Below are 198,043 nucleotides of genomic sequence, written 5' to 3'. Positions count from 1 at the left end.
TGTCGCATATACACCATCTACATCAGTGTATATCTCACAAGTCGTTTGGTTACTTGCAGCTAAAGCTACAGCAGTGGTATCTGAGCCACCACGACCTAAGGTAGTTACTTCTAATTCATCATTTACCCCTTGAAATCCTGCTACTACTAGTACATCGTTACTTTCAAAAGCTTGTTCAAATGTACTTGGGTCGATTTCAGCAATTTTACTTTTTAAATGATGACCAACCGTTTTGATTCCTGCTTGATATCCAGTCATCGCTTTTGCATTTATACCGATGTCATTTAATACCATCGATAAATAGGAAACAGTCTGTTGTTCACCAGTTGTTAATAACAGAGCCAATTCTTGATCTTTTGGTGTCGTAGTAAGTGTTGAAACATTAGCCATCAGCTCATCTGTTGTTTTACCCATTGCACTTACAACAACGATAAGTTGCTCACCTTCATCAACTCTTGTTTTTAACATGCCTGCTATATTTTTAATTTTAGTAAAATCACTTACTGAAGAACCTCCAAATTTCAAAACACTTCTTTCCAATTCCATATCCTCCTCATTTGATAGGGGAGAATCACAGTGATATAAAAAAGAACAAGTCCGGAATGCGAACCTGTTCTATAATTTATATACAAGTGATGCACTCCATTATTTTAAAATAATGACAGACTCTTAGCTCTTAACCATAAAGTCCAACTTGTTATAAGCTGCTATTATAACTGTTTCGGCATCTCACCCTTTCAAAATTAGCTGTTAGCAGACAGGTTCTTCTAAAATTTACTAATGATTGATGCGCCTCATCAAAACTTATTTAATTTTTGTTTATGAATCATATTATACATATGCTTATATGTACTGTAAACCGCTTTTACAAAGTTTTTTAAATTTACTGAAAAATTAAACGTTTTTATAAACGTTTTGCTAATTAAGTGTAATTTATATACTTTTAAAAAGAACTAAAATATTAAACTTTTAAAATTTATGAGCTTTCTCTTTAAAATTCTTCATATATGGCTGGATCTTGGTCTTTACGTCTACCATCTACACGTGTTAATGCGTTGATTTTCTCAATGTCATTATTATCAAGGGAAAAGTCAAAAATATCAATATTTTGTAATTGTCTTGATACTGTCGTAGATTTCGGAATAGGTACAACACCATTTTGAACATGCCATTTTAATATAACTTGAGGAATAGTTTTATTATGTTTTGTGGCAATTTCCACAAGGTTTTCATCATTGATAACACTAGAAGCACGACCTAATGGACTCCAAGCTTGAGTAATAATTCCTTTAGAAGTATTGTACTGAACCAATGCTTCTTGATTGAAGTAGGGATGTAACTCAATTTGGTTCACAACTGGCAAAACGCCAGTTTCTTGTTGTAGTGTATCGATATGTTCTGGTAAAAAGTTACATACACCAATTGATTTTATTAAGCCAGCTTTTTGTGCTGCAATCATTGCTCGCCAAGCTTCAACATACTTTCCTTGTTTGGGATTAGGCCAGTGAATTAAATATAAATCAAGATAATCTACACCTAGACGATAAATTGATTCTTGAATTGCAGTCAGTGCATCGTCGTAAGTTTGATAACGACCAGGTAATTTTGAAGTAATCATAATTTGTTCGCGTGAAACTCCACTCATCTCGATTGCTTTACCTACAGTACCTTCATTCTCATAATTATAGGCAGTATCTAACAAACGATAACCTTGTTCTAAGGCATTCACAATCGCATGTGTGCCATGCGCGCCATTTAACTTATATGTACCAAAACCAATTTGAGGAATTACTTGTCCATCTAACATATTTAACTGTTTCATTTGCATACCTCCATAACGAAATATGTATTTGATTATATTATGCTTAACCATTTATGCCTAATATTTAGACTCGTAGGGAGGAAGTTACTATAAACAAAAAAGCTAAGATATGTTAATATCTCAGCTTTTAACGTATGATTTCAATCATTGATAATATTTTGCATTTATTTTTAATAACGCGATTTACAATCTAAATTTTTGAAATATACAATACGTATCATCAATTCAATATGATACTTTATATATCGCTTTGTATTTTTAAAGGGTTATTTACTTAATACACCAGTTTCTTGTAAATAAGCTTCATAAGATATTTCTTTTGATAAACCACCAGTAGGGTTTAAGTCAATTACTCGGTTTGCAATTGTATTGATAAATTCAAAGTCATAAGATGTGAAAATCATAGAACCTTTGAAATTTTTCAAACCATCATTTACTGCAGTAATACTTTCTAAGTCTAAGTGGTTTGTTGGTTCATCTAGCAATAGAACATTCGCGCTAGATAACATCATTTTACTTAACATACAGCGTACTTTCTCTCCACCAGATAAAACACTAGCTTTTTTCTTAACTTCTTCGCCACTAAATAACATACGACCTAAGAAACCTCTTAAGAATGTTTCAGTTTGTTCATCTTCAGGTGCATATTGACGTAACCAATCAACTAAATTCATATCTACACCTTCAAAGTAGTCAGAGTTATCTTTAGGGAAGTAACTGCGGGAAGTTGTGACACCCCATTTTACTGATCCTTCGTCTGGATCCATTTCACCTGCAAGTATTTTAAGTAAAGTAGTTTTCGCAATTTCACTATCTCCAATTAAAACCGCTTTATCATTAGGGTTCATTGTGAATGAAATGTTGTCTAACACTTTATTACCATCAATCGTTTTTGATACATTTTCCACAAATAGCAAGTCATTACCAATTTCACGTTCTGGCGTGAATTTTACGTACGGATAACGGCGTGAAGAAGGTTGAATATCGTCTAATTCAATTTTTTCTAGTTGTTTTTTACGACTTGTTGCTTGTTTAGATTTAGATGCATTTGCAGAGAAACGAGCAACGAAATCTTGCAATTCTTTAATTTTTTCTTCTTTTTTCTTATTTTGCTCTTGTGCCATTTTCATTGCTAATTGACTTGATTGATACCAGAAATCATAGTTACCAACATAAACTTTTATTTTTCCATAATCTAAGTCTGCAATATGTGTACATACATTATTTAAAAAGTGTCGGTCATGTGATACCACAATTACTGTATTTTCAAAGTTAATTAAGAAATCTTCTAACCAGCTTATCGCAGGTATATCTAAACCGTTGGTCGGTTCATCAAGTAGGAGTACATCGGGCTTGCCGAATAAACTTTGAGCTAATAATACTTTTACTTTTTGATTATTTTCTAATTCAGCCATTTTTTTATCTTGTAAATCAGCAGATATACCCAATCCAGATAATAAAGAACCTGCATCTGCTTCGGCATTCCAACCGTCCATTTCAGCAAATTCGCCTTCTAATTCTGCAGCCCTGATTCCATCTTCATCACTGAAATCTGGTTTCATATAAATCTCATCTTTTTCTTTCATTACTTCATATAAACGTTCATGACCTTTAATCACAACATCTATCACACGTTCATCTTCATAAGCAAAGTGATCCTGTTTTAAGATTGCTAAACGTTCGTCTTTTCCCATAGATACATGACCTGATTGTGCATCCAACTCACCAGATAAAATCTTTAAAAATGTTGATTTTCCAGCACCGTTGGCTCCAATCAAACCATAACAATTTCCTTCTGTAAATTTAATATTTACATCCTCGAATAATTTACGATCACCAAACCGTAAACTTACATCAGTAACTTGTAACATGCATTTGCTCCTTTACGTTAATCTACCGGACAAATTATAACACACTTAAGAAGGAGTTTCGACCATTCACAATGAGGTGATGCTTGTTTCTTTATAGCATGTTATAATAGTTAAGAATAAATTTAAGTACGAAGGAGAACAGTATGGCCCAAGAAGAGAAAAATATTGTAGGTTCCATTGAATTTCTTGAAGTCGTTGGATTAGAAGGATCTACTTACAAGTTACAAGGACCAAACGGAGAAGAAGTTAAACTCAATCAATCAGAAGTTAATGAAGAAGACGAGTTAACGATAGGCGAGGAATATAGTTTCTTCATTTATCCTAATAGATCAGGTGCATTGTTTGCGACACAAAACATGCCAGACATTACTACTAGCAAATATGATTTTGTGAAAGTATTAAAAACCGACCGAGATGGTGCACATGTCGATGTAGGTCTTCCAAGAGAAGTTTTAATTCCATGGATAGATTTACCAAAAGTCAAAGATGTATGGCCGACACAAGGTGATGAATTATTAGTTACTTTGCGTATTGATAGTGAGAATAATATGTATGCTCGACTAGCAACTGAGACAATTGTTGATTCGATGTACACGCCAGTACACGATGATACATTACAAAATAAAGTTATTGAAGCAAGACCATACAGAGTTTTAAGAGTCGGAAGCTTTATGCTATCCAAAGATGGCCATAAAATATTCGTACATGAATCTGAACGTAAATCTGAACCTCGTTTAGGTGAAAAACTAGAAGTTCGTATCATCGGACATAATGAAAAAGGGGAGCTTAACGGTTCATTTTTACCATTTGCACATGAAAGACTTGACGAAGATGGTCAACATATTTTTAATTTACTCGTAGAATATGATGGTGAGCTTCCATTTTGGGATAAATCAAGTCCTGAAGCGATTAAAGAAGTATTCAATATGAGTAAGGGTGCATTTAAGCGCGCAATTGGCCATTTATATAAAAACAAAATTATAACTATTGAAACTGGTAAAATTGCATTAACTAATAAAGGTTGGAGTAGAGTCGAAGATTAGTTTCTACTATATAAAATAGTGTTTAGATACTTATAAATTAAATTTATCCTGTACTACATAAATCGTTGTGTAGTACAGGATTTTTTTGTTTTTATATTACAAAACAAACGTTTTTTGTAATATTTATATTTTTTACAAATACCGTCATATCAACATTTCAAAAATCATAGCATTCATAGAATCTCTTATTGTGAATTTTGTAAATGAGGTCAATAAATACTTAACAAAAGATTTACATTATCTATATTTGTATTTAATAAAAGGTGTGTAGTATAGGAACTGTAAGAAATACATATAACTTTTGGGTTATTCACTTATTAGGAGGATGTTTCAATGAAAAAATGGCAATTATTTGGTACTACTGTAATCGGCGCTTCACTTTTATTAGGAGCTTGTGGTGGTGGAAATAGCGATTCTGGTAAAGGAAGTGGAGAAGTTAAAGGTGATGGTTCATCTACTGTAGGTCCAATCATTGAAAAATTAAATGAAAAATTCGCAAAAGATAATTCAGATGTAACTGTATCTAATGGTACAGCTGGAACTGGTGGCGGTTTTGAAAAATTCATTTCAGGCAGCACTGATTTCTCAAATGCATCTAGACCTATAAAAGACGAAGAAAAGAAAAAATTAGATGATAAAGGTATTAAATATGATGAGTTTAAAGTTGCTCAAGATGGTGTGACAATTACTGTAAATAAAGATAACGACTTTGTAGATGAACTTACTAAAGAACAATTAAATGAAATCTACTCAGGCAAAGCAAAAACATGGAAAGACGTTAATTCAAAATGGCCAGACAAAGAAATCAAAGCATTTTCTCCTGACCAATCTCACGGTACTTACGATTTCTTCTCTGAAGAAATTATGGACAAAAAAGATATTAAAGCAGAGAAAAATGCTGATACAAATACAATTGTTCAGTCAGTAGAGAAAAATAAAGATAGTGTCGGCTATTTTGGTTATAACTTCTATAAACAAAATAAAGACAAGCTAAAAGAAGTTAAAATCAAAGATGAAAATGGTCAATTAACTGAACCAACTAAGAAAACAATTCAAGATGGTTCTTACGCATTAAGTAGACCACTTTATATCTACACTAACGAGAAAAAATTAAAAGATAATGAAGGATTCCAAGACTTCATGAAATTTGTCATGAAGGATAAAGGAAAATCAGCTGAAGACGCAGGATTTGTTGCCTTACCTGAAAAAGATTACACTGAACAACAAAGCAAATTAAAAGACATCATTGGTAAAGATAGCGACAAAAAAGACAGCAAAAAAGAAGATAAATAAACATAATAGCAATTTTAAAGTTGGGATTCAGGAAGTAGATAGACAAATAGCATGATTAAGTTATCTATCTACTTCCAAGTTCAATTTATCTAGCGTTTAACAATATAGTGAAAATCGCTATGTTGCTAAACACTAGATGATGAACAATCCCGACTTTTATTTTAAATATTGGGAGTCTATAAGAAAGAAGGGTATTTACATGGCTAATCAGAATACTTCTGTTAGTGAAATGATTGCTAAAAACAATGCTAAGAAAAAAGGTATTAGCGATAAAATTGTACCGATCATTCTGGGAATCATTGCAATTTGCTCAATTTTAGCAACAGTAGGGATAATCGTTACATTATTAACAGAGACCATTACATTTTTTACACGTGTTCCAATTACTGAGTTTTTATTCTCCAAAGATTGGAATCCATTCTCATCAACACCACAATATGGCATTTGGGCATTGATCTTAGGTACGCTTAAAATAACAGTTATTGCAACAATTGTTGCTGTTCCTTTAGGATTAGGCGCTGCTTTATATTTAAGTGAATATGCTTCTACAAGAGTGAGAAAAATAATAAAACCGATTTTAGAAATATTATCTGGGATACCAACAATTGTTTTCGGCTTTTTCGCTTTAACATTTGTTACCCCTGTACTCCGTGCAATATTTCCTGAATTAGGTAGTTTCAATTCAATTAGTCCAGGTATTGTCGTAGGCGTTATGATTATTCCACTAATTTCGAGCATGAGTGAAGACGCGATGTCATCTGTGCCAAATAAAATGCGTGAAGGTGCACTCGGTTTAGGCGCAACAAAATTTGAAGTTGCCACAAAAGTGATATTACCAGCTGCTACTTCAGGTATTATGGCATCTATCGTATTAGCTGTCTCACGTGCAATCGGGGAAACGATGATTGTATCACTTGCAGCAGGTAGTACTCCAAGTTCTTCATTAGATTTAACCGGATCTATCCAAACGATGACTGGATATATTGTACAAGTTGCAACAGGAGATGCGACATTTGGCTCAGATATCTATTACAGTATCTATGCTGTTGGTTTCACACTATTCTTATTCACACTTGTGATGAATTTAATTTCACAATGGATTACGAAACGCTTTAGAGAGGAGTATTAAAATGGCAGAGACAAATACTAAAGCGCTTGTTAATCAACAAAAAGTTGAGAAAAAACTTTCCAGTAGGTTAGCAACAAATAAATTCAATAAATGGGCATTTTTCACATGTACTTTAGTAGCCTTACTTTTTTTAGCTGCTTTAATTATAGATACACTCATTAAAGGTGCAGGGCATTTAACACCGTCGTTCTTCACCAATTTCTCATCTTCTACGCCTTCAATGGCCGGTGTGAAAGGCGGTTTAATCGGTACAATTTGGTTAATGATTACTATTATTCCAATTTCAATTATATTGGGTGTAGGTACAGCAATTTATTTAGAAGAATATGCTAAAGATAATGCATTAACAAGTTTTATTAAAGTTAGTATTTCAAACTTAGCTGGTGTACCTTCAGTCGTTTTTGGTTTACTTGGTCTCACTATTTTTGTAAGAGGTATGGGTATAGAAGCGCTTGCTTTAAGTAACTCTGTACTTGCTGCGGCTTTAACTATGTCGTTACTTATCTTACCAGTCATTATCGTTGCAAGCCAAGAAGCCATCAGATCGGTACCAAGCTCTGTTAGAGAAGCTTCATATGGCTTAGGTGGAAACAAATGGCAAACGATTCGTCGCGTTGTATTACCAGCAGCGATTCCTGGTATATTAACAGGCTTCATTCTAGCATTATCTCGTGCATTAGGTGAAACTGCACCACTCATACTCATTGGTATACCAACCGTATTATTAAGTTTACCTTCAAGTGTATTCGACCAATTCCAAGCGTTGCCAATGTCGATTTACAATTGGGCAAAACTACCACAAGATGAATTCCAAAATGTTGCGTCGGCCGGTATCATTGTCTTGCTAGTGATTTTACTGCTAATGAACGCAATCGCAATATTCTTAAGAAACAAATACAGTAAAAAATATTAATGTTATTTCAAAATCAAATTTAATTAAGCGGTTATTTTGGGGAAAATTATAACTTTATAGTTTATAACATAATCGCAAAAGGAGTTTTAATTATGACTAAAGATACAATTAAAGAAGAAAAATCAAAAATCGCAGAACATACAAATCAAGATTCTGCACCAATTGCATCGATTGATAGAGAAACAAATAAAAATGACAATAAAATTCCTGATAGTGAGAAAAAAATAGTCTATTCTACAAAAAATTTAGATTTATGGTATGGCGATAATCATGCTTTAAAAAACATCAATCTAGATATTTTAGAAAATAATGTCACTGCAATCATAGGACCATCAGGTTGTGGTAAATCTACTTATATTAAAACATTAAATAGGATGGTAGAACTTGTGCCATCTGTTAAAACAGCAGGTAAAATCATTTACCGTGATCAGAATATTTTTGATGAAAAATATTCTGTTGAAAAATTAAGAACAAATGTAGGAATGGTTTTCCAACAACCGAACCCATTCCCAAAATCTATATATGATAACATCACTTACGGACCTAAAATACATGGTATTAAAAATAAAAAGATTCTTGACGAAATTGTCGAAAAATCTTTACGTGGCGCTGCAATATGGGATGAGTTAAAAGACCGCTTAGATACAAATGCATATAGCTTATCAGGTGGTCAACAACAACGTGTTTGTATCGCACGTACATTAGCAATTGAACCAGATGTTATTTTAATGGATGAACCAACATCTGCGTTGGATCCAATTTCAACATTGAAAGTAGAAGAACTCGTACAAGAGTTAAAAGAAAAATATTCAATTATTATTGTTACACATAATATGCAACAAGCTGCGCGTGTTTCTGATAAAACAGCATTTTTCCTTAACGGTTATGTAAATGAATACGACGACACTGATAAAATCTTCTCTAATCCTTCAGACAAACAAACAGAAGATTATATCTCTGGTCGCTTCGGTTAATATATGGTTATTAGAGAAAAATATGAAGGCCAATTAGACGAATTAATGAAAGATTTACGTCGACTTGGCCTTCACGTATATTATAATATTGAATATGCATTAAGATCGTTAAGTGAAGAGGATAGAAATTATGCGCGGCAAACGATTGCGAACGATAAGGATATTAATGCCTTAGAAACAGAAATAAATGAAAAAGTGATTATGTTAATCACCAAACAACAGCCTATTGCTACTGATTTAAGATTAATGATGGCTGCACTAAAAATCGCTTCTGATTTCGAAAGAATAGGTGATAATGCCGCAAATATTGCTGAAATTAGATTACGCGCTAAAATCACCGATGAATATGTGCTTACAAGATTGAATACTATGGGTAAACTCGCATTATTAATGTTAAAAGATTTAGATGATGCAGTAAAAAGAGATGATGTCACTTTAATTAAGGAAATTATCGAACGTGACGAAGATATAGATGATTTATATAAAAATATCGTTAACACAACTTATTTAATAGATAACGACCCTTTTGTTGCAGGACAAGCACATCTAGCAGCTAGACATTTAGAACGTATTGGTGACCACATTAGCAATGTTGCAGAAAGTATTTTTTACTTTGTTACAGGTGAACGTTACGAATCATATGATTAAATACAAATAGCACGATGTCGAATATTAGCTACATCCAGTTGGAAATCCGGATTTGCTTATTTTATCGGCATCGTGCTTTATCTTTGTTTATATTATAGTTATTGATCTTCAGCCTCGATTTCATCTGTAAGTTGTTCTAACTCATCTACCAAGTTACCTATATATGCAATTGTCGCTTTTAGTGGTTGATCCGTGCTAATATCAATACCAGCTAATTGAGCTAATTCGGCAGGTGATTGGCTACCTCCTGCTTTCAATGTAGTTAACCAATCATTCACAGCAGGTTGTCCCTCTTGTTGAATACGTTGTGACATTACCGTACCAATTGTTAAACCAGCAGAATACGTATACGAATATAATCCCATATAATAATGTGGTTGTCTCATCCATGTAAGTTCAGCACCTTTTGTAAATTTAACACTTTCTCCAAAAAATTGAGAATAAACATCCAACATAATTCGATTCAATAACGGGGCAGTCAATGATTCACCATCATCAACTTTTTTATATACCTCGCGTTGATACGCTGCTTCTAGTAAGTGCGTTACCATATTGTGATAATAAGTTCTAGAAACGATAGAACCAATTACCCAGCGCTTAAATTGAGCATCACTACTGTTTTTGAATAAATAATTTGCCATTAGCATCTCATTCATTGTCGATGGTGCTTCTACAAAATACATGGACGGTTCTGATTCTAAATAATTTTGATGACTTTGTGCTAAGGTAAAATGACCAGCATGACCTAATTCATGTGCTAAAACAAAGGTTTCAGTCATTTTTCCAGTCCAAGAAATAAATATATATGAATGTGTAGCATATGGACTTGCACAATACGCACCAGTATCTTTACCTTTATTTTGAGCAAAATCTATCCATCTATCTTGATAGGCCGTTTCAACCATATTTAAATAATCTTTACCTAAAACATTTAATGCACCATAAATATACTTTTTAGAATCCTCAATAGAGATATCGGGTTCGTAATTAGGATCTATAGATATTTTTAAATCTTCAAAATGCATGACTTCTAAGCCATGAACACGTTTAATCAATTTTGCATATTTTTGCATAATAGGTGCTAAATCACTCATAATAACATCAATTTGGCGATCAAACATATCTCGATTAATTTCTTGATCTTGTAGTAGGTAATCTATTACAGAATCATAACCGCGTAGATCTGCTTCAATTTTTTCTTGTTGTACTTGCATATTATATGTCGCAGCAGTTGTATGTTGATACTTATTTAATGCATCGCTAAATTTTTTGAAACTAATTCTTCTAAATGCTTCTTCTGGATGATCTTCATATTCATTTTCAAAAGTAGCATAATCTAAAGAGTATGTTTTGCCTTTATATTCAAATGAGTCAAAATCTATATCTAACATCTTCGTGATACCATATAATTCAAAAGGGCGTTCAAACACTGATGATAAACTTGCTAATGTTTTTTCAACTTCAGGACTAAGTTGATAAGGTTTGCGTGCCTTTAATTTTTCCAAAAAATGTGGGTATTTAGATGTTGAGATAAAACGCTTGAACGTTTCATCTGAAAGTGCCAATATTTCGGACTCAACAAATGATAATTCACTGGCAATTTTCCCATAAGTATTTGAAAATTTAGCACTTAATGTTTGTGCATGTTCATTTGTTGTATCCACACTTAATCTCAACTCTGCATAATTTGCCATTTTATCTAATTCAATCAGAATATCAGAATATATAGCCAATGCCTTTTCAATTATAGTAGGATTATCCAATTGATGAACATAGTTTTCATTAAATGTTTTAGCAGCAGCTGTTGTTTTTTCTAAAGTTTGATAAAATGCTTCATCAGAAGAAAACAGAGCTGAAATGTCCCAAGTTATTTCATCAGAAACTTCATTTCTAAGTGGTAAAGTATCCGCCATTTAATCACTCCTAGTTATGTATAATAAATTCAATTTTAATTATACATGAAATCACCTTGTAAGATACAATTGTGCGTTTATATGCTAAATTCGCATCAGAAAACAAACTTTCTACTTGAACAAAACAAATGTTAATTGACGTGATTAATGCAATATTTTAATATATTATTATACGACTCAAGATGGATATGATATATAATTTCGTTTAGTATAATAATATTGTTATAATTACAAGTATGTCGATTTTTATAAGGAGCGCTATAAATGACTATTTTTGATTTACCCAATTTTTTATGGATTACAGTGGTAGCTGTTATAATAGTTACATTATTCTGTACACTTGTTTTAAATAAATGGTTTACATCAGCTATTTTAACATTTGTAATTTTAGCTATTGCTGCATTCTTAATACCTAATTTCGAAAATATTACTTACGAGCCATTATTAGGATTTGCTGCATTTATGGCGGTACTAAGTTTAATCATGAGCTTTTTAATTTGGTATTTCACACGTGACTTTAGACGTAAACGTCGAGAAAAAAAGGCGCTTAAAGAAATGCGAAAACGTGGTATCTCACCTGAAGACGAAGCACATGAGTTTAAAAGAAGAAAATAATTATTTAAATATAACATAGAAAATTAATCCCATAATAATTGCGTCAACTAATATGGTTAAAAGTCCCAGACATATTTTGTCTCAGGGACTTTTTTTATACTGCTATAAATTATGTAAAAAGTTATTATTGACCCTAACGTTCCGTTAAAGATTATAGTTATTATATAAGGAGGTAAATTAAATGCAAATGACAGTTAAACAGATTGCAGATTTAGTAGGTATCAGTGTGCGTACGTTACATTATTATGATGAAATTCATTTATTAAATCCTACCAAACTGTCTAAATCGGGGTATCGGCTATATTCAGAAGCAGACTTAGATAAACTACAACAAATATTATTTTTTAGAGAGCTAGATTTTCCTCTTAAAAAAATTAAATCAATCATTGCTAGTCCATCCTTTGATAGACAAGAAGCCTTAAAAATGCACAAACAATTGCTTATAGATCGAAAAAATCGAACCGATCAAATGATTCAAACAATCGATCAAACGTTACGCTATATGAGGGGAGAAATAACTATGACAAATGAAGAAAAATTCAAGGGTTTTAATTTTGACAAATTACCCAAAAGCTATGATGAAGAAGCACGTAAAAAGTGGGGCGATTCTACCGTTACGAAAGCGAACGAGCATATCAACTCATGGTCAGATAAAGAAAAAGATGTAAAAACTAAAGAAATGAATGATATCTTTTCAACTTTTGCCAATTTAAAAAGTCAATCGCCAGAATCTGTTGAAGTCCAATCAAATGTGCAAAAATGGTATGATTATTTAAATTCAAACATAAATTTTGATTACACACTAGATATCTTTGAACGTTTAGGTCACTTGTATGTCGAAGACGAACGATTCAAAGTAAATATTGATAAATTTGGAACCGGCACCGCTCAATTCATTAAAGACTCAATTGAAGTTTATGTAAAGAACAATCAATAATAATATTGCCTTTATTAAATCAAAAAAATTACGATTTGATAAAGGCATATATTTTATATGACATTATCTGTTAATTACGTTAAATAACTACGTCAAAATCAACAATAATAAATTATAGATTTACAGCAAATATTTAACATACAATCTAACTTACTGGCTATAAAGACACATGGTCGTTTGATATTTACAGTCATGAATACAGTATTAATATAACTCATAATCTAATTTAAACAGAAACTAAAATATAAATTAATGCAAAATAGGTGCCCTATATCAAAATATACATAACTTCCTATAATATATATTATGTAAACTAAAATATTAACTGAAATATGTATGCCGATTTTCGTCTTATTTAAAAGATATTTATCACTTACTTTAATAAAGTTCAAGTATTACTTAATCTAGGTTTGATAAATCATCAAAAACTTTACGTTTAAAATGAATTGAAAACATACATTAACAACAATTTCAATTTAAATATGTCTATGTTAGTCATCATCACTATATGTATTTAGTTTCATTCATTTGCTTTTAATTTTTCAACAGCAATGCTCAATATATAATCTTACTGTAGAGATCTAAATACCGATAACAAATTTATAAACAAATTATTGTTCGCTCATTTGCAACAATGTCTACATTGATACACAAAAACGAAGTTCAACGTTCAAAAATCAACTTCTCAGCGTTTCAAAATGATATAGCTTTATTAAAATAATTACAATTTTAAAAAATATAAGCGAGAATGCTATCAAACATTACTCGCAATAATCTTTAACTGTATGGTTTTTAATTAAACCTATAATATTTATAGTTTACATAACATAAATAAAGTAAACCATAAATACCAATTACTTTAAGTACTATATAAATATAAATGGTGTTAAAACAGAAAATTAAGTTTCAACACCATTTATCAAAATTTTTGTATTAATTATCACAGTATAAATAATCTCTTGTCATTGGAAGTTCATTATTAACACCTTTTGTGATTAAAAATTGATGCAAATCGGAAACACCACATGTGAAGTTTGCCGCACATGCATTTAAATACAAACGCCACATTCTTATAAATCGCTCATCAAATTGTTCGCGTACTTTATCTATATTTGCTTCAAAATTTTCTGCCCAGTTACGTAAAGTTAAAGTGTAATGCCTTCTTAAGCTTTCTACATCTACAATTTTCAAGTTATTCTGTGACATATTGTCAACTAATGCTCTTATTGAAGGAATTGCACCTCCGGGGAAAATATATTTAGTGAGAAAGTGGTTACCTTCTACTTCAACAAGTCCAGTAATACAATGTAACAATGCCACACCACCATCGTTCAATAACTTATGTGTATTTTCCATGAATATAGGAATATGATCATGCCCAACATGTTCTAACATGCCTACACTTACAATTCGATCAAAAGTTCTTTTTTCATTAATAAGTTCTCTATAATCCATTAACTTAACATCCACCTGGCCGATCAAACCTTCAGCCTTTATGCGCTCTTTTGTTTTGATATATTGTTCTTCACTTAATGTAATACCTAATGTTTGAACATTATATTGTTTTGCAGCTTCAATAATAAGATGTCCCCATCCAGATCCAATATCCAATAAACTCTGGCCAGACTGTAAATTTAACTTTTTTAATATATGGTTAATCTTGTTAACTTGAGCGGTATATAACGAATCTGCTTTCGTTTTAAAATATGCACATGAATAATTCATCGTTTTATCTAACCATAAGCGATAAAAATCATTGCCTAAGTCATAATGAAATGAAGCATTTTCTTTAGCAATTTTTTTAGTATTTTTATATTTTTTTCGAGAATGCACGTGCTTTTGCTTAGGTTTATTTATAAAACTTCTTTGTTGTGAAAAAATGGATTCCATAATATATTCTAAATCCCCATCGACTTCAATATCTTTATCCATATAGCCTTCAGCTAATGCAATCATGGGATTTGTTTTTAGCAGTTTTTTATTTAGCGGTTTGTTAAAAATTAAATGGAATTTAGCAACTCCATCGTTATAATTTACCACTGAACCATCCCAAAACGTTACACTAAACGGTTCAGTAGCTAAATTTTTTAGTATTTTTTTATAAATTGATTTTTGAATCGAAATACCCATTAATCAAACACTCCCTAACGTAAAATGAATATTTATTTTAAAACCCTATATCTTATACATTGGACCTAAATATTGATTAAATCAAACAAAACAGATTACTTTGCTATTCGTTTTTGTTAACATAACATTATTATGATTTACCAAAGTGTTGAATTCTTTCATTACGGGTAAATGTTATTAAGATTGGAGTGTAAAACATGCAACAAAAAACGGGAATTAGATGGTCCAGTTTATTAATTGGTGTTTTCTTCTTGATTATAGGTGTTTTTATCATTAGTTTTCCTGAAGAAAATTTATTTGCTATTACTTGGCTAATAGGTATTTTATTCGTTATTAACGGTTTCATTGAAATTTTTGTGAGACGCATTATGAAACAAGCTACGCAAAAGGGTTCAAATTTGCTGATTGTCTTAGGTATTATCAACATCATCATCGGCATGCTTATATTATTTAATGTAGTAACAAGTACGACATTTATTGTTTACTTATTTGCTATATGGTTTATTATTAATGCAGTTTTAAATATGTTTACAATTACACCCGCAGAAGGTTCAAACAAACGATTTCATATGGTATCTATCTTATTAAATATTATAGAAATTATATTGGGTGTAATATTATTATTTAATCCATTGATCGCTGCTGTTATTATCGCTGTATTTATGAGCGCAGTTTTCTTTATTATTGGAATAACTTATCTCATAGACGCCTTACGTTAATTTATTCTTTTAAAAATGCATTTAAAATGTAAATGTATAGTAAGCACATTTTAAAATTATAATAAATTAATAATATATTATAAGAATTTACTATTTCAATTATAGAATAAAATAATATTGCGTTTCTTATGAGTGAGTTATATACTAAAAATGTGGAAACAACCAGAATAGACATCGCATGATTATCCACATAAAAGGAGTGGGCAGAAATCTAATTTTCAGCCGCGGCAAAAATGACTAGAATTGAAAAATTATTAGGGTTTATCAGAGCTTCAGTTCAGTCATCTATTGCCAAAATAAAATGAAGTTCGGCGAATACATTATGTCGCTGCCTTTTTTGAACATAAGAAAGCATACTGGCTTAGGGCTTATATACCAGTATGCTTTCTTTTTTATTTTTTATTTTTTAATTTTTTTCCTAATATTGTTAAGCGTATTGAATAACTTATATTTTGTTTTTTTGATTGGTTTATAAAAATCACCAATTAATTCTTCGATTTGTACACCGAAACCACGCTTAAATCGGTAAACACCATAGTCTTCACTATTTTCAGTGAAGTCACCAGATAAGCCATAGAAATTATAACGACCATATCCGTGATCAAAACAATAATTAATCATAAACCAATGCATCATATATGGTCCCATATATTGATTGTATTTCTCAGATGATCCACCTGAGAAGTAATTCACTTCATATGCATTAGCAAAATATACGCCTGCTGCAAGATTTAAGATTGAGCCATCTGTCTGTCTTAATTCACTCGCATGTAATAATTCTTTTTTATCATGTTCAATTTGTTTATCGATTTCAGCAATTTTTTTCAATTGCTTGTCAGATTTATTCTCATTTTGCATCATTTGATCTCTACGTGCTTCTTTTTCATTAATACTTTCTTGTGTATGCGTAACATATTCATCTAAATCAATATAAGCTAGAGGAATCAAAGCTTTATCCCCATAATTATCTATGAAATTATAGAAATATTCATCCGTTTTGGATACAAAACCAGCACGTTTTTCAGTTTCACGATAAAGTGATAAAAAGATATCAAATTCTTCTCTTTCTAAAAATCTTACTCTCACGCCGAAATTAATAGCTTTATTTATATTTCGTTTTCTTTGACTATCAAACTGTTTTTTTAATGACGCAGGTGTTTTACCATCTAAATTAAGCACACCCATCCATCTAACCTGACTTGATGTATCATATTCTGTTGTAAACCCATGATGCGTATATCCATGAGATTTAAATAAATTAACAAGCGCATCATTTTCTTGATGATCAGCCATTGGATGAATATCTTTATCATAAATTTGGTATATCCAATAAGGATCCATTTTTACATATAAGCAATTTTGTTTTTGAAGATAAGTATCTAATTCACGTAAATAGAAATCAACTAAACCTAAATCTTTATAATCCATGACTGGACCACGGTTTGAATAATAAACATAGCTTCCCATAGTTGGGATTTTAGAGAAAAGACTAGCTGCGATAACTTGATTATCATCATCTTTTAAGCCTAATAAAACAACTTGAAAACCATCTTCTTCTCTAGTAGCTATATTTTCTTTTACTTGAAAGTAATGACTCTCTAATGCTGGATTTTGTACAAAATTGTCAAATTCTTTGACAGTTAACTCTGTAAATTTCATTATAGCTAGTTCCTTTCTAAATATAATACGTATTACTTTTTATCTTTTAATCCCTTTAACATTGTATAAATTTTGTACATTGGCTTATTGATTGGTTTTATAAAATCACCAACATATTCAACTACATCAGCGTTGAATCCTTTTTTAAACTTCACAACACCTGCATCTTCTGCTTCTTCCGAAAAATCACCACTAATGCCATAGAAGTTATATCTATCGATATTATTATCGATTGCATAATTAATCATTTTCCATTGTATTGCATAGCTTCCTGCAAAATGTCTAAACTCGTTAGATGTTCCTCCCGCATAATACACTACTTCGTATGGATTTACGATAAAGAATGCTGCTGAAATTGGTAATTCATTACCGTGTTGTTCTTGTAATGATTTAGCTTCATCAATCTTTTGTTGATTTGCAATAAGTTGTTTTTCTAAATTTTCTTTTTTATTATATGCTTTTTTATTTTCTGGACGTTTTTCTATATCTTTAAGCGCTTTGTTAATATCTTTACTTAACACTTCACGCTCTGACTTGAGTTCATCGATGTATGCTTCAAAATCCATATAAGCTAATGGCACTAATACACGATTCTTATAATACTTCAGTCTATTGTAATAGAAGCTGTCTTCTCTATCATCAAAATCTTTCGATTCTGAAGTATCTTCCATAAACGAACGGAAAATTGGTAATTCATCTTCGCCTAAGAATCTGACTTTCACACCATTTTTTTGAACTTTTTTTGTATTACGTTTACGCAAACTATCCATATCATTTAGGACATCTTTTGCTGTCTTATCTTTTAAATCTAAAACAGAGTGGAATCTTATTTGAATAATTGGATCAAAACCAGTTAAAAACCCTTGATGTTTATATCCAAGTTGCTTCATTTTATCGAAAATCCAATCATGACCAGCATTTTCTAATACATCTCCATCATGATTTCGATATTGATATGCAAGGTATGGATCTACTCTTAAATACAATGCATTATGTTTTTTCACATATTTAGCTAATTCATTGAAAAAATAATGGACAAGTTCTTTATTTTCGAAATCAATCACCGGTCCACGATTTGTATAAAAATATTTGAATATTTTCATAACCGGTACAGCAGTTAATAAGCAGGCTGCTATAACTTCATTTTCATTATTTTTCACGCCTACCAAATGCGTTTCTGTACCTTCTGCAATTTTCAACTCATAATTCCCTACCATTTGTGTAAAATGACTGTTGGGCATATGGTCAACAAATGCACCAAACTCTTTTGCAGTTAAATTCGTAAATTTCATTTTATATACTCCTATTTGTCTATAGTACTTTATTTCGAGTTTAAACTTTAATCTTAATTATTATACAATATTCAATTATAAAACTAAATCGATACCCTAGTTAGAATTACTAAATGCTACAATTTACTTATAATTTATGTGTTGCTTTATTATAGCATTACTTTTATTTTAACAAAGAATAACTATTTAAACACAAATCTTAATTAAATTATGAAAAAATAAAAACTACTAACAAGTTTTATACTTGTTAGCAGTTTAGGTTATCTAAAATCACCTGGTTTTTAAAGACTAGCTATTTTAAGGCATCTTTTAGTGCTTCACCGATTGCTACACTAGATTGAGGATTTTGGCCAGTGATGAATTGGTTATCTGTTTCAACATGTTCTGTGAAGTTATCTTTTGGAACAAATTTAGCGCCTTGTTGCTCTAACTCTGTTTGCGTTAAAAATGGTACTTTATTTTCTAGTCCCATCGTACGCTCTTCATTATCTGTAAAGGATGTTAAAGTAACACCTTCTACAAGATATTTACCATTTTTGTCTTTTGCACCGACAAATGCACTTGGACCATGACATACAGAACTGATAAATTTGCCTTCATCTTTAAAATCAGACAATATATTCGTTAATTTTTGATTATGCGCGAAATCAAATACTGTACCGTGACCTCCTGGTAGGTATACTGCATCATATTCTGAAACATTAATGTGATCTATATTTGGCACATCACTAATTTTTTCTACAAATTGTGCGTATTTCGTTAATTCATCATTTTGAGTTGAATTTGGATCTAAAGGAATTTCTCCACCCTCAATTGAAACGATATCTACGTCGATACCTGCTTCCGTTAAAATATGATGCGGTTCACTTGCTTCCTCTAACCATAATCCTGTTGGTGTACCGTCTTCATATTGTGCTCTACTTGTTATAATAAATAAAACTTTTTTATTCACGATTGTCACCTCTTCATTTATTTAGGTTTTTATCTACTTGAACTCAGTTAGAATTCAATTCTGTGTTTCGATATTGACTATCTATTTCAAACAATACCCACCTAAAATAAACTTTACACATCAACCGTTAATTTATACATCATCTAACGCTGTTCTAATAGATTTTAGATATGCGATTGTTGATGCATTTTGATCTTGTTCAAACCGTTTAACAATTTCACTACCGATGACTACGCCATCAGCTACTTCGCTAATATCATTAACATGAGCTTTAGTTCGGATACCAAAACCTGCCACTACAGGTACATGCGCTTTGTTTTTAATTTTTTCAATTTTTCGTTTCAGCTCTGGATGGAACTTTCCATTTTCTCCTGTTGTCGCATTCATTGTAACTGTGTAGATAAACCCTTCAGCATTTTCAGCAATTTGATTGATGCGTTCATCAGATGTTGTCATAGCAACTAATGAAATAATATTAACTTTACGGTGAGGATGTCTATTTTTTAATTGTTGGACAAGTTCATGTGGCAAATCAGGTATTATTAAGCCATATACACCAGCTTTCTCACATGCGTCAAAAAAAGCGTCTTCTCCATAATGATTAATGATATTGATATACGTCATAAGTACATATTGACTGTTTATAGCATCACGATGTGCAATCAGTTCATCAAAAATATATGTGATATTCACACCTTGTTGTATAGCTCTATTACCAGCTTCCATAATTACTGGTCCATCAGCTACTGGATCTGAAAATGGCACCCCTATTTCAATAATATCCGCGCCTGAGTCACTTAATATTTTCATGTTTTCAATAAAATTTTTGTTCCCCATGATATAGGGAATAAATAATTTATGCATCACTTTCGCCACCTTGTCTCATGTAATTTCTAATTGTTTCCATATCTTTATCACCGCGCCCTGACACAGTAACAACAATGATTTGATCTTTATCCATAGATGGTGCTAACGCTTCTACAAAACTAAGTGCGTGTGCACTTTCTATCGCAGGTATAATACCTTCTGCCTGAGTGAATTTCACTAAGGCATCCATAGCTTGTTTATCGCTAGCAGTTGCATATTTAACTCTACCTATATCATGATAATATGAATGTTCCGGTCCTACACCCGGATAATCTAACCCAGCTGAAATTGAATGTGCTAATTCTATCTGTCCATTTTCATCTTGTATTAAATACATTTTCGTACCATGTAAAATACCTTCTTGTCCTTTATTTATTGCGAGTGCATGTTTGTCACTGTCAATGCCCTCACCTGCTGCTTCAACACCATATAGCGCCACATCATCTTGAATAAATGGGTAAAATGTACCAATTGCATTTGAACCTCCACCTACGCATGCAACCATCGCATCTGGTAAACGTCCTTCCTTAACTTTGATTTGATCTTTGATTTCATTACCTATAACTTTTTGGAAATCTCTCACGATAGTTGGAAATGGATCTGGACCTAAAGCAGACCCTAATAAATAATGTGTATCGTCTACATGACTCACCCAATATTGTAGCGCCTTATTAACTGCATCAGATAACGTACCCTGACCTTCCGTTACGGGTTCAACTTTTGCACCAAGTAATTCCATTCTAAATACATTTAATTCTTGTCTTTTGATATCTTCTTCACCCATAAACACTACGAGCTCCATATCAAACAATGCCGCTGCTGTCGCACTAGCAACACCATGCTGCCCTGCACCTGTTTCTGCAACTAATTTATTTTTGCCCATTCTTTTAGCTAAAAGTGCTTGACCCAAGGCGTTATTAATTTTGTGAGCACCGGTATGATTCAAATCTTCTCTTTTTAAATATATTTTTGCGCCACCTAGCGCTTTTGTATATGATGCTGCATATGTTAATGGTGTCTCTCTTCCCACATAATCTTTTAAATAATTATTCAGTTCATTCTGAAACTCAGGATCTATTTTAGCTTCTCCATAAGCTTGTTTAAGTTCTTGAATTGCTGGCATTAACGTTTCAGGGACATATTGCCCACCAAAATCACCAAAAAATCCAAATTCATCTGCTTCTGTCTGTATGTTTTTAACCATATTTAATTAACTCCTTTTACAAGTTCTATGATTGCTTGCATTTTATTGCTATCTTTTATACCATTTGTTTCGATACCACTTGCAATATCATAACCATTGTGATTTAAATTAAGTTTACTTATACTTTGAATATTTTTATAATTCATTCCGCCAGCTATTAAAAAATCTACATTTTTTATATCTTTTAAGATTTCCCAATCATAGGATTGGCCAGTACCACCGTAAGCAATTGAAGGTGTATCAATTATAAATTGATCAACAAAATCTTTATAATATTGAATGCCTTTTGCTAATGTATTTGCATTTTTTGCAGGCAAAGCTTTAATAATTTTTATATTACTTTTTTTCTGACGTATAAAATGGATAGTTTCTAAATTTTCTGTTCCATGTAATTGAATGGTAGTAATATTTGTATTATCTATGAGATGACTGATTGTTTGATGATCTGGATTTACTACAATTACTACTTTGTCTTTATTTTTTGGTATTAAATTTGCAAATGCCTGTATCTCATCAATTTCCACATAACGTTTACTGTTGGGATAATGAATAAAACCTATTGCATCAATATTTAAATCTTTTGCTTTATATACATCTTCAAGTGTTTTAAAACCACAAAATTTCAACTTCATCCTTTCACCTTATCTAACTTAAGACTTGGTAAAAACTGACTTAAATCATCGCATTTCATTAAAGATTCACCAATAAGCAAACCATCAATACCTGCGTTTACAATGTTTAATACATCTTGTTGATTACGTATGCCACTCTCAGAAATATAATAATAACCTGCTTTTTTATTTTCTAAAATTTCATTGGTATGCAAAACATCTGTTACAAATCGTTTTAAATCTCTATTGTTTACACCAATAATTTTGGGATTCAACTTGTAAGCACGTGCCAACTCTTGTTTATCATGAACTTCTACTAAAACTTCTAAATTTTTTGAAGTCGCGTAATCATATAATTCTTTCAACTGCTTGTCGGTTAATACATTTACAATGAGTAAAATAATAGACGCCCCTGCTTTTTTGGCAACATCAATTTGAATAGGATCAACTACAAAATCTTTACACAATACAGGTAAATCTGTGACCTGTGTCAATGTTTGTAATCGTTCGTAACTTCCGCCAAAATAATGTTCGTCTGTTAAAATTGAAACTGCATTAGCACCAAATGCTTCATACGCCCTAACTTGTTGTGTTAAATCTCTTCCTGGAAGTTCAGATAATGTCGGACTTTTTGATTTTATCTCAGCAATTACTGATAATTGATCAGCTTGTGATAACTGTGATTCAAACGTTTGTTTATGCGTGATGTCTATTTGCTTAAGGTCAGATAATTTTTTTGTATAATAACCGCTTTGTAACAATTCCTTTTTATAAGCTACGATTTCATCCAATATAGTCATACGTTTTGCCTCCCATTTTGTTGTATTGTTTGAGCGCATCTCCATTTTTAATCAGCATCTTTGCTTTATGAACACCTTCTTGAATGGAGGTAGCTTTTTCAGAAACATATAAGGCAATGCCTGCGTTCAATAGCACCACATCTCTTTTCGCGCTTTGATCTTTACCATTTAATATTTGTTTTGTGATTTCTAAATTTTCCTGGGGAGTTCCTCCTATTAAATCTGCATTTGGGGCATAATCTAATCCTACATCTGTCGCATTAATAGTATAAGATTTAATATATTTATCTTTCGTTACTTCATATAGTGTGTTTTCCCCGGATAATGTAGCTTCATCCATACCATTGGCTCCATGTAAGACGATTGCTCTCTTTCTACCTAAATCAGCTAATGTTTGAGCAATTTTATTTAACTGTGAAGATTCATAGACACCCATCACTTGATAATCTAATTTGAACGGATTAATGAGTGGTCCAGTAACGTTAAAAATAGTTGGATTACTAATGGCTTTCCTTAACGGTTGGATATGTTTCATAATTGGATATGTTTCAGTCGCATTTAAAAAAACAAGCCCTTGTGCTTTTAAATGCGTTTCTGTTTCCTCAACATTTCGCGTTGGAATACACATTGCATTTAATAAATCGGTACTCCCTGAAGCTGACGTAACACTTCTATTACCATGTTTAATCACTGGAACACCTGCACTAGCCAATACAAAAGATACTGTTGTTGAAATATTAAAGCTATTAGATTTATCTCCACCAGTCCCACAAACGCACATACTATTAGGATAAGTTGGTTGTTCAGGGTACATAGATCCTATTAAACTTTTCGACATATATGTTAATTCTGCTTGACTCGGTTCTCTCTCTGAAAAGGCTTCTAACAGTTCTCTTTTAGTATCGATTTCTAATTGATCCGTGATCAATAATTCTATAAATTCATTCATTTGTGCTTGATCAAGTGGTTTATACTGTTTTATATGATTTTGTAGACTCAATATAATTGGCCTCCTCTACTATATTTAAAAAGTTACTTATGATTGCTTCCCCATATTCTGTCGCAAAAGATTCTGGGTGATATTGAATACCAAAATGTAAATAATTAATATGTTCAAATGATTGAATACTATCTTTTGTTTGAGCAGTTATTTTTAGTGTATCTGGTAACGTTTTTGGGTCACTAATCAATGAGTGGTACCTCATTATTTCAGAATATTCTGTAATATTCCGGTATAGTTTAGACTCACTTACAATCTGCATTGTATCTTTTTTTCCGTGACATATTTTTTTACTTTGGATAACATCTCCGCCGTGGTAACATGTCAATGCTTGTGATCCCAGACATACACCTAATATCGGTTTATATTTATAATGTTCAATAATATTGACTAAATGGTTAGTATCTAGCGGATGTCCAGGGCCAGGTGATATAACCAAACCATCTATTTCTAAATCAAATATATCTGCATCGTCTGGATATTTAATAATTACATCAGAAGTCTTTCCTACAATGTCGACTAAGTTATACGTAAAAGAATCGTAATTATCCACTACTAATATCATGGTGTAACCTCCAATAAACTTTTGGCTTTTAATTTTGTTTCTTCTAATTCTTTTTCAGGTATTGAATCATAGACGACACCACATCCTGCTTCTACATTGATATACGTTTCATCAATCATCATTGTACGAATCGCTAAGGCAAAATCTAGGTCATGATTACAGTTGATATATCCTATACCACCACTGTATACACCTCTTTTTTGAGGTTGTGCTTCATATATTCTTTGTATCGCTCTTAATTTAGGTGCGCCGGATACGGTACCCGTTGGTAATAAACTTGCGATTACAGTCATTGGTGAATAATTTGATTTCAGCTTTCCTGTTACCTCACTCACAATATGCATCACATGTTCATAGCGTTCTATTGACATTAATTTTTCAATTTTAGAACTAGCAATTTCACTTACTCTATGAATATCATTTCTGCCTAAATCAACAAGCATGCTATGTTCGCTTATCTCTTTTTCATCGCTGATTAACTGTTTTTCATTTTCAAGATCTTCTTTGTCAGTCGCGCCCCGTTTTATTGTTCCAGCTATTGGGTTTGTTACTACATTTTGTCCTTTCACTTTGACAAAACTTTCAGGCGAACTACCTACAATAATTGGTTCATCAAAATTCAAATAATACATATAAGGACTTGGGTTTTGTCTCTTTAAATTTTGATAAAGCTGATAAGATAATTGTTGTAAATTCATTCCAAAATCATGTTTGTACTTATATATAATTGAAGGTACAACTTGAAACATATCTCCTTGTTGTATCAGCGATTTCATTTCGCTAACAGTTTTTTTAAATTGATCAGGAGCAATATTTGACTCAATTGCTTTTGCTTTTGTGTCATTTTTTATAGGTGCAGGATATATATTTACGTCTTGTAACTCATCAACATGACGTTTGACACGGCGTGCTAATTGTTCTTCACTTTCATTTGAAAACAAGTTTGTGGATATAACATATAGATGCTCTTTGTAATGATCAAATACATATACATCCTCTACCATGTAAAATTTAGCATCGTGTTGTTTATGGTCAGCTAAATCGATTTGCTTTAATACAGGAAATTCATGTCTTACCAAGTCAAAACTACACGATCCAACAAATCCCGATACAAACGGTAATTGTGCTAAATCTTCATCTTCTATTTCTGCTTTATATTGATCTATAAAAGCTTTCAACTTTTCATATGGTGCTTCGTTTTCTATTTCATTTTGCCTATCATTGTATTGAATGACCATATTTTCATTATCTAAAGTCACGGCGCCGTACACATCAAATATTACAATTGAATAGCGTCCTTTTACTTTAGATTGTTCTGTACTTTCCAATACTATTTTTCGTTTTTTCAATCTTGCCAATGCTTCTGGTGTTACTTCAGCATTTATCCTTTGATATTGTACTTTCATTTTTATTCCTCCTCAAAAAAAAATCAGCATCCTTAAATATTAATTAAGGACGCTGATGCGCGGTACCACCTAAATTAGTAGACATTATCAGTTTCATCTACTCACTCATTTAATTATGCAATTTTAATCCAACAAAACCCAATTTCAGTATGTGTAGGTGTTAGTTTTCATCTACCACTAACTTTCTGCTTGCTACCATTCACAACTTACTACATTTTGTTTTTTTATAAAAAAACACCACACTAACGCATGCTGTAAGGACGCGTTACCGTGGTGCCACCTTAGTTAACAATTTCATTGCTCACTTTAAATGCTATTATATTATCCTCACGTTTAAAAGCCCAATTCACAATATATGTTGTGCTAATTTTCATCTGCCATTAGCTTTCTACTTGCTACAAATCATATACGCTACTTTATCTTTCAAACGACAACTATCGTTGCAAAATGAATTAACTAGAATAATACAAGTATCATTTAATTTTGTCAACTCTTATTTTAAATTTCTTCAATTTATTTAAAGTTACTTAGTGACTAACCTTTTTAAATATATAGCCTTTGTTTTAGTTAAATCATTTCGAATCAAAAGTGTTTTAAAATCGTGTCCTTATATGTTAAGTCTGTTTATGAAATAGAAATTGAAACACGTATTGCGAATTAACTTCACCTACTATACAATGTTACTATTCTGAAAATTTTGATAGAGGTGGTCAGCAAAATGAAACAAATACTTTTTGTAGGTTTAGGCTTAATTGGTGGTAGTCTGGCCAGTAATCTAAGATATTATCATAATGACATTGAAATTACTGCATATGATGCAGATCGCTCTCAACTAGAAAAGGCTTTATCTATTGGAATTATTGATTATCAATCTAGTGATTATAAAGCCTGTGTAGAAAATGCAGATATTATTATTTATGCCACGCCTGTGCAACAAACAATCAAATATTTACAAGCACTACCAAACTATCAAACGAAGCCTAATGTCATCGTTACTGATACTGGCAGTACTAAATTGACAATTTTGCAATATGAGCAATATCTTTTAAATCACAATATCCACTTAATTGGTGGTCACCCAATGGCAGGTAGCCATAAGTCCGGTGTGCTCAATGCAAAGAAACATTTATTTGAAAATGCTTTTTATGTTTTAGTTCACGATGAACCTGCAAATGATAAAGCTTTTGATGAAATACGTTTATTACTTAGTACAACAAATGCTAAATTTATTGCTACCAATCCAAAAGAACATGATTTTGTAACAGGCATTGTTAGTCATGTCCCTCATATCATTGCATCGAGTCTCGTGCATTTAAATGCAAACCATGCGTCCCACTCTTCACTTGTTAAGACACTTGCTGCTGGAGGTTTTAGAGATATTACAAGAATTGCAAGTGGCAGTCCAATTATGTGGCGTGATATTACCATTGAAAATAAAAATACCATCGTTGATATATTAAAGGAATGGAAATCACAAATGGAAGATGTCATCACGCTCGTTGAAGAAAATAAACCGGAGGCGTTATATGATTTTTATAATGACGCAAAAGTATATAGAGATGAATTGCCACTTAAATCACAAGGAGCACTGTCTATAGAGTATGATCTTTATGTAGATATTCCTGACAAACCAGGTATGATCAGCCAAGTAACACACATCTTAAGTTTACATAATATTTCTATAAGCAACTTAAGAATATTAGAAGTTCGTGAAGATATTTATGGTGCATTAAGAATTAGCTTTAAAAATCCTGAAGACCGAAAAAAAGGCGCTGAAGCATTAAGCGACTTTGATACTTATATTGAATAGACTTTATCTTATCTTTATAATTTAATAACTTCATTGTGATTGTGTTAAGTAATTGCTTAATTTAATTTTTCTTTGCACAAATGCAAAACTTGAAAAAACATTTAAGTCAGTTACTTATTTAGAATCTGTTAAATATTAATTAGTTCAATGTCAAAATAAAAACGTTTTTGTATATGACCAAATATGAGCCTAGCGCAAGATTTCTAATAAAACTTGCGCTAGGCTCATATCATTTAGTTCTTTTGTCGATTGCATTTGAATTAAAACTATCCAATATATCAAACGCTGTGCTACATATTTAATTTATCAATTTCCCTTCTTCTTCTTGTATCATCTCTATAATTTCATTACCTTCATTCATAAGTGCAACTTTTGGACTATGATTTAATGCTTCTTCTGCTGTAACTTGTACATAAGACATGATAATAATAATATCATTTACTTGAACAAGCCTAGCAGCTGCACCATTTAGGCATATTTTTCCACTATTACGTTCTCCTTCAATCACATAGGTTTCTAATCTTTCTCCATTGTTATTATTCACAATTGCAACTTTCTCATTTGGTAATATATCTACCGCATCTAAAATATTGCGATCTATCGTGATACTTCCTACATAATTAAGATTAGCTTCTGTTACACGTGCACGATGTATTTTTCCATTCATCATAGTTTTTATCATTTGTTTTATACTCCTGTTCAAAAAATTAATTTTACATTTTTAGTTGATTAACACTTTATTATTTATTACTATCATAAGCATATCTATTATAATTTTATTTTCTAAATAAACGGAGGTCAACTATAAATGAAAAAGATAGGTATTATTGGTCCTGGCGCTGTCGGTAGTTGTATCACAGTTCAACTTTTAGCAACAGAACATAAAGTCTATTTAATTGGTAGACGTAATGCGTGCATTACCTATCAAGATCCTTCGAAAAATGTAAATATGACACTTAATGTTGTTACAGCATCGGACATTACCGAACCATTAGATATTATATTCATCGCTGTTAAAATCCCACACTTAGATGGATTATATAAACAAATTAACCATTTAACTCAAGATACTACTATTGTTATATTAGCTCAAAATGGATATGGACAACACTTTAAGCTCCCCTTCCCAAATATGTATCAAGCTGTAACTTATATTAGTGGTCAAAAGACTGATCAACACGTGATTCACTTTAGAGATGAGATACTTCACTTACAACGAGATGATAACACAGAGTCATTGAAAAAAACATTAGCTTCAAGTGGACTTTCACTTGTGTTACATAAAAACATTGAAGTGGAAATATGGTATAAACTATTAGTAAATCTAGCAATCAATACAGTTACTGCGCTTGGAATACAGCCTGCTTCTATACTCAAACAACCTCATATTTATTCGCTATGTGTATCACTATTAAAAGAAGGTTATATAATAGCTAAACACTCTGGTATTAATTTTTCTGAGGATGTTATTGATGAAATAATGACAATTTATCAAGGTTATCCAGATGATATGGGAACAAGCATGTATTATGATGTACTTGCAAATACTCCATTAGAAATCGATGGAATACAAGGTTTTCTATATCGACAAGCGCGAAAGTATAAATTAACGACACCGCACCTAGATACGATTTATGCTTTATTATTATCTAGACATCATGTTTTTTCAAATAATTCATAGTAAGCATGTGCACCCTATTATTTTATACATGCTTCTTATGCTGATATTATATTTACAGTTTGGTGGGTGTGTGTTTATTTTATCCTTACGTAGTATAGACAAGACAATTCGTTAATGATGTTATAGATATATGATTTAAATTGTGTCGTTAAACGCTCACTCAATTTGATTTAATAATTATTTTTGGAACGGGCCGCCCCATATAAGCTTATTTAAAATGATACCCGTTCCACATATTGATAATGAAGTTAATTTATAACTACTTTAAATCTTTAGTTTATCATTATTCCTTTTCACATTTTATGGCCGGCCATAAGCCCTAAACGCCCATGTTTTGTACCTGCGTCTGTATAAGAGATTGCTTTAGATACGATACCCTTACCAAATTTTTGATGTAACGCGTCAATCGTTTTGGCCAATTTTTCATTTCTTTTTCTTTCGTATTCATCTATAAATAAATTCAATTGTGTATTTCGCTCATCTATAAACTGTGTGAGTGAAATACTTACTGTTCTATATAGCATTGTTGAATCACATAATTTGTCAGCTAAAGATTCTACCACCTTGAAAATCGTACCTTCTAAATTAGTTGGATCCTCTAATGTGTATTGCTTATGCACCCCTCCATGATCACTATAACCAAATGAAAAATGTATCGTCTTAGCTAATTTATTTCTTGCTCTAACACGACTCGCTACATCCTCAATTAACTCCTGCATCACTACTTTAGCTTCCTCATAACGATAATCACGCATCAATATTTGACTTTTACAAATCGAGGGATTAACTACACTATACTTGTCTCTTATTCTACTTTGATCAATACCATTCGCATGCAAGTGTAAATCCACACCTACTGTACCAAAATCCCTTTTTAAATATTGATATGGATAATGCGCTAGATCTCCTATAGTAAAAATACCGCGTTTATTCATTTTTGCTTCTGTTTTTTTACTAATTCCCCAAAATTTACTCAATGGTGAAACAGGCCAAAGTTTGTGTGGCACATCTTGATATCTCCATTCAGCAATGAAACTATTAGTATGTTTTGCTTCTATATCCATTGCAACTTTACTCAATAACATATTTGAACCAATTCCTATTGAACAATGTATACCAGTTTCTTCTAGAATTTCATATTGTAGCTTTTTGCAAAAAGATTGAATTGTACTACTAAATCTGTGATAACTATTTGTTACATCCATAAAGAACTCATCAATGCTATATTGATGTAAGTCTTCCGGAGCGACATAGCGTAAAGCAATTTTAGAGATTGCTACTGAAACTTCCAAATATTTTCTCATGCTTGGATTGATAATATATATATCATTTCTATGAGGAATTTCGAATAATCTCGATCCTGTTTTAATACCTATAGCTTTTAGTAGACCCGTAGCAGCTAATACAACTGATCCCTGTCTCTTAGTATCTGCAACAACTGCTAACTTTTCTTTCATTGGATCTAGCCCTTTTTGTATACAAGAAACACTTGCAAAAAAACTTTTCTGATCAATACACAATATATCTCTTTCCTCTAGCAGATTGTAATCATAAAATTCATACATATGACATTCCTCCCCTAATCACTTATATTATACAAGAACAAATGTTCTATTTCAACTTAAATAAGAACGTTTGTTCTTATTGTTATTTTTATAATTTTGTGAATTTTCATGCTATAATATATAAAAATAGATTAAGGTGGGATTTAAATGCCAATAGTAAATGTAAAATTGTTAGAAGGTCGCTCTGATGAACAACTAAAAAATTTAGTCACAGAAGTTACTAATGCAGTAGAGAAAACAACAGGCGCAAACAAAGAAGCTATACAAGTTGTAATAGAAGAAATGAAAACTTCTCATTATGGCGTTGCAGGAATTAGAAAATCAGATCAACAATAATTTACATACGAACATAAACATCAATATCTATTGCATCATATAGATATTGATGTTTTTTTACTTTTGCCAAATCTAACTATACATGAATGGTATGCTTAGAGAAACGTATCATGTGTAGGCATATAAAACTGTTTCAACTACATCACTTAAAGCAATTGGGTAATTTGCTGACACCCGAGGAAACTAATATGCGAAAGAGACTATAGGCAAGAATCATATTCCTAGGCAAACTGCACAATCAAAATCGCAACATTCAAAATAAATAAGGACTAATCCATTGGCACACGGATTAGTCCTTATAGCGTGAAATTTGTATTCCATTCTCATTTAAATGAATTCACTAAACTCGTTATTCATTCAAAAATTTCTGTACTTCCTTTTTATTTTTGGCTTTATCGATTTCTAACGCACTACCATCCATTGGTGATTGGATATCTTGATAAGTGTTTTGTATAGGTAAAGTAATAGAATCTACCTTTTTATCACCACGTATTCCAAAATTCAAACCAGTTTGAATGAGTGCAGAATCTGGCATATTTGTATTTAAATAACCTCTCAAAATACCCGCAACTCGAGGTAATTTAGGTAGCGTATCCAAACTCGCTAATTCTTGTTTAAGTGATTGCATGACTTGTTGCTGACGTCTTACACGACCGAAATCGCCTTCTTCATCATGTCTAAATCTAGCATACCCTAATAATTCTTTACCATTTAATCGATGATGACCTTTCTTCAGTGACACACCTATATTTTTAGACATATCTTTTTCAACATCAATTGGAACACCATTAGGTTCCAATTCATCAATCATTTTTTCAAAACCAGTAAAATCAAGAATTGCATAATACTCAGGGTCTATACCTAAATTTTTCTTTAATGTTTGTCGCAATAGTTCAGGTCCACCGATAGAATAAGCAGAATTAATTTTATGTTGACCATTTCCCGGTATATCCGCATAAATATCTCGCATGACAGACATCATCTTCATTTTTTTATGAATATAATAATACTGTGCAATCATAATCGAGTCGGTTCTAGAAATACCACCTTGCTCTTTATCTGCACCTAAAACCATAATTGTGATTTTTCCATCATTTTTTTTAGCACCGTTAAATTTGTGTTGCTTGAGCGTTTTGCCCTGATCTTTTGCGTATTCAATACCTGATTTATAACCATGCACAGAATAGCCAACAATAATGGCTAAAATAATTACAATAATTAAAATTATAATTGGAAATTTTTTTAATTTTTTCTTTTTTGTCCTACGCATCGTCGGTTGTTCTTCTGTTTTTGTGCTTTCTTTACTTCTGTGTTTATGTTCATTCATATGTAATCAACCTTATATCTTCAAAATTGCACTGCTATGTACTATAATTAACATATATTAAAGTTATATAAAAACTGAATAAAAATCAAGTAATATCTTAATATATGGTACTAAGGTCTAATATGGAAAGGATGTTAAACATGAATATAAATAAAGCATACTTCGCTGGAGGTTGCTTTTGGTGTATGGTCAAGCCTTTCGACACATTTGAAGGGATTGAGAAAGTGACTTCTGGTTACATGGGAGGTCATAAAGATAATCCGTCGTATGAAGAAGTTAAGACGGGTGACACCGGGCATTATGAAACAGTTGAAATAGAGTATGATGTCGCTCTATTTTCATACAATAAATTATTAGAAATATTCTTTTCTGTAATAGATCCAACTGATGAAGGAGGACAATTCCAAGATAGAGGATCACAATATAAAACAGCAATTTTTTATACAAACGAAGATCAAAAAGCAGTAGCTGAAGATTATGTAGCACAATTAAAACAAACCATAGACAAAGAAAAAGCTATTGCTACAAAAATATTACCCGCTTCTACATTTTATGAGGCTGAAGCAGAACACCAAGATTTTTATAAGAAAAACCCCGAACGATATGCTCAAGAACAACAAGAACGTCAAAAATATAAGTAAACAAAAAAACCGGTGCTTTTGCATCCGGTTTTTATTTATTACTCGCACTTTAACATAAATTACTGCCGCTTCATTTCTAAAGGAATTTTATTCTTTTTCTCAACCTTTTTACCATTATATAAATCCATTATCGTTTTAACACTTTCTTCACCCATCAAATTAGGTTGTTGCGCCACTGTAGCAAATAGCTTACCTTTTTCAACAGATTTAATCGCATCTTCATTACCATCGAAACCAACGACTTTAATGTCTTTATTTCCTATCGCTTCTACAGCACCTAATGCCATTTCATCATTTTGAGCAAAAATAGCTTGTATTTCAGGATGAGCTTGAATAATATTTTGTGTCACATTTAGACCTTCTGTTCTATTGAACTTAGCACTTTGTTTGGAAACTACATCAAGTGATTGATCTGCGACGTTATGGAAACCTTTACCACGTTCACGTGTAGCACTGGCACCTGGGACACCTTCAAGTTCAGCTACTTTCGCATCTTTACCTAATTCATCAACAATGAGTTTCCCTCCCATCTCACCGCCTTTGATATTATCCGATGCTATAAATGAAGCAACATCCCCTTTAGCTACATCTCTATCTAATGTAATGACTGGTATTGCCTCATCATTTGCGATTTGAATACTACCTGATATCGCATCAGAATCTGTCGGGTTTACAATCAAGTAATCTACTTTTTGTTGAATTAAGTCATCAATATCATTAGCTTGTTTCGCTGCATCATCTTGAGCATCTGCAAACTTAACTTTGACGCCTTGTTTCTTTGCTTCTTTTTCAATACCATCTTTAATTTTCACAAAGAAAGGGTTATTTAATGTAGAAATACTCACACCAATAACAACCTCAGATTTTTTCTTATCTACTTTACCATTGTCATTTTTTTCTATAGGTGATTCTAGTGAACAACCTGTTAAAAATAATAATATAGCTGTTACAGTTATAAAAAGCTTTTTCAATACCAACACCCCCTGTTATTTGTTTTTTCTATCTATAAGTACTGCAATGATAATCACGACACCTTTAACCACTTGTTGGTAAAATGAAGATACACCTAATAAATTTAAGCCATTGTTCAAAACACCGATAATTAACACACCAATCAACGTCCCAACTATACGTCCTTTACCACCTGTAAGCGAAGTACCGCCAAGAACTACTGCTGCAATAGCATCTAATTCATAGGACATCCCTGCAGTTGGTTGTGCCGAATTTAAACGTGAAGTTAAAATTGATCCTGCCATAGCTGACATTAAGCCGGCTAAACTATAAATCATTATTTTAATTTTATTGACCTTAATCCCTGAAATAAATGCCGCCTTTTCATTACCACCCATAGCATAAGTCTGTCTACCAAATACAGTTTTATGCAGTAGGATATATAATATGATAAATGTAATAAACATCGTGACAGCTGGTACTGGAATACCTAAAAAGTAGCCTCTACCAAATAATTGAAATGCATAACTACCATTTAAATTTGTAATAGGATTTCCATCTGTAATAACAAGTGTTAGCCCTCTAAATACGGTCATTGTAGCTAATGTCGCAATGAAAGGCGCCATTTTACCTATCGTGATGAGCAAGCCATTTATAGCACCCAATACCGCCCCAAATATGCAACCTATAAATAAAGCTACAATAGAATCCATACCAGAAACCATTAAAATCGCAACAAATGCACTAGATAAGGCAAGTGTCGATCCTACTGATAAATCAATACCTCCAGTTAATATTACGAAAGTCATGCCAAATGCAATTAAACCATTAATTGAAACCTGTCTTAATAAATTAAATAAATTAGAAGGCTCTAAAAAAGCACTATTTAATACACTGATAATAACAACTAATAATATTAAACCAATAAAAGGTATAATTTTTTCTAAATACGAATAAGAAAATGATAATTTAGACTGCTTCATTTAATTTTCCTCCTGTAGCTAAAGTCATAATACGCGCTTCCGTGATAGCTGAATCTTCTAATATGCCTGCAATGGAACCTTCATGTACAACTGCGACTCTATCACTCATGCCTATAATTTCTGGTAATTCTGATGAAATCATAATAATAGACATACCTCGGTCCGTTAATTCATGCATCAATTGATATATTTCTCGTTTAGCACCTACATCGATGCCACGTGTTGGTTCATCTAATATTAATACATGTGGTGCAGTCGCAATCCATTTAGCCAAAACAACTTTTTGTTGATTACCACCAGATAAAGTGCCACATATATCTCCTATTTTGCCTTTAATATTTAAACGCTGAATCATCTGTTCTGAATATTGTTCCATAGCATGTTGTGTTAAAAATCCAGAGCTTGAAAAGCTTTTTAAAGCTGGTAAAGTAATATTTTCTAAAATTGAATCTTGTAAAACTAACCCTTCTTCTTTTCTATTTTCTGTAATAAAAGCTAAACCTTGTGAAATAGATTGATTAGGATTTTGAATTTGTAATTGTTGATTATTTAGTTTTACCGTTTTATTCCCTTTATCTAATCCAAAGAGTACTCTCATAATTTCTGAACGACCCGCACCCATCAAACCACTAAAGCCAAGTATTTCTCCTTTATGTAAATCAAAATGTATATCCTTTAAATGATGTTCATCTGAATCTAAATTTTCAACAGTAAGCACAACATCTTCTTGATGATATTGTCTAACAGGGTATTGATTATCTAAATCTCTACCAATCATAGATTTTACTATTTCAGCATGTGTCGTATTTTGTGTTTCCTTAGTTAAAATCGAACGACCATCTCTCATAACTGTAATACGATCTGAAATTGTAAAAATTTCTTCCATTCTATGAGAAATATATACAAAAGAAACGCCATCTTTTTTTAAATTTTTAATTTGTTCAAATAATGTATCTATTTCATTATTTGTTAAGGCTGCAGTAGGTTCGTCCATGATAATGATTTTTGATTTTTCCATTAATGCTTTACTGATTTCAAGCATCTGCTGCATACCAACGGATAAAGTGCCTGCCATACGATTTAAATCGATTTCAATATTTAGCTTTTTAAAAATGGCCAAAGCACGTTGTTTCATTTTATTATTATCAACAATACCAAAAAATTTTGTTTCTTCTTTTCCTAAAAACAAATTTTCAAGTACTGTAAGATTAGGCCAAATATTTAACTCTTGCTGAATAAACGACACACCATTTTGTTCAGCATCTATTGTATTTTTAAAGTGTATCGGCTGACCATTTTCTAAAACATTACCACTATCCGCATTATATACGCCAGTTAATACTTTCATAAGTGTACTCTTACCAGCTCCATTTTCACCCATTAACGCATGTACTTCTGCATCATTGATTTCAAAATCAACACCTCTTAAAACATCGTTTTGACCAAATGACTTATATATTTGATTCATCGTTATCATATTTTTCACCCCTTAAAATAAAACACCACTAGATAAAATTACATTAGCGTAAGGTGTCGCTTCACCTGTTCTTATAATTGCTTTAGCTTCCTTACTATACATTTTTAAAGTTTCATGAGATTCCGTCACCATATCAATATTTTCAGCTAATAATTTCACATATAACTCACTATTTTGTTTTATCATTTCATTTGCAATAGTAAGCTGTTCAATTGCCATATGTTCTTTAACTACATTAAATACTTCTTCAAATGATGGATGTCCAAAAGTTAATGCTAAATCTATTTTTTTAACACCATCTGGTACCGGCAGTCCACAATCAGCTATGATAATTGTATCTGTATGACCTAAATCACTAAGCACTTTAGAAATTTCACTATTTAAAATACCAGTTTTATACATTTAAATCCCCTCTCGTTAAATCTTATTTTATGTAACCCGTTACACATTACTACTTAAATCTAATACTATTTCTGCGTTTAATTGATAACTTTAACCTATTATCTTGTTGTTCAATTATAGAATTTTTATTTAACTTTAATAAAATTGATACCGCTTGCTGCCCTAAAAAATATGCGGACTGATCAATAGTTGCAATTTGAGGAAACGTCATTGCAGAAAAAGGTATATTATCATAGCCCACAATTTGAATATCCTCGGGAACTTTCAATTGAAATTGTTGAACAAGGCCCATCGTTTCAATTGCCAGTACATCATTGCTGCATATAATACTATCAATCTGTAAATCTTTAATTAATGAAATAAATGCACTTTTATTATTTAATGTTTCTGCTGAGCAATCATAATAGCTCACATTATAGTTATTCAATTCTTGTTTAATACCATCTGTCCTTAATTTAAATGCCCGTATATTCAAATCTAAATGGAGGATCAAAATATTTTTTGGTTTACCTTCTAACACAAGTCGAGCTTGTAATTGTCCGCCTTCAAAATGATTCATAGAAATACCATTACCTTCATTTTCAACACGATCTACAAATACATAATGAATACCTTGTGACAGTAATAGCTTTTCAATTTGATCATCAGCAAATGCTGTTGCAATAACTCCTACACAATTATAAGCATTGAAAGTGAATAAATACTCTTTCGCCTTATCAACATCGTTGTCACTATTTCCAATTAAAACTTGAAAACCGTGCGCAAGCGCTATATCTTCAACACCTCTTGCTATAAGTGTAAAAAAAGGATTACTGATATCTGGTAATAATAAGCCAATCATTTTTGACTTACGTTTATATAATGTACGTGCTGCTTCATTAGGTTGATAGTTAAGCTCATGAATCGCACGTTCAATTTGTATTTTTGTTTGAGCTTTGACATATCCATTATTATTTATCACTCTAGATACCGTTGCTACTGAACAACCAGCTAACTTAGCTACTTCTTTAATTGTTACTATAAAAATCACCTCTATTTTTGTAACCGTTTTCATATTATCATAATCATTTATATTTTGATAGTTTATTTGAAAATTTAATTATTGTAATATTTAATATTCTATATTTTTTTAATTTATTTATATAAAACGAAAACGATAATTTATAGTAATCAAATCAGCAGTATAAATAATTTTTTATTTTATGATCAAAAAATTAGCGTTAACTTTTCTATTAAATAATTATATAAGCAGTTGAAATCAGTTATATTAAATTCGTACTTATACAAATTTTTATTTAGCGCTTACCTCATTATGTTTTTAAAATATATTTCTGTCATATCGTAAAATTCAAATAAAAAAGACTCATCCAGTAGTTCGGATAAGCCCTTTATGCTGATAATAAAATTTTTATTTTCTCACATTATAAATTTATTTTATAGTAGACACTTGATCTATATTCTCTATTGCTTTCACCTTTTTATTTGAATCAAAATATACTTTAACAGAGAAATAATTGGATGGATTATCATCGTATATCATCGTACCATTGTGATTATTGTGTACTCTATAACCATGTACTTGCGAAAATGATTCAATAGTAACATTATCAGGTACAACAAAAATTCGTTGAACTTTATTATTTTTGAATAAAAAAGCCATGTCACCATATTTATGTGCTTTCATATTAGCAATTTGTATTGTTTTTTCACTATCACCAAAGTATGTTTCAACTTTGCGTTTGTCCATGCCTTTAGAAACGTGCATATAATGATTTCTTACATCACTATTCATAAAATTTTCACTGAATTGTTGTGACAGAACATTGATCTCAGGCATTTTATACTTGTTCTTTTTCTTCTGTTTAAATTTTTCGTTTTGAGCAGATTGATTTGAACCTTTGTAATTTGTATGTATGTTATCATATAACGATTTAATTGAGAGTGTTAACGCAACTAAAAGCATCACGATTACCAGACTAATTATAACTTTTTTCATTTTCCCACCCCATTGTTCACTCTGCAAACATTAATATTTACATATTACTACATTATATTGAAATTTTAAATGTATATTAATAATATAACAAATGAAAATAATTCAAAAAGCTAATGTTACTACAGTGAAAAAATACAATTATATTTCAAAAAGAAACCAACTATATAAAATGTCAATTTTTATTCAAATAAGATGATATCATGATGTTGAAAGCGTTTTCTAATGATGATATATTATAAATACACCTTGAACAAAGGGGTAACTAGAAATTCATAAATATAGTTAGAGTCAAAATGATATTTAGAAAGTATATCGTTAGTTTATTAAAAAGTAGTTAATAACTTCTCCGGCGTTAACTACAAAAACCATTAAAAACTATAACTCCAAAAAACAACCAACAATCATTAACGGGATTGTTGGTTGTTTTGTTTTATTATTTTTTTCTAACTACACGCATGACTTTTGTCATACTTACCCACAATGAGTTATCTTTACGATACACTAAGAACCTTGGCTGCCAATTGGGATTAAACTTTTCTTTATAACGTCTTAATCCTTGAAATCTATATAATCCATTGAAATGCTCAAATACTCTACCTGCAAGTCTTTCTCTATAGAAAGAAAAAGGTACTTTACCCACATTAGACAGTGTAGCCATGCCCATATTAAAGTATTGATACTCATTTGCCTTAGCCCATAACAGCATATGAAGATATAAACTATCCATCAGAGGTAAGGAGGTATCTGATTTCCAACGTATTAAATCAATAGACACAGTTGAATTATCATTAACAGGCATAAATGTACAAAAACCAATTATAGCATTCTCTTTATCTTTAATAACTCCGATCGGCGCCTTCGATATATAATGTTCACTAAAATGTCCTACTGAAAATTGCATTTCTGTAGAGCCTGATAACCAATCATCGCTTATTTGTTTTAATTCATCAAAAACGTTTTTTGAAAAAGGAGGTTCTAATATCTCAAAAGTACACCCCAAATCATCTAACTTATTTAAAGTAGCACGTAAACCACGCTTCTTTTTACCTGAAGTAGTGAAAGTTGATAAATCAATAATGGCTTCTTCGCCTAATTTAAAAAACTGATTTCCAAAATCATGATAAATTGACATATATTTATCAGAGACTTGATAGAAAATAATGTCGTAACCTAAATATTGAGCTTCATTATAAAATCTTTCGAGCAACTCATGGAACGAAGCGCTATTTCCAATGGGGTCACCTAAAACAATATAGGCATTCCTCTTATAACGATACATCACAAATGCGTCTTGTTGTTCATTAAAGAAAAACTTCTTATCACCACTGTATATGAGATGACTTAAATAATTTCCACCAAATTTCTGAATAATCGTTTCACATTGTTCTAGTTTTTGACCGCTGCCTGCAGATTTGAATCTTGCTTCAAACCACCACACAACAACACTAACTATAATTGCTACTGTAATAATCGTGAACCAAAAATAATATCTTAAAAGAGACGTATCTACTTCTATATGATAAATATCTAAAGTGTAAAATGTATTTTTTATAAACACATGATTAATGAATAACACAAGAGCCCCAATAATTACACTAGACAATAGTTTCGTATATCTAAACGGACGCTTTATGACACGTGCACTTCTATAAAATACAGCGAGCATTACAAACATAGTAATTAACCAACCTAAAAGTACCAAAGAAGGATAAGTATAAACAGTGACACTAAATATGATAATGATTGAACAAATTGCAAACAAAAGTGCTCTCTTAGATAAATGATATACACCTATCACATTTAATAATAGTAATAGACATGCACATGTATGAATAGAAGCGATAATATAATAAAACGCATGGTTATTACTATATAACCCATCATAAATTATTGTAATGTTATTAAAGAAAAATAAAGCACTCGTAAATAAAAGTAACAATGCAATGGAAAATGCTGGTATCCTAGTTAAGATATCTTTTTGATAAGATGCTAAAAGTGATGACATATCTTTCACAGGTATCATAATTTTAGAATCATCCAAATAACGTTTTGCCGTATTTCTAAATTCAAACGTTGAGAGAATAAGGGCAATTAAAACAGGAAATAAGTAATAAGCAAACCTGTAGAGCAATAAAGCTAAAACAATTTTTTCTTCTGGAATATTTAAACTTTTCAATCCTAGTAATAGTACCAAATCAAATGTACCAAATCCTCCAGGAATAAAACTGATTAACCCTGATAATGCACCAATGATAAATATTCCCATAAATACAGAGAAATGCACCTGTATACCAACAATTAATAATGCCATATATAATACTGCAGCAGCAATCATCCATTCAATACTAGAAACAATGGTGCAATAAATTCCAGTCAATTTACTTTCTTTATTTACTGGTTTCCAAATTGTAATAAAAATAAAAATAGGCAAAAACAACGCAACAACATACATTAACCATCTAACCCAAGGGAACGGACTAAATACATGTCTAACATCAAACACATGAAATACTACTAAAATAGAAAGCATACTTAAACCCGTCAACATGGAGATTAAAACAATAGAAATAGTATGCAGTAATGCTTTTTTATCTTCTGTAGTATCTTTATATAATAAAAATCTTACGCTCGCTCCTATGAATCCTCCAAAGCCCAATACTGCGTTCAAAGCATTTACAATATATCCTATACGTACGGTTTTAACTAAAGATATCTTCAAGTGTAAAACTTTAGCTAAAATCACATCATACATTGATAATACCAGTATGGCTAGACCACCACTCAAAAAAAGCACAACCAACCATACACTATTAATATCTTTTATAGAATGAATCGTTTCTTTTAAATTTATATTTGCTAGTTCTTTATATAAAGTAAAAACAACAAATATAAATAATGAAAGTGCAAATAAAACTTTCATTATCGTTAATATTTTATTTACTAGCTTCTTTGACATGTGTTCACATCACTTTTCTATATTCATATAACATTTAAAATATAGCACAATTTTTATTTTTTATAAATAATTTTTATACGAGTTAAATATTACAATATTGTTAGACCACACACTCAGTTACAAAAAATATACACATACTTTCATTTTATATGCACAACAATAAAAAGTATCTTAATATATCAATTCACTTAACAACGTGTCATTCCACTTCGGTTATGATAATAGGCTGAGACAATTAATTTGTCCCAGCCTCTGTCGTACATTATTTATAATTTAACTTTTACGAATTTCTTCATCAGAAGTAATTTCATATTCTCCTGCATCATCACCATAATATTTGTTATAACGACGTTTGTACATTGTATATAAATGTGAAACTAGTACTTTCAATATTGCATAAGCAGGAATACCTAAAATGACACCGACAACACCTAATAAATTACCTGCACTTAATAAGATAAATATAATTGTAAGTGGGTGAATTTTCAATGTTTTACCCATGATATTTGGAGAAATAAAATGCCCTTCAATAAATTGGACAGCCGTCCAAACTATCACTAACTTCAACAACATAATTGGTGAAGTAATTAAAGCAATAATAATTGCTGGTGATATCGCAATCGTTGGACCAATATATGGAACAACACTAGTAACTGCAGCTATTGAAGCTAAAATTAAACTGTAGTCTAAACCGATGATACTATATCCGATAAATAATAATATACCAATACAAAACGATACAATAATTTGTCCTTGGATATAAGAACCAACTTGTAGACTCATTTTATCTAACAAATCATGAAAGTCTTTTCTAAATTTAGGGGGCATTAAGTTTGTTGAAAACTCTTTGAAGCGGTGCCCATCTTTTAACATAAAGAATAAAACAAATGGTGTTGTAGCAATTACCACACCAACATTCACTAATGCTTCAGCAAAATTTTTAACTTTAGAACCAAAACCATTAAAGTAATCAGACACCATTGAAGGTAATTTTTTAGCCAATGAATCTAATTGATCTTGAATTTGACCATAAAAATTAGAAATTAAAGAGTATTTCGTTACACTATCTATAAATTTATTAACCTTATCTACATAGTACGGGAAGTTATTTCCAAAACTTTTAAACTGAGCACCAATTACAGGTATTAATAAATTAATTGCTAGCGCAATAACACCAATAATGACTAAGAATAATATGATTACACCCCAAAGTCTTGAAATATTATACCGTTCCATCAAATTAACTAATGGGTTAAATAAATAATATAATATAATCGATACAATAATCGGTGCTACAATTGTATTAAAAACAATTATAAATGGTTTAAAAATATAAGAAACTTGATCAAATATAAAAATAGCACAGCCAATAAATATTAATATAAGCAAAGCAAAAACTAAATCTTTGCCACCTAAAAATTTCATAAAGCGTGTTTCAGGGAAACTTAGTTTTAATCTATTTTCCTTAGATGTCGTTTCTTGTTTTAAATTATCTTCATTTGACATAACATCACCAAACCTTATTTTTCAAAATATATTGTTTATTTAGCGCATAGCAAAAAATAATGCACCTTTGTAATACAATACATAACGTTCAATATTTAAAATAACTAATGTTAATCATAACACAATGACCATTTACCAAACATATATTTTGCCATGTTTTATTAAAAATTAACTAAACATCCATAATAATAGCAACGAACAATATGTATTAATACGATATAAGTATATTATACTAAAATATAAAAATGTATATTAAAAAGCAGTAATATAAAATCAAATGTTTATCATCCATTTTATATTACTGCTTATATATGAATTATTATTAAAGAAACTATGATAATGATGTTGAAGAAAATTCAAATCTTTGCATTAATGTTTAAATACAATTATTTCTTCTTCATTCCCCAACTCTCAATACCAAACAAGTTAATTTCTAACTCTTCAGGTTTAAATACAGGTTTTTTGCCAGCTTTACGTTGACGTTGGTAATCATTCATAACTGCAAAAGCAATGTTAGATAAACCAATAATAGCAACTAAGTTAACGATGGCCATTAGACCCATAAACACATCTGCTGTACTCCATACCGTTTCAGTTTTCACAACAGCACCGACGAAGACAAGTACAACAACTAAACATCTGAAAATAAATAATACTGTTTTATTTTCCCATAAAAATTCCATGTTCGATTGACCATAGTAGTAATTACCAATAACCGAAGAAAATGCAAATAAAGTGATAGCAATCGTTAAGAAAATACCGCCTGCACTACCTAAGTGTTCATTTAAAGCTGATTGTGTAACTGCAACGCCTTGTGCTGCATTCTCTCCAAATTCTAATCCTGTATATAATAAAATCATGATCGCCGTTGCTGTACATACTAGCATCGTATCAAAAAATACGCCCAATGATTGGATTAAACCTTGTTTAACTGGATGTGGCGCTGCAGCAGTAGCAGCAGCATTTGGCGCAGAACCCATACCAGCTTCGTTTGAGAACAAGCCACGTTTTATACCTTGCAGAACGGCTGCTCCAATCGCGCCTCCCGTTGCTTGTTCAAATCCAAATGCATTTTTAATTATAGTTGCAATCATCGGTATGATTTGATCATAGTTAAATATTAATATTACAGCAACTAATCCTATATATATAATTGCCATCACAGGTACAATAATCGAAGATAATGTTGCAATACTTCTTACCCCACCAAATATAATAATAGCAGTAATAATAGCTAAGATTACACCCGTTATAATAGGACTTACATTATATTGCGTTTTTAATGATTCAGCTATTGTGTTTGATTGTACTGTATTAAAAACAAATGCAAATGTCACTGTGATTAGCACCGCAAATACAATGCCTAACCATTTTTGATTGAGTCCCTTAGTTATGTAATAAGCTGGTCCTCCACGATAACCACCTTCTTCATCAGGTACCTTGTACACTTGCGCAAGCGTTGCTTCAATAAATGCACTGGCTGCTCCGATAAAAGCAATAATCCACATCCAGAATACTGCACCAGGACCGCCTAATACAATTGCTGTCGCAACACCGGCTATATTACCTGTGCCAACACGAGAACCTGCACTAATCGCGAATGCTTGGAATGGTGAAATACCTTTTTTCCCATTTTCTAACGTTTCAGGTTTTTCTCCAATTGCTCGAAACATTTCCGGTATCCATCTTAATTGTACGAACTTAGATCCAATAGTAAAAAATATACCTGCTGTGATTAATAGTCCAATTAAGTATTGTGACCAGATTAAATCATTCCCGACTTGAACAAATGCTTTGAACCAATCCGGAATCAAACTATCAAAATTGCTCAATTTAATCCCTCTCATCTATACAATTTAATTTTCATAGTAAAATCAAGAGATTTATAGTCGCATTCATGTTTATAAACAAAATTCAATGCTTATGTAGACATGAAAATGAATGAATCAGTTCAGTATAAAACATTACGCCTTGCACTAAACTTTTTCACATTACTATAAATCTCTTGCTTCATTTTTGTTACACCTTATAGGTATTTTATCATTATATTGTTGTATTTACTAACAAAATTTTAAAATTAAAGTTATTTAACAATCATACTAACAACGTCGCCAAACTCTTTAACATCTACTACAAAGCTGCCATTAGTATATTGTTCTGATAAATGAATATCTTTAATATTGCCACTTTCTTCATGTTGTTTTGAATATATTGTATAAATCGTATGATCTGGCTGCACAACGTTAGCTGCTACGATGCGATGCGGTGATTTTTTAAGCTCTTTTAATAAAGTAATACCACGTTGTGCACGTTTGGCATTTTGTAAAATATTGAATCCTATGCGTTTTAATGAACCTCGTTGTGTTGCCATCAAGATCGTATTTTTTTCATTAACGATTTGGGTTAAGACAACAAAGTCTTCACTTTTAAGGTTAATCGATTTAACACCAGCGGCTCTAAGTCCTGTATCTGATAACTCTTCACTACTGTAAGTTAATGACATACCTTTGTGTGTTAAAACGGTAATCGCTTGTGGTTCATCTAATCTCATTACATTTATCACTTCATCATTATCTTTTAGCTTCATAGAAACAAGTGGTTTGTTATATCTTGATGTTTTAAACATAGAGACATTGCTTTTCTTAATCATGCCATTGCGCGTAGCTAAAATATAAAATGCGTCTGGTCTAAAATCATTTTCACAGTAAACATCGATAACATGCTCGCCTTCATCAATGGGTACAATCTGTGATACATGCTGTCCTAAATCTTTCCACTTAATCTCTGAAAGTTTATGAACTGGAATATAAAGATGTCTGCCTTTATTCGTAAATACTAATGCTGTGTCTAATGTATTGACTTCTTGATATTTGAGCATTGCATCGCCATCTTTCACACCTAGCTCCTCTACACCACTTGCATTAAAGCTACGTAACGATGTTCGTTTAATGTAACCATGTTTCGTAATACTCATAATCACATTTTCACTTGGCACCATAACTTCTTTATCAATCTTAATTTCACTGATTTCAGCTTCTATAGAAGATAAACGTTGTTGTTTATATTTATTTTTAATTTCGCTCAATTCTTCCTTAATAACATTTAACAAAGCATCATGATTATCTAATATATTTTTTAAATGTGCAATTTTAGCTTTTAATTCATCATGTTCTTCTTGTAGTTGTACAATATCTGTATTTGTCAGACGATATAACTGCAACGTAACTATCGCCTCAGCTTGTGCTTCTGTAAAATCAAACTCAGAAACTAAATTATCTTTAGCATCTTTTTTATTTTTTGAATTTCTAATGAGCTTAATAACTTCATCTAAAATTGACAAAGCCTTCATGAGACCTTCTACAATATGCATTCTACTCTCTGCATTATCCAATTCAAAACGTGTACGCTTTGTAACTACATCAATTTGATGATTGAGATAACTGTCTATAAATTGACGAATACCCATAAGAAGCGGTCGACCATCACTTATTGCTACCATATTAAAATTATATGCCACTTGTAAGTCTGTATTTTTATATAAATAATTAGCAACCGCTTCGCTATTAACATCTTTCTTTAATTCGATGGCAATACGTAACCCTGTACGGTCAGTTTCATCACGTACTTCTACAATACCATCTACTTTTTTATCTGCTCGCAGTTCATCCATCTTTTTAACAAGTGCACTTTTATTAACTTCATAAGGTAATTCAGTAACGATGAGTTCTTTTCTACCATTTCTTAATTCTTCAACATCAACTTTAGAGCGCACAACAATTTTACCTTTTCCGGTTTCATACGCTTTCTTAATACCGTCTATTCCTTGAATAATACCACCAGTAGGAAAATCGGGACCTTTGATATACTTCATCAACTGGCTTACTGTGATATTTGGGTTATCTATATACTTCAATGTTGCTTGAATAACTTCAGCGAGATTATGTGGTGGTATATCCGTAGCATAACCTGAAGATATGCCTGTACTTCCATTAATTAACAAATGTGGCAGTCTAGCTGGTAAAACCATAGGTTCCATTGTCGTATCATCGTAGTTAGGCATAAATGGCACTGTTTCTTTATTAATATCTCTTAATAGCTCTTCTGAAATTCTGCTTAATTTCGCTTCTGTATAACGCATAGCTGCTGCTGGATCGTTATCGATACTACCATTATTACCTTGCATTTCTATCAAAACATGTCGCAATTTCCAGTCCTGACTTAATCGAACCATCGCATCATATACAGATGAATCACCATGCGGATGATATTGTCCGATGACATCACCGACTGTTTTTGCACTTTTACGGAAATTTTTATCAAATGTATTACCACTAGCATACATAGCGTATAAAATACGTCTTTGAACAGGTTTAAGCCCATCACGAACATCTGGTAATGCACGCTCTTGAATGATGTATTTACTATATCTACCAAATCGGTCGCCAATAACATCTTCCAGCGACAAATCTTGAATTATTTCACTCAATTCATTTCCTCCTCATCAGAATAATCCTGTTCTAGTATTTGAATTTCATTGTTATCCAGAATACTTTGATCTTCTTGAAGACCAAATTCAACGTGGTTTTCAATCCACTCACGTCTAGGAGCTACTTTGTCTCCCATTAAAGTTGTTACGCGTTTCGATGAACGTAACTCATCATCAACTTGTACTCGAATCAACGTTCTTGTATCTGGGTTCATCGTTGTTTCCCATAATTGATCAGCGTTCATTTCACCTAAACCTTTATAGCGCTGTAAACTAAATCCTTTACCTAATTTTTTTTGTAATTTTTCTAATTCTTCATCTGTCCATGCATATTCTATTTTCTTAGAAGCACCTTTACCTTTTTCCAGTTTGTATAATGGCGGTAAGGCTATAAATACTCTTCCTGCTTCTACTAAAGGTTTCATATATTTAAAGAAAAATGTTAGTAAAAGCACTTGAATGTGCGCACCATCAGTATCAGCATCTGTCATTATAATGACGCGGTTATAATTGCTATCTTCTAATTTAAATTCATTACCTACACCTGCACCTATTGTGTGGATAATCGTGTTAATCTCTTCATTTTTAAAAATATCTTCTAAACGTGCTTTTTCAGTGTTTATAACTTTACCTCTTAATGGTAAAATCGCTTGATATTTGCGGTCACGTCCCAATTTTGCAGAACCGCCAGCTGAATCACCCTCAACTAAATACAGTTCTTTTTTCTCTGTATTCTTACTTTGTGCAGGTGTTAATTTTCCTGATAACAACGTATCTTTTCGCTTATTTTTCTTACCAGATCGCGCATCTTCTCTTGCTTTACGTGCTGCCTCTCTTGCTTGTTGGGCTTTTAATGCTTTTTTAACGAGTGCTTTTGACAATTGTCCTTTTTCTTCTAAATAATAAGGTAATTTTTCAGATACAACAGAATCTACTGCACTTCTTGCTTCAGGCGTGCCTAACTTAGACTTAGTTTGTCCTTCAAATTGTAATAATTCTTCTGGAATACGAATAGAAATAATCGCTGTCAAACCTTCACGTATATCATTACCATCTAGATTCTTATCTTTTTCTTTCAATTCATTTATACGTCTAGCATAGTCATTAAATACTCTCGTCATGGCTGTTTTAAAGCCAACTTCATGCGTACCGCCATCTTTAGTACGTACATTATTGACAAAACTTAAGATACTCTCCGAATATTGATCATTATATTGAAATGCGACCTCTACTTCTATTCCATTAGCAGTTCCAACAAAATTTGCTACATCATGTAACACTTCTTTACCTTCATTTACATAACTTACAAATTCTTTAATGCCATCTTCATAGTGGAATACATCTTCTCTTTCTTTACCAGACCTTAAATCCTTAAGCGTAATTCTAAGATTTTTAAGCAAAAATGCTGATTCTTGTAAACGTTCGCTTAGCACGTCATAGTTAAAAGAGGTTGCTGATTTGAAAATTTCAGCATCTGGTTTAAAGGTAACTTTAGTACCTGTTTTTTTAGTTTTCCCTAGTTTTTCTAAGCCTGTAGCTGGTATACCACCTTGACTGAATCGTTGTTTATAAATAGCACCATCTCTGTAAATTTCTACTTCTAACCATTCACTTAATGCGTTTACGACTGATGCACCTACACCATGTAAACCTCCTGAAGTTTTATATCCACCTTGTCCAAATTTACCGCCTGCATGAAGTACTGTAAATATTACTTGAACAGTTGGTTTGCCCGATGTATGAATACCAGTCGGCATCCCACGTCCATCATCTTCTATAGTAATACTTTCATCTTTATTTATTGTAACTGCTATTTCATTACCAAAGCCGTTTAATACTTCATCGACGGAATTATCGACAACTTCATACACTAAATGATGTAATCCTCTTTTATCGGTAGAACCAATATACATACCAGGTCTTTTTCTAACGGCTTCTAGCCCTTCCAAAACCTGAATGGAATCATCCGAATAATTATTTTGTTTGTTCATTGCCAATCGTTTCGCCCTCCTACAAACGTACGTTCGTTTTTAAAACTATACATTAGTTATTCTTATATAAATCTTGATAAATTGCAAGTATCAAATTATATTTGAACCGTGTTTTACTACAGTTATAAATTTTTGTTCGTCTAACCGTGGTCATATGTGGTAAAATAATTTTAATGTCATTAAAGGATGTGGATTATGTATGGTGATGATAATAATCATGTTAATTTTAAGTTATCTCATTGGTGCTTTCCCAAGTGGCTATGTAATAGGTAAATTATTTTTCAAAAAAGATATTAGACAATTTGGTAGTGGGAATACAGGAGCAACAAATAGTTTTAGAGTGTTAGGTAAACCTGCAGGATTCCTAGTTACATTTTTAGATATATTTAAAGGATTTATTGTTGTATTCTTACCACTTTGGTTACCAGTACATGCAGATGGTGCTATTAGTACATTTTTCACAAATGGACTCATCGTAGGCGCATTTGCAATTCTAGGCCATGTGTATCCAATTTACCTTGGATTTAAAGGTGGAAAAGCAGTTGCCACAAGTGCAGGTGTGATACTTGGAATCAATCCTCTACTATTACTCATTTTAGCAGCGATTTTCTTTGGCATACTTTATTTAACAAAGTATGTATCACTTTCGAGTATCATAGCATCAATCTGTTGTGTTATCGGTGCGCTGTTAATTCGTGATTATATCTTATTAGTCGTGAGTTTCGGTGTAGGCGTCTTATTAATATTTAGACATCGAACAAATATCGTGAGGATTTTTAAAGGCGAAGAGCCAAAAATTAAATGGATGTAACTATTACAAAAGTCATTAGCAATCAATAAAAAAAATAGCAAACATTGCTCAGTCTGAGATATTCTTATGTCTCAACTATTGAAAAGTAGAAACGAATATTTGGCTAATAGAAAACGACAACACAAAAACTTGTTTATTAGCCAGTTTCCCAACATAGTGAAACAGAAATCTTTAACATAGACTTCTGTTTCACTATTTTTTTATTCACTAAAATAACAATATACACTTCAGAATATTATAATAGTCTTAATTATGTCACACTAATTCACAACATTTTTAAAAATTCTTTGCCCTCACCCTAAAACATATTGAACAATTTGAATTTAAAGAAAATAATACTTAATTATGTTATAATACTTTTATTGTTACTCAAATTTGGGTAATAGATATAGTACTAATTTAAAAATTAGTAACCAATGGTCACAAGTTTAAAACTTGTGAAATGAGAGGGGACTTTTATTATGGATATAAAACTTTCAGATAACGCTGTATCTTGGTTTAAAGATGAACTTGATTTACCTGAAGATAACAAAGTCTTACAATTTTTCGTTCGCTATGGTGGAGAATTCCAATTAAAACAAGGATTTAGCCCTGCATTCAGTGTTGATCAAAAAGATGATGTAGAAATTGGTTACGAAAATCATTTTGACGGCTTAGATGTAGTAATTGCAGAAAAAGACTTATGGTATTTTGAAGACCATGATTTATTCATAGACGTCAATGATAGTGTCGATGAAATTTCATATTCTGCTAAATAATAATAGAACTCAATTCACATAACACAATTGATCATTCATATATAAATATATACTTAAAAAGAGCCTGGTTCCATTCCAGGCTCTTTTTATTTATCATTTTGATAATCTTGTGTACATTTCAAAAACACATTGCAAATCAATCATTGTATATAAATACATACGCATACACTTAATTATGCATTTATACATTTAACTACAACTATATTAAAGTATGCCATTTTTCACTTCAAATGTTTCTCCTGCTTGATTTCTTTTATCTACATCGGCATACATTGCATGCCATTCAGGAAAATATCTATCCAATCTAATAGGCTTAAAGTTATCCTTTCTAATACAAGTCAAAACAGTTGAACCAGTAGTCGCTAAATCACCTACTTCGTTATATACTTCATAACGATAAATTGATCTTAAACGCGTATATTTTTCAACCCATGTCTTAATTTTCACAGTTTCAGGATACTGTATTGTTTTTATATACTTAATATCTAAATCTGTAACCGGTGAAATAATACCAGATTCTTCCATAGCTTTATAGCTAAAACCTAATTTTGATATATAATCTGTACGTGCAACCTCAAACCATGTTGGATAATTACCGTGATAAATCACACCCATTTGATCTGTTTCTGCATAACGTGAAGGAATTTCTGTAATACTATAAATCATTATAAACGTCCTCTTTTCAATTGTTCGTAGTACTTATATATAAATATTAACATAAAAAAGAATGCAAGGCAGAAATCACATTTTAAAATTCGTTGATTATAGACTCACCGAGCTAAAGATAAAACGCTAACGTTTAAAAAATCTATTCAACGTTCGCAAATTAAAATAAAGGCTGAGACACAAAATATTGTCTCAGCCTTAACTATATTCATAATGAACAGTTAATTTGCTAATTTATTTCTTAATACTAATTGTAAAATACCGCCATTACGATAGTAATCAATTTCTACATGTGAGTCGAAACGTGCAACTGCTTCGAAGTCAATAACTTCTCCATTCTCTTTTTCAGCAGTTACTTTTACTAAATCATGTGGTTTTACACTTTCATCGATATCTACTGAAATCGTTTCTGTACCATCTAAGCCTAAACTATCAGCAGATTCGCCATCTTTAAACTGTAAAGGTAACACACCCATCATAACTAAGTTAGAACGGTGAATACGTTCATAACTCTGAGCGATTACAGTTTTAACACCTAGTAAATTTGTACCTTTAGCTGCCCAGTCACGAGAAGAGCCCATTCCGTAATCATTACCAGCTAATACTACTAAACCAGTGCCATCTTCTTTATATTTCATCGCTGCATCATATATAGGCATTTGTTCACCAGTAGGCCAATAAGTTGTGAAACCACCTTCTGTACCTGGTGCTAATTGGTTTTTAATACGAATATTAGCAAAAGTACCACGAACCATTACCTCATGGTTACCACGGCGAGAACCATAAGAGTTAAATTGACGAATAGGTACGTCATGATCTAATAAATATTTACCTGCTGGTGTATCTTTACCGATAGCACCTGCTGGAGAAATATGGTCAGTCGTAACTGAATCTCCAAATTTACCCATAATACGTAAATTATTTAATGATTTAATATCATCAGGTTCTTTAGATAAGTTTTGGAAGAATGATGGATTTTGAATATAAGTTGACTCTGGATCGAAATCATATAACGGTTGGTCTGTTACATCGATTTCATTCCACATTTCATTATTATTATAAACAGTTTCATATTCTTCTTTAAACAATTCAGGAGTAACAACACTGTCTACAGTATCTGCGACTTCTTTAATTGTTGGCCAAATATCTTTCAAGTAGATATCTTCTCCATTTTTACCTTTACCTAAAGGTTCATTTTGTAAATCAATATCGACTGTACCAGCAAGTGCGTATGCAACTACTAATTGAGGTGATGCTAAATAGTTCGCTTTTACTAATGGATGAATACGTCCTTCAAAGTTACGGTTACCTGATAAAACAGAAGTCACAAGTAAATCTTCTTCAGCAATCGCTTTTTCGATTTCTTCTAATAATGGTCCTGAGTTACCGATACATGTCGTACAACCATAACCTACTAAATTAAATCCTAAGTCATCTAAATATTCTTGCAGACCAGAATCTCTTAAATAACCAGTAACAACTTTAGAACCTGGCGCTAATGATGTTTTAACATATTCAGGTACTTTCAAGCCTTTTTCTACTGCATTCTTAGCTACCAAACCTGCACCTAACATAACATATGGATTTGACGTATTTGTACAAGATGTAATTGCTGCAATAGCAAGGTCACCTGTAGTCATTTGTGTTTTAGAACCATCTTTAAATTCAATTGTTGCTGTTTTATCAAATTCACTCTCATCAAAACCATGACCTTGGTTACCAGCTGGTGCAGTAACAGATTTTTCAAATTCTTCTTTCATATCACTTAAGAAGATTAAATCTTGTGGACGTTTTGGACCTGAAAGTGAAGCTTCAACTGTAGCTAAGTCTAATTCAACAACGTCTGTATAATCTGGTTCATCTTTATCAGCAGTAAAGAACATATTGTTTTCTTCTAAATATGTTTTAACTAATTCAATTTGTTCGTCTGAACGACCAGTTAAACGTAAATATTTTAAAGATTCTTCATCTACAGGGAAGAAGCCACAAGTTGCACCATATTCAGGCGCCATATTTGCAATTGTAGCTCTATCTGCTAATGGTAGATGTTCTACACCTGGACCAAAGAACTCAACAAATTTACCAACAACGCCTTTTTTACGTAATTCTTGTGTTACACGTAATGCTAAATCTGTTGCAGTAGCACCTTGAGGTAACGCATTGGATAATCTAACACCAATCACTTCAGGAATTGGGAAGTATGAAGGTTGACCAAGCATACCAGCTTCGGCTTCAATACCACCTACACCCCAACCTAATACACCTAGACCATTAATCATAGTTGTATGTGAGTCAGTACCTACTAAAGTATCTGGAAAAGCAACTGTTTCTCCGTCTACTTCACGTGCGTGAACAACGTTTGCTAAGTACTCTAAGTTAACTTGGTGTACAATACCAGTTGCTGGTGGAACTGCACTATAGTTATCAAATGCTTTAGTAGCCCAATTTAAGAATTGATAACGTTCATAGTTTCTTTCAAATTCTAATTTCATATTTCTTTCTAGTGCGTCTGGATTCGCATAGCTATCTACTTGAACTGAGTGATCGATAACTAAATCTACTGGCACTTCAGGGTTGATTTTGTTTAAGTCTCCCCCAACATCATTCATAGCTTTACGTAATGACGCTAGGTCAACAACTGCAGGTACACCAGTGAAATCTTGTAAAATTACACGAGATGGTTTGAAAGGTACTTCACCTTCTGTACCTTTATTGAATTCTGACAATGCTTTGATGTGCTCTTCAGAAATAACAAATCCATCTTCTTGTCTCAATTCAGATTCTAGTAAAACTCTAATCGAATATGGTAATTTGGATATCTTTGTTAAACCTTGTTCTTCTAAAGTTTTTAAATCATAGTATGTGTATGATTTCCCATTTAGCTCGAATGACTTTTTCGCTTGCTCTTTTAAATTAGAAGCCATATAAATCCCCCTTGAAAATTTTAGTAAATATATGCCGTTAATTAAATTGTATAATTATATGTAACTTAAAACAACTACCTAACATTATAAACCTCTATAATTTAGATTTGAATTTACAATCAGCATGTATAAGCAAAACTTATCGCAAGTGTATCGTGTAATAAGTTATTATTATTAATTGAGAATCATTATCATTAATTTAGAGCAATTAGTATATATACAAAAAACTGAGAGCCTATGTTGGCCCTCAGTTTTTAAGACTATTTTTCAGATTTTTCAGCGTCTCTTAACGGCGCTCTTCTATTAATTATATCATCTTCAAAATCTTCTTGTTGATATTGTACATAATCTTGTAATCTGTGTTTGTTAGGCGTTAAAGTTAAGCCTAAGAATTTACGTTCCTTATTTGCATCCTTGTAGAAAGAAATCATCATCATTATAACTACAAAGGAGAATGGTAACGCACTAATTATCGCAGCACTTTGAATTGCATTCAACGCATCTGCACCATTTCCTCCACCTGCAAATAGTAATACGAAAGCAATTAATGACTGAGCAATACCCCAAGTCACTTTAACAACATTTGAAGGTTCTAATGAACCAAATGTCGTTTGCATACCTAATACAAATGTTGCAGAGTCGGCAGATGTAATAAAGAATGATGCAATGAGTACTAGTGCTATCAACGACAATATAATTCCAAATGGTATTTCATTAAACACACCAAATAGTTGTGTTTCTGCAGTCATATTAAATAGTTCTGGATTTTTCTTACCAGTTTCAATACCTAATACACCAAATACGCTGAACCATACAAAACTTACTAAAGCAGGTACTAAAAGTACACCAGCAATAAATTCACGTACTGAACGACCTTTAGAAACACGTGCTATAAAGATACCTACGAATGGACTCCAACTTAACCACCAGCCCCAATAGTAAAGTGTCCAGCTAGACATCCATTCACGTTTTTGTGGGTTTTGAGCTGCTGTATCAAAAGTATTAAATAGGAATGAATTTAATAAACTACCTGTTGAACTTGTCATCATATTTAATATCAACACAGTTGGTCCAATAATTAAAACTGCAATCATTAAGACCGCACCCAAGCTAATATTTAAATTACTTAAGTATTGGATACCTCTACTTAAACCTGACCATGCACTCATAATAAATAGAATCGTAACGATCACAATAATGATTGCTTGTACCCAAATAGTATTTGGTACACCAAATAGGTAATTCAAACCACCATTGATTTGTAGTGCACCCATACCTAACGAAACAGCAACACCGACAACTGTTGCAAATACTGCTAACACGTCAATGATCGTTCCAATTGGACCTTCTACTTTATTGCCTAAGATAGGGCGTAACGTTCTTGAGATAAGTCCTGGTTCTCCTTTTCTAAACTGAGCGTAAGCAAGTGCTAATGCAACCACACCATAAATAGACCACGCATGGAATCCCCAATGGAAAAACGTAGAACGTAATGCTTCAGTATATGCTGCAGTAGTTTTAGGTTCCGCATTTGGCGGTGCAGCAAAATCTGCCATAGGTTCAGCAGCACCGTAGAACACAAGTCCTATCCCCATACCAGCACTGAATAGCATCGCAAACCAAGATATCGTATTAAACTCTGGTTTATCATTTGGTTTACCGAGCTTTAATTTTCCAATAGGACTAAAAATTAGGAAAATACAGAAGAAAACAATAAACGTTGTAAGAATTAAGTAATACCAACCCAATTTATCTGTAATCCATAGCTTAATTGTGTTAGTAACATTGTCAAATTGTTCTGGAACAATTGCCCCGATTAAAACAACGATACCAACAATAATCGCACTATAAATAAATACTGGGGATATCTTCTTACCGTTTGGTTGATTTTCAGAAGAATTCACAATTAATTACTCCCTTTCATATTCATATTAAATTTTTAAATCTAAATAGAAATTTGCAAAAATAAATTTATTTCTATTTTTTAGTTTAACCATTCATAAGAATAACAAACATCTATGTTAATATCAAATTCACTTTTAAAAAGTATTTTCATAATTTAATAAATATTGTATAATAACATTTATATTAAATATATTTAATTAAGAGAGGTTAATAATATGCTACAAGAATTTAAAGATTTTGCATTGAAAGGGAATGTCTTAGATTTAGCAGTAGCTGTAGTTATGGGTGCAGCTTTCAACAAAATTGTAACAGCTTTGGTTTCATATATTATCATGCCATTAATCGGTTTAATCTTCGGTACCGTTGATTTTGCCAAAAGTTGGTCCTTCATGGGTATCAAATATGGTATGTTTGTACAATCGATTATTGACTTTATTATTATTGCATTCGCACTATTTATATTTGTTAAAATTGCAAATACATTGATTAAACAAGAAGAAGAAGAAATTGAAGAAAACACAGTACTATTAACAGAAATTCGTGATTTATTACGTGACAAACAATAAACGTTAACACGAAATATTATTTAGTACGCTCGTATTTTTGTAAGAAATTAGGATAAAATTCCTTAAACTATAATCCCGTAAATGAATTTTCGACATTCATTTACGGGATTATTTTGTTATTTGGACATTCTACCTTTAATTCATAAGACGAGCTAACTTGTTGCTATTTCCTTTTTATAATAAGACTCTTTGTTACAAATACTTCACCCCTAGTTTTAAATTTAGCGCTATTTGTCTAAGCTATTCTCAATAAAAAACAAGGCCTTTGCATATTATTAATAGATGATTAAACTAAACTTATAACCTAAATCAACATATCATCCATGTATAAACTTTCATTAAGTTTATTTTAAAATGAAATTATTTAAATAACCATCTTCAATGCCCTTATATACCCATTTCTTTAAGATTAAAAACAGTGAATTACTGTTCATAAAGTAATTCACTGCTTTTATGCTTTTATTGTTTTATAAACTTTGTTTTACTTTGGTATTGTTCTGTCTGCACTTCTAAAATAAGTGGAATACGTTGCTTTAATTCACTAACATGAGAAATAATTCCAACCATTCTTCCAGAAGATTTTAAACTAAGTAGTGTATCCAAAGCAGTTTCTAGGGTCTCCTGATCTAAAGTACCAAATCCTTCGTCTATAAACATCGAATCTAATGCAATGCCACCAGATTCCTGTTGTACTACTTCACTCAGACCTAAAGCCAGCGCTAAGGATGCCTGGAAGGTTTCTCCTCCTGATAACGAAGTAATATGTCTTTTCTTATTAGAGTGAGAATCAAATACATCTATTTCTAAGCCACTATACCCTTTTGAAGTTTGTTCCCTTCTAACTAATTGATACCTTTCACCTGTCATCAATGATAAGCGTTGGTTCGCATGCGCAAGTATACGTTCTAAATAATAAATTAAAACAAAATTTTCTAAAGTTAATTTTTGTTCATTTTTCCCAGATAAAACTTCTGCTAATTGAAAAACTTCTTGTTGTTCTTGTAGTTCTTTTTCTAAATGATTTATAATAGCATAAATATTATCAATTTTATTGTTGTTAAACTCAAGTTTATAATTATGTTTACTTAACATCGCTTTGGCATGATCTAGTTGTATTTTTTCCTGCTCATAATCTTTTTTTAATTGATTAACATCACATAATTCTTGGTCATTAATTTCTGTTTCCAGCTGTTTGATGATAATCTCAAATTGTTGTTTCTCTTGATTAAATTTGTTGATTTCTGCTTCTATTTTCGTTTTATTAGGAATTTCATTAATCGTGTGTTCTACATCTTTTAATGATGTAAAGCCAATTCTATTCATTTCATTGTTGATTTTATGGTCCGCTTCTTTAATATCCTTTTGCAAACTCTCTTCAGTATTGTCAAGATGTGCTTTGTTATTCATTTCTAGTGACAATGCGTTTTTAGATTCTTGAAGTTGCTGTACTAACCATTCATATTGCTTTTGATAATCATTGACTTTCACTAATGAATTGTCATAAGCAGTAATAAATTTATCCACGTCTGTATATTGTGTTGTATTTTCAAAATCATTTATCATCAATGTATTTTCATCTAATTTGAATTGTTGCGTTTTTAAATCCAATTCTAACTCATGTGCTTTCTGCCTTAGATTAAAAATTTTCTCTTGAAGGTTTCTAATTACTTCATTTTCCTCTTCTAGCAATCTTTTTTCTTTTAATAAGTTATCTTTAGTTAATTCTAGCTCAGTATAATTTGTTTTTTCTAAATCATCTAAGTTAAATCTATGTAACTGTTCTGAAATGTGATGCCATTCACTTTCATATTTAATTTTTTGCTCTTTTAATTTTAGACGTTGTTGTTCTATATGATCAAGCTGACTATGTCTTTTGGTAAGTTCATCAAAATCTATATGATGTTCAATTTCATGAATTTCATTGCCACAAAGTGGGCAAGTATCACCTATAGCTAGCACTGATTGTAACTTAGATATCATATCTTGTTTATTATTTAAATCTATATTAGTTTTATCGATTGCTTCATATTTAGCGTCTAATGCACGCATTTCAGAATTAATATGTTCAGTTTGGTTTGTTATGTTAGTTTGTCGCTTTTGCAAGTCTTGATATTCGTTTTTATTCAACTCATTTTGTTTGTTAACCTTAATTTCATAATCCAACTGATGTATTTTTTCATTAAGTTGTTCATTTCTTTTATAATCTGGTTCTCTGTCATTTAATTTTTCAATATATTGATTAAGTAGTTGTTTTTGTTGCTCATACGTTGATTTTAACTCGACATATGTGTAATTTAAATTTTCTCTTTGTTGATATATATCTTTATACTTATCAAATTTATTGTAAAATATTTTAGAATTTTCTATAAATGATTTCGATTTCTCTATTGTTTCAGATAGTTTCTGATGTTTTTCAAATTGTTTCTCGTAGTCTTCTAATTGTCTTTGTAAATTTGAAATGACTGCTTTTGTTTCTGTTTTATCTTTTTTTATCTCTTCGTGCTTTTTTAAAAGTTTCTCTTTTGAATCAAGTAAATTAGAAAGTGGTCTTACCTCATTGATCTCATTTAATAGTTTTATTTGATTTTTTATATGATTTTCATTGGATAACAAATCTTCTTGCTTTTGCTTATTTTGTTCAAGACTTGTCATAGCATCTTGAAGTTTTAAATTACGATTTAATAAATTTTCAGCTTGCTCAAATTTTTCAATACTTCTTTTTTCAGCTGCTAATAAATCATTTTGAATAGAATCGCCTATACTTTTGAATTGTGGTATTAATGCTTTAATTTTATCAGTTTGTCTTGAACTAACTTCTTTATATTCTTTTAACACACTATCATCAAAAGTATCCAAATCCATCCAATCCGTTTCAAGTGTATGATATCGCTTTTCAATATTCGCCCTTACCTCTTTAACATCATCATTTAACAATTTTTGTATTTCTTCAAATCTTTGACTATTAAACAATGTTCTTAGTATTTCTTGTTTTTCTATACTTTTAGATAATAAGAAACGTTTAAATTCACCCTGAGGAAGGATAAATAATTGTCTAAACTGTTCCGAATTAACTCCAAGTAACGATCTAATAAATTGATTTCCAGCATTCACTTTACTTTCACGTAATTCATATGTATCTTCAAGTTGATAAATCGAAAGTTGTCCAAGTGTTTTATTTTTATTGCCTTCTTTTACAAATGCACCTTGTCGATTAATTTTATAAATACTATCTCTCAATTTAAACTCGAACTCAACGACCATTGGTAATTTAGCATCTGCAAAGTGACTACGTAAATCCCCTTCGTTTCTATCTTTTGTCGATGCTTCACCAAATAAAGCGAACACAATAGCATCAAATATCATCGTTTTCCCTGATCCCGTTTTTCCGCTAATTAAAAACAATTGATCATTGTTTACTTGTTGAAAATCAATTGTTTCATCTAAAAAAGGGCCGAAATTAGTTAATTTTAAAGTTAAAGGTCTCATTTAGTCTGATCTCCTTCAAGTAAATGATTTAAAACTTTACCAATTTTATTATTTTGAACGCTCGTTAATGTTTCATCCGTCATATTTTCAAAAAATTTATTAATGATTGTTTTATCATCTAATTTTTGTATTTCTATATTTTCATGATGTAACGAGGTATTAAATTCAAACGAACTATTGGTAAGTGACAACGTGTTTGGATAAATTTGTTTCAAATGCATCATAGGATCACTAACATGTGACATGTGTTTTAGTTTAAAATGTAAATAATTGTTTTTATCTTTTATGTCTAATTTTTCTTGGATAGCATCTTCGTAGTCCCCTTCAATGACTTCTAATTGTCTTAAAGGTGTTAATGGTTTAAATTCATTTTTTAATTTATGATCTATCACTTCAATTACCCTATAACCTTTAGGTTGTGTAGCTTCTGAAAAAGAATATTGTAATAAAGAACCACTATAATGAATAACATCCGAATTTATACTAAATGGATGATGTAAATGCCCTAACAATACTGCATCAAATTGTTGGAATGAATTTTCTGCAACTGATTCAACAGTGCCAATTGTCAATGCTCTTTCAGATTCGCTGCGAATACCACCTTGGACTGTGAGATGTCCTACCAGCATATTCACTTTATTTTCATTTATATTCTGCGTTATAAATTCTATTGATTTATTCACGGCTTGTTGATGCGTTTCAATCGTTTTATCATTAAAAAAATAACTTGTTTCATTCACAGTAGAAAATGGTAATGTATAAAAATCAATATTTCCAATCGAAATAGGATAACACATATCTTCTAATGAGGTTCTAATATAAAGTTGAGATTTTTCAAACCACTTTGAGCCATAATTTAACCGTTCTTTACTGTCGTGATTTCCACTTATAATCACTAAAGGAATGTTCATTTCTAAATTTAACGTATTAATTGTATTTTCTAATAACTGAATTGCTGCTTTGTTCGGATAACTTGTATCGTATAAATCACCTGCTATTACGATTATGTCTGGTTTTTCGTCGTTCATTTTATCTATAAATTGGTTTAATATATGTGATTGGTCTTCCAGTAAAGATTTTCCATTCAAAATCCTACCTAAATGCCAATCAGCTGTATGTATAATTTTCATTCTATCACTCCTAATAGAACATCCGTTCGATTTTATGATATAATACTCCAACTTAATACTCAAGTAATTTCTCAAAATATAAAACAGGCTACTTAAATTCCGTGATTTTTAAGGAAATTTAGTAGCCTTTTGTATCAAGCATATTCAATTACACTAGTATTATTACATATTTCGCTTATTTAATTAATGTTTTCTTAACTTTTTTATATTGATATAACATAGCCAATCTCCAAGGTACAATCATACAAAATGCTAGTAAGAAAAACATGCCAGCAATTTCACCTGGATCTATTTTATTACTAATAAATATTTTTATAATCGTTCTAATCAACAATAGAGAAATTAAGATAATAGGAAAAGCTTTAGATCGCTTCATATATATTTCACTACCGTATGTCTCAAAACGAGACGTCCAAATCAATATCGTTGAGAAAAGCACGCCTAATATAATGCATTCTATTATTTCCATACCTGTTAACCTGAAATAAGGAACAACATACATTAATGCACCTGTTGCCATAAAAAACGGCGGTAAAATAATTTTCTTTTCATTTACTGGATATTGTTGCGCCTTCATTCTTACAACGATTACCCCAATACCCATTAAAAAAGCTACGACTATAGAAAAAACTAAATATAACATGCTTACACCTTCTTTATGTTACTGACTAAATCTCCACCTAAAATAGTATATCATTTTACTATTTAACATTCAGTAATTTTAATATGTTCCATTTGGTCTGTATAACATGTTATTTAGCCTTATTTGTAGATTTCAAAATTCAATTATGTATATATCAAATGATTAATGCCAACGTCGGGAGGTATTGATAGAAAATTACTCAAAATAAAATAAGCCTTGTTTCAGACTTATCTTATTCATTGCTATTTAAATAGCGCGTGTTGTATCACAAGCTGACAATGCATTTTCTAAAGTATATCTAAGATAATTCATATCATGCATTTGCATCGCATTGTGATATTCTTTGAAAGCTTCATCAGTAGAAAAGTTAATATGCATATTTGCTAGTCGATCTAAAACTTCTTTATCTTCCATGTCATAAGCACTCTTCACTTATTAATACCTCCCTTATATATACAAATTATAACAAATATGATTTTACAATCAAATATTTACTGAATATTTAAAAAATAAATTACATTCACTATCACTTTAATTATTTTAATACCCATTTAAAAAACTTAATCCATCTATAAAATTTCAAATCATTAAAGTATGATTTGCAAATAACAAAATTAAGTAGCATCACATTTATATGACCGAACCTGGATTATATTCTCATTTTTTAAATATAATAGGTATTTGTTCAAACCAAAAAAACTGACGATTTACTAGTAGGTAGTAATCATCAGCTTTTCACAAGACGTTATTTCTTCTTCTTGAATGCGTCGTCTTGATTTTTATTCATCATTGTCATCATTTGATTTATTTTCTTTTGAGATGGTTTTTGACCCATCTGCATCATCATCATTCGTAGCATTTCTTCATTAATTGGCGGGTTCTTTTTCAAATAATCCATCATATATTTTCTCGCAAGGAAAAATCCACCGACTAGTCCTAGAATAAGTGCTAACACGATTAATAAAATTGCTAACCAAGTTGCCATTGTTTCACCCACTTTCCTATCCTAATGCATTTTACTAAAATAAGCACTCCTTTTCAAGAGTGACTCAATTCATTTATATTTCCAACCTTATGTATTATATCAATTATAATTTCAGTTTGTAAATATAATCCAATTTTTATTTATAAATAAAAATTGGTATGAGAACAAATGCTCTCATACCAAAATATTAGCTATCTTTTATACAAATGATTAGAACGATTGAATTTGATTTAGGACGTTTTCTTTAGTGAAACCATATTTTTCAACTACTAAATCACCAGGCGCACTTGCACCAAATCCATCAATACCAATAACTTTACCTTCAGTACCTACATATTTATGCCAACCTAATGATGATGCCATTTCTATAGCTATACGTTTTGTAATTGAAGATGGTAATATTGATGCTTTATATTCATCTGATTGTTGATCAAATGCATGCCAGTTAGGCATTGATACAACACGTACACCTTTACCTTGTCCTTCTAAATCTTTAGCAGCTTCAATAGCTAAATTAACTTCTGAACCTGTAGCTAATAATAAGAACTCTGGATCTTTATCTGATTCAAACACCACATAAGCACCTTTACGTACACCTTCTTCAACAGTTTCTTTAGGTAAATCCATTGTTGTTAGGTTTTGACGCGTTAGTACTAAAGATGTAGGCGTACTTTCTGATTCCATCGCTACTTCCCAAGCTACACGTGTTTCATTACCGTCTGCTGGACGAATAACATTCATGTTTGGAATTGCACGTAAACCAGCTAATTGTTCGATAGGTTCATGTGTAGGACCATCTTCACCAACAGCAATTGAATCATGTGTAAAAATAAACGTTGAATTTAATCCCATGATTGCTGATAAACGAAGTGCTGGTTTTAAATAGTCACTAAAGACGAAGAAAGTTGCTCCATATGGGTGTAAACCACCATGAGCTGCCATACCATTCACTGCAGCACCCATTGCAAATTCACGTACACCAAACCAGATATTTTTACCTTCAGGTGTATCTTTATCAAAATCAACCGCATCTTTAACGTTTGATTTATTTGAACCTGCTAAGTCAGCTGAGCCACCAAAGAATGAAGGCACTGTTTTACTAAGTGCTTGAATGACTTCACCAGAATCTGCACGTGAAGCACCACTATGTCCTGCTTCAAATTCTGGCAATTCATCAGAGTAGTTCGTTGGTAATTCACCACTGATTGCTAACTTAAATGATTCTGCTAATTCTGGATATTTTTCATTGTATGTTTCAACAAGTTTATTCCAGCTTTCTTCTTTTTCATTAGCACGTTTCAACATTGTTTGTTGGAAAATTTCATATACTTCATCAGGTACGTTAAAGCGTTTTTCAGGATCCAAACCATAGTTTTCTAATGCTAATTTTCTTTCTTCTTCACCTAATGGAGCTCCGTGTACACCATGAGAAGCTTGTTTGTTTGGTGCGCCGTAACCTATGATTGTTTTTACTTCGATAATTGTTGGTACATCAGAAGCTTTAGCTTCTTTAATAGCATTATCGATAGCATCTATATCATTACCATCTTTAACTAAAATATGTTCCCAACCATATGATTCAAAGCGTGTTTTAACATCTTCAGAAAATGCTTTGTTTAAATCACCGTCTAAAGAAATGTCATTTGAATCATATAACACGATAAGCTTATCTAATTGGTTATGACCAGCTAATGATGCAGCTTCATGCGAAATACCTTCCATTAAATCCCCATCAGAAGCTATCACATAAGTATGGTGGTCTACTACGTTAGCGTCTTCTTTATTAAACTTACCAGCAAGATGTTTTTCAGCCATTGCCATACCTACAGACATAGCAAAACCTTGTCCTAATGGTCCAGTTGTTACTTCAACACCATCTGTATGTCTAAACTCTGGATGACCTGGAGTTTTTGAACCCCATTGTCTAAATTGTTTTAATTCATCCAATTCTAAACTACCTGAAACATGTAATAAACTATAAAGCAACGCAGAACCATGCCCTGCAGATAATACAAAACGATCTCTATCAAAGAAATCTTTTGATTGGGGGTTGAAATTTAAGTGGCGTGTCCATAATGTATATGCCATTGGAGCAGCTCCCATTGGTAATCCAGGGTGACCTGAGTTTGCTTGCTCAACAGCATCGATACTTAAAGCTCTTATCGTATCTATTGCTAATTGATCTTTTTCTTTATTCATCTAAATGACTTCCTTTCTTATAGCAAGTTTCAGTACTATTATACCTTATTTAGTATTTATTTAACAAAAAATTGATTTAGTTATTATCTTTTTTATCTTTAGAATCTAATATTTTTTTCACCTTTTCAGGTGTTACATCATTGCCCTCGGGATCAATGACTCTTGTACTTTCAATTTGTTTTTTAAAGCTTTTTCGGAAAGAATCTAAATATGCCTTCCTTAATTTCGATTGCTCTTTTGATTCAGATTCAGTTAACCCTTGTTCCTTTTTCTTTTTTGCTAACTCATTTATACGCTTAATATCTACGGCATCATTTTTCGCCATAATAAACCTCCGTAATTCATAATATAGAAAATATAACAAAAAAATAAGCGAAACTAAATAGTTACGCTTATTTTATCATTTTCCTAAGCAAATTCACTTTCACAATAAAAGTGGCTTAATATTTTATTTGGCTTTAGCTAAAAATTGATTAAGTGTCCGTTCGCTTTTTTCATCTGAGTTCATTTGATACTGTTCGTCTTTTGTAGAAACATTTGTCATTTGATGATCTGTCATTTCGTACGTCTGTTCTGATTCGGTATTATAATAAGCAGTCAATATGAATACAGTACATAAAACCATTGTAGCTAACAATACTGCAATATAAGGTTTGATTTGATATATATATAGTTTAAACATATAAGTCACTCCTAGGAACGTTTGTTTGTAGCTATACTTTATCAGAACATCTGTTCTCTGTCAATACGAAAACGAACAAACGTTTGTAAACGTTAATAATACATGCTATAATAAAAATAAATTAACGTAGGGAGTGCCTATTATGAGAGAATTAACTAAGCGACAAAATGAAATTTTTGAATATATTAAGCATACTGTTCATTCAAAGGGTTATCCGCCAAGTGTTCGAGAGATTGGTGAAGCTGTTGGTTTAGCATCAAGTTCAACTGTGCACGGACATCTTTCTAGATTAGAAGAAAAGGGTTATATAAAAAGAGATCCAACTAAACCACGTGCAATCGAAATCGTTACCGAACAATTAGGTGAAACTGTAAACATGGAATCCACAATCCACGTGCCAGTCATCGGTAAAGTAACAGCAGGTATACCTATCACTGCTGTCGAAAATGTTGAAGAGTATTTTCCGTTACCTGAGCACTTTACATCTACACATAACAGTGATATTTTCATCTTAAATGTTGTTGGTGATAGCATGATTGAAGCTGGAATATTGGATGGAGATAAAGTTATCGTAAGAAGCCAAACGATTGCTGAAAATGGTGATATTATTGTAGCCATGACAGAAGAGAATGAAGCTACAGTCAAACGTTTTTACAAAGAAAAAACACGTTACCGTTTACAGCCGGAAAACAGTACAATGTCGCCAATCTATTTAGATCAAGTTGCTGTGTTGGGTAAAGTTGTCGGCCTATTTAGAGAAATTTAATTTTATAGATAAAGACACTCTCAATAAATAAGAGGCTACGCTCTAAGCGTAGCCTCTTATTTATTGTCATTTTTTTCCAAAACATCTTTTACTTTTTCTAGTATATCTTCTGTTTGAGCTTTTTTATTTGTTGTCATAATACCTCATCCTCACAGAATACAGATACCCTTTTCAACAATGTATAAACACTATCCCGTATAATTTTCAGTCCAATAAGGTTGTTTGTGTTCATTAAAATCAACACCGACACCTAACGTACTAAATTCATCTTTAAGGATATTTTTTCTATGGCCTAAAGAGTTCATCAATCCTTGATGAGCATAAATACTACTTGGTTGACCATAAGCTAAATTCTCGCCAGCTGCATTAAAATCATGGCCATCTTGTTCTAATCTATCAAATGGTGAATCACCAGATTGATTATTATGGTCAAAATAATTATTCTCAGCCATATCAGTGCTGTGTTTACGTGCTGTATCAGAGATAGCCGTCGAATAATCTAACGTATTTAACCCATGTTGTACTCTTTCAGCATTGACCAAATCAAGGTTTTGCAGTTCAAAACCTTTTGCTAAATTACGCGATGGTGTTGCATATTGATTTTGAAGTCTATTCTCCATTTTTTCACTTACTAATAGTAGCGCAGTAAGATTATTGTCATTATGTTTGTCATAAAAAGCAGTTGTGTAAATGTTGTCTTTTTTAAAATTGTCAAATTCATTATCGCGAACGTCTATACTTAAATGACCTTTGCGTTTTGCAGTTATCGGATCACCTAATCGTTCTCTAACTATATCTTTAGGAGTATTGTATTTGATTTTAGATTTTGAAGAAATAACATTTTGATTACTGTATAGTCCGTTCACTTTACCTTTAATATAACTTACCATAATAAAACGCTTATAATTCTCCGAATAGTAAGTATACCATTGCGTACCATATTCATTTGAAGTAACACGTTTTGCCTTACCTAGTTTTGTTTCAACTTCATCCTTTGACATATTCATTTGAATGTTATTCAAAGCAAATTCTTGCTCATCAGGTACTTTTAAAGCATTTTCAGTTTGTGACTGTTCAGAAGAAGACCAACTATCTACTTTTGCTTTAAATTGTTGCTGTAAATTTTCTAAAGGTGTAAATGCTTTGATTGGAGTAATTAAAACAATACAAAGAAATACAATTATATATAATAAAAATCGTTTAATTTTTTACACCCACTAGTTTATTAGTCTCTATCTCCATTAAAGATTGAGTTTCTTACTATAACATAATCAACTTTAGTTAATGAATTTAAATCATTGCCACCTGCATATGAAATAGAACTTTGTAAATCTTGTTGCATTTCAATTAATGTGTCTTTCAATAAACCTTTATGCTCAACAAACATTTTTTTGCCTTCAACATTTTTGTGTTCACCCTTTTGGAATTCTGACGCACTACCAAAATATTCTTTATACATTTTTCCATCTAATTCAACGGTTTCACCAGGTGATTCTTCATGTGCAGCAAACAGTGATCCTACCATAACCATTGATGCACCAAAACGAATTGATTTAGCAATATCACCGTGAGTTCTGATTCCTCCGTCAGCTATTATTGGTTTTCGTGCAGCTTTACTACAATGGTTCAACGCGGCTAATTGCCAACCACCTGTGCCAAAACCTGTTTTAATTTTTGTAATACAAACACGACCTGGTCCAATACCAACCTTAGTTGCGTCTGCACCAGCATTTTCCAGTTCACGTACGCCTTCCGGAGTACCAACGTTACCAGCGATAACAAATGCTTCAGGTATGTGCTTTTTAATATGTTTAATCATATTAATGACAGCATCTGAATGACCATGAGCGATATCAATTGTTATATATTCAGGAATCACATTCTCATGTGCTAATTTTTCAACAAAATCAAATTCACGCTCTTTGATACCAACTGAGATTGAAGCAAATAATCCTTTATCATGCATTTTCTTAACAAATGGTATACGCGCTTCTTCATCAAATCTATGCATAATATAGAAGTAATCATTTTCAGCGAACCATTCTGCTAATGTCTCATTCATTACTGTTTGCATGTTTGCAGGTACCACTGGCAATTTAAATGATTTTGGTCCAAATTTCACAGTAGTATCACATTCTGAACGACTATTTACAATACATTTATTTGGAATAAGCTGTATATCTTCGTAATCAAATATCTTCATAATTAAATAAACCCCTAACATTTATTAATAAAATAGTATTTAAAGGTAAGATTTTCAAATGAAATTCATAACTATAACTGAAAATACTTATACATACGATAGTTATTTCCGAACAATGACATTTAATTTATCTTTACCAATAGTTAATATACATGCTTTTACCTTAAATGTAAATGAACTAAAGTCTGAAATTACCAACTTGATTTTTTTACGCCTGGTATTTGACCTTTATGCGCATGTTCTCTAAATGCAATACGTGACATTTCAAACTTTCTGAGCACCCCTCTTGGACGGCCAGTTACTTTGCATCTGCGTGTCAGTCTTGTCGGTGAAGCATCTCTAGGTAATTTGCGTAATGCTTCATAATCTCCTTGCTCTTTCAATGCTTTTCTCAATTCGTAATATTGTGCTACTAAGCGTTCTCTCTTTTGTTCCTTAGCAATTTTGGATTTTTTAGCCATAATATTCTCTCCTTTTAAATCGTAATAATTACGTTTTGTATAATAACACATTCTATTCATTTATCAAACTAAAATAATTAAATGATTAAAATCCAAATAATAATTATCAATTTAAAATATAATTAACTATACACTTTTCAAAATTAAATCTTATTGAAATTAATAATAGAATATGGTAATATTTTAAAACGTAATGATTCCTGTTAAGAAAGAGGTGTTAACTTTGCGCGTAAATATAACATTAGCTTGTACTGAATGTGGTGATCGTAATTATATTAGCACTAAAAACAAGCGTAATAATCCAGAACGAATTGAACTTAAAAAGTTCTGTCCACGATTAAATAAATACACATTACATCGTGAAACAAAATAATTCTGTGCTTTCATTATCTTTTTAATACGACACTTCAAGCTAATTGTCTGGGATAAAACATCTCGGACTTAGCGTAAACGTCAATTCTATTTCATTACAATAGAATTGACGTTTTTTATTATATAGTCATTTTATTAGTTTCAATATTCATTGAAATAATGGTGATTTAAAACTTTAAATACACAAAATTACTATCGCTTATTACAAATTATAATTTATTCACCAATTTTAATAGTTATTTAACAATAAAGTGTTTAATTAACACTTTTAAATAAGTTAAGCGTCTATTAATCATGGTCCCCAAGCCTTATAATGAAATCGTATATTAAAAAATATGGAGGCGTTTTATATGGAAAATCGTCATATTACTGATAATCAAAAAAAGCACATAATCAATTCAATAACGGAGAAAACAAAAGATAAAAGCGTATGTAACTGTGAACATCCAAATATTGAAATACTAGATGGACATTATTTTCTACCATTGTTAACTGCTTCTTTAGGAAATGATCCAACACCTATGATAACTTTATTGTGTAATAATTGTGGGAAAATGCATTTCTATTCACAAAACTTCTTAGGTATAAAAACACGATAAAGATTTTTAATGACTGTGCCATAAAATTACTTATCCTTCAGTCGAACATTATGTTGTTAGCGTTAATTAAACAATTCTTTAATAGCTTACAATTCTCCAACTTTGTAAGCTTTTTTATAAATGGATCAACTTAAAAATTAAATCATACTTAATAATTCAGCACGAAATATAAAAACGGATGATTTTTTACTTTATATTGTAAAAAATCATCCGTTTAATATCATATACGCATTACAGATAACTCAAATATTTAGAATAAATGAACTGTTTTCATATCATTCTATACGCAAATGAAACATGGTTATGCATGTATAACAAAATACACTTATTAATCTGCAATTTCTAGGTCTACATCATTAATGTCAATGCCTAGTGCTTTCGCAACACCTTTACCATACTCGCTATCCGCTTTATAGCAGTGACGAATATGACGATGTTGAACCTCTAAAGTAGTACCTTGCATTTCATTGGCTGTATTTTCAAAAATACGTTCTTGTTGTTCTTTTGATTGTAATCTGAATAAACGACCTGGTTGTTCGAAGTAGTTATCATCGTCTTCTCTGAAATCATATTCATAAGCTTCTCCTTCAACTTTAAGCCCAGGTTTTTTAAATTCAGGTTGATCTTCAAATGAGCCATCACTATTTGGATAGTAGTGTGTACCGCCACCTTGATTATTATCAAGAATTCTCATTTGACCATCACGACTGAATGGGCAAATATTTTCAATGCCTACACCTTTAGGTTGGTTAACTGGGATTTGCCAATGGTTCACACCTAATCTATAACGTTGCGCATCACCGTATGAGAATAATCTACCTTGTAACATTCTGTCTGGAGAGAAATCTATACCAGGTACAATATTTGTTGGTGCAAAAGCAGCCTGTTCAACATCTTGGAAATAGTTATCTGGATTACGGTTAAGTTCCCATTCCCCAACTTCAATAAGTGGGTAATCGCCTTTATACCAAACTTTAGTTAAATCAAATGGATTATCTTTATGATTTCTAGCTTGTTCTTCTGTCATTACTTGTATATATAATTTCCATTTTGGATAATCTTTATTCTCAATTGCTTCAAATAAATCACGTTGTGATGATTCTCTATCATGAGCAATGATATTAGCAGCTTCATCAGGTTGTAAGTTTTCAATACCTTGTTGTGTTCTGTGATGGAATTTTACCCATACACGTTCACCTTTGTCGTTATACATTGAGTACGTGTGTGAACCAAAGCCGTGCATATGTCTAAAGCCTTTAGGAATACCACGGTCTGACATTAAGATTGTGACTTGGTGCAATGCTTCAGGCAATGATGTCCAGAAATCCCAGTTGTTTTGTGCGCTTCTCATATTTGTTCTTGGGTCACGTTTTACAGCGTGGTTTAGACTTGCAAATAATTTTGGATCTCTAAAGAAGAATACTGGTGTGTTGTTTCCTACTAAATCCCAGTTTCCTTCATCTGTATAAAATTTCAACGCAAATCCACGGATATCACGTTCAGCATCAGCCGCACCTCTTTCACCTGCTACAGTTGAAAAACGTGCAAACATTTCCGTCTGTTTACCAACTTCAGAAAAAATGCTTGCTGATGTATATTGTGTAATATCATTTGTAACTGTAAATGTACCAAATGCACCTGAACCTTTTGCATGCATACGTCTTTCAGGTATAACTTCTCTATCAAAATGAGCCATTTGCTCTAAAAAGTACCAATCTTGCATTAATAATGGACCTCTAGGGCCTGCTGTCATACTATTTTCTCTATCTGAAACTGGTGCGCCAAATAAGCTCGTCAATTTTTTCTTGTTACTCATAATATTTCCCCCGCTTTTTTCTTATTAATAATAATTATTACCTAGTACTTATTTTAATCTATAATATTTGTAAAAGCAACTCACAATACATGTATAAAATAACAATTTTCAAAATATTTGAACATTTTATGGCTTTAAAGTCATAAAAAGCATTGCTCTTAAATCATAAAACCATTAAAATGAAGAATATATTTAAAATTCAATAGACTATAGGAGACTGTATTATGGCACAAAACAATATGAATCGTGGTCTAAATTCAAGACACATTTCTATGATAGCAATTGGCGGTGCAATTGGCACAGGCTTGTTTGTAGCTACTGGAAGTGTAATATCACAAGCTGGACCAGGTGGTGCAATATTAGCTTACTTGATTATTGGTGTAATGTTATATTTCTTAATGTCTTCAATTGGTGAACTTGCTACCTTTTACCCTGTATCTGGTTCTTTTAGTTCTTATTCAACCCGTTTTGTTGATAGTTCCCTAGGCTTCACCATGGGGTGGCTATATTGGGCAATTTGGCTATTAGTTACAAGTGTTGATATTATTATTTCTTCAAGTGTAATTTATTATTGGGATTTCTTCCAATTTTTCAGCCCAGTTACTTGGAGTATTATCTTCCTTGCTATACTTTTCTTACTTAATATTTTTTCTGTAAAAGCTTTTGGTGAAACAGAGTTCTGGTTATCTCTTATCAAAGTTGCAACAATAATTATTTTCATCGTTATTGGTGTATTAACGATTATTGGTATCTTAGGTGGAAAGACATATGGTTTAGGTAACTACGTAACAGGAGAAGCTCCTTTTGTAGGAGGTATCTCTGGCTTCCTTGGTGTTTTACTTGTCGCTGGATTCTCTGTCGGCGGTACTGAAGTCGTAGCCGTAACAGCTGGAGAATCTTCAAATCCAAGTCAATCCATGCCAAAAGCAATTAAACAAGTATTTTGGAGAATATTATTGTTCTATGTTTTATCAATCGCCGTTATTTCAGCAATCATTCCTTACACAGATCCATTGTTATTAAACAAAAGTGAATCTGTCTCACAGAGTCCTTTTACAATCGTTTTTGATCGTGTAGGTATTGCATTTGCTGCATCTGTTATTAATGCTGTTATTTTAACTTCATTATTATCTGCTGCAAATTCAGGTATTTATACTACAAGTAGAATGTTGTTCTCAATGGCTGAAGATAAACAAGCACCTAGATTTTTGAGTAAATTAAATAAAACTACAAAGTTACCTTTGGTATCATTGTTCGTAACTTTTATGATCGTTTTATTAATAATTATAATCGCTCAGTTTAAATCAGATATCGTCTTTTCATTATTAAATATTATTGGTTCTTTAGTCATCGTTGTTTGGGCTTCTAGTATCGTAGCACAAATCCGACTGCGGTCTGCGATAAAAAAACAAAACAAGAACCCTGATGAAGTGCTACCTTATAAAGCTCCCTTTTATCCCTTAGGGCCAATCATAGTTATCATTGCGTTATTATTCTTATTCATCGGAAATTCAATTGGTGCAATTTTAGCAGGCGACATTAGTGTCTTAATTAGAAACCTATCGCCAATGATCATTTTAGCCATCATATATTTTGTCCATAAATTATTGCGACAAACTAAAATTGTTAAACTCGAAGACATTGATTTAAAAGAACATGATTATAATTAATGAACTGCACTGTAAAAGTATTTTAAGATACTTTTTGCAGTGCTTTTTTAATATTAAAAACCCTACAGTTATTTATTACCTACCTATTCTAAAATAAACCTTTATCATGAGATTTTATAATAATTAAAAACATATCATATTTTCAGATAGTCAAAATTAGGGTATAATGAAGTTAATAATTTAATGACTTAGAGGTGGAAATTATGATTGGACAAACAAACCTATTTGACGATATTTTAGAAACTGATGAACGTTTCGTTATTGTTGTACAATCACTTGAAGAAAGACATGATCAACTAATCAAACGCACATTAAGAGAGTACCCAAGTTTAGATCACTCACAAATGGAAAGTCTTTTTAGCCATCTTAAAGAACTATTTTCAGAAGAAGCATTTGAAGATAATCAATCAGCGTTTTCAATTACGGTTTATACCAATTTAAATTATGCAGCAGATAATGTCTATGCGCATGTTAAAAGACATCGAGGTAAAAATGAATGGACACATACTGCAAAATAAGTACTTACTTAAGATGAGTCTGAGATATAAAATTCTTGGACAAATGTGACGTATTTTAGCGAAACGCTTGAGGGAACAGGACAAGCTGAAGACTACAGGTTAGAGCTATCATTCAAAAGGCGAGTCAATAATAGGAAGTATTAAATAAATGAAGCACTCAGATGATATAATTTAATTCATCTGAGTGCTATTTTTAGATTTGTGCCCCACTCTCATCTATATTCAGAATGAGGTTTTTGAATAAGACTATCAATCAAAGACACAATACAACATTTTAATTGAGTAAAGATTTCAGAGTATGTGGGATACCATCATTATCATTTGTTAAAGTAACTTCATCAGCAACAGCTTTGACATCATCATTTGCATTACCCATAGCAACAGCTTTACCAACTACTTTTAACATCGATATATCATTCGAACTATCACCAAAACCAATAACTTGAGATAAGTTTATATCTAATTTTTGACACAACTCAGTAATCGCATTGCCTTTTGATACACCTTGAGCCATAAATTCTAAGAAAAAAGGTTTACTTGTAGTAACATCGATGTTTTCATTAAAATGACCATCTAAATTATTTCTAATACTTGTAATATTTGGAACATAATCAATGCCCATAACTTTAGGTACATCTTGTTGAATATATGCTTTTAAATCATCTACCTGTTTCATTGGCAGGCCTGTGAGTTCTGATTCAATGTTCATATATTCATGTTCACCCTCATAGACGATATAACCATCTTGATAAGTTAAAACAAACAAGCTATGTGCTCTACAAAAATCAACAATACTATCAAAATCAGATTTTGATACAGTGCGACTCACTTCCACTTTTTCATCAGAAACGTTAACCGTTTTTCCACCATTATAACTTATGACATAACTTTTATATTGGTCTAATTTCAAATGTTTTGCTGTAGGCATCATACCATCTGTTGGTCGACCTGAAGCAAGTACAACTTTATAACCTTGCGCTTGGATATTCATTAAATACTTGGCTGTTTCAGCGCTAACTTCGTTATCCGAAGTCATTAATGTATCATCCATATCCATCACTATTAATTTATATCCCATCTTATAATCTCCTTTCAACATCTACAAAACTATATTATAACAAATCAATCAAACTAATATACTACTTCAGATTCAACACCTGTGATATTGACTGTAACGAGTTCTGATCGACAATTCGTAAATTCACGTTTCAATTCTCTTACTAGTTCGCCGCTTCGTTCAGGTGCAATCAGGGTTAATACAGTTGGTCCTGCACCACTAATAACAGTAGCATAAGACTTATATTGTTTTGCAATCTGTTTAATCGTTTGGAATTCTGGGATTAAATGTTGGCGATATGGTTCATGAAAACCGTCTTGTTCCATCATTTTGCCTGCCAATTCATAATTCTGTTGTATTAAAGCACTAATCATCGTATTACTGATTGCACTATTTCTAACAGCGTTTTTATGCGAGAATGTTTCCGGCAAGACATTCCTTGAAAGCGTTGTACTCAATTCATTTGATGGTATTGTAATGATAATATCAGCTTTTGGCGGGTCAATATATGATACATCCGTCACTTTTGTTTCAGGATCATAATATCCTAAGACAAGCCCACCATAAATCGTGGGTGCCACATTATCAGGATGTCCTTCAAATTCAGTTGCCAACTGCAATAATTCATATTCAGAAAGCTCTATATCACCAAAATAATTCGCTATGTATAATCCACCTACGAGTGCAGAAGCAGAGGAACCTAAGCCTCTTGCTAACGGGATTTCACTTCTCATTTCAATAGATAGGGACGGTAAAGTCACATCATATTTATTGGCTACTTGCTGTGCAATTTGATAAATATAGTGTGTTTCATCTGTTGGTAATGATTCAACATTAGGGCCTATATGTTTAAATGACCATCTATTGCTATTATTGATACGCACATCAAGATACAAAAATTTATTTAATGCCATTCCAATAGAATCAAACCCGACACCTAAATTAGCAGTAGATGCCGGTATTTTTAACTGTAAGTGTACACTCATACTAAAGTGCTCCTTTAATATATTCTAAAATGCTTTCTCTATCATTTGGTAGTGGCTTAATTGGGTTATCTAATAATGAAATAGCTGTGTCTGGATCTTTTAAGCCATTACCAGTCAATACTGACACTACGCGTTTTCCCTTAGGTAACTTACCAGCACGATGCAACTTAATCAAACCAGCAATGGAGGCATTACTTGCAGGTTCACTAAATATACCTTCTTTTTGAGCCATCAATTGGTATGCTTCTAAAATTTCTTCGTCTGATACACTATCAATGAGGCCTTGTGATTCTTTTAGGGCATGATTAGCTTTATCCCAACTTGCTGGGTTACCAATTCTAATTGCAGTAGCTACCGTATCTGGATTCTTCACTACTTTATTTTGAACGATTGGTGATGCACCTTCAGCTTGGAACCCGTATAAATGAGGAAGTTGTGTATCATTTACGTCATGATACTCTTTAAATCCTTTCCAATATGCTGAAATATTACCAGCATTTCCAACCGGAATCGATAATATATCTGGTGCTTGACCATTCAGCTGTTGAATTACTTCAAAAGCGCTTGTTTTTTGACCTTCAATACGATAAGGATTAACAGAGTTCACAAGCGCGATTTCACCATTTTTAGCCACTTCTTGTACAATTTCAAGCGCTTCATCAAAATTGCCTTCTATAGAAACAATTTCTGCACCGTACATAACTGCTTGTGACAATTTACCTAAAGCTATTTTCCCTTCTGGAATAACGACAATCGCTTTTAAGCCTGCTCTCGCAGCATACGCTGCTGCAGAGGCTGACGTATTGCCAGTTGAAGCACAAATCACAATTTTCTTGCCTTCTTCTTTAGCTTTTGCCATTGCCATTACCATGCCTCTATCTTTGAATGAACCTGTTGGATTTGCACCTTCATACTTAACATGTAATTCAATACCAAGCATTTCAGACATATTCTCGCAATATATCAAAGGCGTATGACCTTCATTTAAACTTACTTTTGGTGTATTAGCTGTCACTGGTAAATATGCTTTAAATTCTTCTACAAGTCCTTGCCAATTTTTCATAAACATTAAACTCCTTCAACTGGATATATTTTCTGTACTACATAGCCTGATTGTTGAATCGTTGCTATCGGTGATTCATCAATACCTATAATAACCACACCTGCAGTATGTGCATCACGTTCAGCCACTACTAATGATTTATGAACAGGTAATTCGCCTTTTAACAAGGTTTCAACTTGTTTTACATCTTCCCCATCTGTTTGGACTACAACATAATAACTTTCCTTACCTTTAATAACAATCGTATCTTCTTCTTCATTCATCATTTCTTTGGTTTCTTCAGTTTTTAATTCAAAATGCGGGGGTAACGTATGTAAATTAGTATCAAAATTAAATGTTACATTTAATAAATCACTGACAACAGCACTTCCTGTTGCTAAACTACCCGCACCTTTACCATAAAACATTGTTTCTCCAACAGCATCACCAATAACATAAATCGCGTTAAATTCATCTTCAACAGACGCTAACTGATGGCTTTTATCAATCAAAGTTGGTGCAACAGATGCATTGACCTGAGCATTTTCATATGTACCTTTACCTATCAATTTTATCTTATAGCCAAATTTATCAGCTACTTTAATATCTGGTAGCGTAACATCGCTAATGCCATATCTATCAACTTCATCTAAATTAATTACTTGGTTAAACGATAAATACGAGGTAATGACGACTTTTCGTGCTGCATCAACACCTTCAACATCATCAGTTGGATCCGCTTCTGCAAACCCTAAACGTTGTGCTTCTGCCAAAGCTTCTTCAAATGATGTCTCTTCTTGAGTCATCTTACTTAAAATAAAGTTAGATGTACCATTTAAAATCCCCATAAACTTACTTATATTATTAGCATTTAAACCATTGTTTATCGCATTTACAATAGGAATACCGCCTGCAACACTAGCTTCATATTTTAAAGCAACGTCATTTTCTTGCGCTAAATGTTCTAACTCTCGTAAGTTTTCAGCCAACAAATCTTTATTTGCTGTAATCACATGTTTTTGCTCACTCAATGCGCGTTTTAACCATTCTACTGTAGGTTCAACGCCTCCGAGCACTTCGACGATGATATCTATTGAGTCATCATTAAATATATCTTCTATATCTTCTGTTAAGTTATATTTTGATGTGTTAATAGGCCGTTTTCTAGACTTGTCACGTACTAATATATGTCTAATATTAATATCTTTATTCATCGTTTCTCTAATTTGTTCTCTATTTTCTTCTATTATTTTTACTACACCAGAACCTACTGTTCCTAAACCAAGTAGTGCTACATTTAATTCTTTCATGTTTTCATTCCTCCGTTTGTTTATCTAAAAAATACAATTGTACAGTTGAAAAATACTTGAATATGGTATAGTATAAATTCATTCATTATTTTTGTAAAGTCTACGTATATTTAAAACGTATATATATATTATCACTCCTGTGATAAAAACTAAACTAAATTTTCTGATTTTTTAGAAAGGTTGTATAACATTATGAAAGTAACTAAATTCGGAGGAAGCTCTGTTTCCAATGCAGAGCAAATTAAAAAAGTATTAGATATTGTTAATTCAGATGAAGCTCGTAAAATTGTAGTTGTTTCAGCTCCAGGAAAGCGCGATAAAGATGATGTAAAAACCACTGATTTATTAATTCGACTTTACGAAAAAGTAATAGAACGATTGGACTACACTTCTAAAAAAGAGGAAATTATTCAACGCTACAAGGATATTATTAATGAACTCAACATGAGCGACACACTTTTAAAAACAATTGATGAGACTTTAGAAAATTACATAGCAACATTGAGGAAAAAACCATCAAGACTACTTGATGCTCTACTTTCATGTGGCGAGGATTTTAATGCTCAAATTATTGCAGAATATAATAACAGCCAAGGCATTCCAACGCGCTACATTTCACCTGGAGAAGCTGGTATTACCGTTACAGATTTACCTCAAAATGCGCAAATCTTAAATCAATCATATGAAGCACTGTATAAATTACGGTCATTTGAAGAAAAGTTAATCATTCCAGGATTTTTTGGTATTTCAAGACAAAATTACGTGGTCACATTTCCTCGTGGTGGTTCAGATATAACCGGAGCCATAGTAGCAAGAGGTGTCAGAGCAGATTTATATGAAAACTTTACAGATGTTTCAGGCATTTTTAGAGCCAATCCTTCTATTGTTAAAAACCCTGAAGTCATAAATGAAATTACCTATCGTGAAATGCGTGAGTTGTCTTATGCTGGTTTTGGTGTATTCCATGATGAAGCGTTGCAACCATTACACAAAGATAGAATTCCTGTCGTTATAAAAAATACAAATAGACCTAATGATATAGGCACTTATATTAGACATGATAGAGAAATTGATTCAAATAGTGTTGTAAGTGGTATTAGCTGTGACAAAGATTTCACAGTATTAAATATTAAAAAATACCTTATGAATAGACAAGTTGGTTTTACACGTAAAATATTAGCTGTACTAGAAGACTATAATATTTCATTTGATCATATGCCATCAGGTATAGATAACATTAGTATCATCATGCGCTCTAAAGAGATACAAAACAAAGAGGAACAAGTACTTAATGATATACGTAAAAATTGTGATGTAGATGAGTTAAGCATTGAACATGATTTGGCAATTTTAATGGTAGTTGGTGAAGGCATGCATAGAATCGTTGGCACAGCTAGCACAATTACGCATGCACTTGCAGAATCAAACATCAACTTAAAAATGATGAACCAAGGCGCCTCAGAAATTTCTATGATGTTTGGTATCGATGTGACAGATGCAGAGAAAGCGGTCAATGCAACTTATGAATATTGTTACACTAAAAATTGTTTGAATACTTAAATAATAATTCAAAACTTTATGTCTATAAAAAAATCCTTCAAATCGTATAGACTCATTTGAAAGTTAATGAATACTATTGAATGATTTGAAGGGTTTTTAAATTGCTTTTTTTTCAGATATAAGTGCTTGGTTAATACGTTCATCTCCGACTACTAAGCGTAAAATAACAAATTGATAATAACTTAATGAATCAATTACGCTTCTATAATTCGGTAATTGATGATAATCAATCGGATCTAATAATTCATACATTAACACAATTTCAGGTTTAATATAATCTACATCCCATTTGATAGAATGAAAATAAATATGCTTTTCAGGTAATCGAATATTGTGATTCCATCTAAACATCCATTCATCATTTTCTACGTCATAAACGATGATTGTCATGATTAACTCATCATTTATATAAATATTTGCGTGAGTGACATCTGCAAATTTTAACTTTGAAAAATCAGTAGTAGTATTTGTACCGTCATGTAACACAATCGTATTATCTTTAGGTATAAACTTTAAAACTTCACCTAGATATTTTCTTTCGACACTAATATCAACCTTATCGTCTAAATTAAACTCATCATGAAGAAAGAGTTGTTTTGCGACTTCACCATTATATTTAAACAGTTCAGGTACATTTTCAGTTAAATTTTTTACAACTTCTTTAATATTTTTATTATTACTAACTGCCAAATCTGTACCTCCTATCAAAAGTAAGCGTTTCCATTAATAATTATTATATTATTTGTTGTCGTATTTTTCAATGTGAAAAGCACAAAAATGTGAACTTAAACACATTTTTATTTAAAACTTGCCAATATAGCTATAGTCTTGTCGATTTTGTTGGTTCAAAATGCTCGGTCTGTTAACAATAAATAATGCTTCTGAACTATGGTATAAAGCCAACTGAATTTCAGCAATTTCTGGCAATGTTTGGTACAGCGCCTTATCTACCATGTAAGGTGCAGTTGCAAAATAATAACGAATGCGATATCTCGCAAATGTTTGGATCACTTCCGAACCAGTAATAATATGTAGTGCATTGTCTACTTTTCCATTCGGCATTATGATATTAAAATCAGTGTATCTTGCGACATATTTAATGATATCTGTTGAAAAAGTAATCACTGAAATTTTAAGATTAGCATCATATAATTCGTCAAGAATTTGATAATTAACTGGATGATTATCGAATGCAATAACATCTTCATTATTTATATTTTCTATTATGTAGTTGATATATTTTTTCATAGTCGTCAATTCAATGTCCTCCAAACAGACTTTTCAATACTTAGTTTCATTGATAATATATGTATTACCCGATTTAGCACTTATTTAATAGGCATATATGTTTTTTAATTCATTAATTTCTATAATAAATCAAATCGCTCTATTATATATTAAGTAGGAATTGCTTATAATTAAAAAATATGATTATACTAATATTGAACTTATTAGTTAGTTGTATTTGTACTAATATAAATAAAAGAGTAAAATATAGTTTATTAAAAATATTTAGATTAGGATGATACCAATGTTTTTCCCGATTATTTTAGCAATAATTATTGTAATACTATTATTAGTTATTATTATTGAAAGAAGAGTGATGAATCATAAGCTTGAGACTGAATCATACGCAAAAGATCAGTTAATAAATAAAATTAGTATCATCACGCGTGAAAACACATATTTAAAAAATCAAATGCTTGAAAAAGATGTTAATAATGATACACATCATCATGGATTAAGAAAAGCAAAACAGGATTTAAACGACATATTAAATCAATATCGAAGTGAAGGTTCAATTTCATTTTTTGATATTATCACAACTGGAAATTTAGCAGTGAAACATCCTTTGTTTGAATATGCTAGAGCTTTCGATTACATCGTCATTACTGAAAAAGGATTATTTAATATCAATGTGAAAAACTGGAAGCAAAAAACATTTTATCATTTCACGGTTGACCCAACAAATGACACACAAAATAATGGAAGCGATACAGTAAATCAAACGGTTGGACGTTATATTGCAAACCAATTCCACAGTCAATTTCAATCAACACGACCAACAACATACACATTTGTAGAAAGAATTAGAAATAATTCTATTATTTATGACTTTTATAACTATGATCCATATGAACAGTCTTCAAAAAATGCCAAAGCATTGGAAGATAGAATTGCAGACCAATTAAACCACAGAATTCAAAATATTGGTTTAGTTTATTTTACAGATGGCAGCGTCAATTTAATTGATGGACCTACAGAAAGACAAGATTTTGTAGAAACAGTTTCATCCAAATCTTCACTAAAAGAAGTCATTGGTGAGACGATTGTAAATGCTCAAGAATCATTAACTGAGGCACAATACAATGAATTGCTTGCACATTTTCACTAATTAAAAGGTATTTAAAAAGCTGCAATAGAGATTTTGTTACGTGACGACATATCTGAAAGTGATTTAAATGAAAGAATACAAACTTACATTAAGTAAAGTTGAACACAGACAAACAAGCACGGTTAAAATCATAAAGATTTAAATATAAAAGAGAGCTAATCCATTAGGGTAGCTCTCTTTTTTGAGTATGGTTATTTATGTACCAGCCTCATTTGCGTTTAAGCCATTTGAAATTTTTAACTCCAAATATTTTCTTTATTGCTTTTAGCCATCTGTTCTGCTTTTTCGAATAAGTCTCTATATTTTCCATTTGGTGAAAAATACTTTTCTCTTGCCAATCCTTTTTTCACTAACAATTCATTGAACATGGTTTCTTTATCTAACCATACATATGCTAATGTGCGCCCATAGCGATCTTCTTTTTCTTTATCATATTCTAAAAAGACATCTTTATCGGTTAAATGTACTTTTGAAAAATCAGATGCTTCCTTACCATATGGTTGTACAGGTGTATTTGGTTTAACAGTCTCTGGCGTGTCTACACCTATCAACCTTACTTTAATTTGTTCATGCTGACTATTGTTTGCTACTAGTGTGTCTCCATCAACCACACGCGCTACATGTACTTTCTCAGTTTGTTTTGGTCCAGTATGATTGTTATTGGAATCATTGGATGAAAAAGGGCCAGTACCATTAATAAACTGAAATGCCAGTACACCTAGTACAACTATACTTATAATTAATGTCGTAATTTTCTTTGTTGATTTCATTGTTGCACCCACTTTTTTTGAATATACCAAATTATCATATAGAAAATTAAAGTTTACGTCAAGATGCTCATTCCAAAGAAAAATTACGCTTTTACAACAAATGAAACTATAATAGTTCTTTATTTTAACTCACTTAACAAATCGTGCTATAATACTAAGATGATAGGAGTGAACAACTTGAGTATATTTAAGGAGAACATGATTACAGTTATTGCGATTGTTATAGCAATCATAGTGGGATTAATATTACAGTACCAATATCAATTCCCACCTCTTGTATCTGCAGTTGTAGCAATATTTTTAGGCCTTTTTATTGGATTTATTGTCTTTCTCATTCAAGTGATTGTAACTAAAAACAAGAAAAAATAGTACCTTCTGCCGAGTGTTTAAATCGGCAGTTTTTTATTTAAGTTAACATAATTGTTATTGTTATTTTTATATATAGTAAAAAATAAGTTTTGCTTTAGAAGTTATATTTATAAAATCGCTCGGTTTAATGTCTTTTCTAATAACGTCCATGCTTCGTAATCTTTTTCATTTGAAAGGATTGGTCTAAACCCATAATTTAGATACATATTAACCGCTTGATAACTAGTGGTTTGAGAAGTTAAAAACGCTTGGTTATGATATTGAGATAGGCGATTCATTGCTTCAGATAATAAAGGTTTAGACAATTGCTTACCTTGATACTCTGGGAGTATCGCCACCCAATGAATGCGTCCGCAAATTTTACTATCTCTTGTTAAATTTCCATACCATGCTGTTGTAGTACCTATGACTTCACCTTTAGGATTTTCAAGAAACAAACATCTTTGTTCCATTTCATGCATATTTTGTCCGAATTCAGTGTTAAAATGTGTCAATGCTTGATCTGTAGTATCAAATTCATTTACTTTCATTTCTAAATTTGCCCATTTTACTTCTTCTCCTATTTTAAAATTTCGAATTTTATATCCAACAGGCAATTCATACTGTGGAATACTTTCTAAATTTTCTCTTATCATCTGTACTTTTAAATATTTCATACCTTAATCCCCTCACTCACAAGCCATTTGTCATCAGAAAAAGGTTGAGACATGATGTTCGTCTCAACCTCAATTAGTATAGTTTTCAATTCACTGAACCTTACTTGCATTATAACTTATAACGCTTGTATTTACTCTACTTCTTTTATAAATGTTAATATAGCATGAAACTCTTCTTCATTTGCTGAGAAAGCACGCTCTTCTACTTCACGAACGGTTGAATTGAGTAATTGATAATCCGCTACTTCTTCATCTTTTAAATATGCATTTATGCTACTTTCTAATTCTTTTAAGGAACTCGCTTTTAATGTACTTAGTTTTACTTCTTGCATGTAACTACAACCCCTTTTAATTATTTTTAATCATTTTAATAAGATTAAAAGTTATTTTTACTTAAAAAACTATAAATATGATATGTTTTTTCAAAACCCCTAATCTTATTTTCAAAAATTATATCACTTCATACATATTTTACATAGTTTTTTTATTCTTTAATAGTTCAAACAATGCTTATCGTCCTCAATTTCCACCCAAAAAGCTTTAATTAATATAAATAGGTGCTTAAAAAAGCAATCCAAATCACTTATGAGTAAGTGACTCGGATTGCTTGTATACCTAGTGTTTGCCCCTTTTGCTTAGCACCTAGTATTGTTTTAAATATTGCTCTCTTTCCCATTCAGAAACTTGAGTTCTATAATAATCCCATTCAATAGATTTTGAATTTATAAATTGATTATAAATGTGATTACCCAAAGCCTCTTTAATAGAATCATTATCTTTCATTGCTTTAATAGCAGTATATAATGTTGATGGTAAATCTTGAATACCAACGGCTTCACGTTCTTCACGATTCATTTCATATATATTTTGATTTACTGGCTCAGGTACTTCTAATTTATTTTCAATACCATCTAAGCCCGCTTGTAAAATAGCCGCTAATGCTAAGTAAGGATTGGCTGCTGGATCTACCGAACGAACTTCTACACGTGTTGATAAACCACGTGAAGTTGGTACACGAATTAATGGTGAACGGTTTTTACCACTCCAAGCAATATAGCATGGTGCTTCATAACCTGGAACTAAACGTTTATAAGAATTAACCAATGGATTACATACACCAGTTAAACCTCGTGCATTTTTTAGAATACCTGCGATAAAATGATATGCATCTTTAGTCATTTCCATATCGCCTTCAGGATCGTAAAAGGCATTTTCTTTACCCTTGAAGAGTGACATATTGAAGTGCATGCCGCTTCCGTTCACACCAAATAATGGTTTAGGCATAAATGTTGCATGAAGATTGTGTTGACGTGCAATTGTTTTAACAACTAATTTAAATGTTTGGATATTATCACACGCAGTGATAGCATCTGCATATTTAAAATCAATTTCATGTTGTCCTGGTGCCACTTCATGGTGACTTGCTTCAATATCAAAGCCCATGTCCTCTAATTCTAAAACAATATCACGACGACAATTTTCACCTAAATCTGTAGGCGCAAGGTCGAAGTAACCACCATTATCATTTAATTCTAATGTTGGTTCACCTTTTTCATCTAATTTAAACAAGAAGAATTCAGGTTCTGGTCCTAAATTAAGTTCACTAAACCCTAAATCTTGCATGTTTTTTAATACACGTTTCAAGTTTGCACGTGGGTCACCTTCAAACGGTGTGCCGTCTGTTTTATAAACATCGCAGATAAGACGAGCCACTTTGCCTTGACCTGCTGTCCATGGGAAAATAACCCATGTATCTAAATCTGGACATAAATACATATCTGATTCTTCAATACGGACGAAGCCTTCGATTGAAGATCCATCAAACATCATTTCATTGTCTAAAACTTTTTCTAATTGGCTTACTGGTACTTCCACGTTTTTAATAACACCTAAAATATCAGTGAATTGCAAACGCAGGTATCTGACATTTTCTTCCTTAGCGAACTTGTGTATGTCTTCCTTGGTAAATGTACGTTTTGCCATTATAAATGTCCCCCATTAATTTTATTTGATAAATCGAGATAAGTCACCACGATTTATCGGAATCGCTTCTCGTTGTGGTTTCTGTGTAGCATCAACAATCATTTGTTTTCTCGTTTCTTGTTCATCATCAGAAAGGTGATCATGTTCGTCATTTAAAATCTGTTTAATACCTTTTAAATTAAAGCCTTTTTCTATCAATCTTTTTATCTCTAAAAGGCGTTCCAAATCGTTTAACGAAAAAAGTCGTTTATTTCCTTCTGACCTATGTGGTTTAATCAGTTCATGTGTCTCATAATAGCGAACTTGTCTAGCAGTTAGTTCACTTAATTTCGTAACAACACTCATAGAGAAGACCGGCATGCTTCGTCGTATCGTATCTTTTGACTCCAATCCAATCACCTCTATTTTTGAACTTGTATTTAATTTAGCATAATTCTTAAAGCAATTCAAAAATATGTCAGGTTTTCTAACATATACTTCAAACCATTGATTTAATTGACTTTATAATGCACTTCCTACATTTAATCGCAGAATTTTCCGAATTTTTTTCTATAATTAGAAAAAGCCACATATGCATTTTAATTTGCTATTTGACCTAGCTATAAATACAATGTGGCCTCTCTTTAAATTTATTAAAATATTTTTTCAACAGCTCTTGTTACAGCTAATTTAACGTGTTCATACGTTAAGCCACCTTGAACATAAGCCTCATACGGTGGTCTTATAGGACCATCTGCTGATAATTCAATTGAAGAACCTTGAACAAACGTACCCGCAGCCATAATGACATCATCTTCATAACCCGGCATATAAGATGGTTCAGGACTAAAATGTGCGTTAATCGGTGAAGCTGCTTGAATACTTTGGCAAAATTGAATCATCTGTTCCTTCGTATCAAAAGTGACCGTTTGAATTAAATCCGTTCTAGGCACATCAAATCTTGGTGAGGTGTGCATATTCATTTGTTCTAGTAACAAACTCGTAAATAATGCACCTTTCAAACTTTGGCTCACAACATGAGGCGCTAAGAAAAATCCTTGATACATTTCTTGTAACGAATATAGTGAGGCACCAGCTTCTTTACCAATTCCTGGCGCAGTTAAACGGTATCCACATCTTTCCACCAATGTTTCATTTCCAACGATATAACCACCGATTTTAGCTAGCCCTCCACCAGGGTTTTTAATTAAGGAACCAGCCATTAAATCAGCGCCGCACTCTATAGGTTCTCGTTCTTCTACAAATTCACCATAGCAATTATCTACAAATATTATGATTTCAGGATATTGCGCTTTTATTTGTTGAATTGCACTTTCTATTTTTGTTAAATCTATGGATGGTCGTTGATCATAACCTTTCGAACGCTGAATAGCGATGACCTTAGTTTGTGGTGATATTTTAGTTAATACCTTATCAATATCGATTTCACCGTGCTTTAAGTCTACTTTATTATATATTACTCCGTGTTCTTTTAAACTTTCTATACCATTACCATTAATACCTATCACTTCTAATAATGTATCGTAAGGATTACCTGTAATATACATTAATTCATCCCCATATTTCAAAGTACTTTGTAAAGCAATTGTAATCGCATGCGTACCAGAAATAATCTGAGGGCGCACTAATGCGTCTTCCGCCTTAAATGCATGTGCATATAAAGCTTCTAAATGATCTCGACCTATATCATCATATCCATAACCCGTTGTGCCAAGTAAGTCACTTTCGGATACTTTAACAGCGTGGAACGCGTCCAACACTTTTTCTTGATTGATATAAGCAATCTCTTCTATATTTTTAAAATAAGGTTCTAGTTTTGCTTCTGTATCTGCTATTAATTGTTTCATATTTTTCATCGTAATTCTTCTTCCTATTCTTTTTTAAACCCTTTTACAGTATATGTTGCATCTTTCTCATTAAATATGATTTCTGTGACGAGTGTATGTTGTTTCAAGAAATATAATCTATCCGCATCAGCACTTGAGACATTTTCTTCATAAAAAGTTAAAGCTGATTTAACTTGCTCTATAAGTAATTGTTTCACTTTGTCTTCATCTTCTTCATTTTTACTTGAAACAAAAACTGATGGTAAATGAGTTGTTGGCATAGTTCCTTCGTGTAAATCTTTTTTATTAAAAATAATAGCTTGTGGAATATGCCCCATATCTAAGTCACCTATGATTTGGTTTACTGTATCATACTGAACTCGATATTCAGGATGACTAGCATCCACAACATGTAATAGCAAATCTGCGCCTTTCGCCTCTTCTAAAGTGGATTTAAACGCAGCAATGAGTGTAGTTGGTAGTTTTTGAATAAAACCAACCGTATCAGATATGATTAGGTTAAATCCATCATTGATTTGAATTTGTCTTGTTTTAGGATCTAGCGTAGCAAAAAGCAAGTTTTTCTCATAAGTAGCTTCATTCGCCAATGCATTAAACCAAGATGATTTACCAGCGTTTGTATATCCAATAAGTGCTACTTGAAACACATTATTTTGTTCACGTTTGTTGCGATATCGCTCTCGATGTTCAACCACCGTTTCTAATTGATGTTTGATTTCATTCATACGTGTTCTAATATGACGACGATCCATTTCTAACTTAGTTTCACCTGGACCTCTCGTTCCGATGCCACCACCTAATCTTGATAAACTGCGCCCATGACCTTGAAGTCTAGGTAATAAATAATCTAATTGCGCTAATTCTACCTGAAGCTTACCTTCTTTACTTCTTGCTCGAAGTGCAAATATCTCTAAAATCAGTTGTGTTCTGTCGATAATTTTAACGTTCAGATTACCATTTAATGTTTTTGACTGGGCTGTAGTCAATTCATCATTAGCAACAACTACATCTATATCATTCATTTCTATATAAGCTTTTATGTCCTCTAATTTACCTTTTCCAACGTAATATTTATTATCAAAATGTTGTCTGTTCTGGGTGAATTCAGCTTGTACATTTAATTGGCATGTTTCAGACAATGAAGCTAATTCTTCCATTGTTGATTCAAAATCAAACACTTCATCGGTTTGAGCTTGTACGCCAACTAAAATTGCTGTCTCTAATTCTTTTTTAGTCGTATGTGTTTGTTGGCTCATAACATGCACCTCTTTCAAAGTTTTCTTTGCTATTTTATCATAGTGTTTATATAAAGACTATCTTCTCAAATTATGTTAAATTAATAATAAGAGGTGACACGATATGACTATATACGATATAGAAGTTCAAAAACCAAATGGCGAAACTTACAAGTTAGAAGAATATAAAAATAAAGTATTACTAATTGTCAATACTGCAAGTGAGTGTGGCTTCACACCACAATTTGAAGGACTACAACACTTATACGACAACTATAAAGATCGAGGATTTGTTGTGCTAGGTTTTCCATGTAACCAATTTGGGGGTCAAGAACCAGGTACGGGTGAAGAAGCTACTCAAAACTGTAAAATCAACTATGGCGTTTCTTTCCCAATGCACGAAAAAATTGATGTCAAAGGCGAAAATCAACACCCTTTATATCAATTTCTGACAGAACAACAAAATGGATTTTTCAATGAAAAAATCAAATGGAACTTCACCAAATTTTTAATCGATAGAGAAGGTAATGTAACTAATCGATATGCGCCACAGAAAAAACCGAGCCAAATTGAAGCTGATATTGAAGCGTTATTATAAATAAATTACTGATTTAAAGAAGAAAGCTACACTTGATAATTTCTATCAAAGTGTAGCTTTCTTCTTTTAAAGTATGCAAAAATAAATTGTTTTTTTAATGTTATACTTCTTCTACTGCATCATCAAGTGTGAATGTACTGATAGCATGTTTATAAATAAGATGTTGCTTTCCTTGTGTTAATAAACAAACCAAATTGTCATCATAATCTTCGATAATACCTTTCATTTGAAAACCATTCACTAAAAATACGATAACTTTCGTTTGATCAGCCTTAAATTGTCCTAGGAATTTATCTTGGATGTTTTCTGTTGTATTCATGTTATGTTCTCCTTTTCTTTATTTGGACTGAAACTTCATCTAACATCAATGAAAGTGACATTATCTCTCTATCTAACCATACTACGTCGAGCTTGTTTTTGAACCAAGTCATTTGTCTTTTAGCATAATTTCTAGAATGCTTTTTCAATTTATTTGTTGCTTCGGCTAGACTAGCCTCATTTTTAATTACAGGTAACATCTCTTTATATCCGATAGCTTGCATACTTTGACAAGTCTCAAAACCATCTTCAACGAGTTGTTTCACTTCATTTAGTAATCCGCGTTCCAACATTATATCTACACGTTTATTAATTCTTTGATATAAAGTTTCGCGTGACATTTCTATCCCTATTAATAATGTATCATAATTTTCTGTATATTGTTGATTTTTCTTGCGTGAACTTAAAAGTTTTTTTGTTTTTAAATAATATTCAATCGCTCTACGTACCCTTTTACGATTATTTGGGTGAATAGTATCAGCTGAATCTTTATCTATCGAAGCTAAATAATCATGCAATACTTCATTTGATAATGAATCTAATTCATTTAGCGTATGGTCTACTTTAATTTGTTGTGCTTCAGATATCGTTTCATCTTCGAAAGCATAATTATAAATTAATGATTGGATATACAAACCTGTACCGCCTACGATGATAGGCATATGACCTCTAGCCGTAATTTCATCTATTAAATTTTGCGCTCTATTTTTAAAATCATACGCAGAAAATGTTTCATCAGGTTCAAGAATATCTATCATATGATGTGGAATATCCGCCATCTCTTCTCTATTTATTTTTGCTGTTCCAATATCCATATGTTTATAGACTTGCATAGAATCTCCGCTAATAATTTCACCATTAAATCTTTTAGCCAATTCGATGCTTAATTCTGTTTTACCAACAGCTGTTGGACCAACTAATGCAATTATAAAAGGTTTATCGCTCTGCACTTATATCAACTCTCTTTATGCTTTATCTACTCTGTTATATTTTTTTAAAATTTGTCTTTCTATCCAATCATACATATGTTGCCACGTAGTCGTAGCATCTTTTTCAAATAATACTTCATGTCTTTTATTTTTGTATAAATGTACTGTAATATGATGAATTTTACCCTTTTTATATAGTTTTCCTAAATGTCTAATCCCTTTTCCATAATTGCCTATCGCATCATCTTTTCCAGAAATTAGTAAAATAGGAAGATCTGACTTCATTTTTTTTATGTTTTTTAATTTGCTTGTCTGTAACATATACTTTACTGTTTCAAAAATCAGTTGATTTGAGACTAAAAATCCAGTAAAAGGGTCTTTTTCAAATTTTTCAACTTCTTGGTCATCGCTGGATAACCAATCATTTTTCGATTTGTTGTTTTCTATATTTTTATTGAAAGTTTTATACATTATTTGGTTTAACCATTTCAAACGACGTCTTTTACCAGTTATTAAAGTGATAAGTTTTAAAATTATTTGTACGCATTTCCCTAAAAACTTAGGGTATTGCATTGTTCCTGATAGAATCATGCCTTGTGCAACATCTGGATATTTTTGGGTGAAAATTCTAGCAATAATAGAACCCATTGAATGCCCCAATATAATATATGGCGTATGCACAGTATCTGAATACAACGTCTGTGCAATTTCAAAAGTATCATCTGCCACTTGCTCCATACTATCAATGTGACCACGTTCATATGATGCTATATCTTTACCATGCCCTCTATGGTTGTGTCGTAGTACATCATATCCTTGTTGGTTTAATGAATCAATAAGTGCATCATATCGATCCATATGTTCTGCCATGCCATGAAGTAAGTGTATAACACCAATCGTGTCTTTTTTCGCCTTATTCAATTTCACTTCTAAAGTCGTTCCATCTGCAACAGTGATTTTAAACTCATTTCCACTCATGTTTTACCCCCAAATCACGTTTCATTTCATTTCATTCATCATACATTATACAATATACCTTTAAAATACACTGTTTTCAAATACAATGCTATTCGGCTTATCACTTGTTACAGCGCTATTATTGATAAAATTAAATGCAAAACCTCATTAAAAATATAAAAACCCCTCCAAAGTCTACATTTTTTAATGTCTACTTTGAAGGGAAAGAACTATTGTTCAAAATTTGAATCTACTAACTCATTATTGGATAAGGAACAAATGTTAGATTCGGACAATATTTAATTTATTCTTTAACTGCAGGTTGATTATTACCTGTTTGTGCTTCATCAATTGCAGTTTGAAGTTCTTTTGTAAACAAGTCTTTTTGAATATCTGTGTAACCTAGTAATTCAGCCATTACATCAATAACTTGATCTTTATAATTGAGAACGTCATCTATTTTGAAATAAAGTTTACCAGTACGACGAATAAAGAAATCTGTTGGACGATGAACCATTTCGTTTTGAATAGAATAAATCAATTCTGTGTAAATATCTAAAGGTAAACCAGATTCTTGATATTGTGCTGTTTGAGCAATTTTGAATAATTCTTCTACATTTGAACCGTATTTCGTTGCGAAATGACGTGCTGTCGCATCATCTATTTGATAAGCTTTAGCATCTTCAACTTTTTTATCAATAAATTGATCAAAGTTTGCACTACCACCAACATCTCCACCAGAAATTGGTAAGTGTTTTGTAGCACATTTATCAAATTTCAAACCGTATTCTGATTTTAAGCGTTTAGATAATAGGTCTACAATTTCTAATGCCATATGACGATAACCAGTTAATTTACCACCAGCAATTGTAAGTAGGCCTGATTTACCTTCCCAAACTTCATCTTTACGAGAAATTTCTGATGGGTCTTTACCTTCTTCTAAAATTAATGGTCTTACGCCAGCCCATGATGACTCAATATCTTCATCAGCTACATTTACATCTGGGAACATATAGTTGATCGCATCAATTAAGTAATCTCTGTCTTCTTGTGTAGCTAATGGTGATGTTTTATCGTTATCGTAAAATGTATCTGTTGTACCTACGTATGCTTTACCTTCACGAGGAATCGCAAAAATCATACGTCCATCTTTTTCAGTATCAAAGTATACTGCTTGTCCTAATGGGAATTTTGATTGATCAATAACAATATGAACACCTTTTGTTAAACGTAATTGTTTGTTATTACGTGCATAATCACCACTACGTACTTCATCTACCCATGGGCCACTTGCATTGATTACTTTTTTAGCCTTAATTGGATAAGTCTCACCAGAAATTTGGTCTTCTGCATGAATACCGTTGACCTTTTCATTTGAATCATATGTGAAATGTACTGATTTCGTATGATTGATTACTGTGGCACCTTTTTCAGCTGCACGTTTCATGACTTCAATTGTTAAACGCGCATCATCTGTACGATATTCAACATAAGATCCGCCACCTTTTAATCCTGATTTTTTAACAAGTGGCTCTTTCGCTAACGTTTCTTTAGCATTTAACATTGTTTTACGTTCTGATTTTTTAACGCCTGCTAGTCTATCATACATTGCTAAGCCAATAGATGTAGTAAATTTACCCATAGAACCACCTTTATGCATTGGCAATAGCATACGTTCAGGTGTCGTTACATGAGGCCCATTTTCATATACAATTGCACGTTCACGTCCAGTTTCTGCTACAACGCCAACTTGCAATTGTTTCAAGTAACGCAAACCACCATGCACTAATTTTGTTGAACGTGAACTTGTACCTTGTGCAAAGTCTTGCATTTCTACTAACGCGACTTTCATACCTCTTTGTGTTGCATCTAATGCAATACCTGCACCAGTAATACCTCCACCGATAATGACAACATCAAAAGTATCATTTTTTAAATCTTGCTTAATCTGTTCTCTTTTCAAAGTTGATAAACTCATAAAATCTAGCGCCTCCTAGTAGTAATAAAAAAAGAGAGACCTATCCCATACATATATAATTGTACGAACAGTGTCTCTCAATTCTCATCTCGATAATATTAACTTACCCTTATTATAGCATAAGAAACTTAGATAAGTCTAATTCTTTTATTCTTCGTCTAGCTTAAAGACTTGAGTGGCCTCTACAGCTTTTTTCCAGCCTTTGTATAATTTATTTCTTTCTTTTTCTTCCATATCTGGATTAAATTCTTTTTCAAGTTTCCAACGGTTAGCAATTTCATCTTTACTATCCCAGAAACCTACAGCTAAACCAGCTAAATAAGCTGCACCTAAAGCTGTTGTTTCGTTAATTTCTGGACGTTCCACACTCACGTTTAATAAGTCTGATTGGAATTGCATAATAAAGTTATTTTTAACAGCACCACCGTCGACACGTAGGTTATTTACTGTAATATCAGAATCTTTTTCCATTGCTTCAAGCACATCACGTGTTTGATAACACAATGATTCTAATGTAGCACGAATAAAGTGTTCTTTTTCAGTACCACGCGTTAAACCAAAGATTGCTCCACGTGCATCAGCATCCCAATATGGTGTTCCTAAACCTACGAATGCTGGCACAACATAAACACCTTCCGTAGATTCTACACGTTCCGCGTAATTTTCTGATTGTGGTGCAGAATTAATCATTCTCAATCCATCTCTCAACCATTGAATAGCTGATCCTGAAACAAAGATAGAACCTTCAAGTGCATAATTAACTTTTCCGTCTAGTCCATAGGCAATTGTTGTTAATAATCCACTTTCAGATGCTACAGCTTCTTCACCAGTGTTCATCAGCATAAAGCCACCTGTACCGTAAGTGTTTTTTACATCTCCACGTTCAAAGCATGCTTGACCAAATAATGCTGCCTGTTGGTCACCTGCAATACCAGCAATTGGAATTTCTTGTCCGAAGAAATGATAATCAATGGTATTTGCATAAACTTCACTAGATTCTTTAACCTCAGGTAACATAGTATTTGGAATTTCTAATATATCCAATAATTCTTGGTCCCATTCTAAATCATGGATATTATAAATCAACGTACGGCTTGCATTCGTATAATCTGTAATATGAGCTTTACCACCAGATAATTTCCACACTAGCCAAGAATCAATAGTACCGAATAATAAATCTCCATTATCAGCTTTCTCTCTAGCACCTTCCACATTATCTAGAATCCATTTAACTTTTGTTCCAGCAAAATATGGATCTAGTAAAAGACCTGTTTTTTCTCTAAATTTATCTTCTAAACCTTGTTCTTTTAATTCTTGACAGATGCCTTGAGTTTGACGAGATTGCCAAACAATCGCATGATATACTGGTCTTGATGTTTTCTTATCCCATACAACCGTAGTTTCACGTTGGTTTGTAATACCAATACCAGCTATTTGATCTGCACCGATGTTTTCTTCATTTAAAACTTCCGCCATAACAGCTAAAACGGACGTCCAAATTTCATTGGCATCATGTTCTACCCAGCCTGATTTTGGAAAATATTGTTTGAATTCACGCTGTGCAACTCCTTTAATTTTTCCATCTTGATCAAATAGAATTGCTCTCGAACTCGTAGTGCCTTGGTCGATTGACAAAATATATTTTTCCATAATGATTAGCTCCCTCTTCAAATGTTCGTAATACGAATTACATATGTAATTCACATTGATATATATATTTCTCTGTACCCAATTTTTATTAGTTCACTCAACTAATAATTTTATATTAATACAATGACAATAATATCTAGTTATATTTTAACGTAAATACACTTAAATTAAACGTAATTAATATATAGTTTCTATACCTTTAGCATTTTTCGCTTTATTTAACGTTACGCCTAAAATAAGTGTGATAATTAATAATACAATAGCAACTACCGACATTGTATCAAATGCACCTTTGTAAAATAATCTGTAAATCACTGCACCAATCATACCACCAGTTACAGGTCCTAACACAGGTACAATTGCATATGACCAATTAGAATCACCTTTACCTGCGATTGGTAAAATCGCATGTGCAATACGTGGACCTAAATCACGAGCTGGGTTAATTGCATAACCTGTTGGCCCACCTAGACTTAATCCAATTGCAACGATTAAACTACCGACAATTAATGGATTTAAACCATCAGCAATTTTGTTCATACCAATGAATAAAAGCCCCATTGTTAAAATACCTGTACCAATAATTTCACTCATGAAGTTTGCAAAATAGTTTTTAATGGCAGGTGCTGTAGAAAATACAGCTAATTTTGTGCCTTGGTCTTCTGTGGCTTTCCATTGTGCTAAATACATTAACCAAACTAATGCACCACCAACGATACCACCTAGAATTTGACAGATAATATAGCCTGGCACCATAGCCCAACTAATGGCACCATCCATGGCAAATGCTAAAGTAACTGCAGGATTTAAATGTGCACCTGAAATATTACCTACCGCGTACACTCCCATAGTAACTGCTAATCCCCAACCTGTAGCAATAACAATCCAATCTGCGCCATTCCCATTACTTCTTTTTAAGTTGACGTTTGCAACAACGCCTCCTCCAAATAGTATAAGTATTGCTGTTCCCAAAAATTCAGCAAAATATTCACTCATAAAGACTCCTCCTAAAATAAGACAGGGAGACCCCTACAATTATATCCAGTTGTGAACCACCGGTTTAATTACTGTAGAAATCTCCCATCTCTGTTCTAAATATTAACTTGTGTACATCTTACACCGTTGTTGTAAGCGTTGTCAAATACTTTGTAAAAAAGTTGTCACAACTCAAGTTGATATCACACTATTTTCATCAATACTAAATTGACTAGTCAATGGGTCAATTTGTGCCGTTAACCCATAAGGAATCGCATGTTTGGGCTCGTTATGACCAAATGATAAATTATAAAAAACTACCATTTTAGGATTATTGCTTTTTTTAATTATTTTTAATATCTCTCTTTTATAATTTTCATAATATACATTATTAAATGGCTTACCAAAAATCATACCATTCAGGTGATTTAAAATCCCTTGCTTCAGCAATTCCTCTAAATATTTAGCAAACATATCAGGTGTAGGTGTGTCTTCTGAGGTTTCTAAAAATAATATTGCACCATTAAATGCTTCAATTTCAGGAAATATTGATGTATGCATTAAATCAACAAAAGTTTCTAGATTTCCACCTAAAAGGTGTCCGCTCACTTTTTTATTTCCATTTAATATTTCGTATCCTTTTTGTTCTATTTTAGCTCTACATGTATATTTGTTTTGTTTATTCCATTTTAATCCATATGGTCTCATATAAAATGCTGGTTCTATTTTTCCTATTTTATTTGTATTAAACCAACACTTGTTAATATTCTCTACTGTATATGTATCCATTGCTATATTTTCTGCAAAGTCAGTAAGTAATGCCTGACCATAAAAACTAACTATTCCCATTTTATAAAACATCAAATGTACTGTTGTTGTATCTGAATAACCACTGAATATTTTAGGGTTGTTTGCAATTGCTTGGAAATCTACATAAGGTAAAATACGTATCGCATCTTCTCCGCCAATACAACTAATAATAGCTTTAACTTCTTGATCTTTTACTGCTTCATTTAAATCTTTAGCTCTACATTCTGGATGATTGTGAATAAACACTACACCTTTTAAGGCATTTGGCATTACTTTGACTTTTAAGCCAAATTCATTTTCCAAACGTTGAATGCCTTGTCGAGTTCGCCATAACATATTACTTTCACCTGCTAAACCAGAAGAAAGAGACACAATTGCTACTGTGTCTCCTACTTTCAATTGCTTTGGTTTTATCATTGTCGTCATCCCCTTATACTCGTTCACAACGATTGATTACAAATAAATGAACCAATAATATGGAAATAGTTAAATTTTTATCATTTTAGTGACAATACATGATTCGATTACCATAGTGATCGGTCACTAGTTGTAATATATTTTGCACCATTTGAAACTGCAACATCTACTTCTTCTTTGCTATTTATGAGCCCACCTGCAATTACTGCAGTATTTGTTTCTTCGTTAATGATACGTATTGCTTTAGTAGCAATACCAGGTAAAACTTCCACAAAATCTGGTTCTACACGCTTAATCAATTCGATACTTCTAGATAGTGCATGACTATCTAATACAAACACTCTGAACACGGTTGTAGTATTTAATGATTTTGCTTTATTAATTACTTTTGTCTTAGTTGAAACGATGCCTTTAGGATGATAATTTTGAATGATATATTCACAAGCAAATTCATCATGGCTCATACCTTTGATTAAATCGATATGCATGTATGTTTCAATCTTATTCTTGTTTAATAGACCCATAATACTTTTAACATGTCCGATATGCGCATCTAACATGACACATGCCTTGTAATCGGTCATCGTTAATTTTTCTAAATCTTTCATTGAGCGAACTGCAGGCAAAATATGCGGTTTCAACATGAATTCCTCCTTAGACAATACGTTTAAATAGGCGTTCTAATTCATAATTTGAGAAATTAATAATAATGGGTCTACCGTGTGGACAGGTAAATGGGTCTTCAGTGTCTCTCAATTGATTAACTAAATCTGCCATCTCGTTATTTTTTAGATAGTGGTTAGCCTTGATTGATTTTTTACAGCTCATCATAATCGCAGCTTCTTCACGAATTTTTCTCACGTCAACTTTTTTATGTTCTAATACATATTCGATCATATCCTTGATGATTTCTTCAGCTTCTTCTTTAGGAAACCATACTGGATAGCTATCTACAATGTAATCATGTCCACCAAATGGTTCTAAATGCACGCCTACTTTATCTAATTCATCTTTATATTGATTAATTATCATTAATTCATCTTTTGAAAAATGGAAAGTTAATGGAATCAATAAATTTTGACTTTCATTTACAACATCACCAATTTTTTCTCTGAAATATTCATACTTTATTCTTTCTTGAGCTGCGTGTTGATCAATCATAAACATACCATTTTCATTTTGAGCGATGATGTAAGTGCCATGCACTTGTCCAACAATTTCCATATAAGGTATTCTACGTGTTGGCGAAGCACTCACGCGCCCTTTAATATCTTCTTCACCATTGTCTTGTAAAATGTTATCCGCGGTTGATACTTCGTTATCAGTAGAATCACTACTTGTCGTTTCTAAATCATAAAGCAAATCATTTTGTATTTTCTTATAATCATCATAATCATTTTGTGACTCTTGAATGCCGCTTCGTTCATTATCCGGTTGATTTATATAGGATGTTGAATTGTCTGCACTTGCGTTATTTGCATTATTCACGTTTGGTTCACTTGATTGCTCAACATTTTGCTCAAGGTTATTTTGTTGTTGCCGTTTTTCGAAGTCCATTTTCTGTTGCTCAAATTGGTCTAATACCTTGTTTTTCTTCGTCATTTTATCCATATCATTTTGAGGAATTAAAATACGATCTTTAAATGCTTCACGAATTTTTGTCACAATTAATTCAAAAAGCTGGTCTTCTTTTGATAACCTTACCTCTAGTTTAGTTGGGTGCACATTAACATCTACCAATATCGGATCCATTTCAATGTTGATATAGCATATTGGATAACGACCGACCATTAATAAAGTATGATAGCCCTCTAAAATTGCTTTATTTAATAAGAAGTTTTTAATATATCTGCCATTAATAAAGATAGAAATATAATGCTTATTACTTCTAGAATGTTCTGGCTTTGCAAAATAAGCATCTAAATGATAATCACTTGTATCACCCGTTACATGAACTAGATCTTTTGCAATTTTCATACCATAAATTTCTGCCATGACTTCATTTGTTCTACCTGATCCATTTGTTTTTAATATTGTTTTACCATCAGAAACTAGTGAAATACGAATATCAGGATGACTCATAGCCATACGGTTCACGATATCTGTAATCTTTCCAAGTTCTGTATAGAGACTTTTAATATATTTTAAACGTGCTGGCGTATTATAAAACAATGACTCTACCAAAATATCTGTGCCTCTTTTTGCTTTAGCTGGTTTTCGATTTAAAACTTCCCCATTTTCCACATAAATTTCTTGGCCTTCTTGATTATCTGTACATGTTTTCAATGTCACCTTAGAAACTGAAGAAATACTAGCTAAAGCCTCACCGCGAAATCCTAATGTGCGAATATGGAACAAATCAACATCTGCATCTAATTTACTTGTTGCATGGCGATGGAATACTAAGTCTAAATCATCGATTTCTATACCAGTACCATTGTCAACCACACGTATAGAAGCGACTCCTGATTGTTCAACCTCTATGTTTATTTCTGTCGCTTGAGCATCAATTGCATTTTCCAATAATTCTTTCACAACCGATCCAGGTCTTTCTACTACTTCACCGGCTGCTATTTTATTTGCTAAAGATGTCTGTAATTCTTTTATTTTACCCATTGAATGACCTCACCTCTATTTTAACTGTTTTTGTAATTCACTAAGTTTTACTAGAGCTTCTATCGGTGTCATATTCGATAAATTTAATTGCTTAATTTCAGTCTCTACTTCACTTTGTTCCGCAGGATAATCAAACAAATCAAAAGCTGCTTGTTCAAATTGGTGGCTACTTTGTGCTTGCGTGTCATCGTTATAGCTGTGCTCGTTTTCAGATACAAATGATTTTTCTATCGGCGGTGCTTCCACGCCCGATTTAATAACGTTCATTTGTTCATTTGTCGCTTGTCCATGATTATTATTTTGTTCAAATGCATCTAGAATCACTTGTGCACGTGATATAACTGCTTCTGGTAAATGTGCTAACTTCGCAACTTGGATACCATAACTATCATCGACAGCCCCGTCTTTAACTTTGTGTAAGAAGATAAGCTCACCTTTGTATTCATTTGCTGCAACATGAACATTTTTCAACGAAGGCAACGACTGATCTAATGTTGTTAACTCGTGATAATGTGTAGAGAATAATGTCTTAGCATGAGAAGTATGTGCCACGAATTCAATCATTGCTTGTGCCAATGCTAATCCATCATAAGTAGAGGTTCCCCTACCTATTTCATCAAAAATAATTAAACTATTTTCTGTAGCGTTAGCGAGTGCTTTTTGTGCTTCCAACATCTCAACCATAAATGTACTTTTACCAGAAACTAAATCATCTGCAGCTCCAATTCTTGTAAATATTTGATCAAAAACTGGTAATACAGCTGTTTCACACGGCACATAAGCACCCATTTGTGCCATAATGCTTATGATTGCAACTTGTCTCATATAAGTAGATTTCCCAGACATATTAGGTCCAGTGATTAAATAGATAAACGTATCTTGATCTAAATTACAATCATTTGGCACATAGTCGTTGTGATCCATAACGCGTTCTACAACAGGATGTCTCGAATTTGTTAATTTAAGTGTTTTGTCTTCGCTAAATGCAGGTCTTGCATAATTATATTTTTGTGCTATCTCGGCAAAACTTTGCAAACAATCTAATTCAGAAATAACTTTTGCTTGTTTTTGTAAGCGTTCTGTATATGTCTTTATTTGTTCACGTAATTCAACGAATAATTGATATTCTAATTCAATCGCTTTATCTTCAGCGCCTAATATTATGTCTTCTTTTTCTTTTAATTCATCCGTAATAAACCGTTCTGCATTTGATAAGGTTTGTTTACGATGATAACCATATGCAGAAGGGTCAAAACCTTGCAAGTTGGCTCTTGTAATTTCAATAAAGTATCCAAACACTTTGTTAAAGCTAATCTTCAGTGATTTAATACCAGTGCGTTGACGCTCCTTAGTCTGAAGTTCAGCCAACCAAGATTTACCATTCTTCGATGCTTCTAAATATTCATCTAGCTCCTGATTAAATCCTTTTTTGAATAATCCACCTTCTTTAACAGATATTGGCGGTTCTTCTTTCAAACTATTTTCTAATAATGCTAACAGTTCATCTAAAGGTTCAAGAGCTTTAAATTGCTCAGTAGTTTCTGTATCTAAACGATCTAATAATTGCTTAATATTGGGTATTTCAGAAATTGAATGTTTGAGTTGAATTAGATCTCTAGCATTTACATTACCATAACTCACTCGACCAACTAAGCGCTCGATATCATATACTTGATTAAGATGTTCTCTCAATGTATCTCTCTCTATAAAAAAGTCTATAAATTGCTCAACTGTATCTAGACGTGATTCAATTTGATTTTTGTGGATTAACGGTCTATCAATCCATTGTTTTAATCTTCTTGCACCCATAGGGGTCTTAGTTTCATCCATCAACCATAGCAATGTCCCTTTTTTACTTTTCAGACGAATACTTTCTGTCAATTCTAAATTTCTTTTTGCATAAAAGTCCATTTTCATAAAATCTACTGCTTCATATTTAACAACAGTTTCTATATGAGATAGATCTCGTTTTTGCGTATGAAAAATATAATCAAGTAATAACTGAGTCGCATTGTATAAAGATTGTTCATTACTAGTATTTACTGCATAATGTGCATCTGATATTTCATTCAATACTGTAATCGTTTCAGTTGTTAAACTTATTTGACGTTTTAGTTCTTCATCAATATGCTCATTTACCACGATTTCATTTGGATTAATGGTTGTTATTTCATTTATTAATGTAGCTTGATCGTTAAAGGAAGTTACTTTTAGTTCTCCCGTAGATACATCACAATAACTTAATGCATAACAGTCATTTATTTGTACAAAGCTCAAAATATAATTATTTTGTTTTTCATCTACGCCACCTTGATCCATAACCGTACCTGGCGTAACGATTCTAACAACTTCACGTTTCACCATTCCTTTTGTCTGTCTAGGATCTTCCATTTGCTCACAAATAGCTACTTTATATCCATTATTAATTAATGTTTCAATATAGCCATCTGCTGAGTGGTAAGGTACCCCACACATAGGAATAGGATTTTCTTTTTTAGCATCACGCTTTGTTAATGTAATCTCTAGAACTCTAGAAGCTTCTTTCGCATCTTCAAAAAACATTTCATAAAAGTCGCCTAATCTAAAAAATAATAAACAATCTTGATATTGTGATTTTATTTTTAAATACTGTTGCATCATTGGCGTTTGGTTAGTCATTTAATCTTTCACAATCCTTCTATTAGTTTCTTACTGTTATTTACAATACATTAAATAAACTATTATTTATGTATGTTATATCATTAAATCAGATGGTTGCTCACTTGTTTAACTGATTGCTATTTTTACTTTATAACTAGTTTCTATTCTTATATTATTTCGTACTTTTAAACCATATTTCGATATTTTTATTGTCCATTTAACTCTTAAATTTTAACATAACTTTAGTTTTTACGCTTATGCTTACAAATTAGGATTGATGTAAAATGTTGTCGTTTAACTACTTGATGAATGATATTTATAAAATAAAAAAGATTAAGCTTCATTTGCACATACAATTAATTAATTACAAATCCACATTATAATTAAATCATTGATATGTTAAAAGCAATGAAACTTAACCTTTTCATATTTATAAGAATCGTTTTAAGATGCCTTTTCTTTTCATAACCATTAAAATAACATAACTAATCATTGCACCAATCACACTTGAAGCAATAAAAGCTATCATTAAAGGCTTGACAGCAAAGTTAGCAAAACCTAATACCCAGGCTAATGGTATACACATAATACTACCAATGATGCCTGTACCTATAACTTCACCGATTGCTGCCATAAAAATATGCTTGCGATAAAAGTAAAAACCACTTGCTAATAATACACCTACCATACTTCCAGGAAATGCAAAGAAACTACCGGTACCAAACACCATTCTTAACAGCGAAGAAATAAACGCTTGTGCCAGACCAAACCAAGGCCCCACAAATACCGCACATATCACATTGATTAAATGTTGTATAGGCGCCGCTTTGATAGGCCCAAGTGGTATAACAACAATGCTACTTAACACTACATTTATTGCAATCAATATCGCAGTCAGTGTTAATTTTCTTGTTTTCATATTGCTCATTTCCTTTCTACATATGGATTATGCATTAATCTTTATCTTGTTGAATTTCATTTAAACGGTTTGACATCGTACTAATCATCATTTGCAATAAGTCATTTGCCTGTGCTTGTGATTCTCTAAATTCTTCAACAATAGGTATAATATTGAGGTTTTGCTCGATATCTTGAATTTTATCTTCAGACTGACGCAGTGCCTGCTGTTTACCATAATTTTGTAAATTAACAGACTGTTTCTGCGTTTTTTTCAAGTCTTTCATACGTGTTTCAATATTTTTATTTTGATGAATTTGCTGTTCAATTGCTTGATATTCTTTAACAGTGTCTAATGATTGAATACGTTGACTGAGTTTATCTGCCTCTGCCAATATTTCATCTTTTTCATACATTATTGTGTCACCACTGCTTTTTCACTAACGCCTAAAAACGTACCATTCAATGAAAACTGTTTAGCTTCATCAACTTTTACATCAACAATCTTTCCAATCATTTCTTTAGGTGCTTTAAAATTAACTAGTTTATTTTTATTCGTATAACCTGCAAGTACAGTATCATCTTTCTTACTAGCACCTTCACAAAGAACTTGTACTGTTTGGCCTTCATATTGTGCCATAGCTTGTTCAGAATAATAGGCTACTTTTTTATTTAACTGTTGTAATCTTGCCTTTTTTTCCTCTAATGGTACATTATCTTTCATTTTAGCTGCTGGCGTGCCATCTCTTTGAGAATAAATATACGTATATGCATGTTCAAATGCTACTTCATCATATAAAGTCAATGTTTCTTCAAATTGTTCTGCAGTTTCATTTGGATAGCCTACGATAATATCTGTTGTTAAAGCAACATCAGGTATTTTTGACTTAATACGATTGACTAAATCTAGATAGCTTTCTCTCGTATATTTACGTCCCATAATTTTAAGAACAGCATTATTTCCTGATTGTACGGGCAAATGCACATGTGGAACGATGTTTCCACCGTTAGCAATCACTTCTATCATACGATCGGTGAAATCCCATGGGTGACTCGTAGTGAAACGTACTCTAGGAATATCTATTTTCGAAATATCTTCTAGCAAGTCGCCAAGTCCATATTCTAATCCATCAATATCCTTACCGTATGAATTAACATTTTGACCTAATAGTGTAACTTCTTGATATCCTTGACGAGCTAAATCTCTAACTTCGTCTATAATATCTTGTGGTCTTCTACTACGCTCTTTACCTCGTGTAAATGGCACAATACAGTATGTACAGAATTTGTCACAGCCATACATGATATTAACCCATGCTTTTATATTACCTTTTCTGACTTTAGGTAAATTTTCAATTACATCGCCTTCTTTAGACCAAACTTCTACCACCATTGCTTTTGAGAGATAAGCTTCTTCGAGTATTTCAGGCAGTCTGTGTATATTATGCGTACCAAAAATCATATCCACATTTTGATATGATTTTAATATTTTATTCACGACTGATTCTTCTTGAGACATACAACCGCAAACACCAATAACTGTTTCAGGTTTTTCTTTTTTCAAGTGTTTTAAATTGCCAATCTCGCTAAACACTTTATTCTCTGCATTTTCACGAATTGCACAAGTGTTAATTAAAATAACATCCGCTTCATCGATTTCTTCTGTTGGCTGATAACCTAAAGCACTTAAAATACCTGCCATTACTTCTGTATCATGTGCATTCATTTGGCAACCATATGTTTTTATTAAAAATGTTTTACCTTTACCCATACCACGATATTTTTCATCGATTTGAAAATCACGGTTATAATGTACTTCTTCTTTACCACGTTTACGTGCTTCTTTTAAACTTGGTGGTTGGTATACATGCTCAAAATACTTACTATAATCTTTTGTCTTCTTATCGCGCTCGGCCAAAACATCTATAGAAGTTTGCTTTCTTTGTTCTTCATTCACGCTAACAAAACCCTTTCTATATCATAAAAACTATGAACAAACGCATTAAAATAGATCTTATCTCGCTGTTTTACAATCGAGTCGTTCAAAGTTCTATAACTTTATCTATAATCATTATTTCATTATATTAAATTTAGCAATAAAGTGCAAAAGTCATCTACAATAATGAATGTTGATTTCAAAAGTACATTTTACAATAAAAACCATCTTGATTAAATATACTTTGTCCAATAACAAACATTTTTAATAAAATAATGATACAAAAATAAGGCACTTACGTATCATTTAATAACATTTATTAAATAAACGATGTACCTTATAGTTATGACTTTAATTTCAATTTTACACTATCATAATGCAATACCTTACAAGAAAACTACTTAGATTTCATCATATTTTCCAGTTAATGTTTCAATCGTTATACCTTCTGGAACATGATAAAATTTCACTTGACTGATAGTACTTGGTATTTCTAGTTCTACCATTCGCTCATTAAGCTTTTGGATTAATATTAAACATTCATTCATCTCACCTTGTACAGTTGTTTCTAAAGGTCCAACGCGATATTCCAAACCAGAATCATCGATCACTTGAATTGCTTCATCTACGTAAGGTATAACATCTTCACCATTAGCAGTTTTAGGAATAATTTGTACACTCATTAAAGTATCATTCATACTTGTTCAACCCCTTAAATTTTACTTACCTTCAGTTTACCAAAACATTAACTTAAGGTATAGAAATCGAAAGCTTTGTTTATTTATTGATAGGTTTCGTTTATAAGTGACATCATCATATTTTTAGCAACGTTACCACCATTTGAAGCCGCATCGATTAATTGGCTAGGAAAATTGTCCTTAGTCTCTCCAGTTACATATAATCCATTAATATTTGTTTCTCCATATGGTGATGATTTGATTTTGCCCTGTTCATCACGTTCTAACAATATATTATTTAGAAAATTGAATTCGGTATCCCACCCCATTTGTGTAAATGCACCTTCTATTTTTATGACACTACCATCTTCTAATTCGACTCCTTTTAATTGTCCCTGCTCTCCTAATAGTTTTTTGATCGTTGTTGAACAGACCTCAATATGATGTTGTTCTAAAAATTTAATTGCCTCTGGCTCTAACGTTTCAATACCATTAGTAAATACAGTGATTTTTTTCGAAAAATTTCTCAATAATTTAACAATGTGTATTACATCTTTATCAGAGTAAAATACGCCTAATTGAGTATGTTTCATTTCAAAGCCATCACACCAAGGACAATAAAATACCGTTTTACCGTAAAAGGATTCAATATTATTTATTTTAGGTAAATGTTCTCTAACACCTGTAGCAACAAGTATTTGCTTGGCTGTATAGGATTTTGATGCTGTTGATACTTTAAATCCGGATTCAATTTGTATAATATCTACGACCCTTGCATTCACTATGGATACATCTTTGTATTTGGAGACATCTTCTATAGCTTGTTGTTTAAATTTTTGTGGCGAAATACCATCTTGCGTTAAATAACCATGTGATAATTGAGTAACTTTATTTCGTGGTTTATCTTCATCGATGACTAATGTATGCATCATTCCTCTACCAAAATTCAATGCAGCGCTCATACCTGCTGGGCCACCGCCTATGACAATTACTTCATATTCCATCATTCCACTCCTTTTAATTACACGTCTATTAAAGACTTTTAATATCTATAATAGTTTTAAAAAAGTGTATAGAAATAGTTTATGCTTTGCTATTTCTATACTATAAAATTATTTAACTACAGGTTTTAGCAGACTCGATAGTTTCTTTTGCTTCAAAGTTGTTACCAAAGTTGTTTCAGCATCTTCCATTATAGCTTTGATAGGACAGCCTTCATCATGATTAAAAGTGTCTTCTAATAAACTTTGCTCCCCATCTATCGTAACAATGACTTCATAGATAGATACTGAATCCCATCCATTCTTTAATTGATATCCGCCTTTAGCACCACTACTAGCAGAAATGATATTACGCTTAACTAAACGTGTCATTACTTTTGATAAATAAGTTGTAGAAACACCTAAAACTGATGCTAAGTCTTGTACAGGAATCTTTTTTTGATCACCTTGATTATTAATCATAAATAACAGTGCATGTAAAGCATAATCAGTCGCCTTTGAAAATTTCATAAATTTATCATCTTCCTATTATAGATATAATAAATCTATAATAACTTATTTGTTTTTCTTTTTCAATATTACACTAAATTTTTAGTAGCATTAATAATTGCATCTGCAAAATCATACATAAACTGAGCCCAGTTACTACTGTTCTCTCTACTTTTTTTATTATAACGTTCATTTTCAAACAATTTCTTTCTTATTCCTGAGGTTAACTCGAGTTGGACACCTTTCTCAGTTTTACAGCAATTTACAATATTGTCATCATGCGCACCAGACATATGTGACGGGGCTTGTCTGACAATTATCCCTAATTTTTCAAATTCTGCCGTCATCTCATCCATTAATTGCTCATCCTTACCACCCATATAAACAATTTCATCTTCACCTTTACAGCCATGTATCGCGATGGCATATTGATTATTTGCAATCATTTTCATTAATTTAGGTTCATCATAATGTCTGGACGTCACATGTAATTCTGCATTACCTTTTGTTCTAATTGCTTTAAACGTAAAGTAGTCAAAACCACCTTTTTCAGCTGTTAATTCCGCCAATTCGGTAGTAGCAGGTTCTATTGCTCCGCCATGAATTGCAGTTATGATAACATTGCTATTTCGGTCAATTGAATTAATAATCCAATCCGTATTTTCCTCCGTTAGCTGCATTAATTCCGTCATAGATTTAAATCGATCAGCCATTGATTATCCCCCTCTATTTTATATGTACACTTTTTGTATACCACATTTTAGCGTCCATTATTTTAAATCACTGTTAAGTTTTTGATAATTTATTAACTCAATATTTACAGTTAACTATTGCTGATTATTGATTGCTTTAATCATTGCTTTTGAAAACGCTTCTAAATAGGTTGACCAGTTCGAACGATTTTCTCGGTCATTTAAATTAAATTTTTTATTAACAAAACAATGCTTCCTAAAGTTAACAGTCAATTCTAACTGTACCCCCATACCTTTTTGACCACAATTCACAAAGTTATCCTGTTGTTTACCAGAAATATGAGAAGGTGCATCCTTTGTAACGATTCCTGTTTCATTTAACGTTTGTTTTATCTGCGTAATTAGTGCTTTATCTCTACCACCGATATACACTTCATTTTTCTTACCCATGCAACCATGTATAGATATAACTTGAGCATGTTCAGTCACAATCTTTTGTAATTTTGGCTCATCAAAATGAATTGAAGTTACATGAAGTTCATTGTTTTTATTTTTTCTTACACCTTTAAAACTATAAAAACTATAATTACCTGTTTCACTTAAATGTTGTGCAACTTCAGTAGTTCCTCTTTCTATAGCACCGCCATGGACAGCAGTAATAAGTACTGGTGAATCTCTTTCACACGTTTGAATTTCCCAATCTTTATCTTCATTTGTGTAAGTTAATAATTCCGTCATTGTTTCAAAGTAATCAACCATATCTCTCTAACCTTCCATTTTTCGTATATAAATATAAAACTAGCTGATTCACAAATATAAAACAATGATTTTTTCTATGAAAATCATCTTTTGTGATCAGCTAGTTATTTTACGCTATTGATTCTTATTTAAGTAGATAAACGCTTATACAAACTGCTTTGTTAAGTCTTTAAATTGTTGTTCATCAAGGTGAATATCTTTTTTGGCTAATGCTGTACCTTCTATTTCTTCAATTTGAGATTCATAAGAAGGTGTTTCCGTGTCTTGATATACAATGCCTTTAAGTAATGAATTATACTCTAAAACCTTTTGAGTAGCTTTTTGTTTGTCAGTCGCATCAAAATCTTCAATTTCATCAATACTTGTAAGATTTTCTTTAAACCAATCATAAGTGTTGACTTTATTATATGTTACACATGGAGAGAATACGTTAACGAATGAAAAACCGTCATGGTTAATTGCATCTTCCAACATTTTAGTTAATCCTTTAATATCACTAGAAAAACCTTGTGCAACAAATGTAGCACCTGAAGACAACGCAAGTTCTAATGGCGCAACATTTTTCTCAATATTACCTTTAGGCGTAGATTTAGTCACAAACCCTTGTGCTGATGAAGGTGATGTTTGTCCTTTAGTTAAACCATAGATTTGATTATCCATCACTATATATGTCATGTCCATATTTCTACGCAACGCATGGATCGTATGTCCCATACCAATCGCATATCCATCACCATCACCACCAGAGGCAATTACGGTCAAGTCTTTATTAGCCATTTTCACGCCTTGTGCTAATGGTAATGAACGACCATGGATCCCATGTACACCGTATGAATTAACATAACCTGATAAGCGGCCTGAACACCCGATACCTGTTATAATTGCAACTTCTTCAGGTTCTAGCCCAACATTTGCAGCTGCTTTTTGAATAGCTGCTTGAACAGAGAAATCTCCACAACCTGGGCACCAATTGGGCTTCACATTATTTCTAAAATCTTTAAATGTTGCCACTTATACCAACTCCTTTAAATTTTTGGCAATTTCTAATCCTTTGGCTTCTATTTCATTTGGTAAGAATGGCGTACCATCATATTTCGTTTGATTAATTAATTTATCTCCAACGTTCACATTCATTTTTAATATATTGGAAAGTTGTCCTTGATAGTTATGTTCCACAACGACAACTTTTGAAGCTTTATCAACCGCTTCTTGTATCGTTTTGCTTGGGAAAGGATGTAGTTGTCTGATTTGTAAATGATTAACCTTCAATCCTTGTTGCTCTAACCTTTCTTTACCTTCTTGAATCGCACCTTTAGTAGAGATGAAACCTAAATAAAGTATGTCTGCTTCATCATGGACTGCATTATTTTCTACAGGTTGATTGATCAATAGATGTTCTGTTTTTCGCATCCGTTTATCCATTTGCTGTTGTCTGTTATCAGCTGCTTCACTTGTCTTACCTTCTTCATTATGTTCCACACCTGTGACATGGTGGATGCCCCCTTTAACTCCAGGGATTGGTCTTGGAGAGACTCCACTTTCAGTCAACGCATATCGTTTGAAGTATGTTTTATCATCTTCATCTCTTTCTATATCCGATTGAATCGTTTCTCCTCGGTTTATTTCAATTTTATTATAATCTAATGATTCTACAGTTTGTTTACCTAATGACAATTGTAAATCACTTAAAATAATGACCGGGCATTGATACATTTCAGCAAGATTGAAAGCTTCTATCGTAAGGTAAAATGCATCTTCAGCATCTGTTGGTGCTACAACTATTTTAGGTATATCGCCATGCGTACCGTAGATCATTTGCATAAGGTCTGATTGTTCTTGCTTGGTAGGCAATCCAGTGGACGGACCGCCGCGTTGTGTATTGATTACAACAAATGGCGTTTCCGTCATACCAGAAAGGCCAATTGCTTCCATCATGAGTGAAAGACCAGGACCAGCGCTCGCTGTAAATGCACGTACACCAGCATAGTTAGAGCCTATTGCCATATTTGCCGCAGCGATTTCATCTTCAGTTTGTACAACAGTACCCCCAACTTTGGGTAAATTTTCAATCATATATTCCATGATTTCAGATGCTGGTGTAATAGGATAAGCTGCCATAAATCGAGAACCAGCTGACAACGCACCTAGACCTATCGCATCGTTACCAATCATATATAGATGTGGTGTGCCTTCTGTTTTTTCTAAAACAAAATCACCATCAATATGACTTAATTGTTCGTTCATTAAACGGTAACCTTCATTCAATGCTTCAATATTCATTTCTACAACTTTATCACCTTTTTTAGTAAACATATTGGTGATAAGTGTCTCAAAATCTGAAATGTCTAAGTTCATTACTGCACATGTCGCTCCAACCGCGACCATATTTTTCATTAAAGTAGTGCCTAATTCTTTCGCAGTGGCAGTAAAAGGTAGCGCAACCAATTGTGCGTCACAATGTTCAGGTTTTTCTGGTTTAGCTTTACTATCAGCAATAATCACACTGTCTTTACGCATCTCATGGTGGTTCACTTCAATTGTTTCTTGATCAAATGCGATTAATATATCTAAATCATCACTAATTGCATGTACTGGTGATGTTGATACTCTAATTTTATTATTTGTATGACCGCCTTTGATTCTACTTGAAAAATGACGATACCCATATAAGTAGTATCCTTTACGGTTCATAGCAGTGGCAAAGATTTCACCTGTTGATTCGATACCTTCCCCTTGTTGTCCGCCCACTTTCCATGATACTTGAGATTTCATATCATCTAGCCTCCTAGTGGTTATAATAATTCATATTTCATCATACCAAAACAAACCACGCTTTTACTATGAAAAGAGCGGTTTATTTTAAAATTCATACTAATGGACGATTATTTAAAAGGATGGTCATCATTGATAAGAATACGTTCGATACGTTTTGTTTTACCATCTTTGTTTAAATCTATAATCACACCTGATAATACACTACGACCTTCATCAGGAACAACATGTCTTTGTGGTAAACTTGTGATAAAACGCGTAATCACCTCTTCACGATTAATACCAAGAATACCATCATAGTATCCTGTCATACCTACATCTGTAATATATCCTGTGCCTCCAGGTAATATTCTTTCATCTGAAGTTTGGATATGTGTATGTGTGCCGACAACAGCACTAACTCTATTATCTAAATACCATCCCATTGCATTTTTTTCTGAAGTCGTCTCAGCATGAAAGTCAACAAAGATATAATCTGTTTCTTTTTTTGCTTCAGTTACTAACGCATCAGCTTTTTTAAACGGATCATCAATATCTTGCATAAATGCTCGTCCCTGTAAATTAATGATAGCCAATTTGATTTCGTTAATTTGAATGTAGCGCATACCAACACCAGGTGCTTCATCTGGAAAATTGGCAGGGCGAACCATGCGATTGGCATTTTCTATAAAATCATAAATTTGTCGTTGACCATATGTATGATTACCCATTGTCATAAAATCAACGCCTTCTCTTAATAAAGATTTGTATATTTTTTCAGTCAAACCTTTACCATGTGCTGCATTTTCTGCATTTACGATTGTAACCGTAGGTTTATAAGTTTGTTTCAACTTGGGCAAATAGTTTGAAATAGCTTCTCTACCTATTTTACCAACAATATCCCCAATAAATAAAATTCTCATTTACGTGTCATCCTCTCTTACTGTTAGTTTAATTGAAATTAGCGATGATGAAAAGGCTCTTTAATAAATATTCATAAACATTACTTTGTTTTAAATTTATGATTGGTGGTAATATTTATATTATAGTTATGTATCATTTCAAAAAAATAGGAGTTGTATGTAAGATATGTCAATTAATATTGATCCACAACATTTTGCTGATTTAGTTGTTTCTGCAAACCCTTCAAATAGTGACAATCCGGAGGAGATTGCTAAAGATAGCTTGGAGTTATATATCAATGCTTATAGACTTGCTGAAAGATATGCCAATATCTCCACAAATTGTTATGACACTGCCGAAGTAATTAAAGAATTAAGTAAAGTAGATTTAGAATTAAAATAACTTAACGTAATTCACAGTAATAAAAGAGACTGAAGTATAGTGTTTAGTTTCAAAACAAAGGAGTCTGGGGAACATTATTGTTCATCCTAGACTCCTTTATTTTTTTCCAGATTTCTAACCTAGTCTTTTGAATTAAAGCATGTACGAGTGTGATTGTGCTGTAATATGGTTTACATAATCCGATCTTGCAATAGCTCTCACAAATAAATCATTCTATCCAATCCAAGTGTCAGCTGTTACGAGTGAAATATGTTAAATCGAAAAAGGGTGAAGTTAACCACAATGTATTTTTACTTTAACTATACTTCTTAATAATATCGGTTTTACAAACTAAAAATAACTGCTAGTAAAATTTTACATCTCTACTAGCAGTTATTCCGTAACTTAATTAAGTTCTTATTTATTATTTTGCGTATTCAATTGCTCTAGTCTCACGAACAACTGTCACTTTTATATGGCCAGGATATTGAAGTTCATCTTCAATCTGACTCTTAATATCTCTTGCTAAGCGGTGTGACTTTAAGTCGTCGATAGTTTCTGGTGATACGATAACTCGAATTTCTCTACCAGCTTGGATTGCAAATGCTTTTTCAACACCATCATAACTTTCTGAGAGTGTTTCTAGTCTTTCTAACCTTCTAATATAATTTTCTAGGGTCTCTTTACGAGCACCTGGTCTTGCAGCTGATAGTGCATCTGCTGCTGCAACTAATATAGAAATAATAGAAGTTGGTTCTACATCACCGTGATGTGAATGTATAGCATTTAATACTGTTTCACTTTCAGCGTATTTTTTAGCTAATTCTACACCAATTTCAACGTGACTGCCTTCAACTTCATGGTCGATAGCTTTACCAACATCATGAAGTAGTCCAGCACGTTTGGCCAATGTAACATCTTCTCCTAATTCAGCCGCTAACATGCCGCTTAAATGGGCAACCTCTATAGAATGTTTTAACACATTTTGACCATAGCTAGTACGATATTGTAAACGACCTAGAATTTTAACTAAATCTGGATGCATATTATGCACATTAATTTCAAATGTTGCTTGTTCACCAGCATCTCTTATAATATCGTCAACTTCTTTTCGAGCTTTTTCAACCATATCTTCAATTCTTCCAGGATGGATACGTCCATCTGAAACAAGATTTACTAATGCAGTTCTTGCAATTTCGCGTCTAATTGGGTCAAAACCTGATAGAATAACTGCTTCTGGTGTATCATCTATAATTAAATCAATACCAGTTAACGTTTCTAACGTTCTTATATTTCTACCTTCTCTACCAATAATTCGACCTTTCATTTCGTCATTTGGTAAATTAACAACTGATACTGTAGATTCTGAAGTATGCTCTGCAGCTAACCGTTGTACAGTAGTTGCTAATAATTCTTTTGCATTTTTATCGACTGCTTCTTTTGCTTCTTTCTCTTTTTCCTTAACAAGTATTGCAATATCATGTGACAATTCTTCCTCGACTCTTTGAAGTTGTTCGTTAGCAGCTTCTTCTTGAGTGAGACCAGAGATGCGTTCTAATTCTTGTTCATGCTTATTTATTAATGACTGAACACTACTCTCTTTTGCATCTAATTGTTGTTGTCGTTCTTCAAGTTTAGACTCTTTTTGCTCTAAAATCTCATCCTTTTTATCTAAAAGATCAGATTTTCGCTCTAAGTTTTCTTCTTTTTGAAGAAGTCGTGCTTCTTGCCTTTGAAGATCACCGCGTCTTTCACGAAGTTCATTTTCACTTTGCTCTTTTAAGATTTGATTCTCTTCTTTAGCTTCAAGGAGCTTTTCCTTCTTAATATTCTCTGCTTCTTTATTACCATGTTCGATAATATCTTCTGCAGTTTGTCTTGCTTGTAATTGCTTTTGATGCAATATATTTCGGGCAATAATATACCCTACAACAACTCCGAGAATAATACCTAGCAAAATGAGTAGGAGGTTTAATAAATTCACACAAACACCCCCTTTTTCTAGGATTTTGCTCTGTATATCAAATTCAATATGATTATATGAAGTTATATAAGAATCATACAATGTAATTGTACGGTTTCAAACTAAGAAGTGTCAAGGTGTGCAACTACATTAATTAAATATTTGAATAGCTTCTTTTACATTAAAATAGTTACAGTTACTGCTATTGCTTATTTCTTGTTGTTTTTTCATCATAAAAAATTTTTATTTAATAATTTTGAACCTATATGCAATCACAAAAAAATAAGTATGTATTTATAAATACATACTTATTTTATAAGGAAAACTATTATATTTTAATTTAAATTATAAGTTACTCATCTTTTTCATCAAAAAGTGTAGCTGGTGCATCTTCTTCCTCTTTTTCATCTACGTCACCATCAAAAATACCAAGTTTTTCTCGCAATTTCTGATCGATTTCTTGTTTAACTTTTGGATTTTCTTTTAAATATAATTTAACGTTTTCTTTACCTTGACCCATACGCTCACCATTATATGAATACCAAGCACCCGATTTATTAACGATTTCATTTTCTACACCAAGGTCTATGAGCTCTCCTTCTTTAGAGATACCTTTTCCGTACATCATATCAACTTCAGCCACTCTAAATGGAGGTGCTACTTTGTTTTTTACCACTTTGATTTTTGTTCTGTTACCAACAATTTCTTGACCTTGTTTCAACTGTTCAGCACGACGAACTTCTAAACGTACAGAACTATAGAATTTTAATGCACGTCCACCTGGTGTCGTTTCAGGATTACCAAACATAACGCCAACTTTTTCACGAATTTGGTTTATAAATACAGCAGTTGTATTTGATTTAGAAATAGCACCAGACAATTTACGTAATGCTTGTGACATTAAACGTGCTTGTAAACCGACATGTGTATCGCCCATTTCGCCTTCAATTTCAGCCTTCGGTGTTAACGCAGCTACTGAGTCGACAACGACGATATCAACCGCACCACTTCTAACAAATGCTTCAGCGATTTCTAAACCTTGCTCACCATGATCTGGTTGAGATAAGTATAAGTTTTGAATATCAACACCTAATGCTTCTGCATAAACAGGGTCTAAAGCATGTTCAGCATCAATAAATGCAGCGATACCACCATTTTTTTGTACCTCGGCTATGGCATGTAATGCAACTGTTGTTTTACCAGAACTTTCTGGCCCATATATTTCTATGATTCTACCTTTAGGGTAACCACCAACTCCTAATGCGTTATCTAGTGTTACCGAACCACTTGATACACTAGAAACTTTACGTGCTTCATTATCACCAAGTTTCATTACTGCACCTTTACCAAATGATTTTTCCATATTTTTAATTACTGTATCTAAAGCTTTTTGACGATCATTATCCAAAACACTGGACCTCCTAAATGAGATTTATCTCTGAAAAATATCTTAACCATACTATACATTGATTTAAAGTATTCTGCAAGCATTTTGCGAATATTTGTTCGCTACTAATAGAACAATTCTTCACAAAAAGGGAACGTACGTACTAATCATTGTTTGTTTTGAATTATTAATTTTTTTCTCTAAAGTAGTTTAATAATCTAATCAATGAATAGTTTTGTGATCTTTTTTTAATTAAATTTCTATTCTTCGTCATTTTAAATGATTTAATGGTTAGGCATTCGTTTTCTAAAATACCTAAGTATACTGTACCATTTTCATGTAATAATGAAATACCAATTTCAGCATTATACAAATCTTTGACGATACGGCATGAAATTAGTAATTGATGCTCCATATCCTCTTTAGAATTTATAAACTGTTGGTGATGGGGTAACATACCAAATAGCTTATTTGAATAATCATGATCTTTCATTCTAGAATATAATTCGCCATCTGTTACACCATCATAGATTGCAAATGATTGTTTCATATGTGCTAAAAAGGATGATTCTATGGAATTATCATCTGACCCGTAATAATATTTACCTATACGTGACAGGATTTCTTTTTTTACTGGTGCTATTAGTGCTTCACACTCTTGTTTAGAGTTACCATTCGCCGTCAGTCTTATATTAACTTCATGCGTACCAGCTAATGGTGCAATAGTAGGATTTGTTTGATTATCTATCAAATCAATTAAAATAGTTTCAACTTTAGATTCACCTATCCCTGCAAAACGCAATAATTCTGAAAAAATAATACCTTCTCCAGTTAAAAAATATGGTAATAAGCCATCTTTTGCCATCGGTTGCATTTCTTTAGGTGGACCAGGCAATAGAGCGATGTGTTTATCGTTATATTCAATCAGCATACCTGGTGCCATACCTACTTTATTTTCTAAAACTGTTGCGCCTTCAATGACTAGTGCTTGTTGTTTATTGTTCGGAGTCATTTCAACATTTTGATCTTTAAAATAATGCTCAATATACATCAATGACTTTTCATCCGTTACTAAATTGCGATCTAATATTTGAGCTACCGTATGCTTTGTTAAATCATCTTTAGTAGGTCCTAATCCACCAGTAAGAATAACAGCATCATATTGTTCCAATGATGAATGTATTGCTCTTTCAAGTCTATTAGGATTATCTCCTACTACAGTGTGTTCTACAACACTATGTCCTATATCATTAAATAATTTTGATAGATATTGACCATTGGTATTTGCAATTTGACCCAGCAATAATTCAGATCCAACTGCTATAATTGATATATTCACACTTTCCCCTCCTTGTCCGAAAGAAAAATTTCGCTATTTAATTTGTTAAACTTATTATTTATATTATAAATCCAATTCTATTTAAAAACTAAAATTTCGTTTGAAGATTATTCTGTCTTAATGAATAACGATTCTGTATCAAGATATACTATTTTAACAAAAAAACTGGAAAGGTGCTTAAAAACACTTTCCAGTTGAATTCATGTTTGCCAGAACCAAACTCATATTATTTAGCCTTAAATACATCTCTACCTTTATAAAAGTATTCAATACCAGATAGAATCGTAAAGAATACCCCTATGTATAATAGCACCTGACCTATTGGAAAACCAATCCATGTAGCTAATGGGTCGCCTAGTAAAATCCATACTAACGCAATCATCGTAACCGCCGTTTTAATTTTACCTAATTGGCCTGCTGCGCTTACAAAACCTTGTTCGATTTGTAATAAACGTAACCCTGTAACCGCAAATTCACGTGCAATAATAATAATCGCAACCCATGAGTTTGTTAACCCAATTTCAACAAGAGCAATCAAAGCACTTGAAACGAGTAATTTATCTGCTAATGGGTCTAAAAATTTACCCATATTTGTAACAAGCTGCCATTTTCTTGCTAAGTAACCATCTGCAAAGTCACTTAACGAAGCAACAATAAAGATAATACCACTAATCAATAATTCAATTCTAATTTCATATCCACCAATAAAAGTTACATTACCAAAACCAAAATCTACTAAAGCGAATAATAGAAATACTGGAATTAATATAACTCTAAAGACAGTTATCCAATTCGGAATATTCATTTCAAATCCTCATTTCTATATATATAACTTACAACAAAACTACAATAACATTTTTTATAAAAATAATACCGCTAATATCCACAGTATGGCAGTGATAATAATCACTAGACTTATTACTACTGCTAACTGCAGAGGTTCTTTGTTTTTACTACGATAAGTAGGTTGATGATCTGAAGAAAAAGCATCAATCGTTTCTTTCAAATTGTTATCATGATTAGGAATTTCATCTCTATGTGCATGAATAAGCTGTTCAGCATCAATATTTACAGCCTTTGCATATTTGCGAATAAAACCTTCTACATAATCTGCATTTTTAAGGGACTCAAAATCATTATTTTCAATGAGTGTTAAAGCTTGGCGTTTGATTTCTGTTCGGTTTTCTAATTCTGTTAATGTCATACCTAATCTTTCGCGACGTCCTTTTAAAGTTTGACCAACTAAACTCACGATGTTAGTCCTCCTCATCCATTATCTTTTACTATTCAAAAAATCCAAAACCACCACCGAAAACATCGTCACCGAAATCAAGATTATTTTTACTTTTTACGGTATGTTTTTTCATTTCTTCATAATGGATTTCTTGATTTTTATTTTCTCTTAGCTCAATGATATAATCAAAATCACTCATCTCATAATCACTAGTTTCCACAAATAAATCTGGATGTTCTACAACTTTAATCGCTGGTAAGCTCATAACTTCTTTCACTAATTCTTGATGTTTTTGGTTAGATTCTCTGGCTGTAACCGCACCATCAATAATATAGACATGATCAGAATCATACTCACCTTTGATGAGCGAACTACGAACAGTTTGTTTAATTAGCGTAGAACTAATAAATAGCCAACGCTTATGGGCACAGACACTACCAGCAACAATCGATTCAGTTTTACCTACTCTAGGCATACCTCTAATACCGATTAATTTATGCCCTTTTTCTTTAAATAATTCGGCCATAAAATCTACTAATAAACCTAAATCTTCTCTTTCAAAACGAAATGTTTTTTTATCAGCAGCATCTTGTTCTATGTATCTACCATGTCGTACAGCCAATCGATCTCGTAATTCTGGTTTACGCAATTTAGTAATAGAGATGTCATCAATTTCACTAACGATATTTTCAAATCTACTAACTTTTTCAAGGTTATCTGATTTAATTAATAGACCTCTTCTGCCTTCGTCAATGCCATTTATTGTAACAATACTAATACCCATCATACCTAATAAACTGGAAACGTCACCTAATAATCCAGCTCTGTTCATTGTAATTTCATATTCTAAATACCATTCTTTTTTTGTAGCAACTGTCATGGCATATACACCCCTTAGTTTATAAATCGCAACAATGCGCTTTGACTAAAATCTATCACATTTTCAGTTATTTATTTAATGAAAAAAGCATAGTACCACATAAATAATTTAAAAAGTAATGTAATGAATGATATTGATATTATATCATTGAATGATTCACAGGTGGTTTATTTTTTCTATTATTTCAAAAATTATAAATACCAAGCACCATTCACTTTTTGTATTGTACCAGTGACACTTTTGGCTAATGGATTACAAAGATAACTACAAGTATGGGCAACTTCTTCTGGTTCAATAAATCTTTGTTGTGGTAAATCTTGAGATAAAGTTTCAAGATCATTTTCTCCCCAAGCTTTTAACATATTACCACTTACAAAACCAGGTGCGATCGCGTTCACAGTGACTGAAGTCAATGATAATTCTTGACTCAGTGCTTTTACGAAGCCAATTTGAGCTGACTTCATCGCCGAGTAGACTGTTTCCATACTCGCACCTGTTTCTCCCCATATTGATGAAATAACTATAATCCGCCCATTTTGACTTTGTCGTAACTGATCTACAAAATATCTACACATTCTAATGAATTGGCGTACGTGAATTTGATAATGCTCATCAATCATTGCATCCGTCATATCTTGCAACTGACCATACAATGCAGTGCCACTCGCATAAATAAGACAATCTAAATTTTTTATAAAATGAAAATATTGGTTAAAATCATCTACGTTGCGCAAATCACATTGTACCAATTGCACTGAACTATGGTTGAACTGAAACTTTAATTTATTGATATCTGTATTATTATAATGAACGATGACTTCATACCCATCAGATAATAAGCGATTAACGATTGCAGAACCAATTGACCCTGAGCCACCTATAACTAAAGCTTTCATTGTTTATTTCATCTCCAAACGACTATCTACAATTTGGGATAAATTCAAACTCGATTGTGCCGTTTCATTTACGCTTTCCAATGTAATACTTTCAACAATATCTAATAGATCAAATAAACTTACACCTTCAAAATAAAGTTTTGTATATTGGTTCGCAATATATTCAGGCGAATTCAAACCAGATATAAACTCACCAATAAATTGCTTTTTCAATAAATTAAATGCTTCTGTATCAGTTAAATTGCCCTGTTTTGCTTCGAGTTCATCCAACAATAATTTTTTTAACTTATCTGGTTGTTGAGTCGCACTGGTAATCATGGAAAAACTATATGTAGGCTCTAATACAAATTGATACCCAAATGTTTCATCTATCAACTCTTCATTAAGTAACATTTGATAAAAGTCAGTTTCTTCACCAAATAGTAATTCAAAAAACAAAGTCATTTCTAAATCTTTTTTTACCAATAATCTATCTGGCACATCAGTTAATGGCATATTTTTAAAGCCAAGCATAATTCGAGGTGATTGCAATTTCATCTTTTCAGTGACTACTTTTTCTTTTACACTATCCTGTTCTTTTAAAGAATCCCTAACTATTCGAGGTTGATTCGTTTTATCTCTTTGATTTTCATGGTCAGCAACAACATTGTAAATATGGTCTACATCTACATCTCCAACAACAAATAAAACCATATTAGAAGGATGATAAAATGTTTCATAGCATAGGTATAAATCTTCTTTAGTTATTTCATAAATACTTTCTACACTACCAGCTATATCTACACGAATTGGATGTGATTCATACATAGCTCTTAATGTATTAAACATTAATTTATATCCAGGTTGCTCTTGATACATTTTTATTTCTTCAGCTATAATACCTTTTTCTTTATCTACAGATGCTTCGGTAAAGTATGGTGTTTCAACCATGGTTAACAAGCGTTTTATATTGCTTTCAATATTATCTGTTGCACTAAACAAATAACTTGTTCGGTCAAAACTAGTAAAGGCATTTACTTGTGCATTATCTTCTGCAAATGCAGTAAACAAGTCTTCTTCCTCATTTTCAAATAGTTTATGTTCTAAAAAGTGCGCTACACCATCTGGTACAGTAACAAAATCTTCACTGCCATGTGGTTTAAATTTACGGTCTAAGGAACCAAATTGAGTTGTATATGTAACAAATGTTTTCTGAAAGCCAGTTTTAGGTATAACAAATAATTTCAATCCATTGTTTAACTCAGCTTCAAATACATTTTCATCTATTTGCTTATAGTATGTGCTTTGCATTAATAATTACCCCCTTTCGTTAAAACATAGATTGTATTGAGTTCTATATTTTTTGCTAAATCTATGATTTCAGCATGATCCACATCTTGAATGTGTTTAATGTACGCTTCCTCTGATATATCATGTTCTAATAGAATATTATTATTTAATATCTCTATGATACGTTTAGGACGGTCATATGACTCTTGACGCTGTGAAATAATAATCTTTTTAGCAAGTTCTAATTTTTCTTCGCTAAATTGACCTTGCTGGAACTTTTCAAATTCCGCAATAATTGTATCTTTCGCTACTTCATATTTGTCAGATGAAACACCACTAAGAACAAACATAAAACCATTTTTTGCATCTATTTGGGAATGAATTGAATATGCTAAACTTTGTTTTTCTCGTACTTCGTTAAACAAAACGGAAGATGGATCTCCGCCAAACATAGTATTAAAAACAACACTGGCAAAATATTGTTTATCTCCAAATTGTACAGGCAATTTAAATCCTATATTTAATTTAGCTTGATCCACTTCATCTGTTTCAATAATTTCTTGTGGCACTTTATCTGCTTGTGGCACTGGCGTCGCATGAGATTGTTTGAATTGGAATGGTTTTATATCAAAATAAGTTTTGATTTGAGATTTTACTTCTTGTTCATCTACATTACCCACGACATAAACAGCACAATAGTCGTTGTGTAGCATAGATTGATATGTATGATATAAATTTTCAGGTGAAATATCTGCTATGTAATCTACTTGTCCTGAAGCTAGGTGACGATATGGTTGTTCACCAAACATATATTTCAATAAATTTAAAAAAGATATTTGAGATTTATTATCAACCATTGCTTCTAATTTTTTAGTTAATAAAGCTTTTTCCTGTGAAACGAAGTTTTCGTCAAAACGATCATTAACAACTAAAGGATTCCAAATCATTTCTCTCAACAAATCTAAACCTTCTTCAAATAATGGGGTTTGATCAGTAAGATAGCGTTCATTCACTAATTCCAATGATATTGTGATGACATGTTTGTCTTTAAATTTTGAGACAAAGCTATTAACATACGCGCCATACAATTCTGAAAGATGACGGTTAAACGCCTTGTCTGTTGGCCATTTTTTTGTAGCACGCACGAGTAACTTACTGAGAATTGATCGAGCTGTCATGGTTTCACTATCTAATGGTGCCATAAATTTTAAAGTAATTGTGGTCGTTTTGAACTTTGTTGTTGGTAACACATTAATATGCAAATTATTTTGTTGTTCATTAATTTTCAAATTGTCAAACCTCACTTTCATAATTTTGTTATTATATACTATTTCTAACCGTTTTAAATTTTACTAAACTACTTTTGAAATAATTAAAAGAATAAAGTATTGGTTGATCATTTTTATCATAATGAATTAATTTCAATAACATAAGTCCCTCATGCGGCGAAGCATCTAAAACATCCGAAATATGTGGTTCATAACCAATAGCTTCAATCTCAGTTTCTGCATATGCCACTTTTTTCGAAGCATAATATTCCAAAGCATTTAACAAAGATTCATCACTATTTTGATACTCTGCACATGTTAAATCTTCAGCTGGTAGCTTATCCAAACAATAAACAACTGGCATGCGGTCAGCCATTCTCACACGTTCAATAATTGTCACCAACGCCTTTTCAGGAAGATTTAATCTTTTAGCATCTAAAGAGGTCGCAGGTTTTTCGTCTAAATTTATAAATTCTGTACTCGCATGATACCCTTGATCTTCTATCATTTTACTAATACTAACCAACTCATCTAATGGATAGAAGAATGGGTGCAGCTTTTTAACACTTGCACCTTCTTCTAAATTATTAGATAGCACTTGCTCAGTAATTAGTTCATCAACTGCATCGTATACTTCATCTGTTTTAACATTTAATTTTCTAGCAACCGCAAGATTACTAGGTAAAGCATCTCCCGGTTTCAATCCTCTCGTACTTATCTCTTGAATCAGCCATTCTTTTACTTTATAAACAGAAGTTAATTCCATATTTACACCTCATCACTATCTAAATCCACAAGTATTTGTCTAGGTTTACTACCTTTTTGTGGTCCAATCACTTGATTACGTTCTAAATCATCCATCAATCTAGAAGCACGGTTGTAACCAATTCTAAATTGTCTTTGCAATAACGATGTACTTGCCTTTTGTTGTTCAATTACAAATAAATACGCTTCATCATATAAGGCATCTTCACTCTTCATTTCTGATTTTTCAACTGGGGCATCAGGTTCCATTTCTTTTACATAATTCGCTTTTTGTTGCTCTACGACATAATTTACGATGTCTTGAACCTCTTGGTCACTTAAAAACGCACCTTGAACTCTTGTTCTAGTTGATCCACCATTAGCTACATAAAGCATATCACCTTTACCAAGTAATTTATCTGCTCCGCCACTATCAATGATTGTTCTAGAATCAGTTTGTGAACTCACAGCAAAGGCAATTCTAGACGGAATATTATTTTTGATTAAACCAGTAATTACATCAACGGATGGACGTTGTGTTGCGATTATTAAGTGAATACCAGCAGCACGTGCCATTTGTGTAATTCTTTGAATTGCGTTTTCTACTTCTTTACCAGCAACCATCATTAAATCTGCTAACTCATCTACAATCACGACAATATATGGTAATTCTGATTGCTTTTCATCTAACGCTTCATTTTGTTTTCTAATCGCTTCATTATAACCTTCAATATTTCTAGTAGAAGAATGTTGAAACAAGTCATACCTTCTTTCCATTTCTGCAACTACTTTTTCCAAAGCTTGTGATGCTTTATGAGGATTGGTTACAACAGGTATGAGCAAATGAGGGATGCCATTGTATACGTTTAATTCTACCATTTTCGGATCAATTAACATAAGTTTAACTTCATGTGGCTTTGCATTTAATAGGATACTTGTAATAATACCATTGATACAAACAGATTTCCCGCTTCCTGTAGAACCTGCTACAAGTAAATGAGGCATTTTGTTAAGTTCTACTGTGATTGGGTCACCTGAAATATCTCTACCTAGTCCTACTTCTAATTTATTCGAAGCTGGAAATTTTTCATCTAACACTTCTTTTAAAGAAACAAGTGAAATCTTATCATTTGGTACTTCTATACCAACAGCAGATCGGCCAGGTATTGGTGCTTCGATACGTATGTCCTTAGCTGCTAATGCTAACGCAATATCATTATGAAGATTAACAATCTTACTTACTTTAACACCTTGAGCGGGTTGTATTTCATATTGTGTCACTGCTGGACCTATTTTAATTTGAGTGACTTTAGCATCTACACCAAAGTTTTTTAAAGTGTTTTCTAACAACTGCCCTTTTTTCTGCACTTCAGCTTTAGAAGTTGATTTCTGTTTAGCTGGCTGTTTCAATAACGTTAATGGCGGTATTTTATAGGCTTCGTTTTCTACTTCTCCTGCCTCAGATATAGAATTTGAAGCTGCATCTTCATCATATGCTTCACTTTCTTCTAATTCGTTTAAAGGTTGCTCTGTAATTCCATTATCTTCTTGATTCATTTGCTGCGCCGCACTTTGATTATTTTGATCAAAAACACGTTTAGACCTTTTATTTTGAGGTTGTGCTTGTTGAATATCTTCATCTTTATAATCGTTATGACCATAAATCGGAATTGATTGTTGCTCAGTCGTGTTGCTGCTAATCTCAGGTAAATCAGTGACATCTTTAACGTTATTTTGAGATTGTGATTGCTCAGCTGCTTTTTCAGCTTTTCTTTCTGCTTTTATACGTGCTTTAGCATCTTTCTTAATTTTATTTTCTTTGCGACGCTCTTTAAGATTTGCAGAAGCATCCTGACTTTTTATTTTCATTTTTTCAAAAGCAACTTTAGATACATCTCTATGTCTTTGTTTTGTCAATAAGATAAAACTAGAAGCGATTAATAATATCGTTACAATAATAACTCCGACAATTGAAATAAGAGGTATCAATAATGCCAATAAGTAATGTCCAAATAAGCCTCCACCAAAATTTGGAAATGTCGTATGTTCATAAGATTTATAAACATATGATAGCACAGGCTCTCTGAGCGATTGTGCTCTATGCATGAAATAGTATACTATTTGAGTCACAAGTAACAATGCAATTTGTAAAACAAATGCGCCAGTGGTACGTCTTGTCTTTGGTAACGCTTTATAATAAGTAATGAATACAGTACTAATCAAGATTAATATATAAGTTAAATACCTACTTGTACCAAATAAGTAATTGAAGAAACTATCTATCATGGTGCCTATAATACCCAATTGAAAAACACCAAGGATGATAGCAATAAAAATCACTATCGCAATAATATATCTTAAAGGACTATCACTTTTCTTTTTTTTATTATTTGCGGTTTTCTTTTTCGTATTCGATGTTTTTTTCTTTGTTGTTGAGCTCTTTCTTGTTTGTGCCAACATTCACACCTTCTTTTCAACTCTGTTTTTTCAATATGTATATGAACCATAAATGTGTATTTTAATTACAAGTGAAAATACACATAATAAATATGCTTTTAAATACTATAAAATCATTTTATTACATACTTATAATAACATAAAAGAGGTAAGACATTATTCGCTCCAGTATATTTAAAGGTTGTATATAATTTGTTTAGATATAACATATATACAATGTACTTTTAAATAACTTTACCAAAGCGTCTGTCTTAACCTCTTTATTTTAGAATAGAAATTATTAAATTTCAGAAATTACCGGAATAATCATCGGACGGCGTTTTGTATTTTCAAAAAGTAGTTTGCTTACTTGATCACGCATATTTTGCTTGATTTCTGACCATTCAATACGTTTTTCTTGTAAACCTAATTCAACGATTTCACGTACTTTTTCTTCAGCTTCATTTAATAAAGCCTCACTTTCCCTTACGTAAACAAAACCACGTGATTGAATTTCTGGACCAGCAGCAATTCTACGATTCTTAGGGTCTAGCGTTACGACTGCGATAAAAATACCATCTTCAGCAAGTAAATGACGGTCACGTAATACGATGTTACCAACATCACCTACACCTATACCATCAATGAGCACATTGCCAGAATTAACTTTCTCATTTAAAATCATTTCTTCGCCATCGTAGTTTACTACATCGCCTTTTTCCACTAAGAATATTTTTTCTGGTTGGACGCCTGCCTCATTAGCTAACTTGGCATGGGCAATTTGCATTTTAAATTCACCATTTACTGGGATGAAATACTCAGGTTTCATGATATTAATCATCATTTTTAACTCTTCCATACAACCATGACTTGATGTATGAATTTTTTTACTGTTTGGAATGATTTCTGCGCCTGCTCGAACGAGTTCATTTAACGTATTTCCAACAATCACTTCCATATTAGCAGATGCAGTAATTGCTAAGAAGACGGAATCTCCTTCTTCAATATTCATGATTTTATGTTTCTTTTGAGCCATTTGACTTAAAGCTTCAACAGGTTCTCCTTGCATACCAGTAGCAATGATAATCACTTCGTTTTTGGGATAATTTTCCACTTCATTAATTGGTATTAGTAGATCCTTAGAAATATCAAAATAGCCAAGCTTTCTAGCGATATTAAACGAACTTTCTAACGAACGACCTAGAAAAGACACTTTTCTATTTAACCTTTGTGCAATGTTTAAAACTTGTTGAATACGAATAAAATTAGATGCATAACATGAAACGATTAATCTACCTTTCACCTTTGTAAACGCATCATACATATGAGATTCTATCACGTTTTCAGGTGTATTATAACCTGGTTTTTCTGCTTCAGTAGAATCACTGATTAACGCAAACACACCATCTTGTCCAATTTCAGTCATCTTTTTCAAATCTGGTGCATAATGACCTTGTAAACTTTGATCGAATTTGAATTCTCCAGTGTAAACAATCGCACCATATGAAGTGTGTATACAAACACCTAAACTATCTGGAATACTATGAGTAGTATTAAAGAATGTGACATTAACACCCTTAAAGCGCATAATTGATTCATTATTAACAGTATAATATCTAACTTTCTTATTAACATTGCGCGCCTTCATATTTTCCTTGATTAATGCAATTGTTAATTTCGATCCATAAACAGGCGCATCAACTTGTTCAAGCACATAAGTTACAGCTCCTATCGCATGCTCATGCCCGTGCGTTAGGAATATACCTTTTAATCTCTCTTTATTTTCTATCACATATTGAATATCAGGAATAACAATATCTACACCTAACATTTCATCTTCTGGAAACATCAGTCCCGCATCTAACATAAACATTTCATCGTCTACTTCAACGATATACATATTTTTCGCAATTTCCCCAACGCCTCCGAGAGGGATAATACGAATATTTTTATTTTTTTTCTTAATTAAACTCAAAATGTTACCTCCTATTTAAATTACCCGTCCATATATAAACTCATAGTTTATTATAAGTGAAAATAGGCCTTATGTACACTATTAAAGTAGTTCTTTAGTTGTTTTAAAATATATCATTGGAGGATTTGTATTTATGTAAAAATTTTTCTCAGGAGCGTAATGTCGTATTAATCGCACTTTTTAATGTGCATTTTCAAATATGTATTTAACTTTTGACTTAATATTTTTTATTAGACTAGCTCAAACATTAAAAAAAGAAACCAGTGAACTGACTTGAACTTTTCTACAATAGAATTAAAGTAATTCTATTGTAAGCAGTTCTCATCATTTTACCAGTCTCTAGCAATAAACATTATTTAGAATGATTAGATAGTAATGCTTTATGCGAAGCATTTACTCTACCTTGTTTATCAATTTCTGTAACTTTAATTTTAAATGTGTCTCCTACTTTCAACACATCTTCTACTTTATCAATGCGCTCATTAGCAATTTGCGAAATGTGTACAAGTGCGTCTTTACCTGGGAATAATTCAACAAAGGCACCATATTTTTCAATACGTTTAACTGTACCATTGTATACCTCTCCAACTACCGCTTCTCGTGTGATTTCGTCTATGATACTACGTGCTTTTTCAATCGCATCATTATCTACTGCACCAATAAATATCGTTCCATCTTGTTCGATATCTAATTTAACACCCGTTTCATCAATGATTTCATTGATTTTTTTACCACCAGGACCAATGACATCTCTAATTTTTTCAGGTTTAATAGACATCGTAACAACCTTAGGTGCAAAAGCACTAAGTTCACTACGTGGCGTATCAATTGTTTTTAACATATGATCTAATATGGCTAAACGACCTTCTCGAGCCTGTTCAAGCGCTTCTTTAATAATTTCTTTAGTTAAACCATCAATTTTGATATCCATTTGTATAGCTGTAATACCTTCCGATGTACCTGCTACTTTAAAGTCCATGTCTCCAAGCGCATCTTCCATGCCCTGTATATCTGTTAAAATCGTATAACTATCGTCACGTGTCACTAATCCCATGGCAATACCCGCAACTGGGGCTTTGATTGGAACACCTGCGTCCATCAACGCTAGTGTGGACCCGCAAATAGAAGCTTGTGATGATGAACCGTTTGATTCTAATACTTCACTCACTATTCTCACAGTATATGGGAAATCTTTAACGTCTGGAATGATGTGGCTAAGCGCACGTTCTCCCAACGCACCATGTCCAATTTCACGTCGACCAGGTGAACGAACTGGACCAGTTTCACCAACTGAATAATTTGGGAAATTATAGTGATGCATAAAACGTTTTTGTTCTTCTTCACCAAGACCATCTAAGATTTGGTATTCACTCATTGACCCTAATGTTAATACTGAAAGTGCTTGAGTTTGTCCTCTTGTGAATAAACCTGAACCATGTGCTCTTGGTAAAATACCTACTTCAGATTCTAATGGACGAATTTCATCTGTTTTACGACCATCTGGTCTAATTTTTTCTTCTGCAATGAGACGTCTAACTTCTTCTTTAACCAAGTCATCTAATATACTGTAGACCTCTTTGATTAATGCTTCATTTTCGTCATCATTTTCATCAACAAATTCTGATGCAACCTTCTCTTTAAGTTCATCTAAATTAATATCTCTTTGTTGCTTGTCAAATGTTAATACGGCCTCTTTCAAACCATATGATTCAGTTAATGATTTTACATTGGCAACCAGTGATTCATCTTTTTCAACAGGAATAAATGCTTTTTTCTCTGGTTGAATATGGTCGATAATTTCTTCTTGGAAGCTAACTAGACGTTGAATTTCTTGATGTCCAAAGAAAATCGCTTCAAGCATTTCATTTTCTGTAATTTCACTTGCACCAGCTTCTACCATATTCACCGCATCTTTATGACCAGCTACTTCTAAATCGAGTCTAGATACTTCTTTTTGTGCAACGGTAGGATTAATCACATATTCACCATCTATATAACCAACGTTTACACCTGCTATTGGACCTTGAAAAGGTATGTCAGAAACACTTAATGCCATTGACGAACCTATCATTGCTGCCATTTCAGGAGAGCAATCTGGATCAGCACTCAATACTGTATTCATAATTTGAACGTCATATCTGTAACCTTTAGGGAACAGTGGTCGAATGGGTCTATCAATTAAACGTGCAGTTAACGTGGCTTCATCACTTGGACGTCCTTCGCGTTTTTTAAAACCACCAGGTATTTTACCTGCAGCATACATTTTTTCTTCATAGTTAACCATTAATGGGAAAAAGTCACCATCTCGTGGTTCTTTTGATGCTACTGCAGTAGATAAAACGACTGTATCACCATATCTAACAAGTACTGCACCGTTTGCTTGTTTGGCTAATTGTCCCGTTTCAATCGTTAAAGATCTATTTGCCCACTCGGTTTTGAAAACTTTTTTTTCTTGAGACATTACGAATCTCCTCTCATTTATCTGTTAATCCTATCATATCATTTATTAATAAAGATTTATATTAGTATATAGTTTAATGTATAATTATAAATGCAAAAATTATAAAAAAGGGAAAGACCCCAAAGGTTCTTTCCCGATAAATATACGTCTAAAGATTAACGACGGATACCTAATGATTTAATTAATTCACGGTAACGTTGAATATCTTTGCTACGTAAGTAGTTTAATAGGTGTCTACGACGACCTACCATTTTCAATAATCCACGACGTGAATGGTGGTCTTTCGTGTGTTCACGTAAGTGAGTGTTTAATGCAGTGATTTCTGCAGTTAACACAGCGATTTGTACTTCTGGAGAACCAGTGTCCGCTTCGTGTGTGCGATATTCTTTAATTAATTCATTTTTACGTTCTTGTGAAATTGCCATAGTCAATTTCCTCCTTTTTATTTTTATGCGCCTTTATCCGAGCAAAACGTCGGAGTCTCGAACTGCCAAGATAAAGGTGCCTAGTATGTGTGTTTAACACATCAGACTTAAATATTATATGATATTTCGTCACCAAAATCAACAGAAAGTAAATATTTCGCTTTTTCTTTATCTTTATTCATTTGTTCAACCAAAGGATCTATACCATCAAATTTAACTTCTGGTCTTAAATAATGATGCCAATAAACGATAACACGCTCACCATATATGTTTTCATGAAAGTCAAACAGGTTAACTTCTATTACAACTTGCGCTTTAGACGGATCATGAAATGTGGGTTTGACGCCAACATTGGCAGCTCCACGATAAACTTTATCATCTGCACCTATTTTCATACTCACAGCATAAACACCATTTTTAGGCAAAACGTAATCTCCACTTGGCTCTACATTCGCAGTGGGAAAGCCAATTGTTCTCCCACGTTTTTCGCCTTGTACAACCATACCTTTAATTCGATATCGATATCCAAGTTCATCGTTAGCTTTTTGTAAGTCTCCTGTTTTGAGTGATTTTCTAATATCTGTTGTAGAAATTTTTTCCGATTCGAGCTCTTGTTTACTCACGATAGTCGTATTAAATTCCGTCATTTCATCTAAAATCATCATGTTGCCTTTTCCAAATTTGCCGAAAGTGAAGTCAAATCCTGCAACCACTTCTTTTACATGATTATTAATGATATATTCTCGTATAAATTCTTCAGCACTTACATTGGCGAATTTAGATGAAAAATTAATAACGATACAATAATCAATACCATATGATTCTAATATTTCTATTTTATCTTGAATCGGTGTTAAGTAATCTGTACGTTTAAGTTCAGGGTTTAAAACAACAGAAGGATGTGGATCAAATGTCATTACAGCTTTCTTTAAATTCGATGCCTCTGCCTTTTTTTCTAAAGTATCAAATACCTCTGCATGTCCCTTATGCATGCCATCAAAAAAACCAAAAGCCATTGCTACATCTTCTGATATATACTGATTTTCTTGAATCGGGTGAGTTACTTCAATTACTTTCATGGTTATTTCTCCTTTAGTTAAATACCTTCTTTGGTTTTATTTCATATGGTTTATCAGGATGTGGTGTGTAAATTGCTAATGCCTTATTTTCTTTTGTGTCAAACATCACAACCAACGTGTTAATAGAATGATCAAATTCATTCTTACTAAACTTTTGACCATTCAATATTTTATTTTTCTGATTTTCGTTTGAAATATTGACTTTTTTCAAACCTCTCAAACCATATTCTATCGGAAAAAGATTTTCTTGTAATGTTTCGTGCTCATGTAGTGATTGTACATGTTCGATTGAAAGGCTATCTTCAATATCAAACCCACCGCTTTGTATTCTTGTTAACTTTGACATATGTGCTGGTATATCAAGCATCTTCCCTATATCTGTTGCCAACGTTCTAATATAAGTACCTTTACCACACTTTACTCTGATATCAAATTGACAACCTCGATTTTCAAATCTTAAATCAGACGCTCGTTTAATATCGTAAATCTCAACTTCTCTTGAAGGCCTTTCGACTGTTTCATTTTTCCTTGCATATTCATAAAGCTTTTTACCATTCACCTTTACTGATGAATACATTGGAGGAATTTGCGTAATGACACCTTCAAAACGTGCTATTGCGCTATCAATCTGCGCCTCTATAAGTGTATTTTCCTCAATGTGCTTTTTTTCTAAAATTTCACCTGTCTGATCTTCTGTAGTTGTACTAAACCCTAAATATACAGTTGCAAAATAAGTCTTTCCCATTTCCATAATATAATCGCTTACCTTTGTTGCTGAACCTATACATATGGGTAATACACCTGATACTTCAGGATCTAATGTACCAGTGTGTCCAACCTTTTTTGTTTTTAAAATCTTCCTTAATTTAAATACAACATCATGGCTTGTTAAACCACGTTCTTTATAAACAGGTAAAATACCGTTATACATTTTAATGTCACCTTCAATCGTCCTTTTAATATCATTCCTTATTTATATTAACACGTCTCAATAAATAAATGGTTATAAAAAAGCTGAAACAAATATCTCAATGGGTATTTGTTTCAGCTTTTAAAATTAATCATTTTTGTGTAAATCTTGAATCATCTTTTCAATTTTATTACCGTAGTCTATCGATTCATCGTATTCAAATTTTAAATCTGGAACAATTCTTAAGCGCATTCTTGAACCAATTTCAGATTTTATAAAACCTTTCGCTTTCTCTAAACCTTTAAACGTATCATCAATTTGTTTATCATTTCCAAGTACAGTTAAATAAATTGTTGCAATAGATAAATCATTCGTCAATTGAACTTCTGTTATTGTTAGGAAACCAATTCTAGGGTCCTTGACTTTATTATTAACAATATCCATAATTTCTTGTTTCATTTGTTCGCCAACACGTTCAGCTCTCATATTCATATTATATTTCACCTCACAAATATCATTCATACATGTATATTTATCTTACTTAAAGATTATATGACAGTTCATTTCACAACGTCAAACAAACTTCCTTCTTTTTTACGTTTAAAAATTTAATTACAAATTCATTATAACTCAAAAAGGTAATAGCTCTGAAACAATTAAACATGATTTCATAACAGTTAGGCACAATTATATTTCCAAAGTGTTATAAAATGAAACTTTATTACATTTTTGTTTTTTAAATACAATGATCATTTATGAAAAACTAAGTTTAATTTTATAAAAAATCACTACTTTAATATCATTTAAGTTTTTAATTTATTTTATAATGTTTTACACATTATAGAAAGTATCATGCTATAATTCAAACTAATAAAAAATGAATTTTTCTATTGAAATGATAAGGAGCGTGTATACTTGGATAAATCAGAAAGACTACTTTATATTTTCACTCGTCTATTTAACGGAAAAAAATTAAGCAAAGAAGAACTTGCACAACAATTAAACGTTAATGTAAGGTCCATACAACGAGATTTTAGTGATATAAATAACTTTTTATATGAAGACCATGAATGGGAAGGGCTAAATGCAAGGATTGTTTATGAAAATAATATAGGCCGACATCGCATTAGTATAGATCGCTATAAATTTAAAAATAATCGGTTACTTAACTTGCTATTTAGGATGAAAAATTTCACACCTCACATTCATATCGATACCTACAATTTAATTAGAGGGCTAAACAGTAATTCGAATCTAGCTGAAAAATTTTTATCTAATACATTACTTAATCAATTTACAATCAATCACGAATTAACAGAATCCACACTTATTTATAAAATTCAACTTGCTATACAAAACAAACAGATTATATTGCTAAATGATGTTGACAATCAAACGTATAAAGTCGTACCGGTATACACAAGATATTTCAAAAATAAATATTGGATTACTTATATATATCAACACGAAATTTTTACACAAGATTTAAATTCAATACAAGATATCGAGCAATATGATGAAGCATTTGATGAAAATATCTTTCTGCAAGTTCCAACAGTCATTATGAAATTTCGCCCTTCCATATGGGAACAAATTCAACGGCAATTTATAGTACTAAATTCACAAAATAATGAAGCATTTATTGAAGCAGAACTCATAATCTCAAAAAACGAATGCCTAAATTTAGCATATGAATATCCACAAGAAATCATTTTATTAAAACCAGATCATTATGTAGAAGATTTTAAAAATCAAATCAAATCATTATTCAAGCATTATCATATTTAACTACATATTAAAGGTAACTTTCATATCATTTGAAATGAAAGTTACCTTTTTAGTCAGTTCAATTTTACTAACGCGGTAATGCTTCTTTATATTGAATAGCTTTAAGCTTTCTTATAAAATCTGAATTCCCTAGCTCTCGCTCTTTCTTTTGTTGCTGATTCCACTTATAATAATCTATTTTATTCAATGACTCTTCCTTTTTTAAACGTCTAATATGCTCTTTATAACTCAATACATTACATGCTGTGATGTGTCTATTCTGTTTAGATGACAGCACAAACAAATTGTCAACAAGATATTGATGTAAATCACTATTAGTAAAATTTTTAAAGATTGAAATAAAGAGTTCTTCTTCACTAACAATATAAATTCGACGCTTATCATCATTTATAATTTTTAATAAGAGTTCAAAATTCATAACTTGTGACGGTAGATAATGGTTAAATGTTAAAAAATCTTTTGGTATACCTGCTGTATGACCAGTTTGATATGGAAAGAAATTCATAACCATCACTCTATTGGGATTAATATTGAATTGCTTCAAAATTGATCCGTTACTATATATATATTTCTTAAACCAACAATGATGATCTATATAAGGAATAAATACCTTATGACCGTTTAAATTCAATTTACCTTGTATGTCTTGCAATATTCTATTACGATAATGTACCACCATATCATCTGGTAAGGTAGGATCATTAATTATAAAATCATTTTCCGCCTTTTTTTTCAATATTACAATATCTGCTCTTTCAGGATTTCCAAAATACGGTCTTGCTATGGCTGGACTTAATTCTGCTTCATTTTGGACAATTCGTTGTCTATGCTTATTGATTTTTACTTTTCCATTTGCAAAATCAATCAACTTTTTAAATCTTGGTATGTTACTAAAATCTTCACCAAAATTTCTTTTTAAATATGCTAAATCTTGAGGGTGTAGAAAAGCAGTCATGTCATGTCTTTCTCTGATTTCATTTAAAGTTTCTAAGTCATAAATAGAGTTATATTGATCCAAATATTCTTGCCAAAATTCATTTATTTCTTTTAAATATTCACTCATCACTTATAACCTCCTATTTATGCTAAGTTTAATTAAGTACATAGACAGTTAGTGTCCATATTAAAATAACAAGCAATTTTACTAAAAATTTTTTAACTGGTTTACAATGCTTAATAAATATCTAATTTTATGAGTAACTATGCACTTAAAACAAAACATTATATTAAATTATAAAAATAAACATTTTTTTCAAATGCTTCAAAGCCACACCTTCTCTTACCCAAAAGATAACATATTTAAAAGAAAAAAACCGTAAGCTAACATGATAAATTAGCCTACGGTTTAAAATTTTTGTATTTTCTTAAGATAACTGTCTTTATCTTTTAATTTCAACCATTTCGAAAGCTTCTATTATGTCGCCTTCTTTTAGGTCGTTATATTTTTCAATCGTGATACCACATTCATAGCCTTGAGCTACTTCTTTTGCATCGTCTTTATAACGTTTTAATGTGTCCAGTTCACCTTCAAATTGGACGATACCATCTCTGATAACACGGACACCCGCATTTCTCGTAATCTTACCATCTGTAACATAACTACCAGCTATTGTACCCACTTTTGAAACTTTAAATGTTTGACGCACTTCTGCTTGGCCAATCACTTGTTCTTCATATTCTGGATCTAGTAAGCCTTTCATTGCAGCTTCTATTTCTTCAATAACACTATAAATAACACGGTGTAATCTCATATCTACACCTTCTGTTTCGGCTGCACGTTTGGCACCAGTATCCGGTCTTACGTTAAAGCCAATGATGATACCATTTGACGCATTCGCTAAAGTTACATCAGATTCATTAATCGCACCTACTGCAGTATGAATTATGCGAACATTAACGCCTTCTACTTCAATTTTCATTAGTGAAGCTGCAAGTGCTTCGACAGAACCTTGAACATCACCTTTAATGATGACATTTAAATCTTTCATTTCACCTTGTTTCATTTGTTCAAATAAATTATCTAGTGAAACGCTCTTACTTTCTTGACGCTGTTGTAAAACATTAGCTTCATGACGTGCTTCACCAATACGTCTTGCTTGTTTCTCATCTTTAAACACAACAAAACGATCCCCAGCTTGTGGTACATCATGAATACCTGTGATTTCAACAGGCGTAGACGGTTCTGCAGATTTAATTCTTTGTCCTAAGTCATTAACCATTGCACGAATTCTACCATACGTATTACCAACAACCAAAGCATCTCCAACATGCAGTGTACCATTTTGCACTAGAAGTGATGCAGATGGACCACGTGACTTATCTAATTCTGCTTCTATCACTGTACCTACTGCTTTTTTAGCAGGATTTGCTTTTAGTTCTTGAATTTCAGATGTAAGCACAATCATTTCTATTAAATCTTCTATACCATCGCCACTTAAAGCAGAAAGCGGTACGAAAATTGTATCGCCACCCCAGTCTTCTGGAATTAAACCGTATTCTGTCAATTCTTGCATTACTCGATCAGGGTTAGCAGTCGGTTTATCAACTTTATTAACTGCTACAATCGTTGGTACATTCGCTTCTTTGGCATGGTTGATTGCTTCTATCGTTTGAGGCATTACACCATCATCTGCTGCTACAACTAAAATTGTAATATCAGTTACTTGCGCACCACGTGCACGCATTGTTGTGAATGCAGCATGTCCTGGTGTATCAAGGAAAGTGATTTTTTTGCCATCATTTTCAATTTGATAAGCACCGATATGTTGTGTAATACCACCAGCTTCACCTGCTGTTACTTGTGTGTGACGGATAGAATCCAATAACGTTGTTTTACCATGATCAACGTGTCCCATAATAGTAACAACTGCTGGTCTTTCTACTGCATCTTCATCTTCAGATTCATCATCAAAGTAAATTGATAAATCTTCTTCATCAACAACAACTTCTTTTTCAACTTCAACACCATAATCATCAGCAATTAATTCTAAAGTTTCATCATCTAATGCTTGATTAATGTTAGCCATGATGCCTAATAAGAATAACTTTTTAATTATTTCTGAAGAATCAACATTGATTTTTTCAGCAAGTTCTCCAACTGTGATACCTTCTTGATAAGTGATGTGTGAAGGTATTTCTTTTGGTTCTTCTTGTTTAGTTTGTTTATTTTTGTTGTTATTTTTGCTGTTTTTGCTGTTTTTCTTATTTTTGTTGTTATTTTTGTTGTTATTTTTGTTGTTTTGATTATTATCTTTTTTATTAGCATTAGACTTGTTATTTGATGGTTTTTGTTGATTTTGACCTTGTTGTTTATTTTCTGATGCATTCGATTTCTCTGGTTTATAAACCTTATCTAATGCCTTGATTTGGTCATCTTCTAACGTTTGCATATGGCTCGTTACCTCAACGTCCATTTTCTTTAACTCATCTATAATATCTTTACTTTTTAATTTTAAATCTTTGGCGTATTCGTAAATTCTTATTTTACTCATATAGTCACTCCTTACGATATTCATCTATCATTGACACTAACTTTTTAGCAAAGCCTTGATCAGTGATTCCAATGTTAACTCGTTCTGCTTTACCTAAAGCTTGTCCTAATTCAGCTCTTGTTCCAAATATGCGAAATGATATATGGTAACTTTCACACTTGCTCTGAAACTTTGTCTTTGTATTTTCAGAAGCATCAGTTGCAATAATTACGAGCTTTAACCTATTTTTCTTAATGTCATTTAAAATGACCGATTCACCTGTTTTTACTTTTCCAGCACGCATTGCTAAACCTAAAAAATTTACGATTTTCTCTATAGTCATTTAGGTATCTCTTCGCGATAAATAAGACGTATAATTTCCTTGTATACAGGATCTAGAGTTTCTGCATCAACTTTAAAGTATTTTTCTAATACACCTTGTTTTTGTGCATCTTCTACTAATTTAACATCTTTTGATACATATGCACCACGACCTTGTTGTTTTCCTGTAGCATCGGCAAAAATTTCGCCTTCTTTATTAATAACAACTCGAATCATATCTTTTTTTGGATGCATTTCATTTGAAAGTATACATTTACGCATTGGAATTTTTTTCTTTTTCATAAAAGCTCACTCCAAATTATTTTTCAGCGTCATCTTCATCTATGCTATCTGTTTCATCATCCGTTTTTAAGTCATGCGTTTCAATATTCACATCTTCCAAATCAATGTTTGTATCCTGTTCAATATTTTCATCTTCTTCTATTTCTAGTGCTTCGTCTGTCGGATAAACACCTTCAGCTCTAGCATCACTTTCTGATTTAATATCAATTTTCCAACCAGTTAATTTCGCAGCTAAACGTGCGTTTTGTCCACGCTTACCAATCGCTAACGATAATTGATAATCAGGCACAACTACAATAGTTGATTGGTTTGCTTCATCAACAATCACTTGTAGTACTTGAGATGGACTTAAAGCATTTTTAACAAAGACCTTCGGATCTTCATTCCATTGAACAATGTCAATTTTTTCGCCACCTAATTCTTCTACAACCGCTTCAACACGAGAACCTTTAGCACCCACACATGCACCTACTGCATCGATATCTGGGTTATCTGAATGAACACTGATTTTAGAGCGGTCTCCTGCTTCACGTGCCACAGATTTTACAATGACTGTACCGTCAAAAATCTCTGGTACTTCTTGTTCAAATAAACGTTTGAGTAATCCTGGATGGCTACGAGAAACGTAAATTTGCGGTCCTTTTGTCGTTTGCTCTACTTTATTGACATACACTCTAATTCTTTCATTAGGAATATAACTATCATTAGGGCTTCTCTCAGCCTCAGATAATACAGCTTCTGTACGTCCTAAATTAACATAAACATAGCGGTGATCTACTCTATCAATAAGACCATTAACAATATCATCTTCTTTATCGATAAATTCATCATATAATATTTCACGTTCAGCATCACGTAAACGCTGCATTACTGCTTGTTTCGCAGCTTGTGCACCTACACGCCCAAAGTCACTTGGTGTTACATCTTCTTCGTATATATCACCAACTTCATATGCTGGGTTTTTAACTAGCGCTGTACTTAAGTCAATTTCTTCTCTATTATCCATTACTTCTTCTACAACTTGTTTACGAGCAATTACATGAAATGTACCTTCATCCATGTTTAACTCAACGCGTACACTTCTTGCACTGTCATAGTTCTTTTTATATGCAGTAATTAGCGCTGCTTCAATTGCATCAATTAATACTTCTCTTGGAATCTTTTTTTCTTTTTCTAAATATTCAGTTGCTAATAATAATTCATTACTTGACACGACTTATCATCCTCCTCATCACATTAAAGCATTACAGCATGACGTGCTTTAGCGATTTTATTTCTTGGAATTTCAACTTGTTTCTTCTTTGACTTTTCTTTTACTTCCATAATAATCGTTTCACTTGTTACTTCTTTTAAGATACCTAACCATTCTTTTCCACCTTCAATTGGCGCATATAAAGAAACGTATATTGGTTTTGTAACAGCATTTTGGAAATCTTTTTCTTTTTTTATAGGTCTTTCAGCACCTGGAGAAGCTACATCTAAATAATACATTTCTTGAATAGGATCTTCTTCATCCATAATTTCACTAATCTTTTCAGAAGCTAAGGCACAATCGTTTAAATCGACGCCACCTTCTTTATCAATGGATACTCTTAAGAAGTAATCTTTTCCTTCTTTTGTGTATTCGACTTCAACTAATTCAAAATTTAAGTCGTTAAGGACGGGTTGAATAATTGATTCAACTTGCTCAGTTACTTTACTCATACTGACCTCCTTTTTTGGCAAATAGAAAAGAGCGGGTATAACGCCCACTCTTCCTGCCTGAGTCTAATTTTTTAAGCAATATTATTATACCATATGTTCATTTCCTATACAAACAACTATATATTTTCATATAGTATGACAATAACTAATATCAAAATTTTATACATTTAACATTTTTTATTCCATACCTACTAATATATTGCTCGATTACATATCAAATATTGATAATTGTGCTTTATCTGGCAAGTTAGGTAATGAACCAAGTTCATCTAAATACTCGATGACTTTTTGTGACAATCCAGCTTTTTTATTTAAATCTTCTTTTGATAAAAACGGTCCTTCTTCACGTGCTTCAACGATACGTTGTGCAACGTTTTCGCCTAATCCAGGAACAGCAATAAATGGCGGAATCAAACTATCATCTTCAATGATAAAATCAAATGCTTTACTTTTCTCTAAACTAATTGGTTGCATACGATAACCGCGTTGCGCCATTTCGTTCATGATTTCTAATACTGTTAAAGTATCTTTTTCTTTTTTGGCTAAATCCATATAACGTGAATACATATCGTTTACTGTATTTCGAATACTTTCTTTATCCTTAATCATTGAAATTAAATCAAAATCAGATGCACGTACCGTAAAGTAACTTGCATAATAATAAAGTGGATAATGAACTTTGAAATACGCAATACGTACTGCCATCAATACATATGCTGCCGCATGGGCTTTAGGGAACATGTATTTAATTTTTCTACATGAATCTAAATACCAATCTGGCACTTCATTGTCTACCATTGCTTCAACCATATCGTCAGTTAACCCTTTACCTTTACGTACAAATTCCATTGTCTTGAAGGCGAGTGAAGGCTCTAAACCGTTATACATTAAATAAACCATAATATCATCACGACAACAAATAACACTTGATAAATCACAAGTTCCTGAGCGTATTAAATCTTGTGCGTTACCTAGCCAAACATCCGTACCATGTGATAATCCAGATATTCTAACTAACTCTGAAAATGTAGTTGGCTTGGTATCTTCTAACATTTGGCGCACAAATCCTGTACCAAATTCTGGCACACCAAATGTTCCAGTTTTACATAAAATTTGTTCTGAAGTTACACCTAAAGGTTCTGGCGAACTAAAAATACCCATAGTTTCCTTATCATCGACAGGTATCGTTTTAGGATCAATACCTGATAAATCCTGCAGCATACGAATCATCGTCGGATCATCATGTCCTAATATATCCAGTTTCAAAACGTTATCATGTATTGAATGGAAATCAAAATGAGTCGTCATCCAAGCCGATGATTGATCATCTGCCGGAAATTGAACAGGTGTAAAATCGTAGATATCCATATAATCTGGTACAACGATGATGCCTCCAGGGTGTTGTCCTGTTGTACGTTTTACACCAGTACAACCTTTTACGAGTCTATCAACTTCAGCGCCTCTTTTGTGAATATCTTGATCATTTAAAAATCCTTTCACAAAACCGAAAGCTGTTTTTTCAGCCACCGTACCAATTGTACCTGCACGAAAGACTTTATCTTCACCAAATAATTCTTTTGTATAATTATGAGCTTGTGGTTGATATTCACCACTAAAGTTCAAGTCGATATCAGGAACCTTATCACCTTTAAAACCTAAGAAAGTTTCAAAAGGTATATCCTGGCCTTCTTTAATTAAATCACATCCACATGTGGCACATTTTTTATCTGGTAAATCAAAACCAGAACCAACGGATCCATCGTTAAAGAACTCACTTTCTTTACATTCTGGACAAATATAATGTGGAGGTAATGGGTTAACTTCTGTAATTTCAGTCATTGTCGCTACAAAACTCGAACCTACAGAGCCACGTGATCCAACTAGATAACCGTCATCTAATGATTTTTTAACCAGTCTTTGTGAAATTAAATATATCACAGAAAAACCATTCCCAATGATACTTTCAAGCTCTTTCTCTAATCGGTCAATTACAATTTGTGGTAAATCTTCACCATACAATGCTCTGGCGTTAGCATAACTCATATCTCGTATTTCATCATTAGCACCTTCCATGCGGGGCGTATACAATTCATCCTTTATCGGAACTACGCGTTCAATACGGTCTGCTAAGTCATTTGTATTTTTCACAACTAATTCATGTGCTTTTGCTTCACCTAAGAAATGTAATTCATCTAACATTTCATCCGTAGTTCTAAAGTGCGCCTCAGGTAAAGTACTACGATTTAACGGGTTACCTGGCTGTGATGCTATTAAAATTTTACGTGCAATACCATCATGTTCATTTAGATAATGCGCGTTTCCTGTTGCAATAACAGGTATATCATTCACATCTCCAGCTTGGATGAGACGTTGATAAATTTCATGTAATGTTTCATTATCTCTCACCAATTCTCTATCTATTAAATCTTGGTATAATGCAGGTGGTTGTACTTCAATAAAATCATAGTATTTTGCTATTCTTTCCACTTGAGATTGGTCTTTTTGCATTACTGCAGTAAATACTTCACCTTCATCACATGCGGAACCAACAAGAATACCTTCTCGATATTCATCTAAAAGTGAACGTGGAATTCTAGGTGTTCTATAATAATATTTAACTAAAGATGCGCTTACTATTTTAAATAAGTTCTTTAAGCCCTGTTGATTTTGCACAATAAGTGTTACGTGATTTGGGCGAGCACGTTTATAAGCGTCTTCATTTGATAAAGACTTATTAATATCTTGATGATTATAAACTTCTGCTTCTTCTAATTGTTTTAACATCTTTATAAAAATATAAGCTGTTGCTTCAGTATCATAAATCGCTCTGTGATGTTGTGTTAAATCTACACCATATTTTTTAGCTAAAAAGTTCAGACCATGTTTTCCATATTCAGTGTTGATGGTTCTAGAAAGTTCAAGTGTATCTATCACACCGTTAGTTGATGCGCCTAGGCCAGTTTTTTCATAACCGGTATCAATGAACCCCATATCAAATGATGCATTATGTGCTACAAATACCGCGTCACCGACCCACGCTTTAAACTCGGTTAAAACAGTTTCAATTTCAGGTGCATTGACGAGCATATCGTCTGTGATATGCGTTAAATTCTTGATTGTTTCAGATAAACGTTCGTGTGGATTACTAAAACGTTCAAACTTATCAATAATTTCTCCTTCTTGTACTTTTACAGCTGCGAGTTCGATAATTTTATCATACTGATTAGATAGACCTGTTGTTTCAACGTCAAAAACAACATATGTTGCAGTTTTTAAATCAATGTCTTGAGGCTTATACGCTATGGGCACACCATCATCGACCAACATGCCTTCCATGCCATAAATCATTTTAATATCATTTTTTTCTGCTGCAGCATGCGCATCTGGAAATGCTTGAACCACATTATGATCAGTAATTGCAATAGCTTTGTGGCCCCATTTAGCTGCTTGTTCTACATATGCACTTATATTCGGAATGCCGTCCATCTGACTCATGGACGAATGCAAGTGAAATTCTACGCGTTTTTCGTCTGCTTTATCTTGTTTAACTGCTTTTTTTATTTCTTCTATATCAGACATCATCATGACTAAATCACGTACGAATGTATCTTCTTCTATTCTGCCTTGTGCTCGAACCCATTTACCGACACTGAGAGCTTTAAAATGAGCTAAATCATCTTTATTTTTTCTAGTGAACATTTTCAATACTAAGGAGTCTGTATAATCTGTAACTTTTAGTTCTACAATATGGCGTCCACTTTTCAATTCTTTTAAATTAATATCAAAGATAACACCTTCAACTGCAACTTTAAATTCCTCTTCAATAATCGATTCAATTGGTTTTACATTTTCTATTTGAATTGGTTTTCCAATTTGACATTTAGCTACAGTACTTTCATTATTATCTTGTTGTTTAGCTTTTTCAGCACGCATCTTTTCTAACTTTTCAGTGGCTTCACGTGCACTTTGCTCATCTTCTTGTTGAATGTGTGCTTCTAACGATGCCAAATCGTCTCCATTAGATGTTTGGTCTGTTTCAAAAATGATACTGCTGATTGCAAAACCACATTGTTGAAATGCTTTAATCAAACTTCCATTGCACGCTTTGTCAAAATGATCTCGCTCTATATCATTCTGACACATGACTTTGAGCACATCCCCTGACATAATTAAGCGCTTTTGCTTAAGCTGACCTTTTACTTTAGGTGATAATTTTGTTTGGTCAATGCAATAACTAAAGTATTTCAATGCATATTCATCTTGATTCGCTTTATTTGTGATTGTAAAATTACAATCGACTTTAGCGATTGTTTTAAATTCTTCAGTAATTGCATTCATAAATAACAGATAATCTTCAATTGGTAAAAAATATGGAAATGTTATCTGAAATACCCAGGTACGATCCGTTGTTTTAACATCTACACGTGTTAATTCACTTTGTGCTAAAATTTCTGGATCCAAATGATCTGCAATTTTAATTTGATCAGCTAAGATCTTGAATTTTTCTTGATTTGTCATTGACATGACGATAACCACCTTACTATTAATTACACTACGTTACTAATTCATATAATTTCTTTAACTGTCGCGTATGTATTTTGTACATTATCTATCTTATAACGTAAAACCTTTAATTTCTAATACTTAAACTTTACTATTTTTACATTATGGTTTCTTATCATAAATAAGAGCGGGAATGAAATCAAACATGATTCATTCGATTTCGCTTTCCCGCTCACTAATTAAGGATGATCAAACATTAAAGTACAGGTTAAACTAAAAGTTTCATCTAATACTTTTAGCAATGATATGCATTTATATAAAGTATATGCGTATTAATGTTTTAACTTACATCTTAATTTTAGCAACGTATATGATAGCAATCATTTTGTTAAAGTTGACTGTTGACTTATATACTTAGGTATAAATCATTAATATAACTATTTAAGTTATCAATTTGAACATCTTCACTTTCACCTGTATCACGTCGTTTAACTTCTACGATACCTTCAGCAGCATTTTTACCAACTACTACTCTAATTGGTAATCCTATTAAATCGGCATCATTAAATTTAACACCTGCACGTTCTTTACGGTCATCATAAAGTACATCATATGTTTCTTTTAATTGTTTATATAATTGATCAGCCAATTCACGTTGTTCTTCTTTTTTAGGATTGATTGTAATTAAATGTAAATCAAATGGCGTTACTGATTTCGGCCATATAATACCATTTTCATCATTATTTTGCTCAACAATCGCACTTAAAGTCCTAGAAATACCTATACCATAACATCCCATTAATAAAGGTTTAGCTTTACCTTGATTATCCAGGAATGTTGCATTCATTGCTTCAGAATATTTAGTACCAAGTTTAAATACTTGCCCAACTTCAATTCCTTCGGCAAATTTAGCATCACCTGATCCATCAGCTAAAGGCTCTCCTTCTAAAATAAATCTAAAGTCTCCATAAGCTTCGATTTCAAAGTCACGCCCTACGTTTGCATTCAATAAATGGTAACCATCTTCATTAGCACCTACAACAATATTATTTAAATCTTTTATAAAATTATCAGCATATACTTTGATGTTTTTATCGAAAATAGGACCAAGTGAACCAGGAGATGCACCTAATAAATTTTTAATTTCATCTTCTGTAGCTAATTCGATGTGATCCGTACCAAAGAACGCTTTTAATTTCACATCATTAATTTCATGGTGACCACGTACAAGTACCATAATAAATTCACCATCAACATTAAATACCATGGATTTTGTGATTTCATCCAGTGGTTTTTCTAAAAATGTTGCTAATGCTTGTGCTGTATGTACTTGAGGTGTTTCTATTTTGGTTAATGACGCTACCTCATCATGCTTTTCATTGGGATGATATACAACCTCAGCTTTTTCAATATTAGCTGCATAATCACTATTTTCACTATAAACTATTGTGTCTTCACCAATTTCACTTAAAGCCATAAATTCATGTGTATGACTGCCACCAATAGCACCTGAATCTGCAACTACTGGTCGCGCATTTATTCCGACACGTTTAAATATGCGGTCATATGCGTGATACATATCTTGGTATGTTTCATCTAATGAAGTCTCATCAGCATGAAATGAATATGCATCTTTCATAATAAATTCACGACCACGTAACAATCCAAAGCGCGGGCGTTTTTCATCTCTAAATTTAGATTGTATTTGGAATAAAGTAAGTGGTAATTGTTTATATGATTTAAGTTCATCTCTGATTACAGATGTTATAAGTTCTTCATGTGTTGGTCCAAGTGCAAACTCACGACCATGTCTGTCTTTCAAACGCATCAATTCTGGACCATATGCACTCCAACGACCGGATTCTTCCCATAGTTCAGCTTTTTGTAACGCTGGCATTAAAATTTCCACAGCGTCGATACGTTCCATTTCTTGTCTTACAATACTTTCAATGTTATTCAAAACTTTAGCAGCTAACGGTAAATAGCTATAAATACCACTCGTACTTTGTTTGATTAATCCTGCTTTTAACAAAAGTCTATGACTCAAAGCTTCAGCTGCTGCAGGTACCTCTTTCATCGTTGGTATAAATACTTTAGATTGTTTCATTTACATGCTCTCCTTTTATAAGAAATAACGTTGAATGTCATTCCACGTCACTAAGACCATTACAATTAATACAAATACTGCACCAATTGCAATAATTGTCGTTTCTGCTTTTTTGTTTAATGGTTTTCTGAAAATCGCTTCATATATTACAAATAAGATTCGTCCGCCATCAAGTGCTGGGACTGGTAATAAATTCATTAAACCTAAATTGACGCTTAGTAAAGCTGTCCAAGAAATCAAATTAATAATACCTGTTTTAACAACAGAGTCAACTGTATGATAGATACCGACTGGACCATTTAACATATCAAATGAAAATTGACCGGTGAAAATGCTCGCAATCATGCTTAAAATCGCGGTAAATATCAGTTTTCCAGCTACAATTGTTTGCTTTACGCCTTCAGTAATCGGTTTAAATACCGTATGTTCTATAGAAGCAGTATAACCTAACAAATATTTAGTTTCTGAATGTGTTTTAGTTACTTTTTGTTCATATTTTTTTGGTTTTACTTGCAAGGTTTCTGTTTTACCATCTCGTTCTACTTTAATTTGTGTCTTTTTGTCTTTAACCTGTGATATTGCTTGATCTATATCAGATTTACTATTGATAGATTTGTCAGCAATTTTCACGATAGTATCACCTGTTTTTAAGCCTGCGTGTGCTGCTGGGCTATCTTGCGCCACTTTATCAACTGTATTTGTTGGTGTACCTTGATAATAAGCTAAGCCAATAAATAATACTAATGTAAGTAAAAAGTTAAATAATGGGCCAGCAAACAGTGTTAAGAATTTTTGATAAGGCTTTTTGTGTGTGAATTGTCGGTTTTTGGGAGCTATTTGAATTAAACTACCATTCTCAACAAAATAGGCTTTGTCAGCAATTTGATAATGATGTCTTTGCTGATCATATGCAGTTACACCTTCAATGTATAAATCTTCTTTAAAATCACATTGTTTAACTTCCATTGCTTCAATTTGTTGGAACTTATGTTGATCATCTAAAATGATATGTGTGATTTCATCTTTATCATTTAATTTTATCTTTACATGCATACCTGGTTGAACGGGTGGTTCCTCCAACCCGTCACCTGCCATTCTTACATATCCTCCAACAGGCAATAAACGAATGGTATATAAAGTTTCATTTTTTCTGAAACTAAAAATTTTTGGCCCCATTCCAATTGCAAATTCTGGACACATAATGCCAGCTCTTTTTGCAAAAAACATATGACCGTATTCATGAACTGTTACAAGAACACCAAATACGATTATAAAAGAAATAATTGTCACTAGAAAACTCAAATTGATACACCTCATATTTTCCGTAAGATTGTTCCATTATTTTTTATATTGCTATAATATATAAGCTATTTTAATGCTTTTGATTATAAAATTATAACATAACAATACTAGCTGATACACGTAACTTTATGCAGTAGAAAAAATTATCATGACTTAACACTTAATTTCTCTGTAACATATTTTAAAAACTTATGAAAAGGAGTTAAAAACTTAAATGTTTCATTTGATTTCTCATCGACATTTAAATTCATAACTCCTTTTATTGTTCAATTATACAATTTTATTGGCACTTCGTTTACCTTAAAATCACTTATATTAAGAATATGTTTAATAATGGTAAGACAAACATAAAACTATCAAATCGATCTAATATACCACCGTGACCAGGTAAAATGCGTCCAGAATCCTTCACACCAAAATGACGTTTAAAGCCTGACTCTACTAAGTCTCCTAACTGACCAAACATACTTAAAATAACCGTACATAACAGTAGTAACCATATTGCAATATCAAAATCTATAAACATCATCATTACAAGCGGAACTATCAAACTACAAATAATGCCGCCAATAAACCCTTCAATTGTTTTATTGGGACTGATGACAGGCCATAATTTATGTTTACCCATTAATCTACCAAAAATATACGCGCCAGTATCTGTAGACCACACAATTAAGAAAGCTAAAAGTATGTAATGTAATCCTTCTGATCTAGTTTCATATAGATACATGAAGCCTATCCCTACATAAGCTATAGACATTAAACAAAAGGCAGCATCCATAAAACTAAATCTATTTTTAGAAAGTACTGTATAACTGAGTAAAATAAAACTCATTGCTATTAAAGATTTTAATTGTAAATCGTTTACCCATGTACCTGCTTCTTGCGGTATCATAATAATTAATATTCCTAATGCACTTATAATTCCTGGGATGGATAGGAACTTTATCATATTCATATTCAACAATTCTTTGAGACCTATAAATGCTAATAAATAAGAAAAAAGCATTAGTACAAGGCCACCCTTTAACAATACAGGTAGAAAAACAATAAGTGCTATTATTGCTGTTAAAGTTCTAACTTTCATACTATTCTCCTAACTATTTATAATCCCCCAAAACGTCTTTGACGAGATTGATAAATTTTAATACAGTTTATTAATTCTTCTTTGTCAAAATCTGGCCAAAATTTTTCATTGAATATAAATTCACTGTAAGATACTTGCCAGATAAGAAAGTTACTAATTCGTTGCTCACCTGAGGTTCTAATTAAAAGGTCTGGATCAGGATAATCGTGGGTCATTAAATGTTCGTTAATCAATTGCTCTGTAATATGATCACTGGATAAGCCTTCTGAAGATAATTTTTCATAAATTGATTTTACACTATGGACAATTTCAGCACGTCCACCATAGTTAATTGCAAAAATTAATTTTAATCCTGTGTTTGCTTTGGTCTGTTCTTTTGCCTTATTAATCGCTTCAAGTGTTGCAGTTGGTAAATCATTTAAAAAACCAATCGTTTCTACTTTAACATTATTTTCTATTAATTCAGGTAAAAAGGTTTTTAAAAAGTTAACCGGCAAGTTCATGATATAATTGACTTCATTTTTAGGTCTTGTCCAATTTTCAGTTGAAAATGCATACAACGTTAAATATTTAATACCTAAATCACTAGCTTCTTTAGTTATTTTTTTAATCGTTTGCATACCTTGATAATGGCCTTTGATTCTAGGCAATTTTCTTTGTTTAGCCCAGCGTCCATTGCCATCCATAATAATTGCTATATGATTAGGTACATTATGTAAATCCAACTCATTGTTGGATGCATTAGGCTGGTTTTTTTTCTTGTTTAGCTTTTTAAACATGGTATTTCCTCCGAGCGTTATCATCTCTGCTTATTAAATTAGCTTCTAAATGCAATTATCTATCATTTTATCATACTAGATAAGCGCAATGAATAAACAAATAAAAAAACTGTACCAAAGTCTGATTTGATACAGTTCAGATAAATTTATAATATGCTTCATTTTCAATACCAAACAACTTAATGTTGAGTATTTACTCACAAAAAACATATCATAATTACCATGTTTATACTGACATAATATCTTGTTCTTTTTCTTCTAATAATTTATCAATGTCATTTATAGAATCGTCAGTTATTTTTTGTACTTCATTCGTTTGAGTTCTTAAGTCATCTTCAGTGATGTCACCGTTTTTCTCTTGCTTTTTAAGTTCGTCATTCGAATCACGGCGTACGTTTCTAACTGCAACTTTAGAATCTTCACCAATTTTTTTAACTTCTTTTACAAGCTCTTTACGACGTTCTTCTGTTAATGCAGGCACACTTATACGAATGACCTCACCATCACTAGATGGGTTTACGCCTAAGTTTGCTGCATTAATTGCTTTTTCAATATTAGCCACTGATGTTTTGTCGTATGGTGAAATGACTAAAAGACGAGCTTCTGGTACATTGATACTCGCTAATTGTTGAATAGGTGTTGGTGCTCCATAATAATCAACAGTAACACCGTTTAAAAGGTTTGAATTTGCTCTACCAGCACTAATATTAGCTAACTCTCTTGAAAGACTATCAATTGATTTTTTCATCTTTGTTTTCGTGTCATTAATTATGTCACTCATTTTATACACCTCTAAATTATTTTGTAATTAATGTTCCTATTTTTTCACCCATAACAGCGCGTTTAATATTTCCTTCTTCTGTGATAGAGAATACATTCAACGGGATATTGTTATCCATACAGAAAGAAGATGCTGTTGAGTCCATGACTTGTAAGCCTTCTTGTAACATTTGAATATGTGTTAAATGTTCATATTTAACCGCATTTTCATCTTTTTTAGGATCTGCAGAATAGACACCATCAACATTATTTTTGCCCATTAAGATAACATCTGCTTCAACTTCAGCAGCACGTAAAGCTGCAGTTGTGTCAGTTGAGAAGTATGGATTACCTATGCCAGCAGCAAATATAACAACACGCTTTTTCTCTAAGTGTCTAATTGCGCGACGACGAATATAAGGTTCTGCAACTTGTTTCATCTCTATAGAAGTTAATACACGTGTATCACACTCTAATTGTTCCAAACTGTCTTGTAGTGCTAAAGCATTCATAACAGTAGCTAGCATGCCCATATAATCTGCTGTACCACGATCCATACCTAGATCACTACCAGTTTTACCTCTCCAGATATTACCTCCGCCAACAATCACTGCAATTTCACAATCCATTTTTGCTACCTCAGCTACTTGTTGAGCAACACTTTTAATAATTATGGGATTTATCCCGAATCCATCTTCACCTGCTAGTGCTTCACCACTTAATTTTAAAACGACACGTTTATATTTAGAAGTTTGAGCCATTGTCTTATCCTCTCTATTGTGAAAATATGTATTTGATACAAGTAAAGAAGACACAGTAGAACTTCCAATATAAAAGTAAGTCTTTCATACGGAGCACAAAAAGGTGTCTTCTTTCTTGTTCAAACTATGAAATATTATTTCATTTGTCCTTTTACTTCGTCAGCAAAGTTTTCTTCACGTTTTTCCATACCTTCGCCTACTTCATAACGTACGAAGTCAACTAGTTTTCCACCTTTTGATTTTAAGAAAGCTTCAACTGTTTGATCAGGATCTTTAACAAAGTTTTGGTCAACTGCACAAATTTCTTGTAAATATTTACGTAAACGACCTTCAACCATTTTTTCAACAATTTTTTCTGGTTTGCCTTCGTTTAAAGCTTGTTGTTTCAATACTTCTTTTTCATGAGCAATTTCATCTTCACTTACTTGTTCAGATGAAACATATTTAGGGTTAATCGCAGCAATATGCATAGCTACATCTTTAGCAGCATCGCTATCAGTAGTACCTTCAACAACTGTTAATACACCGATACGTCCACCCATGTGTAAATATGAACCAAATGCATCATTATCTGATTTTGTTCTAACAGCAAAACGACGGATACTTAATTTTTCTCCGATTGTAGAGATTGCTTCTTTCATGCGTTGGTCTACAGTTTTACCGTCAGCTAATTCAGATTCTAATAAAGCTTCAACAGTATCAGCTTTACTCTCTAACACTTGTGTAGCAATTTCTTTCACTAATTCTTGGAAACCTTCGTTACGTGCTACGAAGTCAGTTTCTGAATTAATTTCTACGATTGCCGCTTCATTTCCTTTTTCTTCTACATGTACTAGTCCTTCTGCAGCGATACGGTCAGCTTTTTTAGCTGCTTTCGCAATACCTTTTTCACGTAGGTAATCAATAGCTTTATCAATATCACCATCAGTTTCTGTCAACGCTTTTTTACAGTCCATCATACCAGCGCCAGTTTTTTCACGTAATTCTTTTACAAGTTTAGCTGAAATTGCCATTTCATATTCCTCCATTATTTAATGAATTTTAATATATTTATTTTAAAAAAAGGTGATAAGCTTAAATATCTTATCACCCATTTTACATTATTCTTAGTTTGATTCAACAGAAGTGTTTTCTTCAGTTGTTTCTGCTTCAGTAGCTTCTTCTTTTGATTCATTTAAATCAATGTTTTGTTCAGCCGCTACTTCTTCATTTGATACACCTTGTTGACCTTCTAAGATTGCATCTGCCATTTTACCTGTTAATAACTTAACGGCACGGATAGCATCATCGTTTGCAGGGATAACATAATCGATCTCATCTGGATCACAGTTAGTATCCACAATACCAACGATTGGGATGTGTAATTTACGTGCTTCAGCAATTGCGTTGCGCTCTTTACGAGGGTCAACTACAAATAATGCTTGAGGCATAGATTTCATATCACGAATTCCGCCTAAGAATTTAATTAAACGGTCATATTCTTTTCTTAGTTCTACTACTTCTTTTTTAGGTAATACTTCGAATAAGCCATCTTCTTCCATTTTTTCAATTTCAGAAATACGTTTGATACGTTTTGAAATTGTTTTATAGTTAGTTAAAATACCACCTAACCATCTTTGGTTAACGTAGAATTGACCAGCACGTTCAGCTTCAGCTTTCACTGATTCTTGTGCTTGTTTTTTCGTACCAACAAATAAAACTTTTCCGCCATCTTCTGAAATTTGTTTTATAAAGTTGTAAGCTTCTTCTACTTTCTTCACTGTTTTTTGTAAGTCGATAATGTAGATACCGTTTCTTTCAGTGAAGATGTATCTTTTCATTTTTGGGTTCCAACGGCGTGTTTGGTGACCGAAGTGAACACCTGCTTCTAGTAATTGTTTCATTGAAATTACTGCCATAAATAAAATCCTCCTATTGGTTTTTTACCTCCATAAAAAGCTCATATAAACACGATAAAAATTTATCGCACCCTTTATACTTCCGCTCTCTATGTGCGTATTGGCTTAATAGCCGTGAATAAATATATCATATTCATACATATAAAGCAATAGTTCAGCTTATAATTTCTCATTTATAATAGTGAAGATTCAAGTCATATTTTTATCAATTCAAATATCACTGTAACACTTTATATAGTAAGCAGTTTCCATTATAAAATGATATTGTATTTATTTTTTACATATTCACTAAATAAACGCATAACGCATGGATATACTAAATGATATGAAAGCGTATATAGCAATCACATTTAAAAGTGATTCTACATTTTATTTTATTCTATCTAATTCATCTAAGAATTTTTCTTTTTTAACTTTAATAAACGTACCTTTCATACCTAATGAACGTGATTCAATAACTCCTGCGCTTTCTAACTTACGCAATGCATTAACAATCACAGAACGTGTAATTCCAACCCTGTCAGCTACTTTAGAAGCAATCAACAAGCCTTCTTTACCACCTAATTCTTCAAAAATATGTTCAATCGCTTCACTTTCTGAGTATGATAATGAATTGATTGCCATATTAATCGCAGCTTTATCTCTAGCTTCTTGTTCAACTTCATTATGTTTTTCACGCAGAATTTCCATACCAATAACTGTAGCCGCATACTCACCTAAAACAAGATCATTTTCAGAAAAGTCGTCTTGTACACGTCCTAGCACTAACGTACCTAGTCTTTCTCCGCCACCTAATATTGGAAAGATAGTTGACTTACTATCTTTAAATACATCTTCGTTTTCAGGTGGAAAAACTGAAAGATCACTTTCTATTCCAATATTGGATTCTGTTTCTTTTACATCCATTAACTTATCTGTATATTCCACAGGTATGTGTCTATTTTCTAGCATTTGAATAATACGTTCATTTTTTAACAATTCATTTAAACTTGATCCTAAAATTTTACCTTTTCTTGACACAATGAAAACATTTGTCACTGTTACACTACTTATCGTTTGTGCGACGTCTTTAAAGTCTACAGCGATTCCTTTGTGCTTTTGCAAAAGTGTATTTAATTCTCTTGTTTTTGATAATAAGCTCATATTACTTCTCCTTTTTGTTTATATTATAAAATAAATGCACTTAAATCTTTATTTGTTGAAATTGATTTCAACTTATCATCAACATATTGAGGTGTGATATCTACAACGGCATGTGGCATGCTCGGTGCTTCGAACGATAAATCTTCTAACATTTTTTCAAGTATTGTATGCAATCTACGCGCACCAATATTATCTGTATCTTGGTTAACTTGAAAGGCAATCTCTGCCAAACGTTTAATCGCTTCTTCGGTGAAATTCACCGTTACTTGTTCCGTTTGGAGTAGCGCTTCATACTGTTTAATCAATGATAATTTGGGTTCAGTTAAAATGCTTACAAAGTCTTCCACAGAAAGGCTTTCTAATTCAACACGAATTGGGAAACGACCTTGTAATTCAGGTATTAAATCACTTGGTTTTGAAACATGGAATGCACCAGCACCAATGAATAGCATATGTTCAGTATTAACAGTACCATATTTAGTTTGAACCATGCTACCTTCAAGTATAGGTAAAATATCTCTTTGTACACCTTGTCGTGAAACATCTTGACCTGAATTTTGATTGTTAGTAGCCACTTTATCTATTTCGTCAATAAAAATAATTCCCATTTGTTCGGCTAGCTCAATAGCCTCTTGATTGGCAGTTTCTTGGTCAATCAGTTCATCCGCATATTCATCAGTCAAAATATTTCGAGCAGTTTTGACAGGGACTTCTCTTTCCACTTTTTTCTTAGGCATTAGTTGGTTCATCATATCTTGCATTTGTTGGTTTTGATTTGTACCTAACATACCTAAAGCACCTGGGTCCTGTTCGACTTTTAATCTCACTTTTTCTTCTTCAAGTGAACCATTTAATAATTGTTGTTTGATTTCAGAACGCTTTGTTTTGATTTCTTCAGTTGGCGTTTCTTCATCATCGTCCTCATTATTTTGACCAAAATTAGGTATTGCTCCGCCAAAAAGAGACTCTAAAGGGTTGTTGCTGTTAGTGCTATTTGCTTTCTTTTTCATGCTTGGAACTAAAAGTTTAACTAATTTTTCGTTTGCTTTACTTCGTGCTTCATCTTCAACTAACGCTTTCTTTTGCTCTTTTACCAATCTAACAGCAATATCAACTAAGTCTCTAACCATACTTTCAACGTCACGCCCAACGTATCCTACTTCGGTGAATTTCGTAGCTTCTACTTTAATAAAAGGCGCACCAACCACTTTAGCCATGCGTCGCGCAATTTCAGTTTTCCCTACGCCAGTTGGTCCAATCATTAAAATGTTTTTCGGTGCAATTTCTTGTTTCTCTTCGTCAGAAAGTAGGCTTCGTCTATATCTATTTCTTAATGCTACTGCTACCTTGCGTTTAGCGTCATCTTGACCAACTATATATTCGTTAAGTTTTGAAACGATATCTTTTGGCGTTAATTTAATACCATTCGACTCCATATGAGAAATACCTCCGTTACTTTATTTTCTTCAAAAATCCATTATTTATTATACATTTATTTCATAAATTTTTACTTTTTGTTATTACAACATATTTTAAAATATAAGTTTTTTAAAGTTCTTCCACAACGATTTGGTCATTCGTAAACACGCAAATATCAGAGGCAACCTTTAAACTTTCATATGCCATCTCACGCGCACTTAAATCAGTAGCATGACGTTTTAATGCTCTACCTGCACTTAAGGCATAATTGCCACCGGATCCAATTGCAATTAAATCATCATCTGGCGCAATCACTTCTCCAGTACCACTTACGACTAGTATTGAATCTTTATCCATCACAATAAGCATCGCTTCTAGCTGTCTTAACTGTTTATCGCCTCTCCATTCTTGCGCTAACTCAACAGCGGCTCTTTCTAAATTACCGCTAAACTGTTGTAATTTTGTCTCGAACTTTTCAAATAGTGTAAAAGCATCTGCCACACTACCTGCGAATCCAGCTAACACTTTATCATTATATAAGCGTCGAACTTTTCTAGCGGTTTTTTTCATAATAACTTGTTCGCCAAGTGTTACTTGTCCGTCACCAGCCATTGCCGAATGTCCATTATGTTGTACTGCGTAAATAGTTGTCGCATGAATAGATGTACTCATATTTTAATTCTCCTTTTTTGCACGAGGATGTGCATTTAAATATACTTTTTTTAATTGATCATTCGTAACATGTGTATAACGACCTGTCGTCGATAAATTGACATGTCCTAGTAATGATTGCACTGTTCTTAAGTCAGCACCCTGATTTAACATATGTGTAGCAAATGTATGTCTTAATTTATGCGGATGTATATCTGTTACACCTGCAGTTCGTTTCACTACATCATTTAACACATAACGAATGCCACGCTCAGTGATAGGCGCACCGTTCATGTTAACTAACAAATAGTCGTGTTCAGTACCTTTTTTAGGACTAAATGCTTCTAAGTAATGTTCAATGCTTTGTTTACAAAATTCACCGAAAGGGATAAACCTTTCTTTACCACCCTTACCTAAAACTTTAACACCTGGTAAATTCATATCCAAATCTTGCTCTTTGATATTTACTAACTCTGATACCCTGATACCAGTAGCATATAAAAGCTCCAAAATAACACGATCTCTTAATCCTTTTTTTAAATCTTTATCTACTGTTTTAAATAATGCTTCCATTTCTTCTTCATAAAAAAAGTGCGGTAAATATTGTTCTTTTTTCGGATGAACTAATTGTATAAATGGATTTATGACACTTTCGTCTTGTACCATCCAATACTCATAAAAACTTCTCAGCGTAGAAATTTTACGAGAAACCGATGTTCTTTTCAAGTTTTTTGAATATAAAAAACTTAGGTAATTTCTAGCATCTTTATATTCAAAATTAGCTAAGCTTAAATGCTCTTGATTTAAAAAATCATTAAATTGCTCTAAATCATCATGATATGATTTCAATGTATGTTCAGAAAAATGTCGTTCTACTTTAAGCATGTATAAATAAGCTTGTTGGATTTCTTCCAATAAAAACCCCTCCATCGATATAAATTGTAGCATATCGATAGAGGGAACTGCGAAACATAACTATTAAATTGAGAAAAACTTTTTTTAATTTTCTGAATCAATATTTCACTATATTAACATCATAATGTTTCTTTAAAGTTGTCCAAATATGTCAAAGCTCTATGAGCAAGTTGTTCATATCTTATTTTTTTATCTTTAATTTTTTCATCTAAATCCGGTAGCAAACCAAAATTGGCATTCATCGGCTGGAAGTTTTTTTCATTTTTCGCATGAGCAATATAATAAGCCATGCTACCCAGCATCGTTTCTCTAGGGAAAATAACCCTTCCTTTATTTTCAACTTTATGAGCTACGTTGATACCAGCAATCAAGCCGCTTGCTGCACTTTCTACATAACCTTCTACACCAGTCATTTGACCAGCAAAATGAAGAGATTCTCTTCCTTTTAATTCATAAGTTTCAGTGAGTACATCAGGGGAGTTAATAAATGTGTTTCTATGCATGACACCGTATCGAACAATTTCAACATTCTCTAAACCTGGTATCAATCTAAGTACTTCTTTTTGTGCACCCCACTTTAGATGTGTTTGAAACCCTACTAAATTATACAAAGTACCAGCAGCATCGTCTTGACGTAACTGTACAACTGCATATGGTATTTCGCCAGTCTTGGGATCTTCTAAGCCAACTGGTTTCATCGGACCAAACAATAACGTTTTACGTCCACGTGCTGCCATTACTTCAAATGGCATACAACCTTCGAAATATTTTTCTTTTTCAAATTCATTCACTGGTGCGACCTCTGCTTCTAATAAAGCATCATAAAATCTGTTAAACTCTTTTTCCGTCATCGGACAATTTAAATAAGCAGCTTCACCTTTATCATAACGTGACTTTAAATAAACTTTATTCATATCAATACTATCTTTTTCAATAATCGGTGCTGCAGCATCATAAAAATATAGTTGATCTTTACCTGTTGCGTCAACAATTTCTTGAGCTAATTGATCTGTTGTTAATGGACCAGTAGCAATGATTGTATATCCATCAGGTATAGTGTTAATTTCTTCATTAATTACAGTTACATTCGGATGGTTTTTCAATGTTTCAGTAATATACCCTGCAAAATCATGTCTATCTACAGCTAACGCACCACCAGCAGGAACACGCGCTTTGTCTGCTGCAGTTATAACCAATGAATCCATTCGACGCATTTCTTCTTTCAATACACCCACGGCATTCGTAAGCGCATTGCCACGTAATGAATTGGAACAAACTAATTCAGCAAATTTATCTGTATGATGTGCCGGCGTTTGTTTAACTGGCCTCATTTCAATTAAATTTACATGAATGCCTCTTTGCGCTAATTGATAAGCGGCTTCTGAGCCAGCTAAGCCAGCCCCTACAATATTGACAATTTGAGTCATATATATATCCTCCTATACAAAAAAATAGCAACTACGACACTATTTTATAAGCTAAATAACATATCTCTACATTATAAATATGAATCGTAAGTTGCTAAATATTATTAAAAAATACAGTTTCCTTTTCTAATAATCAATTTATATATTTGTTATTTTTGTTCTTCTTCTTTGTAATCACAATTTGAGCAAACAACCTGACTTTTACGTCCTTGTTTTTTCTCAACTAAATAATGTTCACATTTTGGACAATCACGTCCAATAGGTTTATCCCAAGTTACAAAATCACATTCGGGATATTTAGAACAACCATAGAAGATACGATTTTTCTTAGACTTACGTTCAACGACATCGCCCTCTTTACATTTAGGGCAAGTCACACCAATTGTTTTGACGATTGCTTTAGTGTTTCTACAATCAGGGAAGTTTGAACATGCCATAAATTTACCATATCGACCCATTTTTATAACCATTGGTGCACCGCAAACTTCACAATCTTCTCCTGCAGGTTCATCTTTAATTTCTATTTTTTCCATTTCTTCCTCTGCACGTTCAACATCTTGCTTAAAACTATTATAGAAATCTGAAATAACTTTTTTCCAAGCAATTTCACCTTCTGCAACTTTATCGAGTAATGTCTCCATATTAACTGTAAAATCTACATCTATAATTTCTGGGAAATATTCTTTTACTTGTTCATGAACAATTTCGCCTAATTCGGTAGGAACAAACCGTTTACTTTCATTTTTAACATAGTTCCTTTTTTGTATAGTATCAATTGTCGGTGCATAAGTTGAAGGACGACCAATTTTCATTTCTTCTAAAGTTTTTACCAATCTTGCTTCTGTATAACGTGGTGGAGGTTGAGTGAAATGTTGTGAAGGTTCAATATTGGTTGCTGTAACCATTTCACCTTCATTGATATTAGGTAATTTATTTTCTTTACCTTCATCTCCATCATCTTTTGTTTCAACGTATAAAGTCATAAAACCTTTGAATTTAATTGTTTGCCCATTTGCTCTGAATTTCAAATCATTTTGTGTTAAATCTAATGCTACTGTATCTAAAATAGCAGGTGCCATTTGACTTGCTACAAAACGCTCCCAAATTAATTTATACAGTCTATGTTGATCTCTAGTTAAATAATTTTTCATTTCGCTAGGTGTACGTAAAGTACTTGATGGTCTTATAGCTTCGTGTGCATCTTGATCTCCTTGACCTTTAGATTTACGATTCGAAGTATATTCATTACCATAAGTGTCTTTAATATAATCCTTGGCTTCACTTTTAGCTTGTTCAGAAATTCTAGTAGAATCTGTACGCATATAAGTGATTAAACCAACTGTACCTTGTCTTTTCAAGTCAATACCTTCATATAATTGTTGGGCAAGCATCATTGTTTTACGCGCTTTGAAATTCAATTTTCTTGCAGCTTCTTGTTGAAGTGTTGAAGTCGTAAATGGATTAGCAGGATAACGCGTCTTTTCTTTTTTTGTTACCTTTGTAACTTCAAATTGATCCCCATCAAGCTGTGACGTTATCGTCTCAACATCATTTTTATTAGTTAATTTGTATGGCTTGTTTTTATAATGTAAGAATTTAGCACTAAATTTAGATTTTTTATATCTAAATTCTCCTTCTATTTTCCAATATTCTTCTGGTTTAAAATTTCTAATTTCATTTTCACGATCAATGACTAATCTTAATGCGACAGATTGTACGCGACCAGCAGAAAGTCCTTTTTTAACTTTCTTCCATAAAACAGGAGAAATATTATAACCAACTAAACGGTCTAAAATTCTTCTAGCTTGTTGTGCATCCACAAGTTCCATTTCTATGCCTCTAGGATGTTTAAAACTTTGTTTCACTGCATCTTTGGTTATTTCATTAAATACTACTCTATTTTCAGTAGCGTCTTCTAAATTCAATATATTCGCTAAATGCCAAGCAATTGCCTCACCTTCACGGTCGGGGTCACTTGCTAAGAATATATTTTTTGCTTTCTTAGCATGTTTTTTTAATTCCTTAACAACAGGGCCCTTACCGCGTATAGTAATATATTTGGGTTCATAGTCATTTTCTACATCTACGCCCATTTGGCTTCTTGGCAAATCTCTTACATGCCCCATAGATGCGATAACTTTATATTTTTTACCTAAATATTTTTCAATGGTTTTAGCTTTTGCAGGCGATTCAACTATGACTAAATTTTCTGCCAAAGTAGTTACCCCCTTGCATTTCTAATTACAAAGATAAATGATAAACGGTCTATTTTGTTTTTGTCAATGTTTTTAATTTTAAATTTATTTAATCAAAGGCGTATTTAGAATTAAATAAAGGAAAAGACACTGTTTATACACATCTTTTTCAACTATAAAACAATTGTTCAAATAAATACATTGATCTAAATTTTAGTTAAAATCATCTATGATGTCTTTCGCAGATATAACAATTTTCGCCCCTTCTTGCGCACTTATTAAGTTCCCCATTGTCATATCATTGAACATCGAACCTGGCAAAACATATACTTCTCTATTTTGTTCTAATGCACAATTAGTCGTAATAGAAGTACCACTTTTAATTGTAGATTCTGTAATCAAAACCCCTTTTGATAAACCACTAATTAATCTATTTCTTTCTGGAAAATGATGTTTAAGCGGCTTTTGATATGGTAAATATTCACTTATGACTAAGCCAGTGCGCTCAAGTTGATTTCTAATATTTTGCGTTGATTTGGGATAATGATTAAGATGGCCAAATCCTAACACCGCAATCGCTGACATTTGATTGTCTAATGCATGTTGATGTGCTGCTTGGTCTGCACCTTCTGCTAATCCAGAGACTATGGTTAGATCTTTCTTTTTAAATGAAGGGAAAAGGAATTTCAATGCATCCCCTGTATATCGAGTAGCATGTCTAGATCCAACGATTGCAAGGGTTTGATCACGCGTTGTTAACGTGATATCTCCTTTATAAAAAAGTATAAGTGGAGGATCATGTATTTCGCGAAGCAATTTCGGATATGATGGATGGTTAATACCAATAAAATTAATGTTCCATTTATGTAATTGAATAAGAATGGCATCAATGGGATTGTTTACAAAATCTTGATATATTTGATCTTTCTTTTTAGATTTAATTGTTGATAAATATAGTTGTAATATTGCTTGCTGCTCGTGTTTATTGTAAAACATAAAATCATTCTTATATTTCAGCAATCGATGTATTTGATGTGTGGACAATCCTGAGAAACGCAATTTTAAAAATAAATAATCTATGTTCATATATCGTACTCCTTTATAAAATAATTATAAAGTAAAACGATATAAAGTTTGTTTACAAATTAAATTCATTTAGACTGTATTTGTAATCTAGTTTTAAGAAGAAATTTAAATACGTACCCCCACACTACTTCAACACCATACAAAATTCAAACACTGAAAATAGCACAAACTCCAACATATTTTAGGAGTTTGTGCTCATTTTTAAGCTATTCTATTATTAAATTGCTTTATTTAATAGTAAGTAACTGTTCATAGATACCAGCTTCTTTTGCAGCATCAATTAATGTTGTGCCAATTTCTGATGGTGTATCAGCAGTTTTCACACCACAACTGTTTAGTGTTTTAATTTTCTCTTCTGCTGTACCTTTACCGCCAGAAACAATTGCGCCAGCATGACCCATACGTTTTCCTGGAGGAGCTGTTTGTCCACCAACGAAACCTACAACAGGTTTATTCATGTTAGCTTTAATCCATTCGGCAGCTTCTTCTTCAGCAGTACCACCGATTTCACCAATCATAACAACTGCTTTCGTTTCATCATCTTCATTAAATTGTTTTAATACATCAATAAAGTTAGTACCGTTAACTGGATCTCCTCCGATACCTACTGCAGTAGTTTGACCAATGCCTTCTTCAGTCAACTGATGTACAGCTTCATAAGTTAATGTACCTGAACGTGAAACGACGCCCACATGGCCTTTTTTGTGTATATAACCAGGCATGATACCAATCTTACATTCATCTGCAGTAATAACACCTGGACAGTTTGGTCCAATCACACGTGTTTTCTTGCCTTCTGAATAACGTTTTACTTTAACCATATCGATAACTGGAATATGCTCCGTGATACATATAGCTAAATCTAACTCAGCTTCAATACATTCTAAAATAGCATCTGCTGCAAATGGAGCAGGTACATAGATTACTGAAACAGTTGCACCAGTTTCTTCTTTAGCTTCTTCAACAGTATTGAAAACTGGTACGCCTTCTACTACTTGTCCACCTTTACCTGGAGTTACCCCTGCAACAATTTGCGTACCATATTCAAGCATTTGTTTTGTATGGAAAAGTGCAGTAGACCCTGTGATACCTTGTACAATTACTTTTGTATTTTTATCTATCATTACGCTCATCTTAGCGTTCCCATCCTTTCCTTACGCTTCTTTTACAAGTTTTACGATTTTTTGTGCGCCTTCTGCCATTGTTGCAGCTGGTTCAATAGCTAATCCTGATTCATTCAGAATTTCTTTACCTCTTTCAACATTTGTACCTTCTAAACGTACAACTAACGGTAAAGTTAGTTCAACTTCTTTAACTGCAGCAACAATACCTTCAGCAATGATATCGCATTTCATAATACCACCAAAGATATTAACAAAGATACCTTTTACGTTTTCATCACCTAATATGATTTTAAACGCTTCAGTAACTTTTTCTTTCGTTGCACCGCCCCCTACGTCAAGGAAGTTCGCTGGATTACCACCAAAGTGATTAATTGTATCCATTGTCGCCATTGCTAGACCAGCACCATTTACCATACAACCAATGTCGCCATCTAATGCAATGTATGATAAATCATATTTAGAAGCTTCGATTTCTTTTGGATCTTCTTCTTCTAAATCGCGTAATTCTTGGATATCTTTATGTTTAAATAACGCATTATCATCAAAATTAAGTTTTGCATCTAATGCAAGTACTTGTCCATCACCTGTAGTTACAAGTGGGTTGATTTCAACAATTGAACAATCTTTTTCAATAAATACATTATAAAGTGATACTAAAAATTTAGCTGCTTTATTAATTGATTCTTTAGGAATATTAATATTGAAAGCAATTCTTCTTGCTTGATAAGGCGCTAATCCAACAACTGGATCGATTGTTTCTTTGAAGATTTTTTCAGGTGTCTCAGCAGCAACCTTTTCGATTTCAGTACCGCCTTCTTCTGATGCCATCAAAGTTACTCTGTCAGTTGCACGATCGATTACAAATCCAACATAATATTCTTTTTGAATGTCGCAGCCTTCTTCTATGTAAAGGCGCTTAATTTCTTTACCTTCTGGCCCTGTTTGATGTGTTACTAATGTTTTACCTAATAATTCTTTCGCATATGTTTCCACTTCAGATAGTGATTTTGCAATTTTAACGCCGCCTGCATTACCTCTACCCCCGGCGTGAATTTGCGCTTTTACAACATATACATTTGAATCTAATTCTTTTGCCTTTTCAACTGCTTCTTCAACAGTAAATGCTACACGTCCTTCTGGGACAGCAACGCCCATTGAACGAAATATTGCTTTACCTTGATACTCGTGGATATTCATTCTCCATCCTCCTGTTTCTTAGGTTAAGTTCATATTTAATTATAGGAAATGAAAGCGCTATTGTAAACTGATTTAAACTACTTATTTCAATTCTTTTAATTTTTAGATTATTTATAAAGCGATTTAATTGGTTGAAATGTTTTTCTGTGGGCATTTAAAATGCCGTGATTTTTAATTGCATCTAAATGTTGTTGAGTTCCGTAACCAACGTTTTTTTCAAACCCATACTCCGGAAACTTTTGTGCAAGCTGCGTCATATATCTGTCCCTATTTTCTTTAGCTAGGACACTTGCTGCAGCAATTGATACACTTTTAGCATCACCTTTCACAAGTGATGTTTGATTGATATCTGTTTCTAGTGTCATCGCATCAATGAGTAAATGGGTTGGCTGAACAGGCAATCCATTGATCGCACGTTTCATAGCTAATTTTGTCGCTTCATAAATGTTGATTTCATCAATTTCTTCTACAGTGGCATAGCCGAATGCATAAGCATGTAATTCATCTAATAATTGGCACTCTAATACTTTTCTTTTTTTGGCGGTCAGTTGCTTCGAATCATTGAGGCCTGTAAAGTGATGATTATGATTTAATATCACCGCACATGCAACAACTGGTCCTGCGAGTGGGCCTCTGCCTACTTCATCGATACCACAAATCATCGCATTTCCATCATTTGCTAATATTTGATTTTCATAAAAAGTCATAGCTTGATATTGATTTAATAATTGTTGTTCCTTATCTAGTTGCTTGATTCGTGTTGCTATGGCTTTTTGGACACCTTTACGGTCATCTTTATAAAATGGTTGAAGCTGGATTTCATTAACTGAGTGTAAGGTGGCTAAGTGGTCTTTAATATCTTTGATTGTTTGCTTCATAAATTCACGTTACACTTCCATTTCTTTAATAACATCAAACGTATATGTTCCTATTTTCGCATTTCTAATTTCATGTATGATTAATTCAATGACCGCTTCATAGTCAACTTCATTACCACTACGCAACAATCCTCTACGACGTCCAATAGCATCAAACCATTCTATAGTTTCTGCTTCTATCGGTACATCTATTTTATAATGATTTTTCAATCCTTCATAATCATGCGCTTTTAAAAATTCAAGACCGTAAATGGCAACTTCATCTAAATGAACGATACTATCTTTAATCGCACCTGTAATACTTAGTTTTTTTCCTACGAGTTGGTCTTCAAATTTGGGCCAAAGTATACCTGGTGTATCTAATAATTGGAGCGAATTGCCAACTTTGATCCATTGTTGTTGCTTTGTAACACCAGGTGTATTTCCAGTTTTAGCAATAGATTTGTGGGCTAACTTATTAATAAGTGTAGATTTCCCAACATTAGGAATGCCGACGATCATCGCACGAATCGCACGTGGTTTTAATCCTTTTTTCTTTTCACGATCAAATTTTTCTTGTGTTGCTTTAATAGCTTCTTGTTCTACTAATTTTAGTCCTTTTCCATGTTTAGCATCAATCCCCACAGGATAATAGCCTTTTTCTTTAAAATAAGACTCCCATTTTTCTAATTCTTTTAAATTCGCCATGTCTTTTTTATTCAAAATAACTACTCTCGGTTTTTGCTGTATAACATCATCAATCATTGGGTTTCTTGAACTATAAGGAATACGAGCATCTACTAGTTCAAAAACAACATCTACTTTCTTTAATTGTTCTGCAACTTCGCGTTTTGCTTTCGCCATATGCCCTGGATACCATTGAATTACCATGTACATCACCTTTCTCATACGTTTATGTTTCAAAATTATATATTTTATTCATACCATTCATTGACCTTAAAATCATAACATGAGGGGTGAATAGTTATAAATAAAAATTTGTATTTACTTTATTAAAAAAATTCATTCACACTATTTTCCTATAATAATTACCAAATTGTCTAGAACTGTAGTGAAACTAACCAACTGAGTATCTTATCAATATTAAATTTCAAAATAAGTATAATATTTAAATTAATTTTCTTAAATTAAATAATGGTAATTTTTATCAATAAATCTAAAAAATCGTTACAATAGAATTAATAATAATTCGATTACAGGAGACTACTCATGAAAAGGATGCTTTTTTACATATTATTATGCTTTATATTAGCAATCATTGGACATGGCTATGTTATCTATAGATTTATAAATGAGGGTGTTTTATTTACGGGGCCCAATGATGGCATGGAACAAATGATACCGATGCAAATGTATTTGTATGATAAATGGAGTCAAGGTCAATGGTTTTACGCCACTGATTTCGGATTAGGTGGAGATTTTTTCACTGACCTAAGTTACTATTTTTCAACCAATATTTTGTTTATACTTAATGTAATTTTCATCTTTCTCATAAAGTTAGCGATTGATTGGGACACGCAAGACATTATGTTTTGGATGACAAATGCTATTGTATTGTCCATTTTTAAATCAACATTAGCGATGTTAGCAACTTTTGGTTTTGTACGCTATATTACTCAAAATAAAAGCATCGCAGTACTAACGTCATATCTTTTTGTCATATCACCACTCTATTTTAGATTTACTGTATATTGGCCATTTTTCAGTGATATTTTTATATTATTACCGCTACTCTTATGGTCTATTGAATTATTTTTACAAAAAGAAAAAAAAGCCATGTTTATCATCGTAGTCACAGTTTCCTTAATAAATAACTTTTATTTTGCGTATTATCAACTCATCGTAGGTCTAATCTATTTTACAGTTAGACTAATATTTAAACATAGACATGATATCGTACCTAGGTTTAAAGCAATATATACCATCTTCATTGCTGCAATTTTAGCATTTGGTTGCAGTCTTTTCTTTTTTTATCACGGTTTACGTGCTTATACCAATAACAGACGTATACCTTTTAATGGAGACGTAGATTTTTTAGAACCTTTCAACCAAAACACGAATGTATTTTATGACAATTACTTAATAGTCATTTTATTTATAGTAATACAAGCACTGTTATCATTTAAACTATACAAGCATTTTTATTTTAAGTTATTTGCAATTTTTATGATACTTACTATAGGTGCTAATTATTTGCCATTTGTCGACCAGCTCTTTAATGGTTTTTCTGCTCCCCAAAAAAGATGGCATTACCTAATTGCTTTTAACGCTGCATTACTCATTGGGTTATATGTAAAATACTTTAGCACGTTAACAATTAAAAACTATATTTTTTCTTCAATCATCAGTTTAAGTTTTATTTATGTGAGTGCATGGATTTATGATGATTTTGTTGCATGGCTCTGGTTTACACCTATTGTTTGTTTGATAGGCTTGCTAGTACTATGTCTTAAAACTTCAGCTTATCGTAAACGTTTCATTTATTTTTATTATACTGCCATATTGATATTAGCGACACTTGTAGTAGCCGTTTTTATACGCAATCAAATTTATTTTGAAGACCATGTTGAACGAGCAAATCGCTATTATGTCAATGCAAGTCTATTTAACACACCGTTACAAAGACAATTAGTCTCTGAAATGAATCATTCAAAAACGGAAGACGAACGTATCGATTGGCGTGTTAATGAACAAGATAACACACCGATGTATCAATTCTTTAAAGGTTCAAGTTTATATTCAAGTATTTTTCATCATAACATTTTAGACTATTACTATGATGATTTGAAAATTAACCTTCAATCTGAATCAGTGAGTAGATACCAAAGTACTAATGGACGACAAAATATTAGCAGTTTATTTTCAATGAAATATTTAATGTTAAAAGATTACGAAAACAATGTGCCTAGTTATTTTAAAAATGTAAAAAGTGAGGGACAATACCACATTTATGAGAATACTTTAAACTTGCCTACTGTAAAAGTGACTAATCAAATATATAATTCCGACACTTTAAAAACGCCTATCGATCGAGAACATGCGATGTTGGATGGTGTTGTTATAAAAAATTCAGGTAAACCTTACACGGATAACGCACAAAACCTTATCGATGCGACTAAAATATCTTACCAAAATATAAAAGTGAAAAATAATCAACAAATCTATCTGACCAAAAACCAAGGTCAGATTAAAATTCACGTCCCAAATCACATAAGAAAACGTTATTCAGACTTTTATTTAAATTTAAAAGTTCGACGTGGTCAACCCGACAGTAATTATACAATTAATATAAATAATTATGCTAACCACCGGTTGTATAACAATTCGACCTATAAAACTGGTGTTGAAAACCAACTATATAGGACACAACCAGACAAAGATGGTAATATTAACATAGCTATTAACCCTAGAGGTAGTTATTATTTTGATATTCAAAGTCTTCATGGTGAAAATTATAGCAAACTCAAAAAAGCCTATAATAAGAAACAAAATCATTATTATAATGATATTAAAAATGGAGTAAAAGTGAAGTTAGCACCACATACAAAGGGAATCGCAACGATTAACATTCCATATCGTGACGGTATGGTGGCTTATGTAGATCATAAAAAAGTAAAACCTAAAAAAGTAAATTATATGATGACTGGCGTACCAGTCACTAAACAAGATAGTGAAATTACCATTAAATACCGCCCTAAATATTGGTTTACGATGATTATAATTTCAGTTATAAGTATCTTAATAAGTATTTTTTGGTGTCTAAAGAAAAAATCTAAACTTAAATAAAGGAGTTTATCTGAGATGAGGTATGACCGTGTTTCATAGAATTTGGTCCCACAAACTAACAAGATTTTTAACAATTCTTTTAATGGGCGTCGGCGTAGCTTTATTAACGTTCACACCGTATATTTATCGCTATTTAACTGACGGTACTGTATTTAGTGGTCATGGTGATGGTTTTAGGCAAATGATGCCTTTCCAAATGTATCTTTACGAACACCTTAGCCAATTCAAAAGTTTTTATGACCATTCTTTTGGTTTAGGTGGAGATTATGTTAAAGATTTATCCTATTACTATGCAACCTCACCTTTTGTACTAATTAATTTTTTATTCGTGTGGTTATCTGAAGTAATATTTAATAGCAACCCTAGCGACATCACGTATTGGGCAAGCAATCAATTAATAGTAGCTTTTTTCAAATGCATCGCTACATTTACCGTTGCGTTCTATTTCTTTAATTATATCAAGCTCAAAAAACACATAGTATTTTTGGCTTCAATGTTATATGCAGCTTCAACAACCGTTATTTATTTTAATTTTACTTGGTCATATTATGGAGATTTATTAATTTTTCTTCCCCTATCTTTGCTCGGTATTGAACGGTTTTACAAAGAAAGAAAAATAGGATTATTTATTTTTTCTATTGCTTTAACATTATTTTCTAATTTTTATTTTAGTTATTACGAAGCCATTGTAATTTTGACTTACTTTATCTATAGATGTGTATTTCCTCATGCAAAAGATATTGTTACTAGGAAACAACAACTTTGGATGATTCCTACAGCTGTTATATTAAGTTCTTTAATTGCTATTTGGGGCTTTTATACTGGCGTTTCTTCTTTTTTAAACAATGATAGAGTAAGTAATCCTAATTTTAATTTTGGTGTCATTACAGATTTCGCACGACAAAAACATTTTTTTACAAACGGATTTTATATCACTGTGACTATCATCGCACTCATTGCCTTACTATCTTTTAAACTATATCGACATTATTATTATAAACTTTTTGCGATTGCAACTTGGATCATGCTTATAGGGTCACTAACCCCTCTTTTCGATAGTATGTTTAATGGGTTCTCAACGCCTGAACGCCGTTGGGTTTATATATTTGCACTTACTACTGCTGGATTAATAGCATTGTTCATTCATTATTTATCTGAATTATCTTTGAAGTCGTATATATTCGCTTCCCTTCCAGTATTAATGATTATGGGAATCATGCAAATGATCGTTAAAGACCAGAAAATGACATGGATGGGCATCTGTCTCGTAATTATGATTTTTATCGGCATATTGCTTTATAAAAAATCACTATTTAAATTAAAATGGCCGTCTATTGTGCTAATCATATTATTCATTATTCAACAAGCGATTATTTTAGATAACGACCATTTCAATAATGTTCAAAAATACGAATCAACTGTTTCATCAATGCATGATTCAAAATATAAAAGTCCTGCATTAGCGAATAAAATAGATAAAATTAAACAGCATCAAGACGATCCATTCAGTAGAATTGATTACATGTCACAATACGGCTTGAATTCACCAATGATATATCATTTTAACGGTATTGCATTATATTCAAGCATTTTCGATGGCGACATTTTAAAGTATTATGATAAAACATTACAAATCAATATGCATACGGATAAAAACAGCACTTATCGTCTACTTTCAAATAGAGCAAATTTGATGGCACTTTGGGATGTCAATGATCGTATACGTCGCCCAGAAGACAAGAATATCCCCTATGGCTTTTCTAAGCAAAGTACAATCAAACATTCTGATGAGGAATCCTTTATACATTCAACAAATAAAGCCAATTATCCAAGTGCGCACATTACAAATAAAGTATTCGATAAAAAAGATCTCAAATCGCCTATGGATAAAGAACAAGCTATGTTACAGGGGGTAGTTTTTGATCAAGCAGATGAATATTTTACAAATCAACAGTTCACACCAAATAAAAACTTACTATCAGAAACTTCTACCAATTTAATTAATGCAAAGCTTACACAAAAAAATAAATTAACCGTTTCTAAGGATGGTGGAGGTGTCCATTATCAGTTACCAGCATCTATTGCAAATCAGTATGAAGATCTCTATGTAGAGATGGATGTTGAATTGTTAGGGCCAGACAAGGCTCACAATGTTGGTGTGAATGAATATAATCAACATCGTAATAACCTATCTTATAAATATAGACGTTTTGTCACTCCAGTAACGATGCGAGTAAAATCTGTGCAAGACTTGAATATAAAATTATCTAAAGGTAATTATCGCTTTAATGTTAAAGGAATTTATGGAGAAAACTACGATGTATTAAAGAAAGCACATAAACAACTACATTCTGTGAAAGTTTCACAAAATCCACGTCATTATACAATTAAAAAAAATAAAAATGATGAAGGCTACCTCGTATTGCCAATGCCTTATAGAGATGGAATGAAAGCTTATACAGACAAAGGCAAAACATTACCAGTTAAAAAAGGTAATGGTATCATGACAGTAATTCCTGTAGAGCAAGGACAAAAGACAATTACACTTAAATATACACCGCCCCATACATGGTTATTAGTAATAATAAGTATTATTGGAATCATTTTAAGTTTCGTTTATACAAAATGGATTTATATTAAAAAATAATATCATCTTCAAATTGATTACAAAATATAAAAAAGAAGCAGTTCCGATTAGGAACCGCTTCTTTTTTATGACTTTTATGCTGATTAACGAATTTCTTTAATTCTAGCAGCTTTACCACGTAATTCACGTAAGTAATATAATTTAGCACGACGTACTTTACCGCGACGTTTAACTTCAATTTTTTCGATTTTTGGAGTGTGTAATGGGAATGTACGTTCCACACCTACACCTGAAGAAATCTTACGTACTGTGAAAGTTTCTGAAATACCTCCACCACGACGTTTGATTACAACACCTTCGAATACTTGGATACGTTCGCGAGTACCTTCAATAATACGTACGTGAACTCTTAAAGTGTCACCTGGACGGAATGAAGGTAAGTCTGTGCGTAATTGTGATTGTGTTACTGCTTCGATTAATTTGTGATTACTCATTATTTTTTCTCTCCTTCAACCTATGTTCTTGCCTAGACAAATATATAGCAGCGGATCATAGTGATTTTCGTGTGTCGCACACTTAAATTATGTTAGCACACTGTTATTCATTTTTCAATTGCTTTTTGTATCTTTCTAAAATATCTTTGTCTTTATCCGTAAGTGGATAATTTTCTAATAAATCTGGACGCTTTTCCCATGTACGTATCAGTTTTTGCTCATGACGCCATTGATCAATATGTGCATGATTTCCTGACAATAATACCTCTGGTACGTTCATATCTTGATATGAACGTGGTCTAGTATATTGTGGAAATTCTAATAATCCATCCTGAAAAGAATCATCTTCATGTGATTGTTGATTACCTAAAACACCTGGAATTAATCTTACAATTGCATCGGTCATTACCATCGCAGGTAATTCTCCACCTGTTAAAACATAATCTCCCATAGAAATCTCATCCGTAACTAAATGCTGGCGAATGCGTTCATCATATCCTTCATAATGCCCACAAATAAAAACTAAATGCTCTGAATGACTGAGTTCCTGTGCAATTTCCTGATTAAATGGTCTACCTTGTGGGCACATTAAAATCACGCGTGTATTTTCTGTTTTTTCAATATTCTTCATCGCATTAAATATAGGTTCTGGTTTAAGCACCATACCTTGCCCTCCACCGAAAGGATAATCATCTACTTGATTATGCTTATTTTCAGCAAAATCTCTAAAATCAACAGTATTAATTTGTAGCATTTCCTTATCTTGCGCTCTTTTTAAAATCGATTGATTTAATACGCCGTCAAACATTTGAGGAAACAAAGTTAAATAATCTATTTTCATTAATCCAACAGTCCTTCCATAGGCGTAATATCAATACGTCTACCTTCAATATCTATATGTTTAACAACATCTTCTATATATGGTATAAGATATTCTTTATCCCCTTTGACAACCCATACATCATTGGCACCCGTTTCAAAAATTTCTATCACTCTTCCAACAGGAGTTTCATTATCATCGAATACGGTACAACCAATAATATCTGAGTAATAGTATTCGTGCTCCCCTAATTCAATTTCTTCATGATCTCGTTCTTGTAATAGGATTTCACCTTTTAAATGCTCAATATCATTAATATTGTTGATACCTTCAAAGGTCAACATGTGCAAGCCTTTATGCATACGATATGTCGCAATTTTCAATTCTATTGTTGGTTCGTTTTGACGTTCTATCATCACAGTTTCACCTGGTTGAAAGCGTACATCTGTAAAATCTGAGTGAGATTTGACTTTAATTTCGCCTTTTATACCATGTGTATTGATAATTTTGCCTATTTCTACTTTCATATAAGCTCCTCCGATAATGTATATGTATCATTGAAATTCGTTATTTTTTATTTTTCGACTAAAATAATTATAACATGAATTGTTAGTATTATTTTAAACCTTCTCTATATGTTATGAGCTAAAATATTGTATAAATCATCTTAAGTCATTCTTGATCAATGTATTCACTCGTATAAGCCTACTAAATTGTTGATGTTGATTTATATAAATGATTACCGGTATGCTAATTTAAAAGGCTGGGACAAACGAATTGTCTCAGCCTTTTATGATTATATTGGCATGCACAATGGTTAACATTCAACCATAGTCATCCATACCGAGATGAGTCGTCGAAATCATTTTAAATGACTACGATTTCCACGACTCTCTCTTTTTTAAAAATTTTTATGTGCTAATAATGACGATTATTTTTGATCGTCAAATTTTTTCAAGATACCTTCTCTTGATAAGATGTTGTGTACAGTATCTGTTGGTTTAGCACCATTTTTCAACCATTTTAATGCTAACTCTTCGTCAATTTTAACTTCTGGAGCATTTACATTATTTGGATTATAAGTTCCGATTTGTTCGATGTTACGACCATCACGTGGCGCACGAGCATCTGCTGCTACGATACGATAGAATGGATTTCTTTTTGAGCCTAAACGTGTTAAACGTAATTTAACTGCCATTTATATTCTCTCCTTTGATTGTTCTAATTTTTATTTTCTACAAGAAATAATATTAACAGTTATCTAGAAGTTTGTAAAGAGTTTCTTCTTTACCATTTTATACTTTTAATCACTTCATTGTACCAATATTATTTTCGATATCATCGTAAACTTGACATTAACTATTAAACACTATAAATTGAAAATAAATTAAATATTAAATGCACTAGGGGTGTTTTTTAACTGAGATGAGATTTACTCAAACCCTTTGAACCTGATCTAGTCCATACTAGCGGAGGGAAGTGTTACAAAAATAACAAAGCTATATCAATATATTAACTATAGATTGTAGATTTTTAGTACACAGCTTCTCTTATGGAGGTTGTGTATTTTTTTATTTAATAAATGATTCTAGGAGTGAAATGATGAGTAAAACAATACTTATAACTGGTAGCAGTAGAGGATTAGGAGCATCCATTGCAAAAACTTTAGGTAGCCAAGGGCATCATGTAATTATCAATTATTTTCAGAATAAGACATTAGCAGAAAAGGTTGTAGACGAAATTGGTCACGAACATGCAATTGCGATTCGTGCTGATGTCACAGACAGAGCACAAGTAGATCAATTAATTGCAGAAGCCACCAATCATTTTGGAAAAATAGATGCTGTTGTGAATAATGCGCTTATAGGGTTTAAATTTGATCCTTCTCGCCAAAAATCATTTAAAGACTTAAATTGGTCAGATTACCAACAACAAATTGACGGCACTCTAAAAGGCGCTTTTAATGTAACCCAAAGTGTTATCGACCAATTTATTGAGCATAAATCAGGTACTATTATATCTATCGGAACGAATTTATACCAAAATCCTGTCGTTCCCTATCATGAATATACTACCGCTAAATCAAGTTTAATCGGTTTTACAAGAAATATTGCTGCTGAACTTGGTCAATATGGCATCAAAGCTAATGTCGTTTCTGGTGGTTTATTAAAAACTACAGACGCCAGTGCTGCCACTTCAGATGAAGTATTTGATTTAATTGAACAGACTACACCATTACATAAAGTAACAACACCACAAGATGTAGCAAATATGGTGGCATTTCTAGTTAGCGATCAAGCTAATGGTATCACTGGTCAAAATATTACCGTAGATGGCGGTTTAACAATGAACTAAAATATGGAGGGCATCAATTATGACGCACGATCAACATCTCAATATAGGTGTATTAATTTACGGTTGTGGCCATCACCAAGCTGCATGGCGTATGCAAGATTCTAGTATTGAACGAATCGGTGATATCAATTATTATCAATCGTTAGCTCGACTATCAGAACGAGGCTTGCTAGATGCTATATTTTTTGCTGATAATCAATCTTTTCCTGCAAAAACGGATAATGACATGCCTGCTTTTTGGTTTGACCCTTTAATGAATTTAGCAGCAATTGCGCAAGTAACTCATCATATAGGTCTTGTTGCGACTATCTCAAGTACATTTTCGAATCCTTTTACTGCTGCAAGACAATTATTGAGTCTTGATCATATGAGCCAAGGACGTGCAGGTTGGAATTTAGTAACATCTATGACGGATTTAGAAGCTGCAAATCATAGCATGTCTAGTTTACCCGCACATCACGAACGCTACAAAAAAGCAGATGAATTTGCATGTGTTATGAATCAACTATTAACATCTTGGAGCTTAGAAGATTTTGTACATGACAAGACACAAGATATTCTAATCAATGCAAATCATATCCATGCCATTAGTCATACTGGAGAACACTTTAAAGTACAAGGACCTTTAACAACACCAAGTAGCCTACAAGGAAAACCTGTTGCTATGCAAGCTGGTGCATCCGACCCTGGTATTGCACTAGCTACGAAATACGCAGATGCCGTTTATGCAGTAGCTTGGAATATACAACAAGCTACTACATTTAGAAAAAGATTAAATCATCAACTGGAATTAGCAGGTAAATCAAAGAACAGTTTAAAAGTCTTTCCAGGACTAGTCACATATGTCGCACCAACATACGAAGAAGCTTATGCTAAAAAGCAAAAACTAGACACACATTTAGCAACTGAAACAGCATTAAATCAATTAGAATTTTTCATTCATCAAGATTGTCATAATTGGGATTTGGATGAACCGGTCCCACCTTTACCACCATTGGAATCTTTTAATGGCCCTAAAGGTCGTTACCAAACTGTATTGGAAATTATAAAAGATAAAAACCCAACTTTACGACAATTGTTAGGCTATCTCAGTGCAGGTGGTGGACACTTGACACTCATCGGAACGCCTGAACAGATTGTTGACGAAATGGAACGTTGGTTCAATGCAGGGGTAGCTGATGGATTTAATTTAATGCCACCAACTTTACCAAATAGCTTAGAAGATTTTGTAGATTACATCATTCCTGAATTACAAAAAAGAAATCTTTTTAGAATAAAATATGAGGGTAAGACATTTAGGGAAAATATGAATTTACCTAAATCAAATTAAATAACTTCCCACCTAAACATAAAATTTCATCATTTAATATTTTCCATGATTTTGTAACGCGCTGACGCCTAGGGTTATGATATGAGCGAGAGACTACTGGCTCGAGCCATATCCCCAGGCAAGCATGCACGAGCAAAATCACTTATGATTCATATAAAAAGGACCAATCCATTTTCATACGGATTGGTCCTTTACTTTGTAATATGCCTTATGTTCTACTCACTACTTTTACAACTATTTTATAGACAAAATTGTTAAAATGGTAAATTCATACCATTTAACATATTCTCCATTTGCTTACGTTTACCTTTTTTACCTTTGCCGCCACCAGAAAATTGCTTCATCATTTTCTTCATTTCATTAAATTGTTTCATCAATCTGTTAACTTCTTGAACAGTACGTCCTGAACCCTTAGCTATACGTTTTTTACGTGATACATTTAATGTTTCTGGATTATTTCGTTCATTAGGTGTCATAGATTGAATAATAGCTTTAATATGGTCAATTTGTTTATCATCCATATTAAGATTATTCATCCCTTTCATTTTGTTCATGCCAGGAATCATTTTCATAATGTCATCTAATGGACCAAGGTTTTTAACTTGATCTAATTGTTCTAAGAAATCTTCCAAAGTAAATGATGACGTACGCATTTTCTTTTCTAAATCTTTTGCTTTATCTTCATCTACATCTTGTTGTGCTTTTTCTATTAAACTTAACACATCACCCATACCTAATATTCGAGAAGCCATACGTTCTGGATGAAATGGTTCTAAACCATCTAATTTTTCACTCATACCAACAAATTTAATTGGCTTTTGTGTCACTGATCTAATTGATAAAGCAGCACCACCACGTGTATCACCATCTAGTTTAGTCAAGGTTACACCTGAAACTTCTAGCTGTTCATCAAACGATTGCGCTACATTTACTGCGTCTTGACCAGTCATCGCATCAACAACAAGCATAATCTCATCTGGTTTAGTAATTTCTTTTACATCACTTAATTCTTCCATTAATGCTTCATCAACGTGCAAACGACCTGCCGTATCAATAATAACAAAATCTAAATGTTCTTCCTTTGCGTGTTTAATTGCATTTTCTACAATTTGTTGAGGTTTTACTTGGTCCCCTTCACTGTAAACAGGAATGTCAATTTGCTTACCAACAGTTTGTAATTGATCAATCGCAGCTGGTCTATAAATATCGGCTGCTACTAATAATGGTTTTTTGTTGTATTTTTTACGCATGAGTAATGCTAATTTACCTGCAGTTGTAGTTTTACCTGCACCTTGTAAACCAACCATCATCACAACTGTTGGCGGTTTATTGGCCATCTTGATGGTTGCATTTTCGCCACCCATCAGTTGCGTAAGTTCTTCTTGTACTATCTTAATGACTTGTTGTCCAGGTGTTAATGACTTCATTACATCTGAACCTAAAGCTCGTTCTGATACGGTTTTGACAAAATCCTTTACGACTTTAAAGTTAACGTCTGCTTCAAGTAATGCTAGTCGAACTTCTCGCATCATTAATTTAATATCTGCTTCAGTAACTTTTCCTTTGCCACGGATCTTTTGCATCGTCCCTTGAAGACGATCGGATAATCCTTCAAATGCCATATCATTACCCTCCTTTATACTCTCAATTATTCCAAATCTTCAAGCGTTTGAAGATACTGTTTAATTATTTCTGGCTCATCAATATGCTTTTTGATCGCTTCATATATGTTTTGTCGTTTTTCAAAATTTTGATAAAGGCCTAGTTTCATTTCATAATCTTCTACTAAATCACCAGTTCTTCTTATGTTATCATACACTGCTTGGCGGCTCACATCAAACGTATCTGCAATCTCACTTAAAGAATAATCTTGTAGATAAAATAGTTCTAGATAGTTACGTTGTTTTTCCGTTAATAATGATTGATAAAAATCAAATAAATAATTCATACGTATAGTCTTAATTAAATCATTTTGTGTCATCTGTATGGCCTTCATTCTGTACATCCGTGCTATCTGTATGATCATCCGCTGCATTTGAATCATCAACATTTTGTTCAATCATATCAGCAAACAGTCCATATACATAGCTTTCTGGATTAAATGGTTGTAAATCATCTAATTTTTCACCTAAACCAACATATTTAACTGGTATTTTTAATTCATTACGTATCGCTAAAACGATACCGCCTTTTGCAGTACCATCCAGTTTAGTTAATACAATACCAGTCACATTCGTAACCTCTTTGAATGATTTAGCTTGGGACAAGGCATTTTGTCCAGTAGTAGCATCTAAACAAAGTAGGACTTCATGAGGCGCTTCAGGTACTGCTCTACCTATCACACGTTTTACTTTTTCTAGTTCATTCATCAAATTAGATTTGTTTTGTAAACGGCCAGCAGTATCACATATTAAAATATCTACACCCTTACTTTTAGCTGCATTAATGGCATCATACATAACCGCTGCAGGATCCGAACCTTCTTTTTGACTCATTACTTCTACGCCAACACGCTCTCCCCAAATTTTGAGTTGTTCAATAGCACCAGCTCTAAAAGTATCACCAGCTGCTAGCATCACTTTCTTACCTTCAGCTTGGTAGCGATGTGCTAATTTACCAATTGTTGTCGTTTTGCCCACACCATTGACACCTACCATTAAAATGACATTTAACCCTTCATTTTCAATGTTCATAATTTCTGAGTGTTCATCGTCTTGATGATAGATTTCTACAATTTTTTCTACGATAACTTCTCGCAAATCTTCAGTTTCTGAAATATTACGACGTTGTGCTTCGGTACGTAATTCTTCTACGAGTTCCATCACTGTGTTAAAACCAACATCTGCAGTTATTAACATTTCTTCCAGTGCTTCAAAGAAATCTTCATCAACTTTACGATAACGTGCAATTAAATTGTTTAACTGCTCTTGGAAATTTTCACGTGATTTTTCTAATCCAGCTCTAAATTTTGCACCAAGTTGTTGCGCTTCAATTTCTTCAAAGTCCTCAATTGAAATTAATCCATCGTCATCAAAATCAGCTTCTTTTAATTTTTTTGGCTGCTTTGTTTTTTCCTTAGGTGCTTCGGATGATTGAGGTTGATCTACATCTAATTCAGATTGTTGTTCTTGTTCTAATTCGTCTGGTTTTTGATTTTCTGCAGACGTTGTGAATTTATCTTTTAGTCGTTTGAAAAAGCTCATACTTGTTCCTCCTTAATGACTTCATCAATCGTATTTAAATTGACACTTACTAATTTTGATACACCTGACTCTTGCATCGTTACACCGTATAAGCGATCAGAAAATTCCATTGTACCCTTACGATGTGTAATGACAATAAATTGAGTTTGGTTTGATAATGCTTTTAAATATTGTGCATAACGTATAACATTGGCTTCGTCTAAAGCTGCTTCTACTTCATCTAAAATGACAAATGGTGCCGATCTCACTTTTAAAATAGCGAACAACAAAGCAATTGCACTCAAAGCACGTTCCCCACCACTTAATAGTGATAGGTTTTGCAGTTTCTTACCTGGTGGTTGAACAATAATATCTACCCCTGCTGATAAATAATCATCATCTGTCAAGCGCAACTCTGCTTGTCCTCCACCGAATAGTGATTTAAATACTTCAGAAAAATGACCTTGTACAGCGTGAAAAGTTTCTTTAAATCGTTCTTTCACTTCATTATCCATTTCTTCTATTAATTGTTCTAACGTCGCTTTGGCTGCTCTTAAATCAGCACGTTGTTCATTCAAGAATGTATAGCGTTCGTTGATTTCTTCAAATTGTTCAATTGCATTTAAATTTACGGGGCCTAATTCTTCTATAGACATTTTGGTTAATTTTACTTTTTTTCGTAAACTGTCAATATCCTCTTCTAGTGTATATAATTCACTTGCCCGTTCATAAGTAAGATGATACTGCTCGCTCAAATGGTCTATCGCATGATTGATTAGCACATCTAAACGAGATTGTTCTGCTTTAATATCTTGGTAACGATTTTCAATCGATAAAATATCTTGATTTGCTTCTTCCAACTTACGCTCTGTTGTCTCAATTGTATCATTCAAAGTTTGGCGTTGTGATTTAATAGTAGCCAAGTCTTCTGTTAATTGCGCTTTATTACTTTTACTTTGTTCAATATTATTTTGAATCGTTTCGAAAGCTTTTTCACCAGTTATCTCATCCGAATTAAATAATTCAATTTGCTCACTCAATTTTTGTTTTTGCTCTTTTAATTGTTTAAGTTGATGCGTTAACCTTGTTTCCGTTTGCTTTTGAGTACTTAATCTTTCTTTAACTACTGCTAAATCAGATTGTTTTTGATGTAATTTTTGTTGTATTAACGTTGTACTCTCTTTACCTTCTTTTGATAATTTTGTATAGATATTAATATCTTCTTCTAATTTTTGCAATTGCGCTTGGATTGTTGCTAATTGCGCTTTTTTGTCATTTAAGGTTTGCTTACTTGTTTCACTTTGGTAACCATCATTTTTCTCAAATTCAAATTCTTCATGCTCATTTTTTAAATGTGTTTCTTGTTTACGTAATCTATCTAATTCTAAGTCAAATTTATGTACGTTTTGTTTTATCGTATTATAACTTTGACTCGTATCGAAATAAGTATTACTTAACGCATCGGCTTCTTCTTTAATTGCTTGAAATTGTTTTTCAAATGAAACAGTTTGTTGCTGATAATCTTCTAATTGCGCACGCATTGTTGAGAGCTCATCTTTTTGAGATAAAATGCTCTTAGTTTTACGATCACCACCACCAGTCATGGAACCTCCTGGATTTACAATATCTCCCTCTAACGTTACGATACGTGTTCGATACCGAATTTTTCTAGCTAATTCGTTAGCATTTTTTAAGTTGTCTACAATTATTGTATTGCCTAATAAATTTTGAATCACATGTTTATAATCATTTTCAACTTGTATCGCACTTGAAGCAACGTTCACAAAACCAATTGAACTATTAGCTATCTTCAAAATATCGCTGGCAATATTACGAGGTTGAATGACGTTTAATGGTAAAAATGTAGCTCTTCCTAGACCATTTTGTTTTAAATATTGTATTGCTTGACGACCATCTTTTTCAGAATCCACGATGATATGTTGTAGCGAAGCACCTAATGCAGTTTCAATCGCTTTCGTTAAATTCGAAGGTACTTGGATAACTTCTGCTACTGCACCACGGATGCCAGAAAGTTTATTATCTTTCATTTTCAATATGTGTTTTACACCATTGAAAAAATAACTATATTCTTCTTGTTGTGTTGCTAAACTATCAATACGTGATTTTAATTTTTCATTAAATCTGTATGCTTGATGTAATTTCTCTTCGTATTCATTTTGTTGATTTTTAAGTTGCGTTAGTTTTTTTTCATAAGATGCTAAATCACTTTCTGCTTTTTTCAACTCTTTTTTTGCGATTGAACTTTGTTTCTCTGTTTCAGTGATTTGAGTTTGAATATTTTTTAATTCCTTATAGGCATCAAGCAAGCGTGAATCTAAACGTGATTGCTTTGTTTCATTTTCTTGAATTGTATGCTCTAAAAAGCGTATATCATTATTGACATCTGATTGTTCTGACATGAGTTGATAGTATTCATCTTTTATTGATTCTAACTTTTCATCATGTTGTTCATCGGACACATAAAGTTGTGATTCATATTGTTGTATCTCTTCATTTAGATCATTTTGTTTCGTTTTTAACTGTTTGATTTGTTCTTTTACTTCTGATTGCTCTTGCTTTAAATTTGTCACTTGTGTCTCTATGCTTTCTTGTTCTTCTTCAAATCGTGCATTGGTTTGCGATTGATTCTTCTTACGTTCTTCCAACACATTCAATTGTCCAGCAAATTTTTCAACTTCTTCAGTCGCTTTAACAAGTTTAAAATTTAAAGATTCTATCGTTTCATCTAATTGTTGCCGTTCAGATTTATATTGATTTAATGATTGTGTATGCTGTGCCTTTTCCGCATCTTTTGAAGCTTGTTGACTTTTTAAGCGATTGAGATTTTCGTCTAGTTCATAAATATTTTGATTATATTGTCCAATATCATAAACAGTGACCAACACATCACTTTTTTCCATTTCACTAGACAGATGTTTATATTCTTTTGCTATTGCAGCTTCTTCACGTAATGGTTCGACTCGACCTTCTAAATCAAATAAGATATCTTCTACACGCGTCAGGTTATCTTCTGTTTGATCTAATTTTTGCACAGAAGTTGCCTTTCTTTTTTTATATTTTAGTACACCTGCAGATTCTTCCAATATTTGCCTTCTATCAATTGGCTTTGCATTAAGAATTTCATCTACGCGACCTTGAGATATTATACTGAATGCTTCTTTTCCTAATCCTGAATCTAAAAATAGTTCTATAATATCTTTAAGTCGTGATCGGTCATTATTTAAATAATATTCACTTTCCCCGCTTCTATATAAACGACGTGTGACTACGAGTTCTTCTGTATCAACATTTAATTTACCTGAACTATTATCTAATTTTAATTTTACTTCAGCAAAATTTTGAGCTTTTCTATGTTCTGCACCAGAAAAAATAATATCTTCCATTTTTGCGCCACGTAATGATTTAGCAGATTGTTCACCTAAAACCCACTTAATTGCATCTGTAATATTACTCTTACCACTACCATTAGGTCCTACTATTGCCGTGACACCTTCATCAAACTGTACATTTGTATGTTCAGCAAATGATTTAAATCCAAAGGCATCAATAGATTTCAAATATACCATGCTATTCTCCTTTAAAGTGTTTCTCAGATGCGAGATAAAAACAACGTAATGCAAATACGTTCATGCTCTCGCTTCAATATGATTAGTGCATCAATAAATTTGTCACAGCGACTTGCAATGATTACATGCTTTATTAACTCATCTATTAGAAATGCTTTCACATCATTCATTAACGCATCTTAAATTATTTACATTTTCGTCCAACATGCGCTAAATCGTCTGTAAGCTACACCACAATATACGATGGAACTGACATTAAACCTCTTTATTTTTCAAGAGTTTATAAGCACTTTCTGCTGCTTGTTGCTCTGATTCTTTTTTCGTTTTGCCTTTGCCTATCGCAACCGGCTTGTTTTCTAAAATCACTTCCGACGTAAATAAACGATGATGTGCAGGACCTTCTTCATTGATTAAACGATAAGTAACGTCACCTTTGTTTTGCTGATGCACATATTCTTGAAACTGTGTTTTAAAGTCGACGACACCATCCAGTTTATCGTCTTCCACAAATGGAAAAATCACATTTTCAGCAAATTTCCAAACAGCGGTTAGGCCTTGGTCCAAATACAGTGCACCTACAAAAGCTTCAAATGCATCTGATACAAGTGAGGGTCTTGTTCTACCACCTGTTTTTTCTTCTCCTTTACCTAACAAGATAAGTTCGTGTAATGCAATTTTATTCGCGAATATTACAAGTGAAGGCTCACAAACAATTGTCGCACGCATTTTCGTTAAATTACCTTCTGGTAACTCTGGATATTTGTCAAACAAATAGCGTGAAACCGTCAATTCTAATACCGCATCTCCTAAAAATTCTAAACGTTCATTATGATCTAATCTATCCATATTGAAATCATTGATAAAGCTCGAATGTGAAAATGCTTGTTGATATAAATTCACTTTATTAAAATTCAAATTTAATTCTTGCATTTTTTTTGAAAACTTTTCTTGGAATGCATTAACCATTTCCTTTTTTTTATGATTCGTCAATACTTTTCCACCTCAATTTAAAGTAATTTTTTATATACTTATGCCTTTATATTTTACGTGAATTTATTATAAAACTAAAGGGAAAACTGCTAATCATACATTCATTTTATCATTTATATTACATTAATCCTCTTTAACGATTACTATTGATATGATTACTAAAGTTAACTGCTTTTTAATAGAAAAAATCTGAGCCGTAAAATCCACGACTCAGATATTTGTTTATTATTTTTCCATACTATTGATAAAGTTAACTGCATCACCAACAGTGTTGATTTTTTCAGCTTCTTCATCTGGAATTTCAGTACCAAATTCGTCTTCTAATTCCATAACTAATTCAGCAATATCAAGTGAGTCAGCGCCTAAATCATCTTTGAAAGATGCATCTTGAGTTACTTTTTCAGCGTCAACACCTAAACGGTCAACGATGATATCTTTTACTTTGTCGAAGTTTTCCACGTCGATTCACCTCCTTTTAAAAGCCTATGATAGACTTTTATATTTTCCCATTTTATCGATTGAAATACAAGTAGTATTTCAATGAATTACATACTTAGAGCATGACATACATCCATAAGTCATATCAAGTCATGTTCAAAATGGTATGTCCGTACAGTTACACTATTCCATAAACATACCACCATTGACATGTATTGTTTGACCAGTAATATATTTTGCTTTGTCTGAAGCTAAAAATGCTACTGTATTTGCAATATCAGTGTCTTCTCCGAATCTTGCTAATGGAATTTGTTGCAACATTTGATCTTTTAAATCATCTGATAATGCATCTGTCATGTCAGATACAATAAATCCTGGTGCAACGGCATTAACTGTGATATTTCTTGAAGCTAATTCTTTCGCAGCAGATTTAGTCAATCCAATAACGCCTGCTTTTGTTGCAACATAATTAGCTTGGCCTGGATTTCCTACTGCACCAACTACACTAGATAAATTGATGATTGACCCACTTTTTTGTCTTAACATTTGTGGTGTAACCTTTTGAATACAGTTAAACACACCTTTTAAATTAGTGTCGATAACGTCATCCCATTCACTTTCTTTCATACGCATCAATAAATTATCTCTAGTAATACCTGCATTATTGACTAATACATCGACTGTACCAAATTGGTTTACTACTTCTTTAATCATTGCTTTTACTTCATCGCCATTGGCAACATTAGCTTGAATTGCTAAGCTTTCTACACCTTTAGCTTTCACTTCTTCTACTACAGCCTCTGCTTTTTCTCTATTACCTGCATAGTTTACTGCTACGTTATAACCTTCTTCAGCTAACTGAATTGCTATACTACGACCAATACCTCTAGATGCTCCAGTTACTAATGCATTTTTAGTCATTTTCATTCCACCCTTTTACGTCTTCTAATGTTTGAATTGAAGTAAGCTTAACATCTCTATTTATTTTTTTTATTAATCCTGAAAGTACTTTACCTGGTCCAATTTCAATAAAATGGTCGACACCTTGATCAAGTAGCCATGTCACAGAATCTATAAATTGAACCGGAGAGTATAATTGTTTAATCATATTCTCTTTAATTTCTTTAGCATCTGTTTCACCTTTAGCATTTACATTTTGTACCACTGGATAATTGGCGTCGTTCCATTCAAATTGTTCGATATAATTTGCAAAGTCCGATTCAATAACTTGCATCATGGATGAATGGAAAGGACCAGAAACGGCTAAAGGCATGACGCGTTTAGCACCCAAAGATTTTCCTTCAGCAACAAGTTGATCTATTAATGTTTTATGCCCTGAAACCACAATTTGTCCAGGTGCATTGATATTAGCAGGTTCTATGACTTCGTCTTCTGTTGAAAGTTGTTTGCAAATGTCATCAACTTCACTGTAATTTAAACCCAGGACAGCTGCCATGCTACCAACACCATCAGGAAAAGCTGCTGCCATCAATTGTCCACGTTTACGAACTATTTTTACCGCGTCCTCAAACTTTAATACGCCACTCGCTACTAGACTCGCGTACTCACCTAAGCTATGACCCATTGTATAATCTGCATCAATTTGTTTTAATGCCATTAATAAAGCGGTACTATGTGTAAGTAATGCTGGTTGTGTATTTTCAGTTTGGCCTAATTTACCTTCGGCATCTTCAAACATTGTTTCTAAGATATCAAAATCCAATTGTGCTTGTGCTTCATTTAAAATTGATGTTGCGGCATCACTTTCATTAAACAAATCACTAGCCATGCCTACTTTTTGTGACCCTTGTCCAGGAAAAATAATCGCTGTTTTACCCATTTTTTGACCCCACCGTTTCTCTCATTGTATCTACTATATTTAATTCTCCAGCAACCTTAGCTTGACGAATTGCTGAATAAAATGCCTTGGCATTAGAACTACCATGTGCTTTTACAACGATACCATTCAATCCTAGTAAAACTGAACCACCATATTCTGCATAGTCCATTTTTGTAGTTAACTCATTTAAATCTTTGCGTAAGACTAACGCTGCTAATTTATTTTTTAAACTACTTAAAAGTGTAGATTTCAACATTTTTCCTATAGATTTTGCTACACCTTCTAGATTTTTTAGGATCATGTTACCAGTATAGCCATCTGTGACAACGACATCTGCAGCATCATCCATTAATACTTTCGCTTCTACATTACCAGCAAAATGAAATTCTTGTTGTTCATCCATTAAATTAAACGCTTTTTTAGTTAATGTATTTCCTTTAGCTGCTTCAGTTCCTATATTAAGCAATGCTACAGAAGGTTGTTCAATATTACGTATTTTTTGTGCGTAAATATTGCCTAATTGTGCATATTGCAATAAGTGTTCTGCTTTAGCATCCGCATTTGCACCGACATCCATAAATACAAAACCTTTACCTGATACAGTAGGTAAAGTAAGCACTAATGCTGGTCTTTCTACACCTTTAATTCTACCAACAATAAATAGTCCTGCAGACATTAATGCACCTGTATTACCGGCTGATACACATCCATCCGCTTCACCAGATTTTACTGCTTCAGCCATGCGCACCATCGAACTATTTTTTTTCCGTTTAATTGCTCTTACAGGTTCATCTTCCATCGTTATCGCTTCTGTACAGTGACGTACTTCCACTCTTTCGTGATTAATATTACATTTATTTTGGTCTCCAAATAATATAATTTCTAAATCTTTAAAATCATTGACCGCTTTTTCAACAGCTTCTAAAACGATGCCAGGTGCGTCATCGCCACCCATCATGTCGATAGCTATTTTAACCATTTTGTTCATCCTCACTTGTATAATACATTTTGAATGTACCTCTAAATACTAAAGTATCTTTGACATACGAATTTACTTTTATCTTAAAATATTTATTCGTTATTTCGACAGCTTGTGCTTCAGCACGTACTGTATCGTTTAATTTAACTTGTTTTAAAAATGAAACATTACTTTCTTTAGTTAAAACGACTGGTTTATGTATAAGTGCCACACATAATGAATTGGCCTGTGCAAACAACACATGACCTCTGGCAATCTTATTTCTTGTAAATACTGAATCTTCATCAATATTAATCAGAGATGTTGCTTGATGATCTGGTTCAACGTTAATCACATCACCTATGATTTCACTTCCATCAATAGATCGAATACTTTCGTGATTTTTTCTCGCAACGGATTTTATTCTTTTTCTCAATTCAGGAATATTTAAGTGTGTACGATCCAACCTTATTGTTTGGATACTGACTGAAAAAAGACTGCTTAAATCAAGATCAGTAATAAAGGGATTTTTTTCTATTTCTTTTTTTATCGCTTCACGACGTTCTTGTTTTTTTAACTTCATAGTTTACTACTCCCTAATTTTAGTACCAAGTCTTAAACATTCCTAACATATCATAACACTTTCTATTTCAATTGCTCAACTAAAAACATAAGACTTTCTCCATTATATTGAGTTAAAGCTGAACACTTTTATAACCAAAGCAAAAAAAGTTTTTAAAGTTAATATATAACTTTTAATAATAATATGTTAAATTATATAAAAATAAAATTTATCGTTTTTAAAACACTTAACTATTAAAAAATGTTCAGAAATACATAGATTATTCATTCCAATTCAAAGGGGTTGTAAACATTGAAAAAAGTAGTGACCAATGCATTGCTATCTGCAACATTTTTTGCAGCTTTTTCCACTCAGAGTAACGCAAAAGAAATCAATAGTATCCTTCCTGAAAACTTAGAAACTTCAACTGAAACAAAAATTTCCAATAAAATAGATGTAGAACATTTCCTACAAAACAACGCTACATCTGTGCTCAATACAAATAAAACTAAAACAGAATCTATTAATAAAAATGCATTTAAACAATACAAAGTAATCAATAGCAGTGTTGATTCAACTGGTGTTAAACATTATGAATTAAAACCAAAAATCAATCATATTTTAGCTAATGATAGCACAATTAAAGTCCATGTGAACTCTGATGGAAACGTATCACTTATCAATGGTCATATACACAGACAACATATCGACGTTAATAATACGGTGAAACTATCTTCTTCCCAAGCAGAAAAATTAGCCTTTAAAGCAATTGGTAAAAAAAGCAATGACGTTACAAACATCGATGGCTTTAAAGTAGTGTCTAAAAACAAACTAGATGTTAATAGTAAAAAAGAAAGATATATATATAATATAGAATTAAATTACATATCTCCTAAGCCTGCACATTGGCAAATACAAGTTGATGCTAGCACTGGGGAGATATTAAAAAAACAAAATGTGATTGAACACGCTTTAGAAAAAGGCTCTGGTATCGGAGTGAATGGTGATAAAAAATCACCACTTAATGTATCTAGCAACAATGGACAATATACTTTAAATGATACAACGACAGATGCACATATTAATACTGAAAGTGCCAATGGAACCACTGATCAATTTTCTCCTATCATAAATGATTCAAAATATTTTGATAAAAAACAACAACGTCCTGGCGTCGATGCACACTATTACGCAAAAGCAGTTTATGATTATTATTTAAATACACACGATAGAAATAGTTACGACGATAATGCTGCTGATATTAATTCAGTTGTCCATTTTGATAAGAACTATAATAATGCAGCATGGACCGGACAATATATGGTTTACGGTGACGGTGATGGTCAAACATTTAATCCCTTATCAGGCGCTAAAGATATTGTTGCTCATGAATTAACACATGCGGTAACTGAAAGAACTGCTAATTTAGAATATGTAAATCAATCTGGTGCACTCAACGAATCTTTCTCAGATGTATTTGGGTATTTTATTGACCCTGATAACTGGCTGATGGGTGAAGATGTATATACTCCCAATCAAGATGGTGACGCTTTAAGAAGTTTAAAAGATCCAGAAAAATATGATCAACCAGCACATATGGATCAATTTTATACTGGTGATGAAGATAATGGTGGTGTCCATATTAATAGTGGTATTCCAAACAAAGCTGCATATCTAACGATACAATCAATTGGTAAAGAAAAAGCTGAGCAAATATACTATCTCGCATTAACTCAATATTTGACGTCCAATGCTGAATTTTCTGATGCCAAAATTGCCTTAAAACAAGCAGCAGATGAATTATATGGCCATAATAGTAACGAATCACAATCTGTAGCACAAGCATGGACTAAAGTAGGTGTAGGCTCGTAAATATAAAAAAACAGCAGTTTAGCAAATGACACGCTAAATTGCTGTTTTTGTTAATCAAAACTAGTATATAGTAAATTATCTTCTACAAATGTTCTTAATCTTTGATACTCATCTTCAAAAAATGCACCGGATTGAATTAATTCTGCTGCCTCATCTCTCGCTACTTCTAACATTTTATAATCTTCAACAACATTCGCTACTAAAAAGTCAGGTAACCCACTTTGTTTCACACCAAAGAAATCACCAGGTCCTCTCATTTCTAAATCACGTTCACTTAATTCAAAACCATCTGTTGTTTGTGTCATTACATTCATACGTTCTATCCCTGTTTCAGTTTTAGGTGAAGCAATTAATACACAATAGCTTTGGTGTTCACTTCTACCAACACGTCCTCTTAATTGATGTAAAGTTGATAATCCAAATCGATCCGCATCATATATCATCATAAATGTTGCATTAGGAACGTTAACTCCTACTTCTACCACTGTCGTTGACACCAATATATCAATTTCATGATTACTAAATTGTTGCATCACTTGATCTTTTTCTTCTGAGGTTAATTTACCATGAAGTAGTCCAACTTTTCCTTTACCATAATAGGCTTGTAAAGATTCGAACAATTCAACTACATTTTGTACATCTTCTAAATGCTCTGAACTTTCTATCAATGGACAAATCACATATGCTTGCCTACCTTTTTTTAATTCAGCAGACATTTGTTGTAATACACTTTCATATGCTTCATGTTTAGACCAAGAGGTTATAATAGGTTTCCTACCCTTTGGTAACTGTTTGATTGAGGATACATCCATTTCTCCAAAAACAGAAATTGCTAATGTGCGTGGAATAGGTGTCGCTGTCATAAACAAAACGTTTGTCATCGCGCCTTTTTCTCTCAGCAATTGTCGTTGATTGACACCAAAACGATGCTGTTCATCTGTAATTACAAGGCCCACATTATTAAAGACAACGTCATCTTGAATAAGCGCATGTGTACCAATAATACAATCTATCTCATTTTGCTCGAGCTGTTCCAACAAAATTTTGCGTTTTTTCCCTTTTACTGAACCTGTAAGTAAAGCAATGTTCATTCTGTCACCAAAGATTTCTGCAAGACTTTCAGCATGCTGTTCTGCAAGTATTTCAGTAGGTACCATTAAAGCAGATTGATAACCTGCTGTTTTTAATGCATACATACAAATTGCAGCTACGACTGTTTTTCCTGATCCAACATCACCTTGTAACAATCTATGCATGCGAATAGGCGCTTTTAAATCTCTAAATATCTCGTTTACACTTTGCTTTTGTGCATCAGTTAATTCAAATGGTAAACATGATATAAAATTTCTTACTAATTGAATATCATAATCAATTTCGATTGCGTCATCTGATATTTTTTCCAACCTATTTAGCCATTGCATTCTAAGTTCAAACATAAATAATTCAATAAATGCGTAAGTTCTTCTCGCTTTGAGCAATGAAGTTTTGTCCGGTGCAAGGTGTAATGTTTTGATTGTATCTTCTAGTGTTTCTAATTTATATTTTTCTCTCAATGAATCTGATATCCATTCGTGAATCGTAACATGTTCTAAAACTTGCCTAATCATATCACGTAATGGTTTTTGCTTTATCCCTTCTTTAATTCGATAAATGGGTTCAAATTGTACATCTTCCATTGCTGGTTGATTAAAAAACATTCGATTTCCGTTAATTTCTTGCTTATTTCTATTCCATTTTCCTTTAATCGTAACCGTTTGGTGTAGTTCTAGTTTCTTTTTCAAGTAAGGTTGATTAAAAAATACACATTTTACAGCAATATTGTTAACCATTAAATGAACTGTCAACTTAGATTTATTCCTACCAAAAAAAGCGACAGTGGGTGTTGAGTATACTTCCCCAACAACAGTCACCATCGCTTGATCTTCTTCTTCATTCAAGTCAACTACAGTATTGTCTTCATAACGCGTTGGTAAATATAAGATTAAATCTTCTACTGTATAAATGTTCAATTCATTTAATACCACTAACCGCTTAGGACCTAAACCCTTGATTTGTGATAATGGAAATGGGCTTTCTATTAAATTGACTTTTGACATTTTAATCACCAAATATTTCTTGTTTTAAACGCTGTCCTGTCGGTGTGCCTGCTAAACCTCCACGACCAGTTTCACGCAACGCTGAAGGCATCGTTTGCCCTATTTTATACATTGCTTCTATTACTTCGTCTGTCGGGATTCTGGAAGTTACACCTGCTAATGCCATATCGGCTGAGACGATTGCATTAGATGCCCCAGCTGCATTTCTTTTTACACAAGGTACTTCTACTAATCCAGCTACAGGGTCACATACTAAACCTAGCATATTTTTCAAACAAATTGCAAAAGCTTCCGAAGATTGTTGTGGTGTACCACCTGCAAGCTCAACTGTCGCACCTGCAGCCATAGCTGCGGCCGATCCAACTTCTGCCTGACAACCACCTGCTGCTCCAGATATCGATGCATTATTTGCTACAACAAATCCAAATGCGCCTGAAGTTAATAAGAAATTCAACATATCTTTACGTGTAGGTTCTAATCGTGGTTTCAAACCAAACAGAACCCCAGGAACGACTCCAGCTGAACCAGCCGTTGGTGTAGCACAAATTTTACCCATTGCTGCATTTACTTCATTTGTTGCTACTGCTTTGCTCACAGCATCTAATAATGTTGCACCAGATAAAGATTTACCTGTTTTTAAATATTCTTTTATTAAAACAGCGTCTCCACCTGTTAGACCAGTCGTTGAAGTTACGCCTTCTAAGCCTTCATCTAATGCATTTTCCATAGTTTGTAAATTTTTATCCATATGTGCATATACTTCTTCTTCTGATAAACCAGTAACTTCCATTTCTTGCTCAAGCATCACTTCATATATTTTTTTATCTTCTGTCTCACATTTTTCAATGAGTTCTTTTACACTTTTAAACATTGATATCCCTCCATTAGGCGTCGCCCATGAGTGAGACTGTCACTACACCATCGACGTTTTTTATTTTTTCTATTATTTCATCATTGATAGCATCATCTAATTCACATGTCATTAATGCTTGGTCACCTTTTTCTTTTCTTGAAACTTGCATGCTGCCAACATTAATACTGGAATCACCTAATATATTAGCTACACGGCCGATCGTACCAAATGTATCTTTATGGAATACTAAAAGTGCTGGATAGTTACCACTAATTGCAATACTAAAACCATTGATTGCAACAACTTCTATCTTACCGCCACCAATAGACACACCTTCAACAGAAATTTCTTTTTCTCCGTCTCTCATATTAATAATTGCAGTGTTTGGGTGAGAGCGTTCTTCTGCCATTTCAATAAAATTCACTTTCATGCCAATTTCTTCAGCAGTCTCTAAACTTTTTTGGATTCGATCGTCGTCTGTATCATATCCTAATAAGCCACCCACAAGTGCTACATCTGTACCATGGCCCTTATATGTTTCCATAAATGACCCATACAAATATATATCAACTTGTTTTGGTATTTGATTAAATAAATCTTTAGCTACTAAGCCAATTCTGACTGCACCTGCTGTATGTGAAGATGATGGACCAACCATTGTTGGACCAATTATATCGAAAACTGTTTTATATTTCATAATGGATACCCCACCCTTATTTTTAATCATTCTAAAGTGTTGCGCTTACATTTTATTTGCACCTTTATTATTATAACAATTTAAGTTAACATTATAAACTAATTTTAGTTGTACTGCTTTTAATTCAAAATTATTACAAATTGCACACTATTGTGAATTGAATACACATATAAACATAATGAAAATAATTATTCTTTACCGTGAATATTATTACGATATTTACATCTATTTAGTATATACTTCTTTAAACATTAACTTCACCCATTTTTTTGCGTCAAAATAAATATACGTAACCAGATATGACACATACCTAATTACGTATATTGATAGAAATTTTTGTCGTTATCAACAAACTAACATTATTCCACAGAAAACAGATATTGATATACAGGCTGATCACCTTGATGTTGATCTATTTCAATATCTGGATACGTTGTTTCAATCCAGGATTCAACATTAGATGTTATATCACTATTGGCATCTTCACCGATAATCATAGTGATTATTTCACTTTCGTCCGTAATCATTTGAGACAATAACTGTTTAACAGTCTCAAATTCATCTTCATTGCTTGTGACAATTTTATCCTCAACTAATCCCATAAATGCATCTTTTTTTATTTCTACACCATCGACTTTGGTATCTCTAACAGCGTAAGTAACAGAGCCAGAAGTTATCACTTCTAATGATTCAATCATGCGTGCTTTATTATCAATTAATTCGTCTGATTCATCATAATTAAATAATGCAGCTATTCCTTGTGGTATAGATTTCGAAGGAATCACAATAGCTTCAGCATCTACAATTGATGCAGCTTGTTCACTCGCCATCATAATATTTTTATTATTTGGCAAGATGATTGCACGTTTACATTGGGATTGTTCAATCACTTTCACAATATCTTCAGTAGACGGGTTCATTGTCTGGCCACCACTTATTAAATGTGTCGCACCCATGGATTTAAACAATTCTGATATGCCTTCTCCCATAGAAATAGCGATGACAGCAGTGTCTACTGTTGAAGTTTCTTGATTAGATTGTTGTGTATTTGCACCTTTTTGTTCTTTTTTTACAACTTCACGATGTTGTTCTCGCATATTCTCAACTTTTAATTTAATTAATTCACCGTATTGTTGTCCGTAATTAAAAACATCGCCAGGTTTTTCTGTATGTACATGAACTTTTACAATTTCATCATCATTAATAACTAATAATGAATCCCCAAATTGACTCATTTCTTCTCTAAAAGTATCTTCATCGAATACTTTTTTATTTACCCCAAAACGAACCATCATTTC

The 198,043-nt window shown here is 32.4% G+C and carries 170 protein-coding genes, 1 pseudogene and 2 riboswitches (1 of these 173 running past the window's edge); of the genes and pseudogenes, 32 read left to right on the top strand and 139 right to left on the bottom strand.

The window, feature by feature from the left end:
• The 3 genes and pseudogenes from HMPREF2586_RS09705 to HMPREF2586_RS09695 form a co-directional block, all read right to left on the bottom strand.
• A pseudogene (locus HMPREF2586_RS09705) lies at positions 1 to 546 on the bottom strand (aspartate kinase); the annotation flags it as partial.
• An 81-nt stretch (positions 547 to 627) separates the two neighbouring features.
• Positions 628 to 806: riboswitch (Lysine riboswitch) on the bottom strand.
• 185 nt (positions 807 to 991) lie between these two features.
• Positions 992 to 1,822: an aldo/keto reductase gene (locus HMPREF2586_RS09700; RefSeq protein ID WP_064208975.1), complete on the bottom strand. Its 831-nt coding sequence runs from the start codon at positions 1,820 to 1,822 to the stop codon at positions 992 to 994.
• A gap of 266 nt (positions 1,823 to 2,088) precedes the next feature.
• Positions 2,089 to 3,693 (bottom strand): ABC-F family ATP-binding cassette domain-containing protein, encoded by a 1,605-nt coding sequence (locus tag HMPREF2586_RS09695; protein WP_046208300.1) that lies wholly within the window; start codon positions 3,691 to 3,693, stop codon positions 2,089 to 2,091.
• A gap of 143 nt (positions 3,694 to 3,836) precedes the next feature.
• Between HMPREF2586_RS09695 and cvfB the strand changes: the two genes are divergently transcribed.
• The 6 genes from cvfB (at position 3,837) to phoU (ending at position 9,693) form a co-directional block, all read left to right on the top strand.
• The gene (cvfB, locus tag HMPREF2586_RS09690) at positions 3,837 to 4,736 is read left to right on the top strand and encodes an RNA-binding virulence regulatory protein CvfB (protein ID WP_046208301.1); all 900 of its coding nucleotides are present in this window, start codon (positions 3,837 to 3,839) and stop codon (positions 4,734 to 4,736) included.
• 333 nt (positions 4,737 to 5,069) lie between these two features.
• Positions 5,070 to 6,029: a PstS family phosphate ABC transporter substrate-binding protein gene (locus HMPREF2586_RS09685; protein WP_046208302.1), complete on the top strand. Its 960-nt coding sequence runs from the start codon at positions 5,070 to 5,072 to the stop codon at positions 6,027 to 6,029.
• Positions 6,030 to 6,228: 199 nt separating this feature from the next.
• Positions 6,229 to 7,158: a phosphate ABC transporter permease subunit PstC gene (pstC, locus tag HMPREF2586_RS09680; RefSeq protein ID WP_046208303.1), complete on the top strand. Its 930-nt coding sequence runs from the start codon at positions 6,229 to 6,231 to the stop codon at positions 7,156 to 7,158.
• 1 nt (position 7,159) lies between these two features.
• Positions 7,160 to 8,071 carry a phosphate ABC transporter permease PstA gene (gene pstA, locus HMPREF2586_RS09675; RefSeq protein WP_019468772.1) on the top strand — a complete coding sequence of 304 codons (912 nt, stop codon included), beginning with the start codon at positions 7,160 to 7,162 and terminating at the stop codon, positions 8,069 to 8,071.
• 92 nt (positions 8,072 to 8,163) lie between these two features.
• The gene (gene pstB, locus HMPREF2586_RS09670; RefSeq protein WP_046208304.1) at positions 8,164 to 9,045 is read left to right on the top strand and encodes a phosphate ABC transporter ATP-binding protein PstB; all 882 of its coding nucleotides are present in this window, start codon (positions 8,164 to 8,166) and stop codon (positions 9,043 to 9,045) included.
• Between the two features lie 3 nt (positions 9,046 to 9,048).
• Positions 9,049 to 9,693 (top strand): phosphate signaling complex protein PhoU, encoded by a 645-nt coding sequence (phoU, locus tag HMPREF2586_RS09665; protein WP_046208305.1) that lies wholly within the window; start codon positions 9,049 to 9,051, stop codon positions 9,691 to 9,693.
• Between the two features lie 98 nt (positions 9,694 to 9,791).
• Here the strand turns inward: phoU and pepF are convergent, their stop codons facing one another.
• The gene (pepF, locus tag HMPREF2586_RS09660) at positions 9,792 to 11,606 is read right to left on the bottom strand and encodes an oligoendopeptidase F (RefSeq protein ID WP_070658519.1); all 1,815 of its coding nucleotides are present in this window, start codon (positions 11,604 to 11,606) and stop codon (positions 9,792 to 9,794) included.
• Between the two features lie 264 nt (positions 11,607 to 11,870).
• Here pepF and HMPREF2586_RS09655 point away from each other — a divergent pair, with 264 nt between their 5' ends.
• Together HMPREF2586_RS09655 and HMPREF2586_RS09650 are read left to right on the top strand one after the other, a co-directional pair.
• Positions 11,871 to 12,221 (top strand): hypothetical protein, encoded by a 351-nt coding sequence (locus tag HMPREF2586_RS09655; RefSeq protein WP_070038133.1) that lies wholly within the window; start codon positions 11,871 to 11,873, stop codon positions 12,219 to 12,221.
• Positions 12,222 to 12,402: 181 nt separating this feature from the next.
• Positions 12,403 to 13,158: a MerR family transcriptional regulator gene (locus HMPREF2586_RS09650; protein ID WP_070658517.1), complete on the top strand. Its 756-nt coding sequence runs from the start codon at positions 12,403 to 12,405 to the stop codon at positions 13,156 to 13,158.
• A gap of 933 nt (positions 13,159 to 14,091) precedes the next feature.
• Here the strand turns inward: HMPREF2586_RS09650 and HMPREF2586_RS09645 are convergent.
• A complete protein-coding gene (locus HMPREF2586_RS09645) occupies positions 14,092 to 15,288 on the bottom strand; it encodes an SAM-dependent methyltransferase (RefSeq protein WP_070658516.1) in 1,197 nt (398 codons plus the stop codon).
• Positions 15,289 to 15,485: 197 nt separating this feature from the next.
• Between HMPREF2586_RS09645 and HMPREF2586_RS09640 the strand changes: the two genes are divergently transcribed.
• Positions 15,486 to 16,007, top strand: a complete 522-nt coding sequence (locus tag HMPREF2586_RS09640) for a DUF308 domain-containing protein (protein ID WP_046208310.1) — start codon at positions 15,486 to 15,488, stop codon at positions 16,005 to 16,007.
• A gap of 399 nt (positions 16,008 to 16,406) precedes the next feature.
• On the opposite strand, the gene HMPREF2586_RS09635 is transcribed toward HMPREF2586_RS09640, so the two are convergent.
• The 10 genes from HMPREF2586_RS09635 to HMPREF2586_RS09590 form a co-directional block, all read right to left on the bottom strand.
• Positions 16,407 to 17,666 (bottom strand): aminoacyltransferase, encoded by a 1,260-nt coding sequence (locus HMPREF2586_RS09635; RefSeq protein ID WP_070658514.1) that lies wholly within the window; start codon positions 17,664 to 17,666, stop codon positions 16,407 to 16,409.
• Between the two features lie 32 nt (positions 17,667 to 17,698).
• Positions 17,699 to 18,958, bottom strand: coding sequence for an aminoacyltransferase (locus HMPREF2586_RS09630; protein WP_046208312.1), 1,260 nt, complete (start codon positions 18,956 to 18,958; stop codon positions 17,699 to 17,701).
• A 292-nt stretch (positions 18,959 to 19,250) separates the two neighbouring features.
• Positions 19,251 to 19,910 (bottom strand): type 1 glutamine amidotransferase domain-containing protein, encoded by a 660-nt coding sequence (locus HMPREF2586_RS09625; RefSeq protein WP_046208313.1) that lies wholly within the window; start codon positions 19,908 to 19,910, stop codon positions 19,251 to 19,253.
• Between the two features lie 132 nt (positions 19,911 to 20,042).
• Complete coding sequence (gene trpA / locus HMPREF2586_RS09620; protein ID WP_070658512.1) at positions 20,043 to 20,774, bottom strand: tryptophan synthase subunit alpha; 732 nt, start codon at positions 20,772 to 20,774, stop codon at positions 20,043 to 20,045.
• Positions 20,767 to 21,981: a tryptophan synthase subunit beta gene (trpB, locus tag HMPREF2586_RS09615; RefSeq protein ID WP_070658511.1), complete on the bottom strand. Its 1,215-nt coding sequence runs from the start codon at positions 21,979 to 21,981 to the stop codon at positions 20,767 to 20,769. The genes trpA and trpB overlap by 8 nt, the downstream gene beginning before the upstream one ends.
• A gap of 2 nt (positions 21,982 to 21,983) precedes the next feature.
• Positions 21,984 to 22,613 (bottom strand): phosphoribosylanthranilate isomerase, encoded by a 630-nt coding sequence (locus HMPREF2586_RS09610; protein WP_070658504.1) that lies wholly within the window; start codon positions 22,611 to 22,613, stop codon positions 21,984 to 21,986.
• Positions 22,610 to 23,392, bottom strand: a complete 783-nt coding sequence (gene trpC, locus HMPREF2586_RS09605) for an indole-3-glycerol phosphate synthase TrpC (RefSeq protein WP_064208984.1) — start codon at positions 23,390 to 23,392, stop codon at positions 22,610 to 22,612. Before trpC ends, HMPREF2586_RS09610 begins: the two co-directional genes overlap by 4 nt.
• A complete protein-coding gene (gene trpD, locus HMPREF2586_RS09600; protein ID WP_371090941.1) occupies positions 23,376 to 24,341 on the bottom strand; it encodes an anthranilate phosphoribosyltransferase in 966 nt (321 codons plus the stop codon). The genes trpC and trpD overlap by 17 nt, the downstream gene beginning before the upstream one ends.
• Positions 24,342 to 24,360: 19 nt before the next feature.
• Complete coding sequence (locus HMPREF2586_RS09595) at positions 24,361 to 24,957, bottom strand: anthranilate synthase component II (RefSeq protein ID WP_046208319.1); 597 nt, start codon at positions 24,955 to 24,957, stop codon at positions 24,361 to 24,363.
• A complete protein-coding gene (locus tag HMPREF2586_RS09590) occupies positions 24,954 to 26,363 on the bottom strand; it encodes an anthranilate synthase component I (RefSeq protein ID WP_046208320.1) in 1,410 nt (469 codons plus the stop codon). The genes HMPREF2586_RS09595 and HMPREF2586_RS09590 overlap by 4 nt, the downstream gene beginning before the upstream one ends.
• Positions 26,364 to 27,081: 718 nt before the next feature.
• Here HMPREF2586_RS09590 and HMPREF2586_RS09585 point away from each other — a divergent pair.
• The gene (locus HMPREF2586_RS09585) at positions 27,082 to 28,173 is read left to right on the top strand and encodes a prephenate dehydrogenase (RefSeq protein WP_046208321.1); all 1,092 of its coding nucleotides are present in this window, start codon (positions 27,082 to 27,084) and stop codon (positions 28,171 to 28,173) included.
• 298 nt (positions 28,174 to 28,471) lie between these two features.
• Here the strand turns inward: HMPREF2586_RS09585 and panD are convergent, their stop codons facing one another.
• Entirely contained in the window at positions 28,472 to 28,855 is a 384-nt protein-coding gene (gene panD / locus HMPREF2586_RS09580) for an aspartate 1-decarboxylase (RefSeq protein WP_070812728.1), read from the bottom strand.
• Between the two features lie 126 nt (positions 28,856 to 28,981).
• On the opposite strand from panD, the gene HMPREF2586_RS09575 reads away from it, so the two are divergent.
• Positions 28,982 to 29,854 (top strand): oxidoreductase, encoded by an 873-nt coding sequence (locus HMPREF2586_RS09575; protein WP_046208323.1) that lies wholly within the window; start codon positions 28,982 to 28,984, stop codon positions 29,852 to 29,854.
• Between the two features lie 293 nt (positions 29,855 to 30,147).
• Here HMPREF2586_RS09575 and HMPREF2586_RS09570 read toward each other — a convergent pair whose 3' ends face one another.
• Entirely contained in the window at positions 30,148 to 31,419 is a 1,272-nt protein-coding gene (locus HMPREF2586_RS09570; RefSeq protein WP_070658500.1) for a Y-family DNA polymerase, read from the bottom strand.
• A 147-nt stretch (positions 31,420 to 31,566) separates the two neighbouring features.
• Between HMPREF2586_RS09570 and HMPREF2586_RS09565 the strand changes: the two genes are divergently transcribed.
• Positions 31,567 to 31,755, top strand: coding sequence for a 2-hydroxymuconate tautomerase (locus HMPREF2586_RS09565; protein WP_046208325.1), 189 nt, complete (start codon positions 31,567 to 31,569; stop codon positions 31,753 to 31,755).
• A gap of 349 nt (positions 31,756 to 32,104) precedes the next feature.
• Here the strand turns inward: HMPREF2586_RS09565 and HMPREF2586_RS09560 are convergent, their stop codons facing one another.
• On the bottom strand, positions 32,105 to 33,082 hold the full coding sequence (locus tag HMPREF2586_RS09560) for an LCP family protein (protein WP_070812727.1): 978 nt from the start codon (positions 33,080 to 33,082) through the stop codon (positions 32,105 to 32,107).
• Positions 33,083 to 33,222: 140 nt separating this feature from the next.
• On the opposite strand from HMPREF2586_RS09560, the gene msrA reads away from it, so the two are divergent.
• Complete coding sequence (gene msrA / locus HMPREF2586_RS09555) at positions 33,223 to 33,723, top strand: peptide-methionine (S)-S-oxide reductase MsrA (protein WP_046208543.1); 501 nt, start codon at positions 33,223 to 33,225, stop codon at positions 33,721 to 33,723.
• Between the two features lie 59 nt (positions 33,724 to 33,782).
• Here msrA and HMPREF2586_RS09550 read toward each other — a convergent pair whose 3' ends face one another.
• The 11 genes from HMPREF2586_RS09550 to parE form a co-directional block, all read right to left on the bottom strand.
• Positions 33,783 to 34,694, bottom strand: a complete 912-nt coding sequence (locus HMPREF2586_RS09550) for a D-ribose ABC transporter substrate-binding protein (protein ID WP_070658495.1) — start codon at positions 34,692 to 34,694, stop codon at positions 33,783 to 33,785.
• 15 nt (positions 34,695 to 34,709) lie between these two features.
• Complete coding sequence (gene rbsC, locus HMPREF2586_RS09545; protein WP_046208545.1) at positions 34,710 to 35,657, bottom strand: ABC transporter permease subunit; 948 nt, start codon at positions 35,655 to 35,657, stop codon at positions 34,710 to 34,712.
• On the bottom strand, positions 35,644 to 37,134 hold the full coding sequence (locus tag HMPREF2586_RS09540; RefSeq protein WP_070812726.1) for a sugar ABC transporter ATP-binding protein: 1,491 nt from the start codon (positions 37,132 to 37,134) through the stop codon (positions 35,644 to 35,646). Before HMPREF2586_RS09540 ends, rbsC begins: the two co-directional genes overlap by 14 nt.
• Positions 37,135 to 37,146: 12 nt before the next feature.
• Positions 37,147 to 37,536, bottom strand: a complete 390-nt coding sequence (rbsD, locus tag HMPREF2586_RS09535) for a D-ribose pyranase (protein WP_070658492.1) — start codon at positions 37,534 to 37,536, stop codon at positions 37,147 to 37,149.
• Between the two features lie 49 nt (positions 37,537 to 37,585).
• A complete protein-coding gene (locus HMPREF2586_RS09530; RefSeq protein ID WP_070658489.1) occupies positions 37,586 to 38,590 on the bottom strand; it encodes a LacI family DNA-binding transcriptional regulator in 1,005 nt (334 codons plus the stop codon).
• A 375-nt stretch (positions 38,591 to 38,965) separates the two neighbouring features.
• Entirely contained in the window at positions 38,966 to 39,532 is a 567-nt protein-coding gene (locus HMPREF2586_RS09525) for a hypothetical protein (RefSeq protein ID WP_070658487.1), read from the bottom strand.
• 433 nt (positions 39,533 to 39,965) lie between these two features.
• Entirely contained in the window at positions 39,966 to 42,488 is a 2,523-nt protein-coding gene (gene mprF, locus HMPREF2586_RS09520; RefSeq protein WP_070658485.1) for a bifunctional lysylphosphatidylglycerol flippase/synthetase MprF, read from the bottom strand.
• A 273-nt stretch (positions 42,489 to 42,761) separates the two neighbouring features.
• The gene (locus tag HMPREF2586_RS09515) at positions 42,762 to 43,994 is read right to left on the bottom strand and encodes an AI-2E family transporter (RefSeq protein ID WP_070658483.1); all 1,233 of its coding nucleotides are present in this window, start codon (positions 43,992 to 43,994) and stop codon (positions 42,762 to 42,764) included.
• A gap of 386 nt (positions 43,995 to 44,380) precedes the next feature.
• Positions 44,381 to 45,826, bottom strand: a complete 1,446-nt coding sequence (locus HMPREF2586_RS09510; RefSeq protein ID WP_046208551.1) for a glutamine transporter AlsT — start codon at positions 45,824 to 45,826, stop codon at positions 44,381 to 44,383.
• A gap of 251 nt (positions 45,827 to 46,077) precedes the next feature.
• On the bottom strand, positions 46,078 to 48,480 hold the full coding sequence (gene parC / locus HMPREF2586_RS09505) for a DNA topoisomerase IV subunit A (RefSeq protein ID WP_070037774.1): 2,403 nt from the start codon (positions 48,478 to 48,480) through the stop codon (positions 46,078 to 46,080).
• Complete coding sequence (gene parE / locus HMPREF2586_RS09500; RefSeq protein ID WP_164987281.1) at positions 48,477 to 50,471, bottom strand: DNA topoisomerase IV subunit B; 1,995 nt, start codon at positions 50,469 to 50,471, stop codon at positions 48,477 to 48,479. The genes parC and parE overlap by 4 nt, the downstream gene beginning before the upstream one ends.
• Positions 50,472 to 50,673: 202 nt before the next feature.
• Here parE and plsY point away from each other — a divergent pair, with 202 nt between their 5' ends.
• Together plsY and HMPREF2586_RS09490 are read left to right on the top strand one after the other, a co-directional pair.
• Complete coding sequence (gene plsY / locus HMPREF2586_RS09495; protein ID WP_046208729.1) at positions 50,674 to 51,282, top strand: glycerol-3-phosphate 1-O-acyltransferase PlsY; 609 nt, start codon at positions 50,674 to 50,676, stop codon at positions 51,280 to 51,282.
• Between the two features lie 461 nt (positions 51,283 to 51,743).
• Entirely contained in the window at positions 51,744 to 52,040 is a 297-nt protein-coding gene (locus HMPREF2586_RS09490; RefSeq protein ID WP_046208554.1) for a HesB/YadR/YfhF family protein, read from the top strand.
• Between the two features lie 204 nt (positions 52,041 to 52,244).
• Here the strand turns inward: HMPREF2586_RS09490 and menI are convergent, their stop codons facing one another.
• From menI to HMPREF2586_RS09475, 3 genes are all read right to left on the bottom strand, one after another.
• Complete coding sequence (gene menI / locus HMPREF2586_RS09485; RefSeq protein WP_046208555.1) at positions 52,245 to 52,706, bottom strand: 1,4-dihydroxy-2-naphthoyl-CoA hydrolase MenI; 462 nt, start codon at positions 52,704 to 52,706, stop codon at positions 52,245 to 52,247.
• A 221-nt stretch (positions 52,707 to 52,927) separates the two neighbouring features.
• Positions 52,928 to 55,630 (bottom strand): aconitate hydratase AcnA, encoded by a 2,703-nt coding sequence (gene acnA, locus HMPREF2586_RS09480; protein ID WP_046208556.1) that lies wholly within the window; start codon positions 55,628 to 55,630, stop codon positions 52,928 to 52,930.
• 260 nt (positions 55,631 to 55,890) lie between these two features.
• Positions 55,891 to 57,534: a BCCT family transporter gene (locus HMPREF2586_RS09475; RefSeq protein WP_371090931.1), complete on the bottom strand. Its 1,644-nt coding sequence runs from the start codon at positions 57,532 to 57,534 to the stop codon at positions 55,891 to 55,893.
• 216 nt (positions 57,535 to 57,750) lie between these two features.
• Here HMPREF2586_RS09475 and mscL point away from each other — a divergent pair, with 216 nt between their 5' ends.
• A complete protein-coding gene (mscL, locus tag HMPREF2586_RS09470; RefSeq protein ID WP_046208558.1) occupies positions 57,751 to 58,101 on the top strand; it encodes a large conductance mechanosensitive channel protein MscL in 351 nt (116 codons plus the stop codon).
• A 459-nt stretch (positions 58,102 to 58,560) separates the two neighbouring features.
• Here the strand turns inward: mscL and sbcC are convergent, their stop codons facing one another.
• From sbcC to sosA, 8 genes are all read right to left on the bottom strand, one after another.
• Complete coding sequence (gene sbcC / locus HMPREF2586_RS09465) at positions 58,561 to 61,587, bottom strand: exonuclease subunit SbcC (protein WP_070658480.1); 3,027 nt, start codon at positions 61,585 to 61,587, stop codon at positions 58,561 to 58,563.
• Complete coding sequence (gene sbcD, locus HMPREF2586_RS09460) at positions 61,584 to 62,717, bottom strand: exonuclease subunit SbcD (RefSeq protein ID WP_070812725.1); 1,134 nt, start codon at positions 62,715 to 62,717, stop codon at positions 61,584 to 61,586. The genes sbcC and sbcD overlap by 4 nt, the downstream gene beginning before the upstream one ends.
• Before the next feature lie 175 nt (positions 62,718 to 62,892).
• Positions 62,893 to 63,360 (bottom strand): CcdC family protein, encoded by a 468-nt coding sequence (locus tag HMPREF2586_RS09455; protein WP_046208561.1) that lies wholly within the window; start codon positions 63,358 to 63,360, stop codon positions 62,893 to 62,895.
• A 246-nt stretch (positions 63,361 to 63,606) separates the two neighbouring features.
• Positions 63,607 to 63,792 carry a hypothetical protein gene (locus HMPREF2586_RS09450; protein WP_046208562.1) on the bottom strand — a complete coding sequence of 62 codons (186 nt, stop codon included), beginning with the start codon at positions 63,790 to 63,792 and terminating at the stop codon, positions 63,607 to 63,609.
• A 313-nt stretch (positions 63,793 to 64,105) separates the two neighbouring features.
• Positions 64,106 to 64,345 carry a YneF family protein gene (locus HMPREF2586_RS09445; RefSeq protein ID WP_019467986.1) on the bottom strand — a complete coding sequence of 80 codons (240 nt, stop codon included), beginning with the start codon at positions 64,343 to 64,345 and terminating at the stop codon, positions 64,106 to 64,108.
• 210 nt (positions 64,346 to 64,555) lie between these two features.
• Positions 64,556 to 66,544: a transketolase gene (tkt, locus tag HMPREF2586_RS09440; protein WP_070658478.1), complete on the bottom strand. Its 1,989-nt coding sequence runs from the start codon at positions 66,542 to 66,544 to the stop codon at positions 64,556 to 64,558.
• A 76-nt stretch (positions 66,545 to 66,620) separates the two neighbouring features.
• Positions 66,621 to 66,869: a DUF896 domain-containing protein gene (locus HMPREF2586_RS09435; protein ID WP_046208564.1), complete on the bottom strand. Its 249-nt coding sequence runs from the start codon at positions 66,867 to 66,869 to the stop codon at positions 66,621 to 66,623.
• 123 nt (positions 66,870 to 66,992) lie between these two features.
• Positions 66,993 to 67,226, bottom strand: a complete 234-nt coding sequence (gene sosA, locus HMPREF2586_RS09430; RefSeq protein ID WP_064209002.1) for a DNA damage-induced cell division inhibitor SosA — start codon at positions 67,224 to 67,226, stop codon at positions 66,993 to 66,995.
• Positions 67,227 to 67,368: 142 nt separating this feature from the next.
• Here sosA and lexA point away from each other — a divergent pair, with 142 nt between their 5' ends.
• Positions 67,369 to 67,992 (top strand): transcriptional repressor LexA, encoded by a 624-nt coding sequence (lexA, locus tag HMPREF2586_RS09425; protein WP_064209003.1) that lies wholly within the window; start codon positions 67,369 to 67,371, stop codon positions 67,990 to 67,992.
• Between the two features lie 188 nt (positions 67,993 to 68,180).
• On the opposite strand, the gene HMPREF2586_RS09420 is transcribed toward lexA, so the two are convergent.
• The 3 genes from HMPREF2586_RS09420 to rpsN all read right to left on the bottom strand — a co-directional run bounded on the left by HMPREF2586_RS09420 (position 68,181) and on the right by rpsN (position 70,656).
• Positions 68,181 to 69,197 carry a CAP domain-containing protein gene (locus HMPREF2586_RS09420; protein ID WP_070658477.1) on the bottom strand — a complete coding sequence of 339 codons (1,017 nt, stop codon included), beginning with the start codon at positions 69,195 to 69,197 and terminating at the stop codon, positions 68,181 to 68,183.
• 20 nt (positions 69,198 to 69,217) lie between these two features.
• Positions 69,218 to 70,195, bottom strand: coding sequence for a GMP reductase (guaC, locus tag HMPREF2586_RS09415; protein WP_070658475.1), 978 nt, complete (start codon positions 70,193 to 70,195; stop codon positions 69,218 to 69,220).
• Between the two features lie 191 nt (positions 70,196 to 70,386).
• Positions 70,387 to 70,656, bottom strand: coding sequence for a 30S ribosomal protein S14 (gene rpsN / locus HMPREF2586_RS09410; protein ID WP_046208569.1), 270 nt, complete (start codon positions 70,654 to 70,656; stop codon positions 70,387 to 70,389).
• A gap of 223 nt (positions 70,657 to 70,879) precedes the next feature.
• On the opposite strand from rpsN, the gene rpmG reads away from it, so the two are divergent.
• On the top strand, positions 70,880 to 71,029 hold the full coding sequence (gene rpmG, locus HMPREF2586_RS09405) for a 50S ribosomal protein L33 (protein ID WP_017724369.1): 150 nt from the start codon (positions 70,880 to 70,882) through the stop codon (positions 71,027 to 71,029).
• Between the two features lie 349 nt (positions 71,030 to 71,378).
• Positions 71,379 to 71,627, top strand: a complete 249-nt coding sequence (locus tag HMPREF2586_RS09400) for a hypothetical protein (protein ID WP_046208570.1) — start codon at positions 71,379 to 71,381, stop codon at positions 71,625 to 71,627.
• Positions 71,628 to 71,955: 328 nt separating this feature from the next.
• On the opposite strand, the gene HMPREF2586_RS09395 is transcribed toward HMPREF2586_RS09400, so the two are convergent.
• Positions 71,956 to 73,443: a catalase gene (locus HMPREF2586_RS09395; RefSeq protein WP_046208571.1), complete on the bottom strand. Its 1,488-nt coding sequence runs from the start codon at positions 73,441 to 73,443 to the stop codon at positions 71,956 to 71,958.
• A 224-nt stretch (positions 73,444 to 73,667) separates the two neighbouring features.
• Between HMPREF2586_RS09395 and HMPREF2586_RS09390 the strand changes: the two genes are divergently transcribed.
• Positions 73,668 to 75,113: an amino acid permease gene (locus HMPREF2586_RS09390; RefSeq protein WP_046208572.1), complete on the top strand. Its 1,446-nt coding sequence runs from the start codon at positions 73,668 to 73,670 to the stop codon at positions 75,111 to 75,113.
• A 203-nt stretch (positions 75,114 to 75,316) separates the two neighbouring features.
• Complete coding sequence (locus HMPREF2586_RS09385) at positions 75,317 to 75,631, top strand: hypothetical protein (protein WP_046208573.1); 315 nt, start codon at positions 75,317 to 75,319, stop codon at positions 75,629 to 75,631.
• A gap of 274 nt (positions 75,632 to 75,905) precedes the next feature.
• Here the strand turns inward: HMPREF2586_RS09385 and HMPREF2586_RS09380 are convergent, their stop codons facing one another.
• The 4 genes from HMPREF2586_RS09380 to HMPREF2586_RS09365 are packed head-to-tail and all read right to left on the bottom strand — an operon-like array spanning position 75,906 to position 80,026.
• Entirely contained in the window at positions 75,906 to 76,709 is an 804-nt protein-coding gene (locus HMPREF2586_RS09380) for a Cof-type HAD-IIB family hydrolase (protein ID WP_064209007.1), read from the bottom strand.
• Positions 76,710 to 76,762: 53 nt separating this feature from the next.
• Positions 76,763 to 77,674 carry a homoserine kinase gene (gene thrB / locus HMPREF2586_RS09375; protein WP_070812724.1) on the bottom strand — a complete coding sequence of 304 codons (912 nt, stop codon included), beginning with the start codon at positions 77,672 to 77,674 and terminating at the stop codon, positions 76,763 to 76,765.
• Between the two features lies 1 nt (position 77,675).
• A complete protein-coding gene (gene thrC, locus HMPREF2586_RS09370) occupies positions 77,676 to 78,737 on the bottom strand; it encodes a threonine synthase (RefSeq protein ID WP_046208576.1) in 1,062 nt (353 codons plus the stop codon).
• A 5-nt stretch (positions 78,738 to 78,742) separates the two neighbouring features.
• Complete coding sequence (locus HMPREF2586_RS09365; protein WP_046208577.1) at positions 78,743 to 80,026, bottom strand: homoserine dehydrogenase; 1,284 nt, start codon at positions 80,024 to 80,026, stop codon at positions 78,743 to 78,745.
• Between the two features lie 192 nt (positions 80,027 to 80,218).
• Between HMPREF2586_RS09365 and HMPREF2586_RS09360 the strand changes: the two genes are divergently transcribed.
• Positions 80,219 to 81,586, top strand: coding sequence for an aspartate kinase (locus HMPREF2586_RS09360; RefSeq protein WP_046208578.1), 1,368 nt, complete (start codon positions 80,219 to 80,221; stop codon positions 81,584 to 81,586).
• 96 nt (positions 81,587 to 81,682) lie between these two features.
• Here the strand turns inward: HMPREF2586_RS09360 and HMPREF2586_RS09355 are convergent, their stop codons facing one another.
• Positions 81,683 to 82,276: a hypothetical protein gene (locus HMPREF2586_RS09355; RefSeq protein ID WP_046208579.1), complete on the bottom strand. Its 594-nt coding sequence runs from the start codon at positions 82,274 to 82,276 to the stop codon at positions 81,683 to 81,685.
• 111 nt (positions 82,277 to 82,387) lie between these two features.
• Positions 82,388 to 82,834 (bottom strand): DeoR/GlpR family DNA-binding transcription regulator, encoded by a 447-nt coding sequence (locus HMPREF2586_RS09350; protein ID WP_226857773.1) that lies wholly within the window; start codon positions 82,832 to 82,834, stop codon positions 82,388 to 82,390.
• 283 nt (positions 82,835 to 83,117) lie between these two features.
• On the opposite strand from HMPREF2586_RS09350, the gene HMPREF2586_RS09345 reads away from it, so the two are divergent.
• Positions 83,118 to 83,981 (top strand): NERD domain-containing protein, encoded by an 864-nt coding sequence (locus tag HMPREF2586_RS09345; RefSeq protein ID WP_046208581.1) that lies wholly within the window; start codon positions 83,118 to 83,120, stop codon positions 83,979 to 83,981.
• A gap of 236 nt (positions 83,982 to 84,217) precedes the next feature.
• On the opposite strand, the gene HMPREF2586_RS09340 is transcribed toward HMPREF2586_RS09345, so the two are convergent.
• Complete coding sequence (locus HMPREF2586_RS09340; RefSeq protein WP_070658471.1) at positions 84,218 to 84,751, bottom strand: thermonuclease NucI; 534 nt, start codon at positions 84,749 to 84,751, stop codon at positions 84,218 to 84,220.
• Positions 84,752 to 84,928: 177 nt separating this feature from the next.
• Here HMPREF2586_RS09340 and HMPREF2586_RS09335 point away from each other — a divergent pair, with 177 nt between their 5' ends.
• Entirely contained in the window at positions 84,929 to 85,120 is a 192-nt protein-coding gene (locus tag HMPREF2586_RS09335) for a hypothetical protein (protein ID WP_046208583.1), read from the top strand.
• 107 nt (positions 85,121 to 85,227) lie between these two features.
• Here HMPREF2586_RS09335 and HMPREF2586_RS09330 read toward each other — a convergent pair whose 3' ends face one another.
• The 6 genes from HMPREF2586_RS09330 to hflX all read right to left on the bottom strand — a co-directional run bounded on the left by HMPREF2586_RS09330 (position 85,228) and on the right by hflX (position 90,862).
• Positions 85,228 to 85,776, bottom strand: a complete 549-nt coding sequence (locus HMPREF2586_RS09330; protein ID WP_046208584.1) for a GNAT family N-acetyltransferase — start codon at positions 85,774 to 85,776, stop codon at positions 85,228 to 85,230.
• 131 nt (positions 85,777 to 85,907) lie between these two features.
• On the bottom strand, positions 85,908 to 86,108 hold the full coding sequence (locus HMPREF2586_RS09325; protein WP_046208585.1) for a hypothetical protein: 201 nt from the start codon (positions 86,106 to 86,108) through the stop codon (positions 85,908 to 85,910).
• A 310-nt stretch (positions 86,109 to 86,418) separates the two neighbouring features.
• Positions 86,419 to 87,759 carry a type I glutamate--ammonia ligase gene (gene glnA, locus HMPREF2586_RS09320; protein WP_046208586.1) on the bottom strand — a complete coding sequence of 447 codons (1,341 nt, stop codon included), beginning with the start codon at positions 87,757 to 87,759 and terminating at the stop codon, positions 86,419 to 86,421.
• Positions 87,760 to 87,780: 21 nt separating this feature from the next.
• Positions 87,781 to 88,149, bottom strand: a complete 369-nt coding sequence (locus tag HMPREF2586_RS09315; protein WP_075100069.1) for a MerR family transcriptional regulator — start codon at positions 88,147 to 88,149, stop codon at positions 87,781 to 87,783.
• Positions 88,150 to 88,391: 242 nt separating this feature from the next.
• Positions 88,392 to 89,615: a methionine gamma-lyase family protein gene (locus HMPREF2586_RS09310; protein WP_070658468.1), complete on the bottom strand. Its 1,224-nt coding sequence runs from the start codon at positions 89,613 to 89,615 to the stop codon at positions 88,392 to 88,394.
• A gap of 14 nt (positions 89,616 to 89,629) precedes the next feature.
• Entirely contained in the window at positions 89,630 to 90,862 is a 1,233-nt protein-coding gene (gene hflX, locus HMPREF2586_RS09305) for a GTPase HflX (protein WP_070658467.1), read from the bottom strand.
• A gap of 103 nt (positions 90,863 to 90,965) precedes the next feature.
• Between hflX and HMPREF2586_RS09300 the strand changes: the two genes are divergently transcribed.
• Entirely contained in the window at positions 90,966 to 91,439 is a 474-nt protein-coding gene (locus HMPREF2586_RS09300) for a glutathione peroxidase (protein ID WP_070658465.1), read from the top strand.
• A 100-nt stretch (positions 91,440 to 91,539) separates the two neighbouring features.
• Here the strand turns inward: HMPREF2586_RS09300 and hfq are convergent, their stop codons facing one another.
• The 21 genes from hfq to HMPREF2586_RS09195 all read right to left on the bottom strand — a co-directional run bounded on the left by hfq (position 91,540) and on the right by HMPREF2586_RS09195 (position 114,854).
• Entirely contained in the window at positions 91,540 to 91,758 is a 219-nt protein-coding gene (gene hfq, locus HMPREF2586_RS09295) for an RNA chaperone Hfq (protein ID WP_046208590.1), read from the bottom strand.
• Between the two features lies 1 nt (position 91,759).
• On the bottom strand, positions 91,760 to 92,707 hold the full coding sequence (gene miaA, locus HMPREF2586_RS09290; RefSeq protein WP_046208591.1) for a tRNA (adenosine(37)-N6)-dimethylallyltransferase MiaA: 948 nt from the start codon (positions 92,705 to 92,707) through the stop codon (positions 91,760 to 91,762).
• A 15-nt stretch (positions 92,708 to 92,722) separates the two neighbouring features.
• The gene (locus HMPREF2586_RS09285) at positions 92,723 to 93,664 is read right to left on the bottom strand and encodes an alpha/beta hydrolase (RefSeq protein WP_046208592.1); all 942 of its coding nucleotides are present in this window, start codon (positions 93,662 to 93,664) and stop codon (positions 92,723 to 92,725) included.
• 283 nt (positions 93,665 to 93,947) lie between these two features.
• Entirely contained in the window at positions 93,948 to 95,621 is a 1,674-nt protein-coding gene (locus tag HMPREF2586_RS09280) for a glycerol-3-phosphate dehydrogenase/oxidase (RefSeq protein WP_064209015.1), read from the bottom strand.
• A gap of 147 nt (positions 95,622 to 95,768) precedes the next feature.
• On the bottom strand, positions 95,769 to 97,271 hold the full coding sequence (glpK, locus tag HMPREF2586_RS09275) for a glycerol kinase GlpK (RefSeq protein WP_046208594.1): 1,503 nt from the start codon (positions 97,269 to 97,271) through the stop codon (positions 95,769 to 95,771).
• A gap of 177 nt (positions 97,272 to 97,448) precedes the next feature.
• Positions 97,449 to 98,267 carry an MIP/aquaporin family protein gene (locus HMPREF2586_RS09270; protein WP_064209016.1) on the bottom strand — a complete coding sequence of 273 codons (819 nt, stop codon included), beginning with the start codon at positions 98,265 to 98,267 and terminating at the stop codon, positions 97,449 to 97,451.
• A gap of 171 nt (positions 98,268 to 98,438) precedes the next feature.
• A complete protein-coding gene (locus HMPREF2586_RS09265) occupies positions 98,439 to 99,473 on the bottom strand; it encodes a S66 family peptidase (RefSeq protein ID WP_070658462.1) in 1,035 nt (344 codons plus the stop codon).
• Between the two features lie 107 nt (positions 99,474 to 99,580).
• Positions 99,581 to 100,114 (bottom strand): glycerol-3-phosphate responsive antiterminator, encoded by a 534-nt coding sequence (locus HMPREF2586_RS09260; protein ID WP_046208731.1) that lies wholly within the window; start codon positions 100,112 to 100,114, stop codon positions 99,581 to 99,583.
• Between the two features lie 13 nt (positions 100,115 to 100,127).
• A complete protein-coding gene (gene mutL / locus HMPREF2586_RS09255; RefSeq protein ID WP_070658460.1) occupies positions 100,128 to 102,089 on the bottom strand; it encodes a DNA mismatch repair endonuclease MutL in 1,962 nt (653 codons plus the stop codon).
• Between the two features lie 15 nt (positions 102,090 to 102,104).
• Entirely contained in the window at positions 102,105 to 104,726 is a 2,622-nt protein-coding gene (mutS, locus tag HMPREF2586_RS09250; RefSeq protein WP_371090940.1) for a DNA mismatch repair protein MutS, read from the bottom strand.
• Positions 104,727 to 105,159: 433 nt separating this feature from the next.
• Positions 105,160 to 105,648: an energy coupling factor transporter S component ThiW gene (gene thiW, locus HMPREF2586_RS09245; RefSeq protein ID WP_046208599.1), complete on the bottom strand. Its 489-nt coding sequence runs from the start codon at positions 105,646 to 105,648 to the stop codon at positions 105,160 to 105,162.
• 34 nt (positions 105,649 to 105,682) lie between these two features.
• Positions 105,683 to 106,042, bottom strand: coding sequence for a YlbF/YmcA family competence regulator (locus HMPREF2586_RS09240; RefSeq protein ID WP_070812723.1), 360 nt, complete (start codon positions 106,040 to 106,042; stop codon positions 105,683 to 105,685).
• Entirely contained in the window at positions 106,042 to 107,583 is a 1,542-nt protein-coding gene (gene miaB / locus HMPREF2586_RS09235) for a tRNA (N6-isopentenyl adenosine(37)-C2)-methylthiotransferase MiaB (RefSeq protein ID WP_070658454.1), read from the bottom strand. The genes HMPREF2586_RS09240 and miaB overlap by 1 nt, the downstream gene beginning before the upstream one ends.
• Before the next feature lie 380 nt (positions 107,584 to 107,963).
• Positions 107,964 to 108,260 (bottom strand): thiamine-binding protein, encoded by a 297-nt coding sequence (locus HMPREF2586_RS09230; protein ID WP_046208602.1) that lies wholly within the window; start codon positions 108,258 to 108,260, stop codon positions 107,964 to 107,966.
• A gap of 83 nt (positions 108,261 to 108,343) precedes the next feature.
• Positions 108,344 to 109,243: an NAD(P)/FAD-dependent oxidoreductase gene (locus HMPREF2586_RS09225; RefSeq protein ID WP_070658451.1), complete on the bottom strand. Its 900-nt coding sequence runs from the start codon at positions 109,241 to 109,243 to the stop codon at positions 108,344 to 108,346.
• A 108-nt stretch (positions 109,244 to 109,351) separates the two neighbouring features.
• Positions 109,352 to 109,750 (bottom strand): RrF2 family transcriptional regulator, encoded by a 399-nt coding sequence (locus tag HMPREF2586_RS09220; protein ID WP_064209022.1) that lies wholly within the window; start codon positions 109,748 to 109,750, stop codon positions 109,352 to 109,354.
• Between the two features lie 68 nt (positions 109,751 to 109,818).
• Positions 109,819 to 110,442 (bottom strand): poly-gamma-glutamate hydrolase family protein, encoded by a 624-nt coding sequence (locus tag HMPREF2586_RS09215; protein WP_046208605.1) that lies wholly within the window; start codon positions 110,440 to 110,442, stop codon positions 109,819 to 109,821.
• 114 nt (positions 110,443 to 110,556) lie between these two features.
• Complete coding sequence (locus HMPREF2586_RS09210; RefSeq protein WP_046208606.1) at positions 110,557 to 111,180, bottom strand: poly-gamma-glutamate hydrolase family protein; 624 nt, start codon at positions 111,178 to 111,180, stop codon at positions 110,557 to 110,559.
• 144 nt (positions 111,181 to 111,324) lie between these two features.
• On the bottom strand, positions 111,325 to 112,191 hold the full coding sequence (locus HMPREF2586_RS09205; RefSeq protein WP_070658449.1) for a 2-oxoacid:ferredoxin oxidoreductase subunit beta: 867 nt from the start codon (positions 112,189 to 112,191) through the stop codon (positions 111,325 to 111,327).
• Positions 112,192 to 113,952 (bottom strand): 2-oxoacid:acceptor oxidoreductase subunit alpha, encoded by a 1,761-nt coding sequence (locus HMPREF2586_RS09200; protein WP_046208608.1) that lies wholly within the window; start codon positions 113,950 to 113,952, stop codon positions 112,192 to 112,194.
• A 110-nt stretch (positions 113,953 to 114,062) separates the two neighbouring features.
• Positions 114,063 to 114,854 carry a TIGR00282 family metallophosphoesterase gene (locus HMPREF2586_RS09195; RefSeq protein ID WP_046208609.1) on the bottom strand — a complete coding sequence of 264 codons (792 nt, stop codon included), beginning with the start codon at positions 114,852 to 114,854 and terminating at the stop codon, positions 114,063 to 114,065.
• Positions 114,855 to 115,020: 166 nt separating this feature from the next.
• Between HMPREF2586_RS09195 and HMPREF2586_RS09190 the strand changes: the two genes are divergently transcribed.
• Entirely contained in the window at positions 115,021 to 115,236 is a 216-nt protein-coding gene (locus tag HMPREF2586_RS09190) for a hypothetical protein (RefSeq protein ID WP_046208610.1), read from the top strand.
• Between the two features lie 403 nt (positions 115,237 to 115,639).
• Here the strand turns inward: HMPREF2586_RS09190 and rny are convergent, their stop codons facing one another.
• The 17 genes from rny to rbfA all read right to left on the bottom strand — a co-directional run bounded on the left by rny (position 115,640) and on the right by rbfA (position 135,973).
• On the bottom strand, positions 115,640 to 117,199 hold the full coding sequence (rny, locus tag HMPREF2586_RS09185) for a ribonuclease Y (protein WP_070812722.1): 1,560 nt from the start codon (positions 117,197 to 117,199) through the stop codon (positions 115,640 to 115,642).
• Positions 117,200 to 117,530: 331 nt separating this feature from the next.
• A complete protein-coding gene (gene recA / locus HMPREF2586_RS09180) occupies positions 117,531 to 118,586 on the bottom strand; it encodes a recombinase RecA (RefSeq protein ID WP_046208611.1) in 1,056 nt (351 codons plus the stop codon).
• Positions 118,587 to 118,752: 166 nt separating this feature from the next.
• Positions 118,753 to 119,904 carry a CinA family nicotinamide mononucleotide deamidase-related protein gene (locus HMPREF2586_RS09175; protein WP_070658447.1) on the bottom strand — a complete coding sequence of 384 codons (1,152 nt, stop codon included), beginning with the start codon at positions 119,902 to 119,904 and terminating at the stop codon, positions 118,753 to 118,755.
• A gap of 226 nt (positions 119,905 to 120,130) precedes the next feature.
• A complete protein-coding gene (gene pgsA, locus HMPREF2586_RS09170) occupies positions 120,131 to 120,709 on the bottom strand; it encodes a CDP-diacylglycerol--glycerol-3-phosphate 3-phosphatidyltransferase (RefSeq protein ID WP_046208613.1) in 579 nt (192 codons plus the stop codon).
• Between the two features lie 54 nt (positions 120,710 to 120,763).
• Complete coding sequence (locus HMPREF2586_RS09165; protein WP_080937823.1) at positions 120,764 to 121,156, bottom strand: helix-turn-helix domain-containing protein; 393 nt, start codon at positions 121,154 to 121,156, stop codon at positions 120,764 to 120,766.
• Positions 121,157 to 121,187: 31 nt separating this feature from the next.
• Positions 121,188 to 122,018: a DUF3388 domain-containing protein gene (locus HMPREF2586_RS09160; RefSeq protein WP_046208615.1), complete on the bottom strand. Its 831-nt coding sequence runs from the start codon at positions 122,016 to 122,018 to the stop codon at positions 121,188 to 121,190.
• Between the two features lie 191 nt (positions 122,019 to 122,209).
• The gene (gene ymfI, locus HMPREF2586_RS09155; RefSeq protein WP_046208616.1) at positions 122,210 to 122,914 is read right to left on the bottom strand and encodes an elongation factor P 5-aminopentanone reductase; all 705 of its coding nucleotides are present in this window, start codon (positions 122,912 to 122,914) and stop codon (positions 122,210 to 122,212) included.
• Positions 122,915 to 122,917: 3 nt separating this feature from the next.
• The gene (gene yfmH / locus HMPREF2586_RS09150) at positions 122,918 to 124,204 is read right to left on the bottom strand and encodes an EF-P 5-aminopentanol modification-associated protein YfmH (RefSeq protein ID WP_070037850.1); all 1,287 of its coding nucleotides are present in this window, start codon (positions 124,202 to 124,204) and stop codon (positions 122,918 to 122,920) included.
• On the bottom strand, positions 124,204 to 125,493 hold the full coding sequence (gene yfmF / locus HMPREF2586_RS09145; protein ID WP_070658445.1) for an EF-P 5-aminopentanol modification-associated protein YfmF: 1,290 nt from the start codon (positions 125,491 to 125,493) through the stop codon (positions 124,204 to 124,206). The genes yfmH and yfmF overlap by 1 nt, the downstream gene beginning before the upstream one ends.
• Before the next feature lie 10 nt (positions 125,494 to 125,503).
• A complete protein-coding gene (locus tag HMPREF2586_RS09140) occupies positions 125,504 to 126,217 on the bottom strand; it encodes a GntR family transcriptional regulator (protein WP_070812721.1) in 714 nt (237 codons plus the stop codon).
• 2 nt (positions 126,218 to 126,219) lie between these two features.
• A complete protein-coding gene (locus tag HMPREF2586_RS09135) occupies positions 126,220 to 128,652 on the bottom strand; it encodes an FtsK/SpoIIIE family DNA translocase (protein WP_046208732.1) in 2,433 nt (810 codons plus the stop codon).
• A gap of 280 nt (positions 128,653 to 128,932) precedes the next feature.
• Positions 128,933 to 130,606: a ribonuclease J2 gene (rnjB, locus tag HMPREF2586_RS09130; protein ID WP_046208620.1), complete on the bottom strand. Its 1,674-nt coding sequence runs from the start codon at positions 130,604 to 130,606 to the stop codon at positions 128,933 to 128,935.
• Positions 130,607 to 130,958: 352 nt separating this feature from the next.
• Positions 130,959 to 133,067: a polyribonucleotide nucleotidyltransferase gene (pnp, locus tag HMPREF2586_RS09125; protein ID WP_070812720.1), complete on the bottom strand. Its 2,109-nt coding sequence runs from the start codon at positions 133,065 to 133,067 to the stop codon at positions 130,959 to 130,961.
• A gap of 155 nt (positions 133,068 to 133,222) precedes the next feature.
• A complete protein-coding gene (gene rpsO, locus HMPREF2586_RS09120) occupies positions 133,223 to 133,492 on the bottom strand; it encodes a 30S ribosomal protein S15 (protein WP_019468698.1) in 270 nt (89 codons plus the stop codon).
• A 107-nt stretch (positions 133,493 to 133,599) separates the two neighbouring features.
• Positions 133,600 to 134,571, bottom strand: a complete 972-nt coding sequence (locus HMPREF2586_RS09115; protein ID WP_046208622.1) for a bifunctional riboflavin kinase/FAD synthetase — start codon at positions 134,569 to 134,571, stop codon at positions 133,600 to 133,602.
• A 13-nt stretch (positions 134,572 to 134,584) separates the two neighbouring features.
• Positions 134,585 to 135,502 carry a tRNA pseudouridine(55) synthase TruB gene (gene truB, locus HMPREF2586_RS09110; RefSeq protein ID WP_070037860.1) on the bottom strand — a complete coding sequence of 306 codons (918 nt, stop codon included), beginning with the start codon at positions 135,500 to 135,502 and terminating at the stop codon, positions 134,585 to 134,587.
• Between the two features lie 126 nt (positions 135,503 to 135,628).
• Entirely contained in the window at positions 135,629 to 135,973 is a 345-nt protein-coding gene (gene rbfA / locus HMPREF2586_RS09105; RefSeq protein WP_019468695.1) for a 30S ribosome-binding factor RbfA, read from the bottom strand.
• A gap of 423 nt (positions 135,974 to 136,396) precedes the next feature.
• Between rbfA and HMPREF2586_RS09100 the strand changes: the two genes are divergently transcribed.
• A complete protein-coding gene (locus HMPREF2586_RS09100) occupies positions 136,397 to 137,269 on the top strand; it encodes an HTH domain-containing protein (RefSeq protein ID WP_070658441.1) in 873 nt (290 codons plus the stop codon).
• 67 nt (positions 137,270 to 137,336) lie between these two features.
• On the opposite strand, the gene HMPREF2586_RS09095 is transcribed toward HMPREF2586_RS09100, so the two are convergent.
• The 26 genes from HMPREF2586_RS09095 to ylqF form a co-directional block, all read right to left on the bottom strand.
• Positions 137,337 to 138,332 carry a hypothetical protein gene (locus tag HMPREF2586_RS09095; protein WP_256324358.1) on the bottom strand — a complete coding sequence of 332 codons (996 nt, stop codon included), beginning with the start codon at positions 138,330 to 138,332 and terminating at the stop codon, positions 137,337 to 137,339.
• A 316-nt stretch (positions 138,333 to 138,648) separates the two neighbouring features.
• Positions 138,649 to 140,760, bottom strand: coding sequence for a translation initiation factor IF-2 (infB, locus tag HMPREF2586_RS09090; protein ID WP_064209031.1), 2,112 nt, complete (start codon positions 140,758 to 140,760; stop codon positions 138,649 to 138,651).
• A gap of 4 nt (positions 140,761 to 140,764) precedes the next feature.
• On the bottom strand, positions 140,765 to 141,082 hold the full coding sequence (locus tag HMPREF2586_RS09085) for a L7Ae/L30e/S12e/Gadd45 family ribosomal protein (RefSeq protein WP_046208627.1): 318 nt from the start codon (positions 141,080 to 141,082) through the stop codon (positions 140,765 to 140,767).
• Positions 141,079 to 141,363, bottom strand: coding sequence for an RNase P modulator RnpM (gene rnpM, locus HMPREF2586_RS09080; protein ID WP_046208628.1), 285 nt, complete (start codon positions 141,361 to 141,363; stop codon positions 141,079 to 141,081). The genes HMPREF2586_RS09085 and rnpM overlap by 4 nt, the downstream gene beginning before the upstream one ends.
• Before the next feature lie 16 nt (positions 141,364 to 141,379).
• Positions 141,380 to 142,576 (bottom strand): transcription termination factor NusA, encoded by a 1,197-nt coding sequence (nusA, locus tag HMPREF2586_RS09075; protein ID WP_046208629.1) that lies wholly within the window; start codon positions 142,574 to 142,576, stop codon positions 141,380 to 141,382.
• A gap of 23 nt (positions 142,577 to 142,599) precedes the next feature.
• The gene (gene rimP, locus HMPREF2586_RS09070) at positions 142,600 to 143,067 is read right to left on the bottom strand and encodes a ribosome maturation factor RimP (protein WP_046208630.1); all 468 of its coding nucleotides are present in this window, start codon (positions 143,065 to 143,067) and stop codon (positions 142,600 to 142,602) included.
• A gap of 207 nt (positions 143,068 to 143,274) precedes the next feature.
• Positions 143,275 to 147,591: a PolC-type DNA polymerase III gene (locus tag HMPREF2586_RS09065; RefSeq protein ID WP_070812718.1), complete on the bottom strand. Its 4,317-nt coding sequence runs from the start codon at positions 147,589 to 147,591 to the stop codon at positions 143,275 to 143,277.
• Between the two features lie 385 nt (positions 147,592 to 147,976).
• A complete protein-coding gene (locus HMPREF2586_RS09060) occupies positions 147,977 to 149,677 on the bottom strand; it encodes a proline--tRNA ligase (protein ID WP_070658435.1) in 1,701 nt (566 codons plus the stop codon).
• A gap of 15 nt (positions 149,678 to 149,692) precedes the next feature.
• On the bottom strand, positions 149,693 to 150,979 hold the full coding sequence (gene rseP, locus HMPREF2586_RS09055) for an RIP metalloprotease RseP (protein ID WP_070658432.1): 1,287 nt from the start codon (positions 150,977 to 150,979) through the stop codon (positions 149,693 to 149,695).
• 310 nt (positions 150,980 to 151,289) lie between these two features.
• A complete protein-coding gene (locus tag HMPREF2586_RS09050) occupies positions 151,290 to 152,066 on the bottom strand; it encodes a phosphatidate cytidylyltransferase (protein WP_064209034.1) in 777 nt (258 codons plus the stop codon).
• Between the two features lie 17 nt (positions 152,067 to 152,083).
• Positions 152,084 to 152,845: an isoprenyl transferase gene (locus HMPREF2586_RS09045; RefSeq protein WP_070658430.1), complete on the bottom strand. Its 762-nt coding sequence runs from the start codon at positions 152,843 to 152,845 to the stop codon at positions 152,084 to 152,086.
• A gap of 226 nt (positions 152,846 to 153,071) precedes the next feature.
• Positions 153,072 to 153,626 carry a ribosome recycling factor gene (frr, locus tag HMPREF2586_RS09040; protein ID WP_046208636.1) on the bottom strand — a complete coding sequence of 185 codons (555 nt, stop codon included), beginning with the start codon at positions 153,624 to 153,626 and terminating at the stop codon, positions 153,072 to 153,074.
• 16 nt (positions 153,627 to 153,642) lie between these two features.
• Entirely contained in the window at positions 153,643 to 154,365 is a 723-nt protein-coding gene (gene pyrH, locus HMPREF2586_RS09035; RefSeq protein WP_019468449.1) for a UMP kinase, read from the bottom strand.
• 134 nt (positions 154,366 to 154,499) lie between these two features.
• Complete coding sequence (gene tsf, locus HMPREF2586_RS09030; RefSeq protein ID WP_046208638.1) at positions 154,500 to 155,378, bottom strand: translation elongation factor Ts; 879 nt, start codon at positions 155,376 to 155,378, stop codon at positions 154,500 to 154,502.
• A 93-nt stretch (positions 155,379 to 155,471) separates the two neighbouring features.
• Positions 155,472 to 156,263 (bottom strand): 30S ribosomal protein S2, encoded by a 792-nt coding sequence (gene rpsB / locus HMPREF2586_RS09025; RefSeq protein WP_040030607.1) that lies wholly within the window; start codon positions 156,261 to 156,263, stop codon positions 155,472 to 155,474.
• A gap of 369 nt (positions 156,264 to 156,632) precedes the next feature.
• Positions 156,633 to 157,406 carry a GTP-sensing pleiotropic transcriptional regulator CodY gene (codY, locus tag HMPREF2586_RS09020; RefSeq protein WP_046208639.1) on the bottom strand — a complete coding sequence of 258 codons (774 nt, stop codon included), beginning with the start codon at positions 157,404 to 157,406 and terminating at the stop codon, positions 156,633 to 156,635.
• 23 nt (positions 157,407 to 157,429) lie between these two features.
• Complete coding sequence (hslU, locus tag HMPREF2586_RS09015; protein ID WP_046208640.1) at positions 157,430 to 158,842, bottom strand: ATP-dependent protease ATPase subunit HslU; 1,413 nt, start codon at positions 158,840 to 158,842, stop codon at positions 157,430 to 157,432.
• Between the two features lie 112 nt (positions 158,843 to 158,954).
• The gene (gene hslV, locus HMPREF2586_RS09010) at positions 158,955 to 159,497 is read right to left on the bottom strand and encodes an ATP-dependent protease subunit HslV (protein WP_046208641.1); all 543 of its coding nucleotides are present in this window, start codon (positions 159,495 to 159,497) and stop codon (positions 158,955 to 158,957) included.
• Positions 159,498 to 159,500: 3 nt separating this feature from the next.
• Positions 159,501 to 160,391 (bottom strand): tyrosine recombinase XerC, encoded by an 891-nt coding sequence (gene xerC / locus HMPREF2586_RS09005; protein ID WP_046208642.1) that lies wholly within the window; start codon positions 160,389 to 160,391, stop codon positions 159,501 to 159,503.
• 119 nt (positions 160,392 to 160,510) lie between these two features.
• A complete protein-coding gene (gene trmFO / locus HMPREF2586_RS09000; RefSeq protein WP_070658428.1) occupies positions 160,511 to 161,818 on the bottom strand; it encodes an FADH(2)-oxidizing methylenetetrahydrofolate--tRNA-(uracil(54)-C(5))-methyltransferase TrmFO in 1,308 nt (435 codons plus the stop codon).
• A gap of 149 nt (positions 161,819 to 161,967) precedes the next feature.
• Positions 161,968 to 164,034: a type I DNA topoisomerase gene (gene topA, locus HMPREF2586_RS08995; protein ID WP_046208644.1), complete on the bottom strand. Its 2,067-nt coding sequence runs from the start codon at positions 164,032 to 164,034 to the stop codon at positions 161,968 to 161,970.
• A gap of 192 nt (positions 164,035 to 164,226) precedes the next feature.
• Positions 164,227 to 165,099: a DNA-processing protein DprA gene (gene dprA, locus HMPREF2586_RS08990; protein ID WP_046208645.1), complete on the bottom strand. Its 873-nt coding sequence runs from the start codon at positions 165,097 to 165,099 to the stop codon at positions 164,227 to 164,229.
• A gap of 227 nt (positions 165,100 to 165,326) precedes the next feature.
• Complete coding sequence (gene sucD / locus HMPREF2586_RS08985; RefSeq protein ID WP_046208646.1) at positions 165,327 to 166,232, bottom strand: succinate--CoA ligase subunit alpha; 906 nt, start codon at positions 166,230 to 166,232, stop codon at positions 165,327 to 165,329.
• A gap of 21 nt (positions 166,233 to 166,253) precedes the next feature.
• Positions 166,254 to 167,420 (bottom strand): ADP-forming succinate--CoA ligase subunit beta, encoded by a 1,167-nt coding sequence (gene sucC / locus HMPREF2586_RS08980; RefSeq protein WP_046208647.1) that lies wholly within the window; start codon positions 167,418 to 167,420, stop codon positions 166,254 to 166,256.
• A 107-nt stretch (positions 167,421 to 167,527) separates the two neighbouring features.
• Positions 167,528 to 168,298 carry a ribonuclease HII gene (locus tag HMPREF2586_RS08975; RefSeq protein WP_070658426.1) on the bottom strand — a complete coding sequence of 257 codons (771 nt, stop codon included), beginning with the start codon at positions 168,296 to 168,298 and terminating at the stop codon, positions 167,528 to 167,530.
• A 9-nt stretch (positions 168,299 to 168,307) separates the two neighbouring features.
• On the bottom strand, positions 168,308 to 169,168 hold the full coding sequence (gene ylqF / locus HMPREF2586_RS08970; RefSeq protein ID WP_070658424.1) for a ribosome biogenesis GTPase YlqF: 861 nt from the start codon (positions 169,166 to 169,168) through the stop codon (positions 168,308 to 168,310).
• A gap of 339 nt (positions 169,169 to 169,507) precedes the next feature.
• Between ylqF and HMPREF2586_RS08965 the strand changes: the two genes are divergently transcribed.
• The gene (locus tag HMPREF2586_RS08965; protein ID WP_070658422.1) at positions 169,508 to 172,084 is read left to right on the top strand and encodes a YfhO family protein; all 2,577 of its coding nucleotides are present in this window, start codon (positions 169,508 to 169,510) and stop codon (positions 172,082 to 172,084) included.
• A gap of 28 nt (positions 172,085 to 172,112) precedes the next feature.
• A complete protein-coding gene (locus tag HMPREF2586_RS08960) occupies positions 172,113 to 174,731 on the top strand; it encodes a YfhO family protein (protein WP_083310407.1) in 2,619 nt (872 codons plus the stop codon).
• 83 nt (positions 174,732 to 174,814) lie between these two features.
• Here the strand turns inward: HMPREF2586_RS08960 and rplS are convergent, their stop codons facing one another.
• From rplS to rpsP, 4 genes are all read right to left on the bottom strand, one after another.
• Positions 174,815 to 175,165 (bottom strand): 50S ribosomal protein L19, encoded by a 351-nt coding sequence (gene rplS, locus HMPREF2586_RS08955; protein ID WP_019468465.1) that lies wholly within the window; start codon positions 175,163 to 175,165, stop codon positions 174,815 to 174,817.
• Positions 175,166 to 175,268: 103 nt separating this feature from the next.
• Positions 175,269 to 176,006, bottom strand: a complete 738-nt coding sequence (gene trmD, locus HMPREF2586_RS08950; protein WP_064209039.1) for a tRNA (guanosine(37)-N1)-methyltransferase TrmD — start codon at positions 176,004 to 176,006, stop codon at positions 175,269 to 175,271.
• Complete coding sequence (gene rimM, locus HMPREF2586_RS08945; RefSeq protein WP_070658419.1) at positions 176,006 to 176,512, bottom strand: ribosome maturation factor RimM; 507 nt, start codon at positions 176,510 to 176,512, stop codon at positions 176,006 to 176,008. The genes trmD and rimM overlap by 1 nt, the downstream gene beginning before the upstream one ends.
• Before the next feature lie 404 nt (positions 176,513 to 176,916).
• A complete protein-coding gene (rpsP, locus tag HMPREF2586_RS08940; RefSeq protein ID WP_019468468.1) occupies positions 176,917 to 177,183 on the bottom strand; it encodes a 30S ribosomal protein S16 in 267 nt (88 codons plus the stop codon).
• 197 nt (positions 177,184 to 177,380) lie between these two features.
• Positions 177,381 to 177,480: riboswitch (TPP riboswitch) on the top strand.
• 107 nt (positions 177,481 to 177,587) lie between these two features.
• On the opposite strand from rpsP, the gene HMPREF2586_RS08935 reads away from it, so the two are divergent.
• The gene (locus HMPREF2586_RS08935) at positions 177,588 to 178,340 is read left to right on the top strand and encodes a 3-oxoacyl-ACP reductase (protein ID WP_070658417.1); all 753 of its coding nucleotides are present in this window, start codon (positions 177,588 to 177,590) and stop codon (positions 178,338 to 178,340) included.
• Positions 178,341 to 178,359: 19 nt separating this feature from the next.
• Positions 178,360 to 179,670 (top strand): LLM class flavin-dependent oxidoreductase, encoded by a 1,311-nt coding sequence (locus HMPREF2586_RS08930; RefSeq protein ID WP_070658415.1) that lies wholly within the window; start codon positions 178,360 to 178,362, stop codon positions 179,668 to 179,670.
• Between the two features lie 254 nt (positions 179,671 to 179,924).
• Here HMPREF2586_RS08930 and ffh read toward each other — a convergent pair whose 3' ends face one another.
• From ffh to fapR, 10 genes are all read right to left on the bottom strand, one after another.
• Positions 179,925 to 181,292 (bottom strand): signal recognition particle protein, encoded by a 1,368-nt coding sequence (ffh, locus tag HMPREF2586_RS08925; protein WP_046208656.1) that lies wholly within the window; start codon positions 181,290 to 181,292, stop codon positions 179,925 to 179,927.
• Between the two features lie 26 nt (positions 181,293 to 181,318).
• Entirely contained in the window at positions 181,319 to 181,651 is a 333-nt protein-coding gene (locus HMPREF2586_RS08920) for a putative DNA-binding protein (RefSeq protein ID WP_046208657.1), read from the bottom strand.
• On the bottom strand, positions 181,638 to 182,873 hold the full coding sequence (gene ftsY / locus HMPREF2586_RS08915) for a signal recognition particle-docking protein FtsY (RefSeq protein ID WP_070037893.1): 1,236 nt from the start codon (positions 182,871 to 182,873) through the stop codon (positions 181,638 to 181,640). The genes HMPREF2586_RS08920 and ftsY overlap by 14 nt, the downstream gene beginning before the upstream one ends.
• The gene (gene smc, locus HMPREF2586_RS08910) at positions 182,870 to 186,439 is read right to left on the bottom strand and encodes a chromosome segregation protein SMC (protein WP_070658413.1); all 3,570 of its coding nucleotides are present in this window, start codon (positions 186,437 to 186,439) and stop codon (positions 182,870 to 182,872) included. The genes ftsY and smc overlap by 4 nt, the downstream gene beginning before the upstream one ends.
• 255 nt (positions 186,440 to 186,694) lie before the next feature.
• Positions 186,695 to 187,405, bottom strand: a complete 711-nt coding sequence (gene rnc, locus HMPREF2586_RS08905; protein WP_371090939.1) for a ribonuclease III — start codon at positions 187,403 to 187,405, stop codon at positions 186,695 to 186,697.
• A 249-nt stretch (positions 187,406 to 187,654) separates the two neighbouring features.
• A complete protein-coding gene (locus HMPREF2586_RS08900) occupies positions 187,655 to 187,888 on the bottom strand; it encodes an acyl carrier protein (protein WP_019467939.1) in 234 nt (77 codons plus the stop codon).
• Positions 187,889 to 188,050: 162 nt separating this feature from the next.
• On the bottom strand, positions 188,051 to 188,788 hold the full coding sequence (gene fabG, locus HMPREF2586_RS08895; RefSeq protein ID WP_046208661.1) for a 3-oxoacyl-[acyl-carrier-protein] reductase: 738 nt from the start codon (positions 188,786 to 188,788) through the stop codon (positions 188,051 to 188,053).
• Positions 188,781 to 189,707 carry an ACP S-malonyltransferase gene (gene fabD, locus HMPREF2586_RS08890; RefSeq protein ID WP_046208662.1) on the bottom strand — a complete coding sequence of 309 codons (927 nt, stop codon included), beginning with the start codon at positions 189,705 to 189,707 and terminating at the stop codon, positions 188,781 to 188,783. Before fabD ends, fabG begins: the two co-directional genes overlap by 8 nt.
• Complete coding sequence (plsX, locus tag HMPREF2586_RS08885; RefSeq protein ID WP_046208663.1) at positions 189,700 to 190,686, bottom strand: phosphate acyltransferase PlsX; 987 nt, start codon at positions 190,684 to 190,686, stop codon at positions 189,700 to 189,702. The genes fabD and plsX overlap by 8 nt, the downstream gene beginning before the upstream one ends.
• Positions 190,679 to 191,248 carry a transcription factor FapR gene (gene fapR / locus HMPREF2586_RS08880; RefSeq protein WP_046208664.1) on the bottom strand — a complete coding sequence of 190 codons (570 nt, stop codon included), beginning with the start codon at positions 191,246 to 191,248 and terminating at the stop codon, positions 190,679 to 190,681. The genes plsX and fapR overlap by 8 nt, the downstream gene beginning before the upstream one ends.
• A gap of 291 nt (positions 191,249 to 191,539) precedes the next feature.
• On the opposite strand from fapR, the gene HMPREF2586_RS08875 reads away from it, so the two are divergent.
• Positions 191,540 to 193,099 (top strand): M4 family metallopeptidase, encoded by a 1,560-nt coding sequence (locus HMPREF2586_RS08875; RefSeq protein ID WP_046208665.1) that lies wholly within the window; start codon positions 191,540 to 191,542, stop codon positions 193,097 to 193,099.
• Positions 193,100 to 193,149: 50 nt separating this feature from the next.
• Here HMPREF2586_RS08875 and recG read toward each other — a convergent pair whose 3' ends face one another.
• The 4 genes from recG to fakA form a co-directional block, all read right to left on the bottom strand.
• Entirely contained in the window at positions 193,150 to 195,195 is a 2,046-nt protein-coding gene (gene recG / locus HMPREF2586_RS08870; RefSeq protein ID WP_070658410.1) for an ATP-dependent DNA helicase RecG, read from the bottom strand.
• A gap of 1 nt (position 195,196) precedes the next feature.
• Positions 195,197 to 196,066 (bottom strand): L-serine ammonia-lyase, iron-sulfur-dependent, subunit alpha, encoded by an 870-nt coding sequence (gene sdaAA / locus HMPREF2586_RS08865; protein ID WP_046208667.1) that lies wholly within the window; start codon positions 196,064 to 196,066, stop codon positions 195,197 to 195,199.
• A gap of 13 nt (positions 196,067 to 196,079) precedes the next feature.
• Positions 196,080 to 196,745 (bottom strand): L-serine ammonia-lyase, iron-sulfur-dependent subunit beta, encoded by a 666-nt coding sequence (gene sdaAB, locus HMPREF2586_RS08860; RefSeq protein ID WP_046208668.1) that lies wholly within the window; start codon positions 196,743 to 196,745, stop codon positions 196,080 to 196,082.
• A gap of 359 nt (positions 196,746 to 197,104) precedes the next feature.
• Positions 197,105 to 198,043: the 3' portion of a fatty acid kinase catalytic subunit FakA gene (gene fakA / locus HMPREF2586_RS08855; protein ID WP_070658409.1), read on the bottom strand. 723 nt of this gene lie beyond the right edge of the window; only the last 939 of its 1,662 coding nucleotides appear in the window; the start codon falls outside the window, past its right edge; its stop codon occupies positions 197,105 to 197,107.

It is taken from the genome of Staphylococcus sp. HMSC034G07 (assembly GCF_001835975.1).
Taxonomy (GTDB): domain Bacteria; phylum Bacillota; class Bacilli; order Staphylococcales; family Staphylococcaceae; genus Staphylococcus; species Staphylococcus ureilyticus.
This window is presented reverse-complemented; position numbering and strand designations above follow the sequence as displayed.

Coding starts and splice junctions, on each gene's coding strand:
- HMPREF2586_RS09360 (WP_046208578.1), top strand. CDS start 80,219: ATGAAAGTAACTAAATTCGGAGGAAGCTCTGTTTCCAATGCAGAGCAA.
- HMPREF2586_RS09285 (WP_046208592.1), bottom strand. CDS start 93,664: ATGAGTGGAAATGAGTTTAAAATCACTGTTGCAGATGGAACGACTTTA.
- plsX (WP_046208663.1), bottom strand. CDS start 190,686: ATGGTTAAAATAGCTATCGACATGATGGGTGGCGATGACGCACCTGGC.
- HMPREF2586_RS09560 (WP_070812727.1), bottom strand. CDS start 33,082: ATGAATGAACATAAACACAGAAGTAAAGAAAGCACAAAAACAGAAGAA.
- tkt (WP_070658478.1), bottom strand. CDS start 66,544: ATGAATAAAGAAAAAGATCAATTAGCAATAGATACGATAAGAGCTTTA.
- HMPREF2586_RS09215 (WP_046208605.1), bottom strand. CDS start 110,442: ATGGCTGATCGATTTAAATCTATGACGGAATTAATGCAGCTAACGGAG.
- rimP (WP_046208630.1), bottom strand. CDS start 143,067: ATGAGTAAAGTAACTGAGCAAGTTGAATCAATTATTCAACCCGTCCTT.
- pstB (WP_046208304.1), top strand. CDS start 8,164: ATGACTAAAGATACAATTAAAGAAGAAAAATCAAAAATCGCAGAACAT.
- HMPREF2586_RS09225 (WP_070658451.1), bottom strand. CDS start 109,243: ATGGAATATGAAGTAATTGTCATAGGCGGTGGCCCAGCAGGTATGAGC.
- HMPREF2586_RS09220 (WP_064209022.1), bottom strand. CDS start 109,750: ATGAAATTTTCAAAGGCGACTGATTATGCTTTACATGCACTGTTATTT.
- frr (WP_046208636.1), bottom strand. CDS start 153,626: ATGAGTGACATAATTAATGACACGAAAACAAAGATGAAAAAATCAATT.
- HMPREF2586_RS09445 (WP_019467986.1), bottom strand. CDS start 64,345: ATGGCAACTTGGTTAGCAATTTTATTAATCGTGTTAGCACTTATTCTA.
- HMPREF2586_RS09330 (WP_046208584.1), bottom strand. CDS start 85,776: ATGAAATATTTAAAAGTACAGATGATAAGAGAAAATTTAGAAAGTATT.
- msrA (WP_046208543.1), top strand. CDS start 33,223: ATGAATATAAATAAAGCATACTTCGCTGGAGGTTGCTTTTGGTGTATG.
- ffh (WP_046208656.1), bottom strand. CDS start 181,292: ATGGCATTTGAAGGATTATCCGATCGTCTTCAAGGGACGATGCAAAAG.
- menI (WP_046208555.1), bottom strand. CDS start 52,706: ATGATTTATAGTATTACAGAAATTCCTTCACGTTATGCAGAAACAGAT.
- thrB (WP_070812724.1), bottom strand. CDS start 77,674: ATGAGTGTACACTTACAGTTAAAAATACCGGCATCTACTGCTAATTTA.
- HMPREF2586_RS09700 (WP_064208975.1), bottom strand. CDS start 1,822: ATGAAACAGTTAAATATGTTAGATGGACAAGTAATTCCTCAAATTGGT.
- panD (WP_070812728.1), bottom strand. CDS start 28,855: ATGATAAAAACTATGATGAATGGAAAAATACATCGTGCACGTGTAACA.
- HMPREF2586_RS09050 (WP_064209034.1), bottom strand. CDS start 152,066: ATGAAAGTTAGAACTTTAACAGCAATAATAGCACTTATTGTTTTTCTA.
- ylqF (WP_070658424.1), bottom strand. CDS start 169,168: ATGGTAATTCAATGGTATCCAGGGCATATGGCGAAAGCAAAACGCGAA.
- thrC (WP_046208576.1), bottom strand. CDS start 78,737: ATGAAAAATTGGCAAGGACTTGTAGAAGAATTTAAAGCATATTTACCA.
- codY (WP_046208639.1), bottom strand. CDS start 157,406: ATGAGCTTATTATCAAAAACAAGAGAATTAAATACACTTTTGCAAAAG.
- HMPREF2586_RS09190 (WP_046208610.1), top strand. CDS start 115,021: ATGTCAATTAATATTGATCCACAACATTTTGCTGATTTAGTTGTTTCT.
- HMPREF2586_RS09045 (WP_070658430.1), bottom strand. CDS start 152,845: ATGTTTAAAAAGCTAAACAAGAAAAAAAACCAGCCTAATGCATCCAAC.
- trpA (WP_070658512.1), bottom strand. CDS start 20,774: ATGCATAAATTATTTATTCCCTATATCATGGGGAACAAAAATTTTATT.
- sbcC (WP_070658480.1), bottom strand. CDS start 61,587: ATGAGACCTTTAACTTTAAAATTAACTAATTTCGGCCCTTTTTTAGAT.
- HMPREF2586_RS09390 (WP_046208572.1), top strand. CDS start 73,668: ATGGCACAAAACAATATGAATCGTGGTCTAAATTCAAGACACATTTCT.
- HMPREF2586_RS09340 (WP_070658471.1), bottom strand. CDS start 84,751: ATGAAATCAACAAAGAAAATTACGACATTAATTATAAGTATAGTTGTA.
- rpsP (WP_019468468.1), bottom strand. CDS start 177,183: ATGGCAGTTAAATTACGTTTAACACGTTTAGGCTCAAAAAGAAATCCA.
- HMPREF2586_RS09270 (WP_064209016.1), bottom strand. CDS start 98,267: ATGAGTGAATATTTTGCTGAATTTTTGGGAACAGCAATACTTATACTA.
- HMPREF2586_RS09530 (WP_070658489.1), bottom strand. CDS start 38,590: ATGAAAACGGTTACAAAAATAGAGGTGATTTTTATAGTAACAATTAAA.
- pnp (WP_070812720.1), bottom strand. CDS start 133,067: ATGTCTCAAGAAAAAAAAGTTTTCAAAACCGAGTGGGCAAATAGATCT.
- sbcD (WP_070812725.1), bottom strand. CDS start 62,717: ATGAAAATTATACATACAGCTGATTGGCATTTAGGTAGGATTTTGAAT.
- HMPREF2586_RS08920 (WP_046208657.1), bottom strand. CDS start 181,651: ATGACACAAAATGATTTAATTAAGACTATACGTATGAATTATTTATTT.
- mutS (WP_371090940.1), bottom strand. CDS start 104,726: ATGCAACAGTATTTAAAAATAAAATCACAATATCAAGATTGTTTATTA.
- rnc (WP_371090939.1), bottom strand. CDS start 187,405: ATGGTTAATGCATTCCAAGAAAAGTTTTCAAAAAAAATGCAAGAATTA.
- HMPREF2586_RS09160 (WP_046208615.1), bottom strand. CDS start 122,018: ATGACAGTTGCTACAAAAAAAGAATGGTATTTAGAATATGAAATTACA.
- HMPREF2586_RS09280 (WP_064209015.1), bottom strand. CDS start 95,621: ATGAGTTTATCAACTTTGAAAAGAGAACAGATTAAGCAAGATTTAAAA.
- pstA (WP_019468772.1), top strand. CDS start 7,160: ATGGCAGAGACAAATACTAAAGCGCTTGTTAATCAACAAAAAGTTGAG.
- yfmF (WP_070658445.1), bottom strand. CDS start 125,493: ATGAAAGTGAGGTTTGACAATTTGAAAATTAATGAACAACAAAATAAT.
- trmFO (WP_070658428.1), bottom strand. CDS start 161,818: ATGACTCAAATTGTCAATATTGTAGGGGCTGGCTTAGCTGGCTCAGAA.
- HMPREF2586_RS09300 (WP_070658465.1), top strand. CDS start 90,966: ATGACTATATACGATATAGAAGTTCAAAAACCAAATGGCGAAACTTAC.
- rnpM (WP_046208628.1), bottom strand. CDS start 141,363: ATGAAAAAGAAAAAAATTCCAATGCGTAAATGTATACTTTCAAATGAA.
- hslV (WP_046208641.1), bottom strand. CDS start 159,497: ATGAGTACATCTATTCATGCGACAACTATTTACGCAGTACAACATAAT.
- HMPREF2586_RS09540 (WP_070812726.1), bottom strand. CDS start 37,134: ATGATAACGATGAATCAAATATATAAGTCATTTGGTCAAAACGATGTT.
- hfq (WP_046208590.1), bottom strand. CDS start 91,758: ATGAATACAACAGAAAACATCCAAGATAAATTCCTAGGACAATTTAAG.
- sdaAA (WP_046208667.1), bottom strand. CDS start 196,066: ATGTTTAAAAGTGTAAAAGAACTCATTGAAAAATGTGAGACAGAAGAT.
- HMPREF2586_RS09210 (WP_046208606.1), bottom strand. CDS start 111,180: ATGGTTGATTACTTTGAAACAATGACGGAATTATTAACTTACACAAAT.
- HMPREF2586_RS09655 (WP_070038133.1), top strand. CDS start 11,871: ATGACTATTTTTGATTTACCCAATTTTTTATGGATTACAGTGGTAGCT.
- HMPREF2586_RS09515 (WP_070658483.1), bottom strand. CDS start 43,994: ATGTCAAATGAAGATAATTTAAAACAAGAAACGACATCTAAGGAAAAT.
- hflX (WP_070658467.1), bottom strand. CDS start 90,862: ATGAGCCAACAAACACATACGACTAAAAAAGAATTAGAGACAGCAATT.
- truB (WP_070037860.1), bottom strand. CDS start 135,502: ATGTATAACGGTATTTTACCTGTTTATAAAGAACGTGGTTTAACAAGC.
- infB (WP_064209031.1), bottom strand. CDS start 140,760: ATGAGTAAAATAAGAATTTACGAATACGCCAAAGATTTAAAATTAAAA.
- ymfI (WP_046208616.1), bottom strand. CDS start 122,914: ATGAAAGCTTTAGTTATAGGTGGCTCAGGGTCAATTGGTTCTGCAATC.
- HMPREF2586_RS09200 (WP_046208608.1), bottom strand. CDS start 113,952: ATGAAATCTCAAGTATCATGGAAAGTGGGCGGACAACAAGGGGAAGGT.
- fabD (WP_046208662.1), bottom strand. CDS start 189,707: ATGGGTAAAACAGCGATTATTTTTCCTGGACAAGGGTCACAAAAAGTA.
- rplS (WP_019468465.1), bottom strand. CDS start 175,165: ATGAGTAATCACAAATTAATCGAAGCAGTAACACAATCACAATTACGC.
- HMPREF2586_RS08935 (WP_070658417.1), top strand. CDS start 177,588: ATGAGTAAAACAATACTTATAACTGGTAGCAGTAGAGGATTAGGAGCA.
- trpD (WP_371090941.1), bottom strand. CDS start 24,341: ATGAATGAATTTATAGAATTATTGATCACGGATCAATTAGAAATCGAT.
- HMPREF2586_RS09570 (WP_070658500.1), bottom strand. CDS start 31,419: ATGTATGAATTTTATGATTACAATCTGCTAGAGGAAAGAGATATATTG.
- HMPREF2586_RS09060 (WP_070658435.1), bottom strand. CDS start 149,677: ATGAAACAATCTAAAGTATTTATACCAACGATGAAAGAGGTACCTGCA.
- fapR (WP_046208664.1), bottom strand. CDS start 191,248: ATGAAGTTAAAAAAACAAGAACGTCGTGAAGCGATAAAAAAAGAAATA.
- HMPREF2586_RS09645 (WP_070658516.1), bottom strand. CDS start 15,288: ATGGGTATTTCGATTCAAAAATCAATTTATAAAAAAATACTAAAAAAT.
- guaC (WP_070658475.1), bottom strand. CDS start 70,195: ATGAAGATATTTGATTACGAAGATATACAGCTTATTCCAAATAAATGT.
- rbsD (WP_070658492.1), bottom strand. CDS start 37,536: ATGTATAAAACTGGTATTTTAAATAGTGAAATTTCTAAAGTGCTTAGT.
- rbfA (WP_019468695.1), bottom strand. CDS start 135,973: ATGAATATGAGAGCTGAACGTGTTGGCGAACAAATGAAACAAGAAATT.
- fabG (WP_046208661.1), bottom strand. CDS start 188,788: ATGACTAAAAATGCATTAGTAACTGGAGCATCTAGAGGTATTGGTCGT.
- HMPREF2586_RS09435 (WP_046208564.1), bottom strand. CDS start 66,869: ATGGCGAAAAATGATGCCGTAGATATTAAGCGTATAAATGAGTTAGCA.
- HMPREF2586_RS09325 (WP_046208585.1), bottom strand. CDS start 86,108: ATGCAAGAAGTAAAACTAAGTACATTAAAAGCGAGTTCCTTAAAAGAA.
- HMPREF2586_RS09590 (WP_046208320.1), bottom strand. CDS start 26,363: ATGAAAGTACAATATCAAAGGATAAATGCTGAAGTAACACCAGAAGCA.
- pepF (WP_070658519.1), bottom strand. CDS start 11,606: ATGGCGGATACTTTACCACTTAGAAATGAAGTTTCTGATGAAATAACT.
- HMPREF2586_RS09490 (WP_046208554.1), top strand. CDS start 51,744: ATGGATATAAAACTTTCAGATAACGCTGTATCTTGGTTTAAAGATGAA.
- phoU (WP_046208305.1), top strand. CDS start 9,049: ATGGTTATTAGAGAAAAATATGAAGGCCAATTAGACGAATTAATGAAA.
- recG (WP_070658410.1), bottom strand. CDS start 195,195: ATGTCAAAAGTCAATTTAATAGAAAGCCCATTTCCATTATCACAAATC.
- HMPREF2586_RS09635 (WP_070658514.1), bottom strand. CDS start 17,666: ATGAAATTTACAGAGTTAACTGTCAAAGAATTTGACAATTTTGTACAA.
- HMPREF2586_RS09455 (WP_046208561.1), bottom strand. CDS start 63,360: ATGTTATATTTAGTTTTTTCTATAGTCGTAGCTTTTTTAATGGGTATT.
- lexA (WP_064209003.1), top strand. CDS start 67,369: ATGAGAGAATTAACTAAGCGACAAAATGAAATTTTTGAATATATTAAG.
- trpB (WP_070658511.1), bottom strand. CDS start 21,981: ATGGTTAAAAACATACAGACAGAAGCAGATGAATTTGGATTTTTTGGT.
- HMPREF2586_RS09595 (WP_046208319.1), bottom strand. CDS start 24,957: ATGATATTAGTAGTGGATAATTACGATTCTTTTACGTATAACTTAGTC.
- HMPREF2586_RS09385 (WP_046208573.1), top strand. CDS start 75,317: ATGATTGGACAAACAAACCTATTTGACGATATTTTAGAAACTGATGAA.
- sosA (WP_064209002.1), bottom strand. CDS start 67,226: ATGTTTAAACTATATATATATCAAATCAAACCTTATATTGCAGTATTG.
- HMPREF2586_RS09400 (WP_046208570.1), top strand. CDS start 71,379: ATGGAAAATCGTCATATTACTGATAATCAAAAAAAGCACATAATCAAT.
- HMPREF2586_RS09310 (WP_070658468.1), bottom strand. CDS start 89,615: ATGAAAAATATGAAACAATTAATAGCAGATACAGAAGCAAAACTAGAA.
- HMPREF2586_RS09395 (WP_046208571.1), bottom strand. CDS start 73,443: ATGAGTAACAAGAAAAAATTGACGAGCTTATTTGGCGCACCAGTTTCA.
- rpsN (WP_046208569.1), bottom strand. CDS start 70,656: ATGGCTAAAAAATCCAAAATTGCTAAGGAACAAAAGAGAGAACGCTTA.
- HMPREF2586_RS09610 (WP_070658504.1), bottom strand. CDS start 22,613: ATGAAGTTGAAATTTTGTGGTTTTAAAACACTTGAAGATGTATATAAA.
- HMPREF2586_RS09265 (WP_070658462.1), bottom strand. CDS start 99,473: ATGATAAAACCAAAGCAATTGAAAGTAGGAGACACAGTAGCAATTGTG.
- rbsC (WP_046208545.1), bottom strand. CDS start 35,657: ATGAAGCAGTCTAAATTATCATTTTCTTATTCGTATTTAGAAAAAATT.
- hslU (WP_046208640.1), bottom strand. CDS start 158,842: ATGGAGTCGAATGGTATTAAATTAACGCCAAAAGATATCGTTTCAAAA.
- HMPREF2586_RS09365 (WP_046208577.1), bottom strand. CDS start 80,026: ATGAAAGAATTAAATGTAGCACTACTTGGTTTAGGAACAGTAGGTTCT.
- ftsY (WP_070037893.1), bottom strand. CDS start 182,873: ATGAGCTTTTTCAAACGACTAAAAGATAAATTCACAACGTCTGCAGAA.
- glpK (WP_046208594.1), bottom strand. CDS start 97,271: ATGGAAAAATATATTTTGTCAATCGACCAAGGCACTACGAGTTCGAGA.
- HMPREF2586_RS09585 (WP_046208321.1), top strand. CDS start 27,082: ATGAAACAAATACTTTTTGTAGGTTTAGGCTTAATTGGTGGTAGTCTG.
- pgsA (WP_046208613.1), bottom strand. CDS start 120,709: ATGAATATTCCGAATTGGATAACTGTCTTTAGAGTTATATTAATTCCA.
- HMPREF2586_RS09240 (WP_070812723.1), bottom strand. CDS start 106,042: ATGTATGAAAAAGATGAAATATTGGCAGAGGCAGATAAACTCAGTCAA.
- rimM (WP_070658419.1), bottom strand. CDS start 176,512: ATGAAAGTAGAAATAGGCAAAATTATCAATACACATGGTATAAAAGGC.
- HMPREF2586_RS09345 (WP_046208581.1), top strand. CDS start 83,118: ATGTTTTTCCCGATTATTTTAGCAATAATTATTGTAATACTATTATTA.
- HMPREF2586_RS08975 (WP_070658426.1), bottom strand. CDS start 168,298: ATGAAGCAAACAATCAAAGATATTAAAGACCACTTAGCCACCTTACAC.
- HMPREF2586_RS08965 (WP_070658422.1), top strand. CDS start 169,508: ATGAAAAGGATGCTTTTTTACATATTATTATGCTTTATATTAGCAATC.
- trpC (WP_064208984.1), bottom strand. CDS start 23,392: ATGACTATATTGGATGAAATCGTAGCTTATAAAAAGGAATTGTTACAA.
- mscL (WP_046208558.1), top strand. CDS start 57,751: ATGCTACAAGAATTTAAAGATTTTGCATTGAAAGGGAATGTCTTAGAT.
- sdaAB (WP_046208668.1), bottom strand. CDS start 196,745: ATGAAATATAAAACAGTTTTCGATATAATTGGTCCAACAATGGTTGGT.
- pstC (WP_046208303.1), top strand. CDS start 6,229: ATGGCTAATCAGAATACTTCTGTTAGTGAAATGATTGCTAAAAACAAT.
- pyrH (WP_019468449.1), bottom strand. CDS start 154,365: ATGGCTCAAACTTCTAAATATAAACGTGTCGTTTTAAAATTAAGTGGT.
- HMPREF2586_RS09140 (WP_070812721.1), bottom strand. CDS start 126,217: ATGGAATTAACTTCTGTTTATAAAGTAAAAGAATGGCTGATTCAAGAG.
- mutL (WP_070658460.1), bottom strand. CDS start 102,089: ATGGGTAAAATAAAAGAATTACAGACATCTTTAGCAAATAAAATAGCA.
- sucD (WP_046208646.1), bottom strand. CDS start 166,232: ATGAGCGTAATGATAGATAAAAATACAAAAGTAATTGTACAAGGTATC.
- HMPREF2586_RS09115 (WP_046208622.1), bottom strand. CDS start 134,571: ATGAAAGTAATTGAAGTAACTCACCCGATTCAAGAAAATCAGTATATA.
- HMPREF2586_RS09695 (WP_046208300.1), bottom strand. CDS start 3,693: ATGTTACAAGTTACTGATGTAAGTTTACGGTTTGGTGATCGTAAATTA.
- HMPREF2586_RS09630 (WP_046208312.1), bottom strand. CDS start 18,958: ATGAAATTTACGAATTTAACTGCAAAAGAGTTTGGTGCATTTGTTGAC.
- cvfB (WP_046208301.1), top strand. CDS start 3,837: ATGGCCCAAGAAGAGAAAAATATTGTAGGTTCCATTGAATTTCTTGAA.
- dprA (WP_046208645.1), bottom strand. CDS start 165,099: ATGAACATAGATTATTTATTTTTAAAATTGCGTTTCTCAGGATTGTCC.
- HMPREF2586_RS09565 (WP_046208325.1), top strand. CDS start 31,567: ATGCCAATAGTAAATGTAAAATTGTTAGAAGGTCGCTCTGATGAACAA.
- HMPREF2586_RS09095 (WP_256324358.1), bottom strand. CDS start 138,332: ATGAGTGAATATTTAAAAGAAATAAATGAATTTTGGCAAGAATATTTG.
- rpsB (WP_040030607.1), bottom strand. CDS start 156,263: ATGGCAGTAATTTCAATGAAACAATTACTAGAAGCAGGTGTTCACTTC.
- parE (WP_164987281.1), bottom strand. CDS start 50,471: ATGAACAAACAAAATAATTATTCGGATGATTCCATTCAGGTTTTGGAA.
- HMPREF2586_RS09650 (WP_070658517.1), top strand. CDS start 12,403: ATGCAAATGACAGTTAAACAGATTGCAGATTTAGTAGGTATCAGTGTG.
- tsf (WP_046208638.1), bottom strand. CDS start 155,378: ATGGCAATTTCAGCTAAACTTGTAAAAGAATTACGTGAAAAAACTGGC.
- smc (WP_070658413.1), bottom strand. CDS start 186,439: ATGGTATATTTGAAATCTATTGATGCCTTTGGATTTAAATCATTTGCT.
- rpsO (WP_019468698.1), bottom strand. CDS start 133,492: ATGGCAATTTCACAAGAACGTAAAAATGAATTAATTAAAGAATATCGC.
- sucC (WP_046208647.1), bottom strand. CDS start 167,420: ATGAATATCCACGAGTATCAAGGTAAAGCAATATTTCGTTCAATGGGC.
- HMPREF2586_RS09525 (WP_070658487.1), bottom strand. CDS start 39,532: ATGAAAAAAGTTATAATTAGTCTGGTAATCGTGATGCTTTTAGTTGCG.
- acnA (WP_046208556.1), bottom strand. CDS start 55,630: ATGGCTTCTAATTTAAAAGAGCAAGCGAAAAAGTCATTCGAGCTAAAT.
- HMPREF2586_RS09085 (WP_046208627.1), bottom strand. CDS start 141,082: ATGACTATAGAGAAAATCGTAAATTTTTTAGGTTTAGCAATGCGTGCT.
- HMPREF2586_RS09065 (WP_070812718.1), bottom strand. CDS start 147,591: ATGTCAATGACAAATCAAGAAAAATTCAAGATCTTAGCTGATCAAATT.
- glnA (WP_046208586.1), bottom strand. CDS start 87,759: ATGGCAAAACGTACATTTACCAAGGAAGACATACACAAGTTCGCTAAG.
- HMPREF2586_RS09350 (WP_226857773.1), bottom strand. CDS start 82,834: ATGAAAAAATATATCAACTACATAATAGAAAATATAAATAATGAAGAT.
- HMPREF2586_RS09195 (WP_046208609.1), bottom strand. CDS start 114,854: ATGAGAATTTTATTTATTGGGGATATTGTTGGTAAAATAGGTAGAGAA.
- mprF (WP_070658485.1), bottom strand. CDS start 42,488: ATGTCAAAGAAGCTAGTAAATAAAATATTAACGATAATGAAAGTTTTA.
- HMPREF2586_RS08930 (WP_070658415.1), top strand. CDS start 178,360: ATGACGCACGATCAACATCTCAATATAGGTGTATTAATTTACGGTTGT.
- HMPREF2586_RS09575 (WP_046208323.1), top strand. CDS start 28,982: ATGAAAAAGATAGGTATTATTGGTCCTGGCGCTGTCGGTAGTTGTATC.
- HMPREF2586_RS09230 (WP_046208602.1), bottom strand. CDS start 108,260: ATGAATGATACTTTAATGAGTGTACAAATTATTCCTAAAACTGCTAAT.
- HMPREF2586_RS09640 (WP_046208310.1), top strand. CDS start 15,486: ATGCAACAAAAAACGGGAATTAGATGGTCCAGTTTATTAATTGGTGTT.
- yfmH (WP_070037850.1), bottom strand. CDS start 124,204: ATGCAAAGCACATACTATAAGCAAATAGATGAAAATGTATTTGAAGCT.
- thiW (WP_046208599.1), bottom strand. CDS start 105,648: ATGAAAACAAGAAAATTAACACTGACTGCGATATTGATTGCAATAAAT.
- HMPREF2586_RS09380 (WP_064209007.1), bottom strand. CDS start 76,709: ATGGGATATAAATTAATAGTGATGGATATGGATGATACATTAATGACT.
- trmD (WP_064209039.1), bottom strand. CDS start 176,006: ATGAAAATAGATTATTTAACTTTGTTTCCTCAAATGTTTGACGGCGTA.
- HMPREF2586_RS09685 (WP_046208302.1), top strand. CDS start 5,070: ATGAAAAAATGGCAATTATTTGGTACTACTGTAATCGGCGCTTCACTT.